Here is a 224,776-nt window from a genome sequence, read left to right as displayed (position 1 = left end):
AGCCGAGCGCTTCCGCATCCCTCAGCCGCCCTGCTGGTAAGGGCACCCGTGCGCCGCCCGCACCGTCGAGCGCGCACCCCCGCCACTTCTGCACGCCCCGCCGCGACTGCCCCGGAGGAGAAAGAGCATGAGCCGCAGCGACGTCCTCGTAGACGCCGACTGGGTCCAGGCGAACCTGGACAACCCGAACATCGCCCTCGTGGAGGTGGACGAGGACACGTCCGCCTACGAGAAGAACCACATCAAGAACGCGATCCGCATCGACTGGACCAAGGACCTCCAGGACCCGGTCCGCCGCGACTTCGTCGACCAGGCCGGCTTCGAGAAGCTGCTGTCGGAGAAGGGCATCGCCAACGACACGCTGGTGATCCTCTACGGCGGCAACAACAACTGGTTCGCGTCGTACGCCTACTGGTACTTCAAGCTGTACGGCCACGAGAACGTCAAGCTGCTCGACGGCGGCCGCAAGAAGTGGGAGCTGGACGCCCGCGAGCTGGTCCCCGGCGACGAGGTCCCCGAGCGCGCCAAGACGGAGTACAAGGCCAAGCCGCAGGACGCCTCGATCCGCGCCTTCCGTGACGACGTCGTCGCCGCGATCGGCAGCCACAACCTGGTCGACGTGCGCTCCCCCGACGAGTTCAGCGGCAAGCTGCTCGCCCCGGCCCACCTGCCGCAGGAGCAGTCGCAGCGCCCCGGCCACGTGCCCAGCGCCAAGAACATCCCGTGGTCCAAGAACGCCAACGACGACGGCACCTTCAAGTCGGACGAGGAGCTCAAGGAGCTCTACGCCGACGAGAACGTCGACCTCGCCAAGGACACGATCGCCTACTGCCGCATCGGTGAGCGCTCGGCCCTGACCTGGTTCGTGCTGCACGAGCTGCTCGGCGTCCAGAACGTCAAGAACTACGACGGCTCCTGGACCGAGTACGGCTCCCTCGTCGGCGTGCCGATCGAGCTCGGCTCCGGCAAGTAAGACATCCCACCCCTCAGGAGAAACAGCATGTGCGGAGCGAAGGCCGGCGGCCCGGACGCCTCGACGATCAAGCCCGGTGAGACCACGATCCAGGGTCAGGTGACCCGCGACGGCGAGCCGGTGACGGGCTACGTCCGTCTGCTGGACTCGACCGGCGAGTTCACGGCCGAGGTCCCGACCTCGGCGACCGGCCAGTTCCGGTTCTACGCGGCCGAGGGCACGTGGACCGTGCGCGCGCTGGTGCCGGGCGGCTCCGCCGACCGCACGGTTGTCGTGGCGGAGAAGGGCGGGCTGGCTGAGGTCGCCATCGCGGTCTGAGCGAGCCGAGGGCTCAGTGACGGCTGAGTGACGAGCTGAAGGGCCGCACCCCCGGGGTTGGACGCCGTGGGGGGTGCGGCCCTTCGGCTTGTTCAGCACTGCGGGATGTTGGGATCCCGGTTGACGGTGTGGGCGTTGTTGTCGACGTAGCCGGCGAAGGTGTAGCCGGTACCGACGTACCGCCAGCCGTAGCCGTCCTCGTAGTCCACGTAGCTCACCTGGTACCAGGTGTCGCCGTAGCTGCCGATGGACTGGCCGACCTTCCAGCAGTTGGCGTAGATCCAGTCACCCGGAGCGAGGTCAGGCCACCCGATCTTGGAGTTCGTGTTCGCGTCCGCGTAGATGCCGACCCAGTGGCTGGTGGTGAGCTGGACGGCGTCGGCGGCCGAGGCGGTCCCCGCCGTCGTGACGATCGCACCGACGCTCAGCGCCGCGGCCGTCACGGCCATCGCCGCCCGGCGTCCGAATCTGATCCTCATGTGGTGCCCCTCCCTGTCCGGCGCCTGTGAGTGGCGCGAACTCAGCCTGGCGCGGGCGCGGTGGCGGGGCCATCCTTTCTGCGCTGACCAAAAGGCTTGCCAACGGGGGGGTTGGGCATGCTGCGCATCGAGTTGTCCGGACAGGACCTCGCGCTGATCCGGTTCGCACCGCAGCCGGCACCGCTGGTCGAACTCAAGCTCTCGCTGATGATGCTGCGGCGCCAGGACTCGGAGCAGACGTTCGGCCGGTGGCGGCGCGAGTTACGGCAGCGGCTGCCCGTCACCACCCGCCCGCTGTGGGACCTGCTCACCCCGTACCGGGGCCCGGCCTTCCTGGACCCGGTCAGCCCCGACCTGCCGAGCGGCCTGGACGCGGTGCGGACCATGCCCACCAGCCAGGTGCGCGCCTGCCTCGAAGAGATGTGGGCACAGCGGGAGGGGCAGGAGCCGGTGCCCCGCTGGCTCCGGGATCTGGCCCAGGGCGACCCCGCCACCCGGGAACAGCTCTGCCAGAGCCTCCAGGACGCCTACCAGGCCGTACTCGGTGCGAGCTGGCCCCGGGTGACGGCACTGCACTCCGCCGAGTACGCCCGCTACGCCCTCAACACGGCCGAGCACGGGGTCGTCGGCGCGCTGACCCGTCTCTGTGCGGGCTCCCGGTTGGTCGACGGCGTCTGGGAGATCGACGCGCCCTACCGGCGGCAGGTGGCGTCCGCCGGCCGTGGCCTGCTGCTGCTGCCCACCTTCCACTGGACCTGTGCGCCGCTGGTCGCCGACAAGGCGCAGGATCCGCTGCTGATGGTCTACCCGGCCGGTCCCGGCATGCCGCTGATGCCCGCCGCCGCGGGCGAGGACGTGCTCGCCCCGGTCCTCGGCAACACCCGGGCGCACACCCTGCGCCTCCTCGGCTATCCGCTGAGCACCAGCGAACTGGCCGGTCACCTCGGCATCAGCCTCGGCGCGGCCTCCACCCACGCGGCCACCCTGCGCGCCGCGGGCCTGATCGACACGGTCCGCGCCGGCCGCGCGGTCAGACACGAACGCACCGCCCTCGGCACCCTGCTGACGGGCGGTGTGGACCTCGACCGGTGCTGACCAGCGACATTCCAGACTGCGCGCACGCCAAAAAGGATCATGTTCGTGCAACTGAAGACCGGTTACGACACCGACCGTGGGCCGTCCTGGATCGGCCGCTCGGGACGGCCCTAGCCCAGCGCCCGCCCCAGTACCCACACCACCGGTGCCGCCGCCGACAGCGGCAGCGCCACGCCCGCGGTGAAGTGGACGAAGCGGGACGGGTAGTCGTAGCTCGCGACCCGGTGGCCGATCAGGGCGCAGGCTCCGGCCGCCGCGCCCAGCAGCGCGCCCTTGCTGCCGAAGCCCGTCATGCCGCCCATCGCGATGCCCGTACCGGCTGCGGCCAGCAGGGCGACGACGACCGAGGCCGGGGTCGGCAGGGGCAGGGCGCGGGCCAGGACGGCCACCGCGACCGCTGCCGCGCCGACCGTCACCGCGTGCCCGCTCGCGCCCAGATACCCCGTGGCCAGGACCGACAGGGACGCCGAGACGACCGTGGCCATCAGGCCGTACATCCGCTCGTCCGGCGAGGCGTGCGAGCGGAGCTGGAGGACCAGGGAGAGAAGGACCCAGACGCCGAGGGGGCCGAGGATCGCGGCGGGGGCGTTGTCGCGGCCCGCGGCCAGGACCGCCACGTCGGCCGTCAGGCCGCCCGCGAAGGCCAGCGCGATGCCCTGCCGGGCCGGCCACATGCCGTTGAGCCGGAACCAGCCCGCCGCCGTCACCGCCTGGAGCAGCACCAGCGGGACGACCAGCGCGTACGAGCCGATCGGCGCCGTCGCGGCCAGCAGCAGACCCAGCACCGCGGTCAGCAGCGCCGGCTGCATCCCGGGCTCGATGACCGGCGAACGGCCCTCCAGGCGCGCCCGCTGGGCATCGGTGATCCGGGCGTTCCCGGCGAGCGTCGCGGGGCCGTACTCCGGCGCGGCTTCGGCCGCCGGCTCCGGTCCCGGTTCCGGCGCCCGTGTCGGCTCCGGCGCGGCTTCGGGTGCCTGCGTGGGCTGCGGGTACGGGTCGGCGGCGTACGGCTGGGCGGCGTACGGCTGGGCGTAGGGCTCCGCGTACTGCTGCTGATACGGCTGCTGCTGGTACTGCTGATGGGGCTGCTGCTGATAGGCCTGCTGCTGCGCCTCGTACGTCTGCGGCGGCGTCTGCACCGGCGCGTGCGTCTGGGTCTCCCAGGTCTGGCCCTGCCACTGCTGGGTCGGCTGGGGGTCATGGGGGTCGTGGCCGGGCTGCCGGCCGTACTGGTCGTAGCCGGGCCACTGCTGTTGCTGTTGTTGCTGCTGGTACGGGTCCTGGCCGTCGTAGGGACCCTGATACGGCTGGTTGCTCATCTCACCCTCCTGCGAACGGCGGGAGCACCTCGACCGTGCCGCCCTCGGCCAGCCGTACCGTCTCATGTGCGCGGGTCCCGACGGGGTCACCGTCGATGAGGAAGGAGCATCGCTGCAGCACGCGCGTGAGCTCACCGGGGTGTCGCGCGCGCACGGCGGCCAGCGCGTCGGCCAGCGTGTCCGCGTCGTACGGCTCCTCGGCGACGCCGGACGCGGCCTTGGCGGCGGCCCAGTAGCGCACCGTGACCTTGGGCATCTCGTTCCTCAATCGACGGCAAGGGAAATACAAAGACGACAGATACAGATGGTGTCAGGCTAGCCCGCCGTGCCGACAGCCCAGTCCGCGATCCGGGTCAGCAGGGCGTCGTCCGCCGCGTGTTCGGCGTGGCCCATGCCGGGCTCGATCCAGAGTTCCGCGTGGTCACCGGCCGCCTCGGCGAGCATCCGGGGGTGGTCGAGGGGGAAATAGCCGTCCCGGTCGCCGTGCACGATGAGGAGGGGGGTCGGGGCGATCCTGGGGACCGATTCCACCGGGGAGAGCGGGACCGGGTCCCAGTCGCGGTGGTGGATGCGGGTGCGCAGGCCGTAACGGCCGACCAGGCGGCCCTCGGGGCGGGTGACCAGCCAGTGCAGCCGGCGCATGGGGGCGGTGCCCCGGTAGTACCAGCGGGCGGGGGCGCTGACCGCGACCACCGCGTCGGCCGTGCCCGGGTGCAGGGCCGCGTGCCGCAGGACGACCGAGCCGCCCATGGAGAAGCCGACGGTCACCACGCGCGCGTGCCCGAGACGGCGGGCCCAGTCGACGGCGGCGGCGAGGTCCAGCACCTCCTTGTCGCCGACCGTGGAGCGGCCGCCGGAGCGTCCGTGGCCCCGGAAGGAGAAGGTGACGACCGCGCCGTAACCACGCAGAACACCCGCCACCCTTCGTACGTGCGGCCGGTCCACGTCCCCGGTGAAGCCGTGGGCGATCACGAACACCGGGGAACGGGAGGCCGAACGGTGGGTGTCCGGCGGGGTTTCGTATACGGCGGGGCCCGGATCGTATACGGAATCGACCGGAATTCCGTCGGCGCTGCACAGAAACGTCCGGATAGGCCCCTGTCTGCCTGTCTCGGGATGCGGACGAACGGTGGAATGCGCCACTTGACCTGCCGAACGGTTCCTCATGTGGGCTATTCTGCTGGGCAGAGGACTCGGGCAGCGTAGCCCCCGGGTCCTTTTGTGCTTTCGGAAGCGTTGTATACGAAACGGGAAACCCCAGGTGACCGTGGCTGTGTACGGGGCCTTCGGGATCGCAGAGCAGTGCCCGTCCGCACGACGTCCTCGCAGGGACCGAGGAGGAACCAGACGTATGAGTTCTCTGCTGCTGCTGACCAATGCCCTCCAGCCGTCGACGGAGGTGCTGCCCGCCCTCGGCCTGCTTCTGCACAACGTGCGGGTGGCCCCCGCCGAGGGGCCCGCCCTGGTCGACACCCCGGGCGCCGACGTCATCCTCGTCGACGGCCGCCGCGACCTTCCGCAGGTGCGCAGCCTGTGCCAGCTGCTGCGGTCCACCGGACCCGGCTGTCCGCTGCTCCTCGTCGTCACCGAGGGCGGTCTCGCCGCCGTCACCGCCGACTGGGGGATCGACGACGTACTCCTCGACACCGCCGGCCCCGCGGAGGTGGAGGCACGGCTGCGACTCGCCATGGGGCGACAGCAGATCGTCAACGACGACTCCCCGATGGAGATCCGCAACGGCGATCTGTCGGTGGACGAGGCGACGTACTCCGCCAAGCTCAAGGGGCGGGTGCTCGACCTCACCTTCAAGGAGTTCGAGCTGCTGAAGTACCTCGCCCAGCACCCGGGCCGCGTCTTCACCCGCGCCCAGCTGCTGCAGGAGGTGTGGGGCTACGACTACTTCGGCGGCACCCGCACGGTCGACGTGCACGTACGACGGCTGCGCGCCAAGCTCGGCCCGGAGCACGAGTCGCTGATCGGCACCGTGCGGAACGTCGGTTATCGATTCGTTACACCCGAGAAGGTGGACCGGGCCGCGGAGAAGGCCGCCGAGGAGGCCAAGGCCAAGGCGGGCCGGGCAAAGGCGGAGGATGCGGACGCATCCACCGTCGTATCCGGCGTCCTGGACGACGCCGAGGTCCACGCGGACGCGTAACTCGCGCCGGGCAGGTGTGACCAGCGCTCGGACGGGGCATTGCTTCCGCACATCGCTTCACCGTCCACGCGCTGATACGCCCTGCCCAGAGCGGGTCCATCCGCGTAGACTCCGCGCGTGGCCAAGGTGACTCGTGATGATGTGGCGCGGCTGGCGGGAACGTCCACCGCCGTGGTCAGCTATGTCATCAACAACGGACCCCGGCCGGTCGCCCCGGCCACGCGCGAGCGTGTCCTCGCTGCGATCAAGGAACTGGGGTACCGGCCCGACCGGGTCGCCCAGGCCATGGCCTCGCGCCGCACCGACCTCATAGGCCTGATCATCCCGGACGCCCGTCAGCCGTTCTTCGGCGAGATGGCGCACGCGGTCGAGCAGGCCGCCTCCGAGCGCGGCAAGATGGTCCTGGTCGGCAACACCGATTACATCGGCGAACGCGAGGTCCACTATCTGCGCGCCTTTCTGGGCATGCGTGTGTCCGGACTGATTCTGGTGAGTCACGCCCTGAACGATCTCGCCGCCGCCGAGATCGACGCCTGGGACGCCCGGGTGGTGCTGCTGCACGAGCGGCCCGAGGCCATCGACGACGTCGCCGTCGTCACCGACGACCTCGGCGGCGCCCAGCTCGCCGTACGCCACCTGCTGGAGCACGGCTACGAGTACGTCGCCTGTATGGGCGGTACGGCGCAGACGCCGGCCGTCGGCGACCCGGTCTCCGACCACGTCGAGGGCTGGAAGCGGGCCATGGCCGAGGCGGGCCTGAGCACCGAGGGCCGGCTGTTCGAGGCGCCGTACAACCGCTACGACGCCTACCGGGTCGCCCTGGAGGTGCTGTCCGGGCCGGACCGGCCGCCCGCGATCTTCTGCTCCACCGACGACCAGGCGATCGGCCTGCTGCGGGCCGCGCGCGAGCTGCGCATCGACGTGCCCGGCGAGCTGGCGGTGGCGGGCTTCGACGACATCAAGGAGGCCGCGCTCGCCGACCCGGCGCTGACCACGGTCGCCTCCGACCGCTCGGCGATGGCCCGGGCGGCGGTCGACCTGGTCCTGGACGACGGGCTGAGGGTGGCGGGCTCCCGGCGGGAGCGGCTGAAGACGTTCCCGTCCCGGCTGGTGGTGCGGAAGTCCTGCGGCTGCGGCTGACCCCGGCGCCCGCCTGTGCCTCCGCCGCCCGCCTGTGCCTCCGGCGCCCGCTTGTGCCTCCGGCGCCCGCTTGTGCCTCCGGCGCCCGTCTTTATATGGGGCAAACGAGGTTCTGCCGGGCTTCTCAGCAAGCACTCAGGAAGCTCTCACGTTCGCGGGGGACTCTGTTTCACATGACCGAGAGCCTGGGCAACGACCCGCAGCAGGACCACTACTCCGCTCCTGTGAACCCCGAGTGGCCGCCCCCGCCGTCGTACCAGCCCCCGACGGGCGCGGCGGCCGGCGTGGCTCCGGAGCCCGCGCCGCGCAGGAAGCGCAACCGTGGGCCGGTCACCCTGCTCGCGGCGGTCGCGATCGTCGCGGCGGCCGTCGGCGGCGGCACGGCGTACGCCTTCCAGGAGCTGACCGGCAAGACCACGGTCGCCTCCAGCGGCACGACCACCACTGTGGTGCCCTCAAGCAAGCGGGGCGATGTCGCCGCGATCGCGGCCGCCGTCAGCCCGAGCGTCGTCGAGATCAACGCGACCCTGAGCAGTGGCTCCTCCACCGGCTCCGGCGTGATCATCACGTCGAACGGCGAGATCGTCACCAACAACCACGTCATCTCCGGCGCGCAGTCGATCAAGGTGCGCACCAGCGACGGCAAGAGCTACACCGCCCAGGTCGTCGGCACCGACAGCTCCAAGGACCTGGCCCTGATCAAGCTCCAGGGCGCCTCGGGTCTGAAGACGGCCTCGCTCGGCAACTCGTCGGGCGTCCAGGTCGGTGACACGGTCGTCGCGATCGGCTCCCCCGAGGGCCTGACCGGCACCGTCACCAGCGGCATCGTCTCCGCCCTCAACCGGGACGTGACCGTCTCCACGGACGAGAACCAGGGCCAGAACCAGAACGGCGACGGCAACTGGCCGTTCCAGTTCGGCGGCCGGCAGTTCAACGGCGACACCGGTTCGTCCACGACGACGTACAAGGCCATCCAGACCGACGCGTCCCTCAACCCCGGCAACTCCGGCGGCGCGCTGATCGACGCGAGCGGCAACATCATCGGCATCAACTCCGCGATGTACTCGTCGAGTCAGCAGTCCTCGTCGTCCTCCGACGCGGGCAGCATCGGCCTCGGCTTCGCGATCCCGATCAACACCGTCAAGTCGGACCTGGCCAAGCTGCGGTCCGGCGCCACCGGCTAACCCCTCTCCAGTAAGGCGCTTCACCCGTCAGCAGGGAGTACGTCATGATCACGCACATCTCGCACCAGATCACGATGACCGGCCACGACCCCGCCGACATCACCATCGCACTCTCGGTCGCCCGCGATCTGCACCTGCCGATCCCGAAGCCCCGCGCCCCCGAGGTCGTCACCCGGCCGGTCCCCCAGCCCCAGCTGATGGGCCTGCGCACCCCCGCCGTCCGCACCCACCGCCGCAAGGTCCCGCTGAACCGCCTGACCGCGGTGCGGGCCTGAGCGTGGCAGGCTGAGAGACAGCCGGGAAAGTCCCGCACACAGCCGGGAAAGTCCCGCACACCCACACACCGCACCCCGAGGAACCGCGAGCGATGAGCCCCGCCGAAGGCGACCGTGACCCCCAGCGCATCCTGATCGTCGACGACGAGCCGGCGGTACGCGAGGCGCTCCAGCGCAGCCTCGCGTTCGACGGGTACGACACGGAGGTGGCCGTCGACGGCGCGGACGCGCTGGAGAAGGCCACCTCCTACAAGCCCGACCTGGTCGTCCTCGACATCCAGATGCCGCGCATGGACGGCCTGACCGCGGCCCGCCGCATCCGGGGCGCCGGCGACACGACACCGATCCTCATGCTCACCGCCCGGGACACGGTCGGCGACCGGGTGACCGGACTGGACGCGGGTGCCGACGACTACCTGGTCAAGCCCTTCGAACTGGACGAGCTCTTCGCCCGCATCCGCGCCCTGCTGCGCCGCAGCTCCTACGCGGCCGCCGCGCTGCCCGACGTCCAGGAGGACGAGGCGCTCACCTTCGCCGACCTGCGCATGGACCTCGCGACCCGTGAGGTCACCCGGGGCGGCCGGCAGGTGGAGCTGACCCGCACCGAGTTCACTCTCCTGGAGATGTTCATGGCGCACCCGCGCCAGGTCCTCACCCGGGAGCAGATCCTGAAGGCGGTGTGGGGCTTCGACTTCGAGCCCTCGTCCAACTCCCTCGACGTCTACGTCATGTACCTGCGCCGCAAGACCGAGGCGGGCGGCGAGCCGCGCCTGGTGCACACGGTCCGGGGCGTCGGCTACGTGCTCCGCCAGGGCGGCGCCGAGTGAGGAAGCTGCTCCGCCGGTACCGCTCCCTTCCCATCCGCGCCCGGCTGGCCATGCTGGTCGCGGCGGCGGTGGCGTTCGCGGTGGCTGCGGTGTCGGTGACGTGCTGGTTCATCGTGCAGGGGAAGCTGTACGACCAGCTGGACGGCGATCTGCAGAAGTCGCTGCGCGGCACCTCGCAGTTCGGCCAGCTGCAGTACACGCTCGACAACTGCAGCAACGCGCCGGCGACCAACCAACTCCTGCAGGACCGGTACTCCCAGGTGGTCACCGAGGACGGCAAGGTCTGTCTCATCGGGGGCGCCTCAGGCGCGATCAAGGTCACCGAGGCCGACAAGTCCGAGATCAAGGACCTGGACACCCGCAAGATCTACTTCCGCAACGGGGTGGACGCGCAGGGCAACGAGCTGCGCGTGCTCACCCGCCCGCTGCTGCCCACCTCGACGTCGAGCGGGGGACCCGGCCCCAACGTCGGCGTCATGGTCGCCATCCCGCTCAGGAACACCGAGAAGACCCTCAACGACCTGGCCCTCATCCTCCTCCTCGTCTCCGGCATAGGAGTACTCGGCGCGGGCGCCGCCGGCCTGGCCGTGGCCCGTGCGGGCCTGCGCCCGGTGGACAAGCTGACCGAGGCCGTGGAGCACGTGGCCCGGACCGAGGACCTGACCATCCGGATCCCGGTGGAGGACGACAGCGAGGACGAGATCGCCCGCCTCTCCCGGTCCTTCAACTCGATGACCGCCTCCCTGGCCAGCTCCCGCGACCTCCAGCAGCAGCTGATCGCCGACGCCGGCCATGAGCTCCGTACGCCCCTGACGTCGTTGCGGACGAACATCGAGCTGCTCACCCGCAGCGAGGAGACCGGCCGCCCGCTCCCGCCGGCGGACCGCAAGGCGCTGCTGGCCTCGGTGAAGGCCCAGATGACCGAACTGGCCTCGTTGATCGGCGACTTGCAGGAACTGTCCCGCTCGGAGGGCCAGCGCGGGGAGCGGCTCCAGGTGGTACCGCTGCTGGACACCGTGGAGGCCGCCCTGCGCCGCGCCCGCCTGCGCGGGCCGGAGCTGACGATCACGGCGGACCTGGAGCCCTGGTACGTCCGCGCCGAGCCTTCCGCCCTGGAGCGGGCGGTGGTCAACATCCTCGACAACGCGGTGAAGTTCAGCCCCGGCGCCGGCACGGTCGAGGTGCGGCTGACCGGCGGGGTGCTGACCGTCCGCGATCACGGCCCCGGCATCCCCGAGGACGAACTCCCGCACGTCTTCGACCGCTTCTGGCGCTCACCGAGTGCGCGTGCGTTGCCGGGTTCGGGCCTGGGTCTGTCCATCGTGGCCCGTACGGTGAAGCAGGCGGGCGGCGAAGTCACCCTGACGCCCGCGGAGGGCGGCGGCACAGTGGCGACCGTACGTCTGCCGGGCGCGCCGACGCCGCCCCCGGAGACCCCGTAGACCGGGTCACTCCGGCTTCGGCAGGGCGCGCGCTGGCGGCTCGATGGCGTCGGTCACTCGCCGGTGCGTCCTCAGGGTCCTGTGACGAATCTTCGACGCCTCTTCGGGGAGGGCCTTGGCCTCGGCGGGACGTCACCCGAACGTGTGCACGCCCGTCCCATCCTTGATCCCTTCCACGAACACGGCCCAGGAGACGGTCGAGAGGACCAGCGGGCGGGACGCCGGGGTCTTGAGCGAGGGCCGTCCTCTCGGACCGGGCGGCGGGGGAACGCGCGGTGCGTTTCGCGCTGACGCGGGCCGCCGAGTCGCTGGAGGAGGTGCTCCGCGTCGCGGTCAGTCGCGGCACGCGTGTGCGTGGCGGCGGCTGACCGTTTCAGCTGTCGCTCGAACGGGTGAGTGAAGGTCATTTTCCCCGGTCATATGCACCGCCACTCCTACCGTGATCGCGTTGCTTGTGCCCAGAGCACACCCAGCCCACACTTGAAGAGGAGGTGCCACCTTGACCACTCTCGCACATGAGAGGCCGCAGGCCATGTCCCAGGCGCAGTCCGAAACACCGAACGCAATCGACCTGGATGAGGTCCTGTGGCAGGCATGGAAGGCCATGGATCTCCCCGAGGGCTACCACGCGGAGATCATCGAGGGAGCCATCGAGGTGTCGCCCACCGGTCGCTATGCCCACAGCCAAATCGTCTTTCTCCTCAAGGAGGCGCTGGGCGACTTCCTGAAGGGCGGTGACTTCGCCGCCCGAAACGACACGAACATCATCCATGAGCGAAGCGCGTGGGTGCCGGACTTGTTTGTCGTCGCCAGAGACCCTGAGCGCTACGTGACCGACGATGGTCTAGGTCTGACGACCGCGAGCGTACGGGTGGTCTTCGAAGTCACCTCGCCCGGCCACCGGAACCTGGAGCGCGACCGCGTCCGCAAATGCCGTGAGTACGCCCGTGCCGGCATCCCCGTCTACGTACTCATCGACGACTACGACGAGCAGGGCACCGTCACCCTCTTCACCGGCCCCCGTCCCGACAAGGCCGACTGGGAGGACATCCACCGCGTCCCCTACGGCACCGAGGTCACCATCCCGGAAGGCCCCGCCAAGGGATTCGTCATCGGTGAGGCCATCACCGGGCCCAAGCGGAGCTGAGCCGGTGGTCACCACCTGAGGATCATCGTGTCCTCCGGTGATGACGCCCCGGTCGCCGTCTCCGGCAGCGGGGCCGCCAGGCGGGCGTACGCGCCGTCGCGGGCGATGAGTTCCGTGTGCGTTCCCGTCTCCACCAGCCGGCCGCGATCGACGACCAGGATGCGGTCGGCGTCGGGGGCGAGGGACAGGTCGTGGGTGATCATGATCGTCGTACGGCCGGACATCAGGCGGCGCAGGGGCTGCACCACCTGGCGGGCCGCCACCGCGTCCAGGCCGGCCGTCGGCTCGTCCAGGACCAGGACCGGGGAGGTGCGCAGCATCGCGCGGGCGATGGCGATGCGCTGGAGCTGGCCGCCGGAGAGGGCGGCGGTGCCGGGGGCGATGTGGGTGTCGTAGCCGTCGGGGAGCGCGGTGATGAAGTCGTGGGCCGCCGCGTTCCGGGCCGCCCGCTCGATCTCGTCCGCGCTCGCGCCGGGGCGGCCGCAGACGATGTTCTCGCGGACCGTGCCGTTCAGGATCAGCGTCCGCTGGGGCAGCAGGGTGATCTGTTCGCGCAGGAAGCGCAGGGGTACGTCGGTGAGGGGCACGCCGTCCAGGGTGATCGCGCCGGCCGAGGGGTCGTAGAAGCGGGTGAGGAGGGCGGCGAGCGTGGACTTGCCGGCGCCGCTCGGGCCGGTGATCACGATCAACTCGCCGGGCTGCGCGGTGAGTTCGATGTTCCGCAGGGAGGCTCGGCGGGCGCCCGGGTAGCGGAAGGAGACCCGGTGGAAGGCGAGCCTGCCGTGGACCGGCCAGGCCGGGACCGGGGTGGTGGGGTCGGTGACGGCCGGTTCCGCGTCGAGGATCTCGCCGATGCGGCGGGCGCCGGCGGTGGCCGCGGTGACCGTGAGGCCGAGCCGGCCGAGGTTGCGGACCGGCGGGTAGAGGTAGCCCAGGAACGCGGCGAACGTGAGGAGTTGGCCGAGGGTCATCCGGCCGGCGGAGATCTCCCACACGCCGAAGCCGATGACCGTGAGCACGCACAGCGTCTCGACGACCTCGACGCACTGCTCGTACATCTCGCTCAGCCGCGCCCCGCGCACGCTCGCGCGCAGCCAGGCGCGGGCCTCGCGGTCGAGCCGCCGCTCCTCGTCGCACTGCCGGTTGTACGCCTGCGTCAGGACGACGTTGCCGAGCGACTCCTCCACCACCGACGTGATCGCGCCGTCCGCGACCCGGCCGTCCCGGGACGCCTCGGCGATACGGCCGGAGAAGCGGCGGGCGGCGAGGAGGAAGAGGGGCGCGAGGACGAAGGTGGCCAGCGCCAGGTCCCAGCGCAGCCAGAAGGCGGCGGTGGCGTAGAAGACGGCCGAGAATCCGGCCGACACGGTTCCTACGACGCCGGAGACCACGAGCTGCTCGATGGACTCGACGTCTCCGGTGAGCCGTTCGACCAGGTCACCCTGCCGGTGCCGCTGGAAGAAGTGCGGGGGCAGGTCCTGGACGTGCCGGAAGACGGCCGCGCGCAGCCGCAGGACGAATCTCTCCGCCGTCCAGGTGGCCAGCGAGTTGCCCAGATAGCCGACGAGTGCGGCGAGCGCGGCCACGCCGAGCCAGGCACCGGCCGGCCCCCAGAAGGCGGCGAGCGAACCGGCCTTCAGGGCATGGTCGGTGAGCTGGCCGAACAGCAGGATCGCGGCGGTCTCGGCGAGCGCGGCCACGACCACGCACGCCACGATCGCCCCGAGCCACTTGCGGTCGCCGCGGGTCAGCGGCCAGAACCGGCGGAAGGCCTCGCGGGACTCCCTCAGCATCGACTGCCCTTCCTTCTCTTTCCACAGCTGTGGACACAGGCCGAGGCGGGGCCACCGGTACGACCACGCAGTAACCGGTGACCCCGCCTCACGACAACCTGGCTCAGTGCTTGTCGCCGATCGGGCGACGCCTCGGCGCGGGCTTCTTCGGCGCCGGCTTCTTGTGCTCCGGGGCGGGCTTGTGGTGCTTCTTGACCGGGGCGAGCTTGTGGAAAGACATGGAATTCCCCTTCCTGGTTCCTATGATTTCCTGTGATTCCTGTGATTTCCAGGGATTACTTGTGGCCGACCGGGCGCTTGGGCTCGGGCTTCTTCGGCGCCGGCCTGCGCTCCTGACCAGGCTTGCCCGGCTTGCAGTGCCGCTTCTTGACGGGGGCGATCTTCCGGAAGCTCATCTGCGTTTCCTTTCGCGTCGTTCGCTTTCGACATGGAAAACATTACGGGATTCGCGAGCCGGAAAAAGCCGATTCCGATGAGACCTCAATGAAATACCCCTGTGCGCAATTCACAGGGATATTGCGGAACCGCGGCGGCATTCACACAGGTTTTATCGGGGGCCGGCGCACCGCTCCGGCGCCGCCCGCCCCGTACCCTCGTACGCATGAGCAGCGACGACACCGTACGGGCCTTCCCCGCCCGATCCATCGAGACCTACTCCGCGCTCAGCCCCGAGCAGGCCGAGGCCGTGGGCGAACTGCTGGGCGAGGCGGCCCGGACCGACGGGCAGCAGCCGGTGTCCGAGCAGGGGCGGCTGCAGTTGCGCGGGGGTGCCCGGGAGGGCGTCTCGCATCTGCTGCTGACCGTCGACGGCGAACTCGTGGGCTACGCCCAGCTGGAGGACACCGACCCGGTGGAGGCGCCGGCCGCCGAGCTGGTCGTCCACCCCGCGCACCGCGGACACGGGCACGGCCGGGCGCTCGGCTCCGCCCTGCTCGGCGCCTCCGGCAAGCGGCTGCGGGTGTGGGCGCACGGCGGACATCCCGCCGCCCGGCATCTCGCCCAGGTCCTCGGCCTGACCCTGTTCCGCGAACTGCGCCAGATGCGGCGGGCGTTGAGCGACCTGGAGCTGCCCGACCCGAAGCTGCCGGAGGGCGTGACCGTGCGCGCCTTCGTGCCCGGCAAGGACGACTCGGCCTGGCTCGCGGTCAACGCGGCCGCCTTCGCCCACCACCCCGAACAGGGTTCGCTGACCCAGCGGGACCTCGACGACCGCAAGGCCGAGCCGTGGTTCGACCCGGCCGGGTTCTTCCTCGCCGAACGGGACGGGGAACTGGTCGGCTTCCACTGGACGAAGGTGCACGCCGAGGAGGGGCTGGGCGAGGTGTACGTCCTCGGGGTGCGCCCCGGCGAGCAGGGCGGCGGCCTCGGCAAGGCCCTCACCACGATCGGCCTGCGCCACCTCGCCGCCCAGGGTCTGCCGACGGCGATGCTCTACGTCGACGCCGACAACCTGGCGGCGGTGTCGGTGTACGAGCGGCTGGGGTTCACCACGTACGAGACGGACCTCATGTACCGCACGGAGACCTGAGCGCCGGCCGTCCCGCCCGCCGGGGCGCCGGCTCGCCCAGCGACCCCGCCCATACGACCGCCGCGCCCGCCAGCACCCACGCCCACCGCTCGTGTCCGCCGGCCCACCTCGGATCGGCGGGCGTCACGAAGAACGCCCAGCGGGCGGGCAGCGACAGCGGCGCGAGTACGGCGACACCGAGCAGGGCGCCGGCGACGCCCCACCCGGGCTCCGGGTCGTCGCTGCGCCGCACGGCGACCGCGGCCCCGGCGAGCGCGAGCACACAGGCGGTACCGGCCTCCAGCGTGACGCCACCGACGGGGGGCCGGACCGCCCCGGGCACGAGCAACAGCACGACCGCCCACCACACGCCCACGACGGGCCCCACGAGCCCGGCCCGCAGCAGGCTGCGCACCGCCCGCCGGGCCGGGACCGGGGCGGTGGTGTGCCGCGCGGGGTCGTCCAGGAGAAAGCCGAACCCCAGGGCAAGCGCAAGCCCGGCGGCCCGCACCATCCAGAGCGCCTCCACCGGCCCGGGACCGGATCCGAGCACCCGGACGAGCACGAGCGGCAACACCCCCACCGCACCGGCGGCCCCGAGCGTCCACCAGGGCAGGGTGCGCCAGACGGGGACGACCAGCGCCACGACGACCCGCGCCCGACGACGATGGTCATCCGGGTGGTGCGGGTGGGAACCCTGACCCGGCCGGAGGCCGGATGCCCGGCTCACTCCCCGCACCGGTCCGCCCCCACGGAACCAGGCACACCCAGCAGCTCAGCCACCCGAGCCGTCGTGACTCCCGGAGTCGTCAGCTCGGCCCAGTGGGCCTTCACCCGGGCGACGACGCCGTAGAACGGCCGGTGCAGGAGCGCGCGCACGACCTTGGTCTGGCCGGCCGTCATGGTCAGGGGCTCGGTGCGGGAGAGGACGATCGCGGAACCGGTGAGGCTGTCGTCGAGGCGGACGTGGCGCAGCGCGCCCTCGGGGTCCGGCTGCCGGCCGAGGGACAACCACATCACCGTGACCATCCGGCCGTCGCACAGCTCACCCGCCGCCTTCTCGTCACCGGCGACCAGCACGCCGGCCACGGCGGTGGAGAACTCCGGCACCCGGTTGCCGCCCCAGGACGTGCCGACGGTCACCTGACCGGGCCGCGTGGACGGAGCGAGCGCCGCGTCGTCGTCGAGGCCGTACCGCGCCTCCACCCGCTGCCGTACGAGCAGTTCCCGGCCCTGCGCCCCGCCGCCCGCGAGGGCCCGCACCTGGTCCGCGATCCGCGCCCAGTCCCCGACGCGGGGCATCCACTCGGGGAAGGCGCAGTACTGCGTCGGCCCGCGCCGGACGCACGTCTGGTCCTTCTCCGGGGTGAGCGAGGCGCGGGCACGGGCCGCCGTCGTCGCCGCCGTGACCCCGCCGGTCTGTACGACCCCGCCCAGCACGGCCAGCGTCAGCGCACCGGCGAACGCGACCTGTACGGTCCGGCTCCGGCCGCCCGCGACCAGCACCGCGAGCAGGACCACCGTCAGGGCCAGCCCGGCGAGGTAGAGCGCGTGCCAGGCGGCGGGGCGGCCCAGCAGACCGGAGGGGACCGGGTGGACACCGGACGTGGTGACCACGGGCATCAGCCACGCCGCCCCGGTCTCCCGCCCGGCGAACGGGAACGCGCCCGCGACGAACAGCAGCAGGAACACCACGACCAGCAGCGGCGCCGCGACGGCCGAGGACGCCAGCCGGGCGAGCAGCACCCCGACCGCCCCGAACAGCAGCACCGTCAACGGCCCGGTCAGCAGCTCGGCCGGCGAACCGCGGCCCACCGCACCGGACTTGACCGCCTCCCAGGTGAACTGGACCGTCACGGCCACGGCGGTGAACAGCCCGAGCGGCACCACGGACAGCGCGTGCGCGACCGTACGGCGCCAGGGGCTCAGCGCCAGCACGGCGAAGTGACGTTCGGTGTCCCGGCGCCGGGAGCGCAGCGCGGCCTGGTTGACGCACAGCAGCACCGCGAGACCGACGAGCAGCGGGCCGCTCTGGGTGGCGCGGTCGGCGTCCTGCAGGACGGGGTAGTCGTCGGAGGGCCGGAGCGTTCGCCACCCGATCCAGGTGACGTAGAGGGAGAGGGCGAGGAGCATCGGGACGCGCAGCAGCAGCCGGCGGGCCTCGAAGCCGGCGAGCGTGAACACGGCCGCCCAGGATCTCCCGGCCCCGGTGCCGGCGGGTGCGGCAGCGGGGGCCGGCTGCTCGGTGTGCGTGAGGGCCGCGGTCACGCCGTCACCTCCGTACGGTCTTCGCGATCGGCGTCCAGGGTGAGCAGATAGCCGTCCTCCAGGGTGGGTTCGAGCAGCTCGGCGCCCTCGGGCGGTTCGCCCACATTGCGGAAGCCGCCGGTGCCGGTGCGCCAGCCGGCCTTGGCTCCGGGGTCGCGTGCGGTACTGCTCCATACCCGGCCGGCGGCCCGCGCGGCCAGCTCGGCGGGGGTGCCGTCGAAGCGGATACGGCCGCCGGACATGACCAGCACGCGGTGACAGAGCATCGCCACGTCCTCGGTCTGGTGGGTGGACAGCAGCACCGTGCGGCCTTCTCCGGCCTGGGCGATCAACTCCCGGAAGCGCATGCGCTGTTCGGGGTCGAGGCCGACGGTCGGCTCGTCCAGCACCACAAAGCCGGGGTCGCCGACGAGGGCTGCGGCGAGCGCGACCCGCTGCCGCATACCGCCGGACAGCTTCTTGATCCGCTTGCCGCGCACCTCGGCCAGACCGACCTCGTCCAGTACCCGCCGTACCTCCCGGTGCCGGGCCGCGCGGTCGGTCAGCTCCTTGAGGATCGCCACGTAGTCCACGAACTCGAAGGGGGTGAAGTCGGGATGGAAACCGGGCGTCTGCGGCAGATAGCCCAGCGCCCGCCGCACCTCCTGGCGGCCGCGCGCGGTGCCCGGGTCGTGGCCGAGCACGGTGAACGCACCGGCGTCGGCGGGCACGGCGGTGGCGAGCACCCGCAACAGGGTCGTCTTCCCGGCGCCGTTGGGCCCGAGCAGCCCGGTCACGCCCCGGCTCAGCCGCACCGACACGTCGTCGAGGGCACGGGTGGCGCCGTAGCGCAGGGCGAGCCCGGAGGCGGAGACGGTGACGGTCATACGGCACTCCTGTGGGTCGGCTTGTGAGTCGGTCGGTGGGACGGAGGGGGTCATACGGCGCCTCCGTGGGACCGGTGGGAGCGGTGGGACCGGTCGAAGCGGTCGCGCACGGCGAAGAGCAGCCCGGCGGCGAGCGCCGCGACCCCCGCCGCCACGCCCTGCCCGGCCGCGGTGAACGGGACGAGCACCCGGTCGCCGCCGCCCTGCTGCGCGCGGGCCAGCAGCAGCAGTACGACCCAGGCCCCGCCGACCACGGAGGGCGCCAGGACCGGTCCGAACCGGGGCGTCAGCGCGAGCCCGGTCGCGGTGAGCGCGAGAGCGGGCAGCAGCCAGCCGAGCGCGCCGAGGCCGTACCCGGGCAGCGCGAACGTGGCGAGACCGGACAGCCCGAGCGCGGCGGCGAGCACGGCGACCGTACGGATCATCAGCAGCCGGAAGCCGTGCACGGGTGCGACGACCGCCATCTCGTACGTCGGGTCGAGCGCGGGCCCGTACGACAGGGCGACGCCGGCGAGCGGCAGCAGCGGGGCCAGGGCCAGGAAGACCGTGTCCGAGTGGGCGCCGTGGGCCGTCAGCACCGACATCACCAGCAGCAGCGTGACCGCCGTCAGCCAGGAGCGGCGCAGTACGGGCGTGGCCGCCAGCAGCCGCGCGGTGTGGTCCGCCACCCCGAGCCGCACCAGCAGCCGTTCGAAGGGGCCCGGCCGCGGCGCGTCCAGCTCGGCATCCAGCCGCTCCCAGGCCGCGTCCAGCGCACCGGCGTCCCAGACCTCCGCGAGCCGCGCCCGGCACTCGGCGCACCCGGTCAGATGGGCATCGGCGGACCACACCAACGGCGGCACCAACTCCCCCCGCGCATAGGCCCGCAACTCGTCCTCACCGACATGCCAGCTCATACCGCCACCTCCCGCCTGCCAGAGCCCCGCAGAACACCCCGCGAACCCCCTCCGCCCAGAAACCGGGCCACGCCACCGGCTCCCCACCCACCAGGCCCCCGGAGGACGGCCCGCAAACCCCGTCCGCCCCGGAACCGGGCCACGCCACCGGCTCCCCACCCACCAGGCCCCCGCAGAACACCCCGCGAACCCCCTCCGCCCAGAAACCCGGCCATGCCCGCACCTCCCGCCCGTCGGCCACGACTCCGGAGGACGGCCCGCGAGCCCGTCCCACCCGGAAACCCGACCGCGCCCGCGCCTCCCGCCCGACTGCCGCCCCGCGGGGCACACCGCAAACCCCCTCCGCTCGAAACCCCGCTCAGGGACCCCCTCAAGACCCCGCTCACGCCAGTGCCTCCCGCAGTTGCTTCCGGGCTCGCAGGGCCCGGGTCTTGACCGTGCCCGGCGGTATGCCGAGCAGGACGGCCGCCTCGCGGGTGGTCAGGCCGTCGATGACCGTCGCCTGGAGCACTGCCCGCAGTTCCGGCGAGAGGCGGACCAGCGCGCCGGCGAGGTCCCCGTGTTCCACGCCCGCGAGGACGCGTTCCTCGGCGGACGCCTCGTCCCGGTGCCGCAGCCGGGCCAGTGCCTGCCGCAGCCGCCCGCGCGCCCCGTCGCCGCGCAGCGCGTCGACCAGCCGGCGCGCGCCGATCCGCCACAGCCACCCGGCGACATCGCCGTCCTCGCGGTAGCGGGCCTTGCCCCGCCAGATCGCGAGGAACGTCTCCTGCACGACGTCGTCGACGACCCCGGCGTCGGCACACCGGCCGCGCAGGCGCGCGGTCAGCCACGGCGCGTACCGCCGGTACAGCTCCTCGAAGGCGCGCCGGTCCCCGTCCGCCGCGATGGCCCGCAGCAGCTCCCCGTCGCTTCTCTTCTCGCTCACGTCTCCTCATCGGACCGGACCCCCCGATCGGTTCACGGAACCCCGCTTGACTTCCGGACCGGGCTTACACCACCCTTTCACTACTCAATTAGTGAAAGGGTGGTGGGGGACGTGGTCGAGTACCGCATCGACCGGCACAGCGGGGTCGCCACCTACGTCCAGATCGTCCAGCAGACCAAACAGGCCCTGCGCATGGGCCTGCTGGAACCGGGCGACCGGCTGCCCACGGCCCGCGAGGTCGTGGAGGCCACCGCGATCAACCCGAACACCGTCCTGAAGGCGTACCGGGAGCTGGAACGCGAGGGACTGGTGGAGGCCCGGCGCGGGCTCGGCACCTTCGTACGGCGCTCGCTCGGCACCGCGACGGCCGACACCCCGCTCCGCGCCGAGCTGGAGGCCTGGGCCGGCAAGGCCCGCGAGGCGGGGCTGGACCGCGACGACGTGGCCGCGCTCTTCACCGCCGTACTCGACCAGCACTTCACCGCAGACGCAGACGCAGACGACACGCACCTCGACACGCACTCGCAGGGAGACCCGTCATGACCGACACGGCGCTGAGGGCCGACGCACTGGGGAAACGGTTCGGCCGGCGGGGCGGCCGGGGCTGGGCGCTGCGGGAGTGCGGCTTCCGGCTGCCCACTGGCCGGGTGTGCGCCGTCGTCGGCCCCAACGGCGCCGGCAAGTCGACGCTGCTCGCGCTCGCCGCCGGACTGCTCCCGCCCACCGAAGGCCGGCTCACCGTGCTCGGCACCACCCCGGCCGAGGCCCGCCCCCGGGTCGGCTTCGTCGCCCAGGACAAGCCGCTCTACCCACAGCTCACGGTCGCCGAGACCCTCCTCATGGGCGCCGACCTCAACCCCGAACGCTGGGACGCGGCCGTCGCCGAAAACGTCGTGAAGGGGGGCGACCTCGACCCGAAGGCCCGGATCCGTTCCCTCTCCGGCGGGCAGCGCACCCGGGTCGCGCTCGCCCTCGCCCTCGGCAAGCGGCCCGAACTGCTGCTCCTGGACGAGCCGATGGCCGACCTCGACCCGCTGGCCCGGCACGAGCTGATGGGCACGCTGATGGCGGACGCGGCCCAGTACGGCACCACGATCGTGATGTCCTCGCACGTGGTCGCCGAGCTGGAGGACTCCTGCGACCATCTGCTGCTGGTCGGCGACGGCCGGATCCGGCTGGCCGGGGACATCGACGACCTGCGCGCCGCCCACCGCCGGGTCACGGGAGCGGCCGACGCCGGTCTCGGCGCGCACACCGTGGTCGAGTCCCGCACCACCGGCCGTCAGCTCACCGCGCTGATCCGCCCGGCCGGCCCGCTCACCGGCGACTGGCGCGCCTCGGTGCCCTCCCTGGAGGAGCTGGTCCTCGCCCACCTGCGCAATCCCCAGGCCCCCGCCCTCACCACCGCCGTAGCCGTCACCGAGGAGCGTGCCGCGTGACCGCCACCACCGCACCGGTCGCCCAGGCACGGGCCGCCGGGAAGCCGCGCCTGATCCGCTGGGTACTGCGCCTGCACCGGCCCGCGCTGTACGGCTGGGCGGGCCTGGCCGTCGTCCTCGCCGTCGTGCTGATCGCGCTGGCCGGACCGCTCGCCGACGCGGCCGCCGAGGGGTGGCGGCAGTACGACGCCTGCGACTTCCGCGGCCCGTGCCACTACGACCAGGACGCGATCCTGCGCTACAAGGACTGGTACAACTACGCCACCACCGCCCTGGACGTGCTGCCCTTCCTGGTGGCCGCCTGGGCCGGTGCCGCGCTCACCGGCCGCGAGCTGGAGACCGGCACCGCCCGGCTGGCCTGGACCCAGAGCACCTCCCCGGCCCGCTGGCTCGCGGTCCGCCTCGCCGTCCCGGCGCTCGTCGTCGCCGCCGGCACGGGCCCGCTGTTCTGGCTGCACCACCTCGCCTGGGCCGCGGGCCAGGGCCGTATCGACACGGTCAAGACCTGGTACGACGTCTTCACCTTCCACGCCAACGGCCCCACCACCACCGCGCTGGCCCTCGCCGGGCTCGCGGCCGGTGCGCTGGCGGGCCTGCTGTTCCGGCGTGCTCTGCCCGCGCTGGTCCTGGGCGTGGTGTTCATCTCGGGCGTCTGGGGCCTCGCCCAGCAGCTGATGCCGCACCTGTGGCCGACGGTCACCTCGACCGCCTCCCTCAAGCAGGGCTACCCCGGCTCGGGCATCACCGTGGAGCAGGGCCTGGTGACCCGGACCGGCGCCCATCTGCCGGACCCCTACTGCTCCTCCGACGCGAGCTGCCACGCGGTCCTCGCGAAAGCCACCGGCTACTACAGCACCTACCACCCCGCCTCCCACTACTGGCCGCTCCAGCTCACCACCAGCGCGCTGATCCTGGCCGTCACCGGGCTGCTCGTCCTCGCCTGCTTCCTGGTGCTGCGCCGGCTGACGGGACCTGTCACGACCGCCCCGACCGGGAAGGCCGCCGTATGAGCACCGCCACTGTTCCCCGACTGCACCCCGGCGTACTGCGGGTGCACCGCCCCGCGCTGCTCGTCTGGACCGCGTTCGTCGTCCTCTGCGTGGGCGCGTTGCTCTGGGTCCACGTCTCGGCGGTGCCGCGGGACCGGGTGTGTGAGCGCGCAGGCTGGTGCACGTACGCCGCCTTCACCGACACCAATAACCTCGTGAACTTCCTCGGCGAGGTCCTCTCCTACGCCCCCTGTGCCGTGGCCGCCTGGGCGGGAGCGGCGCTGATCGGGCGCGAGCTGGAGTCCGGTACGGCGAAGCTGGCCTGGACGCAGTCCGTGTCCCCGGCCCGCTGGCTGACGGCGACGCTGATGACGGCCGCCGTCCCGCTGCTCGCCGGCGCCGCCGCCCTCGCCGTGGCCTTCGGCCGGGTCTGGAGCGCCGGCCAGGACGTCCTCGTCACCGACTGGACCTGGGACCGCGTGTTCATCCCGCGCGGCCCGCTGCTGCCGGCGCTGACGCTGTTCGCGCTGGCCGTGGGGGCGTTCGGCGCGCTGGCCGTGCGCCGTGTGCTGCCCGCGCTGGCCGTGGCGCTCGGGGTGACGCTGGTGGTACGGGTGTATCTGCGGGAGGTGTGGAAACCGCTGCGGAATGCCCTGCCGGGGTTCTGGGAGCTGCATCTGGCGGCGACCGGGATGGTGCTCGTGCTGAGCGCCCTTGCCGTTGCCGGTGCGTATGCGGTCCTGGGGCGGCATGTGCCGTAGCACTTGAGCCGCCCCCCGCTATCCCGCACGTCATGTCTCCGTAACCATTGATTCAGCCGGGCTTGCGACGCTCGGCCAATGAAGCCCGCCGTGCCAGAGCCTTCGCCGCCCCCCGAGGGGACCGCGCCGAACGGGGCCGTGTCGCTCCCGCCCGCACGTTCCGACGCGCCCGTGTCGCCCGTGACGCGGAAGAATGGGTTTATGAGCCAGTCAGACACCCAGGCAGAGGTACAGCACAAGCAGCCCCCCGTGGGCTCCATCGCCGCGCACCGGCCGCGTACGGTCGCCGCGGTCACGTCCGACCTGGCGCCCGACCTCGACGCGGACCTGGACGCGTACGAGGAGACACCGGGCGACGGCACTCCCCTGCCCGCGGGCCGCTTCCTCGACCGGGAGCGCAGCTGGCTGGCCTTCAACGAGCGCGTCCTGGAGCTGGCCGAGGACCCGAACACGCCGCTGCTGGAGCGCGCGAACTTCCTCGCGATCTTCGCCAGCAACCTGGACGAGTTCTTCATGGTCCGGGTGGCCGGTCTGAAGCGCCGTATCGCCACCGGTGTGGCGACCCGGTCCGCCTCCGGGCTCCAGCCGCGCGAGGTGCTGGAGATGATCTGGGCCCGCTCGCGCGAGCTCATGGCCCGGCACGCCGCCTGCTACCACGAGGACGTCGCCCCCGCGCTGGCGGAGGAGGGCATACATCTCGTCCGCTGGAACGAGCTGACCGAGAAGGAACAGGCCAGCCTGTTCACCCTCTTCCGGCACCGGATCTTCCCGGTGCTGACCCCGCTCGCCGTCGACCCCGCGCACCCGTTCCCGTACATCTCGGGTCTCTCACTCAACCTCGCGGTCGTCGTACGCAACCCGGTCAGCGGCCACAAGCACTTCGCGCGCGTGAAGGTGCCGCCGCTGCTGTCCCGCTTCCTGGAGAGCAGCCCCGGCCGGTACGTCCCGGTCGAGGACGTCATCGCCGCACACCTCGAAGAGCTGTTCCCGGGCATGGAGGTGCTGGAGCACCACGCCTTCCGGCTCACCCGCAACGAGGACCTGGAGGTCGAGGAGGACGACGCCGAGAACCTGCTCCAGGCCCTGGAGAAGGAGCTCATGCGGCGCCGCTTCGGGCCGCCGGTGCGCCTGGAGGTCGAGGAGTCCATCGACCGTGAGGTGCTCGACCTGCTGGTGCGCGAGCTGAAGATCTCCGAGGCGGAGGTCTATCCGCTCCCCGGCCCCCTGGATCTCACCGGCCTGTTCCGCATCCACGGCCTGGACCGGCCGGAGCTGAAGTACCCGAAGTACGTCGCGGGCACCCACCGTGACCTCGCCGAGGTCGAGTCCGCGTCGGCGCCGGACATCTTCGCCGCCCTGCGCCAGCGGGACGTGCTCCTGCACCACCCGTACGACTCCTTCTCCACGTCCGTGCAGGCCTTCATCGAGCAGGCCGCCGACGACCCGGACGTCCTCGCGATCAAGCAGACCCTGTACCGGACCTCCGGCGACTCCCCGATCGTCAACGCGCTCATCGACGCCGCCGAGGCCGGCAAGCAGGTCCTCGTCCTGGTCGAGATCAAGGCCCGCTTCGACGAGCACGCCAACATCAAGTGGGCGAAGAAGCTGGAGGAGGCCGGCTGCCACGTCGTCTACGGCCTGGTCGGCCTGAAGACGCACTGCAAGCTGTCCCTGGTGGTCCGCCAGGAGGGCGAGACCCTGCGCCGCTACAGCCACGTCGGCACCGGCAACTACCACCCGAAGACCGCCCGCCTGTACGAGGACCTGGGCCTGCTCACGGCCGACCCGCAGGTCGGCGCGGACCTGTCCGACCTGTTCAACCGGCTGTCCGGCTACTCCCGCCGCGAGACCTACCGGCGCCTGCTGGTCGCCCCCAAGTCGCTGCGGGACGGCCTGGTCGCGCGGATCGACAAGGAGGCCCAGCACCACCGCGCGGGCCGCCAGGCGTTCATCCGCATCAAGGTCAACTCGATGGTCGACGAGGCCGTCATCGACGCCCTCTACCGGGCCTCGCAGGCGGGCGTGCCGGTCGACATCTGGGTGCGCGGCATCTGCGCGATCCGCCCCGGCGTCCCGGGTCTGTCGGAGAACATCCGGGTCCGTTCCATACTCGGCCGGTTCCTCGAACACTCGCGGGTGTTCGCCTTCGGCAACGGCGGTGAGCCCGAGGTGTGGATCGGCAGCGCCGACATGATGCACCGCAACCTCGACCGGCGGATAGAGGCCCTGGTCCGCGTCGTCGACCCGGCCCACCGGGCGGCCCTGAACCGGCTGCTCGACACCGGCATGTCCGACACGACGGCCTCCTGGCACCTCGGCCCCGACGGCGAGTGGACCCGGCACGCGACCGACGGGGACGGACAGCCCCTGCGCAACGTCCAGGAGATGCTCATAGACGCCCGGAGGCGCCGGCGTGGCACAGCAACACCTTGACCCGACGGACCCCACGGCCGACGGCGCGGCGACAGGGGACGCCCTCGCGAGGTATCTCCGCGCCCAGGCCACGGAGTTCCTCCGCGCCCTGCGCCTGCACCGGGAGACCGGAAGCAGTCAGGCGCACGGCGCGGAGGAGTCCGTCGACGCCGCACGGCTGCTGCGCCGCTCGGCCCGCCGCATCAGCGGCAGCCTGCACACCTTCCGTCCCCTCCTCGACGCCGACTGGTCCGAGGAGATGCGGCCCGAACTGGCCTGGCTCTCCGGCACGCTGGGCCTGGAGCACGCCTGCGAGGCCCGCCTGGAACGGCTGCTGCTGGCACTGCACCGGCTGTCGGGGGCGGCGGCGCTCCCGGCCCAGACGGTGGACGTCATGGCCGCGGGCGCTGCTGCGGCACGGGTGGGCGATGGGGGTCCCCCCGCGCGAGCGAAGCCGAGCGTGGGGGAAGCACCTGGCAACGCCAGTGGCCCCGCCAACGCCAGTGGCCCTGCCAACGTGACGCCCACCCCAGAGCGCGGCAACCTCACAGTAGGCGCAGCCAAAGCAGGCGCCCTGCTCGACCGCCAGCTCACCCTCGCCCGGACCCGAGCTCACTCCACGGCGCTCCAAGCCCTCGGCTCCTCCCGCTTCCACGCCGTCGCCGACAAGGTCGCCCTGCTGGCCAGCGACGTCCCCCTCACCCGCACCGCCCCGAGCACCGACCTGCGCCCCCTGGCAGCCGCCGCGGAGGAGCGGCTGACAGCCGCCGTCGGCGCGCTCCCCCTGGTCACCGCGGGCCACCCGTACAACGCGGAGGCCCTGGTCCACGGCCTGTCCCCGGATCCGTCCCCGCACCCCCAGGACGGCCCCTGGCACCAGGTCCGGCTGCTGCTGCGCCTGCACCGGTACGCCCAGGAGGTGCTGAACGGCGGCAACGCCCCGGTCGACGTACGGCTGTTGGCGGCGGGGCAGGCGCTGAACCGGCACCGGGACGCCTCGGAGGCGGCGGCCGCGGCGGCGCAGGCGGCCCGCACCCCGCGCATCGCCCCGGCGACGGCGTACGCGCTCGGGGTGCTCCACGCCGACCAGCGGCACGAGGTGGAGGCGGCCAGGTTCGCGTTCCAGCAGGCCTGGCAGAAGCAGACCGTCAGCGCACCCTGAGTTCTCCCGAGGAGGCGGTGTGAGCGACACGTTGGTGGTGCGGGCGGCCGGCTGTGTGCTGTGGCGGCACTCGCCGGTCGCCGGCGACCTGGAGATCTGCCTGGTCCACCGGCCGAAGTACGACGACTGGTCCCACCCCAAGGGCAAGCTCAAACGGGGTGAGGACCCGCTCGCCGGGGCGCTGCGCGAGGTCGCGGAGGAGACGGGGTACACGGCCGAGCCCGGCGCCGAGCTGCCGACGGTGCGTTATCTGGCCAACGGCCGCCCGAAGCAGGTGCGTTACTGGGCGGCACAGGCGGTTTCCGGCCACTTCACACCGAGCAACGAGGTGGACCGGATCCTGTGGCTCTCCCCCGACGCCGCCCGCGGCCGCCTCACCCAGCCCCGCGACCGTGACCTGGTGGCAGACGCCCTTCACGGACTGGCCGTGTGAGCCTCCGCGTCCGTACGGGCCTGGCTGCGCGCGCGGCGGGCCGGGCCTCTCCAGCCGCAACTGCACCGGGCCACACAGAACCGGCCCTGCTCCGCCGTCGTCGTGAAGTGGTCCTGCCCCTGCCGGAGTCGCTCCGGCCCCTCCTGCTGCGCCACGCTGACAACGGTACCCAGCGTGCGGCCGAACCGATCCCGGAGTGCGCGGCCGGTCTGCCATGCGCCCGCCGTGGCGCGTGACGGCACCCCCTACCCGTCGTTAACCGGAACGACAGGGGGCCCGTGACGGACGTACCGGCTGGGGGTACAGGCGATGGATCGGCGGGAACGGCGGGACCGGCGGCAGCACGGGCACGCGGGCAGAACGGCCGTCGCGGTCGGCATCCTGCTCGGCCTCGGAGCGGCGGGTGCCACGGGCTGTTCGAACAGCCGGGCCGTCGCCGACGACGTCAAGGGGGCGGGCGATCCGGTCGCCGTGCTGCGGCGGGCCGCCGACACCCTGGACGGCGCGGGCAGTTCCAAGGCCACCACGTCCATGGAGATGGCCACCGGCGGCACCCGGGTCACCATCCGCGGCAAGGGCGTCTACGACTACCGGCACCGGCTCGGCCGGCTCACCGTCGTCCTGCCCGAGGACCCCGCCGGCACCGCCGAGCACCAGCCGATCACCGAACTCCTCGCCCCCGGCGCCCTGTTCATGAAGAACCGGGGTGCGGGTGTGCCCGCCGACAAGTGGGTGCGGGTGGACACCGCGACGGTGTCCGACGGCAATCTGGTCACCGGCGGCGCGACCGATCCGTACACGGCGGCCGAGGTGCTGCGCGGGACCCGTACGGCCGTCTACGTCGGCCGGACCGAGGTCGGCGGCACCCCCGTACGGCACTACCGGGGGACGGCGGACCTGGCCGACGCGGCCCGCGGCGCCTCCGCCGCGAACCGGGCGCCTCTGGAGGCGGCGGCGAAAGGGTTCGCCACGGCCGAGGTCCCGTTCGACGCCTATCTCGACGACCAGGGCCGGATCCGCAAGCTCAGACAGCGCTTCAGCTTCGTCAACGGCCGGCAGAAGACCCCGGTCGCGGTCGCCTCGACCACCCTGCTGTACGGCTTCGGCGCCCCGGCCGACGTGCGGCTGCCGCGTCCGCAGGACATCTACGCGGGCCGGATCGCGGAGGACGAGCACTAGGCCGTGGCTCATTCCGGGCCACCCCGTAAGTAGCCCGTCCGTGCCATGCGCGGTGTGTAGAGCGCTGCCTACTCTAGGAAGTCGGTGACGGCAGGGAAGAGGTGAGGCGGGTGGCTCCGGTCGGCGGCACGGCGGTTCAGGACCACGAGGCCCTCGCCGAGATCGAGCTGTGCGGAGAGCTGATCATCGCGGCCTCGGCCGCCGAGGACCGGCTCAGCCTGGAGAGCATCGACGAGGTGCTGCGGGTCGCCGAGGAACGCGAGGGCTAGATCCTGTGGGGGTCTAGGAGCGCAGGAGGCGGCCGATCGCCTTCGTCGCCTCGTCCACCTTGGTGTCGATTTCGTCACCGCCCTTGAGGGCCGCGTCGGCCACACAGTGCCGCAGATGCTCCTCCAGCAGCTGGAGCGCGAAGGACTGCAGGGCCTTGGTGGAGGCGGAGACCTGGGTGAGTATGTCGATGCAGTACGTGTCCTCGTCGACCATCCGCTGCAGCCCGCGGATCTGCCCCTCGATGCGGCGCAGCCGCTTGAGGTGCTCGTCCTTCTGCTGGTGATAGCCGTGCGTGGCGCCGGCCTCGGTCGTCGTCATCACAGGCCTCCATCCAGGGGCGAGCCGGAACATACCCCTACTGGGTATATGGTAACGAATTTTGCTGGGTATGGGGCCCTTGGTACGCCCCCGTGCTGATCACTCTGCCTGATGGGCGACACTGGGATGCGGCCCGATAGCCGTGGCCGGATGATGCGCCTAGCATCAGCCTGACCGAAACCGATGCACCCTGAGGACCCCTTGTGCGCTTTCGTCTGACCCCCAGGGAGACGAGCTTCTACGACATGTTCGCCGCATCCGCGGACAACATCGTCACCGGCTCGAAACTCCTGATGGAACTGCTCGGGGCGGACGCACCTGCCCGGGCCGAGATCGCAGAGCGTATGCGGGCCGCGGAACACGCGGGTGACGACGCCACGCACGCGATCTTCCACCAGCTGAACTCCTCGTTCATCACGCCGTTCGACCGCGAGGACATCTACTCCCTCGCCGGGTCCCTCGACGACATCATGGACTTCATGGAGGAAGCCGTCGACCTGGTGGTCCTCTACAACATCGAGGAACTGCCGAAGGGCGTCGAGCAGCAGATCGAGGTACTGGCGCGGGCGGCGGAGCTCACGGCGGAGGCCATGCCGAACCTCCGCACGATGGACAACCTGACCGAGTACTGGATCGAGGTGAACCGTCTGGAGAACCAGGCGGACCAGATCCACCGCAAGCTGCTGGCCCAGCTCTTCAACGGCAAGTACGACGCGATCGAGGTGCTCAAGCTCAAGCAGATCGTGGACGTCCTGGAAGAGGCGGCGGACGCGTTCGAGCACGTGGCGAACACGGTGGAGACCATCGCCGTCAAGGAGTCCTGAGGCGTCGATGGACACCTTCGCCCTCATCGTGACCATCCTGGTCGCGCTCTTCTTCACGTACACGAACGGCTTCCACGACTCGGCGAACGCGATCGCCACGTCGGTGTCGACCCGCGCGCTGACGCCGCGGGCGGCGCTGGCGATGGCCGCGGTGATGAACCTGGCGGGCGCCTTCCTGGGCTCGGGCGTCGCCAAGACGGTCAGCGAAGGCTTGATCGAGACCCCGTCCGGCTCGACGGGGATGGGCATCCTCTTCGCGGCCCTCCTCGGCGCCATCACCTGGAACCTGATCACCTGGTACTACGGCCTGCCGTCCTCGTCCTCCCACGCCCTGTTCGGCGGCCTGGTGGGCGCGGCCCTGGCGGGCGGCACCGGCGTCCACTGGAACGGCGTGGTGGACAAGGTCATCATCCCGATGTTCCTGTCCCCGGTGGTCGGCCTGATCGTCGGCTACCTGGTCATGCTGGCCATCATGTGGCTGTTCCGCCGCGCCAACCCGCACAAGGCCAAGCGGGGCTTCCGCATGGCGCAGACGGTCTCGGCGGCAGGCATGGCCCTGGGCCACGGCCTCCAGGACGCCCAGAAGACCATGGGTGTGGTCGTCATGGCCCTGGTGATTTCCGGCCACGAGACGTTCGGCGATCCGATCCCGGTGTGGGTGAAGATCGTCTCTGCGGTGATGCTGTCGCTGGGCACGTACGCGGGCGGCTGGCGCATCATGCGCACCCTGGGCCGCAAGATCATCGAGCTGGACCCCCCGCAGGGCTTCGCCGCGGAGGCGACCGGCGCCTCGATCATGTTCGGCACCGCGTTCCTCTTCAAGGCGCCGATCTCCACGACCCACGTCATCACCTCGGCGATCATGGGCGTGGGCGCGACGAAGCGCGTGAACGCCGTGCGCTGGGGCGTGGCCAAGAACATCGTGCTGGGCTGGTTCATCACGATGCCGGCGGCGGCACTGGTCGCTGCGCTGGCGTTCGGGATCGTCAAGCTGGTGGCGCTGTAACCCTGCCCCTGGCCACCCGCCCACTCGACCCGGTCGGCCGAAAAGCCGCCCCAGTCGAGTGGGCGTTCGCCTTTCTACGAAGCCCCCGGTCACGGCACCGGAGCCGAACGCACCCGAACGCAATGGGCCCGCCCCCGGGAGCCAGGGGCGGGCCCTCTTGCGTCCTCGCGGTGGCACCGCCATGCAGCACCGCGAGGGGTCCGGTACCGGCCTAGCCGAAGCGGCCGGAGATGTAGTCCTCCGTCGCCTGGACCGACGGGTTGGAGAAGATCCGCTCGGTGTCGTCGATCTCGATCAGGCGGCCCGGCTGGCCCACGGCCGCCAGGTTGAAGAACGCCGTACGGTCCGAGACGCGCGCGGCCTGCTGCATGTTGTGCGTCACGATGACGATCGTGAAGCGCTCCTTCAGCTCGCCGATCAGGTCCTCGATGGCGAGGGTCGAGATCGGGTCCAGGGCGGAGCACGGTTCGTCCATCAGCAGGACCTTCGGCTCGACCGCGATCGCCCGCGCGATGCACAGACGCTGCTGCTGGCCACCCGACAGGCCCGAGCCGGGCTTGTTCAGGCGGTCCTTGACCTCGTTCCAGAGGTTCGCGCCCTTCAGGGACTTCTCGACGATGTCGCTGAGTTCCGACTTCTTGAAGCTGCCGTTCAGACGCAGACCCGCCGCCACGTTGTCGAAGATCGACATCGTGGGGAAGGGGTTCGGGCGCTGGAAGACCATGCCGACCTCGCGGCGGACGGACACCGGGTCGACGCCCGCGCCGTACAGGTCCTCGTCGTCCAGCAGCACCTTTCCCTCGACGCGGCCACCGGGGGTGACCTCGTGCATGCGGTTCAGCGTGCGCAGGAACGTCGACTTGCCGCAGCCGGAGGGGCCGATGAACGCCGTCACCGAACGCGGCTCGACGGTCATCGAGATGTCCTCGATCGCCTTGTGGGAGCCGTAGTAGGCGGTCAGTCCGCTTACGTCGATTCGCTTGGCCATATCTACTTCACTTCCAGAAATTCAAGCTCGGTCGCTGTATGGCCGCGTCAGCGACCGGTCTTCGGGGCCTTCCAGCGGGCGATGCCGCGGGCCACCAGGTTGAGGATCATCACGAAGGCGATCAGCGTGAGCGAAGCCGCCCAGGCGCGGTCGTAGGCCGCCGGTGAACCCGAGCTGTTCGCGTACTGCTGGTAGATGTACAGCGGCAGAGCCTGCTGCGCGCCCGAGAACGGGTTGTTGTTGATGAAGGAGTTGCCCCACACCAGCAGCAGGATCGGCGCGGTCTCGCCCGCGATACGGGCGATCGCCAGCATGATGCCCGTGGTGATGCCGCCGATCGAGGTCGGCAGGACCACCTTCAGGATGGTGCGCCACTTGGGCACGCCGAGCGCCAGGGACGCCTCGCGCAGCTCGTTCGGTACGAGCTTGAGCATCTCCTCCGTGGAGCGGACGACGACCGGCATCATCAGGATCGCCAGGGCCAGCGAGCCGGCGAAGCCGAAGGGCTCCATGTTGAACATCAGCATGAGGCTGAGGATGAACAGACCCGCGACGACGGACGGGATACCGGTCATCACGTCGACGAAGAAGGTGACCGCGCGGGCGAGGCCGCCACGGCCGTACTCGACCAGGTAGACCGCCGTGAGGACACCGATCGGGGCGCCGATCAGGGTGGCCAGGCCGACCTGCTCCAGGCTGCCGATGATGGCGTGGTAGATGCCGCCGCCCGGGTCGGTGTCGGCGACGATGCCCATCGAGTGGGTGAGGAAGTAGGGGTCGAGGACCTTCACACCGCGCTTGACGGTGGTCCAGATCAGCGAGATCAGCGGAACGAGCGCGATCAGGAAGGCCACCCAGACCAGGGAGGTGGCGATGCGGTCCTTGGCCTGCCGCTTGCCCTCGACCACCGTCGAGATGACGAAGGTGCCGACGACGAACAGGATCGCGGCGATCAGACCCCACTGGACCTTGCTGCTCAGTCCGGCGCCCAGGCCGATGCCCACGGCGACCGCGACGGAGCCGGCGGCGATCGCCCAGGGCGACCACTTCGGCAGACGTGCGCTGCGCAGGCTGTTGGGCAGCTTGTCGGTGACAAGAGCGGTGCTCATGCGTTGGCCCCCGAGTACTCCTTGCGGCGGGCGATGATCGCGCGGGCCGCGCCGTTGACCAGCAGGGTGATGACGAACAGGATGAGACCGGAGGCGATGAGCGCGTCCCGGCCGTCCTGCGTCGCCTCGCCGAACTTGCTGGCGATGTTCTGGGCGAAGGTGCCGCCGCCCGGGTCGAGCAAGCTGGTCTGGATGTCGAAGGTCGGCGAGAGCACGGTGGCGACGGCCATCGTCTCGCCGAGGGCGCGGCCGAGGCCCAGCATGGAGGCCGAGATCACGCCGGAGCGGCCGAAGGGGAGGACCGCCATGCGGATCACTTCCCAGCGCGTGGCACCGAGGGCCAGCGCGGCCTCCTCGTGCATCTGCGGGACCTGGCGGAAGACCTCACGGCTCACGTTGGTGATGATCGGCAGGATCATGATCGCGAGCAGGATGCCGACGGTGAGCAGGGAGCGGGGGGCACCGCCCTGCCAGGAGAAGATCCCGGTCCAGCCGAGGTAGTCGTTCAGCCAGCCGAACAGGCCGTTCAGGTGCGGTACGAGGATCAGGGCGCCCCACAGGCCGTAGACGATGGACGGCACGGCAGCGAGCAGGTCGACCACATAGGCGACGGGACCGCTCAGCTTGCGCGGGGCGTAGTGGGTGAGGAACAGCGCGATCGCGACCGCGACCGGCACGGCCAGGGCCATGGCGATGACCGAGGAGACCACGGTGCCGAAGGCCAGGACGGCGATGCCGAAGGACGGCGGGATGACGTTGGTGTTCCACTCGAAGGTGGTCAGGAAGTTCCCGTGGTCCTTGCTGATCGCGAGGGACGCGCGGTAGCTGAGGAAGACCGCGATCGCGGCCATGATCACCAGCAGCAGGATGCCCGAGCCGCGGGACAGGCCGAGGAAGATGCGGTCACCGGGGCGGGTCGCGCCGCGCGGAGCGCGCCTGTGCCCGGCATCGGCGGGCTGGGGGGTGGGGGGAGGTGCGTCAGTTGTCTTCTTGGTCGATATGTCCATCAGGTTCTCCGGTCTGCGGAGCCGTTCACCGGGTGGGTGACGCGGCTCATGGCGGCGGTGCACCGGACGGTGCGGCCCGGCCCGTACAGGCACCGGACCGCACTCACGGATCAGGTCAGCTCAGGCCGGCGATGGTGGTGCGGACCTTGCTGATGATCTCGTCGGGCATCGGCGCGTAGCTGATGCCGCTGAGGATCTTCTGGCCGTCCTCGGACGCGATGTAGTTGAGGAAGGACTTGACGGTGGGCAGGGTGTCGGGCTTGTTGCCCTTGTCGCAGACGATCTCGTACGTCACCAGGGTGATCGGGTAGGCACCGTCAGCCTTGGTGTTGTAGTTCAGCTTCAGGGACAGGTCCTGGCCGGTGCCGACGACCTTGGCGTCCGCGATGGCCTTGGTGGCGCTGTCGCTGCTCGGGGCGACCGGCGCGGAGGCACCGGTGTTGACGCTGGCCGCCTTGATGCCGTCACCGACGTAGGACAGCTCGAAGTAGCCGATGGCGCCGTTGGTCTGCTTGACCTGCTGGGCCACACCGGAGGACTGGGCGGCGGACTGACCGCCCTGGGCCTGCCAGGTCTTGCCGCCCGAGTACTTCCAGTTCTCCGGGGTGGCGGCCTTCAGGTACTTGGTGAAGTTGTCCGTGGTGCCGGAGTCGTCCGAGCGGTGGAAGGCCTGGATCTTCAGGTCGGGGAGCTTGGCGCCCTTGTTCAGCGCGGCGATCGCCGGGTCGTTCCAGTTGGTGATCTTGCCGTCGAAGATCTTGGCGATGGTCGGGGCGTCCAGGACCAGGTTGTCCACGCCGTTCACGTTGTAACCGACGGCGATCGGGCCGCCGAGCATCGGCAGGTCGATGCCCTGGCCGCCGCTGGAGCAGACCTTCTTGGAGGCGGCGACGGCGTCGGGCTTCAGCGCGGAGTCGGAACCGGCCCACGGGATCTGGCCCTGCGTGAACGCGGTGACACCGGCGCCGGAACCGCCGGCCTTGTAGTTGATCTGCACGCCACAGGCCTGCGAGAAGTTCTTGACCCAGGCCTGGATCGCGTTCTTCTGCGCGGAGGAGCCGTCGGACAGCAGCTGGCCCTTGGCGCCGTCACACTTGATGGCGGAGGCGTTGGTGGACGTCGAGGGACCACCGGACGCCGTGCTCCCAGTGCTGGTGTTGTCGGAGCCGCACGCCGTCAGGGCCAGGGCGCTGGAGACGGCGATCGCACCGAGAGAGACGGCGCGCAGCCGGTTCGTGCGCTGAAGCTTCACTTTCGGGAGTTCCTTCCAGGAGCCGCCGCGGTCGGCGGCGTGCGAAGTCAGTCGACAGATGCGGGAGCGGCACCCTTATGGCCGCACTCCGCACCGGGTACGGCCGAAATTAGGCAGAACAGGTGAAGCCGCCGATGGCCGGAAGTGAACGGGGGGTGAACCCCTGCCGTCGGCGTGGTGAGGTCACGGAATGCTCACGGGGAGAGCACGCGCAGGTTCCGACCGCCGGCGACGGCTGGGTTACGCCCACGCGTCTTCGGCGTTCGTTTCCCCGGGTGCGAACCGTCGCGAACTTTTACGCCCGAGGCGCCGTCTCACCCCAGGAAGGCCCGAGGGGGTCTGGGGGATCCGGGGAAAGGCGACCAAGGACCATGGTCATGGAACGACGTACGTTCATCGCGGGCGGAACGGCCGCGCTCGCCGCGACCGCACTGTCGGGCTGCAGCGGCGGCGCGGGCACATCGGCCACGACGGCGAACACAGGCACATCGTCTCTTATGTCCATAAAGTCGGCCAGTGCCGGCGCCGCCGCCACCTGGACCGACCTCGCCCATGACCTGGACGGCACCCTGGTCCGCCCCGGCGACGCGGCCTGGAGGACGGCGCACCAGCTCTACAACACCCGCTTCGACGGCCTGAAGCCCGCCGCGGTGGCCTACGTCGCCCACGCCGACGACATACGCACCACCCTCGCCTACGCCCAGGCACACCACCTGAAGGTGTCGATACGCAACGGCGGCCACTCCTACGCCGGCTACTCCTCCGGCGACAACCGCCTCATCCTCGACGTCTCCAAGCTGAACCGCATCCGGGTCAGCGGCGGCCAGGCGGTCGTCGGCGCCGGCTCCAAGCTGATCGACGTCTACCGGGCACTGGCGGCCAAGGGCGTGACCATACCCGCCGGCTCCTGCCCGTCCGTCGGCGTCTCCGGCCTGGTCCTCGGCGGCGGCCACGGCGTCGCCTCCCGCGCCTACGGCCTGACCTGCGACAACCTCACCCAGGCGACGCTGATCACGGCGGACGGCACCCAGGTGACGGCGAACGCGAAGGATCACTCCGACCTCTTCTGGGCCCTGCGCGGCGCGGGCAACGGCAACTTCGGCGTCGTCACCGAGCTGCAGTTCAGGACGCATGCGGCGCCGCAGGCGGTGACGGCGTACCTGACCTGGCCCTGGTCGAAGGCGGCGGCGGTGCTGAAGGCCTGGCAGGAGTGGGGCCCGGCCCAGCCCGACGAGATCTGGTCCGCCCTCCACCTGGACTGCTCCCCCGGCCGCACCCCGTCGATCTCGGTCGCCTGCTTCTCGATGGGAACGTACGGCGAACTCCAGAACGCGGTGGACCGCCTCGCCCACCAGGCCGGTGCGAACGCCACCTCGGTCGCCCTGCACCGCAAGGGCTACGAGGAGGCGATGGAGACCTACGCGGGCTGCACCTCCTTCTCCACCGACGCCCAGTGCCACCTGCCCGGCTCCACCCCCGGCCGCTCCCCGCAGGGCAGGCTCGGCCGGGACACGTACGCGGCCCGCTCCGACTTCTTCGACCGCTCGCTGTCGCCGGCGGGCATCCAGACGGTCCTTCGCCAGATCGCCGCGGTACGGGGCGGCGCGGGCAGCATCGCCTTCACGGCCCTCGGCGGCGCGGTGAACCGTGTGTCGCCGACGGCCACGGCCTTCGTCCACCGCCGCTCGCGCATGCTGGCGCAGTACTTCACGTCCTGGGGCGCGGGCGCCTCCGGCGCTACGGCCCAGTCGTGGCTGTCGTCGGCCCACGCGGCGATGCGGCCGTACGCCTCGGGCGCGGCGTACCAGAACTACACGGACCCGACGCTGAGCGACTGGCGCACGGCGTACTACGGGGACGCGGCGACGAGGCTGGGCAAGGTGAAGAAACAGTACGACCCGCAGCGCTTCTTCTCGTACGCGCAGGGGCTGTAGGTCGATCGAACGGGACGTGGCTGCTACGCCGCCAGGTCCCGCTCCTCGTTCTCCACGGCCGTACGGGCGCCGGGCAGCAAGGCGTCCTGCTGCCCGCCCACCGCGGACCGGCGGCGCACGATCCACCCGGCCCGGCGGGACCGCTCCACCGCGCGCATCAGCGGGGTGAGCAGGGCCATCGCCGCCGGGGAGAGCAGCAGGGCGACCGCCGTGCCGAGGGCGAAGCCGCCGATGACGTCCGTCGGGTAGTGCACGCCCATGTAGACCCGGCAGAACCCCTCGAACAACGCGAGCCCGATCCCGGCGATGCCGAAGCGGCGATGGGCGACGAACAAACCCACCCCGAGGGCCATGGTGATGGTGGCGTGGTCGCTGACGAAGGAGAAGTCGGTCTTGCCGGAGACGAGGACGTCGAGCCCCTGGTGATCGACGAAGGGCCGAGGCCGCTGCACGAACCCCCGGATGGGGATGTTGACGAGTACGGCGATCCCAGCGGCCAGCGGGGCCCAGACCAGCGCGGCGACGGAGGACGCGGCGTTCTCGCCGCCGCGCCGCCGCACGGACCACCAGCACCACACCACCAGCAGCACCATCGCGACCAGCAGCCCGTACTCACCGACGAACTCCATGATCCGGTCGAACCAGTGCGGAGCGCCCTTGGCGAGACCGTTGATGTCGTAGAGCAGGCCGACGTCGGGGTTCGATCCGGATTCGGCGAGTACAGCCATGGTGCTGTGGCCCCTTCGTCGTCTACCGGACGCACCTCATGTGCGCCGCTTCCACCCCCGTGGTCGTAGATCCGCTTCCGCTGCACTGCCGTACTGCCCGCATCGACGTCCGCTCGGCTACGTCAAAAGGAACGCACACCCCTCATCAATACGTTCCACTCTCCACTGAATGATCACTCAGACGTTATCGAAGAGAGACTCATCACCGCAGCTCAGGGGGGTGGTTCACGCTCGGTTGACACCGTCTCACACCGCCGTGGGGAGCGCTTTTGCGCCATCTTCGGTGACGCGGGTGGCGCCGAAGTAATCAGGGCTGTCGATGGGATCGAACCGGATCACGGCCCCGGTCCTCGGCGCGTCGATCATGTACCCGCCCCCCACATAGATCCCCACGTGGTGGATGGCCCGTGAGTCACTGAGGTCGGTCGAGAAGAACACGAGGTCACCGGGGAGCAGCTGGTCCCGGGACGGATGCGGCCCGGCGTTGTACTGATCGTTGGCCACCCGCGGCAACGTGATCCCGACAGTCGCGTACGCGGCCTGCGTCAACCCCGAACAGTCGAACCGCCCACCCTGCTCAGCGGTCCCCTCCCCACCCCACAGATAGGGCGTCCCCAGCTTCTTCTGCGCGAAGTCGATGGCACCGGCGGCTTGTTGGGTGGGGTCGATCCGGCCGACGGGAGCGGCGAAGCTCTTGGCCAGGCTGTTGATCCGCTGAACGTAGTCCTGGGTCTCGCTGATACCCGGCACCCCGCCGGCCTTTATCACCCGGTAGGCACCGGCGTTGTAGGCGGCGAGCATGTTGTCGGAGACGTTGCCCGGCACGTTCTTCACGTCCTTCGCCAGCTGGCAGTCGTACGAAGCCGCCGACGGAATCGCGTCGTTGGGGTCCCAGACGTCGCGCTTGCCGTCCCCGTTGGCGTCGATGCCGTAGATGGCCCACGTGCCGGGGATGAACTGCGCGATGCCCTGCGCGTTGGCCGAGCTGACGATTTTCGGATTCCAGCCGCTCTCCTGGTACAGCTGCGCGGCGAGCAGCGCCGGAGTCAGCTGCGGGCACAGGTTGCCCCACTTCTGCACGAGCCCCTGGTAAGCAGCCGGTACGGCCCCCTTGGACAGCCCCCGGCCCGCCGAGGCGACCCCGCCCATGAGGTTCCCGCCGACGACGTAGACCCCCACGACGAGCAGCATGACGAAGCCCATGAAGAGTCCGACGGCCGCCCCACCGATCACCCATACCTTCCGCACGGTTCAACTTTCCCCCATGCGCGAGCGGTTCAAGGCTCTTTTTGCGTGATGTGGCGTCATTTCACAGTGAAGCCCTGGCACATGATGGCGGTGTAGTCGCTGGGCGTGCGGATGTGGAACCACTGCACCGTCCAGTCGCCGGGATCGTTGCCGACCGGGATGGCGGGCAAGGACTTCTTCCCGTCCATCCAGGAACGGAAGTCGTCCGGGTAGGTGAGGTACGTCCAGGCGGACGCGTCACCGCCGTAGAGGTCGATGGGCTTGCTGGTGTAGCCCAGCGTCGCGCTCTGCGAGAGCACTCCGACGACAGGCTTCCCGGTGCTCGGGTCGATGCCGTGCGGCGGTTTCACGCTGACGGTCACGTAGTACGGGCCGTGGATCCCGGGGTGCCCGGAGTAGCTGTTGTGCCAGAACCCGATCCGCACCTTGTGGCCGAAGACCGGGCGCTCCGCCCTGTTGCCGGGGTCGTCGGGGTCGGCCATGGAGGACAAGAAATCTTTGGGCGCCGACTCCGCGTTCGGCAGCTGGCACTCTCCCGTCGACGACTTCCAGTACTGGCGGTCGATGTTGTCCGCCGCGTAGGCGGGCGCGCCGCCCGTGCCGGTGGCCGTCTTGGACGCCGTCGCCTGCGGGCTGGACGCCTTGCCCGACGCGCTCGCGGAAGCCCGGCCCCCAGCGGTGTCCTTGCCGTCACCCTCCTGGGCGAGCACCACCGCGGTGGCCGCTCCGATCCCCACCACGAGTCCCACCGCCACGGCGACCATCCACCGCTTGCTCCGACGGCGGGCGGGCTGGCCCAGCTGGGTGGGCGTGTAGCCGTGACCGCCGTACGCGGGCCCCACCGTGGGCAGGTCGTGCGGCCCTATGGGCGACGCCACCGGCTGCGGAATCGGCGTCGGCGTCGGCGTCGGCGTCGGCGGGGTCTGCGGCGCGGCCTCGCCCAGCGCGGCGAGGCCGGCGTAGAACGGGTCCTCCACGAGTGCGGACCGCACCCCGCACCGGGCGATCACCTCCGCGAGTCCCGGCCGGGCGGCGGGGTCCTTGGCCGCGCACGCCTCGATCAGGGCGGCCAGGTCCGGTTCGACGCCCGCGAGGTCGATGGGCTCGTGGACGGCGCGGTAGCTGACGCCGTTCGGGTCGCCGGAGCCGAAGGGCGGTCGGCCGGTCGCCGCGTAGGCGAGGGTGGCGCCCAGGGCGAACACGTCGGCGGCCGGGCCGACCTGGTTGCGCATCAGCACCTCGGGCGCCGTGAAGCCGGGCGTGCCGGGCGCGAACCCGGCGTCGGTGAGGGCGGCCTGGTCCGCCGTGCGGGCGATGCCGAAGTCGATGAGCTGGGGTCCCTGAGCTGCGAGAATGACGTTCTGCGGCTTCAGATCCCGATGCGTCACCCCGTACTCGTGGACGGCCGCGAGGCCCTCGGCAAGGGCGGCGAAGAGGCTGCGGCAGGTCTCGACGGGCAGCGGCCCCCGTTCGGCGACCGCCTGGGCGAGGGTCGGGCCGGTGACGTACTCCGTGGCCAGCCAGTACGGTGCGCTGTCCAACGAGGCGTCGATCAGGTTGGCCGTATAGGCACTCCGCACCGCCCGCGCCGTCTCCACCTCACGCCGGAATCGGGCCAGCGCCTCGGGATGCTCGGTGATCTCGTCCCGGATCACCTTGATGGCGACCAGCCGGCCGCCGGGCGAGCGCCCGAGATACACCTGCCCCATCCCACCCGCCCCGAGCCGGGCGAGCAGGGTGTGGGTGCCTATGTGCGACGGGTCCTGAGGCTTGAGTGCGTCCACGGACACACCCTGCCATGAAGATCAGTTTTCGGTCAGCGGTTGGCCGTACGGGGGTCAGCGACCGCTCGTCGCATCCTTGTACAGCTCCGCCGCCTCGCTCCCCAGCACCACGCTGTACGACACGTCGTCCGTGTCGCCGCCCTCCTCATGCCCGCCGATCACACCGACGACCTGGCCGTCGCCGTTGATCCAGGGACTGCCGCTGGTGCCGGTGCTGAAGGCCGGGCAGTCGATGCGCTGCTGGGTGCGGCTGTGCACCGTCGGTTTGTTGATGCAGCGGATCGGCACCTCACGGGAGGATGGGTAGCCGACGACGGTCACGGCGGTGGCACCGGTCTCCGTGCCCGCCGTGAAACGGTTGCCCCCGACCACGGCCTCCAGCTTCCGCCCGTTCAGGTCCTGGACGACGGCGAAGGCCACGTCGCTGTCCTCGTCCTGATCCTTGGCCCACCCGTCGGACAGGTACCGCTTGCCCACCTTCCACACCCCGTACGGCGCCTTCCCGTCCCGGTAGCCCGGCACGAAGAGCAGACCGCCGTCTTCGGCACCGGCCACGCAGTGCGCCGCCGTGACGATGAGATCGCGCCCGGGACTGTGCACGACCGAGGCGGTGCAGTAGTGACCGCCCTTGAGATCGTTGGCCCGGTCCGCGCCGAAGAGCGCGCCGATCCGCTCCGTGTGCCGGTCCGCCTGGGCCTCGGCGGTCACCCCGAGGGGGCCCGACGGCTCATCGGCGACCGCCACGGACGCCGAGGTCAGCGCAAGCATCACCACCACCCCGAGCAATGCGGGGCGTGTGTGGACCCAGATGCGTGTGGTGCGCTTCATCAGCCACCACTCTGCCCCGCGAATGTGAGAAAGGTGCTCCGACTTCACTGAGAATTTCCTGTGAAACCTCCGCTTGGCCGTTGGGGATCGCCGTATACGGGGAAGTCGCCGGTCGCGACGTCCCCTCGTAGCGGCTCGGGCAGCGGCAGCGACTCCCCGAACTTACCCGTCAGTACATCCCGGTAGGCGCCGTTGTCGGGCCGGGTGTGCAGGGCCCAGGTGGCCTTGCGCGGGTCGATGACGAGCAGCGCGGGAACGCGGGCCACGGCGTACCAGTCGGCCTTGTCGCGAATGTCCCGGGACTTCTCGGAGGAGGAGATGACTTCGACGGCGAGCGCGGCATCCTCGGGGGCGGCCAGCCAGTCGTCGTCCTCCTCCCACTCCAGGGGCAGAACGACCAGATCCGGCGTCACATAGTCGTCCGGGTCGTCGGGGAGGGCGATGGACGACACCTCGTACACGTCCAGCCCATCGGGGAGGGACGCGCCTTCCAGCTGCCGCCGCAACCGCTTCACCACGCCCGCGTGCTTGCCACGCGGAGTCGGGGACATCACGAGCTTCCCTCCCACGATCTGCACCCGCAGACCCGTCGCTTCCTCGATCTTCTCCGCGATCTGGCGCAGGTTCCCCGGCCGGGGAGGCGGGCCGTTCCAAGTGCCGGACGACACGGACATGGCTCGCTGCCTCCGTCCTTCCGCCTCGGTGGCATCACCGGCCGAATGAGCGGGTTCGGTGGGAGGTCCGACGTCCCGCTCGGCTTCGTACCTACGGTACTGGTCGGCCCCCCGTAAAGCGCCCGCCTCACGCACACGCACCGCCGCCATGAACCTCTCCTTCACGCTTTGATCAGACACGACTACGGTACGTCACCGCTCTGACAGTCCGCCCACAGCAGCTTCCCGCCCCAGGACGCCCCGAGATGGCGCAGCACGGACACGCCCCAGGAGTCGGCGCAGGTCCGCACGAGGTGCAGGCCGCGCCCGTTTTCGGCGTCACCCTCCGGTACTGGCAGGGGTACGGCGCCGGCGTCGGTGTCAGGGGCGAAGCCGGGCGGGACGCGGGGGTCGGTGTCCCAGACGGCCACCGTCACCTTCCCCGATTCCCTGCCGAGGAGCCGGAGGGCGTAGGGGCCGGCGGTCTGCAGATGCGCGTTGGCGAGCAGTTCGGCGGCTACGAGTTCAGCGGTGGGGGTGAGCGGGGAGAGGTCGTGCGCGGCGAGGACGGTACGGAGGGTTGCGCGAGCGATCCCCGGTGCGCGTGGATCGTGCGGGAGGTGGAGGGTGTAGGCCCAGGGCTTGGATACGGTGGGCATCGAAGTCTCCGTTCGGGATGGGGGGTTGAGGTGCGGTTGTTTCGAATGCCCAGTGACCACGCCGCTCCGTCGAGCGGGGCACTTCTGGGCGGGGGCCCAGTTGTAAGGTAGCGACACGGAGTGAAGGTCTTCACCGAAAACCGGATATCTCCTTCACCTACCACCCGTGTGAGTGACAGCAAGGAGGCGGCAATCCGTGAGGAACCCAACGGGTCGCCAGTTGCGCTTTGGCGCGGAGCTGCGGAAACTGCGCGAGCGAGCGGGCTTGAGTTCCACCGAGGCCGGTCAACTCCTGGGCATCAAGCAGGCGCAGGTCAGCAACATGGAGGCCGGTCGCGTCGGTGTGAGCCCCGACCGGATGCACACCATCGCCTGCCACTACGACTGCTCCGACAAGCCCCTCGTCGAAGCACTCGCGGCCATGACTTCCGAACGCAAACGCGGCTGGTGGGAGCAGTACCGCGAAGTGCTTCCGAACGCGCTCCTCGACCTGGCCGAACTGGAGCACCACGCTCAGTCGTTGCGCGCCAGCACCACGGCCCGTATCCCCGGGCTGCTCCAGACACGCGAGTACGCACTCGAAATCTTCCGCCAGGCGGTCACCGAACTCTCGCCGCCCGACATCGAGCACCGCCTCTCGTTCCGCATCAAGCGGCAGGCGATCCTCTACGACGAGGACGACCCCACCCCGTACGAGGCGATCGTCCACGAGGCGGCCCTCCGTATGCAGGTCGGCGGCCCGACGGTTACCCGGCACCAGCTGCAGCACCTGCTCGACATGAGCGACCGTGACCACATCACACTGCGGGCCATCACCTTCGAGGCCGGCGCCTACCCGGGATCCGGGCAGTCGATCTTTTACGCATACGGCGCAGTGCCGCAGCTGGACACCGTCCACCTGGACCAAGCACACGGTCTCGCGTTCCTCGACGCCGAGGCCCAGTTGCACAAGTACCGGACCCTCTTCGAGCGGATCGATGCCGTAGCCCTCGCCCCGGAGAAGACCCGAGACCTTGTCCACAACCTGATGCGAGAGCTGTGAAGGAAGACTTATGAACCCACAGAACTGGCAGAAGTCGTCCTACTGCTCCGAGGGCGACTCCTGCATACACGTCGCCGCCACCCCCCACACCATCCACCTCACCGAATCCTCCGACCCCACCGGCGCGATCCTCACCACCACCCCCGCCGCCTTCGGCGCCCTCCTCACCACCCTCAAGAAGGAACCGGCGCCCACCACCCAGACCGACAACGACGACACCCCCCTCCGCCTCCGCTCCGCGGACACCGTCGTCACAACCACCCGCCACAAGTGGAACGCCTTCGTACTCGGCGTACAGGCAGGCGAGTTCGACCACTTCGTGGCCACGCCCTGAGGCGCAATCAAAGGAAACCGTCAGGCACGCCAGATCCTGTCACCACCACGGCTCCACGGTGGTTTTTGTAACTCATGGGTGCGTGCGCAAGTGGTGCCTGATGATTCCTTGGATGTCGGTGAGCCACCGGCGCAGAGAGATGCCGTCAGGCGGGGGTTCCCTGAGACCGAGTACTGATGCCGCTTCGCCGAGCTCGTCCTCTGACGGGTTCAGGGTCAGGAATTCCGTGGCTTCGGATGCGGCTTGTTCCAAGTCCTCGTTCAGTTCGCCAGTCAGGTAGTCGTCCATCGCTTCCGCATGCGAGTGGTACTCGATCTCCAGACTGTCCTGATAGAAGTACGCTCCGAGGAAATGCGCGAGTGCCGGGAACCTCTCCCTCCATTCCCATGAGGTCTGCGGACGGATGGTGGGATCGGGCGCCGGAGGGGCGGTGAGGTATCGACTCAGGTGGTGGCGAACGACCCTGAGACAGTCCTCGACGCTCGCTCCTCGGGGAGGTTCGATGTGCGGCAGGAGGTCGACATCGCCGGCGATCTCGTCGCTGAAGAGGCCGACTTCAAGCAGGTCGTCGATCTCGCGCACCGCGGCTGCCGCTCGGTCAGGGGTGCGTGCCGCCGTCCGCAGGTACGAGTTCAGAGCACGACCTGGGGCCTCCAGGGTGTCGTCGAAGACCTCACCGGTCGATTCGTAGGCGCTGAGGAGTCGGCTCAGTTCATGGAAGCGATCGTCTGAGAGCGCGGTCATGTGTCCCTGGCTGGTTCTAGGAAGGGTAGGAAGTCAGGACTCGGTAGCCCAGAGGAGCAGTCGGGTCACGCTTGAGGACCACCGTCGCGCCCTTGACCCATTCTGACGGAAGGCCATTGCGGAAGTTGTACCGGCTCATGCTCAAGCCGGTGTTTTCGCCCAGGTCTTCTACCACGAAGGCTTCCTTGGGTGACTTCTTCGGACCGTTCAGCCAAGCGTCGACCTGCTTTTGGCGCCGCAAAAGCACGGCGTCGGTGAACTTCTGGGCCGACTCCTCGTCGATATATCGGGAGGCCGTTTTGAGCCTCGGGTTGGCGCGAAGTCGGGCTCGTAGATCTTGGGTGGTCACCTCGACATGCTTCGCCAGCGTATGGGGCGACGACTTGGCCGTGCCCTTGCCTTCGTCGCCCGCGAGGTCGGACCAGTACTTCGGATTGACCGCCCCCTTGCGTTTGCTGCGCGGCCAGGCGTTTGGTTCGCCATCGCCCTTGATCAGCAGGCCGAGGTCGTCGAGGGTGGGAGCTACCGCACCCCCAGGTAGCGCCAGCGCGGGACCGACGGAAGGCAGCCGGACACCTCCGAGCAGTTCCGTGATGCCACCTGCTCTGTTGATGGCCTGGACCGTTGCACCGGCCCCTCCCAGGAGCCCGCCGGTGATGGCACCGTCCACGCCCGCGCTGCGGGCCTCGTCGATGTTGAGCCCGCCCTTCTGCTCGCCGAGCGCGATGGACAGGGGCTGGGTAACGGCGAGGTTCACGGCTACGGATTCGACGCCGGCGAACGCCGCGGTCGCCAAGGTCGTAGTAGCGATGGCCGCGATCTCCTCCGACACCGCCACGCCGAGGCTGGCGGCGGTGTCCGCGATCCCGGCCGCCACAGCAACAGCGGCATCCTCGGAAAGGCTGAAGGTGACGACGGAGAGGACCCCGCCGACCACGAGCGTGGCACCGGCGATCTCCAGCTCGTGCTCCAGCTTCTTCTTCACCCCGTGGATGAAGTCCGCATACGCATCCAGCGACTTGGCCATGTCGCGGGCAGCGTCGGCGAGGTCCTTCAGCCAACCGCGTTTGTCGTAGTAGTAGCGGCGCCAGAACGGGTCGTCGAAGGCGGAGATGGCCTCGCCCTTGTTGTGCTCGATGATGGTGCGGGCCGCCTTGTTGGCACCGGCCGTGACATCGTCGACGTCGTCGGCGAAGTCCCGCCACGTCTTCGCGGCATGCCGAAGCCCGCCCTCGTCCGCAGCCGGCCACCACATGCCGGTCATCTCCTGGACGATCTTGCGAGCCTTGTCCGCGACGCTCACTGGTGCGCGCCCTTACCGCCATGGTCGACATGGATCCGGCTGAACATGCTCCGGACCAGCTCTTCGTTGTCGATGTGGCCATCCGCCATGTCGACCATGGCCTCGCGAATGCTGGCCAAGCCGTCGACAAGGATCTTGGTGGCGTGCTCGATCTGCGTCACGTGCGGGCCGTACATCTTGTGGAACTTCTGGCCCTGCTCGTCGTCACCCCACGGTGCCCCGGCCGCCTCCAAGCCGTGCTTCAGCTTGGTCAGGGCGTGAGCGAGAGCAACGCTTTCATGCTCGAAGTGGGGCGCTGTCGCCTTGAGGTCCGCGATCTTGATATCGAGTATCTTGCCGCTGTCGCCCATGACTTGACGTCTTCCCCCTCTACTGATCGCCTGGATGTTCGACCTTAGTCACGGTCTGCGCTTCACGATTGCAAGCCGCATCAAGACCGAGTAAAGATCTGACGGGTGGTCGTGAGTCACCTCACTTTCGCGTGAGCAGGGCGACCTCACCTGCGCAGCTGAACCGGCGCCACCTGAGGCGGCAGCACCGGCTCGCCGAGTTCGTTCATCTGTGTACCTGAGGGATATCGGGCGCATTCGGCATACGCGGCGACCTGGAGGCGGTCGCCGGGGTACGCCTCCACGGACACGGTGTCCTCGCCGTTCACGGGCTTCAAGCTCAGCCGGAGCCAAGAGCGGGAGTTCTCATAACCGGCGACCTTCCAGCCCTGCCGCGTCAGTTCCGCACGCGCCCGTTGCATCGCGGAAACCGCCTCCGCGCGGGAGACCCCCTTCAGCGCCCACCCGCTGCTCACATCGACCACGCCCGGAGGGCTCCCGGGAGAGTCACTCAACTCCTCGTCGAGGTGACGCAGCCCCCGGTAGGAGCAGCCGTAACCATCGGCCTCCGGGCTGCCGCCGGGCTCCAGTTCTGCGTCAGGCAGATCCAGAGCGTCGTACACAGCCTGTGTGTAACCGTCCAATCGCGTCGCCGTGGCCACCGGATCCGCGACGGGGTACGGCTCCCCGTCCCACAGCCGCGTGCAGCCGGCAACCGCGGCCACGGCCAGCAGGACGGCCGACACGGCGGCGATCTTCCGGTGCGGGCTGGTGCGGCGACATTCCTGTGTCATGCACAGAATCGTGCGGCGGGGATCGCACAACGGCATGAGTCGTCGTACTCATCCCTACTGGGTTTGCGGACTGACCTGCCTGCATTGGTATGACTCGGGTAGGATCCCGGTATGACCACGAAGATGACCGTCTCACTCTCGGATGAATCCGCTGGTTACGTTCGCACTCACGCCCCTGAGGGCAACGTCTCCGCGTTCATAGACCGTCTCATCCGGCGGCAGATCACGCTGGACGCGGCCAAGCAGTTGGTCGCAGCCGGTTACCGTCCTGAGCTGGACGGCGAGGGTGACGTGTGGTGAACAAGGGCGACATCTGGCAGATCAAGAGTGCCCAAGGTGAACGCACCGTGTGCGTCGTCAGCCTCGACAGCCTGGACGAGACGTTCGGCGCCTGCCTCGCCATCGTGCTGCACCCGCCCGGCGCTTATCCCGACACCATCATGTCCGTGCACCTGAACGCCCCTGTCGAAGCAGTCGCCGTGGCGCTCAATCTCACCCAGCTCAAGACAACCCGCTTCGACGACGGCACCTACCTGGGAAACATCGGCCCGGACGCGGTCGCCCGGGTCGACCAGGCCCTTCGCGCGGTGCTCGACCTCTGAACGGCATTGCGCGACGCGCTGAACGTCGATGTGCTGCTGGGTGCGGCTGTGCACGGTCGGTTTGTTGATGCACCGGATCGGCACCTCACGGGAGGATGGGTAGCCGACGACGGTCACGGCGGTGGCACCGGTCTCCGTACCCGCCGTGAAACGGTTGCCCCCGACCACGGCCTCCAGCTTCCGCCCGTTCAGATCCTGGACGACGGCGAAGGCGAGGTCGCTGTCCTCGTCCTGGTCCTTGGCCCACCCGTCGGGCAGGTACCGCTTGCCCACCTTCCACACCCCGTACGGCGCCTTCCCGTCCCGGTAGCCCGGCACGAAGAGCAGACCGCCGTCTTCGGCGCGGGCCACGCAGTGCGCCGCCGTGACGGCGAGATCGCGCCCGGGACTGCGCACGACCGAGGCGGTGCAGGTCAGCAACATGGAGACGGGGCGCCTCGCCGTGAGCGCGGAACGGGTACGCAGCATGGCCGCCCAATACGACTGCTCGGACAAGGCCCTGGTCGAGGCGATCGCCGGGATGACCGGTGAACGCAGGCGCGGCTGGTGGGAGGAGTACCGCGACATCCTGCCGTCGAGACTGCTGGACCTTGCCGAACTCGAACACCACGGCACCGCACTGCGCACGGCCCACACGTCAGGCATCCCCGGCCTGCTCCAGACCCTGGACCACGCCCGCGAGGTGTTTCACCAGGTGGTGCCCGAGTTGTCACCGCCCGAACTGGAGCACCGCGCCTCGTTCCGCATCAAGCGCCAGGCCGTTCTGTTCCGTCGCGGCCCGGTCCCGTACAAGGCGATCATCCACGAAGCCGCCCTGCATATGCGGTTCGGCGGACGTCAGGTGGCAAAGCAGCAGCTCAAGCATCTCCTCAAGATGAGCGAACACCCGAACATCTCGCTCCATGTCATCCCGTTCGACGCCGGTGGATACCCCGGAGCGGGCCAGCCCATCTACTACGTCCACGGACCCGTGCCCCAGCTCGACACCGTCCAGCTCGACCAGTCGCACGGCATCGCCCTGCTGGACGCCGAGGCCCAGCTCGACAAGTACCGCAAGGTGCTTGACCGCCTGATGAGCCTCAGCCTCATCGAGTTGGAGTCACGAGCCCTCATTCACAGCATCATCCAGTCCCTCTGAGAGGTAAGCATGATCTGGCAGAAGTCGTCGTACTGCGGCGAAGGCGAGTCCTGCATACACATAGCCGCCACCCCGGGCACCATCCACCTCACCGAATCCTCCGACCCCACCGGCGCGATCCTCACCACCACCCCCGCCACCTTCGCCGCCCTCCTCACCACCCTCAAGAAGGAACCGGCGCCCACCACCCAGACCGACAACGACGACACCCCCCTCCGCCTCCGCTCCGCGGACACCGTCGTCACAACCACCCGCCACAAGTGGAACGCCTTCGTACTCGGCGTACAGGCAGGCGAGTTCGACCACTTCGCGCGGCCTCTGTCGAAGCCTTCACCGACCTTGTGAGCTACGCACAGTTGACGAACGGCGAGTACCTGCGGGTGGGTTAGATTCGTGGACGCCTTCGCACGTCCCACTGCCTGAGGAACTGCCCGTGTCCCACATACAGCCCCACGGCGGCATGAACGCCTCGTACACCCCGGAGCAGATACGACGCAACCGCCTGATCTTGCTCGGTGTGCTCCTTGTCATCGCGGGCCTGGTGGCGTTCGTGACCTTGGGCCCGCACGACACGAAGGACCAGTCCGCGACGCTCAAGGCTGGTGACTGCTTCCAGAACATCGGGACGGACAAGGCAGCGAAGGCCAAGAAGCTCGACTGCACTGACCCGCACGCCGACTACAAGGTTCTGAAGATGGACAAGAACGGAGTCGTCGATACTTTCTCGTGCTCCGACGTCCCAGGCACGACCGGATCGCTCACCCAGATGGGCCCAGGAGGGTCGTTCGTCGTCTGCTTCAAGGGGAACGACGAGAAGGGCAAGAAATAGCCGGGCGCAGCCGGCCCTCTCTCCAGACGCCGATGCGTCCTTCAGAACTGCGATGGTGAACAAGGGCGATGTCCAAGCAGATCAAAGACGAGGTCGCCCGGGTCGACCAGGCCCTTCGCGCGGTGCTCGATCTCTGACCGACCCTCAGTGACGCGACCAGGCTGGTCGGACCGGGCCCGTCACCCCACCGGCTTCAGCCCCCACGCCACCCCGGTCAGCTCCTCCGACAGCGTCCACAGCCGCCGGGCCGCCTCCGGGTCGCTGGCCGCAGCGCTACGGCTGACCAGGGTCGGCGCGCCGCGCCACTCACCCAGGCCGTCCGGGCCGACGTAGGCCGCGCCGGGCAGGTCCTGGCTCGCGGCGAACAGCGTGGGCAGGGCGCCGGCCCTGTCGCTCTGGGCGAGCAGCTTGTCGGTGACCGCCATGACGCCCCTCATCAGGGCGTTGCCGTGGTGGCTCGTCAGGTTGGTGGCCGCGTAGCCGGGATGGGCGGCCAGGGCCCGGACCGGGGAGCCGGCCTCGGTGAGGCGGCGCTGGAGTTCCAGGGTGAACAGGAGGTTCGCCAGCTTGGACTGACCGTAGGCGCGGACCGGGGTGTAGCGGCCGCGCAGGTTCACGTCCTCGAAGCTGATCACTCCGTCGCCGAAGCGGTGGGCGCCGGAGGCGACCGTCACCACCCGGTCCGTCACATACGGCAGGAGCAGGTTGGTCAGCGCGAAGTGCCCGAGGTGATTCGTGCCGAACTGCATCTCGAAGCCCTGCTTCGTCCGCTGCTCCGGCAGCATCATCACGCCCGCGTTGTTGATCAGCAGGTCCAGCGGGCGGTCCCAGCCGTCCGCGAACTCCCGCACCGAGTCCAGGTCCGCCAGGTCCAGCCGGCGCACCTCCGTGCTGCCGCCCACCCGTGCCGCCGCAGCCCCGCCGCGTGCCAGATCCCGTACGGCGAACACCACATGCGCCCCGGCCCGCGCCAGCGCCTCGGCGGTGACGAGGCCGAGGCCGCTGTTGGCGCCGGTGATCACGGCCGTACGGCCGGTGCAGTCGGGGAGGTCGGTCACGTTCCACTTCTTCGTATCAGCCATGCCCCGAATGTAGGCATCGCCAACAAAGATGTCAATGACAACATCGCGATACGATGGTCCGCATGCCGCGCCAGCCCACCAGCCGCCCCTATCACCACGGAGACCTGCGCACCGCCCTGCTCAAGAGCGCCGAGCGCACCCTGCGCGAGAAGGGGGTCGGCGCACTCTCGCTGCGCGAGCTGGCCCGTGACGCCGGCGTGAGCCACGCCGCCCCGGGGCGGCACTTCAAGGACAAGCAGGCCCTGCTCGACGCCCTCGCCCTCGACGGGTACGAGCGCCTCAACCGGGCCCTGGACACCGCCGTCGAAAGCCCCGGCCTCGACTTCGAGGGACGCCTGACCGCCCTCGCCCGCGCCTACCTCGGTTTCGCCATGGCGAACCCCGAGCTGCTGGAGCTGATGTTCACCCGCAAGCACGACCCCGACAGCTCCGACCTGCTCGCTTCGGCCGTCGAACACTCCCTCGGCTCCATCACGCGGATGATCGCGAAGGCCCAGGAGCAAGGGCAGATCGTCGCGGGCGACCCCGAGCGGATCACCATGGCCGCCGCCGCGAGCCTGCACGGCCTCGCCACCCTCATCGCCCACGGCGCACTCCCCGCCGAGGAGTCGATCAACGGCCTGGACGAACACGTCCACCTACTGCTGAACGGCCTCCGGCCGCGGTAACACGCGTCAGCCCCACATCAGTTACGCGCGTAGGCCCGCTCTGTGCCCGCTCTGTGCCCCAGGTCAAGCCACCCCCAGCACACGGCCAGCACACGGCCATTGATCAGCAATCCCTCGACCGCCTTCAGTAACGCGGTAGTCAGGATTCCGCAAGCCCCTTGTTGTCGCGTACTCAACAAGCGAAGGTCGGTCCCGGGCCGCCGCCCCCACCGGTCACCCACCGGTGGACCCCCACACCCGCAGGCCTCTGTCACCCACTTTCAGGAGGCTGTACCTTGCGTACGTCCACCCCCAACTCCCCCCACATATCCGGCAGATGGCGCCGGTTCGGCACGGCAGCCGTGGCCACCGCCGCGCTCGCCCTCGCCGGCCTCGGCACCGCGGCCCAGGCCGACGCGGACACCGCCACCGCCCCCCACAAGGTGAGCGCGAAGACCATCGCCGCCCAGGTCGCCAAGGCCCACGTGCGCTACGAGAAGGCCTGCGCCGCGACCCCGAAGAAGGGCTTCGCGGCCTGCAACGCGCTGCGCGTGACCGGCGGTACCACCGCCTTCATGGAGAAGCAGGCGGCCCTGAAGGGCATCGCGCCCAAGACCGTGCAGCCGAACGCCGCGTCCGCCTCCCCCACCGGATACGGCCCCTCGGACATCCAGTCGGCCTACGGCCTCACCTCCGCCGCCGCCTCCAACGGTTCCGGCGAGACCGTCGCCATCGTGGACGCCTACGACGACCCGAACGCCGCGGCCGACCTCGCGACGTACCGCTCGTACTACGGCCTGCCGTCCTGCACCACGTCCAACGGCTGCTTCAAGAAGGTCAGCCAGACCGGCTCCACCACCTCGCTGCCCACCGCCGACAGCGGCTGGGCCGGTGAGGAGTCCCTCGACCTCGACATGGTCAGCGCGACCTGCCCGAACTGCAACATCCTCCTCGTCGAGGCCAAGTCGGCGTCCGACGCCAACCTGGGCACCGCCGTGAACGAGGCCGTCAAGCTGGGCGCCAAGTTCGTCTCCAACAGCTACGGCGGCTCGGAGTCCTCCTCCGACACCTCGTACGACGCCTCGTACTACAACCACCCGGGTGTCGCCATCACCGCGAGCGCGGGCGACAGCGCCTACGGCGCCGAGTACCCGGCCGCCTCCCAGTACGTGACCGCCGTCGGCGGCACCTCCCTGTCGGCGGACTCCAGCAGCCGCGGCTGGACCGAGTCCGTCTGGAGCACCTCCAGCACCGAGGGCACCGGCTCCGGCTGCTCCGCCTACGACCCCAAGCCCAGCTGGCAGACCGACAGCGGCTGCTCGACGCGCATGATCGGCGACGTGTCCGCCGTGGCCGACCCCGCCACCGGCGTCTCGGTCTACGACACCTACCAGGCGAGTGGCTGGAACACCTACGGCGGCACCAGCGCCTCCTCGCCGATCATCGCCTCGGTCTACGCCCTCGCCGGCACCCCGGGCAGCAGCGACTACCCGGCGCAGTACCCGTACAACGCGGCCGGCACCTCCGCCCTCAACGACGTGACGAGCGGCAGCAACGGCACCTGCGACACGGACTACTTCTGCAACGCCGAGACGGGCTACGACGGCCCGACCGGCTGGGGCACCCCGCAGGGCACGAGCGCCTTCAGCGCGAGCTGAGCACCACCTGATCCACCCCTGGTTCCACCACTTGATCCACCACTTGATCCACCCCGTCGGGTCACGGGGAGCCGCCAGTTGGAGGGGGACGTGGGGTCCCCTCGGCGGCACGGAAAGGAGGACGGGCCACGGCAGCCGGCCGTGGCCCGTTTTCCCTGTCCAACTCCCTTGAGACACCTGTGTGTTGAACCAAGCGAACGGAATCCTTCGGTAAGGCGGACGCCAGGATTCCAGGGATCCCTTGTTGTCGCGTACTCAACAAGCCACAGTGATCGTCGTATCGCCGCACGCACCCGCACAGCCCTGTTCCCACCCCCACCGGACATCAGGAGCTGCTCACATGCGTACGACTCCCCCACGGTGGCGCCGCCTCGGCACCGCCTTCACGGCGACCGCGGCACTCGCCCTCGCCGGCCTCGGCACCGCGGCCCACGCGAACGCGGCGGCACCCTCGCCGACGGCGACCTGGACCGCGACCCCCTGTGCCACCCCCAAGCACCAGGGCGAACTCGCCTGCGACTCCTTCCGGGTGACCGGCGGCCTCACCGCCTTCCAGAAGCAGCGGGCCGCGAGAGACGGCATCACCCCGAAGGCCGCCGACGCCTCCACCCCCTCCGGCTACGGCCCCTCCGACCTCCAGTCGGCCTACGGCCTCACCTCCGCCGCCGCCTCCAAGGGCTCCGGCGAGACCATCGCGATCGTGGACGCCTACGACGACCCGAACGCCGCGGCCGACCTGGCGAAGTACCGCTCGTACTACGGCCTGCCCTCCTGCACCACCTCCAACGGCTGCTTCAAGAAGGTCAGCCAGACCGGCTCCACCACCTCCCTGCCCTCCGCCGACAGCGGCTGGGCCGAGGAAGAGTCCCTCGACCTCGACATGGCCTCCGCCGTCTGCCCGAACTGCAACATCCTCCTCGTCGAGGCCACGTCCGCGACGATGGCCAACCTCGGCAAGGCGGTCAACGAGGCGGTCACCCTGGGCGCGAAGTACGTCTCCAACAGCTACGGCGGCTCGGAATCGTCCTCGGACACCTCCTACGACTCCTCCTACTTCAACCACCCGGGCGTCGCGATCACCGTCTCCGCAGGTGACAGCGCCTACGGCGCCGAATACCCGGCCGCCTCGAAGTACGTGACGGCGGTCGGCGGCACGGCCCTGTCGACCTCGTCCAACTCCCGCGGCTGGACGGAGTCGGTCTGGAAGACGAGCAGCACGGAGGGAACCGGCTCCGGCTGCTCCTCGTACGACGCCAAGCCGACCTGGCAGACCGACACCGGCTGCACCAAGCGCACGATCTCCGACGTGGCCGCCGTCGCCGACCCGGCAACCGGCGTCTCCGTCTACGACTCCTACGGAGTGACGGCCGGCTGGTACACCTTCGGCGGCACCAGCGCCAGCTCGCCCATCATCGCCTCGGTCTACGCCCTCGCCGGCACCCCGTCCAGCAGCAGCTACCCGGCCAAGTTCCCGTACACCGCGGCCGGCACCTCCGCACTGAACGACGTCACCAGCGGCAACAACGGCAGCTGCTCCCCCAGCTACCTGTGCACCGCCGGATCCGGCTACGACGGCCCGACCGGCTGGGGCACCCCGGAGGGCACGGCGGCCTTCACCGGCTGACAACCGACTGACCGAGCGTCAACCTTGCAGGTGATGGGCCCCGGCGGCACCCGCCGCCGGGGCCCGTGTCCATTTTCCGCCCGTCCCTCATGAGAACATCATCCCGACGCCTCACCCGACCGGCCGTCAGAAAGCGCGCCAGGTCGTAAAGGAGGACAACGACGGAACCACACGACAGGTTCCGGTCGTATCTCATTGCCCGGCGTGACCTGCCGTGATACACAGAGTGACCGTACGAGGTATTCGTACGAAACCCGCCAGTCAATGACGTCAAGTCGACATACGACCGCGAAGTTGTCGGCGACAATGAGACCTGCCTCCGCACACCGCGGAGGCCACGCGGAACTACCCACCAGGGGCGGTGACTTACATGCTCTTTGCGGCCGACAAGGGAGACATCAACACCATCATCGGCGGGATCGCCCCGAACTGGGGCCCCTTCGGCAGCCTGGGCAACGAGGCGAAGGTGATGATCGAGGTGGTGATGGCGGTGGCCATCCTCCTGTGCCTCGGCATCGCCGTCTGGGGTGCGGCCAAACAGCGCATCGGCGCCACGGCCCTCCGCGACACCTTCAGCGCGGAACAGGGCAAGGGCCTCATCATCGCCGGCCTCACCGGAGTCTTCATCATCGGCTCCCTCGGCACCCTGTTCACGATCGTGTACGGCATGGCGGTCTAGCCCGCTTCTTCTGTCCCCCTGCTGAGGTTGCGTTTCCCTGATGTCGAGTCACCACACCGCGCCCGCGCGGGAACCAGCACGGCTACCGTCGTATGTCTACGAGGGTGAGGGGGCGCACACGGCATGAATCCCGGCGACGAGAGGCCCTACCCCGACTACGCCGACACCACGGCCACGGGCCACACCCGCACCCGCCTCCCCGAGAACGACCCCTACGGCGGCGCCCCCCGCCGCCCCACCCGCTCCTCCTCCCGCAGCCTGGTGACGGTGGTGGGCGTGGTGGTCCTGCTGATCGCAGCGATCGCGTTCGCCAATCGGGGTGACCATTCGTCCGCCGACAGCGCCTCCGGAAAGGGTGACAAGCCGCCGGCGGCCTCCCCGACGGCGGCCAGCGGAACCGAGCCGGTGCAGACCAAGTCCAGCGGCGTACCGACGGGATTCGCGCACACCGAGCAGGGCGCGCAGTCGGCGGCCTCGAACTACGCGGTGGCGCTGGGCTCCACGGGCATGTTCAACAAGGACAGCCGCCACAGACTGCTGCAACTGCTCTACACCGCGCAGGCGGCGGACCGGCTCCAGGGCGCGATGGACCAGGCGTACTCGGTCGACTTCCTCGCCAAGATGGGCCTCGACGCGAACGGCAACCCGCCCAAGGGCAGCACATTCGTCTCCCGGGTGGTCCCGGTCGGCACGACCGTGCGGAACTACACGGACGGCGGCGCCGAGGTGACGGTCTGGTACGTCGGCCTCATCGGCATGGCCGGCAGCTCCTCCACCGACCCCGTCACCTCGTCCTGGAAGACCTGGACGTTCGACCTGCAGTGGGCCGGCGGCGACTGGAAGATCGCCTCCGACAGCCAGAAGGACGGCCCCGCGCCGGTACCCGGTGACGACAAGGCCGCCACCTCCGACGAGATCAGCAAGGCCATCGAACAGTACGGAGGGTTCACGTATGCCCGGTAGCCCGCAACGTGTGCTGAAGCTCGCCGGAATCGTGGCGGCCGTACAGACCACGGCCGTACTGCTGGCCACGCGCGCCGTCGCCGCGCCCACGCCCACACCCGCTGCCTCGGGCGGCCCGTCACCCACACCGTCGCCGAAGTACAACTGCGGCATCATCTCCGGCGAGGCCAGGAAGTACTGCGAACGCGGCAACACCACCAGCGGATCCGGCACCCCCACCGTCCCGGACACCTCCACCCAGGACCCCCTCTCCTCCCTCGCCAAAGGCTGCGCCGAAGCCGCCTCCTGGACCATCGACAAGCTCAGCAAAGCCGTGAAGGAGACCGCCAACGTCGACTTCACCAACGAGAAGTTCCTTCAGCAGTACGCCATCGTCTTCGCCGCCTCCACGATCCTCACGCTCCTGCTGTGGCTCCTGGCCGTGGCCAAACGAGCCGTCCGCGGCGTCCCGCTGACCACCGCCATCTCCGAGGCCATCGGCTTCCTCTGGCTCACCGTCCTCGCCTCCGCCTTCACCCCCCTGATCCTCTACACCGTCGTATCAGCCACCGACGGCGTCACCGACGTCCTGGCGAAAGCCACCGGCGACCAGGCCGACACCTTCTTCGGCACCTTCTCCGGCGCCCTCGCCAAGGGCAACAACATCGGCGGCGGCCCCATCATGCTGATCGTCGTCTCCCTGGTCAGCATCCTCGCCGCCGGCGTCCTCTGGCTGGAGCTGGTCATCCGCGCCGCCCTCCTCTACGTCGGCGCCCTCCTCGGCACCGTCGTCTACGCCGGCCTCGTCGACAAGAACCTGTGGGGGCACGTACGGCGCTGGGCGGGCATCATGATCGCGGTCATCCTCGTCAAACCGGTCATCGTGATCGTCCTCGGCCTCGCCGGCGCGCTGTCGAGCGGCAACGGTCCCGACTCCTTCTCCGCCGTCGTCTCCGGCCTCGCCATCATCCTGCTCGCCATCTTCGCCAGCGCGATGATCTACCGCTTCGTCCCCGGCTTCGGCGACGAGATCGCGAACGGCCGCAACAACCGCATCATGCAGGGCGCCGAGAGCAAGGCCGCCGCCGTCATCAGCTCCCCCGCCACCCTCGTCGCCCAGGGCATCAAGACCCACAGCTCCCGCGCCGACAACAACGGAAGCGGCGGCGGCACCAGCAGCAGCACCCCCCGCCCGGCCAACCCCGCCTCCGGCGGAGTCGCCGCCCACAGCAGCCGCCCCTCCGGCGGCGGCGGAGCAGTCCCCTCCGCCACGCCCGCGCCCCGCGCGCCCAGCCCGGCCAACACCCCGCACGCCAGCAACGCCCGCAACAACCGCTCAGGAGGTGAAGGGCGTTGACGACCGAGTCCCACCTGTCCCATCCGGTCACGCCCCGCCGTACGTATCTCATCGGCCGCGCCCGGCCCAACGCGATCGTCGGCCGGAACCGCGAGTCCGGCGAGATCGCGCTGATCGTCGCGGGCGCGTTCCTCGGCATGATGTGCGGCCTCCTCGTCCCGGTCCTCCCCCTGCGGATCGTGCTGCTCACGGGCTTCCCGCTGCTCGCGCTCGCCGCGGTCTACGTGCCGTACAAGCGCCGCACCTTCTACAAGTGGTTCGAGATCAACCGCAGCTACAAGCGCACCGTCAAGGGCGGCAACGCCCTCTACCGCTCCACCGCCATGGAGGCCGGCACCCGCATCGACGGCCGCGAGGTCGAGATCGGGCCGCCGCCCGGCATCGGCCGCATCAGCTGGCTCGCCGCCCCCTTCGGGCCCGACGAGATCGCCGTACTGCTGCACGCCGACCGCAAGACCGTCACCGCCGCCATCGAGATCGAGGGCCCCGGCGTCGGCCTGCGCGACTCCGAGGACCAGGAAGCCTTGGTCGACCGCTTCGGCACCCTCCTCAAGCACGTGGCCAACGGCGACGGCTTCGTCACCCGCCTCCAGATGCTCGCCCGCACGCTCCCCGCCGACCCCGACGCGCACGCCAAGGACGTCGCTCTGCGCGGCGACGACCGCGCCCCGGACTGGCTGGCCCGCTCCTACGACCAGCTCCAGTCCATGGTCTCCACCAGCAGCGAGCAGCACCGCGCCTACCTCGTCGCCTGCATGCACTACACCCGCGAACTGGCCGCCGAGGCCCAGGCCATGGCCCGCGCCGCCCGCCCGCAGTCCGGCCGCAAACTGGACCGCGACGCCGGCCTCGCCGTCGTCATGGCCCGCGAGCTGACCGACATCTGCTCGCGCCTGCAGGAGGCCGACATCCGCGTCCGCCAGCCGCTCGGCCAGGGCCGGCTCGCCTCGCTGATCCACTCCATGTACGACCCCGACCACCCCATCGACCACATCCAGGCGATGACCCAGCGCAACGCCTGGCCGGCCGAGCTCGACGCCATGGAGCCCACCTACCTCCAGGCCAAGACCCGCGAGTCCAGCACCCGCGCCCCCTGGTGCCACGCCACCGCCTGGGTGAAGGAGTGGCCGATGACCCCGGTGGGCGTCAACTTCCTGGCCCCCCTCCTCGTCCACACCCCGGACGTCATCCGCACGGTCGCCGTCACGATGGACCTCGAACCCACCGAGATCGCCATCGAACGCATGCTGACCGAGAAGACCAACGACGAGGCCGAGGCATCCCGCGCCGCCAAGATGAACCGGACCGTCGACCCTCGGGACGTCGCCGCCCACAACCGCCTCGACCAGCGCGGCGAAGACCTCGCCAGCGGCGCCGCCGGCGTCAACCTCGTCGGCTACATCACCGTCTCCGCCCGCACCCCCGAGGCCCTCGCCCGCGACAAGCGCACGATAAGGGCCTCCGCCGGCAAGTCGTACCTCAAGCTGGAGTGGTGCGACCGAGAGCACCACCGCGCCTTCGTGAACACACTTCCCTTCGCCACCGGCATCCGAAGGTAGGGGCTGATTCACCGATGCGGGATCCGCTGTCCGTCCTCACCGACGCCTTCACGTCCTTCCTCTTCGGAAAGGTCGAGACGACCCGTCTCCCGGTCCGCACCTCCACGGGCCAGGCCCAGGCCGTCTACCTGCCCACGGCCGCCCCCGGCCTCGGCGACTCGGGCGTCATCATCGGCCGCGAGGTGTACTCCGGCAAGGGCTACATCTACGACCCCTTCCAGCTCTACGGCCAGCAGCTCCCGGCCCCCCACTGGCTCGTCCTCGGCGAGTCCGGCAACGGCAAGTCGGCCCTGGAGAAGACCTACGTCCTACGACAGCTGCGCTTCAAGGACCGCCAGGTCGTCGTCCTCGACGCCCAGGGCGAGGACGGCGTCGGCGAATGGAACCTCATCGCGGAGGAGCTGGGGATAACACCCATCCGGCTCGACCCGACGGCCGCCCTGAACCACGGCATCCGCCTCAACCCCCTCGACCCGTCGATCACGACGACAGGCCAGCTCGCACTGCTCCGCACGATCATCGAAGTCGCGATGGGCCACGGCCTGGACGAACGCTCAGGCTTCGCCCTGAAGGTCGCCCACTCCTACGTCAACGAGACGATCCTGGACCGCCAGCCGGTCCTCACCGACATCGTGGAACAGCTACGGCACCCCGAGCCGGAGTCGGCGGAGGCGATGAACGTCGCCATAGACGACGTACGGGCGTGGGGCCTGGACGTGGCCCTGGTGCTGGACCGCCTGGTCGACGGTGACCTGCGCGGCATGTTCGACGGCCCCACGACGGTCGGCATCGACCTCGACGCCCCCCTCATCGTCTTCGACCTGTCCCACATCGACCGCAACTCCATCGCCATGCCCATCCTCATGGCGATCGTCGGCGTATGGCTGGAGCACACCTGGATCCGCCCCGACCGGAAGAAGCGCATCTTCCTGGTCGAGGAGGCCTGGCACATCATCAACAGCCCCTTCGTTGCCCAGCTGTTCCAGCGCCTGCTGAAGTTCGGCCGACGGCTCGGCCTGTCCTTCGTCGCGGTCGTCCACCACCTGTCCGACGTGGTCGACGGCGCGGCCGCGAAGGAGGCGGCCGCGATCCTGAAAATGGCCTCCACCAGGACGATCTACGCCCAGAAGGCCGACGAGGCGAGGGCCACGGGCCGGGTCCTCGGTCTCCCCCGCTGGGCGGTGGAGATCATCCCCACCCTCACCCCCGGCATCGCCGTATGGGACGTCAACGGCAACGTCCAGGTGGTCAAACACCTGGTCACCGAGACGGAACGCCCTCTGGTCTTCACCGACCGCGCGATGACCGAGTCCTCCAGCGACCTCGTCGCCGACGAGGCGCTGCGCGCCGCCGAACGGGAGGCCGAACAGCGGGCGGCGGCCTTCGTGGAACAGCACCTGGGCGACTCCGAGTCGACGGTGGCGTAGCGGAGCAGAGCAGAGGAAAGGGCACAGGCGTGAGACCGGACGACCGCCGCACGGACCGGCGGGAGGGCCAGGGCGGCATCCCCGACGGCCTCCTGATCGGCATACTCGCGTTCCTCCTCGGCATCACCCTGCTGGTGTGGACGGCCACGGGCCTGGCAGCCCTCTTCGCCAAGGGCACCTGGCCCACCGCCGTCACCTTCACCCGCACCCCGCTGGCCATGCGTCACCTCATCGCCCGGCCCCACGACATCACCGGCGCCTGGCCCGACACCCCCGCGAACCAGCTCTCCGGCTGGGGCCTGTTCTGGGGACTGTTCCTCGGCCAGCTGATGATCCTGTTCGTGCTCACCGTGTTCGTGATGGGCGCGGTGGCGCGCTGGCGGGCGGGGCGGGCGCGGGGCAAGGCGGCCGTGGCAGAGCAGCGGCCGCCGAGCCACGTGGTACCGGAGTCACGCGGGGAGCCCCAGCCGCAGTGGTCGCCTCCGGAGCGAGAGCCGGAGCGGAAGCGGGACCCGGAGCGGGAGCCGGAGCCGGAGCGGGAGCGGCAGCCGGAGCCGACGGAGACCTTTCAGGAGGCGGTCCCGGCAGCCCCGTTGTCCGGCCTCGCGGCCGACGGTGAACGCATGGGCAGGTGGGACAAGCTCCACATCGCCCCCAGGGAAACCCGCCAGACAACCGCGACCCACGCCGTACGCGAAGCGGAAGGCCCCGCCCTCGTCGTCACCTCGAACCCCACCCTCTGGGCAGAGACGAAAGACGCGAGAGCCAAGCTCGGCCCCACCCTCCTCTACGACCCCACCCACCTCTGCGACACCCCGGCCCGCCTCCACTGGTCCCCCACGGCCGGCTGCGAAGACAAACAAACGGCGCTGCACAGGGCGACGGCCCTCCTCGCCCCGGTCCAGCCCACAGCCAAGATCGACCAGGCGGTGGCGGACACGGCGATAACACTCCTGCGCAGCTACCTGCACGCCGCCGCCCTGGAGACCAGGACCATCCGCCACGTCCACCGCTGGGCCCAGGGCACCCAGATCCAGGACGCCGTACGCACCCTCCGCACCCACCCCAAGGCCGCCCCCGGCGCCGCGGGCGAACTGGAGGCCGCCCTCACCGCACACCCCGAACGCCGGGACATCGCCCAGGAGTTGACCAGCCGGGCCCTCGCCGCCCTCTCCACGGTCAACATCCGCGAGGCCTGCACTCCCAACCGAACTGATGCGCTCGCCTTGGATTCCTTCGTCCACGAAGGGGGCACGCTTTATGTGGTCGGCGAATCCATCGAGGACCCCAGGAGCGCCCCCGGCGCGATGCCCCTCCTGACGGCCCTCGTCTCAAGCGTGGTCGAGCGTGGCCGGCGCATGGCCGAACGGTCATCCTCCGGTCGGCTCGACCCACCATTCACCCTGGTCCTCGACGACATCGCCGCCGTCGCCCCGCTCCCCCAGCTCCCGGACCTGCTCGCCACCGGACACGACCAGGGCCTGCCCACCCTCGCCCTGCTCCGCTCCCGCGAACAGGCCCGCTCCCGCTGGCCGCACCGAGAACTACCGGTTTGAGAACTGCCGGCCTGAGAACTACCGGCCTGAGAACTACCGGTCCAGGGGCCGCCGCTCCAGCACGAACTCCACCTCGTTCTCGGCCTCGTTCTCGGCCTCGTTCTGGGCGAGCGACACGATCACCCCGCTCGGCACGAACCCCACCTTCCGGTACGCCCCCTGAGCCCGGCCGTTGTCCTCGTGCACAAGCAGCCGCACCCGCTCGGCACCCCGCTGCCACGCCCACTCCACACCGGCGTCGAACAGGGCCTTGATCAGCCCGTTCCCGCGATGCTCGGGCCGGACGTACACCCCGACCACATGCCCTTGCCGGCGCTCGACGGCATGCCCCGCCCAGTCCTTCGTCCCGGCCTCCTCGATGAGCACGGTCACCGTGCCGACCCACTCCCTGTCAGCCGCCTCCGCGATGAACTGCCGGGCCCCGCTGTTCTCCTCGGCCGACCGCGCGGCCCGCTCCTGGTAGAACGCGTCGGGCCTGCCGACAGCGTCCTCGTAGGTCTCCAGAAACGCGATGCCCGCGACCGGATCCCGCAACGCGTCGAGCCGCAGCTGCTTCACTCGGGGCCAGTCGTCCGGTCGTATGGCACGGATGACGTAGTCATGGCTGGTGGTCATGCCGTCACCGTAGTGCGCCCCCTTTGTCAGTGGCATCTCATATTGTGGTCGCCATGACAACACTCCCTCAACGACCGCACACCGCACTGCTGGTCATCGACGTACAGAACGGCGTGGTGGTGCCGAACTCACCGAACCGCGAGAAGGTCATCGCCAACATCGGCAGTCTCATCGACAGGGCCCGCGCGGCGGACGTACCCGTGATCTGGGTGCAGCACCAGGACGAGGGCCTGGTGCCGGGCACCCCCGCGTGGGAGTACGTCCCTGAGCTGAAGCGCGTTGATGCGGAACCCCTGGTCGCCAAGAGCTACCCGGACTCCTTCGAGGACACCGACCTGGAGTCCGTCCTGGCCGAGCGGAGCGTGGGCCGCCTCATCGTCACGGGCGCCCAGACCGACTGCTGCATCCGCTCGACCCTGCACGGCGCCCTCGTACGGGGCTACGACGCGACGCTGGTCGCCGACGCCCACACGACGGAGGACCTCACCGAGTACGGCGCGCCGGCCCCCGAGCAGGTCATCGCCCACACGAACCTCTACTGGAGCAACCAGCACGCACCCGGCCGCCAGGGCGGAACGGTCGAGACCGCCGAAGTGACCTTCTGAAAAAGATCCTGAAAAGGATCCTGAAACGCAGAAAGGCCCACGCCATCCGGCGTGGGCCTTTCCCAAGAATTGTTCGGCGGCGTCCTACTCTCCCACAGGGTCCCCCCTGCAGTACCATCGGCGCTGTGAGGCTTAGCTTCCGGGTTCGGAATGTAACCGGGCGTTTCCCTCACGCTATGACCACCGAAACACTATGAAACTGACAACCGAACCATGTGTGGCACATGGGGCTGTTCGTGGTTTCAGAACCAACACAGTGGACGCGAGCAACTGAGGACAAGCCCTCGGCCTATTAGTACCGGTCACCTCCACCAGTTACCTGGCTTCCAGATCCGGCCTATCAACCCAGTCGTCTACTGGGAGCCTTACCCCATCAAGTGGGTGGGAGTCCTCATCTCGAAGCAGGCTTCCCGCTTAGATGCTTTCAGCGGTTATCCCTCCCGAACGTAGCCAACCAGCCATGCCCTTGGCAGAACAACTGGCACACCAGAGGTTCGTCCGTCCCGGTCCTCTCGTACTAGGGACAGCCCTTCTCAAGACTCCTACGCGCACAGCGGATAGGGACCGAACTGTCTCACGACGTTCTAAACCCAGCTCGCGTACCGCTTTAATGGGCGAACAGCCCAACCCTTGGGACCGACTCCAGCCCCAGGATGCGACGAGCCGACATCGAGGTGCCAAACCATCCCGTCGATATGGACTCTTGGGGAAGATCAGCCTGTTATCCCCGGGGTACCTTTTATCCGTTGAGCGACGGCGCTTCCACAAGCCACCGCCGGATCACTAGTCCCGACTTTCGTCCCTGCTCGACCCGTCGGTCTCACAGTCAAGCTCCCTTGTGCACTTACACTCAACACCTGATTGCCAACCAGGCTGAGGGAACCTTTGGGCGCCTCCGTTACCCTTTAGGAGGCAACCGCCCCAGTTAAACTACCCATCAGACACTGTCCCTGATCCGGATCACGGACCCAGGTTAGACATCCAGCACGACCAGACTGGTATTTCAACGACGACTCCACAAACACTGGCGTGCCTGCTTCAAAGTCTCCCAGCTATCCTACACAAGCCGAACCGAACACCAATATCAAACTGTAGTAAAGGTCCCGGGGTCTTTCCGTCCTGCTGCGCGAAACGAGCATCTTTACTCGTAGTGCAATTTCACCGGGCCTATGGTTGAGACAGTCGAGAAGTCGTTACGCCATTCGTGCAGGTCGGAACTTACCCGACAAGGAATTTCGCTACCTTAGGATGGTTATAGTTACCACCGCCGTTTACTGGCGCTTAAGTTCTCAGCTTCGCCCACCCGAAAGTGAGCTAACCGGTCCCCTTAACGTTCCAGCACCGGGCAGGCGTCAGTCCGTATACATCGCCTTACGGCTTCGCACGGACCTGTGTTTTTAGTAAACAGTCGCTTCTCGCTGGTCTCTGCGGCCACCCCCAGCTCACCGAGTAAATCGGATCACCAGGCGTGGCCCCCCTTCTCCCGAAGTTACGGGGGCATTTTGCCGAGTTCCTTAACCATAGTTCACCCGAACGCCTCGGTATTCTCTACCTGACCACCTGAGTCGGTTTAGGGTACGGGCCGCCATGAAACTCGCTAGAGGCTTTTCTCGACAGCATAGGATCATCCACTTCACCACAATCGGCTCGGCATCAGGTCTCAGCCGTATGCAAGGCGGATTTGCCTACCTTGCGGCCTACACCCTTACCCCGGGACAACCACCGCCCGGGATGGACTACCTTCCTGCGTCACCCCATCACTCACCTACTACCAGCTCGGGTCACCGGCTCCACCACTCCCACCCACAGCAAAGCTGGGGGCAGGCGGCTTCACGGGCTTAGCATCACTGGATTCGATGTTTGACGCTTCACAGCGGGTACCGGAATATCAACCGGTTATCCATCGACTACGCCTGTCGGCCTCGCCTTAGGTCCCGACTTACCCTGGGCAGATCAGCTTGACCCAGGAACCCTTAGTCAATCGGCGCACACGTTTCTCACGTGTGAATCGCTACTCATGCCTGCATTCTCACTCGTCAACCGTCCACAACTACCTTCCGGTGCTGCTTCACCCGGCAGACGACGCTCCCCTACCCATCACAGCACCCGTTGGGGCTATATGCTGCAATGACACGACTTCGGCGGTACGCTTGAGCCCCGCTACATTGTCGGCGCGGAATCACTAGACCAGTGAGCTATTACGCACTCTTTCAAGGGTGGCTGCTTCTAAGCCAACCTCCTGGTTGTCTGTGCGACTCCACATCCTTTCCCACTTAGCGTACGCTTAGGGGCCTTAGTCGATGCTCTGGGCTGTTTCCCTCTCGACCATGGAGCTTATCCCCCACAGTCTCACTGCCGCGCTCTCACTTACCGGCATTCGGAGTTTGGCTAAGGTCAGTAACCCGGTAGGGCCCATCGCCTATCCAGTGCTCTACCTCCGGCAAGAAACACACGACGCTGCACCTAAATGCATTTCGGGGAGAACCAGCTATCACGGAGTTTGATTGGCCTTTCACCCCTAACCACAGGTCATCCCCCAGGTTTTCAACCCTGGTGGGTTCGGTCCTCCACGAAGTCTTACCTCCGCTTCAACCTGCCCATGGCTAGATCACTCCGCTTCGGGTCTTGAGCGTGCTACTAAAATCGCCCTGTTCGGACTCGCTTTCGCTACGGCTTCCCCACCCGGGTTAACCTCGCAACACACCGCAAACTCGCAGGCTCATTCTTCAAAAGGCACGCAGTCACGAGAATGTGCAAGCACATTCCGACGCTCCCACGGCTTGTAGGCACACGGTTTCAGGTACTATTTCACTCCCCTCCCGGGGTACTTTTCACCATTCCCTCACGGTACTATCCGCTATCGGTCACCAGGGAATATTTAGGCTTAGCGGGTGGTCCCGCCAGATTCACACGGGATTTCTCGGGCCCCGTGCTACTTGGGTGTCTCTCAAACGAGCCGCTGACGTTTCGACTACGGGGGTCTTACCCTCTACGCCGGACCTTTCGCATGTCCTTCGCCTACATCAACGGTTTCTGACTCGTCCCACGGCCGGCAGACCGTGGAAGAGAGATCCCACAACCCCGCATGCGCAACCCCTGCCGGGTCTCACACGCATACGGTTTGGCCTCATCCGGTTTCGCTCGCCACTACTCCCGGAATCACGGTTGTTTTCTCTTCCTGAGGGTACTGAGATGTTTCACTTCCCCTCGTTCCCTCCACTTGCCCTATGTGTTCAGGCAAGGGTGACAGCCCATGACGACTGCCGGGTTTCCCCATTCGGAAACCCCCGGATCAAAGCCTGGTTGACGACTCCCCGGGGACTATCGCGGCCTCCCACGTCCTTCATCGGTTCCTGGTGCCAAGGCATCCACCGTGCGCCCTTAAAAACTTGGCCACAGATGCTCGCGTCCACTGTGCAGTTCTCAAACAACGACCAGCCACCCATCACCCCACTAGCAAGCCAGTGAGTTTACTGGGGCCGGCGACTGAGGAAAGTTCGTTCCCTCAGACACCCAACAGCGTGCCCGGCCGGACCCCGTCCGGAGATCATGCGTTCCACGCTCTTGCGAGCAGTACTAGCAGCCTCCGACCCGTGACATCCGGCCGAATAATCAACGTTCCACCCATGAGCAACCAGCACCGGACGTTCGCCGATGTACTGGCCTCTGACCGAGCGAACCCGGTAAGAAGTGCTCCTTAGAAAGGAGGTGATCCAGCCGCACCTTCCGGTACGGCTACCTTGTTACGACTTCGTCCCAATCGCTAGTCCCACCTTCGACAGCTCCCTCCCACAAGGGGTTGGGCCACCGGCTTCGGGTGTTACCAACTTTCGTGACGTGACGGGCGGTGTGTACAAGGCCCGGGAACGTATTCACCGCAGCAATGCTGATCTGCGATTACTAGCGACTCCGACTTCATGGGGTCGAGTTGCAGACCCCAATCCGAACTGAGACCGGCTTTTTGAGATTCGCTCCACCTCACGGTATCGCAGCTCTTTGTACCGGCCATTGTAGCACGTGTGCAGCCCAAGACATAAGGGGCATGATGACTTGACGTCGTCCCCACCTTCCTCCGAGTTGACCCCGGCGGTCTCCTGTGAGTCCCCATCACCCCGAAGGGCATGCTGGCAACACAGAACAAGGGTTGCGCTCGTTGCGGGACTTAACCCAACATCTCACGACACGAGCTGACGACAGCCATGCACCACCTGTACACCGACCACAAGGGGGGCACTATCTCTAATGCTTTCCGGTGTATGTCAAGCCTTGGTAAGGTTCTTCGCGTTGCGTCGAATTAAGCCACATGCTCCGCCGCTTGTGCGGGCCCCCGTCAATTCCTTTGAGTTTTAGCCTTGCGGCCGTACTCCCCAGGCGGGGAACTTAATGCGTTAGCTGCGGCACCGACGACGTGGAATGTCGCCAACACCTAGTTCCCACCGTTTACGGCGTGGACTACCAGGGTATCTAATCCTGTTCGCTCCCCACGCTTTCGCTCCTCAGCGTCAGTAATGGCCCAGAGATCCGCCTTCGCCACCGGTGTTCCTCCTGATATCTGCGCATTTCACCGCTACACCAGGAATTCCGATCTCCCCTACCACACTCTAGCTAGCCCGTATCGACTGCAGACCCGAGGTTAAGCCTCGGGCTTTCACAATCGACGTGACAAGCCGCCTACGAGCTCTTTACGCCCAATAATTCCGGACAACGCTTGCGCCCTACGTATTACCGCGGCTGCTGGCACGTAGTTAGCCGGCGCTTCTTCTGCAGGTACCGTCACTTGCGCTTCTTCCCTGCTGAAAGAGGTTTACAACCCGAAGGCCGTCATCCCTCACGCGGCGTCGCTGCATCAGGCTTTCGCCCATTGTGCAATATTCCCCACTGCTGCCTCCCGTAGGAGTCTGGGCCGTGTCTCAGTCCCAGTGTGGCCGGTCGCCCTCTCAGGCCGGCTACCCGTCGTCGCCTTGGTGAGCCATTACCTCACCAACAAGCTGATAGGCCGCGGGCTCATCCTTCACCGCCGGAGCTTTCCAGGATCGGAGATGCCTCCGAACCTCGTATCCGGTATTAGACCCCGTTTCCAGGGCTTGTCCCAGAGTGAAGGGCAGATTGCCCACGTGTTACTCACCCGTTCGCCACTAATCCACCCCGAAGGGCTTCATCGTTCGACTTGCATGTGTTAAGCACGCCGCCAGCGTTCGTCCTGAGCCAGGATCAAACTCTCCGTGAATGTTTTCCCGTGATCGGGATGAACACCACGAGAGCGGTGCAAGAGGAGGAATGATCCTCTCGCACACAGCGTCCTCGCTGTGTTATTTCAAAGGAACCTCGCCCCAGCAGATGCTGGAGACGGGGTATCAACATATCTGGCGTTGATTTTTGGCACGCTGTTGAGTTCTCAAGGAACGGTCGCTTCCTTTGTACTCACCCTCTCGGGCTTTCCTCCGGGCTTCCCTTCGGTGTTTCCGACTCTATCAGATCTTTTCTCGATCCGATTTCCTCGGTGCTTTCCAGGTTCTCGCTCTCGCGTTTCCCTTTCCGGCGGTTCTGACTCTATCAGATCCTTTCGGTGTCTGACTCCCAGTCAGGGGGTTTGTCTTCCCGGTCCGTTGGGCCGTTCCGACGTCCCAAACCTTAGCGGATCTCTTCGACGATTCCCAATCGGGCCGCCGAGTCCCTATTCGAATTGAATTCGGGCACGCCGAAATCAACCCGTCCGGGAGATCGTGCTGGTGGTTTGGGGTGCCACTCGCGTGGCGAGAGTGTTGCCGCAGAAGCGTTACGGCTCCGTGGCAACTCGAAGAACTTTACGGATCGGGCAGGGCGGTGTCAACAGCCGCTGTCAAGATCTTTAATCCAGGTCGGTGAGGCGGCCGCCGGCGTCCGGCTGGGCGTACTCCACCCTGCGCAGGAGGCGGGTGAGGACCTCTCCCAGTACCGCGCGCTCCGCGGGGGTGAGGTCCTGGAGCAGGTCCTCCTCGAAGACCGTGGCGAGGCGCATCGCCTCCAGCCACTTCTCGCGGCCCTCGGGGGTCAGCTCGACGATCACCCGGACGCGGTTGGACTCGTCCCGCTCCCGGGTGACGAGCCCCTCGGCGACCATGCGGTCGATCCGGTGGGTCATCGCGGCCGGTGTGAGGCCGAGGCGCTTGGCGAGGTCGCTGGGGCCCATGCGGTACGGGACGCCGGAGAGGACCAGGGCCTTGAGGACCTCCCACTCGGCGTTGCTGATGCCGAGGGCGGAGGTCTGGCGGCCGTAGGCGACGTTCATGCGGCGGTTGAGCCGGGACAGGGCCGAGACGATCTTCTCGACCTGGGGGTCGAGGTCCTGGAACTCGCGCTGGTAGGCGGCGATCTGTTCTTCGAGGGTCGGCTCCGTGACGCCGGGGGTGTCGGCCATGGCCGCAGTATCGCACGCACTCCCTTTGCTTTGAAGTCCTTGACTGTGTACTCTTTAGCTTCGAACTTTAGCTTTGAAGTCTTCAGATCTAACTCCTTCAGATCTCAGTAGTGAGAGAGGTGAACGTGACCAGGGCGATGGGCGCAGCGATGCGCCGGATCCACGTGGGCAACGCACTCAGCGCGTTCGGGCTCGGTTTCACCGTCCCCTACCTGTACGTCTATGTGGCGCAGGTGCGGGGGCTGGGTGCCGTGACGGCGGGGCTCGTCCTCGCCGTCTTCGCCGTGGCCGCGCTGATCGTGCTGCCGTTCGCCGGCCGGGCGATCGTGCGGCGCGGCCCGCTGCCGGTCCTGCTCGCCGCCCTGGTCACCGCCGCGCTCGGCGCCCTGAGCCTGGGGCTCGCGGGCAACGCCACCGCCGTACTGCTGTCGGCCGCGGCGCTCGGGGCCGGGCAGGCCGTGATGCAGCCGGCGCTGGCCACGATGATCGTGGACTGCTCGACGGCGGACACGCGCTCGCGTGCGTTCGCGACGCAGTTCTTCCTGCAGAACCTGGGGCTCGGTGTCGGCGGACTCATCGGCGGCCATCTCGTCGACACCACGCAGGTGTCCTCGTTCACGCTGCTGTTCGCGATCGAGGCGGCGATGTTCCTGCTGCTGGTCGTGGTGATGGCGACGGTGCGGATGCCGCACGCGCCGCGGCTGGCGGACCTGCCCGCGGAGTCGGCGAAAGGCAGCTGGAAGCAGCTGCTCGGCAACCGGGCCATGGTGCAGCTGTGCGTGCTGGGCTTCGTGCTGTTCTTCGCCTGCTACGGCCAGTTCGAGTCCGGGCTGAGCGCGTACGGCGTCGAGGCGGCCGGGATATCGACCTCCGCGCTCGGTACGGCACTGGCCGCGAACACGCTGATGATCGTGGTCGCCCAGTTCGCCGTGCTGAAGTTCGTCGAGCGGCGCCGGCGGTCGCGGGTGATCGCCGGGGTGGGTCTCATCTGGGCGGTGGCGTGGGTCGCCGCCGGGTACGCGGGGCTCGGGCACGGCAGCCAGGAGATGGCGACGGCCGCGTTCGTCTCGACGTACGCGCTGTTCGGGCTCGGTGAGGCGATGCTGTCCCCGACCGTCGCGCCGCTGGTCGCCGATCTGGCGCCGGAGGGCATGGCCGGGCAGTACAACTCGGCGTTCGCCCTGGTCAAGCAGCTTGCGCTGGCCGTCGGTCCGGCGGTGGGCGGTCCCATGGGCGCCTCGCTGCCCGCGCCGTACATCGTGACGTTCCTGCTGTTCTCGCTGGGCATCACGGTGCTGGCGCTGCGGCTCGGCCGGCGGCTCACGGCGGTGCAGGACCGGCCGTGGCTGCGCACCAGCCGCGTGGTTGCCCGGGGTGAGGCACCCGCGCAGTCCCTGGCCGCGTAGTCGTCAGGCACCCGGCACGACTTCCCGCGGCCAGGACGCTAGCCCTTCTGCAGGACGAACTCGCACCACACCGCCTTCCCCCCGCCCGGTGTCCGCCGTGAACCCCAGTTGGACGCGATGGTCGCCACGATGGCGATGCCCCGGCCGGACTCGTCGGCCGGCTCCGCGCGGCGGCGGCGGGGGAGGTGGTCGTCGCCGTCGGTGACCTCGATGATCAGACGGCGGTCGGTGCGGCGCAGGCGCAGGCGCATCGGTGGGGTGCCGTGCTGGAGGCTGTTGGCGACCAGTTCGCTGGCGGCGAGGACGCCGAGGTCCTGGAGTTCGGCGGGGAAGCGCCAGCTCGTCAGGACGCCGGAGGCGAACGCACGCGCGCGTGGGGCCGCCTCCACGCCGCCGAGGAGTTCCAGGGCCGCGTTGCGGAAGAGGTCGCCGTCGGGGCCCGTACGGGCGGGATGCTGGAGGACCAGGACGGCGACGTCGTCGTCGTGGTCGGCGGTGACGCCTGCCGAGCGGACCAGGCGGTCGCAGATCACCTGGGGGGTGCCTGTGGCACCCGCGAGGGCGCGTTCGAGGGACGCGATGCCCTCGTCCAGGTCCTCGTCGCGGCGCTCGACCAGGCCGTCCGTGTAGAGGACCGCCGTGGAGCCGGGGCCCAGGGCGATCGAGCCCGACGCGTGCATCCAGCCGCCGGTGCCGAGTGGCGGGCCGGTGGGTTCGTCGGCGCGGGAGACCGTGCCGTTCTCGTCGCGGACCAGGATCGGGAGGTGGCCGGCGGAGGCGTAGACCAGCCGGCCCTCGTTGGGGTCGTGGACGGCGTAGACGCAGGTGGCGATCTGGTTGGCGTCGATCTCTATGGCCAGGCCGTCGAGCAGTTGCAGGACCTCGTGCGGGGGGAGGTCCAGGCGGGCGTACGCGCGCACGGCCGTCCTCAGCTGGCCCATGACCGCCGCCGCGCGCACGCCCCGGCCCATGACGTCGCCGATGACCAGGGCGGTGCGGCCGCCGCCGAGGGTGATGACGTCGTACCAGTCGCCGCCGACCGCCGCTTCCGTGCCGCCGGGCTGGTAGGTGGCGGCGATGCGCAGGTCGTCGGGCTGTTCCAGCTCCTGGGGGAGGAGGGAGCGCTGGAGGGTGACGGCCGTTTCGCGCTGGCGGCGCTCGCTCGCCCGCAGGCGCTCGGCGGCTTCCGCGTGGTCGGTGACGTCCGTCGCGAAGACCAGCACGCCGCCGTCGCGGTCGCCGTCCTCGGCGACGGGGGTGCAGGTGAAGGTGTACGACCGGCCGTCGACGGCCTTGCGGGACTTCAGGGTGCGGGGCTTGCCGCTGCGCAGCACCTGGTCGAGGAGCGGGAGCAGGCCCAGTTCGGCGAGTTCGGGCAGGGCCTCGCGGGCGGGTGCGCCCATCGGCCGTACGCCGAAGGCCGCCGTGTAGGCGTCGTTGACGTAGGCGATGCGGTGGTCGGGGCCGTGGACCAGGGCGACCAGGGCCGGGACGCGGTCGAGGACGTCGCGCGCGGGCAGTTCGTCGACGGCGGGCACCGGGGGTGTGCCGTCGGCGGGCGGCTCGGCGCGGGCCGCGGGCACGGAGCCTTCTCCCCGCCGGTCCGGGGAGACCGGGGTCTCGGTCCGCGCGGCGGCGCGGCGCTGCGTTCCGGGGAGCCGGGCGCTCCAGCGCGTGAAGTTCACTGTGGGGAAGGCCTCGTGGGTGCTGTGGCGGGCGGGTGGCCCGTCCGCGGACGTGGGGCAGTCTGGCAGGGTCTTGGCGGGGACACAGGGTCTTGCTGGGGCGGGCCGCGGCGACATCCGTCAGACGCCGGAGCGGGCCGTGGAGTTCCTGGGTCCGGTCAGGACGACCCCTTCGGGTCGTCCGAGGGGCTGTGAGGAGGCTTTCCACCGGCCGCGAGTTCGAACTCCGCTCGGGGATGTTCGAGTGAACCGAGGGAGACGATCTCCCGTTTGAAGAGCCCGGCGAGGGTCCATTCCGCCAGCACGCGGGCCTTTCGGTTGACGGTGGGCACCCTGCTGAGGTGGTAGACGCGGTGCATGAACCAGGCAGGGTAGCCCTTCAGCTTGCGCCCGTAGACCTGGGCGACGCCCTTGTGGAAGCCGAGGGAGGCGACCGAGCCGGCGTACTGGTGGGCGTACGTCTCCAGGGGTTCGCCGCGCAGCGCGTGGGCGATGTTGTCGCCGAGGGTGCGGGCCTGGCGGAGGGCGTGCTGGGCGTTGGGGGCGGTCAGGGTGCCCGGTTCGGCGGCGGTGACGTCGGGGATGGCGGCCGCGTCGCCGGCCCCCCAGGCGTGTTCCGTGCCGTCGACGGTGAGCTGGGCGGTGCATTTCAGCCGGCCGCGGTCGGTCAGCGGCAGGTCGGTGGCGGCGAGCAGGGGGTGCGGTTTGACGCCGGCGGTCCACACGACCGTACGGGTCGGGAAGCGCTGGCCGTCGCTGAGGACGGCGACGCGGTCGGCGCAGGAGTCCAGGCGGGTCTCCAGCAGCACCTGGATGTTGCGGCGGCGCAGCTGGGTGACGGTGTAGCGGCCCATCTCCGCGCCGACCTCGGGCAGGATGCGGTCGGAGGCCTCCACGAGGATCCATTTCATGTCCTCGGGGCGGACGTTGTGGTAGTAGCGCGCGGCGTAGCGGGCCATGTCCTCCAGTTCGGCGAGCGCCTCGACGCCCGCGTAGCCGCCGCCGACGAAGACGAAGGTCAGGGCGGCGTCGCGGATCGCGGGGTCGCGGGTGGAGGAGGCGATGTCCATCTGCTCGATGACGTGGTTGCGCAGCGCGATGGCCTCTTCGACGGTCTTGAATCCGATGCCGTGCTCGGCGAGGCCGGGGACGGGCAGCGTGCGGGAGATCGAGCCGGGGGCCAGCACGAGCTCGTCGTAACCGAGGAGTTCGGCCGGTTTTCCCTCCTCGGCGGTGGCGAGGGTGGTGACGGCGGCGGTGCGCACCGCGTGGTCGATCGAGGTCACCTCGCCGATGACGACATGGCACCGGTCCAGGACGCGGCGCAGCGGTACGACGACATGGCGAGGGGAGATCGAACCGGCGGCCGCCTCGGGCAGGAACGGCTGGTACGTCATGTAGGAGTCGGGCGTGACGACGGTGATCTCGACCTCACCCCGCCTGAGCTCGGCCTTCAGCTTCCGCTGGAGACGCAGGGCCGTGTACATCCCGACGTAGCCGCCGCCGACAACCAGAATGCGCGCACGTTCCTTCACCATCCCATGACGCACCCGGCGCTGTTGTTTGTCCACAGCCCCGGCAATTTGTGTGACCGGCGAGCGGGTGTGCGCAGGGCCGGGCGCGGTCCTCGGAGCGGACGAAAGGGGGCAGGTCAGCGGGTGCGGGTCACAGTGTGCGAAGGTGGGGAATCAGGGTGTATGTGCCCCGTACTCCGATCGAGGGGCGCTCCGTGCGGAACCTGCCCCTTCTGAATTGACTCTCGCTCAACTATGTTCGTGTGTCGACGGGGTGTAGGGAATGTGGTCGATCGGGGCTCGCGACGGGCGGACCCGGTCGAGATCGAAGTCAGTTCCGCGCACTCCGGATTCAGTGGCGGGGAGTCTCCGGGGGGAGACGTCATTTACCGGGGGAAACACATGCATGTTCAGGACACGCATCATTGGTCATCCGCAGCCGCCGTCGGACCCGGCGGCGGGGCGGTGAGCGCGGCGGTCGGCAACGGACGCGCGGACGGGGCGCGTACGACACCGCTGCGCGTGGACGCACAGCGCAATCTGGAGCACGTGCTGCGTGCCGCGCGTGAGGTCTTCGGCGAGCTGGGGTACGGCGCGCCGATGGAGGACGTGGCGCGGCGCGCGCGGGTCGGTGTCGGCACGGTGTACCGGCGCTTTCCCAGCAAGGACGTACTGGTCCGGCGGATAGCCGAGGAGGAGACCGCGCGGCTGACCGAGCAGGCGCGCACCGCGCTCGGTCAGGAGGACGAGCCGTGGTCGGCGCTGTCCCGGTTCCTGCGGACGTCGGTGGCGTCGGGGGCGGGGCGGCTGCTGCCGCCGCAGGTGCTCGTCGGCACCGCCGGTCTGGCCGAGGGGGGTGCGTCCGGGGCTGCCGCCGAAGAGCCTCGGGTGCCGCAGCAGCGGGTGCAGCCGGGCAACGGTGAACTGCGGCTGGTGCCCGGGGAGTCCGCCGGGGCCGGCGACGACAGCGGGGTCGGGGAACTGCTCGATGTGGTCGGGCAGCTCGTCGAGCGGGCCCGCGCCGCGGGTGAGCTGCGGGCGGATGTGTCCGTGGGGGACGTGCTGCTCGTGATCGCCACGGCGGCGCCGTCCCTGCCGGATGCTGCGCAGCAGGCGGCGGCGTCGGCGCGGTTGCTGGACATCCTGCTGGAGGGGTTGCGGTCGCGTCCCGCGTAATGCGCCGTTCTGCCTCCCGCACTGCCCGTGACGGTTCATGGGCGGTGCGGGCAGGCGCCTTGCATGCGGCTCGGGACGCACTCGTTCGAGTGATGTCCCGGCCGCCTGTGATGACCGCAGCCCTCGGATGAGTGGGATGCGGTGAGCGGGGGTCCTTGCACAAAGGGCATGTGGCACTCTGAGCCGGTGACGGATTGGGCTGGGTCGGACGGGTCACGCGGTGACGACGCGGGTGCGGAGGCCACCGGGGTGACCCCGCCCCAGGTGCCGAGCCAGGGCGGGCGCGCGGCCTCCTCCGGCAGGCGGGCCGAGGAGAGCGTGCCGGCGCAGCGCGAGGGCAGTGTGCTGCCGCCCCGGAAGATGCCGCCCGGCGACGCCGAGCTGATCGAGCGGATGCGCGGGGGCGACGACTCCGCCTACGAGGAGCTGTACCGGCGGCACGCCGATGCCGTACGGCGGTACGCGCGCACCTGTTGCCGGGACGGGCACACCGCCGACGACCTCACCGCCGAGGTCTTCGCCCGGATGCTGCAGGCCGTGCGGGGCGGGGCCGGGCCCGAGCACGCCGTACGGGCCTATCTGCTCACTTCTGTACGACGCGTCGCCGCGAACTGGATCAAGTCCGCGCGGCGCGAGCAGCTCGTCGACGACTTCGCCGTCTTCACCCAGCAGGCCTCACGGTCGTCCGAGGTGTCCGACGACGCCGCGTCCATCGGCTCCTTCGGAGCGGGCCTGGACCTGGGCGCCGACGTGCGCGCCATGCACGAGGCCGAGCAGTCCATGGCGATGCAGGCCTTCCGTTCGCTGCCCGAGCGCTGGCAGGCCGTGCTGTGGCACACCGAGGTGGAGGACGAGTCCCCGAGCGACGTGGCCGTGCTGTTCGGGCTGGACGCCAACGGCACCCGGGTGCTCGCCAGCCGCGCGCGCGAGGGGCTCAAGCAGGCCTACCTCCAGGCCCATGTCAGCGCCTCCCTCGCCGGTGACGAGGAGTGCGCCCGGTACGCCGACCAGCTCGGCAGCTACGCCCGCCGCAAGCTGCGCATCCGTGCCGAGCGGGGCCTGCGCAAGCATCTGGAGGAGTGCGCCAAGTGCCGGCTGGCCGCCGCGCAGATCGAAGAGGTCGCCAGCGGTATCCCCGGTGTCGTGCCGGTCGCGGTCATCGGCTGGTTCGGGGCCGCCGGGTACGCCAAGGCGCTCGGCATCATCGCCGGCAGCGCGGGGGCCGGGGCCGTCGGTGCGGCGGCCGCGGCCACGGCCACGGGGTCGTCCGGGGCGAGCGGCGCGGGGGGTGCCGCGGCGGCGGAGGGGTTCGCGGCGCCGGTGAAGGCAGGGATCGCGGCCGGTGTCGTCGCGGTGGCCGCCGCCGCGGTGGCGTTCGCCCTGATCAACGACAGCCATCCGCCGACCAGGGAGATCGCCAAGCCGGCCCCGTCCGCACCGGCCGTACAGCCTCCGGCACCGCGGCCGACCCCGTCGAAGCGCCAGTCGACCCCGCCGCCGGTGGTGCCCGCCGTCGAGCCGGCCCCGGTCCCGACCCCGACGCCCACCCCCACTCCGAAACCCACCCCCACGCCGGCCCCCAAGCCCACGCCGACGCCGACCCCTTCGCCGCAGCCGACCCCTTCGCCGAAGCCGACGCCGACCCCCACCCCGACGCCCACTCCGCCGCCGGCGCTCACCGTCTACCAGGTGAGCGAGCTGAACTACGACGTCGACGGCGACGGCACCAAGCCCGAGATCCAGCTCGGCGCGAGCAGCTGGGTGTGGCAGCGCTACGGCATGTCGATCGACGGCAAGGAGTACGCGCACGGGGTGACCGTGCACGGCGAGTCCTCCGTCACGATCGCCCTGAACCGTCAGTGCGTCGCCTTCGACGCGCAGGCCGGGGTGGACGACATGACGCTCGGCCTCGGCAAGGTGTCGTTCTCCGTCTACGCCGACGGGGTACGGCTGTGGCGGTCGAGGATGGTCAAGGGACACGACCGGGCCGTCCCCGTCCATGTCGACCTGACCGGGCGCAAGACCGTACGGCTCGTGGTGGAGCCGCACAGCAACGCCTTCGACGAGGCCGCTCTCGCGGACTGGGCGGAGTCCCGGTTCACCTGCCGGTAGCCGTCTCCCGGGCCTCCAGCTCGCGCAGTACCTCGGCCACGCCGAGGGACGCGCCTCGCGCGCGCTCGGCCGCGTAACGGCCGTCCGGCAGGGCCGCGCGGGCGTCCGCGTGCACGCGGGCGGCCTGGTCGCGCTCCGGTTGGGAGCGGGGGTTGCCGTCGCGCCAGCAGTCCGCGGCGGCGTACAGCCGGATCGCGCACGCCAGGTCACCGCTCCGGGCCAGAAGCCAGGCCGCGGTGTCCACCAGCCCCGCCGTGATCGACTCGGCGCACCGCTGGGCCACGGCCTCGCGCAGCGCCTCGGCGAGGATCGGCAGCCCGCGCGCGGGACCCGACTCGTCGGCGACGACGAGCGCCTCGACCATCCGCAGAACCGCCCCGAACTGCGGGGGCGGGGTCCCGCCGCGCGCCACCGCGCGGGTCTCCTCGTACAGCTCGCGGGCGCGGGCCGTCCGCCCCTCCTGCACGGCGATCTGGGCGCGCATCAGCAGCACGAAGGCGGCCGCCTCGTGCACCGCGTACCGCTCGGCGGCCACCCCCACCTCGTCCAGGGCGGCCAGCGCGGAGACCGGATCGCCGGAGCGGTAGGCGATCTCGGCGAGCCGCGCCATCAGGAACGGCGACTCGGCATAGGCGCCGACCTCGTAGGCGAGGCGCAGCGCCTCCTCGTACTCGCCGCCGGCGTCCTCGAAGCGGCCGCGTGCCATGGCCGCCTCGCCGGCCGCGCTGCACACCTGCGCCCGCATCCAGCGGTCCCCGACGCGCCGGCTGAGCGTGCGCAGCTCGGCCAGGTCCTCGTCCACGCCCCGCAGGTTGCCCGGGGAGTCGACGACCACGTGCGTGCGGTACATCAGGGCGACCCCGACCTCCCAGTCGCCGCCGTATCTGCGGCAGTTGGCGACGGCTGCGGCCATGTCGGGGCCGATGTCCGACGAGCCGTCCAGATACCAGGCGGTCAGCGGCCAGACGATGCCCGGGAGCCGGGCCGCCTGGGGGCCGCCGTGCTCGTATGCGGCCCGCACGCGCGCGATGTACTGCGGGGCCCGGGAGTCGGCGGAGAGGTGATCGGCGCTCGACTCGGAGGTCAGGAACAGGTCGAGCATCCGCAGGTCCATCCGCAGCTCCCGCAGCGGATGCCCGGCCTCGCCGACCGGGGAGGCGAGGAAGGCCCCGATCGGATCGGCCTCCTCGACCAGTGCCGCCAGACCGCCGCCGGTGCGCAGGCTGTCCGGCATGCCGGACGCGGGCAGGCTGTCCAGGGCCACGCCCAGGCGCAGGACCAGGCGGACCCAGGCGACCGCCTCCTGGCGGTGGTTGCGCAGCCACCAGAACCAGCCGATGGCGAGGACGATCGCGCCCGCCTCCGCCTCGTCGCCGGCGCGCACCGCGCGGTCCAGTGCCGCCCGGATGTTGTCCAGTTCGGACTCCAGCCGGGAGATCCACGGCAGTTGGGCCGCGGACCGCAGCAGCGGCTCGGCCTCCTCGACCAGCGCCCGCACCCACGCGCGGTGCCGGCGCTCCGCCGCGGCGCGCAGTCCGGGAACCTCGGCCGCGCGCTCGCCGGCGTACTCGTGGATGGTCTCCAGCATGCGGTAGCGCATGCCCCCGGTGGGGTCCGGGGCGGAGACCACGAGGGACTTGTCGACCAGGGCGCCGATCAGGTCGGCCGCCGGGCCGGTGCACACGGCCTCGGCCGCTGCGAGGTCCCAGCCGCCGGCGAACACGGACACCTCGCACAGCACGGTGCGCTCGCGCTCGTCCAGCAGGTCCCAGGACCAGTCGACGACCGCGCGCAGGGTCTGCTGGCGGGGCAGGACCGTGCGGCTTCCGGAGGTGAGCAGGCGGAAGCGGTCGTCGAGCCGGTCGGCGATCTGCCGTGGGGTCAGCAGCCTGAGCCGGGCCGCGGCCAGCTCGATGGCGAGCGGCAGCCCGTCCAGGCGGCGGCAGATCTCCGCCACGGCCTCGGTGTCGGCGAGCGCCGCGCCGGCGTCGGGACGGACGGCCTTCGCGCGCTCGGCGAAGAGGCGGTGCGCCTGCTCCGGGACGAGGGGCTCGACCGGGCGTACCGACTCACCGGGGACGCCCAGAGGTTCACGGCTGGTCGCGAGGATCGTGAGCCCGGGGCAGCGGGTGAGGAGGGTCTCGGCGAGGTCGGCTGCCGCGCCGATGACATGCTCGCAGTTGTCAAGGATCAGGAGTTGGCTGCGCGGGGCGCAGTACTCGATCAGCAGGGCGACAGGGTCGGCCTGCGGGGTCGCCAGTTCGTTGGTCAGCAGCACGGTCTCGCGCAGACCGAGGGCGCTGACCACCGCGCCGGGCACCGCCTCGGGGTGGTCGAGCGGGGCCAGCTCGACCAGCCATGCCTGCGGCAGCCCTGCGGCGGCTTCCTCGGCGAGGCGGGTCTTTCCCGAACCGCCCGGTCCGGTGAGCGTGACCAGGCGGGCCCTGTGCATGTCGGAACGAATGGCTTCGAGCTCCGGTTCCCGCCCGACGAAACTCGTCAGCCGGGGCCGGAGGTTGCCGGTGCGCTCGGGGGGTTGGGCGGGGGCGGGGGTGAGCCTCGGCGGGCGCGGTTCCCGCTGTGTGAGCAACGACGCGTGCAGGTCCTGGAGTTCCGGTCCCGGGTCGGTGCCGAGGGTGTCGGCGAGGGCGCGGCGGGCTGACTCGTAGGCGGCGAGGGCGTCGGCGGGGCGGCCGCTGTCGCGCAGGGCGCGGATGAGGAGGGCGTGCAGGGGCTCGTCCAGCGGCTGGGCCGTGGTGAGTTCCCTCAGCTCCGGTACGAGGTCCTGGGCGCAGCCGAGGTCGAGCGCGGCGGCGGCCCGCGCGCGCGTCGCCTCCAGGCGCAGGGCCTCCGGGCGGGTGGCCGCGGTGCGGTCGGGGAGGTCGGCGAGGGCGGGGCCGTGCCAGAGGGCGAGGGCTTCGGTGAGAGTGCGGTGGGCGGTGGCCGGGTCGCCGGCGGCGAGGGCCTTGGTGCCGGTGTGGGCGAGGCGCTCGAAGACGTACAGGTCGATGTCGTCCTCGGTCGCTTCGAGCCGGTAGCCGCCCGGGGTGGAGGCGATGGTGTGGCGGCCGAGGGTACGGCGGAGACGGCCGACGAGGGCCTGGAGGGCGGCGGGGGCGTCCTGGGGCGGGTCGTCCGCCCAGATCTCGTCGATCAGGGTCTCGGGGGTGGTGGTGCGGGCGGGGCGGAGGGCGAGGGCGGTGAGGAGCGTGCGGAGGCGCCGGCCGCCGAGGGGTACGGGGGTGCCCTGGTCGTCTTCTGCTTGGGTTACGCCCAGGATTCTGTACCGCATCTGGTTATTGTCGCGGGGGGCTCAGGGCGGGGCGACGGGGTTTGGCTCAGCTGTGGCCATCGGCACCCGGTACGCGTGATCAGGCGCCCGAGGCCAAAGCTCCCCTTCTCGGCTGGATGCCGGAAGGCACCGCACGCGCGCGTGCCGGGGTTCCCGTCCAGCACGTTCCGCGGCGGGCGAGCAGGCGGTGGAGCCAGAGTTCCAGGGAGATCAGGTCGGCCAGGCCGTCCAGGGGGAGGGGTTCGCCTGCCGCTGCCGCGCGGAGGGCCTTGCGGACCACACGGGCCTCCACCAGGCCCGCGTCGGCGAGCAGCGGGGTGGTGAAGAGGTCCAGCAGGGGGTCGGCCGCTCCGCGCAGGCCCGCGCGTGTGGCCGCGGCCGAGGAGGCGTGGGACGGGGCGCCCCAGCCGGCGGGGAGGCCGGTGACACCGGCGCCCTCCAGGACCGTACGGAGGATGGCCGCGCGGGCGCCTGGCTGGACGCGCAGGGCCTCGGGGAGGGCGCGGCAGGCTCGGACGACCTGGTTGTCGAGGAAGGGCGCGTGCAGGCGCTGGGAGCGGATCTCGGCGGCCTGTTCCAGGACGCGCAGGTCGGCGGCGCTGCGGGCGAGCGCGGCACGCGCGCGGTGTTCGCCGGGGCGCTGGGCGCCGGTGCCGGAGCGGTCCGCCTCCGCCTGGAGCAGAACCGATACTTCGGCCAGTGCCTCCCCCGTCAGCCAGCGGGCGGCCGGCCCGGGTCTGGCCCAGGTCAGCGCGGCCAGGGACGCGCCGACCGCCCCCTTGGGCTCGTCGAAACGGCGCCGCATCAGCCGCTCGGCCAGCTCCTCCAGGCCGGTCCGGTAGGGCGTGCGGGCGAGGCGCCGGGCCGCGCCGTACACGCGCGCGGGGACCATCACCGAGCCGTCAGCCTTGGCGAGGGCGGCGACCGGACGGACCAGATGGCGGCGTTTGCGGTCCATGAGGAGGTCGGCGAGGCGGGCGGGGTGGGCGTCGAGGACCTGGCGGGCGCCGTGCCCGGTGAAGTGGTCGGCGCTGCCGGAGGCGAGGCGGGCGCGGTGCCGGGCGGCCGTGACCAGGGAGGGGCCCGGTTCGTCGGTGAGGGGGCCGTCGAGGTCGGCGTACGGCAGGGTCTCCTCGGCGCCGGTGACGACCACGTGGTGCAGGCGGGGGTTGGCGGCCAGGGCTCCCGCGCGTTCGAGTTCGGCCTCGCGGCCGCCCACGGCCAGGTCGTTGAAGGTGACGGCGAGGAGCCGTTCGCCCGCGCCCGTGCGGTGGCCGAGCAGCGTGCCGGGGCGGCCGGGCAGTCCGGCGGCCAGCAGGGCGAGGGTGCCGGAGGCGGGCCCGCCGGAGAGGTCGGCGCCGATGCCCGGCGCGGGCATCCCGCGCCGGGCCCGCCGCTCGGCCGGGCCCATGCCGGGCACCGGCCCGGGGTCGAGGTCGGGTACGTGCCGGGGTGCCGACAGGCGCGCGCGTACCGCTTCCACGAGGGCGTCCCGTACGGCGTCCACGGCGTGGTCGGGGTCGGCGGCGGGCGCGGCCACCGCGAGGGAGGCGACGGGCTCGTACCCGGCGATCTCGCGCGCTCCGGCGCGCAGCACGAGCGCGTGCCCCGGCGGAACCCGGCGTACGCCCTCGTACGGGGTGGTGTCGCGCAGCGCGGCGGGTACGTCGGGGGCGGCGAGCAGGGCGGCGAGGTGGCCGAAGTCGAGGTTGGCCTCGATGAGGTCGGCGAGGGGCAGCGCGGCGGTGGCGTAGGCGGTGCCGCCGGCCCAGGGGGTGTGGAAGACCGGGCGGGCGCCCGCGAGGTCGCCGCAGACGGTGATGCGCCGGCCGACCTGGACGACGGCCGTGTAGCTGCCGGGCCAGGCGGTCAGATGGCGCAGTGCGCCCCCGCGCGCGGTGAACAGCGCACGCCGCAGTTCCTCGTCGGAGGCGCCGCAGATACCGAGGACGGCGATGCGGTTGTCCGCGTCGGCCTTGACCACGCGCACCTCGTCCGGGCGCCAGTCGCCGACGGCCCACAGCGGGTCGGGGTCGCCCCACAGGAGCTGGGAGCCGACGGGGTGCAGGGTCTCGCCGTCGTCACCGGTGGCGCCCGCGGAGCCGATCCCGGCGACGCGCGGGGCGGTGCTGCTCCAACCCACCAACCACCGCATCGACGCCTCCACAGGCTGTGGACAACCAGTGCACCGCAGGAACCGGTCCCCATGCTGCCATGAAGGACGCGCTGTGGAGGGGCGGCGGCACCGGCTTCGATCGAGGGAAACGCGCGTGGAGTTCGAGCGGGGTCCGCGGAAGGGGCGAGAACCGGGGGTGATGAGTTCTGGTCGAATGCGCCCCCTGTACGCTCCCCCAAAACGCCCTTCGCGCCCTCAAGTTGCATGGTCGGAACGGATGTACGCCGCCACGGGCTGGGTCGATTTTCAGCCAAATACACAGAGCGAAGGCGGAATTGAGCACGCTCCGTACAGGCCTGCGGAGCGCGCGGCGGCGCGGACACGCGCACAGTCCGGGAGGCGGGCATCGCCTCCCGGACCGGTCCGCCACCCGCGGGGATGAAGGTGGCGGTGTCCCCCAGCCCACTGGATCCAGTACAGCGGGCCGACCCACGCAAGAGCCATGGAACCGCTCCCCCGATGGCCGGAGAAGAGCGCACGGACGGGCGCACGGCCACACGCACGGGGGCACGCGGCGACGGGCCGTGCACGGTGCGTACAGGACCGTACTTCCGTACGGACCACAATCCCGCCATCCGGAACAATGCCCCTTAACGCTTGGGATGCGGCGAACTACGCTGGGTTTACGAATGCCGCGTGGTTATGCCAGCGCGGCAGCCGTCTGTGTCGAGGGGTGGCGCATGTCCAGGGAGCAACGCGGGCCGAACGAAAAGCTCGGCGCCGTTCTCGCCCTCGCGGGAATCAGCAACGCAGGACTCGCACGGCGCGTCAACGACCTTGGCGCCCAACGCGGGTTGACTCTTCGCTACGACAAGACGTCGGTGGCGCGCTGGGTGTCGAAAGGCATGGTGCCGCAGGGTGCCGCGCCGCACCTCATCGCCGCCGCGATCGGCCAGAAGCTCGGCCGCCCGGTGCCGCTCCACGAGATCGGCCTGGCGGACGCGGATCCCGCGCCCGAAGTGGGCCTCGCCTTCCCCAGAGACGTCGGACAGGCGGTGAAGTCGGCGACGGAGCTGTACCGTCTCGACCTCGCCGGACGCCGGGCCGGCTCCGGCGGCATCTGGCAGTCGCTCGCCGGATCGTTCGCGGTGAGCGCATACGCAACGCCTGCCTCACGGTGGCTGATAACCCCCGCCGACAGCTCGGTCGCGCGCGAGGCCGGCTCCGCCGAAGGCTCCGGGGCACCGATCAAAGTCGGCCACAGCGATGTGCAGAAGCTGCGGGAGGCCGCCGAGGACGCCCGGCGCTGGGACTCCAAGTACGGGGGCGGGGACTGGCGTTCGTCGATGGTCCCGGAGTGCCTGCGGGTGGAGGCGGCACCGCTGCTGCTCGGCTGCTACTCCGACGAAGTGGGCCGCGCCCTGTTCGGGGCGTCCGCCGAACTGACCCGGCTCGCCGGGTGGATGGCCTTCGACACGGGCCAGCAGGAGGCGGCGCAGCGGTACTACATCCAGGCGCTGCGGCTCGCGCGCGCGGCGGCGGACGTCCCGCTGGGGGGCTACGTGCTCGCGTCCATGTCGCTGCAGGCGACGTACCGGGGATTCGGGGACGAGGGCGTCGACCTGGCGCAGGCCGCCCTGGAGCGCAACCGGGGGCTGGCCACCGCGCGGACGATGAGTTTCTTCCGGCTGGTCGAGGCACGGGCCCACGCGCGCGCGGGAGACGCACAGGCGGCGGGCGCGGCGCTGAAGGCGGCCGAGGGATGGCTGGAGCGGTCCCGGGAGGGGGACAACGATCCGACGTGGCTTGGTTTTTATGGGTATGACCGGTTCGCGGCAGATGCGGCCGAGTGCTATCGGGATCTGAAGGCGCCCCGGCAGGTACGGAGGTTCACGGAACAGGCCCTGTCGAAGCCGACGGAGGAGTTCGTGCGGTCGCACGGGCTGCGGCTGGTCGTCTCCGCCGTCGCCGAGCTGGAGTCCGGGAATCTCGACGCGGCCTGCGAGCAGGGGGTGCGGGCCGTGGAGGTGGCCGGGCGGATCTCCTCGGCCCGGACCACCGAGTACGTGAAGGATCTGCTGCACCGGCTGGAGCCGTACGGGGACGAGCCCCGGGTGGTGGAGCTGCGGGAGCGGGCCCGGCCGCTGCTGATGGCCCCCGCCTGAGCCGCGAACACCGGACGCCCGGCGCGTTTGAAGGCGTTGTCAGTGGCGCAGTGCACTATCGAGGTGGGAGGTGGTGCAGGTGCCGGTCGGTGCGTACGACTGTGATGTGCTCGTGGTCGGCGGGGGGATCGTCGGGCTGTCGACGGCGTATGCGATCACGCGCGCCGCGCCGGGGACGCGCGTGACCGTGCTGGAGAAGGAGCCGGGCCCGGCCCGGCACCAGACGGGGCGCAACAGCGGGGTGATCCACAGCGGGATCTACTACCGTCCGGGCTCGCTCAAGGCGCGGTACGCGGTGCGGGGCGCGGCCGAGATGGTGAAGTTCTGCGCCGAGTACGGCATCGCGCACGCCGTCACCGGCAAGCTGATCGTCGCCACCGAGCGCGAGGAGCTGCCCCGGCTGCACGCGCTCGTGCAGCGCGGCCGGGAGAACGGGATTCCCGTCCGGGAGCTGGGCGCCGCGCAGATCGGTGAGTACGAGCCGGAGGTGCGCGGGCTCGCCGCCATACACGTCGGTACGACGGGTGTGTGCGACTTCGTGGGGGTCGCCCGGCAGCTGGCGCGGGCCTCGGGGGCCGAGATCCGGTACGGGGCGCGGGTCGTCCGGGTCGACCGGCGCCCCGAGCTCGGGGTCGCCGTGCTGACCTCGGGCGGGGAGATCGTGCGGGCGCGCGTGCTGGTGAACTGCGCCGGGCTGTACTGCGACGAGGTGGCCCGGCTGACCGGGGACGAGCCCGGGGTGCGGATCGTGCCGTTCCGCGGGGAGTACTACGAGCTGGCGCGGCCGGAGCTGGTGCGGGGGCTGGTGTATCCGGTGCCGGATCCCGCCTTCCCGTTCCTCGGTGTGCATCTCACGCGCGGGATCGACGGAGGCGTGCACATCGGGCCGAACGCGGTGCCGGCGATGGCCCGGGAGGGGTACGGCTGGAGGGTCGTACGGCCCCGGGAGCTGGCCGGGACCCTGACGTGGCCGGGGTCGTGGGCGATCGCCCGGCAGCACTGGAGATACGGCGCGGGTGAGCTGCACCGCTCGCTGTCGAAGGGGGCGTTCCTGGAGGCGGTGCGCAGGCTGCTGCCCGGGGTGGAGTCGGACGACCTGGTACGGGCCCCTGCCGGGGTGCGGGCGCAGGCGGTACTGCGGGACGGGACGCTGGTGGACGACTTCCTCATCCGGGAGGGAGAGCGGGCCGTGCACGTACTGAACGCACCCTCGCCCGCGGCGACGGCTTCGCTGCCGATCGGGCGGGAAGTCGGGCGCCGGGTTCTTGATCTGCTCGGCCGGCTGTAGCGCTCGGTCTGTCCGGTGGTGGTGGGCCGTAAAATTGGTCGCACTGTGGCTGACTCCCTCAATACCCCCGATGTCCCCGCCCCGGCGGCGCCCCACGCACCCGGTGTGTCCATCCGGCACACCCGGGCCAAGGGGGAGCCGCGGTTTCCGGACGGGCCCAAGGCCGATCCCGCCGGGTCGCACTTCGAGCGGCGGATCCGGAGTTTTCAGCCCCGGCGCAGCCGGGTGACGGCGGGGCAGGCCGATGCGCTGCAGCGGCTGTGGCCCGTGTGGGGGCTCGACATCGACGGGCAGCGGGTCATCGACCTGCGTGAGCTGTTCGGGAACGACCGCCCCGTCGTGCTGGAGATCGGCTTCGGCATGGGGGAGGCCACCGCGCAGATGGCCGCCGGGGACCCGGACACCAATGTCCTCGCCGTCGACGTGCACACCCCGGGGCAGGGGAATCTGCTGGGCCTCGCCGACCGCGACGGACTGACGAACGTCCGGGTCGGCAACGGGGACGCGATCATCCTGCTCAGGGAGATGCTCGCACCCGACTCGCTGGACGGACTGCGGGTGTACTTCCCGGACCCCTGGCCCAAGAAGCGGCACCACAAGCGGCGGCTCATCCAGCCCGAGTTCCTGACGCTCGCCGCGATCCGGCTGAAGCCCGGCGCGCTGCTGCACTGCGCGACCGACTGGGAGCCGTACGCCGAGCAGATGCTCGACGTGCTCAGCGTGCATCCCGACTTCGAGAACACCCAGGCGGACGGCGGCTACGCACCGCGCCCCGAGTTCCGGCCGCTGACCCGTTTCGAGGGGCAGGGACTGGACAAGGGACATGTGGTGAACGACCTGCTGTTCCGGCGCGTATCGCATCCGTGATCACGCGTCGTCCAGCCGTGATCATGCGTAGTTCGGCACTGATCACGAATAGTTCAACCGTGATCGGCCGGCCGTCCGGCATTTCTTGATCAAGCCGGGCAGCCGGTCCGGTAATCCGCTCCAGCCCCTCGTCCCGCCACCGTTAGGGTCGATGCCGTGGCCACCAGTCCGATCAGTACTCCGTATCCGGCGTATCCCCCGCGTCCCGACGGCGCGGTGCTCCGCCATCCGCACTGGTGGCAGCGCGGCTGGGTGCGGTACGGGGCGCTGATCACGCTGCTGGCCCTGTCCGGGCTGGTGATCCTCGCGCTGGTGCGCCGGCAGACCGGTACCGAGGGGTTCCTGGTCGGGCTCGGGCTGGCCGTGCTGCCCGTGCCGTGGCTCATCGCCGCGTTCCGCTGGCTGGACCGGGTGGCGCCGGGCCCCTGGCGGAACCTGGTCTTCGCGTTCGCCTGGGGTGCCTGCGCGGCGGCACTGATAGCCATCGTCGCCAACAGCTTCGCGACCAGGTGGATAGCCACCGCGACCGCCGACCCGGCCAGTGCCGACACCCTCGGCGCCACCGTGATAGCGCCGATCGTCGAGGAGTCCGCCAAGGCCGCCGCCGTACTGCTCGTCTTCCTCTTCCGCAGACGTGACTTCACCGGGATCGTCGACGGGGTGGTGATCGCGGGCATCACCGCCACCGGGTTCGCGTTCACCGAGAACATCCTCTACCTCGGTACGGCCTTCGGGGCGGACCAGCTCTCCGGCGACAGCGGCATCGCCTCCGTCACCGCCGCCACCTTCTTCGTGCGCATCGTGATGTCGCCGTTCGCGCACCCCCTGTTCACCACCATGACCGGCCTCGGCTTCGGGCTCTCCGCGTTCGCGGCGCAGCGGCGGCGCGCACGCCGCGTGCTGCTGCCGGTCTGCGGGCTGCTGCTCGCGATGAGCATGCACGCCTTGTGGAACGGCTCCTCCACGTTCGGCGAGTTCGGGTTCTTCGCCGTCTACGGCTGCTTCATGGTGCCCGTGTTCGGGCTGCTGACCTGGCTGGCCGTCTGGACGCGGCAGCGGGAGCTGCGGACCGTGCGCGAGGAGCTGCCCGTGTATGTGTTGGCCGGGTGGCTGGGGCCGGCCGAGCCGTTCGCGCTGGGGTCGATGCGGGCGCGGCGGGCGGCGCGGGACTTCGCCCGGCACCACGGCGGGAAGCCGGCGGCGCGCGAGGTGGCGCGGTACGAGGCCACCGCCACGCAGCTCGCCCTGCTGCGGCGCCGGGGGCGCCAGGGGAAGGCCGGGGGCGACTTCGTCGTACGGGAGCGGGACTTGCTGGACGAGCTGTGGCGGCGCAGGGACGTGGCGCGGCCGGCTCTGGAGTACGCGGCGCGTGCGGCTGCTCCGGCTCCGGTGTACTGGGCTCAGCCGCAGTACGGATACGGATACGGGTACGGGTATCCGGCGGTGCCCTTCCCCACGCGCAACGCGCAGAACACGCCCAGCGCGCACGACGCGTACAACCCGTACCGGTCGTAGACCTTCGGGCCGCGGTGGGTCCGGCACCGCCGGACGGGCATCAGGCCGACGCCGCGGTCAGCTGCGCGACCTCCTCCTCCGTCAGCCTCAGGTCCGCCACGCCCAGCAGCGCGGGGAGCTGGTCGACCGTGCGGGCCGAGGCGATCGGGGCCGTGACCGTCGGCTGGGCCGCGAGCCAGGCCAGGGCGACCGTGGCGACGGGGGCCTCGTGGGCGGCGGCGATCTCGTCCAGGGCGGCGAGGACCTTCTGGCCGCGCTCGGACTCGGCGTGCTTCTGGGCCCCTTCGGCGCGGGCGCTGTCGACCTTGGTACCGGGGCGGTACTTGCCGGTCAGGAAGCCCGAGGCGAGGGAGAAGTACGGCACCGCGGAGAGGTTCTCCTTGGCGGCCAGGTCCTGCAGCTCGCCCTCGTAGGTGTCGCGGGAGACGAGGTTGTAGTGCGGCTGGAGGGCGACGTAGCGGGCCAGGCCCTCGCGGTCGGAGAAGTCGAGGGAGGCCTGAAGGCGCTCGGCGCTGATGTTGGAGGCGGCGATGTGCCGGACCTTGCCCGCCTTCACGAGCTCGTCGAGGGCGCCGATGATCTCCTCGACCGGGACCTCGGGCTTGTCGAAGTGGGTGTAGTAGAGGTCGATGTAGTCGGTGCCCAGGCGGCTCAGGGAGGCGTCGGCGGCGGCCTTGATGTTGGCGGCGGACAGGCCCTGGAACTGCGGGTGCTGGCTGACCTTGGTGGCGATGACGACGTCGGAGCGGTTGCCGCGGGCCTTGACCCACTTGCCGATGATCGTCTCGGACTCGCCGCCCTGGTTGCCCTCGACCCAGGCGGAGTAGGAGTCGGCGGTGTCGATGAAGTTGCCGCCCGCCGCCGCGTAGGCGTCGAGGACGGCGAAGGAGGTCTCCTCGTCGGCGGTCCAGCCGAAGACGTTCCCGCCCAGGGAGAGGGGGAAGACCTGGAGGTCGGAGGAACCGAGTGTGCGCAAGGAAGTCATGCTCTGCATCAACACCGGCGGAGGATGATCGCATTCCACCGCCGGCGCCGAGTTCACACGAATGCCATGGTCCGGTTCAGGGGTTGAGGCCCTTGTCGCGCAGCCACGGCGCCGGGTCGATGGCGGTGGCCTGGCCGTTCGGGTGGACCTCCAGGTGCAGGTGCGGGCCGGTGACGTTGCCGGTGGCGCCGACCCGGCCGATGACGTCGCCGGTGGAGACCTTCTGGCCGACCGAGACGTTGATCGAGGACTGGTGGCAGAACCACAGCTCGGTGCCGTCGTCCAGGGTCAGGATGGTGCGGTAGCCGTAGGCGCCGGCCCAGCCGGCCTCGGTGATCGTGCCGCCGTGGACGGCCTTGATCAGGGTGCCGGTGGGGGCGGCGAAGTCGAGGCCGGTGTGGTAGCCGGAGGACCACATCGCGCCGGGCTGACCGAAGGTGCCGGTGATCGTGTACGACACGACGGGCAGCGTGTACTGCTTGGCCAGCTCGGCCAGCCGCGCGGCCTCGGCCACCTGCTTCGCGTCGGCCACCGCCTTGTCCTTGGCGGCGGCGGCCTGGGCGGCAGCGTCCTTCTCCGCCTTGGCGGCCGCGTCGGCGGTCTGCTTCTCGGTGGCGGCGAGCGCGGCGGCGGTGGCCTTGCTGTCGGCCTTGCTCTGCTGCTGCTCGGCCTGGGCCATGATGCGGTTGCGCAGGGCCTCGCCGGCGCCGCCGCTCTTGGTGCTGTCGGCGCTCACGCCGACGCCCGAGAGCCCGGTGCCGGTGGCCTTCGGCGCCGAGGAGGAGCCGCCGCCCTCGAAGAGGTGGGTGACGGAGTCGGGCAGGGAGATGGAGACCGGGGACTTGCCGGTGTGGGCGCTGGCCATGCCGCCCGCGCCGACCGCGGCCATGACGCCGACGCCGAGGACGGTGGAGCTGCGGGCGAAGCCGCCGCGCTGCTTGGCGACGCGGTGCCGGCCCCGGACCCGGTCGACGGAGTCCTCGGTGGGGTTCCACTCCTCCCAGGGGCCCTCGTCGGCGCGGTAGGAGCCGTAGCCGAAGCTCTCGGACTCGTCGGACGCCGGTATGAACGGGGCTTCGGGGGCAGGCCGGTTGGACGCCACGCGGGCGTACTCCTTTCCTTCCGTCGCCTACCGGGTTAGCTGACGGGTTCGGAGCGGGAAGGTCTCCTACGCGCGTATACCGACCGGTGTACGCGTGATTCACCCCAGGGTGGTGGTTCCCCGGCTCCCTTGCGGGATTCGGCGCGTGCGCACGGAGCCGCCTCTTGTGGCGGCTGGGACGACCGCGCTGCGTTATCGAACGTTAATAGACCTGCGAGTCACTTTCCAAGCCGTTCGACTTGATCATTAACGCTTTCCGGACCGGACTTACCCCGTGATTCCACGGCAAACCGGGCGAGTTGACCGCCATTCAGGAGTCTCGGCGTTTTTGATGGTGTCTCAGATGTTATGCGGACGGCGGTCGTCCGGTCACCGTGGGTGAGAGCCCGGGATGCCGTACGGCAAGCAGCGCCATGTCGTCCGTCATCCCGCCGGAGTGCCGGCGCACCTCGTCGGCGAGCGTCCCGAGCAGCGCCGCGGGACCGGGATAGGCCCGCCCGGCGAGCCGCCGTTCGGGGTCGTAGAACCGGCCGAGGGCGTCCCGGGCCTCGGACAGCCCGTCGGTGTACAGCAGCAGGGTCGCCCCGTCCGGGAAGCGCTCCTCCATGACCTCGTCGGGCCATATTCCGAGGTCGCCCATGCCGAGCGGCAGCGCGGGCTCGGGGGCGGCCAGGGTGCGCAGGGTGCCGTCGGCGTACAGCAGCAGCGGGGGCGGATGGCCGCGGCTGAGGACCCGTACCAGCCCGTCGCCGTGCGGGAGTTCGGCGAGGACGGCGGTGGTGAAGCCCTCGAAGGCGTCGACGGCCTCGCGCCGGGTGCCCTCGCGGGCCAGCGCCCGCTCCAACCGCTGCGCCACCGCCTCCAGCGTGTCCTCCCGCTCGGCGGCCTCCCGGAACGCGCCGATCACCACGGCGACGGCGGCGACCGCACCCATGCCCTTGCCGCGCACGTCCCCGACGATCAGCCGGACGCCGTACGGGCTGTCCTGCACCGCGTACAGGTCGCCGCCGATGAACGCGTCCTGCCGGGCCGCCTCGTAGCAGGCGGCGATCTCGAAGCCGCCGATCCGCGCGGCGGGCTCCGGCAGTACGGCCCGCTGGGCGGCCTCGGCGATCTCCCGGGCGGAGGCGAGCCGCCGGTCACCGAGCCGGACGACCCGGTTGATGGCGACGGCCAGCAGAGCGACCGAGGCCACGGTGACGACGTCCGTGACGACACCCGCGGCCGAGTGCTCGCCGCCCCGGGAGCGCACCGCGTACATCGCGACGACGGCCGCGGCACCGGTCAGCACGGTGGTGCGCAGCGAGGACAGGGGCGCGGCGATCAGCGGGGCGGCCGTGAAGAACGGTACGGCGGTGAACTCCCTCGGGGTGAGCAGGCCGTACAGCACCCCGCCGGCGATCAGCAGCGCGGGCAGGGCGCGGGCCAGTGAGCGGGGGGTGAGGCGGCGCGGGCGCGGCGGCGCGGTCTCGTCGCCGAGGCCCGGGTCGGGCACGGGGTCACCGGGCAGCCGTCCCCCCGCCCAGGCATACGTCCGCTCCTCCTCCACCTCTCCAGGGCCCACCGCTCGTCTCCCACGTGTCCGACGTACGGTCCAGACTGGCCGCCCCGGGCCGTCCGGGCGACCTCGGCTGACCCGAGCGGATGACACCGCGCGACGCCTCCGCGATCAACCGGTGTGCGAACAGTCCTGCACATGGGGTACTCTGGAGTCACAACGACGCGGGGTGGAGCAGCTCGGTAGCTCGCTGGGCTCATAACCCAGAGGTCGCAGGTTCAAATCCTGTCCCCGCTACTGAAGGCTCAGGGCCCGGAATCCAGTGGATTCCGGGCCCTGAGTGTTATCCGGCCAAGTGCCGGTTCGGCGCCTTCGCCTGCTCCTCGTACTCCGGCAGTACGACCACTTCGGCGCCCGCCGTCACCAGCACCCCGCTCCCGTCCGCGGCTTCCACGAAAGTGTCCGGCTCACGCCAGGCCGTCACCACCCGCCGCACCCCCGCCCGCAGGATCAGCTCGGCGCACGGCGCGGGCCGGGACGCGCGCCGGGCACAGGGCTCCAGGCTGCTGTACACCGTGGCGCCGGCCAGCCGGGGGTCGGCCGGGGCGATCTTGGCCAGCGCGGCCTCCTCCGCGTGGACCACGGGGTCGTCGCCCTCGCGCGAGTGGCCGCGCGCCAGCTCCGTGCCGTCGGCCGCGACCACCACCGCGCCGACGCTGAACGCCGTCTCGGAGGGCGGGCACAGGGCGGCGAGTTCGCAGGCGGTGCGCAGCCAGTGGCGGTCGGCGGCGGAGGGGACGGGGCCGGTGCCGGGGGCGGTGGGCTCGTAGCGCATGAGGACGACGTCCTCGATACGGCGGGTCTCGACCAGGCGCAGGCGGCCGGCCTGGTAGGCCCCGGGGCCGAACAGCCTCGGCGCCGCCGGGTCGCCGACGAGGAGGGGCGCGAGGACCAGCTGGAGTTCGTCGGCGAGGCCCTGCTGGAGCAGCTGGGTGTGGACGGTGCCGCCGCCCTCGACCATCAGGCGCCGCACTCCGCGCACCACGCGCAGGTGCTCCAGCAGGGCCCGCCAGTCGAGGCCGGGGCCGAGCGGGACGACCTCGGCGGTGTCGCCGAGGAGGCGGGCGGCGCGCTCGGCGCCCGAGTCGGTCGTATAGACGATCTTCTCGCCGCCGGTGTGCCAGAACTGCGCGGCCGGGTCGAGGTCGCCGGAGGCGGTGACCGTCACCTTCAGCGGATACTCCGGCCTGCCCGCCGCGACGCGGGCCGCCCGGCGCTCGGCGGAGTTGACCAGCAGCCGCGGGTTGTCGGCGCGGATCGTGCCGGCGCCGACGAGGATGGCGTCGGACGCGGCCCGCACGGCGTCGACCCGGTCGAAGTCGGCCGGGCTGGACAGCAGCAGGCGCTCGGGGCCGGTGTCGTCCAGGTAGCCGTCGAGGGAGACGGCGGCGGACAGCAGTACATACGGGTACGACATCGGCGGGTCTCCCTGTGAACTGGGCCTCTTGGTTCAAGTTTGAAACAAACCTACACTGGCTGCATGACGACCCGCTGGCTCAGCCCCGAGGAGCAGCGCGCCTGGCGCGCCTACATCGCCGCGACCCACCTCCTGGAGGACGCGATCGACCGGCAGCTCCAGCACGAGGCCGGCATGCCCCACCTGTTCTACTCCGTGCTGGCCAATCTCTCCGAGGCGCCGGAGCGGCGGCTGCGCATGACCGATCTCGCCGAGTCGCTGAAGATCACGCGCAGTCGGCTCACCTATGCGGTGACCCGCCTTGAGCGGGACGGGCTGGTGCGGCGGGAGGACTGCCGCTGGGACAAGCGCAGCAGCATCGCCGTGCTGACGGACGAGGGGATGGCGGTGCTGGAGCAGGCGGCGCCCGGGCATGTGGAGACCGTGCGCGGCATCCTCTTCGACCGGCTCACGCCCGAGCAGGTGGGGCAGCTGGAGGAGATCTTCACCGGGGTCGCGCGGGGGCTGCAGGACGAGAACCCCGAGGCCGGGTCCGGGGCGGGGGATGTGCCGTGGCGGCGCCGGTCGTCGTGCTCGTCGTCCCGGCCGCCCGCACCCTGAGCCGGATCCCACGGAAACCAATTGCTTTAACTTTTAAGCAGGGGTAGGGTCTCCTCGTCTCACTGCTTCAAAACTGAAGCACCAGCCCGCCCCGGAGGGACCCGCATGTCCGACACCCCCGCCGCCACGCCGCGCTCCCGTGTCCGGGTACCGCTGCGCTTCCACGACGGCTACAGCGTCGACACCGAACTCGTCACCTTTCACGGCCTGGCCGACGGCCAGGAACACGTCGCCGTAGTCCTCGGCGATCCGGCCCCGGGCTCCGTCCCGCTGGTACGGCTGCACTCCGAGTGCCTCACCGGTGACGTCTTCGGCTCGGCCCGCTGCGACTGCGGCCCGCAGCTGCGCGAGGCCGTCGAGCGCATCGCCGAGCACGGCGGGGTGCTGCTCTACCTCCGCCAGGAGGGCCGCGGCATCGGCCTCTACAACAAGCTCGACGCGTACGCGCTGCAGGACCAGGGCCTCGACACCTACGAGGCGAACGCCGCGCTCGGCCTGCCGGAGGACGCCCGCGACTACACCGCCGCCGCGCAGATGCTCGCCGCCCTCGGCATCGGGGAGCTGGACCTGCTGTCCAACAACCCCGACAAGGCCGAGCAGTTGCGCACCCTGGGCCTCGCCGTCCGGGACCGGGTGCCGACCGGCGTCTTCACCACGGCCCACAACGTCCGCTACCTGCGCGCGAAGGTCCTCCAGACCCAGCACACGCTGCCGCTGGCGGAGCTGACGGACCTCGTGGAGCGCAACGCGGGCTGACGTCACGGCCGGCGACGGCCCGGAAGGCGCAGGGCCGGGAGGAGCGACAGGGACAGCAGGGCCGCGGCCACCGCGTAGGTGACGCGGAAGCCCGCCGGGTCCTGGCCCGCCGCGCCCAGGACCACCGAGAGCACCGCCGTGCCCACCGACGCCGCCAGCTGGGAGTTGATGCTGAGCGCGGTGCTCGCCGCCGGCATCCGGTCCACGGGCAGCTCCCGGGTCGCGGTCGTCATCGTCGGCATCAGCACCGTGCCGACACCGGCGCCCATCACCATGGCCGAGGCGACGAACCGCCAGGCCGCCACCCCGGGCACGCCCGCCTGCCAGGCCAGCAGCGCCATCCCGAGGGCGGCCAGCGCGACACCGGCCGGGATCAGCCGGCGCGGGGACACCTGGTCGACCCGGCGCGCCGCGAACTGCATCGCCGTACCGACGACGAGTCCCGTCGGAGCGCCCAGCAGCCCGGCGGCCGTCGCGCTCAGCCCCCGCTGCTGCTGCCAGTACAGCGGGCCGAGCAGCATCGAGCCGAAGTAACCGCAGGTGAACAGGGCGAGGGTGGTGACGCCCGCGGCGAAGGTACGGTCGCGCAGGAGCCGTAGGTCCAGCAGCGGTTCGCGCACGGTCAGCGCCCGGCGGACGAAGGCGGCCGTCAGGGCGGCTCCCGCGAGGGTGGGCAGCAGGGCGCCGGGGGCGGTGAAGTCGCCGCGTTCGCCGCCGCGCGCGAGGCCGTAGAGGAGCAGGGCGAGGCCCGGCGAGAGCATCAGCAGGCCGGGGACGTCCAGGCGGGCGGCGGCGCGCGTCCCCGCGTCCGGTGTGTCGCGCGGCAGCAGTCGTACCGCGAGTGCCAGGGCGAGCAGGCCCACCGGCAGGTTCACCAGGAAGATCCAGTGCCAGGACGCGGCGTCGACCAGCCAGCCGCCCAGCACCGGGCCGACCACCGGCCCGACCAGGATGGGCAGCCCGCCCACGGCCATCGCGCGGCCGAGCCGGCGCCGGTCGGCGACCCGCATCACCATCGTCATCCCGACCGGCTGGAGCAGCCCGCCGCCCAGCCCCTGCACCGCGCGGAAGGCGATGAGGCTGCCCGCGTCCCAGGCGCACGCGGCGAGCAGGGAGCCGAGCGTGAACAGGACCAGCGCGGTCATGTACGTGCGCCGGGCGCCGATCCGGGCCATCGCCCAGGCGGCGACCGGGATGACGGCGGCGAGCGCGAGCGTGTACGCGGTGGCGGTCCACTGGATGGTCTCCAGCGGGGCACCGAAGGACTCCGACAGCGAGCGCATCGCGACGTTCACGATCGTCATGTCGAGCACGGCCATCATCGAGCCGATGACGGTCACGGCGAGCGTGCGCCGCAGCACGGTGGCCGGGCCCGGTGGTACGAGGCCCGCCGGTGCCGCGACCCGGGTGGTGCCGCTCATCTCCGCCCCCCTCAGCCCGCGTACGGACGTTCGGCGCGGGCGGCCCGCAACGCCCGTCCCCACCAGGCGAGTTGGCCGAGCATGCCCTTGGCGGCGCCGGTGCAGACGTCGGCGTCGCGCGGGGTGCCGTCCGCGCCGAGGCCGGACCAGGGCCCGTGCAGGCTGACCGAGTCGCGCACGGTCGTCGCGTGCAACTCGGCGAAGACCAGCCGCAGTTGCTCGACCGCGCGCAGCCCGCCGCCGAGACCGCCGTACGACACGAAGCCGACCGGCTTGGCCTGCCACTGGGCGTGGTGCCAGTCGATGAAGTTCTTCAGGGACGCCGGGAAGCTGTGGTTGTACTCCGGCGTGACGACGACGAACGCGTCGGCGGCGGCGAGCCGCGGCGAGACGCCCGCCAGCACGGCGGCGGTCTCGGGGTCCGGCGCGCCGCCCCAGCCGGGCAGTACGAGCGGCAGGTCCACCTCGGCGAGGTCGATGACGTCGAGGTCGAGGCCGGGGTCGTCGGCGGCGGCCCCGAGGAACCAGTCCGCCACGGCCCGGCCCTGCCGGCCCTCCCGGACGCTGCCGACGACGACGGCGACGCGGAGCGGCTTGTCGTGGTGTTCGTTGCTGGTGACAGACACAGGTGTCCCCCAATTCTCCTGGCGGCCGGCCGCTCGGCGCGGCCTTCTGCCCAGCAAGGTACAACGGCCGTTGTAGAAATGACAACGCCCGTTGTAATTCAGCTAGAGTGGCTGGCACCACGGGAGGCAAGGAGGCGGGTGTGAGCGAAACGAACGCGTCCCGGATGGAACGGGCACAGCGCGAGGTCTCACCACGCAAGCTGGAGAAGCAGATCGCCATCGCGGGCGCGGCCTGCACGGTCTTCGGCCGCGAGGGCTACGCACGCGCCTCGGTCGACGCGCTCGCCGCCGAGGCCGGCGTCTCCACGCGCACGCTCTACAACCACTTCCCCGGCGGCAAGGCGCAGCTCTTCCAGACCGTGGTGACCTGGACGTCCAGCGAGGTCCGCGACGCCCAACTGGCCCGGCTGCACGCGGTGCTGGACCCGGAGCGGCCGCCGCACGCCGACGACCTGGAACGCGACCTGGTCGCGCTGGCCCGCGCGTTCGTGGGCCTGATGACCGACTACCCGAACCACTTCGCCCTGGTCCGGCACATCCACGCCGAGGCCGACCACGTACCGCCGGACGTCCTCAAGGCCTGGCACGAGGCCGGCCCGGAGCCGGTCGGCCGGGCGGTCGCCGAGGCGATGGCCCACCTCGCGGACGCCGGCCTGCTCGACCCGCACGGCGATGCGGCCATGACCGCCGCCCACTTCATGGCCCTGACCTCGCACACGATCGTCCAGTCCACCCACTACGGCGTCCTGCCCCTGCCCCCGGCGGAGACGGACCGTCTGGTCAGCGGCGGGGTGGCGGCATTCCTGCGGGCCTATGGACGGGCCTAGACACTGCGAGGTGCGTGGAGCTGGTCCAGGCCCGCGCGCAGGTCGCGGGCGAGCGTGGTGGCGTCGCCCGTCTTCCAGAAGTGCAGGTAGAACAGGCGCGGCTGCTCGTAGAGCAGGTGGTTGTGCAGCTCGATGACCGTCAGGCCGTGCGAGCGCAGGGCCTTGATCACGGGGTTGACCTGGTCGGCGGTCATGGTGAAGTCGCCGTTGACCGCCGCCCGGCCACCGCCGAGCGGCTGGAACATCAGCAGCGTCGAGGTCTCCATCAGGTACGGCAGCGTGATGCCGGCGCGGGTGTCGGTGACCGGCCGGGAGACCGGGACGTGGTACTGGAGCACGCCGTTCTCGTTGTCGCCCTTCGTGCCGATGATCCGGTCGAGCGCGCCGGTGTCGAGCGCGACGGGACGCTCGCCGACCGCTTTCTGGCCGAGCGGGATGTGGGTGGTGGCGAGAGCGGAGTGCACGGTGCGGGCGATGGCCACGGGGTCGCCCAGGGCCCAGTAGTGCATCCACCACAGCGGCGGGGTCTCGTCCTGGAGATGCTTGTGCAGCGCGGTGACCTCCACGCCGCCCCGCTGGAGGCGGTCGGCGACCGCACCCACCTCGCTGCCGGTGAGGGTGACTTCCCCGATCATCAGCGCCCGGCCGCCGCCGGCGGGATGGAAGGACGCCTCGGCGTTCAGTTCCATGGCCGGGTTCTCGGTCACCTGGGCATTGACCACGTGCAGGTCGGTGCGCAGCCACTCGGCGGTGTGCACGTCCTGGGCCTCGGTGGTCAGGGGCCGGCCGATCGCGCGGCCCACGGCGTTCCAGTCGGTGCCGCGCGCCTGGCCGGAGGCCGTACCCAGGGCGAGAGCGAGGATGGTGGCCAGGGCCACGGCACCTGCGGCGACGATCATGGCGGGGCGCCGGGACAGCTCTTGGTGAGCCATGCGTGCCTCCTGGTCGCGTCGACGGGTCACCTGAAGGCTGGTGTCACTCCTTCCCCAGGGCACCACGTACCGGCCCGCTCCGCGCGCCGAGCCCAGAATCCGCGCTCACCGACGATCCGGCTGCCACCGCCCTTTCGTCCGAGCCGGGCGGACCGCCTGCCGAACGAGTCAATGAAGACATCCACGGCAGACGGCCCACTCGTGGGGTACTCTGCCTGACCCCATACCTACGGGTATCCGCCGAACCGGCGCCCAAGCACGTTCCGCAGGCCACGAGAGCTCCCGCACACGCACGAGCCCGAAAACACGACAGCGCCCGAGCCGACCGAAGCCGACCCGGGCGCTGCGTAGCAGGTCAGAGGGGGTGATCCCTCCCCTGCAGCCGTAGGCCCTGTGGGACTCGAACCCACAACCAATGGATTAAAAGTCCTGGCCAAGGCTTGCCGGGTGGTTCCGGGTGCTGCCTCGGCGTCCGGTAACGCCTGGTCAGGGCACATCCGGAATGATCGCCAGTCTGTCCCATGTCGGCTCGTGCCGCACCGTCCGCTCACGCATCGCTCACGCAAAAGGGCCCGCTGACCAGTACGTTCAGTACCGATGTGAGCGCTGCTGCAGCGGCGACCACGGCCACCAGGTGAAGCCCCTCTCGATCGGCTACCGGAACCGTGCCTCGAAGCCAAAGCCCCGTCCGTCGCATCGATGGACGGAGCCTTCGGCCTGCACGTGGCCACAGTCGAGAGCCGACCTGCGCCAGCATCTGCCCTGATTTACGACCGATCAGGGCAGCTACCGCCAGCCGTCAAGGGAGATCTCCGGACCACCCGTGAGATATCGGCGGAGGGCGCTCGCCGTGGTTTCTACGAACGCCTCCGGGATAGCCTCAGCGCTGACCCAGCAGACCTGGGTGTGCTTGCTCGGTTCTCGGTTCTCGGGCTCGCCCGTCCATTCGTGGGCGGCGAAGACGACGGTGAGGAAGCCATTGGGGGCTTCGACACCCCAGGCACCGTGGATGATGTGGGCGACCTTCAGGGAGTGCGGCTTCACGGTTAGGCCGGTTTCCTCGTACAGCTCGCGTACGGCGGTCTCTGTGATGGGCTCGCCGGGTTCGCTTTTGCCGACGGGGAGGTCCCACATGCCCTGTGCGAACTTGGCGTTCTGGCTGCGTTGGAGGAGGACGACGCGGTTGGTGGCCTTGTCGTGGACGATGACTGCGGCAACGAGGAGGGTCATGGATTCGACCGCTCTCACCTCGTCCTCTCGTATGTCGCGTCCACGTACTCCTTCACCGGGCCCGCAAGTTCCTTGTAGAACGGCGTGCGGTCGGCAGCCTGGAGAACCCGGGCGCAGATGGTCAGTTCTGCCACGCGTGCGGCTGGGGTGTCGAGGATGTGGCCGAGGGTCTGGCGGACACGGGCGGCCTTGGCGGGGTGTGGAGGGAGTAGAGGTAGAACTGGGCGGCGTCGAAGCCGACCGGGGCTTGTCCCCAGCCTTCCCAGTCCAGGATGGTGAGGTCGGGACCGGCGAGGTTTGACCAGTGGAAATCGCCATGGGCTGTGGACCACTCGATCTGACCGATATCGCAGCCTGTGTATTCGGGGATGGCCCGGCGGATGTACTCCTCGCGTACGGCGATGCGTTCGGTGGGGACTTCGGCAAGGCAGTCGAGTGCGGTCCGCAGCTTCGTCCACCATGTCTTGGGGAGGGCCGGGTCGTGTTCGAGGACCGGTGAGCGGGAGATGACGGTGGCGTCCGTGTGCTGATACAGCTCGGCTCGGTACGCCCAGCCGGCGGCCTGCCAGTCGTGGACGTCGTGGAGGACAGGGCGGGGGATCGCGGGAGGAAGCAGTTCCTGGGCGGTCTTCGGGCCGTCCCAGAGTTTCCCGTGCGCCTTGTCGGGGTGCTCCGCGACGACGCGGAGCCAGCCGGTGCCTTGCGCGCTGGTCACGGCGCCGGAGAGGGTCCGGCCGGCGTAGCCCCAGATGGGTCCCTCGGCGAGGTCGGTCAAGGCGAGAGCGGTGCACGCAGAGATCCTGGCGTTACGCATGCGCTGGGCGGTGGCGTCGTCAGGCGCCGAGAACATCGATCACCTCGTGCAGGGTCTTGTCCGGGAGCGGAGGTAAAGCAAGGACGCGCTGGGCGGCCTCCCAGTGTTGCGCGTTCCCGGACCCCAGGAGGACGTGATTCACCCCTGGGGTGTACGCGGTGACACGCAGGGCGGCCTCGGCCGGGGTGGTGCCTGGGTCGATGAGTTGGGCGAGTTCGTCCGTGACCATGGTGGGGAGTTCTCCGCCATGCAGGGGGGCGGAAATGAACGTGTCCAGGCCGGCTGCGGTTGCCTCAGCCAGGGGGCCGGTGCCCTCCAGGGCCTGGGCGACCGGTTTGAGCATGACCAGTGAGACGGGGAGCTGGATGGCGGACAGATGATGGCCGCGGCCTCCGCAGTGGGTGGCGATTTTGAGGAGGTCGGCGACGCTGAACGCGCCGTCGAAGCCGGTCCAGGTGGCGACGCCGTAGCCTCCGATCCGTCCGGCGCGGGCCTCGGCTTCGAGGGCGGTGAAGGCGCTGGTGATGGCGTCGTGAGGGCGGCCGGCTTGTTCGGGGTTGTGGACGAAGACGATGTCCGGCACGCGGCCCAGCTCGGCGCGGTTGTGGTGGCTCTGCCAGGCGACGTAGCGGTGTGTGAGGCAGTGGCCGGAAGCGGCTTCGGCCGGTGTGACGACGCCCGCGTCGCTGGCGGCTGCCGCAATGTCGGGGGTGAAGAATCCGACCTTCGTCGACACACGCAGGTCCCGGTTCCCGGCGAGCACCGGCTGAAGCTCGGCCTGGGCACGGCCGTGGTGGTAGTTGGGGGCGGTGTCGATCCAGGATGCCCCGCAGGCGACCGCGGCGACGGCCGCCTGCGGGATGTCCCGGCACCGGTACGTTCCCAGTGCGAGGTCGGGGCTCACGGCTCGCTCACCACCGCGACGTTTGCGTGGACCAGTTCCGTCACGAGCCCGGCGACTTGTCCGACCGTGAGGCCGCTCGTTTCCGCGAGGTGCCCCAGCGGCGCCGAGGCGCCGTCGAGGAGCGGGGACAGCACAGCGCGTACGGGCGGGGCGAACGTCCACTCTTCGCCGCCGGCGAGGAGCACGACCTGGTCCTGATGGTTGTCGGTGAGCTGGGCTCGGGCTGTGGTGAGCCGGACATGCAGGTCGTCGCGCGCCGGTACGGCGTCGAGGAAGGGCAGTGACGGCATGGGGCGGCCCGGTTCGATGCCGTCCCTGGCGGTGAGGAAGTCTGCGATCGCACCGTCGTGGAGGGCGTCCGTGACTTCCTTGCGGAGGAGTTCGAGGTAGGCGGCCTGTTCCTGCGGCGGGGCGAAGACGGGCAGGTGCGCGCGTACGGTTTCCGAGGTCCGCAGCCGGTCCGAGAGCCAGCCCAGCGGATCTGCGCCGGTCGTGGTCTGGAGTCCGCACGTCAGGTGCAGGGATCGGCCCTCGGTGGCCGCCACCGCGTGCCACCAGCCCCGGGGCAGGTAGAGCATGTCGCCGGCGCGCAGGATGATCTCCTCGATGGGCTCGTCTGCCGGAGGCTGTGGGGCTTCGGTGTCACGGTGGAGCGGGTTGGTCCGGGTCGGCCCGTACAGGCGCCACCGCTTGGCTCCTTCGAGTTGGACCACGATGACGTCGTGATCGTCCCAGTGGGTTCCGAAGCCCTCCGTCGCGGTCCAGGAGGCGTACACGTTGATCTGAACGCGGCCCCGGAAGACCGCTTCGAGGGCCTGTGCCAGGCATTCGGCGGGCTGGTGGAGTTCATCCACGGCGTCCAGGACCAGTGAGGCACCGTCGAGGAGCTGGCCGTGCAGCCGCGAGGGCTGGATGCGCTGCCACACCACGTTCCTGCGGGTGGTGACGGCGGTGGCGTAGCGCTGCCACGGGATGAGTTCCCCGTCGCGGTGAAGGCGGAGGCGAGGCGGTTCAAGGCGGCCCCGGCCGATGACGGTGTTGAGGTCGCCCCATGTCAGGACGGAGGAGAAGTCGGCGACGCTGCGCCAGATGCGGTAGGTGCGGCCGAAGGCCCCGGTGGGGAAGTCCCCACCGAGGCGTTCGACCACCTTCGAGAAGGCGGTCACTTCTGTCGGCTCCGCTCAGTCGTTGGTGTCGGAGACGCCGGTCGAGCCGCCGTCGGACGGCTGCTCCGCACGGGAGCGGGCGGCGGCGATGGACTTCCGGGAGACGATCAGCCCGTCCTCGGCGGGCTCCATGACGACGTTCTCGGGCATCGTGCACTCCTGTTTCTCTCGGCTTCCTCCCGCTCAGTCAGAGCGAGAGGTTTTGGGCAGATCCGCTGTGCCGGTTGCAGTCAGCGGTCTGGAGCGGCGCCCGCCCACCTGGGGGGAGACGAGAGGACGCCGTACCGCCCGGGGCTGTCCTTCGGTACACCGGGCGGGGTCTGTGGGTACTACAGGGAGGCCCGCAGGCCCTCCAGGACGAGCGAGAGCAGCGCCGTGTCCGGCCGGGTGGCCTCGACGGCGGCTCGCCCGTCGGCGTGCCACTGCGCGAGTCGTTCGTGCCACGCGGCCTCGGCGCGCATGACTTCGGTACGGATATCTGCCAGCGCCAGATCGGTTTCCGTGCGCAGCCGCACGAGGTCGGCGGGTGTCAGGCGCAGGGTGCGGACGGTGATCCTGCCCTGCGTGCGCCGGGGTACAGCCAGCTCCACGCATCGCTCCGGATCGGCGACGCCCGCCAGCTCGTCTTCTGGCAGCAGTCGCAAGGTCAGCATGGCGGGACTGCCAGCTCCGCCCAGACGGTTTTGCCCCAGCGCTTTCGGTCATAGCCCCAGCGGTGTGACAGCGCGTCGATCAGTACGAGGCCACGCCCGGTTTCATCGCCGCCGGCGGCCGGACCCATTTTCGGCAGGGCGTGGGATTTGTCGGTGACGCCGATCCGTACGAGATCGTTCGTGACGCGTCGGACGGACACCCGAATCAGACGGCACGGGGTGTGGCGGACTGCGTTGCCCACCAGCTCGGAGACGATCAGTGTGCCCGCACCGGCCATCTCGCCTATGCCCCAGGTGTTCAGCGCGGCCGAGACGAGCCGCCGGGCACGGCGGGCCATCTCGGGCTCGCAGGGGAGGGTTTCGGTGTAACCGGCCGGTCCGACTGTGGTGGGTCTGGTCATGACGCTCACGGGGTCGTCTCCTCGGGGCTGGACGTCCCACCCGCAACAGGGGGTGCGAGCGGGACTCTCCTCCACTGCCGCCGAGGGGAGCCTGGCCTGCCCGGCGACGTCAACGACCGTACGGAGAGCCGGAGTTTTGCCTCAACGAAATTGCGGGGAATTGCGCAATGTCATCCGAGGGAGTCGATCGCCGCGTTGATCAGAGCGCGGGCGGCGTTGCCGTGGACAGCCATCTTCGTCAGCTCACCGAACGCCTTGCGATAGTCGGCAAGTTCGCGCGGTTGCACCACGTTGACCTCGGCCGTGAGGGTTTCCACGACGCTGCGTGTGCCGTCATGGAGGTAGAACGCCTCCAGCGGCCACATGGTCCTCTGCACGGTGAAGGGGATGACGCCCAGGGAGACGGAAGGGAGCGGCATCACGGCCAGCAGATGCCTCAGCTGTCCGGCCATCGTCTCGGCGTCGCCCACGCGGTAGCGCAGGACGCACTCCTCCATGAGCACGATGAACCGGTGTCCGCCCTCGTACAGGAACCGGCTCCGGGCGACGCGGGCCGCGACGGCCTCCGAGACGTCGTTGGGGGTTCCCTGGAAGTCGGTGATGGCTTCCATCAGGGCTGTGGCGTACGCGGGGGTCTGGAAGAAGCCGGGTACGACGTTGGAGACGTACGCGCGTGTGACGCCGGTCTGCGCGTAGAGGCCGTAGAAGTGCTCCTGGGTCTTGCGCATGCCCATCCGGTGGCTCCTGCGCCACTCCACGTACATCGAGTCGACGGCGCGGGCCGTGGCGATCAGGTCGTCGGCCTGGTCAGCGGCGCCACAGGCAGCGCACCAGGCGCGGATGTCCACGTCGGTGGGCTGTACCTCGGCTTTTTGGATGCGGGTGGTTTTCGCGGGGTGCCAGCCGCACCGGGCGGAGAGTTCCTTCCCGGTGAGGCCGGCGTCCTTGCGAAGGTGCGTCAGGCGCACGGCGAGCGCTTCACGGGCGGCCTGAGCGCTGGACGAGGGAGAGGCGGGCATGGGCCGGAGCGGGGGTCAGACGGCGTACTTCTCGTGGTCGACGGCACGCTCCCACACGGCCTCGAAAGCGTCGGAGCACAGCTTGACCACGGCGGGGTCCTCGCTGAATTCCTTGGGTGGATCGGCCCAATCGCCGTCCCCGGTGAAGATGTTGAACTGCACCAGGCGGTCGTCGAACAGCCAGAAGTCGGCTCCCGGCAGGGCGATGTCCACGGCCCGACGGCGGGGCAGCCAGCGCACCAGTTCACCCGCCTCGACGTTCAGCGGGGTGGCGGCGTGTTCCCAGCGGATGTAGTCCGTCACGGGCTCGGAGACGATCCTGGCTCGACGCATCACCACGCCACGGCCGACAGCCTCCCGCACCATGCCCAGCCAGCCAGGCCACCACCGCGCCGTCGGATCGAGATCGACGTGGCCGGTGCGCTTGAACTCCTCGAACTCCTGCGCCTCGTCACCGACGCCGTACGCGTCGCGCATCTCCAGGTGCACCGCGCTGCGGCGGGTACCGGCCAGCAGCTCAGCGAAGCTCGGCACGCCGCTCTGCGACATCGCACGCCTCCCTCAGAATCGGCACCATGCGGGCCGGAATGCGGATCACCGTCTCGTGGGCGGGGATCCCCACCGCGTGACCGGCGACCCACTCCGTACCGCTGACCAGTGCCTCCAGCGCTTCCTCGGCCTTGACGCCCTGGAGGACCAGGTCAGCCGTCTCCTCTTCCACCCACACCGTCGGCGACCCCTCGCCCCCGGTGTTGGGGTCGATCCCGATGAACTGTAGGTCCACGATGCCCTCCCAGATCAAGTCGGTTGCGCGTTCTTGCGTGCGACGCTTCCGAAGGGGGCGAGGGTCGTCAAGGGCCCGGGGTCGGTTCGGTGTGACGTTGGCTTGAACGCACCAACTCTCAGTCGCAGAAGCGCGGGTCGCACGGCGAAACCGCACGCCGCCTACCGGCGCTTTCGATGCTGCTGTTCGGCGAGGGTCACCACCACCACCGAGAGCTGGGGGCTCCCATTCTGCTGAGTGGGCGTCGAAGCTGCGATGGTCGAGCGCCGACGGGCGGCTTCGGCACGGCGGTTGGGAGCCGGGTTTCGGCCGGTGTGCTGGATGCGGGTGATCAGGACGCGGGCGGGCTGACGGGCGGAGGTCAGCTCGCGTTGGGCGGCGGCCTGCTTGAGGAGCTGGTGGGGTTGGTGACCACGGGCTTCGGCGTCGGCGAGGACGGTGGCGAGCGCGGGCCAGGCCGGGTCGGCGAGGATTCGTTCGGCGTGGTGGGGGATGGCTGCCCGTACGTCGTTCACAAGAACATGGCGGGCTTCCTCCCTGGGCGGTCGGGCTGCGAGATCGGTGAGCATCGGGGCGACGGCGCGATCTGCGGCTATCTGGAGGTGCTGGACGGCCTGGCGGGCAGCGTCGGCCTGGTGGGCGTGGTTCTTCGCTTCGTGCCAGCGCCGGGCGACGATGGTGGCCCAGACGAGAGCCGCGAGCAGGGCGGCCAGCGCGCTGCCGTCGGGGCCGGTGGCGGTGTGGACGATGTCGCGTGCCGCGCTGCGCAGGGCGTGGGCGGCGCGGTCTTCGGCGCGGATCTGGGAGCGCTGGGCTCGGGCGAACGCCTTGGAGGCGGCCTGGAGTTCGCCGCGCAGGTTGTCGGGGGCCTTCTGGGCGGTGGCTTCGAGCAGCTCGCCGAGGGCTGCGATGTGGGCCTGGGCGTGAGTGTCGTCGGCGAGGCCGGTGTGGAGGGTGTCGAGGGCGTCGGTGGCCTGCTGCCAGGGGGTGCTGGGGTGGTTGCGGCGGGCGGTGGGGTGTTCTTCGGGCCGGCCGGATTCGAGGCGGGCCTTGATCTTGGGCAGGGAGAGGTCGGGGGAGATTTTGCTTCCGGGGTGGTAGATCTGCTCGCCGGCCTCGTTGACGTCGCCGGGGCGGCCGGCGGCGTAGCCGAGGAGGTCTCCTGACGGGCCGCGCCGGGCCTTGACCTCGATGCCGCCAGCTTCAAGGTAGGCGATGAGTTCCTCGGCGTTGGTCACGTGGGGGATGGCGGCGCGGATGCGGTCCTGGAGCCACTCGGGGCTGGTCTGTTCCCAGCCGAGGCGTTCGGCCTTGTGCATCTCGCCCTGGGCAGGCCGGCGGGCGCCGGTGCGGTCACCCTTCTTCAGCTGGCGGAGCCCGTAGTCCTTCTCGATCTCGCGGCAGGTGTCGCCGACGCGCAGGCCGCTGTCGTGGAGTTTGGGGCGGCGGCCGTCCTCGCGGACGGTGGTGGCGAGGATGTGGATGTGGTCGTCGGCGTGGCGTACAGCGATCCAACGGCAGGCCAGGTCGTCGCCGACTTGGGCGATGCCGGCGGCCTCGATGATGCGCTGGGCGATGTCACCCCACTCGGCGTCGGAGAGGTAGCGGTCCTCGGGGGCGGCGCGGACGGGGCAGTGCCAGACGTGGTCGGTGACCTTCTTTCCGAACTCGTTGTTGCGCAGCCGCACGGGTTCGTCGAGGTAGCGGGCCAGTTCGGTGAGGGTGGCACTCTCATCGCGGCCGGGGTCGGGCATGCCGAGCATGGCGAACCCCGCCACGATGTGCGGGTCGAGGTGTTCGTCGTGGCGGCCGGGCCCGTAGAGGTAGGCGAGCAGGCCGCGGGTGCTGGACCCGGCCGGTTTGATGGCGGCAATCACGCGGGCAGTTCCTCTTTTTCCGGCTCGGCCGGCTCGGCGGGCTGGCGCAGGGCTTCGGCGATCAGCTCCAGCAGTTGCTGGAGTTCGGTCAGGTGCTGGCGGAGGTTGGGTGGGGTGTGGTCGCTGTTGAGGGCGCGTGCGATCTGGTTGACGTTGACGCCGATCCGGTCGAGCTGGCGCAGGACCTGGGCGCGAAAGTGGTGGGTGCGGCGGCGGTCCTCGGACAAGGGCAGGTTGGCGGTGAACCGTCCGGTGATGAAGGCCATGACCACGTCGGCGGCGAACCCGGAGTCGCCCTTGTAGCCGTGCTCGGCGGCTACGTCCTGGAGGCGGGCACGCTCCGCATCGAGGAAACGCAAGGGACCGACGCGTGCATCACGCTTTTCGCCGGTGAAGCGGCGGATCGTCGGCTGGACACTCTTCACGGAGGGCTCGCCGGCGGTGGCAGCGTCTTGACGTACGAGGCGGAGGATCTCGCGCTGGACGGCATGGAGTGTGTCCGGGTCGGGGCCGCCCTCGGCCACGGCCTCCTGGTCCTGCGCCCCCTGGCGCTGGGCCGTCTCCGCCACCCCCGGGGCGGAGATCCCCGAAGTCCGGCCTGGAGTCGGACTCGGGGTACTACTGGCTCCGCCGGGGGCACCCCGTCCGAACGCACGCCGCAGACGGTTCATCAGCGTAGGGGACTTCGTCAGCGGTATCGGCTCGTCGGGGGTGTCTTTGGGGTGGTGCGGATCGTGCGTCACGGGCGGTGCTCCGGGATGGGCGGGGAAGGCGGGCAATTCCGCAGGAGGGGGCGGCAGAGGGAGGCAGTCGCCGCCTCGTCCACAGATGTGGATAAGCGGGTGGCGAGTGAGACCGGTGGCCGACTGGCCGGGGTGACCGGAAGGGGTTCCGGTCACCCCGTGAGATTCCGGTCAGCCGCTGTCCGGACCGGTCTCGGCGGCGGCTTCGATTTCGGACCGGAGGGTGGTCATCACGTCGGTCTGCCGCTCGCTGCTGATCGTCAGGCCCTTGGCCTTGACGGCATTCCGGAGCAGTGACCGGGTGAGCGTGCCGTGCTCGGCGAGGGCCATCCGGCCGATCTCCACGAGTTCCTCGAGCGTGGCGCTGGGCGGACGGCCACCGCGCGGCCTGTTCTCGGCAACGGCGGTCGGTGGCACGGTCGGCTGGGCGGGCTCGGCCGGTGGCTCGGCGAGCGTGGCGGGGGCGGTGGCCGGTGGTTCTGGCACCGGAGCCGGTGCGGGTTCCGGATGGCCCGCAGGCTGGTCGACGAGCTGGTGGATCTGCCGCATCAGGACACCGAAGGCCAGCAGGGCTGCGGTCGGGGGGACCGCGGCGACCACGTAGTCGAGCAGCGGAACGGTGCCTGCGCTGCCGGTTCCGTTGACTCCGGCAACGTTGAGCGCGATGGAGCCGACCGATCCGGTGGCCGTCAGGGCGATCGCCCACCTGTCGGTCACCCTGCGCAGGCCCGCGCGGAGCATGAGCAGTTCGCCCGCGACGATGAAGGCGTCCAGGGTCGCCGGCCAGGCCCAGCGTCGGGTGGTGGAGCTGCGCAGCCCGTGCTGACCAGCGACCTCGGCGAGGTGTGCGTACGACAGCCAGAATCCGCTGATGGTGAGGGCGACGATGACGACTCCGGCCGCACCGAGCGTGTACCGCTCGATGTCCTTCTTGGTCATCGACAGCCGTCCTCCGTCGGGGCGGTGCCCCCGACGAGTGGGTGTCGTTGTGAGGGTGGGAAGGGTCAAGCGGGGGCTCCTGGGGTTTGGCGGTGTGATCCGTCTTGCCGTCTTGGCCGTTGCAAGCGCAGGTCAGGGCCGGTACGGCAGGGGCGTGGATGTGCCGTACCGGCGGCCGTTGGGCTCTTCCGCGTGTGCGGCGCGACCTGACGGCGGGCGGCCTGCCGGCGGCGTCTCGTCGTGTCCCCGGCCGGGCGGGACGGCACTGCCACGTTGTGCCGTCCCGCTCGGCGAGGCTGTGACCTGCGGTGATACGGCGAGGACGCGTGGGACGGCGCAAGACGGATCCGGGCTGCGTCCTCCCGGCGGCAGCGGTTCACCATGATCGTGTTGCCGTCTTGTCGCCGGTTGCCGTCTTGCCTGCAGCCTTTTGACCTGCGGGATCACGGCAGGTACGGCAGGGACGCCCACCGGGGGATGCGGGGGTCAGTCTGCGCTGGGGGTGGCAGGCTTGGTGTCCACTGGGTGGGCAGTGGGGCAGTAGCGCCGCCAGGGGTCGAGGAACTTGTTGCGCATGTAGCCCTTGCGCTGGGTTCCATCGGGGAGGCGAACGTTGCCGGGCCTGATATCGAACTCCCGGAGCATCGCTGCCAGGTCCTTGGCGTTCAGCCCATTGCGTCCCCACTCCGCCCAGGGGCTCTCGGCATCCTGCCGGAGCTGGTGGAGTAGTTCGTCCGTGGTAAGGCTGTCGGGCTCGCGCTGGGCTACGAACACCCTGCGGATGTCGGCGAGGATTCGGGCTCCCCCGGGCCGGTCCTCCTCTGCCTCGACCTCTGCGGCGACCATCCGTGCGCACGCTTCTCGGGCGCGACGGGGCCAGGATCCGGCGGCCAGGTCCGCGATGATGACCAACGGCTCCCAGGTGTCGGCGGCCCGGTCCTCCACCGGCATGTCCGGCTCCAGGTCCGCTGCCTCATCCAGCAGCGGCCTTGCCCATGCAGCGATCCGGTCGCGCAGGTCGTGCAGAGCGGGGATGTCGCGTCGGGAGCGGAAGGGCTTGACGCGCTCGCCCTCCGCCCGGCGGCGCATACGGATCACCACAGCCCGATCCATGATCGTGTCGGGCAGGTCACCGATCCCCGCCAGCGCCGCCATGGCGAAGGTGGCGAACCGGTGCGGGGTGTGGTCGTTGCCGACCACCCGCGTGACGTAGCGGTTGCGTTGGTGGCCGGCGTTGAGCACGCCGCGCATCTCCTCGTTCTTCTCTGCCATCTTCGGCGTGCCGAAGATGGTGTCCGCCTCGTCCACCAGGAGCGTGGGCGGCTCCTCGGTGATCGACCGGAAGACCGCAGCCGGTGTGGTGTTGATGGTGAGCATCGGTTCGTGGACCGTCTCGGTCAGCACGTCCAGCAGCCGCGACTTGCCACACCGCTTCGCCGGCCCCACCACCGCCAGCCGCGGCGCGTGCTGCCAGGCCGGCTGCAAGTGCGTCGCCGCCACCCACAGCGTCACCGCGTCCAGCGCCTCCGGCGAGGGCAGGATCACGAACTTCGCTATCTGCGCACGCAGTTCGTCCAGCAGCACCGAGCCGACGGTCGGCTCCGGATCCGGTGCCGGAGTCTCGACCGCATCGACCGGCGCAGTCGGCTCAGGTTCGCCCTGGTCGGGCTTGCCCGGCACCGCGACCGACGGCCATGCGGTGGCAGGGGATACGGGGGTGGAATAGGACGCGGGGTTCTCGGGTTGCACCAGGTGACTCCTCTTCTGCGCCGCCGGGCATGCAGGCCCAGCGGCGCGGATCGTTCGTTGGAGACGGGCGACGGGGATTCGAGAGCCTCCGGCGTTGCCGCGCCGGAGGTTCGCTGCGTTCAGACACTGAACACGCGCTGTGTCCCGAGTCGGGACACTCGCTCGGTCCTCCGAGGGAACACGGACAGTACGTCCACCCCCTGCAACAGTCCAGCGATTCTGTGTCAGCTCAACGCAGAACTGCCTACTACACTTCCGCCCCTTCACGCCGCCAGACCCAGCAGCTCCCACAAGTCCGCGGTCACCACCCGGTAGGCGTTGCCCAGGCGCAGCACCTTGCACGGGTAGGCGCCTCGCTTCGCCAGCTCATAGCCCTTGCTCCGGCCGAGCCCCAGCGCTCGATTGCTCGTGTCCAGGTCAACCGCCACCGGGAGGGCGAGTACCTCCTCCCGACTCATCCCCTTCGAGCCCTTCGAGTCTCCGGCCATCGCGTCATCGCGCATGCAGTGCACCCCTTTCCATGCAGCCCTCGGCGAACGCAGTCATCACGTCCGGCTCCAGGCGTCTACCAACCAGGATGGCCAAGCTAATGTGTCTTTATGACACAACGCGGCTTCGATGATGGAAGTGACGAGGACGACGTCCCCGAGTGGGCGGACCGGATCAAGGCCAACGTCGCCGGCGAAGTCCGGCGCAGAAGGAAGGAGATGGGGTGGAGCGCACAGGACCTGGCGGACCGGTGCGAACAGCTCGGACATCCCATCCCGCGCAACGTGATCGCCAACATGGAGTCCGGCCGCCGGGCCAACCTTCCCCTCGTGGACGTGATGGCCCTGGCCGCCGCCCTGGAGACGTACCCGGTCTGCCTGATCTTCCCGGTCGGCTACGTCGAGCAGACCCAGGAACTGCCGTTCCAGCACCTCGTGCCCACCTGGGACGCCCTGCGCCGCTTCACCGGTGAGGAGGAGGTGCCCGGCTACGACGCGGGCCTGGTCCCGGACTTCGAGCTTCACGCCGGCCTCGTCCGCACCGCTCTGGCCGCGCTCGAAGAGGAAGGACGGGCTCGGTTCGCGGCCAAGACGGCCACCAGCCGCGCCGAGCGGGAAGAGGCCGAGCGCCAGCGGGCCAATTACGCCGACCAGGCCATCTCGGCGAAGTACAGGCTCCGTTACCTCCGTCGCGACCTCCGCCAGGAGGGGGCCACCCCACCTGACCTGCCACCCGCGCTGGGCGATGTCGACCAGCCAGAACCCGATACCGAGGCCACCCCGGAGGAACGCCTTTGAAGGGCTCCACCTACCGCCGCTGCTCCTGCCGCGACCCGAAGACCGGTAAGGAACTCGGCTTCTCCTGCCCGAAGCGCAGGAGCCGCAAGCACGGTTACTACTCCATACGCCAGGAGCTGCCGCCCCGCGAGGACGGCACCCGTCGCTCCTTCAGCCGCGCCGGCTACGAGTCCCTCAAGGACGCCCAGTCGGAACTCGACCACGTCCGCTCCCTGCTGGCCCTCGCGGACAAGGACGACCCCGACAGCCTCCAGCGCCTCGCCGCCATGCTGGCGGAGGTCGCGGCCGAGAAGGCCCCACTGCCGGCCATCGAGGAGACCCAACGCCGTCTGCGTGCGGGCCTGGCCCTCCGTGGCAGCCTCACCGTCGGCGAGTGGCTCGACCAGTGGTTCGCCGCGAAGAAGCGCCGCAAGACCACGCTGAACGGTTACGCCTCCCACATCCGCGTCCACCTGAAGCCGCGCATCGGCCACGTGCGCCTCGACCGGCTCAACGTCGGCCACCTGGTGGAGATGTTCGACGCGATCGCCGACGAGAACGAGGTGATCGCGGCCGAGAACGAGGCCCGCCGCGAGCAGATCGCCCGCTGCAAGCCGAGCAAACCCGGGCGACCCGTAGGGGCCGAGCGAAAGCTGCTCGCGGCCGAGCGGGCCAAGCTGGCGGAGATGAAGCCGTTCCGAAAGATCACCGGCCCGGCCACCCGGCAGGCGATCCGCCGCACCCTGCGCGCGGCGCTGAATTCCGCGATCGCCCAGCAGCTCATCACCTTCAACGCGGCCTCCCACGTCGAGCTGGAGTCCGGCAGGCGCCCCAAGCCCCTCCTCTGGACCGAGGAGCGGGTCCGACGCTGGCGCGAGACGGGCGAGATCCCCGGCGCGGTCATGGTCTGGACCCCGCAGCAGTTCGGCGCCTTCCTGGACGCCGCCGAGGGTGACCGGCTGTACGCGATCTTCCACCTGATGGGCACCCGCGGCCTCCGTCGCGGCGAGGCGGTCGGCCAGGACTGGCACGAGATCGACCTCGGCGCCGGCCTCATCACTCCGGCCAAGGAGATCGTGGTCGACGGCTGGGACCCCTACGAGTCCGAGCCGAAGACAGACGGCAGCGCGAACACGATCGCGCTCGACAGCATGAACATCGCCGTGCTGCGCGACCACAAGGCCCGCCAGGACAAGGAGCGTGCGGACTGGGGCGGCGCCTGGCAGGACACGGGCAAGGTCTTCACGAAGGAGGACGGCTCCTGGCTCCACCCCGAGACGGTGTCGGAGACCTTCCGCCGTATCCTCGCCACGACCGACCTGCCCCCCATCACCCTGCGGGACCTGCGCCACGTGGCCGCGACGCTCACGCACGGAGGCGGCGGCGACATCCACACGGTGAAGGAGACCCTCCGGCACTCCACCATCACGCTGACCTCGGACACGTACACGAGCCTGCTCCCGGAGCTCGACCGCGAAATCGCTGAGAAGGCAGCGAAGCTGATCCCGCGGTCTCGTCCGGCAGCCGCCGAACCGTCCGCCCCGGCAGCGTTCGATCCGCAGGCCACCGGCACATCCGCCCAGGCATCACACGGGGATTGAAGTCCCGGCCCGAAAGGCAGCGACCGGGCGTGGAGCCGTGTCACTCACTCGGCCTGGGATCACCCCACTCCTCTTCCTCCTCCATGTAACGGATGCCCTCATGGGACAGTGAGACGGTGGCGGGCGTCTTGTGCGACGTCCACTCGACGGTGATCAGGCCCTCGTCGGCCAGGTAGGCGCAGGCTGCGGACAGGTCGTCGTCGGGCAGCCGGAGCACCTCGCGCAGTGCCGCCCCGCTGACCTCAGGTCGGTTGCGTTCCATGGCTCCGTAGAGTTGCCGGAGGACGGCCTTGCGGTAGGTCTTGCGTTCACGGAGTGTCGTCATGGCTGGCGCTCTCAGGCTGGTATCCGAGGCTGCTGATGCCGACAGGCAGTCGGCCTTGCGGCCTCGCTCACAGCCTCCGCCGCCCGGGTGCCCCGCCGCGCAGCCCCTCATGCGGCTTCCCCTCGCTGTATGCGGGCGTCCCGGCGATTCCCGGCGACGCCGATGCTCGCGGTGATGGGGAGTAGCGTGGTCAGAAGCGAGGCGGATCCCGTGTTCGCACCGGATCCCGGACAGGTGGTCCTCCATGACCGGCTCCGACACATCCCCTGGTTCCAGGCACCTGCCGAGCGGTGTGCACCATGCCGTGCGGCCGGGGAGTGCACTGCTCCGGCTGGAGACGACGGCATCGCGCGAAGGCGTCCTCGACGGGGCGTGGTGGCCACGGTCGCGCGACATCGGTGCCGAGCTGCCCGCGCTGCTGAGCGCCCTCACCGAGCACCTGGGCCCCCTGACCCGCGTCGGGCTGGATGCCACGGCCTGGGACGGGCTCCCGACCCGGATCGTCGTCGGCGACCACGTGGTACACGTGGACTCCTTCCCGGTGGGTGACGACACGGTCCTGATCACCCGGGGCGACCGGGACCTCTTCTCGCTGCTGGTGGTCCCACCGGACACGCCGCCCGAGGCCGCCCGCGCGGCGATGGCACAGGCCGTCCTGGCCGGCAACGTCAGTGAGGCGGAGCAGATCCTCATCGACACGGGAAGCGGGCAGAGGCCGTCCGGCTGACCCCTGTCGTGGCCGGTGGTGCGGTCAGCCGCGCCACTCCACGAGGAGCAGCGTCGCGTCGTCCGTCGTGTGTCCGCCCCGCGCCCGCTTGAGGGTGTGCGACAGGGAGCGCGCCACCGCCCGGACCCCGCGACCGGTCCTCTCCAGCCGGTTCACCCAGTCGATCAGCTGGTCCTCCCCAAACTGCTCTTCACCAACCGCGTGTTCCTCGATCAGCCCGTCGGTGAAGCAGAGGACGCGGTCTCCGCGCTCCAAGCCCAGCTCGGTGACCTCCGGCGCCGGCCCGCCCATGCCGACCGGGAGGGTCGTGGGGGCAACCAGCCGACGCGCGACGCGGTGATCGCGCACGAGTATCGGTGGCGGGTGTCCCGCATTGACCAGGTGCACCCGCCCCGTGGTCGTGTCCAGCCGCATCATCTGGGCGGTGACGAAATGGTCCGGGCCGAACTGGTGTGCCACGGCTGCGTCCATGGCGGCGTAGATCTCCGACAGGCCGGTACCGAGGCGGCGGGCGTGACGGTAGGCGCCGATGGCCACGGTGGCCATGGTGGCCGCTCCCAGGCCGTGCCCCATCGCGTCGATCATGGCCACGTGGAGGATGTCACCGTTGAGCGCGTAGTCGAAGCTGTCCCCCGCCACGTCGTAGGCGGGCTCCAGGATCCCGGCCACGGCGACCCGCGGCATGACCATGGCCAGAGGCGGCAGCAGGGACCACTGGATCTCGGCGGCGACGCTCATCGGCTCACCGCGGCGGGTGGAGAAGAACAGGTCGGAGTAGCCGTGCTTGGTCACCAGCAGGTCGGCAACCAGGCCGGAGAGCCTGGCCAGCAGCCGCCGGTCGTCGTCATCGACCCGGTCCAGCGTCACGGCCATGACGCCCACCTGGTCGCCGCCGTCCAGCAGCGGCAGGTGGACCCGTACGCCGTCGTCCTCGGGCATCTCGACGGGCTGGGCATCGAGAAAGCACCGGCCCGCGATGGAAGCGTCGATGTCCTGCGGATCCCCGCCCGTGAGGCCCTCACCGCGCAGAGGTACGAGCAGCAACTGGCCGTAGTCCTGGAGCAGCACCTGCGGACGGCGGCCGCCGAGCCGCTCCACCACGTCGGCGACCAGCGGTCCGATGAGGTGGGGCGGGAGCTCGTGCGCCCGGTCGAGAACCGCCCCCAGAAGCGCTTCCCCGAAGCTCTCGGAGCGGTCCGTGCCCGGTTCGGCCGTCATCAGCTCACCCACCGTGATCCACACGGACACCGGCGGCGGGGTCGACCGGCGAAAGGACTACCCGTCCCATCACTCCATCATGGGCCGTGCTGTTCCCCTGCGCCCTCCCGGCCGAAGCCGTCCTCGACATGTGCCAAGGTGCGCTGAGCCGACAGCGGATTCCACGGATCGGCGGCGGCGGTCAGCAGGCGTTCGGCGGTTCCGGCCGGCTCGTCGGGCGGGACGACCAGCAGCTCCCAGCGCCCCAGGGTGCCGCAGTCCAGGGTGATGGCATGCTCCTCGGCGGCGGCGTCGCTCAGGACGACCTCGATCACGTGGTCCGGCGCCGACACGGTCAGTGGCGCGTCAGGCCAGGCCGCAGCGCCCACCGTGACGCGGGTGACCGTGCCACGGCCGGGGTCGAGCGAGCCCACGAGCGCGGGCAGCTCCAGTTCCAGGGCGTCGCAACGCGGCCACCACGCTCCGTCCAGCGGGCCGTGGCTGGCCTCCGGCGTGAGCCTCAGCCGTGCCAGCGGCATCCTGTACGTGTGCGCGTCACTCGGCGGCCGGTCTCCTGCGGGCGGTGTGGGGGAGTCCATCGTGCGATCCCGTCCGGGCGGCCTGGAGCTGCCCTCGTTCGCCACTCGCCGGGAACGGCGCTGTCCTGATCATGCGCCCGACATGCTCTCGGTGTCTTCAAGGCTACGCCCGGCCTGGACGGGCGGCCTGAGGCGCTGGAAGCGACGGCCCGCTTCCCCGGAACAGGGTCAACACGCAAGGAGCACCCCGACCGGGCAGCCCGACCATCTCCCCGTGGTTCCGCCAGCCCCACGAGTCGTAGGCGGCTTGTCCGGCCCGGTCGGCCGGAATCAGCGAGGCCACTCCGAGCTCGGTGCGCTCATCGGCCAGCAGACGCTGTTGCAGACGGCGGCCGATGTCGCGGCGCTGTGGGTGCTGGTGCGCCACGACCTGGGTGAGGAGCAGGAACCGGGCACAGCCGGTGAGCCGTTGGACGCTCTCCTGCAACCCCTGCTCGGACCGGCTGACGGGACTCACCGGAAACCCGAAGACGCACCCCACCAACACCGTCTCCGCACCGCCGCTCGGACGGCCCGGGGTTCGTCTCTCGCCGAGGACGACCCGGCAGGACGGCCGGAGTGCGTGATGCCCTCGGTATCTCCACCGTACGCCGCCGGCCGACTCGACCCGCAGCACCGGACGGGCTCACCCGTAAGGCCCGTAAGGAGCGCACCGCCTGCCGAGGCTCATGGAGACATCCGGGGCAGACGGCCCACTCGTGGGGCACACTGCCGTACCTCACGCCCGCCGGGTATCCGCTGAGGGCGGTCTCACACAAAACCGCCGCAGGTGGCCGCGCTTCCCGCTCACGCATCGCTCACGCAGGAGCCCGGAAACGAAGCAGCGTCCGAGCCAGCTGACGCCGGCTCGGACGCTGCATAGCAGGTCAGGGGCCATATCCCCCGCCTACCAGCCGTAGGCCCTGTGGGACTCGAACCCACAACCAATGGATTAAAAGTCCACTGCTCTGCCAATTGAGCTAAGGGCCCAGGCGATGTTGCCTGTCCGAGCATAGCCGGACGCGGCCGTGTCTCCGATCGGGTATTGCCGGACCGGCCGCGTCACGGGGAAGTGTGTCACTTTTCGACCAGGTTGGGAGCGGCGGCCCGGTCCTCGGTGAGAAACCAGTGGCGGGCCGAGGCGAGCCACCAGGCCGCCGCGAAGCCCAGGACGGCGAGGACGGCGACGGGGGCGTAGTTGAACGTCTTCCAGGTGACCGGGGAGACCTGCGGGAGCATGAAGAGGATCGTGATCGTCAGCACCCACCCCACCGAGACGACTCCGATCGGCCCCGACCAGCGGCCCAGGTGCCACGGCCCGCGGGCGAAGGCGGCACCCTTGCGAACGCGGAGGAAGGTCGGGATGACGTACGCGATGTACAGGCCGATCACCGCGATCGACGTCACCGCCGCGTACGCCGTCGAGTTGATCAGGTAGGGCAGGCCGAGGACGAGGGCGCCGAGCGCGGCCAGCCAGACCGCCGCCACGGGGGTGCGGGTGCGCGGGCTGACCGTGTGCCAGACGCGCGAGAAGGGCAGCGCGCCGTCACGCGAGAAGGCGTAGATCATGCGGCTGTTGGCGGTCACCGAGGCCATCCCGCAGAAGAGCTGGGCCCCGATGACGACCAGGAGCAGCAGCTTGCCCGTCGTCGCGCCCAGCGCGTCCAGGAGGATCTGGGCGGGAGGCGCGCCCGTGGGGGACGCCAGCTCCTTGTCGTACGACTGGATCGCGAACGTGAAGCCCAGCAGGAGGACGAAGCCGGCGATCCAGGACGTCCAGATCGAGCGGACGATGCCCTTCGGGCCGGCCGTCGCCGCGTCGTGGGTCTCCTCCGTCATGTGCGCGGAGGCGTCGTAGCCGGTGAAGGTGTACTGGGCCATCAGCAGGCCCAGCAGGACGACGTACGGGCCGCTGCCCCAGCCCGTCTCGTTGACGAACTTCGTGAACACGAACGACGCCGACTGGTGGTGGTCCGGGACGAGGGCGAGCGCGCCGACGATCACGGCGACGCCGAGCACGTGCCACCACACGCTCACGTCGTTCAGGAAGGCGACGATCCGCACGCCGAAGGTGTTCAGCAGGCCGTGCAGGACGAGGATCGCGGCGAAGAGCAGGACCGTGCGGCCCGGGGTCACGTTGAAGTCGAACTGGAGGTCCAGGTACGCGCCGAGGAAGGAGGCCGCGCCGAAGTCGACGCCCGCGGTCACCGCGACCTGGCCCAGCACGTTGAACCAGCCCGTGAACCACGCCCAGGCCGCCGCCGAGCGCGGCGGTGCGAGGCGGTGGGCCCAGAAGTACAGGCCCGCCGAGGTCGGGTACGCCGAGCAGATCTCGGCCATCGACAGGCCCACGAACAGCGTCATCAAGCCGACCGCGACCCAGCCCCAGGTGATCACCGCGGGGCCACCGGTGGTCATGCCGAAGAGGTACAGCGTCAGACAGCCCGACAGCACCGAGATGATCGTGAAGGAGACGGCGTAGTTCGAGAACGCCGACATCCGGCGGGCGAGGACCTGGGTGTAGCCGAGCTGGGCCAGCCGTTCCTCGTCCGTGAGGCCCTGCGGTCCGCTCACTCTCGCGTCATCTGTCATGCCCCCAGCGATTCCCTCGCCGAGGGCATGACATGCGTCACTCGGTGGCAACGGATGGCCAAAAAGGGCCCGTACGACGTCGTGGTCGTACGGGCCCTTCTCAGGTCACTCGGCGTCAGCCGTTGCGCTTCCAGCGCGGCTTGTCCTCGCGGCGGCCGAACGAGCCGGTGCCGCGGTGGTCGTCACGACGGCCGAAGGGGCGGTCGTGGCCGCCGGAGCGGAAGCCCGGGCGGTCGTCGCGGCGGTCGCGGTTGAACGGACGGTCGCTGCCCCGGTGCCCGTGGCCACCGCGCTCGTCCCGGCGGAAGCCGCCACGGTCGTCACGGCGCTCGAAGGAACGGCCACCGCGGTCGCCCCCACGGTCACGGTCGAAGCCCCGGTCACGGTCACGGTCGAAGCTCCGGTCACGGTCGCGGTCGCGGTCGAAGGAACGACGGTCGTCGCGGCGCTCGAAGCCACGGCCGCCACGGTCGTCACGGCGGTCGCGGTTGAACGGACGGTCGCCGCCCCGGTCGCGGTCGAACGGACGGCGGTCGTCACGGCGGTCGTCGCGGCGCTCGAAGCCACGGCCACCACGGTCGTCACGACGGTCGTCGCGGCGCTCGAAGCCACCCCGGTCCTCGCGGCGCTCGAAGGTACGGCCACCACGGTCACCGCCCCGGTCACGGTCCCGGTCGAAGGGGCGACGGTCCTCACGGCGCTCGAAGCCGCCCCGCTCGCCGCGCTCACCACGGTCGCGGTCGAAGCCCCGCCGCTCCCGGCGCTCGTACGGCGCCGAAGCCGCCGGACGCTCGTCGCGCTCGGCCCGCTCGGCCTGCTGCGCGGCGGCGGCTGCGGCCTTGGCCTCGGCCACCGCCAGCTCCTCCGCGGCCGTCGCCTGGGCCTCGGCCACCGCGGCCTCGGGGTCCTCGCCGCGCTCGCGGGCGACCCGGGCGACCAGCCGGTCGGACTCCTCGCGCAGCTCGGCCGCGCGGCGCTGGGCACGCTCCAGCTGCTTGGTGAGCTGGGCGACCTCGCGCTCGGCCTGCTGGGCGGCGTTGTTCGCGGACTCGGCCTGGACCTCGGTCATGGAGCGGGCGCCGGTGATCTCGGCGACCTCCGGGTCGAAGGCGCCGGCCCCCTGGATGATGTGGCGCGCGGCGTCGACGCCGGCGTCCTCCATCAGGCGGAAGATCTGGCGCCGCTGGTGCGGCAGGGACAGCGAGACGACCGTACCGGTGCGCCCGGCGCGGGCCGTACGGCCGGCGCGGTGCAGGTAGTCCTTGTGGTCGCCGGCCGGGTCCACGTTCAGGACCAGGTCGATGCCGTCGACGTGGATGCCTCGGGCGGCGACGTCGGTGGCGACCAGGACGTTGACGTAGCCGTCCTTGAAGTCGGCCAGGGTGCGGGTACGGGCGCCCTGGGTCATGCCGCCGTGCAGCGCGTCGGCCTTCACGCCGGCCTCGCGCAGCTGCTCGGCGACGCGGTCGGCGCCCAGCTGGGTGCGGACGAAGATGATCGTGCGGCCCTTGCGGGAGGCGATCGCGGCGGTGACCGGCGCCTTGTCCTTGGGCTTCACGATGAGGATGTGGTGCGACATGGTCGTCACCGCGCCCTGGGCCGCGTCCACCTCGTGCGAGACGGGGCTGTTCAGGTAGCGGTCGACGAGGGTCTGGATCTCGTTCTCCATCGTGGCGGAGAAGAGCATGCGCTGGCCGCCCGCCGGGACCTGGTCGAGCAGCTCGGTGACCTCGGGCAGGAAGCCCAGGTCGGACATCTGGTCGGCCTCGTCCAGGACGGCGATCTGCACGTCCTCCAGGGAGCAGGCGCCACGGTTGATGATGTCGCGCAGCCGGCCGGGCGTGGCGACGAGGATGTCGACGCCGCGCTCCAGGGCGTAGATCTGGTTGCCCATGGAGGTGCCGCCGCAGACGACCTTCATCTTCAGGCCGAGGACGTCGCCGTACGGCTGGAGGGCGTCGGCGACCTGCATGGCCAGCTCGCGGGTCGGGGTGAGGATGACCGCGCGGGGCTTGTGCTTCTGGGTGCGGCCGCCGGCCAGCGTGGCCAGGGTCGGCAGACCGAAGGAGAGGGTCTTGCCGGAGCCGGTGCGGCCGCGGCCGAGGATGTCCTTGCCGGTCAGGGCGTCCGGGATGGTCGCGGCCTGGATCGGGAAGGGGGTCGTCACGCCGTTCTGTGCGAGCTTGCGCACGATGCCCTCGGGCAGGCCGAGGTCGGCGAAGGTGATCTGGGGGGACTGGGGGGTGGTGTCAGCGGCCTCTGCGGCCTCGGTGACCTCGGTCGTCGCGTCGACGATTTCCTGGTCGAGCTCGGCGAGCTCGTTCTCGGACACGACGAACTGGTCAGTACTGGACACGGACATGCGAATGCGAAACCTTCCGGAGTCTCTTCGGCACGCGCCCGTCAACTCCGTGATTCGCTCACGACCGCCTCAATGCGGTCCGCCACGGCAAAGGAGAGTACGCGCCACACGGCGCGCTCTGTGGTGGCGCCGGGCAAATGGGATCAAACGATCTGCCACCATACGCACCCAACACCCCTGAAGGCAAACCGAGCCTCATCGCCGCAGGTCGGCGCCGGTTCGGCTCGGCCGCTCACGCCGGTGCACCCGCCTCAGGGGCCGGCTCGCGCTGGACCAGCTGGGGTCCCGTGCCCTCGTGCGCCGAGGAGGACGGCTCGGGCGTCGGGGACTCCGAGGGGGGCGGGGGCGGCGGGGTGGAGGCCGGGGGTGCGGGCGGCTCGGAGGTGGCCGGCGGGGTGGACGGGGCCGCGGTCGGCGGCGGGCCCCCGGGGTCGGGGGTCTGCTGCGGCTTACCGGGCTTGCCGGGCCGGACGGGGGGCGCGGACGCGCTGCCCGCGGCGGACGGGGCCGCCGACGCACTGGGCGACTCGCCGGGCTTCGCCTTGCCGCCGTTGCCGTGCTTGCCGTCGCCCGCGGAGCCGCCGTGCTGCCGGCCGCCGACGCTGTCCACCGGGCCGCCGTCCGGCGCCTCGCCGCCGTGCCGGTCCGCCGAGTGGGAGGGCCGGGCCCGGCCGGCGTCGTCACCCACGTTCACACAGCCGGCCGCCGTGGCGACGGCCAGCACGGTGACGGCGAGCCGGACGGGTACGTACAAGGGGCGCACGGCGGCCACCTCCGAGGGCAAGGAAGAGAGTCAACCTCCCCAACTCCCCCCGCCCGCAAGAGGACACGCGCCCCGCCCGCATCGGCGCCCCGCCCGCATCGGCGCCCAGCCGTCGCGCATCCGCGCCCAGCCGTCGCGCATCCGCGCCCGGCGGCGCACGCGCTCGCCGCTCAGCCGTAGCCGAGCGTGTGCAGCCGGGCGTCGTCGATGCCGAAGTGATGAGTAAGCCATCCCCCTTGGACCCTGTGGAACTACGGGGACATCTGCGGGTACTGCACTGATCAGCGTGCGGTGTGGTGCACTGCGGAGGGTCCGACAGCTCCGACTGTCCCGTCTGCTGTCGGACCGGGCAGGTTCCCTGACCCCGCTTGCTCAAGGGGCATCCATGAGAAGTGGAGCCCCCGCCAGCCCCGGCTCGCTGAGGGTGGCGAATCAAAACTCAGCGAGCCGGCTGCTCTGTGCACACGCCCCCGTGGCACGCGGGCGGGGCATTTGCGTACCCGGATTCAGTCGGCCGTCCCCGACAATGGCCATGTGCTGGAGATGACCCGCGAAGCGTTCGAAGAACTCGTCAGCCAGGCCCTGGACCAGATCCCGCCGGACCTGACCCGGGTCATGGACAACGTGGCTGTCTTCGTGGAGGACGAGCCGACCGCCGACGACCCGGAGCTGCTCGGCCTCTACGAGGGGACACCGCTCACGGAGCGTGGCGAGTGGTACGCGGGAGTGCTGCCGGACCGGATCACGATCTACATGGGCCCCACGTTGCGCTTCTGCGAGACACCGGAGGACGTGGTCCACGAGGTGGCCGTGACCGTCATCCATGAGGTGGCTCACCACTTCGGCATCGAGGACGCACGGCTCCACGAACTGGGCTGGGGCTGACGCCCCGCCGCCCGGAACACCCTCCCCGCCGGGCATGCCCGCGTCGCCTCGCACGGCGGTGATAACAAGCCCTGCGGCCATCACCCGATCGACTGAAGCGTCCTCGAAAAGATGTACAACGGGGTACCGTGCACCACCGTCACCTCGGTCTCCACGACCACGTCCTCGCGGGTCTCGCACATCCTGAGCGTCGGACCCCGGTAGACGGTGATCCGGTCCGGCAGCACGCCCGCGTGCCACTCGCGCCGGTCGGTCAGCGGGGTGCCCTCGTACAGGCCGAGCAGCTCGGGGTCGTAGGTGGGGGCTCGTCCTCCACGAACACCGCCACGTTGTCCATGAGCCGCGTCAGCTCCGGCGGGATCCGGTCGAGCGCCTCGGCGACCAGCTCCTCGAACTCCTGACGCGTCATCTCCGGCACAGGGTCATTGTCCGGTACGACGGCTTCGTACGAGCGGCTCGTACGACTGCGGTGCGGCGCCGCATATCCGCGTCCGTACGTGGGCATACGGGACCAATGGTCCGCGTCCCCGTCGCCGCCCGCCGCACGGTCGCAGCCCTGCGCACGCTGACGAACCGCGTACGCCTGCGCCCCATCCGTACCCTCCGCACCCCGGCACGCCCCACCGGCGGAAGGCCCCGCACCCTCCGCACCCCGGAAGCCGGCGCCCGCCGAAGGCCCCGCGCGCTCCCCGCCCCGGAAGCCGGCGCCCGCCCCTGGCTGAGCGCTCTCGGGCTCACGGCCGTCGTCCTCGTCGGCGCCTGGCTGGGCCTGCTGATCGTCGGGAACGTACGGACCCCGGTCGGCCCGATGAACACGACGATGGCGCTGCGCCCCTCCCTCACCGGCGGCACGAAGATCAACATCTCGCCGCTGGGCGCGCTCACCCTGGACAGCCATGAGGCCCCGGTCCGCCTGGACGTCGACGTCGACCAGCTCGACCCGGTGCGCTCCCAGGCCCTGGTCGACCACCCCGAGCGGCTCTCCGGCCTGCAGAACGAGGTGGCCCGGGACGTCGAGCACGGCACGCTGGACCTGGCGGTGCGCTCCTGCGTCGCGGTCGTCGTGGGCGCCACCACCCTCGGCCTCGCCGTCTACCGCCGCCCGCGCCGGGCCCTCGCGGCCGGCGGACTGGCCCTGGCGCTGCTCGCCGCCTCGGGCGCGTCGGCGTACGCCACCTGGAACCCGAAGTCGGTGCTGGAGCCGAAGTACTCGGGGCTGCTGTCGTCGGCGCCGTCCGTGGTCGGCAACGCGCGCAGCATCGTCACCGAGTTCGACGTCTACCAGAAGGAGCTGGCCCGTCTGGTGACGAATGTGACGAAGCTCTACGACGTCACCTCCACGCTCCCGGCCTACCAGCCGGACCCCTCCACCATCCGGGTCCTGCACGTGTCGGACATCCATCTCAACCCGGCGAGCTGGAAGATCATCGCCTCGCTGGTGGAGCAGTACAAGGTGAACGTGATCGTCGACTCCGGCGACACCATGGACCACGGGATAGCGGCCGAGAACGGCTTCCTGGACCCGGTCAGGGGCCTGGGCGTGCCGTACGTGTGGGTGCGCGGCAACCACGATTCGCGGATCACCCAGCGCTATCTGGAGCGGATGAAGAACGTACACGTCCTGGACGACGGCCGGGCGCAGACGGTCGCGGGCCTGCGGTTCGCGGGCATCGGGGATCCGCAGTTCACCCCCGACCGTTCGGCGGTGCCGGGCGGCGACGCGGCCGAGCAGCTGGCCGGCGACCGGCTGGCCAGTGCCCTGCGCGATCAGAAGGCCCGGCACACCCCGGTGGACGTCGCCGTCGCCCACGAACCGGCCGCGGCGCGCGAGACGGACGGCGAGGTGCCGCTGGTGCTCTGCGGCCATCTGCACCACGAGGGGGACGAGATCCTGCCCTACGGCACCCGGCTCCGCATGGAGGGCTCCACGGGCGGAAGCGGGCTGCGCGCGGTGGAGGGCAAGTACCCCGCCCCGATCGAGGCCTCGATCCTCTACTTCGACCGGGACAGCCGCCGCCTCCAGGCCTGGGACGCGATCAGGCTGGGCGGGCTGGGCGAGACGACGGCCGAGGTCAGCCGCCATCTGGCCACCCCGGTCAAGCCCGGCGCCGCCCCCACCCCGCCCACTTCTCCCTCGGCTTCCGCCCCCTCGCCGTAAACCGTTTTGGCGATACCCCTCGCCATCCCATATGCTTCTCACGTCCCCGACGCGCTGAGAAGCGCCCAGGCGGGCCGATAGCCCTCATCGTCTAGCGGCCTAGGACGCCGCCCTTTCAAGGCGGTAGCACGGGTTCGAATCCCGTTGGGGGCACGCAAAACCGTGTGCGACACTGTTGCACGCACAAGCTTGGTCCTGTGGAGCAGTTTGGAGTGCTCGCCACCCTGTCAAGGTGGAGGCCGCGGGTTCAAATCCCGTCAGGACCGCTGGTGTTTCACGTGAAACACCGTGGCTGGGTAGCTCAGTTGGTACGAGCGATCGCCTGAAAAGCGATAGGTCGCCGGTTCGACCCCGGCCCCAGCCACAACCAGAAGGCCCCGTTCGATGAACGGGGCCTTCGTCGTAGCGGGGGAGGGCAGGCATGGCGGACGACTTCCAGGGTTTCCAGGGTTTCGACATCGCTCGGCGCGGTTACGACCGTGCCCAGGTGGACGCCTATCTGACCCGGCTGACCGCAGGTACGGCACCCGAGACACCGCCGGTCTTCGACATCGTCCGGCGCGGGTACGACCGCGCTCAGGTGGACGCACGGGTCGCACAGCTGCTGCACAGGGGGACGGGGAGATGAACCAGGACCAGGCCGCCGCCGTGACAGCGGACACCCAGCTGGAGAAGACCCGGGCGCGGTACGGGCTGCTCGCGGTCATCGCCAGCAATCTCGCGATCGTCATCGTCGCGATCATCGGCGTGTGGCGGCTCGACGGGGACAAGTCCGTGATCGTCGGCATCCTCACCGCCGCGTTCACCGCCGTGAGCAGCATGACCACCGCCTACCTGGGCATCAAGGCCGTCTCCAACACCGCCAAGTCGCTCGCCCTGGGACCCGCCGCAGGCCGTGCCGCCGGTTCCGCGGCCCCCTCGGGTGGGACGGGGCCCGCCTCCGGCGCGTGACGTTTCCCGGTCAGCGCGCGCTCCTGCACCGGGGGCCGGGCACGCCGGTCCCGGTTTCCAGGGAGGGAACTCACGTGCGTTTCAGACACGGGGTGTTGACCGTCACGCTGGCGATCGCGACCGCACTGCCGCTGGCCGGCACCGCCGTGGCGGACGGAAGCCACGGCCCGGGCCTGCTCACCGCCACCGACTACAGCACGGGCACCCCGAACATGGTCGCCCTCAATCCCGTCGCCGGAACCGTCACCACCGTCTACGCCCAGGGCGCCACGGACGGCGTCGTGTCCCCCGACGGCTCCCAGGTGGCGTACATCCACCCCGAAAGCACCTGCATCCCCCAGCCGGAGGGGGGCTGCGCCTACGCCCAGGACCTGATGGTCGCCGGAGCCGACGGCAGCAATCCGCACGTCCTGGTCGCGGGCATCCAGCCCGAGACGAACAACGCGCCATACGTCGCCCACCCCCACTGGTCGCCCGACGGACAGCGGATCGTCTTCGACAGCCCGCGCGGCCTGGAGTGGGTGAACACCGACGGCACCGGCGAGCAGACGCTCGCCGTCGGCATGCGCGGCACCTTCTCGCCCGACGGCCGCTCCCTCGCCTTCCTGCAGACCACCGAGTACCAGGCCGCGGACGGCTCCTGGCAGTACGGCACCGACGTCTACGTCATGGACACCACCACCCTGGAAGCACGCGAGCTCACCACGAGCCACGACGTGTGGGCATCGCCCGCCGACTGGTCCCCGGACGGCACCCGGCTCGCCTACACGACCCAGTACGGCGTGCACTCCGTCGACGTGGCCACCGGTGCGGTCACCGACCTGAACAGCGGCTGGACGACCCCGCTGTCCTCCGACCAGAACGCCGTCTACTCCCCCGACGGCACGAAGATCGCCTTCGAGGGCCACGACGACTTCACCGGCGACAACGCCACCTACGTGATGAACGCCACCGACGGCAGCGGCCTGCAGCGGCTCACCGACCGCCCGGTGCTGCTCACCGACTGGCGCACGGAGTAGCGGCCGGCACCCACGGCCGGACGGGGGGCGGGGTGGTGAGCCGCGCGCGCAAAAGCGTTCGCCACTCATTTCCCCGAGGTGAGATCCTGGACCGCGTATGTCTACGCATCCCGCCCCCGCCCTCGGCACCCTCGCCCCCCGTCTGACCGAGCTGTCGCTGCGTGACGCGCACCGGCTCGGTCGGCGGCTTGAGGGCGCGCGCAAGATCCGTAAGCCGGAGGCCCGCGCCGCCGTCCTCGCCGAGATCGAGGCCGAGGTCGGCAAGGCCGAGGCCCGCATGGCCGAACGGCGCGTCCGCGTGCCCGCCGTGTCGTACCCCGAGCAGCTGCCCGTCAGCCAGAAGAAGGCCGAGATCGCCGAGGCCATCCGCGATCACCAGGTCGTCATCGTCGCGGGTGAGACCGGGTCCGGCAAGACCACGCAGATCCCGAAGATCTGTATGGAGCTGGGCCGGGGCGTGCGCGGCATGATCGGGCACACGCAGCCCCGCCGTATCGCCGCCCGGACCGTCGCCGAGCGGGTGGCGGAGGAGCTGCGGACGCCGCTCGGCGAGGCCGTCGGCTGGAAGGTCCGCTTCACCGACCAGGTGAACCCGGACGCCACGTTCATCAAGCTGATGACGGACGGCATCCTGCTCGCCGAGATCCAGACCGACCGCGAGCTGCGCGCCTACGACACGATCATCATCGACGAGGCCCACGAGCGGTCCCTCAACATCGACTTCCTGCTCGGCTATCTGGCCCAGCTGCTGCCGAAGCGGCCGGACCTGAAGGTCGTCATCACCTCCGCGACCATCGACCCCGAGCGCTTCTCCCGGCACTTCGGGGACGCGCCGATCATCGAGGTCAGCGGCCGGACGTATCCGGTGGAGGTGCGCTACCGGCCCCTCCTCGAAGAGGACGCCGAGGACGCCGACCGGGACCAGATCACCGCGATCTGCGACGCGGTCGAGGAACTCCAGGCCGAGGGCCAGGGCGACATCCTCGTCTTCCTCTCCGGTGAGCGGGAGATCCGGGACACCGCCGACGCACTGGAGAAGAAGAGGTACAGGTTCACCGAGATCCTGCCCCTCTACGCCCGGCTGTCGCACGCCGAGCAGCACCGGGTCTTCCAGCCGCACACCGGACGCAGGATCGTTCTGGCGACGAACGTCGCCGAGACGTCCCTCACGGTCCCCGGCATCAAGTACGTCATCGACCCCGGCTTCGCCCGGATCAGCCGCTACAGCCACCGCACCAAGGTCCAGCGGCTGCCCATCGAGCCGGTCTCGCAGGCCAGCGCCAACCAGCGCAAGGGCCGCTGCGGCCGTACGTCCGACGGCATCTGCATCCGCCTCTACAGCGAGGACGACTTCCTCGCCCGCCCGGAGTTCACGGACGCGGAGATCCTCCGTACGAACCTGGCCTCCGTCATCCTCCAGATGACCGCGGCCGGCCTCGGCGAGATCGAGAAGTTCCCCTTCATCGACCCGCCGGACCACCGCAACATCCGCGACGGCGTGCAGCTGCTGCAGGAGCTGGGCGCGCTGGACCCGGCGCAGAAGGACCCGCGCAAGCGGCTCACCGACACCGGCCGCAAGCTGGCCCAGCTGCCGGTCGACCCGCGGCTGGCCCGCATGGTCCTGGAGGCCGACAAGAACGGCTGTGTCCGCGAGGTCATGGTCATCGCCGCCGCGCTGTCCATCCAGGACCCGCGCGAACGCCCGGCCGACAAGCAGACCCAGGCCGACCAGCAGCACGCCCGCTTCAAGGACGAGACCAGCGACTTCCTCGCCTACCTCAACCTGTGGCGGTACGTCCGCGAGCAGCAGAGGGAGCGGGGTTCGTCGTCCTTCCGGCGGATGTGCAAGCAGGAGTACCTGAACTTCCTGCGCATCCGCGAATGGCAGGACATCTACCTCCAGCTGCGCACGGTCGCCAAGCAGATGGGCATCCACCTCGCCGAGGAGGACGCCCCCAGCGACCGCATCCACATCTCCCTCCTCTCCGGCCTCCTCTCCCACATCGGGATGAAGGACGTGAAGGACGGCAACAAGAACGAGTACCTGGGCGCCCGCAACGCCAAGTTCGCGATCTTCCCGGGCTCGGCGCTGTTCAAGAAGCAGCCGAAGTTCGTGATGTCGGCCGAGCTGGTGGAGACCTCGCGGCTGTGGGCGCGGGTCAACGCCAAGATCGAGCCGGAGTGGGTCGAGCCGCTCGCCGAGCACCTCCTGAAGCGGACGTACAGCGAACCGCACTGGGAGAAGGACCAGGCGGCCGTGATGGCGTACGAGAAGGTCACGCTGTACGGCGTCCCGATCGTCGCCCAGCGGAAGGTGAACTACGGCCGGATCGACCCCGGGACGAGCCGCGAGCTGTTCATCCGCAACGCGCTGGTCGAGGGCGACTGGCGCACGCACCACAAGTTCTTCGCCGACAACCGCAGGCTCCTCAGCGAGGTCGAGGAGCTGGAGCACCGGGCGCGGCGCCGGGACATCGTGGTCGACGACGACACGCTCTTCGACTTCTACGACCAGCGCGTCCCCGACCATGTGGTGTCGGGCGCCCACTTCGACTCCTGGTGGAAGCGGAAGCGGCACGAGCAGCCCGACTTCCTGGACTTCGAGCGGGAGATGCTCATCCGGGAGTCGGCGGAGGCGGTCACCAAGGCCGACTATCCGGACTCCTGGCGGCAGGGTCAGCTGAAGTTCCGGGTGACGTACCAGTTCGAGCCGGGCGCGGACGCGGACGGCGTGACGGTCCACATCCCGCTCCAGGTGCTCAACCAGGTCACGGACGAGGGCTTCGACTGGCAGATCCCGGGCCTGCGCGAGGAGGTGGTCACGGAGCTGATCCGCTCCCTCCCCAAGCCCGTCCGCCGTCACTACGTCCCCGCGCCGAACTACGCGAAGGCGTTCCTGGAGAAGGCGGTGCCCCTGCAGGAGCCGCTGCCGGTGACGATGGCGCGCGAGCTGAAGCGGATGGTCGGTGTCCCCTTCGAGGCGGAGGACTTCGACTGGTCGAAGGTCCCCGACCACCTCAAGATCACCTTCCGGATCGTGGACGAACGGCGGCGGAAGCTGGCCGAGGACAAGGATCTGGAGGCGCTGAAGCTCAGGCTGAAGCCGAAGGCCAGGCAGGCCCTGTCCCAGGCGGCCGCGGCGACCGCGTCCCGCGAGGGCGGGGAGTCGCTGGAGCGCAAGGGGCTGACCGACTGGACGATCGGCGCGCTGACGCGCGTCTTCGAGACGCGGCGGGCCGGCCAGCCGGTGAAGGCGTACCCGGCGCTGGTGGACGACGGCGACACGGTCTCGGTCCGGCTCTTCGACACGGAGGCCGAGCAGGCGGAAGCCATGTGGCAGGGCACCCGGCGGCTGATCCTGCGCAACATCCCGGTGAACCCGGCGAAGTTCGCGTCCGAGAAGCTGACCAATGCCCAGAAGCTGGCGCTCTCGGCGAATCCGCACGGCTCCGTCCAGGCGTTGTTCGACGACTGCGCGATGGCGGCGGCCGACAAGCTGATCGCGGACTTCGGCGGGCCGGTGTGGGACGAGGAGTCGTACCGGAAGCTGTACGACAAGGTCCGCGCCGAGATCGTGGACACGACGGTCCGTACGGTCGCCCAGGTGCAGCAGGTGCTGGCCGCCTGGCAGGCCTGTGAACGCCGTCTGAAGGCCACCCGCAGCCCCGCGCTGCTGGCGAACCTGACGGACGTCCGGGGGCAGTTGGACGCCCTCGTGAAGCCCGGCTTCGTGACGTGGGCCGGCATACGCCGCCTGCCCGACCTGATGCGCTACCTGGTGGCGGCGGACCGCAGGCTCCAGCAGATGCCGACGAACGTCCAGCGGGACACCACACGCATGGAGAAGGTCCACGAGATGCGGGACGAGTACGCCTGGCTCCTGGAACAGCTCCCGAAGGGCCGTCCGGTCCCCCAGGCGGTCCTGGACATCCGCTGGATGATCGAGGAGCTGAGGGTCAGCTACTTCGCCCACGCCCTCGGCACGGCCTACCCCGTCTCCGACAAGCGGATCGTGAAGGCGATCGACGCCGCTGTGCCGTAATCACGCGTGCACAGGGGGTGAGTTCGACCAGGCGGCCCCACCTCCTGTACAGTCTCATCTCGCAGCGCAACGCACCAAGCCAAGCGCCGCGAAACCTGGTCCTGTGGAGCAGTTTGGAGTGCTCGCCACCCTGTCAAGGTGGAGGCCGCGGGTTCAAATCCCGTCAGGACCGCATCGAAAGTGAGGCCCGCACCCCGCAAGGGGAGCGGGCCTCATCGCGTGCACCACACCACCGCCCCCACCACCCCCTCAAGACGGAGGCCGCGCCCGCGGCGCAGCCGCAATCAGACACGGCAAATCCCGTCAGGACCGCACCGAGACTGAGGCCCGCACCCCGCAAGGGAAGCGGGCCTCATCGCATGCACCACACCACCGCCCCCACCACCCCCTCAAGACGGAGGCCGCGCCCGCGGCGGAGCCGGATGCTGGGCACTTCGGCATTCCGTTTCGCCCAGCCCCCGTGAAGGCCCTCCCGATGTGGCCACTGGAGCGCCCCCTTTGCCGTCGGCGGCCCCGAAAGAGCCCTCCCCCCTTCCAGGCCTCCTCTCGGCCCCCTCCAGGCCCCCCTGGGGTCCCTCGGCCCCACCGCCCTGCCCCAGACCCCCCGGTTCCCTTGACGGCGTCACATTCGGTCGGTAGGCAGAAGGCAGGGCCTGCTTTCGCCGGGTCTCTGGAGGTGGGGTATGGGGGCAACGGTCAGGCATGAGACGCGGGCGCTGTTGAGGGCGCATCTGGCGGCCGCCTCGTCCTACCGGCACCTCACTCGCCACTGCGCCGTCTGCCATCACCTGCTGCGGCTGGCGATGGACGCCGGCCCACGGACGCCGGACACGGATGACGACGGCGCCGGAGACGAAACTCCTCGGCCGGCGTGACCGACGGCGGCCCCAACTCCGCACCGCACGTGGGACGCTGGAACCTGACGCTCCACTAGCGCACACAGGCTGTCGGCAACAACCGCCCAGGCGTGTGACGGGAGTCACCGCATGAGTTTTTGAAAGGGCGGTACTTACCACCGTCATACAAGTGGTCAATTTAATATGTGCAATTGCACCGCACCCCGAGGTCACGCACAGTCGTTCCGACAGCCCTCCCCAGACTCCGACAAGGCCGCTCACAGGCCGCCCCGCACCCGGCCGGCGCACAAAAAGATCGCGCTGGACCCGGCGGAGTCCAGCGCGATCTACGACGCACCCTGTGTCGCTGCCGACAACTTCTGAACAACGGTCTGTTCGGCTTGGGCGTGGGGCCTGTTGGGGCAGGTCCCGCGTCGCTTGGAGCTAGTGTTTCGGGCACCTCGACTGATGGGGGGACCAGCCGGTTTGCCCGGTTATGCGGTTGTTCAGGCCTCGCTGCGCTGCTGCGGGATGCCCGCGAGCAGAGCGCGAACCTCGGCCTCGCGGTAGCGGCGGTGCCCGCCGAGCGTGCGGATGGACGTGAGCTTGCCGGCCTTCGCCCACCGCGTGACCGTCTTGGGGTCGACACGGAACATGGTGGCGACCTCAGCCGGGGTCAGCAGCGGCTCGGCATCAGGGGTGCGAGCGGTCATGAGCGGCCTCCTCGGGAGAACCGAACCTTCTCGGTTCTTTCCTCTAAATTCTGCACCTTGACCCGCGTTGCCCGAAATGGCGGACGCGAGTCGAGTCGGTTATAGGACGAACGGCTTGTCCTCGGCACTACAACTACACCATCTGTCCAGCCGCGTCGGCCAAACCGATGGAATTGCCCTCCCAGGTGTTCATCAGCGACGGAAGCCGATGGACCATGCCATAGCGGACAGTCACGCCACTGTGACGATCAGTCACAGGACGATCAGGAGTCACCAGACCCCCCAAAGCGTGCAATGCTGAGATTCCGCCCACAATGGAGCACAGTTGGGCGAACGGAGCCCTCCCCGGACTCCTTGTCCTATTTTGGCATGAGGAGGGGCAAGAGGCGCAAGGGCCCTGTACGTGCGGTCCATCACGCTTCCGTCACGCTTGAGACATACGCCCGGATCGGGGCCAACGTCCCATCAGTAGGTGAAGTGCGGTTGACCGTACGCTGTCCGACGCCGTATCAGCTGTGACGTACGTCACTCGGCCCACAGGGTCAGTTGGCCGAGCGCCGGTCCCGTACCGACCGCCAGCGCTCCACCAGGCGCCCGTACGCCTCCCCTGCCGCCGTCCCGTCGCCGCGGCGCAGCGCCTCGATGCCGGCGGCCACGTCCGCCGCCGAGTGATCGCCCTCCAGCTCGCCGGCCGGCAGCACGTGCACCAGGCCGCCGTAGTCCAGCTCCACCAGCGAGCGCGGATGGAACTCCTCCAGCCAGCGGCCGACGTCCACCAGACCGTCGATCAGCGGGCCCTCCTCGACGGTGTCCTTCAGCGTGCGCAGCGCCCGCGCCACCCGGCGCCGGGCCTGCACCATCGGCGTGCGGTAGCGCAGCAGCGGGGGCACCTCGGCGGTCCCCTTCTCGTAGCGCCGCTCCTCGTCGGAGACCAGCACGAACCAGTTCAGCGGCACCTGCCAGGTCGCCGTGCGGATCCACGGGCGGGCGTCGGGATTGCGGGCGAGCCAGCGCTCGTAGTCCTGAGCCGCCTGGCGGCGCACCACCGGCGGCAGCACCGCGTCCAGCACCGGCGCGGGCAGCTCGTCCGCCAGCTCCTCCAGCGCCTGCCAGCCGCGCAGCCGGGTCCGCCAGGGGCACACGCAGACCACACCGTCGACCTCCGCCACGAAGGCGTCGCCGCTCTCGTGCACCGGTACGGCGACCGGCGGGGTGGGCAGCAAGTCGGCGAGGGAGCGGCGCAGTTCGTCCTGGTAGGAGGGGCGGTCGGGGCGGCGGGCGTAGCGGGCCCAGTGGCTGCGCTCCGGCTCCGCGAAGGCACCCAGCGGCTCGTACACGCGCAGGTACGCGGCATAGGGGACGACCACGGAGGACACCTTCGGCACGCCTGCTCCCTCCCCACCGGGCCCGGCTCGAAAACCGCTGCAAAACCACTGCAAATCGTCCCACGGACATACGTGCGCGAGCGGCCCGCGAGAGTGATCCTGAACACTGCACGGACGGTGGTTCTGCCGAGGCTCTACGCTCAGGGCACGGCACCCCGCCACCCGTACGGGGTTCCGCCCCACTCGCCGCTACTTGCACAGGAGTCACCACAGTGACCGACGTAACCGGCGCGTCAGCCGAGGTCCTGCACACCCTGTTCCACTCGGACCAGGGCGGCCATGAGCAGGTCGTGCTCTGCCAGGACCGCGCCAGCGGCCTCAAGGCCGTGATCGCCATCCACTCCACCGCCCTGGGCCCCGCCCTCGGCGGCACGCGCTTCTACCCGTACGCCACCGAGGCCGCGGCCGTCGCCGACGCCCTCAACCTCGCGCGCGGGATGTCGTACAAGAACGCCATGGCCGGGCTGGACCACGGCGGAGGCAAGGCCGTCATCATCGGCGACCCGGAGCGCGACAAGACCGAGGAGCTGCTCCTCGCCTACGGCCGTATGGTCGCCTCGCTCGGCGGGCGCTACGTCACCGCCTGCGACGTCGGCACGTACGTCGCCGACATGGACGTCGTGGCCCGCGAGTGCCGCTGGACCACCGGCCGCTCCCCCGAGAACGGCGGCGCCGGCGACTCCTCCGTGCTCACCGCGTTCGGCGTCTACCAGGGCATGCGCGCCTCCGCCCAGCATCTGTGGGGCGACCCCTCGCTGCGCGGCCGCAAGGTCGGCATCGCCGGCGTCGGCAAGGTCGGCCACCACCTGGTCAAGCACCTGCGGGACGAGGGCGCCGAGGTCGTGATCACGGACGTGCGCACGGACGTCGTCCAGCGGATCCTCGATCAGTACCCGGCGGGCGTGACGGCCGTCGCCGACACCGAGGCGCTGATCCGCGTCGAGGGGCTCGACATCTATGCGCCCTGCGCGCTCGGTGGCGCCCTGAACGACGCCTCCGTCCCGGTGCTGACCGCGAAGGTGGTGTGCGGCGCGGCCAACAACCAGCTCGCGCACCCGGGTGTGGAGAAGGACCTCGCCGACCGCGGGATCCTCTACGCGCCGGACTACGTGGTGAACGCCGGCGGGGTCATCCAGGTCGCCGACGAGCTGCACGGCTTCGACTTCGACCGGTGCAGGGCGAAGGCGGCGAAGATCTTCGACACCACGCTCGCAATCTTCGCACGTGCGAAGGAGGACGGGATTCCGCCGGCCGCCGCGGCCGACCGGATCGCCGAGCAGCGGATGGCCGAGGCCCGCGCGAGCCGTACGGCACAGTGAGCCGATCGCACACATGAGCGGTACCCGTCGGCGGGAACTTGGAGAGAACTCTCACTTCCACCGGCGGGTCGTTCCCCGATAAGTGGTTAAAATCGCCACTGACCAGCGAGGACAGGGCGCCTCGAAGGTCCTGTGCACACGCGCGTGGTGCGGGCGACGTACCGTATGGGCGCGGGCTCAGGTACCGTGGAAGCCCTACGGACCGGCCTCTCTGCGGAGGGTCCGTTCCGGATCATGAACGCGTGTCAGACTCTGGGGCCGTCGAGCCCCGTCACCGAGGGGGTCGAGCCATGGGGCGCGGCCGGGCCAAGGCCAAGCAGACAAAGGTCGCCCGCCAGCTGAAGTACAACAGCGGTGGGACTGACCTGTCACGTCTGGCCAGTGAACTGGGCGCATCGACTTCGAGCCAGCCGCCGAACGGCGAGCCGTTTGAGGACGATGAGAACGACGAGGACGATCTTTACTCTCGGTACGCCGACCTCTACGAGGACGACGACGAGGACGAGGACGAGGGTCCCTCACAGCACCGTCGCGGCGCTTGACCTAGTACTCAGCACCTGCCCGGTCGGTGGCACTGCCACCGACCGGGTTCTGTGCTACCCGCAGGTTCAGCGCGCGGCGCCTTCAGCTTGAATACGTCCCGACCAGCTCGGCGCCGGTCGTCTTCTCGCCCCGCTCGGTGATCTCGCCCGCCACCCAGGCGTCGACCCCACGGTCGGCCAGGGTCGCGAGGGCCACCTCGGTGGACTCCGCGGGGACGATCGCCATCATGCCGACGCCCATGTTGAGGGTCTTCTCCAGCTCCAGGCGCTCGACGTTCCCGGTCTTCCCGACCAGGTCGAAGATCGCGCCCGGGGTCCAGGTGGAGCGGTCGACCGTGGCGTGCAGCTCGTCCGGGATGACACGGGCCAGGTTGGCCGCGAGGCCGCCGCCCGTGATGTGCGAGTAGGCGTGCACGTCGGTGGTGCGGGTCAGTGCCAGGCAGTCCAGCGAGTAGATCTTGGTGGGCTCCAGCAGCTCCTCGCCGAGGGTACGGCCGAGCTCGGCCACCTCCGTCTCCAGGGCCAGGCCGGCGCGGTCCAGCAGGACGTGGCGGACCAGGGAGTACCCGTTGGAGTGGAGCCCGGAGGACGCCATGGCGATCACCGCGTCACCCTTACGGATGCGATCCGCGCCGAGCAGCCGGTCGGCCTCCACGACGCCCGTACCGGCGCCGGCGACGTCGAAGTCGTCCTCGCCCAGCAGACCCGGGTGCTCGGCCGTCTCGCCGCCCACCAGGGCGCACCCGGCGAGCACACAGCCCTCCGCGATGCCCTTCACGATGGCCGCGACACGCTCGGGGTGGACCTTGCCGACGCAGATGTAGTCCGTCATGAACAGCGGCTCGGCACCGCACACCACGATGTCGTCCATGACCATGGCGACGAGGTCGTGGCCGATGGTGTCGTAGACGCCCAGCCGGCGGGCGATGTCGACCTTCGTGCCGACGCCGTCCGTGGCGGAGGCGAGCAGCGGGCGCTCGTAGCGCTTGAGGGCGGAGGCGTCGAAGAGGCCGGCGAAGCCGCCGAGGCCGCCGAGGACCTCGGGGCGCTGGGTCTTCTTCACCCACTCCTTCATCAGCTCGACCGCGCGGTCGCCCGCCTCGATGTCGACGCCCGCCGCTGCGTAGCTGGCACCAGTTGTCTCAGACATGACTGTGAGAGCTTTCGTGTCGTACTGCAGGGTGTTACGGGCGACGGATCGCGTCGGCCGCGGCCGTGGCGGCGGGACCGGCCGCCAGCTCGGTCTCCAGGAGCTGCTTGCCGAGCAGCTCGGGGTCCGGCAGCGCCATCGGGTACTCGCCGTCGAAGCAGGCGCGGCACAGGTTCGGCTTGGCGATGGTGGTCGCCTCGATCATGCCGTCGATGGAGATGTACGCGAGCGAGTCGGCGCCCAGGCTGGTGCCGATCTCCTCGATGGTCATGCCGTTGGCGATCAGCTCCGCGCGCGTGGCGAAGTCGATGCCGAAGAAGCAGGGCCACTTCACGGGGGGAGAGGAAATCCGGATGTGGACTTCCGCCGCGCCGGCCTCGCGGAGCATGCGGACCAGGGCGCGCTGGGTGTTGCCGCGCACGATCGAGTCGTCGACGACGACCAGGCGCTTGCCCTTGATGACTTCCTTCAGCGGGTTCAGCTTCAGGCGGATGCCCAGCTGCCGGATGGTCTGCGAGGGCTGGATGAAGGTGCGGCCGACGTAGGCGTTCTTCACGAGACCCGCGCCGAAGGGGATGCCGGAGGCCTCCGCGTAGCCGATGGCGGCCGGGGTGCCGGATTCCGGGGTCGCTATGACCAGATCGGCCTCGACCGGGGCTTCCTTGGCGAGCCGGCGGCCCATCTCCACGCGGGAGAGGTAGACGTTCCGGCCGGCGATGTCGGTGTCCGGGCGGGCCAGGTACACGTACTCGAAGACACAGCCCTTGGGCTTCGCTTCCGCGAATCGGGAGGCGCGCAGACCGTTCTCGTCGATGGCGACGAACTCGCCCGGCTCGATCTCCCGCACGAAGCTCGCGCCGGTGATGTCCAGGGCGGCGGTCTCGGAGGCGACCACCCAGCCGCGCTCCAGGCGGCCGAGGACCAGCGGGCGGATGCCCTGCGGGTCGCGGGCGGCGTAGAGGGTGTGCTCGTCCATGAAGACGAGGGAGAACGCGCCCCGCACCTTCGGGAGCACCGCGTGCGCGGCCTCCTCGATGGTCAGCGGCTTGCCGTCCTCGTCGACCTGGGCGGCGAGCAGCGCCGTCAGCAGGTCGGTGTCGTTGGTGGCCGCGACCCGGGTGGAGCGGCTGTTGTTGTCGTTCGGGAGGTCGGCGACCATCTCGGCGAGCTGCGCCGTGTTGACCAGGTTGCCGTTGTGGCCGAGCGCGATCGAGCCGTGCGCGGTGGCGCGGAACGTCGGCTGGGCGTTCTCCCACACGGAGGCGCCGGTGGTCGAGTAGCGGGCGTGTCCGACCGCGATATGACCCTGGAGCGAACCGAGCGAGGTCTCGTCGAAGACCTGGGAGACCAGGCCCATGTCCTTGAAGACGAGGATCTGGGAGCCGTTGCTGACCGCGATTCCCGCGGATTCCTGACCCCGGTGCTGGAGGGCGTAGAGCCCGAAGTACGTGAGCTTTGCGACCTCTTCACCCGGAGCCCAGACGCCGAAGACGCCGCAAGCGTCCTGGGGGCCCTTCTCGCCGGGAAGCAGATCGTGATTGAGTCGACCGTCACCACGTGGCACGCCACCGAGTGTAGGCGAGGTCGACCACTGGTCCGAATTGGGGATACGCGCCCGTAACGGATCAGGGTGTGCGGATCACCTTGTCGCTTTCTCCATTTACGCAGGTCAGCGACGTGAGACGGGCTTCAGGGCGGTCGATCGGAGACCGCCAGGAGGCGATCGCGGGCGTCTTTGCCGTATGCACGAGTGAGGTGTCGCACATCATCCGGAGGCGTTACGGCTGAGGTGGACGATGTCACCGTTGCCGTCGGTGAGCGTCAGCTTCCCGTCATCGGTCTTCGCGACGAGCGTGCCGGTGGTCAGCGCACTGGCCAGGGCGCGCTCGAAGTCCATGCGGTCGGGGGCGCAGGCCATCCGGGTCGTGCGCAGGTCGCCGAGGGTGATCCGGTCGCCGTGCACGGTCGCGCGGGCGCTGAACTGGTTGCAGCCGAGGTTGCCCGCCGCCTTGCCCTCCGCCCCGCCGGACGTGTCGATGCGCAGCCGGGCGGTGGCGGGTGCGTGCCGGGTCGTACCGCCGACGGTCAGGCCGTCGACTCGCCAGTCGACGCCGGTCACGGGCTGCGTCACGGGCTGCGGGGAGCTCACCGGACCACTGTCCGCCTTCCCGGTGCCGCAGGCCACCGTGAGGACGACGAGGGCGGCGGCGGCCGACGGGATCATGCGTTGCTTGTACCGGTTCATGGGGATTCGACGGCCCGCCGGTACGACCGGTTCCGCCGCCCCCGGGTCACGACATCAGCGGCAGCAGAGCGCCGAGGTCCGCCCGCTCCCCGCTCGCGCTCACCTCGGCCTCCTCGACAGCTTCCTTCCAGCTCACGCGCCCCGTGGCGAGCCGGATCCAGGTCAGCGGATCGGTCTCCACGACGTTCGGCGGGGTGCCGCGGGTGTGCCGGGGCCCCTCGACGCACTGCACCACGGCGTACGGCGGCACCCGCACCTCGGTGGAGCCGCCGGGCGCCTTCACGGCGAGGGCGTCGGCGAGCAGCCGGGTCGCGGCGGCCAGGGCCTGACGGTCGTACGGGATGTCCAGGCCGGGGACGGCGGCCGCGAGGTCGTCGGTGTGGACGACGAGTTCGACGGTCCGGGTGATCAGGTAGTCGTCCAGGGACATCGCGCCGGCGCTCGTCTGCAGGATCCGGGTACCGGAGTGCTCCGCGAGCAGGGCGCCCAGGGACTGCTCGATGTCCGCGAGGTAGGTGTCGAGGTCGGCGTGTTCGGCGGCGATGTTCCGGGTGAACTCGTCGATGGCGGCGGCATTGGCCGAGGTGGCGAAGGGCCAGTCGAGCGGGGCGGAGTCCGCCTTCGGCGGCTCGGGCAGGGCGAGCGCCCGGTGGATCGCGGTGAGGGCCATGCCGATGTGCGCGACCAGGTCCCGTACGGTCCACTCGCCGAGCCGGGTGGGCAGGGCGAGCTGCTCCGCGGTGAGGCCGCGGACGGCTTCCCGGACGTTGCCGAACTGGGCGAGGACCGCGGCTCGGGTCTTGACGGGGTCGTAGGTCCGGGCGCGCTTCTTGGCGGGAGGCATGGCGGTGAGCCTATGCCTTGACGGCGTAGTCCTTCAGGCCGTTTTCCACCAAGTCGAAGGCGCGCCGCGCGCGTTCGGCGGCGTCGGCGGCGACCTGCTCGGGGGTCTCACCGGCGTCGAGGCGGCGGTGGTGCTCCTCCACGAGCGCGGTGCGGGTGACGTTGAGCGTGGCGGCGGCGATCAGAGCCAGGGTCGGGTCGCCGGTCTCCTCGGCGAGCACGTCGGCCAGCTCCCGTGCGCCGCGCTCGGAGGCGACGTACGCGCGGTCCCTCAGGACCGGGGTGGCCATGACCACCTCGCGGATCCGGCGGGCGAACGGCTCGGGATTCAGCCCGACCGAGGGGTCGCGCGCCTCGACCAGCTCCAGGAACTGCCGGCGTACGGCGGCCACCGCCGACTCGCCCGGGGCGCGGTCGCGCACGGCACGGGCGGGGTCGGAGAAGTGCTTCTCCATGGGCTTGAAGACCAGGTCCTCCTTGGTGCCGAAGTAATTGAAGACGGTCATCTTCGACACCTCGGCCGCGTCGGCGATCTCCTGCACGGACACCGCGTCGAAGCCCTTCTCCGCGAACAGCCCGATCGCGGTCCGGTAGATCCGCAGCGCCGTCTGCTGCTTCTTGCGCTCCCGCAGCCCCATCGCCTCACCCGCCATGAGGGCACCGTACCAAGGCGATGTTTTGGCCAGGATCAAATTTCATCTCAGATAAAAGATTGACTGAGTCCACGCTTGAGGGGCATGGTGGCCCCATGCCCGACACCCAGCTGACCGACACCCGGCGCAAGATCGCCCTGGCCGTCTGTCTGATCACGATCGTCCTGGCCGTCCTGGACACCCAGATCGTGTCCGCCGTGACCGTCCCGATCGTCAGGGACCTCGACCCCGAGCACGGCGTGGCCGCGATCCCCTGGCTGGTGAGCGCCTTCTCGCTGGCCTCCGCCGCGATGCTCCCGCTCTACGGCAGGCTGTGCGACGTCCTCGGTGCGGGGCCCGTCTTCCTCGGCTCCCTCGGCGCCTTCCTCACCGGTTCGGCGCTGTGCGGCGCGGCCCCCTCGATGGACTGGCTGATCGCCTCCCGGGCCGTACAGGGCCTCGGCGCGGGCGGGTTGATGAGCGTGACGATGGTCGTCATCGCCCAGCTCATGGGGCCCGGCGAGCAGCGGAACAAGGGCGCCGGCACCGGCGGGATCGTCGCGGGCGGCGGCATCGCCGTGGGCCCCTGGCTCGGCGGCTTCCTCGCCGACCACGCGAGCTGGCGCTGGGCGTTCTACGTCAACCTGCCGCTCGGCATCGCCGCGCTCGCCACCGCCGTGGTCGTCCTGAGGCTCCCCCGCCCCGCCGCCGGCAGCCGCGCGATCGACTTCGCCGGCGCCGCGCTCGCCGCCGTGTTCTCCACCTCGCTGCTGCTGGTCACCGAGTGGGGCGGCAAGCAGTACGCCTGGGCGTCCCCGCAGGTCGTCGGCGCGGCCCTCATCGCGGCCGGCGCACTCGGGCTCTTCCTGCGCCGCCAGTTCACCGCCGCCGCGCCCATCCTGCCGCCCGCACTGTTCCGCATCCCCGAGCTGCGCCTGGGCTTCGCGCTCCAGGGTCTGCTGGGCGCGGCCATGACCGGCGCGATCTACTACGTGCTGGTCTACCTCCAGCTCGCCCGCGGCATCACCAGCTCCTCCGCCGGTCTGTATCTGATCCCGATGGCGGCGGGCATCATGGCGGTCGGCGCGGCCACCGGACGGCTCACCGAACGCGGCTGGTCCGAGCGGACGTTCGTGCTCAGCGGGTCCGTGCTGAGCACGGCCGCCTTCCTGCTGCTGGCCGGCACCGGCACCCACACCTCCCTGTGGCAGGTGCGGGCGGCCCTGCTCCTGATCGGCCTGGGCTTCGGCCAGCTCCTGGGCCAGCTGATCCAGCTGGTGCAGCGCGCGTCCCCGCCGCACCAGCTCGGCGTGGCCACGACCTCGATCCGCTTCTTCCAGACCCTCGGCATGGCGCTGGGCGCCGCCTTCTTCGGCACGCTCCTGGCCCGCCTCTACGACGGCCCCGGCGACGTCGGCTCCCTCGCCGCCCTGCGCGGAGCGGACCGCGTGGCGGGCGTGACGGCGTACGTCTCCGCGATGGACACGGTGTTCCTGTGCGGGGCCGGGTTCATGGCACTGTCCGCGCTGCTCGCGCTCCGGCTGCCCCGGCTCCGGCCGCGGACGGAGTCCGTCGAGGAACCCGTGGCCGCATGACAGCCGTATGAGCGCGAAAGGCCCCGCCCGGAAACACCGGACGGGGCCCTCAGCGGGTGTGCCTACGCCAGCAGCGCCGGGATGGTCTCCTCGTGAGCCTTCCGCAGCTCTTCCGGCGTGAGCGTGAACTCGCCCTGGATCTCCACCCCTTCGCCGTCCACGACACCGACGCGGCTGACCGGGAGGCCCCGGGCGGCGCACATGTCGTTGAAGCGGACCTCCTCCGAGCGCGGCACGGCGACGATCGCGCGGCCGGCCGACTCGGAGAACAGGAAGGTGAAGGCGTCCAGGCCGTCGGGTACGACCAGACGCGCGCCCTTGCCGCCGAGCAGCACCGACTCGACCACGGCCTGGATCAGACCGCCGTCGGACAGGTCGTGCGCGGAGTCGATCATGCCGTCGCGGGAGGCGGAGATCAGGATCTCGCCCAGCAGGCGCTCGCGCTCCAGGTCGACCTTCGGGGGCAGACCGCCGAGGTGGTCGTGGATCACCTGGGACCACGCCGAGCCGCCGAACTCCTCACGCGTGTCGCCGAGGAGGTAGATCAGCTGGCCCTCCTCCTGGAAGGCGACCGGCGTGCGGCGCGCGACATCGTCGATCACGCCCAGCACCGCGACCACCGGGGTCGGGTGGATGGCCGCCTCGCCCGTCTGGTTGTAGAGCGAGACGTTGCCGCCGGTCACGGGCGTGCCGAGCTGCTGGCAGGCGTCCGCCAGACCGCGCACGGCCTCCGCGAACTGCCACATCACCGCCGGGTCCTCGGGCGAGCCGAAGTTCAGGCAGTCGGAGACGGCCAGCGGCTTCGCGCCCGTCGTCGCCACGTTCCGGTACGCCTCCGCCAGCGCCAGCTGCGCGCCCGCGTACGGGTCGAGCTTGGCGTAGCGCCCGTTGCCGTCCGTCGCGATGGCGACACCGAGACCGCTCGCCTCGTCGATGCGGATCATGCCCGAGTCCTCGGGCTGGGCCAGCACCGTGTTGCCCTGCACGAAGTGGTCGTACTGCTGCGTGATCCACTTCTTGGAGGCCTGGTTGGGAGACGCGACCAGCTGCAGGACCTGGGCCCGGAGCTCCTCCGAGGTCTGCGGGCGCGGGAGCTTGTTCGCGTCGTCGGCCTGGAGGGCGTCCTGCCAGTCCGGGCGGGCGTAGGGGCGCTCGTAGGTCGGGCCCTCGTGGGCGACCGTGCGCGGGTCGACGTCCACGATCTTCTCGCCGTGCCAGAAGATCTCCAGGCGGTCCCCGTCGGTCACCTCACCGATGACGGTGGCGATGACGTCCCACTTCTCGCAGATCTCCAGGAACCGGTCGACCTTCTCCGGCTCGACCACCGCGCACATGCGCTCCTGCGACTCGCTCATGAGGATCTCCTCGGGGGAGAGCGTCGAGTCGCGCAGGGGTACGTCGTCCAGGGTCACGGTCATGCCGCCGGAGCCGTTGGACGCCAGCTCGGACGTGGCGCAGGACAGGCCCGCCGCACCCAGGTCCTGGATGCCGACGACGAGCTTCTCCTGGAAGGCCTCCAGGGTGCACTCGATGAGGAGCTTCTCCTGGAAGGGGTCGCCGACCTGGACGGCCGGGCGCTTGGAGGGCTTGGCGTCGTCGAAGGTCTCGGAGGCCAGGATCGAGGCACCGCCGATGCCGTCGCCGCCGGTCCGGGCGCCGTAGAGGATGACCTTGTTGCCCGCGCCGGAGGCCTTGGCGAGGTGGATGTCCTCGTGCCGCATGACGCCGATGGCGCCCGCGTTGACCAGCGGGTTGCCCTGGTAGCAGGCGTCGAAGACGACCTCGCCGCCGATGTTGGGCAGGCCCAGGCAGTTGCCGTAGCCGCCGATGCCCGCGACGACGCCCGGGAGCACCCGCTTGGTGTCCGGGTGGTCCGCCGCACCGAAGCGCAGGGGGTCGACCACAGCCACCGGCCTGGCACCCATCGCGATGATGTCGCGGACGATGCCGCCGACACCCGTGGCCGCGCCCTGGTAGGGCTCGACGTAGGAGGGGTGGTTGTGCGACTCGACCTTGAAGGTGACCGCGTAGCCCTGGCCGACGTCCACCACGCCCGCGTTCTCGCCGATGCCGACGAGCAGCGCGTCGCTCTGCGGGGCCTTCTCGCCGAACTGGCGCAGGTGGACCTTGGAGGACTTGTACGAGCAGTGCTCGGACCACATGACCGAGTACATGGCGAGCTCGGCGCCGGTCGGGCGGCGGCCGAGGATCTCCACCACCCGCTCGTACTCGTCCTTCTTCAGGCCGAGTTCGGCCCAGGGCAGCTCGACGTCGGGGGTCGCGGCCGCGTGCTCGACCGTGTCCAGAGGCGTCCGGCTCATGCGTTGACCAGCTTCTTGAGGATCGAGGTGAAGAAGGGGAGGCCGTCGGTGCGGCCGGTGCCGATCAGCGGCTCGACGGCGTGCTCCGGGTGCGGCATGAGGCCTACGACGTTCCCGGCCTCGTTGGTGATGCCGGCGATGTCCCGCAGCGAGCCGTTGGGGTTGAAGTCGAGGTATCGGAAGACGACCCGGCCCTCCGCCTCCAGCTTGTCGAGGGTGTACTCGTCGGCGACGTACCGGCCGTCCATGTTCTTCAGCGGGATGTGGATCTCCTGGCCCTGGCGGTAGTCGCCGGTCCAGGAGGTCTCCGCGTTCTCCACCCGCAGCTTCTGGTCGCGGCAGATGAAGTGGAGGTGGTCGTTGCCGAGCATCGCGCCCGGGAGGAGGTGGGCCTCGGTGAGGACCTGGAAGCCGTTGCAGATGCCGAGGACCGGCAGGCCGGCCTTCGCCTGCTCGATCACGGACTCCATCACCGGCGAGAACCGGGAGATGGCACCGGCCCGCAGATAGTCGCCGTAGGAGAAACCGCCGGGCAGCACCACGGCGTCGACCTGCTTGAGGTCCTTGTCCTTGTGCCACAGGGCGACCGGCTCGGCGCCCGCGAGGCGGATCGCGCGCTGCGTGTCCCGGTCGTCCAGGCTCCCGGGGAAAGTGACGACGCCAATACGAGCGGTCACTTCGCCGCCTCCGCGACTTCCGCGGCCTCTTCCACCTTGACGGTGAAGTCCTCGATCACGGTGTTGGCGAGGAAGGATTCCGCAAGATCGTGGATGCGGGCGAGCGCGGCCTCGTCGACCGGCCCGTCAACTTCCAGTTCGAAACGCTTTCCCTGGCGGACGTCCGAGATCCCGTCGAAACCCAGGCGCGGCAGCGCACGCTGGACCGCCTGGCCCTGGGGGTCGAGGATCTCCGGCTTGAGCATGACGTCGACTACGACGCGTGCCACTGGCACTCCCGGTGTGTGGTGCTGAGCAGGTTCCTTCAGACTACCCGCACAAAATTTCTACGCGAGTAGAGTTGGAGGAAACTACGTGAGGCGCATCACGATCGGGTGTCGAAGCCGCGTCGTCGCGAAAAGTTCTGGGAAAGTTCCACAGTCCGCCCGGTCCGCCTATTGCACTGGGACACGCAGACGGATTTAGTCGGGCTTCACTTTGCATTGCCGGGCACTGTACAAATGAATTGGCAATAGCCGATACTCGGCATGTCGGCGGCGTTGAGCTGTATCGACGTGCCGCACGAAGGGACCGATATTCGTGGCGCAAAAGGTCGTGGTCACTCTCTTTGACGACATCGACGGCTCGGAAGCGGCGGAAACGATCGCCTTCGGACTCGACGGCAAGTCGTACGAGATCGACCTCAACGCATCCAACGCCAAGAAACTGCGTAAGGCGCTCGCGCCCTATGTCGAGGCCGGCCGCAAGCGGTCGCGGTCCGGGAAGGCGTACAAGCAGACGGAGGTCGCCCCCGACCCGGCGGCCGTCCGCGCCTGGGCCCAGGCCAACAAGATGGACGTACCGGCCCGCGGACGCATCCCCAAGAAGGTCTACGAGGCCTTCAGCGCCGCGCAGTGAGCCCGCGAAGGGGCAGCCCTCAGGGTCCGTCAGCGGGCCCTGAGGGCCGTGCACTTGGCCCCGGGCGGGCCGCCCGCGGGGACTTCGGGGCACCGACTTGCGCAACCCCCCTGCTGATCAGCTAATGTCTGGAGCACGCCGAGGGGCAAGGCCGAAAAGCCGAAACCCCGAGGACCGTGCGGGTGTAGTTCAGTAGCAGAACATCCCCCTTCCAGGGGGAAGGCGCAGTGTGCGATTCCTGTCACCCGCTCTGGCACCGGTCACAACCACCCTTGTGGATCAGGTAGGCTGGTGCTCGCACCGATCGGTGGGAGCCGGTCGGGAGCAGTGCGGACGTAGCTCAGTTGGTAGAGCGCAACCTTGCCAAGGTTGAGGTCGCGAGTTCGAGCCTCGTCGTCCGCTCCACGGGAAAACCCCGGTCATCGCGACCGGGGTTTTTTCATATCCATACATCTCTGGCATGTGTATCTGATCCAGACGCCGGCGATGTGAAGGTCGCCACATCTTTGCGCGTCGGACTTCCCTGCTGCCAGGTGCTGATCGTCACCGGCCACGGCCGCCCCGGTCATCCGAAGCAGGCACGCGCGGCCGGTGTGCGCGGGGTCGTCCGGAAGACTGTCGGCGCCCAGCGGCTCGCCGAGATCATCCGTACCGTGCATACCGGAAAACCGCTGCGCAGACCCGGAATTGACCGCTGACGCGATCTCCGCCGGGGCCTCCCCGCCGACCGCGCGGGAGGCCGAGAGGCTGGAGCCGACGGCCGACGGAGACGCCGGTCGCGGAGATCCCCGAGCGGGCCGCGCCAGCCCCGGGGACCATCCGGAACACCTCTCCACGGCCGTCACGAAGCCCGGCGCCGAGAACCTTCATGCGGCGGTGCGTCTCGCACGCGAGCGAGGTTGGGTATAGTTGCTCTCGCGCCACGGCGCAGTGCGGACGTAGCTCAGTTGGTAGAGCGCAACCTTGCCAAGGTTGAGGTCGCGAGTTCGAGCCTCGTCGTCCGCTCCAGCAAGGCCCCCGGTTCCCCGGGGGCCTTTTGCGTTACGCCCAGCTCAGCCCGGTCAGGCGCTCGTACGCCTCCACGTACTTCTGCCGGGTCTGCTGGACGACCTCCTCCGGCAGCGGCGGCGGGGGCTGCTCGCTCTTCCGGTCCCAGCCGGAGGCCGCCGAGGTCAGCCAGTCCCGCACGAACTGCTTGTCGTACGACGGCTGCGCACGGCCCGGCTCCCACTGGTCGGCCGGCCAGAAGCGGGAGGAGTCCGGGGTGAGGACCTCGTCGGCGAGGACGAGGGTGTCGCCGTCGAAACCGAACTCGAACTTGGTGTCGGCCAGGATGATGCCCCGGTCGCGGGCGATGTCCCGGGCGCGGGAGTACACCGCGAGGGTGGCCTGGCGCAGCTGGGCTGCGGTGTCGGCGCCGACCTGGCGGGCGACCTCCTCGTAGGAGACGTTCTCGTCGTGCTCGCCGACCTCGGCCTTGGTGGCCGGGGTGAAGATCGGGGCGGGCAGCTCCGAGCCGTCGACGAGCCCCTCGGGGAGGGCGAGGCCGCAGACCGTACGGGACTCGCTGTACTCCAGCAGGCCCGAGCCGGTGAGGTAGCCGCGGGCCACGCACTCGACCGGGATCATCCGCAGGGACTTGCAGATCAGGGTGCGGCCCGCCCAGTCCTCCGGGGCGCCCTCGGGCACGTCGGTGCTGATGACGTGGTTCGGGGCGAGATCACGGAGCTGGTCGAACCACCACAGGGAGAGCTGGGTGAGGACGCGGCCCTTGTCGGGGATCTCCGTGGGCAGCACCCAGTCGTAGGCGGACATGCGGTCGCTGGCGACCATCACGAGGTCGCCCGCCTCGTTCTGGTACAGCTCGCGCACCTTTCCGGTGTGCAGGTGCACCAGGCCCGGAACCTGAATCGGCTCGGGCTTTTCTACGAATCCGGACACGGTTCCTCCCCGTGGTTCTGTCCAAGTGCCTCGATTCTCCCTTATGGGGGCGATCGGTTTCGGCCAGGGGGTCGTGTCGTTCCTCGGTGATCAGTCCTTCCCCGGTGATCGGTCCGTTCCCCGGTGATCGGTCCGTTCCTCGGTGACCAGTCCGTTCCTCGCAGGGTCCGTTCCTGGGGATCAGTCGCGTTTGCAGATGCGGTCCAGGAGATTCGCCGTGGTGCGCTGGATGCGGGGGTCCACATGCTCGGGGCGGTCCAGGGCCGGGGACCAGGCGAAGGTGCCGGAGGCGAAGACCCAGGCGCCGGACGGGGCGCGGTACAGGGAGGTCTCCTGGTGGCGCAGGGCACCGGCGGTGTCGATGTAGGGGGAGTGGGCGAGCAGGATGCGCTCGTCGTGCTCGGGCAGCGGGGTGCGCGGGAAGTAGCGGTCGGCCTCGCCGGCGACCAGGCCGTCGATCGCGTCGCCCTCGTGCGCGCCGGTCGCCTCCCACAGCCAGTGGCCGGCGTTGCGGACGATCAGCGGGGCGGGCTCGGGCACCCGGCCCGCGTACTGGATGCCGACGAGCTGCTGCTCGGGCCGGTCGACCTCCCGCCACAGCACCGGCCTTCCGGGGCCCTTGCGCTTGCGGCAGGTCAGCAGCCGGTCCGGGTCGCCGGCCGGGGACGGGCCCAACTCGACCTGCCAGTACATGGTGTTGGCGGACAGGAAGACCAGTGAGGTGCCCCGGTCGCGGGCGTCCTCGACGGCCCGGCGCATCGGCACCGACCAGTACTCGTCGTGGCCGGGGAAGACCAGGCCCCGGTAGCGGGTGGGGTCGACGCGGCCCGCGTGCAGATCGCGGGCGTCGGCGTAGGCGAGGTCGTAGCCGTAGCGCTCGGCCCAGCGGATGAAGTCGTAGGCGTGGCCGACGTGGAGCGGGAGGCCCGCGCCCGCGTACGGCCGGTCGAAGGAGACCGTGGTCGCCGCGTCGGCCTCGCCGAGCAGTCGGCCCCGCTCGTCCCAGGCGTGGTAGAGACTGGCGCCGGTGCGGCCGTCCTCCGGGTAGAGGTTGTACGCCTGCCAGGTGATGTCCGGCAGCAGCAGGAGCAGGTCGGCGGGGTGGTCGTCGCGGACCGTGAAGGGCACGTGGGAGCGGTAGCCGTCGACGGTGGTGAGGACGGCCACGTAGGCGCCGATGTGCCAGTGGGCGGGCACCTGCAGCCGCCAGGAGAGCCACCAGTGGTGGCAGGAGACCGTGCGGTCGGCGGTCAGCGGCGCGGGCTGGACGATGCCGGACAGCCGGGGGCTGGTGGTGATCTTCTTCGCGCCGTCGCCGCCGTAGTGGCCGATCCGGTAGATGTCGACGCTGAACTCCTGCGGCGGGTCGACCGTGACGCGGAAGTCGATCGCCTCGCCGGGGGCGACCGCGCCGGTGGAGGTGAAGCCCTTGATCTGGCGGTGCACGTCGTCGGCCGAGCGGGGGCCGGGCACCCGGGGGGCGGGGCCGGGAGTGGAGCCTGGGGCGGGGCGCACGCCGGTGGGCTGCTGCGGGCTCGGGTCGACGTACCAGGGCACGACGTGGCCGGTGTCGTCGAAGTAGGTCTCACTGCCGCGCAGCCAGGGCACCGGGCCCTGGCCGAAGGGGTCCGTGACGGCGTGCGCGAGTGCTCCGGATTCCCAGCGGCGGATGTGCTCCGAGGCCATGATCGCTCCCCTCCCTCAGGTCCCCCGTGTCGTCCCTGTCTCGGTGGTGCTCGCCGTGCTCGGTGGTACTCGATGTGCTCGGTGGTGCTCGTCGTGCTCGGTGGTACTCGATGTGCTCGGTGGTACACGCTGTATCGATGACATCTGCTGTGCTCGGTGGTATCTGCTGTGCTCACCGTGCTCGGCCGTGCTGTCGTATGTCGCACGCCTTTGCCAGATGCGTGGTCGCACCCAGCACATCACATAACGCACGCGCTCGGTCACTAGTCGTTGCGAATTGACCTGAAGTGGAAGTCAGGGCTTCCGTTCATATGACATTCGTCAGACGAGTCGTACGGGCTTCTCGGGGCGTATCCCGGTAGTGGCCAGCCAGTCGCGCAGCGGGCCCGGGTCCCCCTCCTCGATCAGGCTGAGCACTCTGGGCGCCAGGTCGCAGGCCCGCTCGCCGTCCAGCAGCAGGGACGGACCGTCCAGCCAGTCCAGGGCGGGGACCGCGCCGGCGGTGTCGACGGCGGCGCAGCACACCATCGCCGTGACGTGGTCGGCGAGCAGATCGCGGCCGGTGCGCGGGGGCTGCAGCGGGAAGAGGGGCAGACAGCCGTCGTCCCACAGGGCGCTCTCGGGGCCCCGGCCCGCGCTGGTCGCGCCTCTCGGGGCGCCGGCCTCCTCGCGGGCCAGCTCGGCGCTCAGGCCGGCGGCGAGGGCGGCGCTGCGCTCGGTGCCGGGGTCCGTGTCCTCGTCGTCCTCGTACATGCCCTCAAGGGGCGCCTCCTCGGCCGCGCTGGGGGACTGGTGCGGCATGACGGCGGACGGCTCGGCGAGGTGGTCCAGGACGCGGGCCAGGGTGGGGCCGCCGGGGTCGGGGGCCATGGGGTCGACGGCGGGGCGCACGCCCAGGGAGTCCAGGACGCGGTGCAGCCGGGCCGCCTCGGCGCGCCAGGTGCGGTCCACGACCTCTTCCGGATACGCCCGCCAGTCCACCGGCGCCCAGTCGGGGCCGGGCTCGGCGGGGCCGCCGTGGAAGAGACGGGCGGCGAGCAGCGAGGTGGCCTCGTCCACCGCGCCGGGCTCCTCCAGCAGATCGCAGGCCGGACGCTCGCCGAGCCGGGAGGCGAAGCCCTCGGCCAGCCGGTCGCGCCGGGACAGCTCGGTGAGCGCCGCGACCACGCCCGCGTCCAGCCGGGACGGCCAGCGGCCCATGCGCCAGGCCGGCAGCGCGACCCGGGTCAGCAGCCGGTCCCAGCCGGCGTAGGCGAGGCCGACCTGCTCCTGGGCCACGATCCTCAGGCCGTAGTCGACCGCCTGGGCCCGCTCGGCCGCGGCCGCCGCGACCCCGCGCTCCATCTGCGTCGCGTGCTCCCGGCAGCCGCGCAGCAGCAGCCCGGCCACCCAGCCGAGCGCCGCACACGCCATCCTGGCCAGCGGGCCGCGGCCGGGCGCCGAGGCGACCGCGAGCGCCGCGTCCAGCCCGCGCACGAACCGCCGCGCGGCCGCTATGTCGGGGTGCGCCGAAGGGCCCGTACCGGCGACGACCGGGGCGAGGACGGCGCGCAGTTCGCCCACGCGCATCCACCACAGGAACGGGGAGCCGATCACGAGGACCGGCGCGACCGGCGTACGACGGTGGGCCGGGGAGCCGTGGGGTCCCGCTATCTCGTCGGGCGCCGAGCGGGCCGGGGGGCCGTGGGCCGCGTGCGTACGGTCCTCCAGCCAGCTGTCGCAGTCCGGGGTGAGCGCCACGGCCGAGGGGGCCGGGACGTCCAGCCGGTCGGCGAGGTCGCGCACCATCCGGTACAGGTCCGGGGCGGACTCCTCCGGGACCGGCACCGTGGGCGTCGTGGCGGGACGGGCGCGGGCCACGACCAGGGCGACGGCGGCGGCGGCCGGCAGCACCAGCAGGGCGAGCGCGCTCACCGCGATCCGGGCGGCGTCCCAGCCAGGACCGACGAGATGGCCCGTGGAGCCGCCGACCAGCAGGATCACCGCGACGCCCGCGGGCAGCAGGGCCGCGGCCAGCGCCCGGCCCCGGACCCGCAGGACGGCCAGCGCCCGGGAGCGCGCGGCCTGCGCGCCCGCCTCCACACCGATTCCGCTCACGTGCCGACCTCACCCCCTCGCTGCCGTTGCCGTGCTTGCCTGGTGGTGCTCACTCCCCCACTGTGGCACCCGCCACTGACATCGCAATGTCGGTGGGCCAAGTGCCGGAACGTCCGGAAGGCTTGCGCGGCACCCTAGTTGGGGCCCCGGTCCGCGTCATCCATATGGGCGATTGCTCACTCGATGGAATGGCTTTGGTCAGAGGTGGGTGACAGACAGCAAGGATCAGGCCCCGGATCGTTGGATCCGGGGCCTGCATCAGGAGCGGGCAGGTCAGGCGGTCGCCTGCGCGTCCCGCGCCGCCTTCGCGGCGATGTCGGTGCGGTGCTGGGAGCCGTCCAGCCGGATCCGGCCCACCGCCCGGTACGCCCGCTCGCGCGCCTCGGTCAGGTCCGTGCCGGTGGCCGTGACGGACAGCACTCGCCCGCCCGCGCTGACGACGGCGTCACCGTCCTGCCTGGTCCCGGCATGCAGCACGTACGCGTGCGGGGCGTCCTCGGCGGCCACCTCGTCCAGACCGGTGATCGGGTCGCCGGTGCGGGGGGTGCCGGGGTAGTTGTGCGAGGCGACGACGACCGTGACGGCCGCGTCCTCGCTCCAGCGCAGGGGCGGCAGATCGGCGAGGGTGCCGGTGGCGGCGGCGTGCAGGATCCCGGCCAGCGGGGTCCGCAGACGGGCCAGCACGACCTGGGTCTCGGGGTCGCCGAAACGGGCGTTGAACTCGATGACCCGGACCCCGCGGCCGGTGATCGCCAGACCGGCGTAGAGCAGGCCGGAGAACGGCGTGCCGCGGCGGCGCAGCTCGTCCACGGTCGGCTGCAGCACCGTCTCCAGCACCTCGTCGACCAGCTTCGGGTCGGCCCACGGCAGCGGCGAGTACGCGCCCATGCCGCCGGTGTTCGGACCCTCGTCGCCGTCCAGGGCGCGCTTGAAGTCCTGGGCGGGCTGGAGCGGCAGGACCGTCTCGCCGTCGGTGATGGCGAAGAGGGACACCTCGGGGCCGTCGAGGAACTCCTCGATGACCACCCGCTCGCAGCCGGCGGCGTGCGCCTTGGCCGTGTCGAGGTCCTCGGTGACGACGACGCCCTTGCCGGCGGCGAGGCCGTCGTCCTTGACGACATAGGGCGCGCCGAAGGCGTCGAGGGCCTCGGCGATCTCCTCGGCGGTCGTGCAGACGTAGGAGCGGGCGGTCGGTACCCCGGCCGCCGCCATGACGTCCTTGGCGAAGGCCTTGGACCCCTCCAGCTGCGCGGCCTCCTTGGACGGGCCGAAGACGGGGATGCCCGCCTCGCGGACGGCGTCGGCGACCCCGGCGACCAGCGGGGCCTCCGGGCCGACGACGACCAGCTCGGCGCCGAGGCCCGTGGCCAGCTCGGCCACCGCCTTGCCGTCGAGCGCGTCGACCGGGTGCAGCTCGGCGACCTCGGCGATGCCGGCGTTGCCGGGGGCGCAGTGGAGCGCCGTGACGGCGGGGTCGAGGGACAGGGAGCGGCACAGGGCGTGTTCGCGGGCGCCGCTGCCGATGACGAGGACCTTCACGGGGTCAGCCTAATGGCAAGGTTGCCGAAGGTCGGGGGCCGGGTTTGTTGGGCTTTCCTCCAAAGGTCTTCCTCCGAGGCCCTTCCTCCGAAGGCCTTCCTCCGAAGAGGAGGGCGTTTGCCGCCGGCCGGGACGATGAGGCCGATGAGGCCGACGGGGCCCTCGTCACTCGTTCGAGAACTCCTCCACCACCGTCGCGCCCAGCTCCCGCACGATCAGCTCGTGCCCGGAGAGGGCCGACTCGTCCAGGTCGGGGTCGTCGTCCTCGGGGATGTCGTCCTCGGGGGCGACGGGCGGCGGCTCGGGGGCGGAGACGGGCCGGGGGGCCGGGGCGGGTGCCGCCGTGGCGGACGCGGGGCCGGGCTGCGCGGACACCGGTGCCTGCGGGGCCGCCTGGGGAGCCGCGGGACGGGGTGCGGCCGGGGCGCCGTAGCCACCGCCCGCGCCTCCGGCGGGAGCGCCGCCGTAGCCACCGCCGTAGCCCTGGGCGCCGCCCGTCGCCGGGGGCGCGGAGCCGCCGGACGGGTCGATGACCGCCTCGATCTTCCACTGCACGTTGAACTGCTCGGCCAGCGCCGCCCGCAGCACGTCCTCGCTGCCGCTGCCCGCGAAGTTGTCACGGGCGCCGGCGTTGACGAAGCCGAGCTGGAGCGTCGTGCCGTCGAAGCCGGTCACCTGGGCGTTCTGGCTGAGCAGGATCCAGGTGAAGCGGCGGCGGTTCTTGACCGCCTCCAGGATGTTCGGCCAGAGCGCGCGGGGGTCGAGGCCGCCGGCCGGGGCGGGGGGCGCGGTGGCGACCGGAGCGAGGGCGGCTGGGGCCGTCGGGGCGGAGGCGGACGCGGGGGCGGGGGCCGTGGGGGCCGGACCCGGCTGGTGCTGTGGCTGAGCGGGGCCGCGGCCCGGGGCGTTGCCCTGCTGTCCGCCCGCCGGGGCGGCCGTGGGCCATGCCCCGGCAGGGCGCCGGCCGCTGCCGGCGGGAGCGGCGGTGGGCCAGGCGCCGGGGGCGGCCGTGGGCTGGGCCTGGGCGGCGGCGGGCTGCGGGACGGGGGCAGGGGCGGGGGCAGAGGCAGGGGTGGCCGCGGGAGCGGGCTCGGGAGCCGGGGCGGGCTGCGGGGCGGCCGGAGCGGCAGCGCCACCGTGGACGGGCGCGACCGGGGCAGCGCCGTACGACGCACCGGACGCGGCCGGAGCGGGGGTACCGGCGGCCGGAGCGGGGGCGCCGGCCGGAGCGCCCGTCGCGCGGACGGCAGCCCGAGCCGCGGCGGGACCGCCACCGGGCGGAACCGGCGCACCGCCGCCCTGGCCGTGGGCCTCGGGCCCGGGGACGTACCCCATGGCGGGCGCGCCACCGCCGCCGGAGAAGTTGACGCCACGCTCCAGGCGGTCGAGGCGGGCCATCACGGAGCGCTCGTCGCCGTAGGCGGCGGGGAGCAGCACGCGCGCGCAGATGAGTTCCAGCTGGAGGCGGGGCGAGGTGGCGCCGCGCATCTCCGTCAGGCCCTCGTTGACCAGGTCGGCGGCGCGGCTCAGCTCGGCGGCGCCGAACGTGGACGCCTGGGCCTGCATGCGCTCCAGGACGTCGGCGGGAGCGTCGAAGAGCCCCTTGTCCACCGCGTCGGGGACAGCGGCGAGGATCACGAGATCCCGCAGCCGCTCCAGCAGATCGGCGACGAAGCGGCGCGGGTCGTTGCCGCCCTCGATGACGCGGTCCACCACCTCGAAGGCGGCGGCGCCGTCACCGGTGGCGAAGGCCTCGACGACGGAGTCGAGGAGCGAGCCGTCGGTGTACCCGAGGAGGGAGGTGGCCATGGCATACGTCACACCGTCCGCACCCGCACCGGCGAGGAGCTGGTCCATGACGGACATGGAGTCACGCACGGAACCGGCACCGGCGCGCACGACGAGCGGCAGCACACCCTCCTCGACGGGGATGTCCTCCCGCCCGCACACCTCGGCGAGGTAGTCCCGCAGGGTCCCCGGCGGGACGAGCCGGAAGGGGTAGTGGTGCGTCCGCGACCGGATCGTCCCGATGACCTTCTCGGGCTCGGTGGTGGCGAAGATGAACTTGAGGTGCTCCGGCGGCTCCTCGACGACCTTCAGCAGCGCGTTGAAGCCGGCCGACGTGACCATGTGGGCCTCGTCGATGATGTAGATCTTGTAGCGGCTGCTCGCGGGGCCGAAGAAGGCCTTCTCCCGCAGCTCACGGGCGTCGTCCACACCACCGTGGGAAGCGGCGTCGATCTCGATGACGTCGATGGATCCCGGACCGTTGCGGGCGAGGTCCCGGCAGGACTGGCACTCGCCGCAGGGGGTCGGCGTGGGACCTTGCTCACAGTTCAGACAGCGGGCGAGGATGCGCGCGCTGGTCGTCTTGCCGCAGCCGCGCGGACCGCTGAACAGGTACGCGTGATTGACCCGGTTGTTCCGCAGCGCCTGCTGCAGCGGGTCGGTGACATGCTCCTGCCCGATGACCTCGGCAAAGGTCTCCGGGCGATAGCGGCGGTACAGCGCGAGAGACGACACGCATACGAGGTTATAGGCGCCCACTGACAACCCGGGAAAAAGAAGGGCCCCCCACGCACCCGCCAGAGCCGACCTACCCTTGCTGCCTTCCGGCCCTGGGGGAGTTCAGTCAGATAGCGCCGCGTGAGGGGCTGCGCCCACAGTACCCGATCCCGGCCCCCGCCCAGTACCCGATCACGCACCACGCCCCCTCCCGATCCGGGCCTGCGGGAACGGGTTCGCGAGCACTCCCCTCGGTCATGTAATGTTTCCGGCGGAGGATTCGCCTAGAGGCCTAGGGCGCACGCTTGGAAAGCGTGTTGGGGGCAACCCCTCACGAGTTCGAATCTCGTATCCTCCGCCTCAGCCCGCCAGGGCGAACGATGGCCCCGACCGGAATCCGGTCGGGGCCATCGTTGTGCGTGGTCGCCGTTCTGGTTGTGGTCTGGTTGTGGTCACCGGACCTTGAAACCGTCCGACGACTACGCGCCCTCTACGGCGTCAGCCAGGAGCGTGACCAGCTCGTCGACGATCGGGGGACGCGCGCCGGGTCTGCTGACGGCGAGGATCTCCCGGTGGAGCGGTGCGGCTCCGGGTGGCAGGACCACCCGCTCGACTCCGGCATCGTGCACCGCGCCGAGGAGCGTGGCCGGGATCAGGCCCACCGCGAGACCGGCCCGGATCATGGCGAGCATGCTGTGCAGGTCCTCCGTCTCCAGTGTCACCTGCGGCGCGATCCCGAGCTCTCCGGCCCAGCGGAGCAGCAGACGCCGGTCGGGGTTGTGCGCGTAGCCCGAGACCCACTCCCGTTCCAGGCATTCGGCCAGCTCCACCGGGCGTGGGCGCCCCGGCTCGGCACCCGTCACCAGGACCAGCGGTTCGCGACCCAGGACGGTGATGGTCAGCGCCTCGGACGGGACCGGCGGGTCCTCGGGCAGGTAGCGGTAGGCGACGAGCAGGTCGATGTCCCCCGACCTCACCCTCGGCACGCCCTCGTCCGTCTCCACGACGACGAGCCGGATCCGGGGGCCCGGGCGGCGAGCCCTGAGCGTGGACAGGACCTGAGGGAGCAGGTAGGTCATCGCGCTGGGGTAGATCCCGACGCGCAACTCGGCGATCTCGCGGTGGGCGATGCCGTGGGCGGTGTCCTGGAACCGCGCGGTCGCGTCGAAGAGCGTCTCGGTCGCCTGGGCGAGGGAACGGCCGGCTGCGGTGAGGATCAGCCGGCTGCCGGGGCGGCGGACGATCAGTTCGACGCCCATGTCGCGTTCCAGCGCGGCGATGTGCTGGGACACAGCCGAGGGCACGTATCCGAGTTCTGCCGCGGCCTCGGCCATCGAGCCGTGGCGCACGACGGCCAGGAAGGTGGCCAGGAGCTTCAGATCCGGCTGAGACTTCACGGTTCATGAACTTTCTCTTCGGGATCCATCGCTTTACGTGTTCCGGGGTGGGCGCCAGAGTAAAGGCACCGCGACGCCAGGCACTCCGCCCGACAGAAAGCCGAGACCATGGCCATCGACCTCACCGCCCTGCGGGCCCACTTCCCCTCCCTCGCCACCGGCCTCGCCTTCTTCGACGGCCCGGGCGGAACACAGACTCCCCGCCCCGTCGCCGACGCCATCGCCGCGACACTCACCGGACCCCTGTCCAACCGGGGAACCGTCAGCCCGTCCGAGCTCAACGCCGAGCGCGCCGTCGCGGACTTCCGCGCCGCCTATGCCGACCTGCTGAACGTGCCCGCGAACGGCATCGTCCACGGGCGCAGCGCCACGCAGCTGACGTACGACTTCTCCCGCCACCTGGCCAAGGGCTGGAACGCGGGCGACGAGATCGTCCTCAGCCGCCTCGACCACGACGCCAACGTCCGCCCCTGGGTCCAGGCTGCCGAGCGGGCCGGCGTGACGGTCCGCTGGATCGAGATCGACCCGGAGACGACAGAGCTGGACCTCGACTCGTACGAGCGGGCCCTCTCGTCCCGGACCCGGCTGGTCGCGGTCACGGCGGCCTCCAACGTGCTGGGTACCAAGCCACCCGTACGCCGGATCGCCGACCGGGCCCACGAGGCGGGCGCGCTGGTGTACGTGGACGGGGTCCACTACGCCGCGCACCACCTCGTGGACGTGCCCGCCCTCGGGGCGGACCTCTTCGTCTGCTCGCCGTACAAGTTCCTCGGACCGCACTGCGGGGTGCTCGCGGCAGCGCCCGAGTTCCTCGAAACCCTGCGCCCGGACAAGCTCCTGCCGTCCCCCGACTCCGTCCCCGAACGCTTCGAGTTCGGCACACTGCCGTACGAGGTGCTGGCGGGCGCCACCGCCGCCGTCGACTTCCTCGCCGAGCTGGACCCGGGCACGGGGGCCTCGCGCAGGGAGCGCCTGAACCGCTCCCTGGGCTCCATGCACGAGCACGAACTGACGCTGCGCGCACGGCTGCAGGAGGGTCTGGAGTCTCTGGGCGGCGCCATCAACCTGCGCTCGAAGGCCCCGGACCGCACCCCGACGCTCCTGATGTCCATCGAAGGCCGCGACGCACGCGAGGCCCAGGCACATCTGGCCGCGCGCGACGTGGTGGCACCCGCCGGGTCGTTCTACGCCTACGAACCGTTCACCGCGCTCAAGCTCGAAGAGCCCGCCCTGCGCGCTGGCCTGGCCCCCTACAACACCACCGACGACGTGGACCGCTTCCTCGACGGGCTCGCCGCCTTCCTCTGACCTCGCCGGATCCGACGCAACGCCTGGCGACCTCAGTCCGGCAGTCCCCGGAACGATCCGTGCAGGCCGGCCTCGGCGAAGTAGACGGTGGCAGCGGTGGGATCGCGGCGGGTGCAGCCCGGTTCCAGGCGTCCGGTGCACCAGTCGCCGCCGACGAGCCGAGGCCGGCTTCGCGGACCGGGCCCATCTCACCCGGTGGTTCACCCGCACCTACGGCATCACCCCCGCCGTCTACCGCACGGGATCGGCGTCGGCACGCAGGACCTGCCGGGATCCCTTGCGCGATCCACAGCCTGTGCACACACTCCGGCGACCACGTCAGCGACAGCATCCCCATCCGCGCCGCGGACCGTCGCTGACGCCAAGCTGCACGGTCACACGTAGGCCGGCGCCCCCTCTCCCGCAGCAACTCTTCTTCATCTCAGGCCCGTTCGCGATCCGACGGCGGCGGAAACGTCAAGTTTCTGTAGCGTATGAGTCTGGTGAAAATCAGTGAGACGGAAGTAGCATCGGCCGCCTCTGTTCGATGCCACCCCCCTCCAGCATCTTCACCACAGGAGACTTGAGTGTCCTCTGCCCACAGAGGCAAGAAGCACGGTCGCCGGGGCCGGATAGCCGTACGCTCCGCCGCCACGCTGTTCCTCGGCGGTGCCGGCGCGTTGGTCATGGCGCCCGCCCACGCGACGCCGCTGCCGACAGACATCGGCGTCCAGGGCCACGGCGGCATCAGCGCGTCGCAGCTCACCGCCCGCGTGCACGGCGCGCTCACCGCGCCGGCCGCCAACACCCCTGCAACACTGCGGCCCGCCGCGCGCGCGGGCGCACCGTCCGGCACCGCCACCGGTCAGGACCCGCAGCCGTCGGCTTCCGGCACCGTCGCCCCGCACATCATCGGCGGTACGACCACCAGCATCTCCACGGCCCCGTGGATGGTGCAGCTGTGGTACTACGACGACAAGGGCACCTCCGACACCAGTGACGATGTCGGCTTCTTCTGCGGCGGCACCGTCGTGTCGCCCACGAAGATCCTCACCGCCGCACACTGCGTCTCGGGCTACGACTGGCACAACAACGGCGCGATCATCTACGGCACCAGCCAGTTGCCGACCACCGACCCGTCGACCAACACCACCGACTTCCACGGCGGCACGGTGACGGGCGTCTGGCGTCAGTGGAACGATTCTTCGTTCAAGATCACCTCGGCCGGCACCGCCGTCAACGACGTCGCCGTGCTGACCCTGCCCAACCCGATCAGCGCCAAGCCCCTGCCCATCACCACCTCCGACGACACCACGTCGTACAAGGCGGGCACCCAGGCGCAGATCTACGGCTGGGGGCGCACCAGCTCCACCAACCAGGACATCTCGCAGACCCTGCAGAAGGCCACCGTGCCGGTGAACGCCGACTCGACCTGCTCGGCCTACTACGGCAGCGACTTCGTCGCGGGCGCCATGACCTGCGTCGGAGCGCCGGCCAGCGGCTCCGACAGCGGAACCGTCGCCAGCTGCAACGGCGACTCCGGCGGCCCGCTGGTCGTGGGCGGACGTGTCGTCGGTGTCGTGTCGTGGGGCGTGCAGGACTGTGTGGCCCAGGGCTCGTACAGCGTCTTCACGAAGCTGAGCAGGTACGTCGGGGCGACCGAACCGCGCATCGACGACACCGACTTGAGCGGTGACGGCCGCGCGGACATGTTCGCGATCGCCTCCAACGGCCAGGGCTACGAGTACGACTCGCGCGGCACCTCCTTCGGGACCCGGATCCCGCTCGGCGACTGGAGCGGGGTCAACCTGGTGCGCCAGGCCGACCTCGACCGCGACGGCTACGCCGACCTGCTGGTGCGCACCACCGACGGCACCCTGTACTGGCAGCACCTCAACCTGTCCACCGGCAACGCCGACGTCACCAGGATCGGCTCCGGCTGGAACGCCATGAAGGTCATGCTCGCGCCCGGCGACGTCACCGGTGACGGCCACCAGGACCTGCTGACCGTCGACTCCAGCGGCAACTTCTGGCTCTACCCGGGCACCGGCCACGGCACCTTCGGCTCGCGCGTCAAGCTCGGCTACGGCTGGAACACGTACGGCGCCAACATCTTCGGCAAGGGCGACTTCACCGGCGACGGCAAGCTCGACCTGCTCGCCCAGGACTCCTCCGGGAACCTGTGGCTGTACAAGGGCACCGGCGACCCGTCGCACCCGCTGGCGTCCCGCGTGAAGATCGGCTGGGGCTTCCACTACACCGCGTACGTGATGAACGGGGACATGACCGGCAACGGTCACTCCGACCTGATCGCCCGCGACAGCAGCGGCAACCTGTGGCTGTACCAGGGCACGGGCGACGTCTCCCACCCGCTGGCCTCCCGCGTCAAGATCGGATACGGCTACAACGGCTACCGGCTGAGCTGACCGGTACTCCGGCGGGACACCGATCCCACCCGGACAACGGGCCCGCGTGCGTCCTGACCAGGGCGTACGCGGGCCCGTTCGCACAGCGCCGGTTACCGATGTCGTGGCCGTGGCCGCACAACTCGCCCTGCACCGGGCCGTCCTGGCCGGCCAGTCCCGCCGCTCCTCCTGGGACGCGTGGCCGGGCATCGGCCGTCCCGTCCTCGCCGTATGGAGCGAGCGGGGCATGATCTCCGCCGAGGAGATCGACGGCATGGTCCGGCCCGTGACCTACCGCGCCACCCGCACCGGCGCCGACACCGTCACCTGGTCCACGTCCGAGATCCGTACCGTCGCCTTCATCGTCCAGGTCCCCGGGATCGGGAGGGTGAAGGAGTCGGTGGCCCAGTAGCCGCCCCGGTCGGTGACCCTGGTGTCCAGGGGGCCTATGCGCTGAGCGGCGAGGGTGAGGGTGATGCGGAGTTCGGGGACCGTGGACAGGCCGCCGTCGGGGCCGTAGACCACGGCCTGGACGGAGGACCGGCCCACCCGGCCCGGGTCCAGGGTGACCTGGAGCGTGCCGTGGCCGCCCGGGGTGCCGGTGTCGAAGGGGATCGTCGTCACCGAGGCCGTCGGAATGCCGGCCACCGGTCCGCCCGGTTCCGCCGTCTCGGTGGCCGTGCGGCCGGGCACCGTGCTCGTCAGGAGCGTCGTCACGGCCAGGACCACCATCGCCACGGCCGCCTCCGCCAGCACCGAGCGGCGCAGGAGGGAAAGGGGGAGGGGCGCGGGTGCGGGCGGCTTCGGGGGTTCCTCCGGGAGCGGGGGGCCCGTCGCCGGTTCCGGGATGCGGGCCGGGGCCGGGGTCGTCGTGTGCGTCTGTGCCCGGGACCGGGTCGCGCGGGCGATCCAGCTGCGGGAGCAGGCCGCCGCCAGCAGGAGCGCGGCCACCGTGGCCAGTTTGACCAGCAGGGTACGGCCGTACGTCGTGTCCGTCAGGGCCTGCCAGGAGCCCAGGCCCCGCCAGGACTGGTAGACGCCGGTCACCGCCAGGACCGTCACCGAGGTGAGGGCCAGGCGGGAGAAGCGGGCCGGGACCGACAGGGGCAGGGAGGGGTTGCGGGACAGGGTCCGCAGGAGCGCGGCCAGGCCGCCCAGCCAGGCGCCCATGGCGAGCAGATGGAGGGTGGCGGAGGTGATCGCCAGCGGAACCTGGCTGCCCGCCGAGGCGTGTTCGGCGGCCGACCAGGTCAGGGACAGGGGGACGGACACCGTCGCGGCCACGGCGAGCGTCGCGCGGCGTGGGAGTCTTCTGCGGCGAGCCCGCAGGAGGGCGACCGTGGCCGCGGCCAGCAGCAGCAACGCCAGACGGGCCAGCAGGAGTTCGCCGGGGCGGGTCGTCGCCGTACGGGCGAGGGAGGTCAGGGAGAGGGCGCGGGCCGGTGCCGTGCCCTCCTCGTACGGGGCGCGCAGGGCGAACAGGGCCAGCGTCGACGCGATCAGGGTCCAGGCCGCCGTCACGGCCGGGGTGCGCAGCGGGGCCGCCTGCGGAGGGCGGCAGTACGCGACGAACGCGGCCGTGCCCAGCAGCAGGGCCAGGGAGAGGTAGGCGAGGTAGCGCGCGATGTTGTACAGGGCCGCCGTTGCCGGGTTCTCCGTGTCGCCGGCGGCGCCGGTCGCCGTGGTCGCGGTCCGTTCACCGACGGAGAACGTCAGCGCGCCGGACACCGGGTGGCTGTCCGCCGACACCACCCGCCAGGCGACCGTGTAGGTGCCGGTGGCGAGCCGGGCGGGCAGGGAGACGCGGGCGGTGTCCGAGCGGCCGGGGGTGTGGCCGGCCGCGCCCGTGTGCACGCGGTGGTTGGTGGGGTCGTAGACGCGGAAGGAGTCGGTGAGCAGGCTGACCGACTCGGTGAAGGTCAGGGTCACCTGCCGGGGGGCCGTGCGCAGGATGGTTCCGTCGGTGGGGTCGGTCGTGCGCAGGGCCGCGTGGGCCGACGCCGGGGAGGCGGTGCCGAGCAGGAGGAGGAAGAGGCCCGCGCAGAGCAGGGTCAGGCGTCGTGCCCATCGGTGGTGGTCGTACGGCAGCACCTCGTCCCCTCCCTGTGCCTTCGTCAGGCCTCTGTACAGGTACGCAGAGATCCGCCGACTTGCTCACCACGTCGGGCGGGCCGAGATGCCGCCGTCCACGACCAGGTCGTGCCCGGTGATCCAGCTCGCGAGCGGCGAGGCCAGGAACACGCAGGCGTCGGCCACGTCCTCGGGGCGGCCCAGGCGGCCGGTGGGGGCGGCGGCGAGCCAGCGGCGTACGCCGTCCGGCCAGGCCTCCGCCAGCCCCTCGCGGGCGATCAGACCGGGCGAGACCGTGTTGACGCGGATGCCGTCGGGGCCGTACTCCAGAGCCGCCGCGCGCGCGTGCATCACCACCGCCGCCTTGGCCGCGCTGTAGTGGGCGTGGCCGGGAGCCGGCCGGGCGGCCTCGATGGAGGCGATGTGAGTGATCGTGCCGCCGCCGTGTGCCCGCATGTGATCGGCCGCGGCCTGGGTGCAGGCGAAGACGCTGGTGAGGTCGGTGTCGACGACCTCACGCCACTCGGCCGCCGCCATCCCGGGCAGGGGCTGGACCGGCTGTACGGCCGCGTTGTTGACGAGGGCGGTGAGGCGGCCGCCGGACCAGTCGGCCGTCTCGTGGACCAGGCGGTGACAGGCGTCCTCGTCCGTCAGGTCCGCCCGCAGGACGACGGCCGCGCAGCCCGACTCCCGGATCCGGGCCGCCACTTCACCGGCCGCGTCCACCGCCGTACGGCAGTGCAGGGCCACCGCCGCACCCTGCTCCGCGAAGCGCAGGGCGATGGCGCGGCCGATGCCGCCGCCCGCGCCGGTCACCAGGGCGGTCTGTCCGTCGAGAAGGTTCGCGTTCATGGGCGGGACAGTTCCGTGATGCGGACGGCTTCGGACGGGTAACGCGCCGTCAGGGTGGCCGGGTCGCCGTGTTCGTAGTCCGCTTCGGTGAATCCGGGGGCCATCGTGGTGCCGAAGAGCGTCCACGCGCCGCCCGGAGCGACCCGCGCGCCCATCCAGGTGCGGGCGGGCACGGTCAGCTGGACGTGCTGGCCGGACAGCGGTGCGGGGCCGAGGACGGCGGTGCGGGTGGTGCCGTCGGGGGCGAGGAGCAGCAGGTGGAGCGGGTCTCCGAGGTAGAAGTGCCAGATCTCGTCGGTGGGCAGGCGGTGCAGGGCGCAGTAGTCGTCGGCGGTGAGCAGGGCGACGATGGCGGTCCCCGCGGGACGTCCGTCCGGGCGCGCGGGCCCCGTCCAGGTCCGCCGGTACAGGCCGCCTTCGCGGGGGATGGGTACGAGGGCGTAGTGGGCGATCAGCTTTTCCGGTGTCGGGTCTTCCGGTGTCGGCGGCACGGAGAGAAGGCTAGTCGCCGGGGAAGGCCACGGACCGGTCCAGGAAGGCGAGTTGGGCGTGCTTCTCCGGCAGGTACACATCGGGGAGGTCCACCTCGGGCAGGACGACCGCAGGGCCGCGGACGAAGCCCTCGCGCTCGAAGCGGGCGATCGCCCTGGTGTTGCGGACGTCCGGGTCGACCACGAGCCGGCGCCGGTCGAGGATGCGCAGCGCGTACGTCGCCATCGCGGTCAGCAGCGCCGAGGACCAGCCGGGGCGCGGGCCGGCCGGGCCGGCGGGGGCGAGCAGGACGTGGACGCCGAGGTCGCCCGGGAGCACGTCGTAGCACTCGCCGACCCGGTCGGCGGCCGGCTCGTACGTCTGGAACAGGGCGGCCGGGGTGCCGTCCAGGGTGACGAGGTGGGCGTGGTGGGTGTCGAGGCCGGCCATGTGGGCGTAGATGTCGGCGACCTGGTCCCGGGTGAGGCCGGTCATGCCCCAGAAGGCGGCGCGTTCCTCGCTGACCCAGTTATGGATCACGCCCGCGTCGGACGCCGGGTCGAGGGGGCGGATGCGGACGGTGCCGAAGGGGTCGGTGTGCTGTTCGAAGAGGTCGGTCATGGGGTTTCCTCGGTACGTTCCAGCGGGGTCAGCAGGGTCCAGTCGGTGACGACCGGGGCCAGATCTCCCCTGAGCCACAAGGGGAGTTGGTCGCGGTGGTGGGGTGAGCCGGGGGCGCCGTCCGCGCCGAAGGGGACCACCCAGCGGCTGTTCTCGCGGTCGGCCAGGTCCCAGACGTAGCGGGCGGCGGGGCCGCGGGCCGCGCGGTCGGTCAGGCCGGGGACGGCGGAGGTGCACAGCACGCAGTCGTGGTCGCCGGCCAGGCCGGGTTCGTCGTACGGCTCTCCCGGCAGCGCGCGCCAGGGGGCCAGGCGGTGGGTGTCGGACCAGGTGCCGGACGGGGGCGCGGCGGCCACCTCCTCCAGGGCCGCGCGGACGGCGGCGGGGCGGTCGATGCCGTACAACTTCTCGGCCCGCAGCAGGTGTTCGAGGGCGTAGCCGATGCGCGGGACGAGGGCCAGCCAGGGGAGCAGCACCTCCGGGTAGGCGGGGGGCTCGGCGAGCGGGGCGAACACCGGATGCGCCGCGAGGTGGCGTACGACCGCGCCGCGCACCGCGGAGTAGGCCGCCGCGTCGGCGCTGCCGGCGTCCATACGGCGGTCCCACACGAGGAGGCGGTCGCGCAGGCGGGCGGCGTCGGGGGTGAGGTCGTCGAGGGCGGCGAGGTGGTCCAGCAGGGGGCCGGCGGAGCCGAGGTGGGTGTCGGTGTGGATCGCGGGCAGGGCGTCGGCGGTCCAGGTGCGGCGGGTGTCGAGGAGGGCGCGGATGCGGTCGGCGCGGTGGGGTGGGGCGAACTCGATGCCGAGGGGGGCGGCGAGGGTGCGCTGGTTGGCCATGACCGCGATGCCGTCGGGCGGTTCGGGGTCGGCGTACAGCGTCCGGTGCGTGCCGTGCCACTCGTGGCCGGGTTCCCAGGCGGGGACCGGGTGGCGGAGGTTGGCCTCGGCGCGCAGGGGGACGCGGCCGGCTGTGCGGTGCAGGGTGCCTCCGGCGGTGTCGGCCGCTTGGACCACGTTGACGGGTTCGGCCCAGTGGTCCAGGGCGCGGTCGATGTCCTGGACCGTGCGGGCCCTGAGGAGGGGGAGGAGGGCACTGAAGCCGAGGTCCGCGGTGACCCGGGGTGGATAGCGCAGGGCCAGCGCCTCGGCTCCGCCTTCGGCGAGGATTCCGTTCCCACCCGCACCAACGGTGACGGTTTCGCCGTCGGGTGCGGGTGGCAGCCCCGGTCGGGCGCCTTCGCCGTCGGCGGCTCGCGGGTCGTACGGCGCTTCGGCGGACTTCGTTTCGTAGAGCGGCTCGGTGGCTTGCGGAGCGTGCGGCGATACGGCGGACTTCGCGTCGGACGGTGGTTCGGCGGCCTCCGCGGCGTACGGCGGCTCGGCGGAGTTCGTGTCGTACGGCGGCCCGGCGGCCTCCGGGGCGTACGGCGGCCCGGCGGCTTGCGGGACGTATGGCGGCTCGGCCAACCCCGCGTCGGACGGCGGCTCGGCGGCCTGTGAGACGTAGAGCAGCTCAGCGACCTCCGCCTCATGCAGTGGCTCGTCGGTCTCGCCTCCCCCGAGTGGCTCGGCCGTCACCCCTCCGCCCAGCGGCTCGGTGCTTTCCGCGTCGTACGGCGATTCCGCGGCCTGCGCCCCGTACGGCCCTCCCGGAGTGAGCCCCGCCTCCAGGCCCTCCGGGCCGCCGGCTATCACGGGGCCCCGGGCCGTTTCGATCACCTCGATCTCCAGGGAGGGTTCGCCCGCGATGTGCACGGTCTCCGTGTGGCGGGTGGCGCGGTGCCAGTGGCCGTCCGGGCCCAGGGCCTCGATGCCGGCGCCGGTGCGGCGCAGGCGTTCTCGGTAGAGGTCCTGGTAGTCGGCCATGGCGTTGGTGATGGCCCAGGCGACGGAGCCCGTGTGGCCGAAGTGGGCGATGCCGGGGACGCCGGGGACGGCCAGGCCGATGACGTCGAACTCGGGGCAGGAGAGGCGGATCTGCTGGTAGACGCCGGGGTCCTCGATGAAGCGGTGCGGGTCGCCCGCGATCAGGGCGTGACCGGTCGCCGTACGGGCGCCGGAGAGCAGCCAGCCGTTGCTGCCGGCCGTGCCGGGCCCGTCGGTGGCGAACAGGCCGACCGCGTCGGGCCCGAGGTGCCGTATCGCCTGCTCGCGCCAGAGTTTGGCGGGGAAACCGGCGAAGAGGAGGTGTGCCGCGAGCCAGACGCCCAGCGGAGTCCAGGGCTCCCAGCGGCCGGGGGTGAGGCCGGCGCGGGCGAACTCGGGGGTGCGGCGGGCGCCCTCCGGCAGGCCCGCGTTGACGCCGTCGACGTAACGGCGGACCCAGTCGGCCGTCTCGGGGTCCCGGCGGTCCAGCGCGGCGAAGCAGCGGCGGGCCGTGTCGTCCAGGCGGGCCCGGCGGGCCAGGACGTCCCAGGACACGGCGGCGGCACCGAGGAAGGACGCCGAGCTGCCCTGGGCCCGGTGGCGTTCCACCTCCAGTTGCCAGGCGCGGTCCAGCGCGGTCACCCGACCCTGGGCGTACGCGAGTTCAGCGGCGCTGGAGGCGCGCAGGTGGGGGATGCCCCAGGCGTCACGGTAGGTCTCGGTGGTCACCCGGAATCCCCTTCACTTTAGGTTAGCCTTGCCTAAGTTTCAGCTCTGTGGAGGGATCGTACGCGAGAGGTGGAGGAGACCTCGCGACAAGGTGTCCCGTTGCACCCCGGCTGCGTCCCGCGCGCGGGCGGGCGATCATCGACGCATGGACGTCACCCTGCATCTCGCCCAGGACCCGGAGGCCGACGCGCTGCTCGGGCGCTCCCCGCTCGCCGCGCTGGTGGGCATGCTGCTCGACCAGCAGGTGCCGATGGAGTGGGCCTTCAAGGGCCCCCGCACCATCGCCGACCGGCTCGGCGCCGGGGCCGGCGGAGACCTCGACCCGCACGAGATCGCGGCGATGGACCCGGAGGCCTTCGCCGCGCTGCTCGCCGAGAAGCCGGCCGTGCACCGCTACCCGGGCTCGATGGCCAAGCGGATCCAGCAGCTGTGCCAGTACCTCGTCGAGCACCACGACGGGGACGCCGAGGCGGTCTGGCGGGGTGTCCCGACCGGTGCCGAACTGCTGAAACGGCTGGAGGACCTGCCCGGGTTCGGCAAGCAGAAGGCCCAGATCTTCCTCGCGCTGCTCGGCAAACAGCTCGGCGTCACGCCCCAGGGCTGGCGGGAGGCCGCGGGCGCGTACGGCGAGGCGCGGTCCTTCCGCTCGGTCGCCGACATCACCGGGCCCGAGTCGCTGGACAAGGTGCGGGCGCACAAGCAGGAAATGAAGGCCGCGGCCAAGTCGGCCAAGTCGGCCAAGATCTCCGGGAAATGAAGACCTTCGGGGAACAGGGCACGCGGAACGCCTCGGACCCGGGTGCGGGGTGCCGTCACCCGACCGGCCCTCCCCCGATGGCAGGACCCGGCCGCCCGCTCACAGCATGAAGCATGACCGAGGTACCGAGCAGCGGCCCCAACCCGGGCCCTCAGTACGACGACCGGAGCGTCCACGCGGCCCAGGCCCGGGGCGGCCGGCGCGAGCACGAGCCGGAGCCGCCGTTCGAGGGCCCCCTGCACGCCCTGTCCCGGGCCGCCTGGCAGGTGGTCCTGGGCACCGGGATCGCCTCGCTGATCCTGGGGATCCTGGTCCTGGTCTGGCCGGGCGCCTCCCTGCTCGCGGCGGGCGTCCTCTTCGGCCTCTACCTCCTCATCAGCGGCATCTTCCAGCTGGCCTCCGCCTTCGGCACGCACATGACGACCTCGCTGCGCGTGCTGGCCTTCATCAGCGGCGCCCTGTCGATCCTGCTGGGCCTGTTCTGCTTCCGCGGGCCCTTCCAGTCGATCCTGTTGCTCGCCCTGTGGATCGGCATCGGCTGGCTGATCCGCGGCATCACCCAGACCCTGGCCGCCGCCTCCGACCCCCGGATGCCCGCCCGCGGCTGGCAGATCTGCCTCGGGATCCTCACCTTCATCGCCGGCATCGTGCTGATCGACTCGCCGTTCAGGTCGGTCGCCGTGCTGACCCTCGTCGGCGGCATCTGGCTGCTCGTGGTGGGCATCGTGGAGATCGTCACCGCCTTCAGCATCCGCGGCCGGGCCAAGCAGATCCCGAAGACCGTCTGACCCGCCCCGACCGCCGTCCCCACCCTGGACCGCCGCCATGGCCGTGGACCGCCGCCCCGGCCCTGGACCGCCGCCCCAACCGCCGTCCCCACCCTTGGCCGCCGCCCCAACCGCCGCCTGCGTCAACACCATGCACGCCACCTACGCCGAGCGGGCGGAACTCCGGCCCCCTGTGCTGCACCTGCCGTCCGCCCCGGGGAGACACCCGTCATGAGCAGGACCCCGCGCCGCCCCCGCAGCCATGACCGGCCTCGGAGCCGCGCCTGGCTTCGGAGCCGCACCTGGCTGCGGGTGCTCGTCCTGCTCCTCGCCCTGTGGGTGCCGGCCGCCCAGGCGCAGGCCCTGGCGGCCCCCGCGTCCGGCGTGGCGGCCGGGACCTTCGAACACGACGGCACCGATGGCGCCGACGTCCCCGACGCGCTCGTACGGCCCCCCGCCCGCGCGGTCCACAAGGCCGACGTACCCGAGCGCCCCGCGCCCCTCCCCGGCCCGGCACCCGCCCGGCCCGGCATCCGCGCGTGCCCGGCGGCGCCGTACGCCGCTCCCCTGCTCCGCACGGTGGTCCTGCGCTGCTGACTGACCCGCGTCCCCACGCAAGGTCAGCCGGCTCGACGCAAGCAAGGAGCACCGTCATGCCCCAGGATCCGTACGCCGTCCTGCGCGCCCTGCTGCGCGCGGAGGCCAGGCGCGCCACGGCCCCCAAGCCGGACGAGCGCCACCCGGAACCGCAGCGGCGGCCCGACGAACGGGACCGCTGAACGCCCCCGGCGGAGGCGAACCCACCAGGCCGCCCGGACCACCGCTCGCCAGGCCTGCCGCCGGGCCCGCCGCCTCCGCCGGGCCGCGCCGAACAGGGAATGGGTGATGCGGCGCGCCCCGTACTACCCCATTTGCGTGGTTTGCGAGATCTTTTCCGGCCGCGCACTACGCCGCCATGGCTGCGCCCGGAAGGTCTTGACCGGTAGGCTTTCCGTGTGATCTTCAAGCGCATCGGAAACGGCCGGCCGTACCCCGACCACGGCCGGGAAAGCACCCGGCAGTGGGCGGACGTCGCGCCGCGCCCGGTCCGCCTCGATCAGCTCGTGACCACCAAGCAGCAGCTCGATCTGGAGACCCTGCTGGCGGAGGACTCGACGTTCTACGGCGACCTCTTCGCGCACGTCGTGAAGTGGCAGGGCGATCTCTACCTGGAGGACGGCCTGCACCGCGCGGTCCGCGCCGCCCTCCAGCAGCGCCAGGTGCTGCACGCGCGCGTGCTCGAACTCGACTGACCCGGCACGGCACGGCCGTTGACCCTTTCGGGTTCCACTGAGCGGCATCGACTGATCATCTAATAGGCATCGCCGCTCAGGCGCACTACGCTGCGCCCATGAGCATGCTGACACCCCGGGGCATGGGCGGCCAGTACCGGATCACGGGGGACAAATACCCTCGGATGCGCCCGCCGCGCCGCCGCGGCAGGCTCGTCGCCGCCGTGGTGGCGTCCGTCTGCGCGCTCGGCCTGATCGGCTGGGGGACGCTGCAGCTCATCGACGTCTTCACCGGCGGCGGCAAGAAGACCTCGGCGGCCGGTTCGAAGACCGACTGCCGTGCCAAGGCGGGCACCGCGGCCACGGCGACCCCGGCCGCCCAGGTGAAGACTCTGCCCAAGCCGGGCCAGATCACGGTGAACGTCTACAACGCCACCGCGCGCACCGGCCTCGCCAAGGCCACCGCCGACGAACTGAAGAAGCGCGGCTTCCGGATCGGCGACGTGGGCAACGCGCCCGGGGAGTTCGACAAGAAGGTCAAGGGGACCGGGATACTGCTCGGCCCCGCCGACGCCCAGAACACCTCGGTGGCGGTGCTCGGCACCCAGCTGGCGGACGCCGAACGCCGCACCGACGCGGGCCGCAAGGGCGCCGACCTCGACCTCATCCTGGGCGACGCCTTCAAGGGCCTGACGAAGCCGGCGGACGCCCAGCAGGCACTGACGGCCCTGACGGACCCACAGCCGACGGCTTCTCCGAAGAAGGGGTGCTGACAGGCGCCTCGTAAGGGCTGACCAGCGGCCCCGTACAGCCGGTCCGGGGTGCTGACAGGCGCCGCCCCCTAAGGGCTACTCAGCGGCCCCGTACAGCCGATCCCCGGCGTCTCCCAGCCCCGGCACGATGTACCCGTGCTCGTTGAGGTGGTCGTCGACGGCCGCCGTGACGACCGTCACCGGCGTACCCGCGAGCTCACGCTCCATGACCTCGACGCCCTCCGGCGCGGCCAGCAGGACCACGGCCGTCACATCGTCCGCACCGCGCTTGATCAGCTCCTGGATCGCCGCGACCAGTGTGCCGCCCGTGGCCAGCATCGGGTCCAGGACGTACACCTGGCGGCCCGAGAGGTCCTCCGGCATGCGCGAGGCGTACGTGGAGGCCTGGAGGGTCTCCTCGTTGCGGATCATGCCCAGGAAGCCCACCTCGGCGGTCGGCAGCAGCCGGACCATGCCGTCCAGCATGCCGAGACCGGCGCGCAGGATCGGCACGACCAGCGGGCGCGGGCGGGCCAGCTTGACGCCGGTGGTCTGCGCGACCGGCGTCCGGATGTCGACGGCCTCGGTGCGCACGTCCCGCGTGGCCTCGTAGGCGAGCAGGGTGACCAGCTCGTCGGCGAGGCGGCGGAAGGTCGCGGAGTCGGTGCGCTGGTCGCGCAGCGTGGTGAGCTTGTGGGCGACCAGGGGGTGGTCGACGACGTGGAGACGCATGCCCATAACGGTACCTGCGCCCCGCACCCCCCGGTGCTGGCGTCAAACCGCCCGTCCGGGGGAAAGTGGGAGGGACGGAACTGGGCTGGGGTGGTGTGACGTGCCTGACCTTCCTGAACATCCCGAAGACGCGCCCGACGGCACCGCGGACCCGGACGAGCCCGCGATACGCGGCTCCGGCAGGGCGGCGTCTCGCGGTTCCGGCAGGGCGGCGTCTCGCGGATCCGGCACGGCGGCATCCCGCGGCACCGGCACGGAGGCATCCCGCGCAACCGGCACAGCGGCGACACGCGACACCGACACAGCGGTGACACCCGGCACCGGCATGGCAGCGTCCCGCGACTCCCGTGCGCCCGAGACGGACGCCGAGCGTCGGCGGCGGCGCGCCCAGTTCCTGCGTGATCTCGCCGAGGCGCGCGAGCTGCGCGCCCGGGTCCAGCCGCGGCGCGCCAAGGCGGCGCGACTGCGCCATGCGATGCGTATGCGGACGTTCCGCTGGTAGGCCGTCCGTGGTCCGCCAGTACTCCGCTGGTAGTCCACCAGTACTCCGCTGGTGGTCCGACCTGTGGGAAGGAAGCCCCCCCTGGAGCCAGGCACGGTAAGAAAATTCTCGGTGCGGAAGATCCATGTCCGCGGCGGTGTTTGCGCGGTGGGCGTGCGTGCGAGCTTGGAAAAGCCGCGTACGATCCGCAGGGCGGCTGCAAGACACAGGGAGCCGAAGACGTCCCCTGAACGCCTTGTTTCTGCCACGATTCCGAGTGGGCGGGGCTCGGAGCCCAGGTTCTTCCCGCCCACATACCTCCGCCGGGGGGACCCCCAACCGGCACACCTATGACCAGTGGGAGAGTCACGGTGTACTTCGCCGCACTGCTCGCGCGCACCGAAGACGGGTGGGAAGCGAGCGACACAGAGCTCGACAATGTGGAGAGCCTGTCGGATCTGGCCGACCTGGCCCGGGAGAACGCTGTCGACGATGACACGGTGCTCGTTCTCATCGAGCAGGAGGAAGCGTGGTTCGGCATCGTCCGTATCGACGGTGAAGACGACCCGCGCATCTACGTCTCGGACGCGGCCGCGGCCCAGCGCAGCGCGTACGGCGAGCTGCTGCTGACCGACGAGCTGCTCGGCCGGGAGCCCGGCTCGGACGACGGCCCCGACCTGGACGCCCTGGACCTCGACGGCACGGAGGACGGCGAGTCCGACGACGAGGAGGACGGCGGCGGCGCCGACGACGCGGTCTCGCACGGCCCCGTGGGCGACAGCGAACTCCTCGCCGACCTGGGCATCAGCGGCAAGGAGCTGCGCGCCCTGGACGGGGACGCGCTGAGCGAGATCGCCGAGGTCCTGGGCTGCACGGACGTCCTGGAGGGCGTCCGCTGACCGCCTCGCGGGACACGCGGGCCACCGTGCACCCGGCAGATCCGGTACGCGACCGCTGGCGGGCCGCGATGCGGCTCGCCCTGGACGAGGCCGAGCAGGCCGTCCGGGGCGGGGACGTCCCCGTCGGCGCCGTCGTGCTGTCCCCGGACGGTACGACGGTGCTCGGCGCCGGGCACAACGAGCGCGAGGCCACCGGCGATCCCACGGCCCACGCCGAGGTGCTCGCGATCCGGCGGGCCGCGGCACGGCTCGGGGAGTGGCGGCTGACCGGCTGCACGCTCGTCGTCACCCTGGAGCCGTGCACGATGTGCGCGGGCGCCCTCGTCCAGTCCCGCGTCGACCGGGTCGTCTACGGCGCCCGGGACGACAAGGCGGGCGCGGCGGGCTCCCTGTGGGACGTGATCCGCGACCGCCGGCTCAACCACCGGCCCGAGGTCGTCGAGGGCGTCCTGGCGGCGGAGTGCGCCCTGCTCCTCACGGAGTTCTTCCGCGACCGCTGACGGGCCGCTGACCGACCGCTGACCGACCGCCGGCGGGGCCGCTCACAGAGCTGCCGAATCCGATTTCAGACCATGCCCCACTGTGCTGTAAGGTCTCCCTCGGTAGCGTGTCCGAGCGGCCGAAGGAGCTCGCCTCGAAAGCGAGTGTGGCGCAAGTCACCGAGGGTTCAAATCCCTCCGCTACCGCTCGAAGAAGGGCCCCGTCGCACGACGGGGCCCTTCTCGTCGTACGAGCAAAGGGCCTCGGGAGGCAGGCCGTTGGTCCCTGAAAGGGGCGTGAAGGTTACACTCGCGGCCGTCAGCAGGGGCCCACTGGGCACACAGCACAGGGGAGGATTCGGTGGCGGTGAACGCCAAGAAGATCGCTGTGTACGCGCTCGTGGTCTTCGTGCTCTACGTGATCATCACGGACCCGGCCAAGGCGGCCAGCTACGTCCAGATAGGCTTCGAAGGCATATCGAGCGCCGCGAAGGCCATAGGCGACTTCATGACCTGGGTCGCCAACGGAGGAAAGAACTGAGGTACGCCCCATGATCCGCCATCTGGTCCTCTTCAAGCTCAACGAGGGCGTCGAGCGGGACGATCCGCGCGTCGTGGCCGGCGTGGCGGCCTTCGAGGCGCTGGGCGGGCAGATCGAGGAGCTGCGCTTCTGGGAGTGCGGCTGGAACATCAGCGACCGGCCGATCGCCTACGACTTCGCGATCAACTCTGCGGTCGAGGACCCCGACGCCCTCAAGCGCTACCTGGAGCACCCGGCGCACCAGGCGGGCGTCGCGCTGTGGCGCGAGTTCGCCACGTGGGTGATCGCCGACTACGAGTTCTGAGCCCCTCTTCGTCCGAGCCCTCCGCCGGAACGGCGGAGGGCTTTCGTGCGTTGCCCGGCCGTCACGCCCCCAACTTGTGGAAGTTTGAACACAACACGGCGTTATGCGGTGCTTGCACACAGTGCACATGTCTTGTGATGCTATGACCGCTTTTGACGGATGACTGACCGCGGATGATTGAGCGACGAAGAGGTGGCGTTGACCGTGTCGGCCAGTACCGCGCTGCCCCAGGAGCTGCCTCAGGAGGAGGTGGCCGCCGACCCCGCTCCCGCCACCCCCGCTCCCGTGGCCCCCGAGAAGCGGCGCAGCGCCGACACCCGCGCCCTCACCCAGGTGCTCTTCGCCGAGCTGAAGGAGCTCACCCCGGGCACCCCGGAGCACAACCGGGTGCGCGGGGCGCTGATCGAGGCGAACCTCCCGCTCGTGCGCTACGCGGCCGCCCGGTTCCGCTCCCGCAACGAGCCGATGGAGGACGTCGTCCAGGTCGGCACCATCGGCCTGATCAACGCCATCGACCGGTTCGACCCCGACCGGGGCGTGCAGTTCCCGACCTTCGCGATGCCGACCGTCGTCGGCGAGATCAAGCGCTACTTCCGGGACAACGTCCGCACGGTCCACGTACCGCGCCGGCTGCACGAGCTGTGGGTGCAGGTCAACAGCGCGACCGAGGACCTGACCACGGCCTTCGGGCGCCAGCCGTCCACCGCCGAGATCGCCGAGCGGCTGCGGATCAGCGAGGACGAGGTGCTGAGCTGCATCGAGGCGGGACGGTCGTACCACGCCACCTCCCTGGAGGCCGCGCAGGAGGGCGACGGACTGCCCGGCCTGCTGGACCGCATCGGCTACGAGGATCCGGCCCTCGACGGCGTGGAACACCGCGACCTGGTCCGGCACCTGCTCGTCCAACTCCCCGAGCGCGAACAGCGCATCCTGCTTCTGCGCTACTACAGCAATCTCACCCAGTCACAGATCAGCGCGGAACTCGGCGTCTCCCAGATGCACGTCTCGCGTCTCCTCGCCCGCAGCTTCCAGCGGCTGCGCTCCGCGAACCGCATCGACGCTTAGGCCCCCTCTCGGGAAGCGACGCATAAGCCCGCTTTCGGGAAGCACGGCCACCCCCCGCATGGAGCACGGCGGGCGCACGGAAGCACGCCTCAAGCGGTTCTGCATCGCATACCCGAGCGAGCGGTAACCGTCCCGAGCGAATCCCTCACCTGCGCGGATGCCGACAGTTGGGCTCCGACAACGCGTCAGACCCCTTCCCTCCAGGGCCGATTCGGATCTTTCATGTCGACATGTCACTACAGCGTGTTGCCGACATGTGACATTCTGCGGGAGACGCGTTTGCCGGGCCTCCGGCTCCGGTATTCAGGTGAAGGCTGCGTCGCACGACACGTCGGCGCCGCCGCGACCGTCCCGCGACCCAAAGGGGGTGGCATGTCCGCAGACCAGGGCAGCTCGAAGGTGCTGACGCCCGCGCCGAGCGCGGCAGCGCCCAAGGAGCTCGACGCTCTCGACGTCCTCGACGGAATCGAGGCCGTCACGGCCCTCGACGCCGTGCCGTCCCCGTCCGCCCAGGCGCCGGCCCTGCCGGCCTCGGGGGACATCGACACCCGCACCCTGTCCCGTTCACTGTTCCTGCGTCTCGCCGCCCTCGGCGAGGACAGCCCCGAGCGGGCCTACGTCCGGGACACCCTGATCGAGCTGAACCTGCCGCTGGTCCGCTACGCGGCCGCGCGCTTCCGCTCGCGCAACGAGCCGATGGAGGACATCGTCCAGGTCGGCACCATCGGCCTGATCAAGGCGATCGACCGCTTCGACTGCGAACGGGGTGTGGAGTTCCCGACGTTCGCGATGCCGACGGTGGTCGGGGAGATCAAGCGCTTCTTCCGGGACACCTCGTGGTCGGTCCGTGTGCCGCGCCGCCTCCAGGAGCTGCGCCTGGCCCTCACCAAGGCCAGCGACGAGCTCTCCCAGAAGCTGGACCGCTCCCCGACGGTGACGGAGCTGGCCGCCGTGCTCGGCGTCTCCGAGGAGGACGTGGTCGACGGCCTCGCGGTCGGCAACGCCTACACCGCCTCCTCCCTCGACTCCCCGGCCCCCGAGGACGACGGCGGCGAGGGCTCCCTGGCCGACCGCCTCGGCTACGAGGACACGGCCCTGGAGGGCGTGGAGTACCGCGAGTCCCTCAAGCCCCTCCTGGCCAAACTCCCGCCCCGCGAACGCCGGATCATCATGCTCCGCTTCTTCGCCAACATGACCCAGTCCCAGATCGGTGAGGAGGTCGGCATCTCCCAGATGCACGTCTCCCGGCTGCTGACCCGGACGCTGGCGCAGTTGCGGGAAGGCCTGATCTCGGACTGAGCGACGAACGACACCCGGAGGGTTCCTATCTGACGAAGCGTCAGTCACCATGACCGGATGCTTCGTACGACGACATGGACACGTGGCCGCCGAGGCGCCGTTACGGCAGCGTCGGCGGTCGTCGTCGTCCTGGGCGGGGTGGTGGCCGCATGCGGGGGCCAGGGCCCGGGCCGCGGTTACGTCGCGGCCGGCGCGGCGGGCGGTCCGCAGAGCAGCGGTGCGGCCGCGGCCGGCCCGACCGGCTCGGTGTCCTTCGTGCCGCTCGACGGCGCGAAGGGCGGCAACTCTCCGGCGCCCACACCCAGTTCGGCCCGGCCGAGCAGCAGCGACTCACCCCTGCCGGGCAGCCCGGAGCAGACCCCACCGCTCCTGGGCACACCCAGCCCCTCCGGCAGCGCGGACGGTCGTACGACACCCGCGCCATCCGGACCCGGTTCACCCGCCCCGACTCCCGGCAGCGGCACGCCGGACCCAACTTCCGGCAGCGGCACACCCGTCGGGCCCGCCGACCTCAGCTGGGGCAAGCCGGAGACGGCCGCCACGGACCAGCGCTGGTGCCAGAAGGTCACCGTCGGTTTCCACAACTCGGGTGGTACGGCGGTGCGTTCGGGGTCGGTGACGTTCGGGACGCACATCATCGGCCTGCTCGGCATCGACTGGGGCACGGTCGACTCGACCGCGGACCTGCCGGGGCCGATCGGGCCGGGCGCACAGGTGAAACCCACCTGGACGGTGTGCGTCGACGCCTGGCGTGTGCCGCTCGGCATGCACATCGAGACGCGGGACGTGTCCGTCCGGTGGAAGTGATCCTGAAACAGGTCCTGGAAGCAGTTCCCAGAAGCAGGTCCTACTTCAGCGCCAGCCAGGCCACGCCCGCCACCACGGCGATCGCCACGATGACGCCGATGATCAGGCCGATGCGGGGACCGGAGGAGGAGGCGGCCGCCGCCTGCGCCTGGCGCCCCTGGGGGGCCTCGTCGACGAACGCGCGGAACATCTGGGTGCTGCCGGCGGGGTCGTAGTTGCCCTGGGGGCCCTGGGTGTTAGCCATGGCCCGAGACACTAGCGAATCCAGGTGACCGACCCAAGTGCGGGGCCACCAGGACAGACAGGGGCACCTCACCCGCAGCCACCTGCACATTTACGATCGCAATACATGCCTTTGCCAAGTTTTTGCGCCGCCGACCCCCCTGATCTATTTGCCTGCAGCAACCAATCACCGCTATGGTTGCCCCAAGCAACGAATACGGGAGGTGTGATGGCCGAGCGGACGCAGTTCGAAGAGCTGGCGCGTCAGCTCAGTGCCGTCGGAGCCGTGAAACGGGACCTGGGGCGGATCCTGCCGCCCGACTGCCCGGCCGGCTCGGCCGCCGTGCTGACCCTGCTGGGGCGCCACGGCGACATGCGCATGAGCAAGCTCGCGGAGCTGCTCGCCGTGGACATGTCGGTCACCAGCCGGCATGTCGCGCACGTCGCCGCGCGCGGCTGGATCGAGCGGCTGCCGGATCCGGCGGACAAGCGCTCGCGGATCCTGCGGCTGACGCCCTCGGGGCTCGCGCAGCTCGACGAGCTGTCCCGGCGGACCACGCATCTGCTCGCCGAGCGGCTCGCCGACTGGACCGACGACGAGGTCGGCCAGCTCATCCGGCTGATGACCCGCCTGCGCGACTCGTTCGGCGGCTGCCGGTCCGCCCCGGTCCGGCTCCCCGCCCCCGTGGCCACGGAGACCACGCCCGCATTCGAAGAGACCACCCGTACACCCGCAAGCACGTAAGAGAAGGAAGCCCATGGCAACCACCACACCAGCCGGTGTGCGGGCTCACGCCAAGCACGGGGGAGGCTCCGCCGCGGAGCACGCCCCCATGACACACCGGCAGATCATGGAGGCGCTGTCCGGCCTGCTGCTGGGCCTGTTCGCCGCCATCCTCTCCTCGACGATCGTCACCAACGCACTGCCGACGATCATCAAGGACCTCGGCGGCGGCCAGTCCGCGTACACCTGGGTCGTCACGGCGGCACTGCTCTCCATGACCGCCTCCGTGCCGCTGTGGGGCAAGCTCGCCGACCTGGTCAGCAAGAAGGCCCTCGTCCAGATATCCCTGGTCATCTACGTCATCGGCTCGGTCGTCGCCGGTCTCGCGCAGAACCCGGCGATGCTGATCAGCGCGCGTGTCATCCAGGGCCTCGGCGCCGGCGGTCTGTCCGCCCTGGTGCAGGTCATCATGGCCGCGATGATCTCCCCGCGCGAGCGCGGCCGGTACTCCGGCTACACCGGCGCCACCTTCGCCGTCGCCACCGTCGGCGGCCCGCTGCTCGGCGGTGTCATCACCGACACCTCCTGGCTCGGCTGGCGCTACTGCCTCTTCGTCGGTATCCCCTTCGCGCTGATCGCGCTGGTCGTGCTGCAGAAGACGCTGCACCTGCCGGTCGCCAAGCGGAAGGTCAAGGTCGACTGGACCGGCGCCTTCTTCATCACCGCCGCCGCCTCGCTGCTGCTGATCTGGGTCACCTTCGCCAACGACAAGTACGACTGGCTGTCCTGGCAGACGTACACGATGGTGGGCGGCACGATCGTGCTCGCGCTGCTGTTCGTGCTCACCGAGACCAAGGCCGCCGAGCCGATCATCCCGCTGCGCCTGTTCCGCAACCGCACCATCACGCTGGCCTCGCTGGCCTCGCTGTTCGTCGGTGTCGGCATGTACTCGGGCACCGTGTTCTTCTCGCAGTACTTCCAGCTGGCCCGCGACAAGTCGCCGACGATGTCCGGCGTCATGACCATCCCGATGATCGGCGGCCTGTTCGTCGCGTCCATGGTCTCCGGCCGCTTCATCACCAGCACCGGCCGCTGGAAGGGCTGGCTGGTCGGCGGCGCTGTCTCCCTCACGGCGGGCCTCGCCCTGCTCGGCCTGATGCGCTACGACACCCCGTACTGGGAGCTGTCGATCTACATGGCGCTGCTCGGCATCGGCGTCGGCACGATGATGCAGAACCTGGTGCTGTCCACGCAGAACCAGGTCGCCCCGCAGGACCTGGGCTCCGCCTCCTCCGTGGTGAGCTTCTTCCGCTCCCTCGGCGGTGCGGTCGGCGTCGGCGTGCTCGGCTCGGTCATGTCGGAGCGGATCACCCACCACGCCAAGGACACCATCACCGAGCTGAGCCCGAAGGCGCAGCAGGCCGCGGCCCACGCCGTCGGCAGCGGCAACCTGCCCGACATGAACGCGCTGCCGGCCCCGGTGCGCAACTGGCTGGAGGGCGCCTACGGCCACGGCATCGCGGACGTCTTCCTCTACGCGGCCCCGTTCGCGCTGATCGCGTTCATCACGGTGCTGTTCATCAAGGAGGTCCCGCTGCGCACGTCCGGCGCGCTGGCCCAGGCCGCGCAGGAGAAGACCGGGGCGGCGCCCGCGGCGGCCGCCGCCGTAGAGACCGTCAGGGAGAACGCTGTGCAGGAACCCGCGCCCGAGAAGGTGCCCAGCTGGGCCCAGCCCGTCGTGGCGGACACCTCCGCCGAGACGACCGCCACCGCCACCGCCACCCAGGTGATGACGGCGGTCGCGACGATCACCGAGCCCGGCTCGGGCGCCGGCGGCGGCACCCCGGTGCACGGCTTCGTCCGCGGCGCCGAGAGCGCCCCGGTCGCGCAGGCCGCGGTCACCCTGATCTCGCTGTCCGGCCGCCAGCTGGGCCGCGCGGTCGCCCAGGCCGACGGCTCCTACTCCGTCGACGCCCCCGGCACGGGCAGTTACGTCCTCATCGCCTCCGCCGACGGCTACCAGCCGCAGGCCTCCACCGTCGTGGTGGGCGAGGAGCCGCTGTCGTACGACATCCTGCTCAGCGGCACCAGCGGGCTGACCGGTGTGGTCCGGGCCGCGGGCAGCGCGCTGCCGGTCAAGGACGCCATGGTGATCGTCACCGACGTCCGCGGTGATCTGCTGGCCACCGCCGCCACCGGCGAGCAGGGCGAGTTCGCCCTCACCGACCTGGTGCCCGGCACGGTCACCCTGGCCGTCAACGCGACCGGGTTCCGGCCGCGCGCGCTGCCGGTCGAGATCGGCGCCACCGGGGTCACCCGGATCGAGATCGACCTGGACGCCGGCGCCCGGCTCCAGGGCGTCGTCCGGGCCCCGCACGGCCCGCTGGCCGACGCCCGTGTGACCCTCGTCGACCAGGCGGGCAACGTGGTCGGCACCGCCACCACCGGTACGGACGGCGCGTACGCCTTCACCGACCTGGACAGCGGCGAGTACACCGTCATCGCGACCGGCTACCCGCCGGTGGCCACCGCGCTGACCCTCGCCGGCACCGGAGTCGACGGCCACGCGATCGAACTCGCCCACCCCGGCGAGTAGTTCACTCCCGGCCCGTGGCACGCATACCGTCGTGTGTGCGCCACGGGCCGGTTCCGTAGGGCCAATTTGTAAGTATTTGTAGTTCCTTGCAGGGAGAAAAACGGGATGGGACTGACCGCGAAGATCCGCACGCGTGACGGGTGGGCCGTGTCGCACGCGGTCGTCACGGTGACCGACATGACCGGTACGCAGGTGCTGCGCGCCGAGACGGATGCCGAGGGAGCCGTACGGGACACCACCGAGCTCGTGCCGGGGGCGTACACGGTGATCGTGACCGCCGTCGGGTACGCGCCCGTGGCCTCCTCCGCGATCGTCACCGCGAGCGGCCGGGCCGAGGTCGGCACGGTGACACTGGCCCGGCAGGGCGGCACCGAACTGCCGCCGCCCGGCCCCTGGACGATCGACCCGGTGCACTCCTCCGTCGCCGCGGTCGCCCAGCACCTGGGCATCTCCAGCGTGCACGGCCGGTTCACGGAGTTCGGCGGCACGGTCGAGATCGCGCCGGACGACGTCACCAAGTCCCGCGTGGAGGCGGTGATCAAGGCCGCGTCCATCGACACGGGCAACGGCATGCGCGACACGCACCTGAAGTCCGGGGACTTCCTGGACGTGGAGCGGCACCCGGAGATCACCTACCGCTCCACGGGCCTGACGCAGGCCGGCTCGGACCGCTGGACGGTCCACGGCGAGCTGTCGATGCACGGTGTCGTACGGCCGGTCGACCTGGACCTGGCCTACCTCGGCACCGGCGCCGACCCGTGGGGCGGCACGCGGGCCGCGTTCCGCGCGACGGCCGAGCTGCACCGCGAGGACTTCGCGATGAACTACAACCAGGTCCTCCAGGCGGGCATCGCGGCGATCGGTACGACGCTGAAGGTCGAGCTGGACATCCAGGCGGTCCAGGGCGACTCCCTGCCCCAGGCATAGACGCGGACGTAGGCACAGCAGGGTCAGCCACGGGGGCGGGAATTGCCCCTAGGCTGCCTTGCCATGGCACCGAACATCGCGACCAACACCCGTGTATCGCTCGCCGAACTGCTGGACTTCGTACGGCCCCGGCACCGCGCCCTGCTGATCACCCGCCGCACCGACGGCGGGCCGCAGGCCTCCCCGCTGACCTGCGGGGTCGACGACTCGGGCCGGATCGTCGTCTCCACCTACCCCGAACGCGCCAAGACCCGCAACGCCAAGCGCGACAGCCGGGTCAGCCTGCTCGTCCTGAGCGACGACTGGAACGGCCCCTGGGTCCAGATCGACGGCACGGCCGAGGTCATCGACGCCCCCGACTCCGTGGAACCCCTGGTCGAGTACTACCGCAACATCGCCGGCGAACACCCCGACTGGGACGAGTATCGCGAGGCGATGATCAAGCAGGGCAAGTCGATCATCCGGGTCACGCCGGAGCGGTGGGGGCCGGTGGCCACCGGGGGGTTTCCGGCGCGGCTGGTGGCCGGGGAGTAGCGGAGGTCAGCCTCGGTCGACCATCGCCTCGATGCCGGCGATCAGCAGGTCCAGGGCGAAGTCGAAGTCCCGGTCCATCATCTCGGCGACCGTGTCTCCGCCGCGGGCGTCCATGATGTCCCTGGACTCCTGGAGATAGCCCGCGGCCTCGGCGTCCTGCTGCGCCGAGGCCATGGCCTGCCCGTAGTAGTCCTCCGGGGTCAGCCCGGAGTCCGCGATCCGGGACATGAACTGGGCTTCGAGGGTGCCGAAGCCGTACACGAACTGGAACACCGCCGAGATGGCCCCCATCAGGCGGGGCGCCGGCAGCCCGGTGCGGCGGATGACGCGCTGCACAGTGCGGGAGAAGGCGAGGGAGTTCGGGCCGATGTTGAGGTAGCGCCCGGCCAGCGGGGACAGCCAGGGATGGCGCACCAGCAGCCCCCGGTACTCCGCCGCCAGCGCCCGCAACTGCTCCCGCCAGTCCGCCCGCTCGTCGTCCGCGTCGGGCAGCCGCATCTCGCCGTTGGCGGCGTCCAGGGCGAGTTCGAGCAGATCGTCCTTGGTGTCGACGTACCAGTACAGGGACATCGCGGTGACGTTCAGCTCCCCGGCCAGCCGCCGCATCGAGAACTTGGCCAGCCCGTCGGCGTCCAGGAGGCGTACGGACGCGTCGGTGATCCGCTTCCGGTCGAGCCCGGAGGGCTGCCCGCCGCGCCCACTGCGGGGAGCCTTCTGCTCCAGCCACACACTGGCCCGCGCCGACCGCGCATTCTGCTCCGCCATCGGCGCCTCCTTTGTACAGATCCGGCCAAGTGGTCCAACCTTAAGGGCGCGAGGGAGCTCTCAGGCGATCACCCGCTCCGCCCGCCGCAGCAGCCCCGCCGCCACAAACCCCCCGACCAGCACGGCGACCGCCCCCACCAGCTGACCGGCGCCCAGGCCGGCGGACAACGACTCCCCCGACGCGACGGAAGAGCTGAGGACCGCACCCAGCACGGCCACCCCGAGACCGTTGCCCAACTCGGCGAGCGTGCCGTTGATCCCGGCCCCCACCCCCGCCTTCTCCGGAGGAATCGCGCTCAGGACGGCGTGGGCCATCGCCGGATTCGCCACCGCACACCCCGCCCCGATGAGCAGCAGCCCGAGCAGTGTCCCGGCATATCCGCCGGAGGCGAGCTCGGCGATGGCCACCAGCCCCGCCGCCATCAGCACCATCCCCGACGCGATGGACACCGGCGTACCCATCCGCGTGGACCACTTCGCCGACAGCCCGGTGAAGTTGAGCGCGACGACGGTCAGCGCCAGCGGAGCGGTCCGCAGGCCGGCCTCCAGCGGCCCGTACCCGAGCACGAACTGAAGGTGCTGCGTCAGCAGGAACAACGCCCCGCCCATCCCGAAGGTCAGGAGCACCGCCCCCGTGACCGCCCCGGTGAACCGCCGGTCCCGGAAGAAGTGCGGATCGAGCATCGGCTCCGCGACCCTGCTCTCCCACCGGGCGAAGGCACCGAGCACCACCACCGCGCCGGCCCCCGTGCCCAGCACCCGCGCCGAGGTCCAGCCGTGCCGGGGCCCGGAGATGATCGCGAAGACGAGCGCGGCCATGCCGATGGTCGACAGCACCGCGCCGAGCAGGTCCGGACGGTCGCCCTGCGGGCTCCTGGACTCCGGTACGAGGGCCGGCACCGCGACCAGGCCCAGGGCCGCGACGGGGATGTTGACCAGGAAGATCGCGCCCCACCAGAAGTGGTTGAGCACGAACCCGCCGATCAGCGGCCCGCCCGCGAAGCCGAGTGCGTTGACCGCGCTCCAGACGCCGATCGCCTTCGGCTGCTCCTCGGGCGTGAAGATCTGCATCGCCACGGCCAGCGTGGTGGTCAGCAGCAGCGCGCCGCCGATGCCCATCCCCGCCCGCGCGGCGATCAACTGACCGATGGAGTGGGCGAGTCCGGCGAGGAGCGAGCCGATGCCGAACAGGGCGAGCCCGGCCACCAGCATCTTCTTGCGGCCGTAGCGGTCGGCGGCACTGCCCGCGGTGAGCAGCAGACCGGACTGCACCAGGGAGTAGGCGTTGATCATCCACTGGATGTCCGAGGTGGCCGCGTGCAGTTCGCGGGTGAGGGAGGGGATGGCCACGTTCAGGACGGTGTTGTCGAGCAGCACGGTGAACTGGGCCAGGCAGATGACGCCGAGGATCAGCCAGCGCTGGGGATGGCCTTGGGAGGTGGACATGCTGTACACCGTATAGCGGTCGCTATACGGTGTACAACGCGATGTCGGGCTGTCGGCCGCCCTCCTGTCGGCCGCCCTCCCGTCAGCTGCTCTTCTGTCAGCTGCTCTTCTGCGTGAGGTCGTAGAAGGTGGCCGAACCGACCGTCACCTTCTTGAAGGTGCTCTGGACCCACGAGCTGATCTGCGAGGAGGTGCCGTTGCTGCTGCCTCCCATGCCACCGCCCATGCCGCCGCCGGCGATGAAGTAGTGGATCTTTCCTTCTGCCACGTACTTCTTGAACTGGGCCAGCGTCGGGGACGGGTCGGTGCCGTTGAAGCCGCCGATCGCCATCACCGGGTCACCGGTGGCGAGCTGGTAGCTGGCGGCGTTCTGGGAGCCGATGGACGCGGCGACCCAGGTGTACTTCGAGGCGTCCTTCTCCAGCAGGGTCTTGGCGGCGGAGGAGACGTTCGCGCCGTTCAGCAGGCCGCCCGCGCCACCCATGCCGCCGCCCATGCCGCCCTCGCCCATCCGGCCGGCGCCGGGGAAGCCGTTGCCGTTCTGACCCTGGCCCTGCGTGCTGCCGTTGCCCTGCGTGCTGCCGTTGCCCTGTTGCTGGTTCTGGCCCGGCATGCCCCCGCCCGGGAAGCCGTTGCCGTTCTGCTGACCCTGGCCCTGCTGGCTCTGCCGGCCCGGCATGCCACCGCCGCCGAAGCCGCCCTGCATACCGCCGTTGCCACCACCGGGACCCCGGCCGCCGCCGAAGCCCATCATGCTCGCGCCCGCCGGACCGGCCGTCGGGATGGAACCGGTGTGCGCGGAGTCGACCGTGCTGAGGGTGTACGCCGTAGGACCGGCGAGCACGGCCACCAGGCCCACCGCCGCCGCCCCGAGGGCCGGCTGCCGGGAGATCCGGCCGGCGAAGACCAGGCCCAGCGCGGCCGCCAGACCGCCGATCAGGACCAGCCACTTCAGCCAGGGGAGGTAGCTGGAGGTGCGGTTGAGCAGGACGTAACCCCAGGCCGCCGCGGCGACCACGGCGGCCGCGAGCGTGATCGACGCCCACAGCTCCCGCCGCTTCTCCCACAGCAGCCCGGCGCCCATGCCGGTCACGGCCGCGAGGTAGGGGGCGAGGGCCACGGTGTAGTACTGGTGGAAGATGCCCGCCATGTAGCTGAAGACCACCATGGTGATCAGTAGCGAGCCGCCCCACACCAGGAACGAGGCCCGGGTGACGGACGTCCGCTTGAGCTTGCGGGTGGCCACGAGACCGGCCACCAGCAGGATCAGCGCGGCCGGCAGCAGCCAGGAGATCTGGCTGCCGATCTCGGAGTTGAACATCCGGTCCCAGCCGGTGGCGCCCCAGCGGCCGGAGCCGCCCGCGCCGCCCCCGCCGCCGACACTGCCGGTCTCGTCGCCGTTGATCCGGCCGAGGCCGTTGTAGCCGAAGGTCAGCTCCAGGAAGCTGTTGTTCTGCGAACCGCCGATGTAGGGGCGGGAGGAGGCCGGCCACAGCTCGACGATCGCGACCCACCAGCCGCCGGCCACGACGAGGGCGAGGGTGGCGGCGGCCAGCTGGCCCAGCCGCTTCCTCAGCTTCACGGGGCCGCAGACGGCATAGACGATCGCCAGCGGCGGCAGGATCAGGAAGGCCTGGAGCGTCTTGGCGAGGAAGGCGAAGCCGATCGCCACCCCCGCCCACACCAGCCACCTGGTCCGGCCGTCCTCCACCGCCCGTACGACGAAGTAGCAGGCCAGCGCCATCAGCAGGGCCAGCATCGCGTCCGGGTTGTTGAACCGGAACATCAGCGCCGCGACCGGGGTGAGCGCGAGGACCGCACCCGCGATCAGACCGGACACCGGGCTGAACCGGCGCCGTACGGCCGCGTAGACGACCGCCACGGTGCCGACGCCCATGAGGACCTCGGGCGTCAGGATCGCCCACGAGTTCAGGCCGAAGATCCGGACCGACAGCTCCATCGGCCACAGGAAGGCCGACGGCTTGTCCACGGTGATCGCGTTGCCCGCGTCCAGCGAACCGAAGAAGAACGCCTTCCAGGACGTGCTGCCCGCCTGCACGGCCGCCGAGTAGAAGGAGTTGGCGTACCCGGAGGCGCTGAGGTTGTACAGGTAGAGGACGAAGGTGGCGGCCAGCAGGCCGAAGAGGGCCGGGCGCGCCCAGCGCGGGTCCTCGGGCCGCCCGCGCCACAGTCTGCGCAGGTACGGCTGCTTGGACGCACCGGCTTCGGGGGCTTCGGGGGCCTGCGGGGGAGCCGTGGGAGGCGGCCCCCACACGGCCGTACCGCTACCGCTGCTGCTCTGCTGGTCGATGGTCATCGGGGATCCCCCAGGTCGGTGTCGTACGGGCGCACCGGCTGCAACCGCATGGTGGCGTCCGTCCGGTGCGGCTCGTACGGGTCGTACGGGTCGTACGACGGGTTCGGCACCGGGCGCTGGGGCAGCGGGGCGTACGGGGCGGTCGTGCCGTACGGCGGGGTCGTACCCGTGCCGTACGTCGAGGTCGGACCCGTACCGGCATCCGCACCGCTGCCGGTGCCGGTGCCGGAGTCGTCGCGGTCCGGGAAGACCCAGGCGCGGAAGAGCAGGAAGCGCAGCACGGTCGCGGCGAGGTTGGCCGCGATGAGCACCGCCAGTTCGGTGGAGTGCGCCGGGCTGGAGCTGGCCGCGTTCAGGGCGGCCAGGGAGCCGCTGGTCAGGGCCAGACCGATGCCGAAGACGACCAGGCCCTGCGCCTGATGCCGGACAGCGCCGCCCCGGCCGCGCACTCCGAAGGTGAGCCGGCGGTTGGCGGCCGTGTTGGCGATCGCGGAGACCAGCAGGGCGAGCGCGTTGGCGACCTGGGAGCCGGAGAACTGCCGGAAGAGGCTGTAGAGAACCAGGTAGAAGAGGGTGGACAGCCCGCCGACCACACAGAAGCCGACGAGCTGACGGGCCAGGCCCTTGGGCACGTCCTGGATGTCGCGGTCGCGCGGGTCGTCACCGAAGGGCCGGGTGAGGCGGTCCAGCGGCAGCGAACCGGTGGCCAGGGCCTTGCCGACCCGCCAGACGCCCTTGAGGTCGTCGGTCGCGGTCTTCACGATGTGCACGGTGGAGTCGGGGTCGTCGACCCAGTCGACCGGCACCTCGTGGATCCTGAGTCCCGCCCGCTCGGCGAGCACCAGCATCTCGGTGTCGAAGAACCACCCGGTGTCCTCCACCAGCGGCAGCAGCACCTGCGCCACATCACGCCGGATGGCCTTGAAGCCGCACTGCGCGTCGGAGAAGCGGGCCTGGAGCGAGCCGCGCAGGATCAGGTTGTAGGCCCGGCTGATGAACTCCCGCTTGGGACCGCGCACGACCCGCGAGGAGCGGGCGAGCCGGGAGCCGATGGCGAGGTCCGAGTGGCCGGAGATGAGCGGCGCCACCAGCGGCAGCAGGGCGTTGAGGTCGGTGGACAGATCGACGTCCATGTAGGCGAGGATCGGCGCCTCGGAGGCGGACCAGACGGTCCTGAGGGCCCGCCCCCGGCCCTTCTGCTCCAGGCGGAAGTTGGTGACCTCGGGGATCTCCTGCTCCAGCCGCGCGGCCACCTGCGGGGTGGTGTCCGTGGACGCGTTGTCCGCGATGGTGATGCGGAACGCGTACGGGAAGGTGCGGGTGAGGTGCTCGTGCAGTCTGCGGACGCACGGCTGGAGGTCCTTCTCCTCGTTGTAGACGGGGATCACTACGTCCAGGACAGGCGTACCGGCGTCTCCGGCCGGGAGGTGCTCCCGCGCCGGCAGAGTGCCGGGAGAAGAGTCGGTTCGCATGGGACCGACTCAACTCAAGCCCCCTGTTGCACCCATGTGGTGGCACTGTGCTGTGCCTGTGAGTGCGATTGCCAGTCCGTTTCGGGGGCCGGCTGGGGAGCGGCGGGGGCGAGCGCGGGCAGATGCACGGTGAACACCGTCCGCCCCGGCACGCTGTCGACGGTCACGGCACCGCCGTGCGCGGTCGCGACGGCCTGCACGATGGCGAGCCCGAGCCCGGTGGACCCGGTGGAGCGTGAGCGCGCCGAGTCGCCGCGCGCGAACCGCTCGAAGACGTGCGGCAGCAACTCGGGGGGAATTCCCTGCCCGTTGTCCTCGACGTCGACGCACATCCACGGCCCGCGCCGCTGCACGCGCGCGGTGACGGTCGTCCCCGGTGGCGTGTGCTTGCGGGCGTTGCCGAGCAGATTGACGAGCACCTGCTGGACCCGGGCCGCGTCGGCGGAGACGAGGGCAGGCTCGTCGGGCAGATCGAGGCGCCAGTTGTGGTCCATGCCGGCCGCGCGGGAGTCGCTGACGGTGTCCACGACCAGCGGGATGAGATCGGTCTGCTCGAACTGCAACGGCCGCCCGGCATCGAGCCGGGCGAGCAGGAGCAGATCCTCGACGAGGAGGGTCATCCGCCCCGCCTCGGACTCGATCCGGCCGAGGGCGTGCCGGGTGTCGGGGCCCACCTGTTCGCGTCCGCGTCTCGTGAGTTCCGCGTACCCGCGAATGGACGCGAGGGGTGTACGCAGCTCATGGCTGGCGTCGGCGACGAACTGCCGTACCCGCATCTCGCTCTGCTGGCGGGCGTGCAGCGCGCCGTGCACATGATCGAGCATGCGATTGAGCGCGGCACCGACCTGCCCGACCTCCGTGAGCGGGTCGCACTCGGACTCCGGGACCCGCTCGCTGAGGTTCACCTCGCCGGTGTGCAGCGGGAGTTCGGAGACCCGGGTGGCGGTATTGGCGACCTTGCGCAGGGGGCGGGTGGCGACGCCGACCAGCACGTACCCGGCGATACCGGCGGCCACGAGACCGGCCACGGTGACGCTGATCTCGATGAGGATCAGGGCGTTGATGTTGTCGTCGACGTCCTTGGTCGGCAGGGCGATGTAGAGAGCGTCACTGCCGTCATGACTGGTCACGTACTTGACGAGATAGTCTCCGAGTCCGGGGATCTCGACGGTGTGCGAATTGCCGTCCTTGGCCACCGAGTTCAGGACACTCTTCTGCACCGTGTTCAGGCTGTCGGCCTTCATCTGCTTGAAGAAGCCGGTGGTGTAGTTCTGCTGCTCGGAGACGGCCGCGCTCACGATCGAGCCGTTCTGCACGTACGCGGCGATGGTCTTCGCCTGCGTCGGCCCCTTGGTGAGCAGGTTGACGACCTTCTCGCTCGGCGTGGCGTCGTCCGCCGGTGAGGAGCCCGGGCCGCCCGGACCGCCCAGGTTCGCGTCGGCACCCGGAAGCTGCGGATGACCGACCGCGCGCTGGCCGATGTCCTTCACCTTGCCATCCAGCTGCTGGTACAGATGCTGGCGCAGCGCGAGCGTGGTGACCGTGCCGATCACCGCGCAGACCACGGCGATCAGCACCACCGACGCGACGACGAGCCGGGTCCGCAGGGTGCGCGGCTGTCCTGTTCGTCGCTTCTGCCGCTTCTGCTGCCGCTGCGGACTCGTTCGCCGCCGCCCGCTCATGAGACAGCGGGCTTGATCAGATAACCGGCCCCGCGCCGCGTGTGGATCATCGGCTCGCGGCCCGCGTCGATCTTCCGCCGCAGATAGGAGATGTACAGCTCGACGACATTGGCCTGCCCGCCGAAGTCGTACGACCACACGCGGTCCAGGATCTGCGCCTTGCTGAGCACGCGCCGCGGATTGCGCATGAGGAAGCGCAGCAGCTCGAACTCGGTGGCGGTGAGGTGAATGTTCTCCCCGGCCCGCGACACCTCGTGGCTGTCCTCGTCGAGGGTGAGATCCCCGACGACGAGCACGGAGTCGGACCGCCGGTCGGCGGCCCCGGAGCGCCGGATGAGCCCCCGCAGCCGGGCCACGACCTCCTCCAGGCTGAACGGCTTGGTGACGTAGTCGTCCCCGCCCGCGGTGAGCCCGGCGATACGGTCCTCGACGGCGTCCTTCGCGGTCAGGAACAGCACAGGCACGTCGGGCAGTTCCCGCCGCAGCCGGCCGAGCACGGTGAGCCCGTCCATGTCGGGCAGCATCATGTCCAGGACGACGGCGTCGGGCCGGAACTCCCGAGCGGTCTGTATCGCGCCCTGCCCGTCCCCCGCACTCCTGATCTGCCAGCCCTCGTAACGAAGGGCCATGCTCAGCAGTTCGGTGATCGACAGCTCGTCGTCCACCACAAGCACTCGGACGGGGCTCCCGTCCGGCCTCAGCAGTTCGGTGCGCCCCTGGGGCGAGGTCGTGGTCATGGTGGACACCATGTCGGGGTCCTCTGAGAAGAAGCTTTCCGCAATCTGTGATTTCCCTGAGAAACTCACAGGCGGCTCTCAGGCGGCGCCTGGGAAGGACCTACTCCCGTGCGGAAGCCGTAAAACAACCTTCGGCGACAGACCTGTTGGACGTCGAGGCCCTTGCCGAAGGGGATCTGTCCGGGATCCGTTTCTTTACGGTCGTGTCAGAACAACCCTTCCTGCTCGCTCCGGAACTCCCGTACGGGAAAGGTGAGCCGGCCGCCAGGGACGTCGGACGGCACCAGCTCCCACCCGGCCATCAACCGGGTGTCGAGCACGACGACCCCGCGCCCCTCCACCGCGAGATGAAGATCGGGCCCGGCGGCGGCAACCAGCTCCCCGCTCACCGCACCTCCGGGAGCCAGCTCGACGACCTCGCCGAACGCGACGGGCGCCCGGTCGAGCCCGAACACGGTGACGTGATCGACGACCCGGCACTCGGCCAGCTGAAGAGACTCCGGCCAGGCGGGCAGCCCCAGGGCCCTGGCATGCAACTCCCGCACCTCCACGGCCCGTTCCTCTTCTCCCGTCGGCAGCGCCGACCGCACCGCCCGCTTCTCGGCGTACGGAATCCGGTCCGGCACCTTCAGCGCGGCCCGCAACAGCTCCTCCGTGCGCCGGGCGGCCATCAGCGGACCGGTACCGAGCCAGCTGAAACAGACGGCACCCTGCTCCAGCAACCGCGCACTGCCTCGCTCGACGGCGGTGATCCCGACCTTGACCATGCCGGGCCCGAACCACGCCAGATACACCCGGTACGGCCGCGGATCGTCGGCGATCGTGTCGGCGGCCACGGAATGCGCCCGGTCCAGCCGCGCACACTCCTCGCACCGGGCACCCGTGCTTCTTCTTGATACGTCGGCCCGTACCGGACATCCATTCCCCCGCGCCCCCACACACCGGCGCACACCCCCCTCATGCACGGCGAACGCGACCCGCTTCCCCCAGGGCAGCGCACTCCTCCGCCCGCCGTCCCACACCAGCACGGGACCGTCCGACGACCAGCGCAGTCCGGTGCATTTCCATTCGTGTGCCATCACTCTTGAGGGTAGGACGTGGGTCTGACACTGGGCTGAGAGCGATTGGCGGGGTAACGTGCACGAAGGCCCGAAGCCGCAACTTGGTTTTGCGACTTCGGGCCTGTTTGCATCGTGCGCGCTACGGCAGCACGTACACCGGCATTCCTCCCTCCGCGAGCCCCCTCTGCCGCATGCAGCCCCGCTTGATCAGCATGCGCACGCAGTCATGGACCCGGTCGAGGGTGAGCCCGGTACGGTCCGCGACGTCCTCCAGCCGGCAGTGCACCGGGCCGCGCAGCAGCGCCGGGGCGAGATAGGCGGCGACGGCGTGCACGTCGTCGGTGACGACCAGGTTCTTGGCCCGCCAGGTGGCGAGGAGCTGCTGGGGGGTCATCGTCGGCGGGGTCGGCCCCGGGGTGGAAGGGCGCAGCCGGTCAGCGATGAGGTCGAGGGTGTCGGCGATACGGCCGAGGACGTCGTTGGTACGGCCGAGTTGTTCATTGGTACGGCCCAGTTGTTCATTGGTATGGCGCATCTGCTCAAGCCGCTCGACCTGCGCGACCGCCAGCGCCTCGTCCGCCTGGATGTTCCGCTCCTCCAGCCGGATGATCACGTCGGCGACCTCCTGGGGCATGAGGTAGGCGGTGCGGCCGTCGGGGGCGGGTTGCACGGGGGCGGGGTCGAGGGAGTAGGAACCGTCGCGCTGGATGGTCTCGATGACCTCGCTGACCCAGGCCTTGAAGGGGGCGCATTCGGGCTTGGTGCAGCCGTTGACGAGGGCGATCAGCCCACCGAGATTCACCATCCGCATAGACTTTTTGAGCCCGTGACCTGCAATTTTGCGCAAAGCGTCTGCTGTATAGACGCTTCGTGCAAGATCGCCGAGGGACTGCTTGCAATCTGGTGCAACATGCCACAACAAGGCTTGCCGCGTGTTTGCGTACCCCAGTTGGGCCGCTACATCCGCCGCCGGGAACCAGTGCTCCCCCTCCGGCGTGGTCAGCCTCCGCACCCGTGCCCCGGTGGCCGCGAAGACAAAGTCGTTGACGTCGATCGCGTCTTGCTTCTTCCCCGCCGACTGCTCCGGCGGAGTCTCGTTCTGCTCGTACATCGAGCATCACCTCCACTCCGGAAGCTAGAGGCGACGCCGACCAACTGCCGTGCGCAGAACGTACGTTCACTCGATAGTGGACAGAGGTATCGATTCAGCAGGAACCACCCCAGAAGCCCTCCGCCCCCGCCCCGCCAACCGACAGCTCACGCACCCCGGATGCCCCTCCCGTGCCCGTACATCCCGCACCCACATCCCCCACTCCCCCCGAGGCCGCACCCCCGGCGGCTTCCCCCAGCCGGACAGATGCAGAAACCAGGTCACGAGAACACTGACGGCAACCACACCCGACCCGCCCCCGACCACCGGCAGCGAGGCCGTGCACACCCCAAGCCCCATCACCGCTCCACCCACGGTCGCGATGCCGAAGCCGGTCCAGCCGGCGATCGTGTGACCCTCGTCGTACAGACTCATAGCCGCCTCCAGAGACGAGCCACAAACTCTCTCACGAACTAAGAAGTTACATCCCGAATATCTCACGAGCTAAGGGATTCCGAAAGATGCACGGCACGCCGCGACCGCCCGCCACCCCGGCCCAGGCGCTGTCGGCGATGGACCACCTCATCGCCGCCCACCTGATCGGACAGCAGGAGCTGGCCCGCCGGCTGGGCCTGAACGTCACCGACCTGACCTGCTTCGCCTTCGTCCTGGAGGCCGGCGCCGACCTGCTGACCGCCGGCGACCTGGCCGCCCGGGCGCACGTCACCACCGGGGCCGTGACCGGCATCCTCAACCGCCTCGAACGCGCCGGTTACGTCACCCGCCGCCCCGACCCCGCCGACCGCCGCCGGGTCCGCGTGGCCGCCGTACCAGAGGCCGTCACGCGCGTCGAGGCGGTGTACGCGGGCCACTACAAACGGCTGACAGACCTGTTCTCCGACTACTCCCCCGAGGAACTGGCGGTCGTCACCGACTGGTTCACCAGGGCCACGGACCTGGCGCACGAGTACTTGGAGAAGCTGAACCGGAACGACCCGGAAGAGGAGTGCTGACCTCTGCCCGGTGCGCCGAAAGGCTGACGGCGGATCTACCGAAGGCATCCCAGGGGACGTGACCCAGGGCGCGCTCGGGGTGAGCTCGGGGTCGGATCAGGGTTGGTCCCGATGCCCGGGCGGTCGGTGGCCGAGCAGGATCGACGTGTGGACACAGACCGACCGGCACAACGAATCTCACGGAGTCTCATATGAAGCCGCTGGCTCGCCGCGCCGTCACCCTCGGCCTCGTAGGTTCTGCTCTCATCGGCATCGGCCTCGGCGCCGGTCCGGGCGCGCAGGCCCTCGCCGCGAGTGATGCTCGCCCCGGCGCCACACGCGCCTTCCCGTCACTGGACCCGCCCGCGCTCCAGGCCGCCATCGAGACCCGGCCGGCCGACAACACCTCCGGCGCGATCGCCCGGGTCGGCGAACCGGGCCAGTTGTGGCAGGGGTCGACGGTCGACAGCCAGACCGGGCGGAAGATCCCGGCGAACGCGCACTTCCACATCGGCAGCATCTCGAAAGTCTTCGAGACCACCGTCGTGCTGCAACTCGCCGCCGAGCGCCGCATCGACCTCGACCGGACCGTCCAGGAGTACATGCCCGGTCTGCTCCCGGACACCTTCCAGCCGATCACCGTCCGCGAGCTCATCAACTACACCAGCGGGCTTCCGGACGTGGACGAGGGCAAACCCGCACCGAGCACCGACGCGACGATCGCCAACCGCTACGAGTACCGCACCTTCGACGACATCATCAGCACCACCCTGCGCCCCGCCGACCGCCCCTGGCCCGGCCCGCACTTCGCGCCCGGAACGGAGCAGGAGTACAACTCCCTCGGTTTCCGGATCGCGGGCAGACTCATCGAACAGATCACCGGCCACTCGTTCAAGCAGGAGGTCACGGAACGCATCCTGAAGCCGCTGCGACTACGGCAGACCTCGGTGCCCGAGGACGATCCCGTGATGCCCCGGCCCTACCTCCACGGATACATGACCGACAGCCACGGCAGGGCGGTCGACGTCAGCGAGCAGGGCGGTGACCCGTCCAACATGATCTCCACCCCGGCCGACCTGGACCGCTTCATCACCGCTCTGTTCCAGGGCCGCCTGCTGCCCGCCGCGCAGCTCGACGAGATGTTCACCCTGCCGAAGGACAAGGACGGCAAGCTCGTCCCGTTCATCGGCACCAGCTGCCACAAGGTGGCCTGCTTCGGCGCCGCCCTGATGTCCACCCCGCTGCCCGACGGGGGCGTGCTCTGGGGCAAGACCGGCCACGACTTCGGCTACGCCAACGGCATGTTCGCGACCCGCGACCTGTCCCTGCGCGGCATCTACTCGGTCTCCAACCTGAGCCTCGACTTCGGCACCCCGACCCCACTGGCCAACCGCCTGCTGACCGCAGCCGTGGCACCCACCGCCGGGCAGCCCTGACATGCCAGAGGCCCCGGATCTCACCGGGGCCTCTGATCTATGTGCACTCGGCAGGATTCGAACCTGCAACCTTCTGATCCGCAGGATCGGGCAGGCGGTTGGGCGGGGGCTCCGCGTTCCCCCCGGGTAACCACTGATGATCGTGATCGACGGTCCCTGTGTGCCGTCGTTGCCGTCAGCGCTGAACGGCGGCACCGACTAGCGCCGACTCACAGAGTGCACAGGACTTCAGGCCCAGCCCGGCTGAGAGTTACAACTTTCTCTACTGGTTCAACGCGGCTCGCTCCGCTCACCGCGCGCGGCCCGGCCCCGGCCGGGCCTGCAGGTCCACAGGCTGTCCGACGCGCCGGAAGCTTACGGGGCCGTGATCACTCACCCCAAAGCAGCTCCCGACCAAAGCCGTTCCGCCGACCTTGGCGGCAATGCGCAGGTGGCGTCATACGCGCTTAACTCCTGAGTGCCACTCGTCGCAAGCCGGGTCGGGCAAAACGTGTCATATCGCAATAAGTGTCCCGTCAGTGCATAAGCTGACGCGCGGTCACACTGAATGACAGCGGCTTGCTTTCGGCGCCATCGGAGCGGCTGAGGCAAGCCGTCCTTATGCGTGAGGCGGAGGTGCCGGTGGTCAGGCGCGAGAGAAAACAGAGTGAGGCACATCGCGGTCCGGGGCCCGAGAAGAGCGGGCTTCGGCCATGGTCATGGGCGTGGGTGCGGGGCTGTACGGCGGGGGTGGCCGTGCTGGCGGTCGCCCTGGCCCCGGCCGTGGCTGCCGCTTCAACGGGGATGCGGGCGGCGGCTCCGGTGACGCAGACGTTCACCTTCACCGGCGCGCCGCAGACCGTCATGGTCCCTGCGGGGGCGACGGTGACGATCACTGCGGACGGCGCCGGCGGCGGCGACAACACCGGCACCGCTTGTTCCACCGGGACCGGTGGTACGGGGGCGCGGGTCGTCACCACGCTGCCGCCCACCGCCGTCGCAACCACCTACACCGTCAACGTCGGCGGCACTGGCGGCCATGGCTGCAACCCCCGCACCGTCGGTGGGGGCGCCGGGGGGTTCAACGGTGGCAACAACGGCGGGAACGGCGCCTTCGGTTCAGGGGGCGGTCCTGGCGGGGGCGGGGCGTCCAGCGTCAGTGACGGCAGCGCGCTGCTGGTCGTCGCGGGCGGCGGTGGCGCCGCGGGCGGCACCGGGACCGCCTTGTTCGGCGGTCCCACCGTTGTCGGCGGCAACGGGGGCAACGGTGGGACGAACGACGCCACCGACGGCACAATGGGGACTGGTGCCAATCCAGGCCTAGGTGGCGGAGGCGGTAGTACCACGACCAGCACCGTCGGAGCCGGCGGAGGATTCGGTGCAGGCTGCTTCTCCAGTCCCGGCGGCAATGGGGGCTCCTTCTCGGGTACCGCGGTCGGCGTCGGGGGCGGCGGGGGTGGCGCCGGCTGTGGTGACTCCGGGGGCGGCGGAGGCGGCGGAGGCGGCTACTTCGCCGGGGGCGGGGGCGGGGGCGCTGGGACGGCCTCCGGTGGCGGCGCCGGTGGCGGGGGCAGCAGCTTCGCCACCCCATCGGGCACCGGGACGGCCTATTCGCTCTCGCCGATCGGGACCGCGAACCACAACGGTCAGGTGACCTTCTCCTACACCACGCCGCCCATCTTGACCATCGCCAAGACCCACACCGGGAACTTCTCCCCAGGCCGGCCGGGCACCTACACCATCACCGTCGGCAACAGCGGAACCACCGCAACCGACGGCAGCACAGTCACCGTCCACGACAGCCTCCCGTCACAACTCGCCGCCGCCGGCATCACCGGCTCCGGCTGGCGCTGCACGCTGTCCACCCTCACCTGCACCCGCAGCGACGTCCTCGCCGCCGGGAGCAGCTACCCGCCCATCACCCTGAGGGTCCGCGTCCCCCGCAACACCCCCGCACAGACCGTCACGAACACCGCCACCGTCAGCGGAGGCGGCGACGGCACCGCTACCGCCAACGACCTCACTGTCATCGACCCGGGTCCGTGCCACCACGAGCCGGGCCACCACGAGACCCAAGGCAAGAAGAAGTAACCACACTCAGGAAGCCCCCTACCTGCGGTACCACTGCAAGGAGGGGGCTTTTCAGCGGGCCGGGCCCGGCTCTGGGAGGTCAGCCGAGATAAGGCCGATCACGGTGCTCCAGGAAGTGACGGATCCGGAGCCGCTGCGTGTGGTGCATCGGCAGTTGATCGATTTCCTCCAGCTGGACGAACCGCAGTTCCGTGGACTCTTCCGAGATCGCGAGTCGGCCGCCGACCACCCGGGCGGTGAAGCAGACGTTGAACTGTCTGCGCACCTCACCGTCCGAGTAGGCGATGATGTGGCGCGGGTCGGTGTACGTGCCCACGAGCCCGGTGATCTCTACGTCCAGACCCGTTTCCTCCTTCACCTCTCGGACGGCCGTTCCCGGAAGTGAGTCGGTCATCTCCATGCCGCCGCCGGGGAGCGCCCAAAGATCGTTGTCCCGTCGGCGCTGAAGGAGCACGCGGCCTTCGTCGTCGGTAATTACGGCGGACGCGGCGACCACCAAGCTGGTCGGCTCCGGTGCCGCCGGGTCGTCGTAGTACTCGGTCCGTGCCATGGTCACCCTGCTTCGCTTACCGGTGTCGCGGTCTCCCACACCGCGTCGAAGCTGCTGGCGTAGGTGTCGACCGTGCCGCCCGCTCCGCTGCGCCGAAGATGCCAGACGGGCGCACAGTAGGCGTTCACGCCCCAGACACGGGCATTGACCAGTGCCTGGTCGTCCGCACGATAGATCGAGTTGTAGAGCGTGGTGACATGGGTCCATACCTCGATGCCAGGTACCCCGGCAAGAGGGCGATAGTGCATGAGGGCGAGTCGGCCACGGGACTCGATCCCGTGGCCGAACCTCTCTTCGCTGCCGCGCTGTTGGACATTCGCGCTGTCCGGGTCGCCGACCGCGATACGGACCGCACACCCGTCGGCAGCTCGCTCTTGCAACAGCTCGTTGAGCCGCGGGTACGCCTCATGCAGGAAGACGGCGGCGTGGACCAGCACGTCGACGTGCTCGCGAGTCTGGATCAGCAGGTCCACGAACGTGGAGACGGGGAGTTCGCCCGCTGGTCGTAGAGCGCCACCAGTTCCGGGCTGACAGCACGGGCCGGGCGAGCTTGCCTGAGCGATGGCCATAGAGCATGCACGTCTTCTCCTAGTGTTTCCACAGCCGGCATTGCCGTGGCACGACGCGGCGTACGTCCCGAATTCACCTATCGCTCGACGGACTTGGGATCGACTTCGCCCTGTCCGCGAGGGCGGCGCCACGGATCTTGTCGGGATCCGACCATCGGCCGTACAGGACTGTTCGGCGTCGTGCGCTTGGTCGTGCCGGTGCTGGCCGCCATGTGGACTGGAGCAGAGGCCGGTTGAGTGACGCGGTCGTGCTTGGTGGGTGTCGGCCTGGTCCTGGTGCTCGGAGCGGTCGGGTTGCTTCCTGGTCTAGCCGTCCGCCTTGGCCGTGCTGCGCGCTGAGACGGTGGGGGCCGCCGGAGCGGTGGCGGAGACATGGAGCGGCGGCGGCCCTTGGCCGCCGGCGCGCGCGACGCAGGCTGGCCGCCTTGATCCAGTAAAGAAACTCTGAAAAGCGGCGGCGAGCTGCTGATCGTCGCGCCGAAGACGCAGCGCACGGCCCGCCCGTGGCCCTGCCGGCCGAGTGGGTGACCGCGCTCCGTGCGCAGCGCGCCCAGCAGGTAGCCGACCGGAAGGCCGCCGGTACCAATGGGAGGGGAACCGGTCAGGGCCTCGTCTTCACCACGAAGAACGGGACCCCCATAGAGCCGCGCAATCCGAACCGGTCCTCCGAGGCCCTGTGTGGCCGCGCCGCAGTCCGTAAGGTCCGCTTCCACCACCTGCGCCACACCTGCGCGTCCCTGCTCCATGAACGGGGCGCCGACGCCCGCATGATCATGGAAGTCCCGGGCCACAGCTCGATCCGCGTGACCATGGACATCTACACCTTCGTACGGCTCGATTCCCAGCGCTCCGCCTTCGACCGCGTCGGGGATCCCCTGCGAGCTGACGGCAACGGGCCGGATGGTGACAACGGCATGAGCGGTGTCCTCGTGGCCGTCTAGTGGCTGCCCTTGCAGTCCGCGGCTGACGGTATGTCACGGCATAACCGATCCTGGTGGGACTGCGCCGCAGCCCCACCGAAGACGATGACGCAGATCAGAGCGGCCATGATGGCCTGGATGACAACCGTTACGGCGGCCCCGGCCCGCGCCGCGATCGCGGCCGCCACGATGGCGAGGACCCCAACCCCGCCAGCGGCGGCCAGGTAGTTCCACAACGAGTCCGTCGTGACGGTCTTGCCCGGGTCGAGGTTGAACCCGGACAGGAACCAGAGTCCAAAGATCACCGCCAAGGCGATCAGCTCCAGGAACACCAGACCGCACCCGGCTCCGATGTCGGCGCCCCGGTGGGCATGACGGTGCTGTCCCGGACCGGTGGTCGCGTCGAAGGCCGGCGGGGCGACGGGTAAGTTCATACGCGCCACCTTGCTCATGCGGGCGAGGCGGGCGCATGAGTAGGAGTACTCAGCTCCGCCCGGGTGAGTCCCATGATCCACCTGACCCCCTGATCGGCCCCGCGCCCGCCCCCTGAGGCGGTTGCCGTCAAACACTGCCGTCAAAGCAAAAGCCAGAGGCCCCGTGGATCACTCCACAGGGCCTCTGATCTATGTGCACTCGGCAGGATTCGAACCTGCAACCTTCTGATCCGTAGTCAGATGCTCTATCCGTTAAGCTACGAGTGCTTGTTCTTTTGTTCTTGTCTCCGCTTCGGTTCCTTTCGGCCCCGTCCCGGCGACAGGAAGAACATTACATGACTGCCGCCGTCATGTGAAATCCGATTCCCGCACCCCGCCTGACCTGCGGAAACGCTCGCAGGGGCCGGAGGGGCCACACGGGGCGGAAACACCGAAGCCCCGGTCCTGGGGACCGGGGCTTCGGGATCGGTGCGGAGGCGGAGGGATTTGAACCCTCGATGGGCTTTAAGGCCCAAACCGCATTAGCAGTGCGGCGCCATAGACCGGACTAGGCGACGCCTCCAGCACAACCGCTCACGCGAGCGCGCGAGTGGTGCGTGCAGATGATGACACAGCCGAGTGCCCTGTCACCAATCGGCCTCTACGGTACTAGGCACCAGGGCCGCAGGGCAAAGGGCTTCCGCTCGGCGAGGCGCCCAGCGGGGCCGGGTAGGTCCCGGCGGGTACGGGTGGGTCCCGGCGGGTACGGGTGGGTCCCGGCGGGTACGGGCGGGTCCCGGCGGGTACGGGCCGATACGGGCGGGGCGCAACGTCCGGCGGGTGGGGGCGTTGGTCAGGGCATGGTCTTTCTCTCTCGGCCGGGGCCGGTGGGCGCCGCCGCCTCCGTCCTGGTCTCCCTCGCCGCCGTACCCGCCGTCGCGGCGCCCGCCATGCCCCCGCCCGCACGGCCCGAGGACCGGGCCGGTGATCACCTCACCGTCGTCGTGGAGCACGCCGGGCCCGGGAAGGACGGGACGTACGAGCTGTTCTGTCATCCGGCCGGCGGCAGTCATCCGGATCCGGCCGGGGCCTGCCGGGCGGTGGACGGGCAGACGCAGTGGGGGCGGGATCTCTTCGCTCCGGTGGCGCCCGGGTCCGACTGCACGATGATCTACGGCGGGCCGGCCACCGCCCATGTCACCGGTACCTGGGCCGGGCGGCCCGTCGACGCCGGCTACGACCGCAGCAACGGGTGCGAGATCGGGCGGTGGGACCGGATGGTGCCGTTGCTGCCGAGCTTGGCTGAATCGCCTCGCCCGTAAAGGTCCCGCGAAAGTCTTGCGGAGCCGAAGCCGGAGCCGAAGCGAGACCGAGCCGGAGCCGAAGCGGGACCGAGCCGGGGCCGGGGCCCTTGGGCAGTGGTCGGTCACGAGTTCGGTGTCACTTCCTCGTGGGACCTCCCTCTCATCCGGCGCCGCAAGCGCAACGCGTGCCTTTAGACTCCCTCGCGTGACACGTCGCGGGCCGGTTGGCAAGATGGCCCGAGCGGTCGGCAAGGTGCGGTAACAGGGAGGAAGGCGTCTCGTGAGCAGCAGGCCATCCCGAGGCGCTGCTCGCCTCGCAGCCATACTCGACGCGCTGCCGGACGCGTTGGTCCTGGTCAACGCCAACGGAACCGTCGTCAACGCCAACACCATCGCGCTTGAGGCATTCGAGGCGCCCGGTACGGCTCTGGTGGGGCGTGGGCTGCTCGATCTGCTGCCCGAGTTCGACTCGCGGCTGATCCCCGGGTCCATGCGGCGGCCCGATCACATGGACCCCCGCGGGCGGACCAAGCCCCAGCGGATGATCGCGCGGCGGACCGACGGGTCCTCGTTCCCCGTCGAGGTCACCAGCACCAACCTGGAGAACGGGCAGCAGGCGTACGACGGTTACGGCTACACCGGCGACGAGCTGCTGATGATCGTCGTACGGGACCTGTCCGGGACCGTGGACACCGAGGCCGAGCTCGCCCGCTCGCAGCGGCAGACCGAGATGATCCTGCGGGCCGCGGCCGAGGGCGTCGTCGGCACCGACACCGACGGGCGGATCGTGCTCGTCAACCCGGCCGCCGCCCAGATACTGGGATACCGGGCCGGTGAGCTCGGCGGCAAGGAGCTGCACACCCTCGTGCTGCACTCGCGCGCCGACGGCTCGCCCTTCCCGTACGAGGAGTCGCCGCTCGCCGACACCCTGCGCTCCGGGCGCAAGCACCGGGTGCGCGGGCAGGTGCTGTGGTCCAAGGGGGAGCAAAAAGTCTCCGTCGACCTCACCACCGCTCCGGTGCGCGACGGGGACCAGCTCGTCGGCGCCGTGATGACCTTCACCGACCGGAGGCCCTACGAGGCCCTGGCCGAGGAGAAGGAAGCACAGGAGAAGGCGCATGCCGAAGAGGTGGAGCGGCTCTCCGAGGAGCACGCCTCCGATCTGACCGCGCTGCGCCAGCAGCACGTCACCGAGGTCGAGGACCTGCGGGAGAAGCACGGCGCCGAGGTCGAGGAGCTGCGGGAGAAGCACGCCGAGGCGGTGGCGGCCGGCGAGGAGCGGTACGCCGCGCTCGCCGAGCGCGAGAAGGACCGGTACGAGGCCCTCTCCGCGCGGCACGAACAGCTGCTCACCCTGCTCGGGTCCTCCCTGCGCGGACCGCTGGACGAGCTGCGGCGCGAGCTGTCCGCGCTGGCGGCGGACGACGCCGGTCAGCTGTGGCCCGAGGCCAATCAGGTGCTCCACCATCTTTCCGCCGGGTACGCGCGGATCACGTCCCTGATCGACAACGTCCTCGGCTATCAGCGGCTGGACGCCGGCGCCGAGGACATCACCCGTACGAAGGTGATGCTGGACGCCGTCGTCGCCGCCGGTGTGGACGGCGCCGTCGAGCTGATCGGCCCCGGGCGGGTGCAGTTCGCCGTGCACGCGCCGCCCATCGAGGCCGAGGTCGACCCGCAGCGGCTCGCCACCGCGCTGGCCCACCTCGTCGCGGACGTTGCCGGTGTCGACGCCACCGGCAACTCGCCCGTCTCCGCGGGCGGCTACCTGGACAACACGGTCGTGGTCGCCGCCGCGCAGCGCGGTGAGGTCGTACGGATCGAGGTGCGCGGGCCGTACGCCGGGGGAGACCCGGTGCACGAGCCGATCGTGCGCGGGATCGTGCGGGCTCATGGCGGGGTCCTGCAGACGCATGAGGTGCCGGGCATGAGCGGCAGCGCGTATGTGCTGGAGGTACCGCTCGGGGGTGGTGCGGGAGCGGTCACCGCGCCCGCACCGGCTGCGCAGGCCCCGGCCGTACAGGCCCCGGCCCTGCAGGAATCCGTCGACGGTGAGGATGCGGTCGGCGGGCGGCGGCGGGCTCGGCGGGCCTCCACGGACGCCTTCCTGGAAAGTGACGTGCCCGGCGCGGGTGAGACCGGTGAGACGGAGGCGCCCGTGCCGACCGGCCGGCGCCGCCGGCGTGCCGCCGCGCCCGCCGAGGAGACCGCCGTGGTCCCGGCCGAGGGCGAGCAGCCCGCGTCCGGCACCGGGCGGCGCCGTGGGCGGCCCGCCGACGTCGGCGCCGGTGCCGGCGAGGGCGTGAGCGAGGGCGCCGTGGTGACCGCGGCCGAGCATGCCGCGGGGACGGCCGCTGCCGGCACGGGGCTCGGCGCCGCGGTGCCGCCGCAGGGCGTGCCCGTCCGGCCCGACGCCGGTGCGGGCCAGCCCGCCCTGCCGCCCGCCCTGCCCGTGGGCGGCGGCGAGGCCGCTGCGGGCGCGGAGGATGGTGATCAGCCGACCGGGCGGCGCCGGCGTGCGCTGGCCGCCGCGGCGGAGCGTGCCGCGGCGCAGGAGGCGGCCGCCCCGCGTACGGTCTTCGCGCTGCCGCCGGCCGAGGCCGACCGCTCGCCCGGGTCCGCGGACTCGGCGAGCCAGGCACCGCCGCAGGCCTCCGGGCCGGTGCCGGTGCCCGCGCAGCTTGCGCCGCCCGTGGAGGGCGCATCCGGTGGCGTACCCGGTGCTGTACCTGGTGGTGCACCTGGTGACGAGGGTCGGCACGACGCCGTACCGCTCGGCCAGGACGCGGACCACACCCCGCCGCAGCCGCATCCCACCAGTGCACCGACCGGTCGGCGCCGCCGTGCCGTGGCCCCGCCGGCGCAGGCGGCTGTGGCCGCGCAGCCGGTGCCGGTTCAGCCGCAGCCCGCCGCGGGGCAGGTGACGCCCGCTCAGGCGGCACCGGCCGCTCCCGGGCAGCCCGTACCGAACCCGGCGGGGGCGCCGACGCCCGGTCAGGGCACGCCGGTTGCCGGGATCCCGGCGCAGAGTACGGCCGGGCAGGGCATCCCCGTCCAGGCCGGTCCCCCGGCGGCGCCGACGACCCCGGCGGCCCAGCCCTCGCCCGGTGCGCAACCCGGCGCCCAGCCCGCCGCCCCAGCGCAGGGCACCGCGCACCGGCCGGCCCCGGGCCAGCCGGTCGTGCCAGGACAGCCAGTCGTCCCTGGTCAGCCGGTCGTCCCTGGTCAGCCGGTCGCTCCCGGTCAGACGCTGCCCGCCCAGGCCCAGCCGCTCCCGGCGGCGCCCACCGCGACCCCCGTCGGCGCGACCCCGCCCGGCGGCACCCCGGCCGCGCAGCCGCTGCCCGCCGAGGCCGGTACCGGACAGCTGGCGGCACCCGCCCAGGCCGCACCGGCGTCCCAAACCGTACCGGCGTCCCAGGCCGTCCAGGCGCCCCCGGCCGCGCAGAGCGCCGCCCAGGCCGCGCCCGTGAGCGGCGCAGGTGCGCCCGTGGCCACCGTTCCGCAGCAGTGGCCCGGTGCCGACGACACCTCCGGTGCGGGCACCCCCGTACCCGTACCTCCCGTAGCCCCCGCCGCCCCCGTACTCCCCGCGGCGCGGGCCCCTCAGGGGCTGCCCGCCGAGGGGGTCGCGGTCGACCCGAACTCCACGCAGGGGCGGGCGATCAGCGTCCGTACGCTCGGGCAGGGCGTGCCGTTCGCGCGCCAGGCCGCGCAGGCGCAGCAGTCGACGGCGACACCGCCGCCGCACGCGCCCGGCGGTTCCGGCCGCCGGCGCAAGCTGGGCACGCCCCCCGACCCGGCCACCCGCCCGGAGCCGCAGCCGTCGCCGTCGCCGTCTACGGAGCAGGCGGCCCGGCCGCACCCGGCGGCCGAGGCGGCGCCCGCGCAGCCGGCCGTGGCGCAGTCGCCCCTCCCCCAGTCGCCCGTGCCGCAGGCGCCTGTGCCGCAGCCGTCGCTCGGCGGACAGCCCCGGCTCGCCCCGGCCACGCCGGGCACCGAGGGTGCCGGGCGGTCGTACGCCATAGGCGCCCCGGACGCCGACGCCGCCGAGGGGCCCGAGCCGCTGGACGGTCCCGGCGGGGCCGTGGAGGTCGCGGACCCGCCGCGTCCGCAGCCGATGGACGACGAGCTGCCCCCGGAGCCGCTGGACAACCCGCGTCGGCTGCTGGTGTGGCCCGCGCCGGACGTGACGACCCAGCAGGCGCTGAGCGACCGTGGCTACCGGCCGGTGATCGTGCACTCCCGTGAGGAGGTCGACGCGCAGATCGCGGCCTTCCCCGCCGCCCTGTTCGTGGACCCGCTGACCGGGCCCATCACGCGGACCGCACTGCAGTCGCTGCGTCAGGCCGCCGTGGCCGCCGAGGTGCCGGTGCTGGTCACGGCCGGGCTCGGGCAGGCGACGCGCGAGGCGGCGTACGGCGCCGATCCGGCCGTCCTGCTGAAGGCGCTGGCGCCGCGCGACAGCGAGCAGCACCCGCCGCGGGTCCTGCTGATCGAGGAGCACGCGGAGATCGCGCTGGCGCTGACGGCGACGCTGGAGCGGCGCGGGATGCAGGTGGCGCGGGCCGCGAGCGACAACGACGCGGTGACGCTGGCGGGGCAGTTCCGGCCGAACCTCGTGGTGATGGACCTGATGCAGCACCGGCGGCAGGCCGGGAACACCGGGATCATCGACTGGCTGCGCGCGAACGGCCTGCTCAACCGCACCCCGCTGGTCGTCTACACCGCCGCCGTCGACCAGGCCGACCTGCCCCGGCTGGCCTCGGGCGAGACGGTGCTGTTCCTCGCGGAGCGGTCCACGAGCGGCGAGGTGCAGAGCCGGATCGTGGATCTGCTGGCGCGCATCGGCACCAACTGACCGCCCGCAGGGGTCCTACCGCGCGACGATCCTGCGGGCCGCCTCCTTGATGGAGGCCCGCAGGCGGTCGCGGTCGGTGTCCTGGGCGCCCGTGACGATGCGGCGCATCTGCGGGACCACGGCCATCCAGTTGACCACGGCGGTGATCAGGAGCAGCAGGTCGCCGGCCGGGATCGCGTCGGTGATCACGCCCCGGGCCTGGCCGTCGGTGAGGGCGGCGACCTTGCGGGCGTAGTGGTCCTGGCGGACCGGCTCGTCGGGCAGCTCGGCGGTGCCGTATTCGAGGCCCTCCCAGAACAGCAGGCGGAGGAACTCGGGGTGGGTGGCGTGGTAGTCGAGCAGGCGGTCGACCCAGCCGTCGACGTCGTCCGGGTCGACCGGGACGGACGCCGCCAGGTCGGTCATGGACCGGCTGAGGACGTGGGTGAACAGCTCCGCCTTGTTGCCGTAGTAGGCGTAGATCAGCTGCTTGTTGGCCTTGGCCTCGGCGGCGATGCGGTCGATCCGGGCGCCCGCGATGCCGTGCCGGGCGAACTCGGTGACCGCCGCGTCGAAGATGCGGGCCTTGGTGGCCTCGGGATCCCTCACTGCTGCCATGGGGACAGGGTAGGGCCGAGCTGGCACTGGGTAACCAACTGTTTGGTTGACGGGAATGGGAGGGGGGTGCAGGCTGTTGAGGGCAGTCAACCAACCAGTTGGTTGACTGTGTGGCCCATTGGCTGCCCCACACCCCCAGGCTTCGAGGAGTGCCACCGCTCATGCCGTCAGTGACCAGCACCCGCCCGGCCCAGCAGGTCCGGGTACACCGGGCACTACACCGGGCAGTACGCCGGGCGGATGACCGCCAGAGCCCGGCGCCCGTCCGCTCCGGCGGGCTGTTCCTGCTGCTCATCGCCGTCTGCACTGCCGTCACGGCCGCCAACATCTATCTCGCGGCCCCGCTGCTCCCCCTGATCGCCCACGACTTCGGCACGGTCCCCTCGGCCGTGACCTGGATCGCCTCGGTAGCCCAGTTCGGCTACGCGGCCGGGCTGCTCTTCTTCGCCCCGCTCGGCGACCGCGTCAACCGGCGCCCGCTCGTCGCCGCGCTGTCCGTGGCCACCGCGGTGGCGCTGATCGGCGCGGCCGTGTCGCCGGGCACGGCCGCCCTCGCCGCCGCCGTGTTCGCGGCCGCCGCCGCGACCGTCGTACCGCAGCTGCTGGTCCCGCTGGTCGCCGAGCGCGCCCCCGCCGAGCGGCGCGCCCGGCATGTCGCGGCCGTCATCGCCGGGCTGTTCACCGGGATCGTGGCCGCCCGCGTGGTCGGCGGGCTGGCCGGGCAGGCGTTCGGCTGGCGCTGGGTGTTCGCCGGGTCCGCCGTACTGACCCTCGCGCTCGGCCTCGCCACCGCCCTCGTCCTGCCCGCGGAGCGGCGTGCCCGGGAGGGCGGGCTGTTCGCCGGGATCGCCGAGATACCGGGGCTGCTGCGCCGCTCGCCCGAGCTGTGGCGGGCGTGCCTGCGCCAGGCGGGGATGTTCGGTGCGTGGAGCGCGCTGTGGACATCGCTCACGCTGCTGCTGACCGGCCCGTCCTACGGCCTGTCGACCGCGACCGCCGGGCTCTTCGGCCTCTTCGGTCTGACCTCCACCGCGGTGGCCCCGGTGGCGGGCGGTCTGGTGGACCGTTTCGGTGCCGCGCGGGTCGTGGGCGGTGCGTATCTGCTGGCCGCCGTGTCCGTGCCGCTGTTCTGGCTCGGCGGGCATGTCCTCGTGGCGCTGTTCGCCGCTGCGGTCACGATCCATGCCGCACTAGTCGCCTCGCACGTGGCCAACCAGACCCTGGCCCTGACCACGACCGCCAGCCCGGCCGCCGCCAACACCGCCTACGTCGTCTCCGGCTTCGCCGGCGGCGCCCTCGCCTCGGCCGCCGCAGGCCCCGCCTTCGGCCACTGGGGCTGGCCCGGGGTGTGCGCGGTGGCGGGGGTGTGGCTGGTGCTGGGGTGGGGCGCGACGATGCGGCGACGGTAGGACGGGGACGCCGAGCCGGGGGCGGCGGTGGCAGTGGCGGTGGCGGTGGCGGTGGCGGTGGCGGTGGCGGTGGCGCGGGATGACGCCGGGCAAGGCAGCCGCCCCCCGCCCGGCATACGACGGCACCGCCGGACAGGGGTGACTCGGCCCGCCCGGCATACGACAGCACCGCCGCGGTCAGATGCCAGGGACCCCGGGCAGGTGTGGCTGGGTCTGCCCGGCGTACGGCACCGGCGCCGCGGTCAGATGTGGGTGATGTCCAGCTCGCCGGACGCGTACTGCCTGCGCAGCACCTTCTTGTCGAACTTGCCCACACTCGTCTTCGGCACCGCCGCCACGATCGTCCAGCGCTCGGGGAGCTGCCACCTGGCGATGTGGGCCTCCTCGGCGAGGAAGGTGCGCAGGGTCGTGAAGTCGGCGGTCGCGCCCTCCTTGAGGACGACGGTGGCCAGCGGGCGCTCGCCCCACTTGTCGTCGGGCACGGCGACCACCGCGGCCTCGGCGACCTCCGGGTGGGACATCAGCGCGTTCTCCAGCTCCACCGAGGAGATCCACTCGCCGCCGGACTTGATGACGTCCTTGGCGCGGTCGGTGAGGGTGAGGTAGCCCTCGGGGGAGATGGTGCCGACGTCACCGGTCTTCAGCCAGCCGTCGGCGCTGAACTTGTCGGCGGGGCGCAGCGGTTCGGCGTCCGGGCCGTTGTAGTAGGCGCCCGCGATCCAGGGGCCCCGCACCTCCAGCTCGCCCGCCGACTCGCCGTCCCAGGGCAGGCGTTCGCCACCGGGGCCGGTGAGCCGGGCCTCGACGCCGGCCGGGAAGCGGCCCTGGGTGAGGCGGTAGGCGAACTCCTCCTCGGTGCCGACCGCGTGGGCCGGCGGGCGGGAGACCGTGCCGAGCGGAGAGGTCTCCGTCATGCCCCAGGCGTGGCAGACGCGCATGCCGAGCTTGTCGAAGGCCGTCATGAGGGAGGGCGGGCAGGCGGAGCCGCCGATGGTGACCTGGGTGAGGGAGGAGACGTCGCGGGGCTTGGCGGTCAGCTCGGCGAGCAGGCCCTGCCAGATGGTGGGCACGGCGGCGGCGTGCGTCGGCCGCTCCCGCTCGATCATCTCGGCGAGCGGCGCGGGCTGGAGGAAACGGTCCGGCATCAGCAGGTTCACGCCGGTCATGAAGGTGGCGTGGGGCAGGCCCCAGGCGTTGACATGGAACTGGGGCACCACGACCAGCGAGGTGTCCTGGTCGGTCAGGCCCATCGACTGGCTCATGTTGACCTGCATGGAGTGCAGGTAGATCGAACGGTGGCTGTACACCACGCCCTTGGGGTCGCCCGTGGTGCCGGAGGTGTAGCACATGGCGGCGGCCTGGCGCTCGTCCAGCTCCGGCCAGTCGTACGTCGTCGGCCGGCCGGCGATCAGCTCCTCGTACTCGTGCACGCGCGCCGTGGCACCGGCGAGCGGGGAGCGGTCACCCGGGCCGGAGACGACGATGTGCTCGACGGTCGGCAGCTGGGGCAGCAGCGGCGCGAGCAGCGGGATCAGCGAGCCGTTGACGATGACGACCTTGTCGGCGGCGTGGTTGACGATCCACACCAGCTGCTCGGCGGGCAGCCGCAGATTGAGCGTGTGCAGCACCGCACCCATGGACGGGACCGCGAAGTAGGCCTCCACATGCTCGGCGTTGTTCCACATCAAAGTGGCGACCCTGTCGTCGCCCCGGACGCCGAGTTCGTCCCGCAGGGCGTTCGCCAGCTGTACGGCACGCACCCCCGCCTCGGCGAAACTGCGCCGCTGCGGTTCCGCCTCTCCCGTCCAGGTGGTGATCTGGGACCGCCCGTGCACCAGGACCCCGTGCACGAGGATGCGGGTCACGGTCAGCGGTACGTCCTGCATGGTGCTCAGCACGGCGGTCCTCCCGGGGCGGCGTTGCCCAGTGCGGCAGAAAGGGTTGGGCAGATTCTGCTCACATACCGCGCGGTATGTCACTAGGGGGTACGTCACCGAGCCGCCGGGAACTCGACCGGGAGGGTCCGATCGCCAGGGCCTTTCTTTCGGATCAGGCCGATTTCAGGCGACGGCGCCTCCCTGCCGACTCGGCAAGATCCGAAAGAGAGGTCCTAGCGGACCAGGCCCAGCTCGGGGTCGTCGCGGAGCTTGCCGAGGGCGCGCGACACCGCCGACTTCACCGTGCCCACCGACACACCGAGCACCTCGGCGGTCTGGGCCTCGCTGAGGTCCTCGTAGTACCGCAGGACGACCATCGCCCGCTGCCGCGCCGGCAGCTTCATGATCGCCCGCCACACGGCGTCGTGCAGCGCCTGCCGCTCGGCCGGGTCGTCGTCGCCGGGCACCGGCTCCGGCTCGGGCAGCTCGTCGCAGGAGAACTCGTCCACCTTGCGCTTGCGCCACTGCGAGGTCCGGGTGTTCAGCAGCGCCCGGCGCACATAGCCGTCCAGCGCACGCTGGTCCTCGATCCGGTCCCAGGCCACATAGGTCTTGGCCAGCGCGGTCTGCAGCAGGTCCTCGGCGTCGCTCGGGTTCGCGGTCAGTGAGCGCGCGGTACGCAGCAGGACCGGCTGGCGGGCCCTGACGTACGACGCGAACGACGGGTAGGCGGGGGCCGTGCCGCTCGGCCGCACACGGGCGTGGGGAAGGGTCTGTCCCGCTGGTGCGGCGGCGGCCGAGGCGCTGGTGCAGACGGGTGTGGTCATGGCTCCACGCTAGGAGCGGGACCCGCCCGGGGGATCGCCCGCAGGTCCCGAAGCGACGTCCCCCTCAGGTTGTAGGGGTGGGGCAGGCTCCACCTCCTCCAGGTGGAGTACACATACACCTCGACTGAGGGTCGACCCTGAGTGGAGGGCGCGGGGGCGGGGCCTCAGCCGTCCGCCGTCAGGAGCAGTCCCGATGTCGGCACCCCGGTGCCGGCCGTCACCAGGGTCCGGGACGCCCCCGCTATCTGGTTCACCGCCGTGCCCCGCAGCTGGCGTACCGCCTCCGCCATCCCGTTCATCCCGTGCAGATACGCCTCCCCCAGCTGACCCCCGTGCGTGTTGAGCGGCAGCCGCTCCTCGGCGACCAAACCGGCCGCCTCCCCCTTCCCGCAGAACCCGAACTCCTCCAGCTGCATCAGCACGAACGGCGTGAAGTGGTCGTACAGGATCGCCACGTCGATGTCGGCCGGGCCGAGACCGCCGGTCCGCCACAGCCGGCGCGCCACCACGCCCATCTCGGGCAGACCGGTCAGGTCGTCCCGGTAGAAGCTGGTCATCTGCTCCTGCGCCCGCCCGGCACCCTGCGCGGCCGCCGCGATCACGGCCGGGGGATGCCGCAGATCCCGGGCCCGCTCCACCGAGGTGACGACGACCGCCTGCCCGCCGTCGGTCTCCTGGCAGCAGTCCAGCAGCCGCAGCGGTTCCACGATCCAGCGGGACGCGGCATGCTCGGCGAGGGTGATCGGGCGGCCGTGGAAGTACGCCGCCGGGTTGGTCGCCGCGTGTTTGCGGTCCACCACGGCCACATGCCCGAACACCTCCGGCGTCAGCCCGTACGCGTGCAGATACCGCTGGGCCGCCATCGCCACCCAGGAGGCCGGGGTGAGCAGCCCGAACGGCAGCACCCAGCCGAGCGCGGCACCCTCCGCCGACGGCTCCCGGTGCTGGACGCCCGCGCCGAATCTGCGGCCCGACCGCTCGTTGAAGGCGCGGTAGCAGACCACCACCTCCGCCACGCCCGTCGCCACCGCGAGCGCCGCCTGCAGGACCGTGGCGCAGGCCGCGCCGCCGCCGTAGTGGACCCGGGAGAAGAAGGACAGCTCGCCCATCCCGCAGGCCTGGGCCACGGTGATCTCCGGGCTCGTGTCCATCGTGAACGTCACCATCCCGTCCACGTCGGCCGGCGCCAGCCCCGCGTCGTCCAGCGCGGCCCGCACCGCCTCCACGGCCAGCCGCAGCTCACTGCGCCCGGAGTCCTTGGAGAACTCGGTGGCCCCGATCCCGGCGATCGCCGCGCGGCCGCCCAGGGTGTCCCGGGTCCGCGGGCTCATGACGCGCCCCCACGGGGGACGGTGACCGTCGCCGTCCCGGTCACATGCCGGCCGATGCCGTTGGCGCCGACGACCCGCACGGTCACGGTCATCGTGTCGCCGTCGGGCTCTTCGACGACCTCCTCGATCCGGCCCGTCAACACCATCGTGTCCCCCGGGTGGTTAGGAACCCCCAGCCGGATGGCGACCTTGCGGAGCACCGCAGTCGGCCCGAAGTGATCCGTGAGATATCTGCCGACCAGTCCGTTCGTCGTCAGGATGTTCATGAAGACGTCCGGCGAGCCCTTCCGCCGGGCCAGCTCCGCGTCGTGGTGCACGTCCTGGTAGTCGCGGGACGCGATGGCCCCGGCCACGATCAGCGTGCGGGTGACCGGGATCTCCAGCGGCGGCACCGCGGCCCCCACCCGCACCCGCGCCTCCGCCTCACTCCCCATGACGTCCATGTCCGCTCCCGCCCTCGCCCTCGCCCTCGACGACCCGGAACACCGGCAGGACCAGCGCGCCCTCGTCGTCCTCGTACCTGCGGAACTCCACCCGGACCGGCAGCCCGATGCGCACCTTGTCGTACGGCACCCCGACCACGTTGCTCACCATCCGCACGCCCTCGGCCAGTTCGACGAGCCCGACGGCATAGGGCCCCGCCGCGCCCGCCGTCCGGTCGGACCCGGGCTCGGACCCGGACGCGGACGCGGACTCGGACCCGGACTCGGGCTCGGTGAAGGCCGGGAAGGGCGGATGGTGCATGACCACGTACGAATAGACCGTGCCCGCGCCGCTCGCCTCGACCGTGTCCCACTCCAGACAGCCGCACGCGTTGCAGCCCGGCAGCCAGGGGTGCCGCAGGGTGCCGCAGTCCGTGCACCGCTGGATCAGCAGCCGGTGCCCGGCCACGCCGTCCCAGAACCCGGCGTTGTCCCGGTTGACCACCGGACGGGGCCGCCGGGGGCGCGCAGCGGGCGGTGTGCGGCGCGCGGGGGCGTACTTGAGAATGCGGAAGCGGTGCGTACCCACCAGCTCGCCCGCCGCCCGGACGTCCGTGCGGGTCGTCACGAAGTAGCCTGTGCCCAGCTTCGTCGTCTTCCGGTCCGACACGGCCTCGATCACCGTGTCGAAGGCGACCTCGTCACCGGGCCGCAGCGGGCGCAGATACTCCTGCTCGCAGTCGGTCGCGACCACCGAGGTGCAACCCGCCTCGTCGAGCAGGGTGAGCAGCTCGTCGTACGCGCCCGTGCGCCCCGTGTGTCCCGACAGGCCGCCCATGGTCCACGCCTGGAGCATGGTGGGCGGGGCGATGGCGTCCGGGCCCTCGTACGCCGGGTTGGTGTCGCCCATCGCCTCGCACCAGTGGCGGATCATGGGCAGGTTCACCGGGTCCTTGCCCACACCGGCGACGGCGGCCGGCTGCCCCTCGTACACCTTGAGCCGCATGCCCAGTTCATCGGCTTCCGGATCCTTCACGGTTTCTGACTGTCCGTCAGATATGGATCGGTGTCAAGGTCGGCAACTCGACGCCCTCGGACCGGTGCCATATGGCCGGCCGACCGGAAAACGCCGACGCGGCGGCACCGAAGTGCCACCGCGCGACGTGTTACGACCCCGAAGCACACCCCACGAGGGCCCTCACCGGGAGGGGCCTCGCCCCGGGCTCACCACAGCTCGGTGAAGTGGATGGCCAGGTTCCCGTTGCCCTGCTGGACGGCGGTGCCCCAGGAGTCGTTGACCTGGGAGGTGTTGCTCTGGTTCGTGGCGCCGCTGCCGACGGCGTTCTGCTGCGTGGTGGACGAGTTCCCGTAGTTGTTGCCACCGACACCGCTGCCGACGACGCTGGCCACGCCGGCGTTCGATCCGTGGCCCGCGATCGCACCGTTGTCCGCGGCGGCGACCCCGCCGAACAAGGCGGCTGCGAGCGGGAGAGCGGCGACGGCGGCGACAACGCGGGCGGTACGGATGCTTGCCATCTTGTTCCTCCAGAAGCCGGCCCGAGGGCCGGAAGTACGTGAACTACGGCTTGTATCAAGGCAGTTGGCCGACCGCCTCGACTTCGTGTACGACGTCGCGCATCAAGAGTTGCCCACCGAATCCCCGGCGAACCAGCCCGGAAGCCCCGATTCGCACGCAAGCGTGATGACAAGTCGATAAACCCTTATCGCCACCTTTTGCCATCTCTCACCTCAGGAGGCACGAGAAGGGACTTTCACCTCTCAAGCGACGCAAGAGGTGAATCGTTCCGCCGGACATCCACCCCTGCTCCACCACCCCCGGCGCACCGAAAGCGCCCCCTTCCTTTTTTCGAACGTGCGTACGAACATGGATCCATGGCCACCACCGACCGGCAGGCCACGACGCTGGCCCTCGCACACGCGCTGTCAGCCGCCGAACGCGGCCTGGCCGTCATCCCCCTGTCCCGGACGAAGCTCCCGGCCCTGCGCTCCCCCCACCGCGACGACCCCGACCCGGCCGGACCGCGCTGCCACGGCGCCTGCGGCCGCTTCGGCCACGGCGTGTACGACGCCTCGACCGACCCCGTCCGCATCCGCGAGCTCTTCGCCGCGGCGCCCTGGGCCACCGGCTACGGCATCGCCTGCGGGCTGCCCCCGTACCACCTGATCGGCGTCGACCTGGACACCAAGTGCGGCACGGACTCCTCGGCCGCCCTGCGCGAACTGGCCCTGCGCCATCTGTTCACCATCCCGGAGACGGTCGTCGTCCGGACCCCGAGCGGCGGCCGTCATCTCTGGCTCACCGGCCCGCCGGACGTCGTCGTACCGAACTCGGCCGGCCGCCTCGCCCCCGGCATCGACATCCGGGGCGCCGGCGGCTACCTCGTGGGCCCCGGCTCCCGCACCGACCACGGCGTCTACACGGCGGCCCCCGGCACCGCCCACCTCGCCCCGGCCCCCTGCCCGCCGGCCCTCCTGCGCCTCCTGCTGCCCCCGCCCCGCACCCTGCACCCGGCCCCGGCCGGGTGCAGGGTGCACCCGGCCCCGGCCGCCCCCGGCGACCACGGCCGCGGCCTGGTCCAGTTCGTCCTCTCCGCCCACGAGGGCCAGCGCAACACCCGCCTGTTCTGGGCGGCCTGCCGCGCCTACGAGAACGGCCTCGGCCCCACCCTGGCCGATCCCCTGACCGAGGCGGCCCGCACCACCGGCCTGACCGAACACGAGGCCCGCGCGACGATCGCCTCGGCGGCCCGCATGACGGGCCTCCGGCCGTGGCAACGCAGCAGGGGCGCCCCCTGAACGGGAGACGCCCCTTGGCCAACTGCTGCGGTGGGTGTGGGATTTGAACCCACGGTGACTCGCGCCACGACGGTTTTCAAGACCGTTCCCTTAGGCCGCTCGGGCAACCCACCTCGTCCCCGTCCACCAGGGACGGAGCGGGTACAGCGTACCGGGATCGGACGTTCGGCGGGTGGTGTGGGCCGGGTCCGGGGATCGGGATGCGTCGCGGGCCCGAGGTGGGGCTGCGGGGACGCAGGCGCCCCTCTGTCGGGAAAGGCGCCGTTGCGCGCGTGTGCTGTGCGTCGGAGGTGTCAGCTGTCGCCCACGCGGGAGCCCAGGGTCAGGTCCGTGGTGTGTTCCTGGCCGCCCCGCTTGTAGGTGATCGTCACCTTGTCGCCGGGCTTGTGGGTCCAGATCTCGCCGATCAGGGTCGGGCCGCTGTCGATCACCATGTCGTCGAGCTTGGTGATCACGTCGCCGGGCTTGAGGCCCGCCTTGTCGGCCGGACCGCCCGACTCGACGGAGGCGGAGCCGGCCGCGCCCTGGTCGGTGATCTTCGCGCCGTCGCCGGACTCCTCCAGCGAGACGGAGGCACCGATCTTGGCGTACACCGGCTTGCCGGTCCGGATCAGCTGCTGGGCGACGTACTTGGCCTGGTCGATCGGGATGGCGAAGCCGAGGCCGATCGAGCCGGACTGCCCGGAGCCGCCGAAACCGCCGCCGCTGTTGGTCGACTGGATCGCGGAGTTGATACCGATGACCGCGCCGGAGGCGTCCAGCAGCGGGCCGCCGGAGTTGCCCGGGTTGATCGGCGCGTCGGTCTGCAGGGCGCTCATGTACGACGCCTTGCTGGTGGAGCTGCCGTCGCTGGAGGCCACCGGGCGGTTCTTGGCGCTGATGATGCCGGTCGTCACCGTGTTGGACAGGCCGAAGGGGGCGCCGATGGCGATCGTCTCGTCGCCGACGGCCACCTTGTCGGAGTCGCCGAGCGGCAGGGGCTTGAGGTCCGACGGCGGGTTCTTGAGCTTGACGACGGCCACGTCGTAGCCCTGGGCGTGGCCGATGACCTCGGCGTCGTACTTGCGGCCGTTGGGGAACGTCGCGGTCAGCTTGCCGCCGTTCAGGGCGTCGGCCACCACGTGGTTGTTGGTGATGATGTGGCCCTGGGTGTCGAAGACGAAGCCGGTGCCCGTGCCGCCGTCGCCGTTGGTGCCCTGGGCCTCGATGGTGACCGTGCTGGGCAGCGACTTGGCGGCCACGCTGGCGATCGTGCCGGGCGCGCGCTTGACCTGGGTGGCGCCGCTGTCGGAGGAGGAGACGGTGGTGGAGCCGCTGTCGTCGTGGTTCTTGGCCAGGGTGTAGCCGATGCCGCCGCCGATGCCGCCCGCGACCAGTGCGGCCACCAGCACCGCGGCGACCAGACCGCCGCGCCCGCGGGGCTTGGGGGCGGGCTGCTGGTACGACGCTCCCCAGACGGGGCCACCGGGGCCGCCGGGGCCACTCGGGCCGGCCGGGCCGCCGTAACCGCCCGCGCCGCTCTCGCCGTACGGCGACCCGTCGCCGTAGGGCGCGCCCGCGCCGTGGGGCGGGCCGGTCGGCTGCGGGGGCGGCCAGGAGCCGTCGAGGACCGGGCCGGAGGGATGGGCCGGGCCCGCTTCGGCCGCCGGGGCGGCGGGTGCGGCTTCGGGTACCGGCGGGAGGGGTGTGGTCGGCGCGTTCCCGTCGGGGGCGGGGCCCTGCGGGGAAGCGTCGGGAGAGGCCACCGGCACGGGAGGTGCGGACGGGGCCGGGGGTACCTCGTTGCCCTCGTTCTCGGTGCTCACAGCTCTTCTCCTCGATCCACGGCTGTTGTTGTCGGTCGCACTCATTCACGCTCGGCAGCTCTGCGTGGTGCTGTGGTCAGTCTTTCTTCGCTGTTCCGCTTGTATGGAGTCAGCTTTTCCCACAAGCCGTCAGAGCACCATAAGCGGTCGCTGTGGGTCCATGGCCATTCTTTACAAGGGGTTTTTTCGGCAAAAGTTACATAACCGGGCATTGAGTATGCGCATGGCGCCCCGTGCGCCTCCGGACGGTGGCACCATGACGCGGTGACCCACGCACCACTGCGCTCCATCCACGTCGTCGCTCACCGAGGTGCCTCCGAAGACGCACCCGAGCACACGCTGGCCGCCTACCGGAAGGCGATCGAGGACGGCGCCGACGCCCTTGAGTGCGACGTACGGCTCACCGCCGACGGCCATCTGGTCTGCGTCCACGACCGCCGGGTGAACCGCACCTCCAACGGCCGCGGCGCCGTCTCGGCCCTGGAACTGTCCGATCTCGCCGCCCTCGACTTCGGCTCCTGGAAGACGCGCGAGGCCTGGCGCGGGCGGGCCTCCGACAACGAGGAGCCCGACTGGGAGCACCGCCCGGAGGACCGCGAGGAGACCTCCGTGCTCACCCTGGAGCGGCTGCTGGAGCTGGTCTCGGACGCCGGGCGGCGGGTGGAGCTGGCCATCGAGACCAAGCATCCGACACGCTGGGCCGGCCAGGTCGAGGAGCGGCTGCTGACGCTGCTGAAGCGGTTCGGGCTGGACGCGCCGGCCTCGGCCGCCGAGTCCCCGGTACGGATCATGAGTTTCTCGGCGCGGTCGCTGCATCGCGTGCGTGCCGCCGCGCCGACGCTGCCGACGGTCTATCTGGTGCAGTTCCTCACCCCGCGGCTGCGCGACGGACGGCTGCCCGCGGGCGTGCGGATCGCGGGCCCCTCGATCCGCATCGTGCGCAACCAGCCCGGGTACGTGGAGCGGCTGAAACGGAACGGCCATCAGGTGCACGTCTGGACGGTGAACGAGCCCGAGGACGTCGAACTCTGTGTGGAACTGGGCATCGACGCGATCATCACCAACCGCCCGCGCGCGGTGCTGGAACAGCTGAGCCGCATGTGACCTCAAGAGGCCGGTAAAGAGCCGGTCCGATCCCTTGACCGGGCTGTGCGTCTGCTGAATCCTCCGATCCCGAACCGCAAGGACGGAATTCAGCCACACGACGACCGAACAAGGAAGCCTTCGTCACAGGGAGTGCTCCGGCGCGTTCGCTCCGTAGAGGGATGTTGCGAATGCGTCACCGGAAGAGGATTGGCCGGTTTCCGGTACAGGTCCAGGGGGCATCCACACCGTGGCGTGGGGCAAAGGAGGTCTCGGGGGTGGCGTTGGTGGTGGCACAGGAGGTGCCCACGTCGTCGAGCATGGCCGTACCCCATGGCCCTGCGGGCGTGGGGAAGGCGAGGCACCGGATGCGCGCGCAACTGCGCAGCGGTGGCGTGCCGGAAACGGTCATCGACGATGCCGTACTGATCCTTTCCGAACTGTTGAGCAACGCCTGCAAACACGGGCGGCCCCTGGGTGATGCGCTGGCCGGGGACGGTGACGTACGCGCCGCGTGGCGGGTCGATCCGCGTGGGCGGCTCGTCGTGGAGGTGACGGACGGCGGCGGTCCGACCCGCCCGGCTCCGGCCACCCCGTCGGTGACCGCGCACGGCGGCCGCGGGCTGAACATCATCACGGCCCTCGCCGACGACTGGGGCGTCCGGGACGACGCCCGGGGCGAGGTGACGGTCTGGGTGGTGGTCCACGAGGACGTCCACGATCCCGATGCCGGGGGTCGCCGCGACGCTTTCGCTACGCGCGTCACGCCCCCCGCGCTCGCCGACGTGGACATGGCCGACATGGCCGGCCTGGATTTCGCGAACGCCTTCGAGGACCTGGACTGAACGTCGGGACGCCCCTGGTCGTCCACAGGTTCACACGGCTGGCGTCGAGCGCGCGTGCGTTGTCCACAGGTTCCCGTCGGTGATGGCCAAAACGGCTAGGCTCGCGCCCGTACGAGAAGCGCCGTAACCGGGAGACACCCACGATGGCCAAGAAGCGACCCCAGACGAAGGCCAAGCCACCGATCACGGACGGAGAGATCCCGGTTGTCGGCGCTCGCGAGCCCTGCCCGTGCGGCAGCGGCCGGCGCTACAAGGCGTGTCACGGCCGGGCCGCCGCGCACGCGGTGACCGAGCTGGTGCACCGCCCGTTCGAGGGACTGACGGGCGAGGGCGACTGGGTGGCGCTGCGCGAGCTGGTGCCGGCCGCGACGGTGGAGCTGACCCTCAAGGACGGCCTGCCCGAGGGCGTTCCGTCGGTCACGCTCGCCACGGTGCTGCCGATGGCCTGGCCGGCGCTGCGCCGCGACGACGGCTCGGTCCTGATCGGCCTGCAGAACGACACGGCGTCCGGTGACATCAGCCGCGATCTCGCCGACACCCTCCAGCGCGCGCTGGAGGCCGAGCCCGGCACGCCGGTCCAGGGCCGCCGCGCCCCGGCCGGCGGGCCCCGGCTGCAGGACCTGCTCGACCCCAAGGCACCGTTCGAGCCGGTGGTGCACAGCGGCTTCGAGTTCTGGGTGCCGGACGCGGAGAACGCCACCCCGGAGGTGACCGCCTCCCTGGAGCGGGCCAACGCCGCCGCCATCCCGACGGCGCGGCTGGCCGGTGTGGACGCGGCGTACTGGTGCCAGACCCCGGAGAAGAACCACCTGCGCTGGGTGATGCCGCACCCGGAGGAGCAGCTTCTGGACGCTCTCGCGCGGCTGCACGCGGCGGGCCGTTCCAGCCTGGCCGAGGGGACCCGGCTCGTGGGCTCCTTCCGAGCTCACGGGCTTACGGTGCCGGTCTGGGACCTGCCGAGCGGCATGTCGGCCGAGGACGTGGAGAAGCCTGCCGCCGAGTTCGCCGAGCGGCTCGCGACCGCCCTCGCCGCGACCGAACCGCTCACGGCGGACGAGCGCCGGGCCCGCGGCGGGCTGACCAACCGGCAGGTCACGCTCAGCTGACGCGCTCCGCGCGCGCGTCACGCCTGACCGGTCGGTCAGCCGTGACGCGGACCCCCACAGCAGGTGACTCCTGTCACAACTCCCCGTTGTCACAGGAAAATCGGTGGCCGAATGCCCGAGCCGGAATTTGCGAACCGCCGATCTCTTGTTACGGTTCCTGTATCCCGGTTGCTGGTGCATCCCCCGTCGCCAGCAACCGGGTCTTTCCATGTCCGCATGCGCCCGGCCGTTCCGGAAGCGATGGTCAACTGCCTTGCGGATCCACGGAGTTGCCCGAGGCGTCCGTCGGATCACTGCCCGAGCGCAGCAGCAGGGCGCCGTCGGACCCGTGCTTCGCGAACTCGCTGACGGCCGTGTAGGCGTCCGGTCCGCCCCGGCTGGGCTCACGTGGTGTCTCGCAGGTGGCGGGCTCGTCGTCGGTGCCCGTGACACAGCCCAGCTGCGTGGTGCGGCCACCCGGACCCATCAGGCTCAGCACGGCGTCCAGCGGCTCGCCGGAGGTGTTGCGGTAGTAGGTGCGCGCCCAGGTGTCCGCGCCCTGGGTCAGCACACAGGTCTGCGCCTCGATGCCGTCGGGAGAGGTGAGCGCGGGGCCGCAGCGGGCGGCGGCGGCCAGGCCGAGCCCGAGCACCCGGGGAGAGGCACCGGGCGACGGCATCTTTGCGTCACCGTCCCTTGAGAGCCGTACGGCGCCCTCGTGCCCGAAGGCCCGTCCCGGGTTGTGCCCGAAGGCCCGTCCCGGGGCCCGTACGGCGGCCCGCGGCTTTTCGGCCACCGTGTGCCGGGCCGCCTCGCCCCCCTGCCGGGCGGACGCCACGGCCAGCGGCAGCACGGCCGCGGCCGTCACGACGCCCATGAGGGCGAGCAGCCGGGGCGAACGGTGTCCGGGACGCCGTCGTCGCCCGGGGAGCCGACGGCCATGTCCACCGGAGATTGGCAGCATGAGCGGAAGATAACGAGCGGGCGGGCCCGCCCGCCCCGCCCGCGCCGGACACCCCTACAACTCGGGCGCGCTCACACCCGTACGAGTGAGGGCGTCGACCACGGCGTCCACCACGGCCTCCACATCGGGCACCCAGGGCGCGGCCGAGCCCGGCAGCGGGGCCCGCTCCCAGCGGACGGCGCCCTGGCCGGTCTCGGACGGGGGCAGGGCGAGATAGCCGCCCTCGCCGTGGAACCGCAGGGAGCCTGGGACGAAGTCCTTGGCGTAGAGCAGTTCGCCCAACTGCTCCATGGAGTACGGCTGCACCAGCAGCGCCCAGCGGTGCGGCGCGGCGATCACCGGGCCGAGGCGCATGCCGCGCCGGTCGAGCAGGGCCAGGGCGCGGGAGGCGGCGAGCGCCGGCAGGCTGACGGCGCAGGGCGCCTTGCCGCCGGTGGCGAGGACGATGGGCGCGCTCGGCCGGTTGGTCCACCACCAGCGCACCATGCGCGCGTCGGTGGTGGCCGCGAGGAGGCCGGGGTCGAAGGGGTGCGCTCCGGGCACCGTGCACTCGGGGTCGGGGCAGGCGCAGCGGGCCCGCCCCTGCGGGTCCGGGGCCACGCCCGGGAGTACGGGCCACTGCCACTCGGTCGCGAAGGTCAGGGCCGCGCCGATCAGCTCAGACCTCTCGTCGTTCCGCCTGGGCTTCCCGCCGTTCCGCCTGGACAGGAGCCCGCGTCGCCTTCCGAGGATCTCGCGCATGAGCGCTCGTTCCTTTCCGTTGCACCGCTGGCAACACCGTGGGTCCACATCACACCATGTGTCGATCACTTCACTGTGCGTACCTTTTGGCGCATCACACCCCCGCGCACGGCAGGGGGATCCCCAAGGGGTCGAGCATGGGCCGCGTCCGCGTCCGTAGCGCGTCGGTCAGAAGCACGGGTGCGGTGCGGGGGTGGCGAAGTATGGCGTTTTGCCGTCGCGCGTATTTCTCTCCGCCTCCGCCAGGGAGGATGGGGCTCGGCCGTCGGTGGCTATGACGCCCGGGTCCGTCGCCAGGTTCCGGGTGGCCCCCAACCACCCCTGGCCTTCACCGAGTACGTACCCATCACGACCGCTGTGACGCTCCGTGGAGCAAGGCCAGTCGACCGCAATGAACCGATACCTGAGGCAGTTTTCAGCCAACTTGGCAGTAAGGCAAGGGGTTCGGGAAAAACCTCGTCCGGCCCATGGACACCAGGAATCCCAGCAGGACAATGCTGGACATCCCCTCACGAGTGCGTGTACATGTGGAGACACTGCTAGCGGCGCAGA

The 224,776-nt window shown here is 70.8% G+C and carries 199 protein-coding genes, 14 tRNA genes, 3 rRNA genes, 1 other RNA gene, 4 pseudogenes and 1 riboswitch; of the genes and pseudogenes, 106 read left to right on the top strand and 115 right to left on the bottom strand.

The window, feature by feature from the left end; all coding sequences use genetic code 11:
• The first annotated feature begins 127 nt into the window (after positions 1–127).
• Both O1G22_RS22650 and O1G22_RS22645 read left to right on the top strand, forming a co-directional pair.
• Positions 128–973: a sulfurtransferase gene (locus tag O1G22_RS22650; RefSeq protein WP_270082995.1), complete on the top strand. Its 846-nt coding sequence runs from the start codon at positions 128–130 to the stop codon at positions 971–973.
• Positions 974–1,000: 27 nt separating this feature from the next.
• Positions 1,001–1,291, top strand: coding sequence for a DUF1416 domain-containing protein (locus O1G22_RS22645; RefSeq protein WP_225098061.1), 291 nt, complete (start codon positions 1,001–1,003; stop codon positions 1,289–1,291).
• A gap of 92 nt (positions 1,292–1,383) precedes the next feature.
• Here O1G22_RS22645 and O1G22_RS22640 read toward each other — a convergent pair whose 3' ends face one another.
• The gene (locus O1G22_RS22640; RefSeq protein WP_270082994.1) at positions 1,384–1,770 is read right to left on the bottom strand and encodes a hypothetical protein; all 387 of its coding nucleotides are present in this window, start codon (positions 1,768–1,770) and stop codon (positions 1,384–1,386) included.
• Between the two features lie 117 nt (positions 1,771–1,887).
• On the opposite strand from O1G22_RS22640, the gene O1G22_RS22635 reads away from it, so the two are divergent.
• Positions 1,888–2,865, top strand: a complete 978-nt coding sequence (locus tag O1G22_RS22635) for a winged helix-turn-helix domain-containing protein (protein WP_270082993.1) — start codon at positions 1,888–1,890, stop codon at positions 2,863–2,865.
• A gap of 110 nt (positions 2,866–2,975) precedes the next feature.
• On the opposite strand, the gene O1G22_RS22630 is transcribed toward O1G22_RS22635, so the two are convergent.
• The 3 genes from O1G22_RS22630 to O1G22_RS22620 are packed head-to-tail and all read right to left on the bottom strand — an operon-like array spanning position 2,976 to position 5,351.
• Positions 2,976–4,184, bottom strand: coding sequence for a hypothetical protein (locus O1G22_RS22630; protein ID WP_270082992.1), 1,209 nt, complete (start codon positions 4,182–4,184; stop codon positions 2,976–2,978).
• A gap of 1 nt (position 4,185) precedes the next feature.
• Entirely contained in the window at positions 4,186–4,440 is a 255-nt protein-coding gene (locus O1G22_RS22625; protein ID WP_225098063.1) for a MoaD/ThiS family protein, read from the bottom strand.
• A gap of 59 nt (positions 4,441–4,499) precedes the next feature.
• On the bottom strand, positions 4,500–5,351 hold the full coding sequence (locus O1G22_RS22620; protein WP_270082991.1) for an alpha/beta hydrolase family protein: 852 nt from the start codon (positions 5,349–5,351) through the stop codon (positions 4,500–4,502).
• 184 nt (positions 5,352–5,535) lie between these two features.
• Here O1G22_RS22620 and O1G22_RS22615 point away from each other — a divergent pair, with 184 nt between their 5' ends.
• The 7 genes from O1G22_RS22615 (at position 5,536) to O1G22_RS22585 (ending at position 12,354) form a co-directional block, all read left to right on the top strand.
• Positions 5,536–6,339, top strand: coding sequence for a winged helix-turn-helix transcriptional regulator (locus O1G22_RS22615; RefSeq protein ID WP_270082990.1), 804 nt, complete (start codon positions 5,536–5,538; stop codon positions 6,337–6,339).
• Positions 6,340–6,456: 117 nt separating this feature from the next.
• Positions 6,457–7,479, top strand: a complete 1,023-nt coding sequence (locus O1G22_RS22610) for a LacI family DNA-binding transcriptional regulator (RefSeq protein ID WP_270082989.1) — start codon at positions 6,457–6,459, stop codon at positions 7,477–7,479.
• Positions 7,480–7,652: 173 nt separating this feature from the next.
• A complete protein-coding gene (locus tag O1G22_RS22605; RefSeq protein ID WP_270082988.1) occupies positions 7,653–8,663 on the top strand; it encodes a S1C family serine protease in 1,011 nt (336 codons plus the stop codon).
• Between the two features lie 44 nt (positions 8,664–8,707).
• Positions 8,708–8,938, top strand: coding sequence for a hypothetical protein (locus O1G22_RS22600; protein WP_270082987.1), 231 nt, complete (start codon positions 8,708–8,710; stop codon positions 8,936–8,938).
• 92 nt (positions 8,939–9,030) lie between these two features.
• The gene (locus O1G22_RS22595; RefSeq protein ID WP_270082986.1) at positions 9,031–9,765 is read left to right on the top strand and encodes a response regulator transcription factor; all 735 of its coding nucleotides are present in this window, start codon (positions 9,031–9,033) and stop codon (positions 9,763–9,765) included.
• Positions 9,762–11,207 (top strand): HAMP domain-containing sensor histidine kinase, encoded by a 1,446-nt coding sequence (locus O1G22_RS22590; protein ID WP_270082985.1) that lies wholly within the window; start codon positions 9,762–9,764, stop codon positions 11,205–11,207. The genes O1G22_RS22595 and O1G22_RS22590 overlap by 4 nt, the downstream gene beginning before the upstream one ends.
• A gap of 499 nt (positions 11,208–11,706) precedes the next feature.
• Entirely contained in the window at positions 11,707–12,354 is a 648-nt protein-coding gene (locus O1G22_RS22585; RefSeq protein WP_270082984.1) for a Uma2 family endonuclease, read from the top strand.
• A gap of 8 nt (positions 12,355–12,362) precedes the next feature.
• Here the strand turns inward: O1G22_RS22585 and O1G22_RS22580 are convergent, their stop codons facing one another.
• Positions 12,363–14,147: an ABC transporter ATP-binding protein gene (locus O1G22_RS22580; RefSeq protein ID WP_270082983.1), complete on the bottom strand. Its 1,785-nt coding sequence runs from the start codon at positions 14,145–14,147 to the stop codon at positions 12,363–12,365.
• Between the two features lie 601 nt (positions 14,148–14,748).
• On the opposite strand from O1G22_RS22580, the gene mshD reads away from it, so the two are divergent.
• Positions 14,749–15,675, top strand: a complete 927-nt coding sequence (gene mshD, locus O1G22_RS22575; protein ID WP_270082982.1) for a mycothiol synthase — start codon at positions 14,749–14,751, stop codon at positions 15,673–15,675.
• On the opposite strand, the gene O1G22_RS22570 is transcribed toward mshD, so the two are convergent.
• The 5 genes from O1G22_RS22570 to O1G22_RS22550 all read right to left on the bottom strand — a co-directional run bounded on the left by O1G22_RS22570 (position 15,653) and on the right by O1G22_RS22550 (position 20,609).
• The gene (locus O1G22_RS22570; RefSeq protein WP_270082981.1) at positions 15,653–16,300 is read right to left on the bottom strand and encodes an ABC transporter; all 648 of its coding nucleotides are present in this window, start codon (positions 16,298–16,300) and stop codon (positions 15,653–15,655) included. The two genes, mshD and O1G22_RS22570, sit on opposite strands and share 23 nt — an antisense overlap.
• Positions 16,301–16,380: 80 nt before the next feature.
• Positions 16,381–17,922 (bottom strand): ABC transporter permease, encoded by a 1,542-nt coding sequence (locus O1G22_RS22565; RefSeq protein WP_270082980.1) that lies wholly within the window; start codon positions 17,920–17,922, stop codon positions 16,381–16,383.
• On the bottom strand, positions 17,919–18,788 hold the full coding sequence (locus O1G22_RS22560; RefSeq protein WP_270082979.1) for an ABC transporter ATP-binding protein: 870 nt from the start codon (positions 18,786–18,788) through the stop codon (positions 17,919–17,921). Before O1G22_RS22560 ends, O1G22_RS22565 begins: the two co-directional genes overlap by 4 nt.
• A gap of 50 nt (positions 18,789–18,838) precedes the next feature.
• Positions 18,839–19,684, bottom strand: a complete 846-nt coding sequence (locus tag O1G22_RS22555) for a cupin domain-containing protein (RefSeq protein WP_270082978.1) — start codon at positions 19,682–19,684, stop codon at positions 18,839–18,841.
• Between the two features lie 382 nt (positions 19,685–20,066).
• On the bottom strand, positions 20,067–20,609 hold the full coding sequence (locus O1G22_RS22550; protein WP_225098082.1) for an RNA polymerase sigma factor: 543 nt from the start codon (positions 20,607–20,609) through the stop codon (positions 20,067–20,069).
• 111 nt (positions 20,610–20,720) lie between these two features.
• Here O1G22_RS22550 and O1G22_RS22545 point away from each other — a divergent pair, with 111 nt between their 5' ends.
• From O1G22_RS22545 to O1G22_RS22505, 9 genes are all read left to right on the top strand, one after another.
• Complete coding sequence (locus tag O1G22_RS22545; RefSeq protein ID WP_270082977.1) at positions 20,721–21,152, top strand: GntR family transcriptional regulator; 432 nt, start codon at positions 20,721–20,723, stop codon at positions 21,150–21,152.
• Complete coding sequence (locus tag O1G22_RS22540) at positions 21,149–22,048, top strand: ABC transporter ATP-binding protein (protein WP_270082976.1); 900 nt, start codon at positions 21,149–21,151, stop codon at positions 22,046–22,048. Before O1G22_RS22545 ends, O1G22_RS22540 begins: the two co-directional genes overlap by 4 nt.
• A complete protein-coding gene (locus tag O1G22_RS22535; protein WP_270082975.1) occupies positions 22,045–23,058 on the top strand; it encodes an ABC transporter permease in 1,014 nt (337 codons plus the stop codon). The genes O1G22_RS22540 and O1G22_RS22535 overlap by 4 nt, the downstream gene beginning before the upstream one ends.
• Positions 23,055–23,798: a hypothetical protein gene (locus O1G22_RS22530; RefSeq protein ID WP_270082974.1), complete on the top strand. Its 744-nt coding sequence runs from the start codon at positions 23,055–23,057 to the stop codon at positions 23,796–23,798. The genes O1G22_RS22535 and O1G22_RS22530 overlap by 4 nt, the downstream gene beginning before the upstream one ends.
• Before the next feature lie 78 nt (positions 23,799–23,876).
• The gene (locus O1G22_RS22525; RefSeq protein WP_270082973.1) at positions 23,877–26,231 is read left to right on the top strand and encodes an RNA degradosome polyphosphate kinase; all 2,355 of its coding nucleotides are present in this window, start codon (positions 23,877–23,879) and stop codon (positions 26,229–26,231) included.
• Positions 26,212–27,372, top strand: coding sequence for a CHAD domain-containing protein (locus O1G22_RS22520; RefSeq protein WP_270082972.1), 1,161 nt, complete (start codon positions 26,212–26,214; stop codon positions 27,370–27,372). Before O1G22_RS22525 ends, O1G22_RS22520 begins: the two co-directional genes overlap by 20 nt.
• Positions 27,373–27,391: 19 nt before the next feature.
• A complete protein-coding gene (locus O1G22_RS22515) occupies positions 27,392–27,805 on the top strand; it encodes an NUDIX hydrolase (RefSeq protein WP_270082971.1) in 414 nt (137 codons plus the stop codon).
• Between the two features lie 309 nt (positions 27,806–28,114).
• A complete protein-coding gene (locus tag O1G22_RS22510; protein ID WP_270082970.1) occupies positions 28,115–28,984 on the top strand; it encodes an SCO4651 family lipoprotein in 870 nt (289 codons plus the stop codon).
• Between the two features lie 110 nt (positions 28,985–29,094).
• Positions 29,095–29,253 carry a hypothetical protein gene (locus O1G22_RS22505; protein WP_225098140.1) on the top strand — a complete coding sequence of 53 codons (159 nt, stop codon included), beginning with the start codon at positions 29,095–29,097 and terminating at the stop codon, positions 29,251–29,253.
• Between the two features lie 13 nt (positions 29,254–29,266).
• Here O1G22_RS22505 and O1G22_RS22500 read toward each other — a convergent pair whose 3' ends face one another.
• Positions 29,267–29,572, bottom strand: a complete 306-nt coding sequence (locus tag O1G22_RS22500) for a metal-sensitive transcriptional regulator (RefSeq protein ID WP_225098091.1) — start codon at positions 29,570–29,572, stop codon at positions 29,267–29,269.
• A 203-nt stretch (positions 29,573–29,775) separates the two neighbouring features.
• On the opposite strand from O1G22_RS22500, the gene O1G22_RS22495 reads away from it, so the two are divergent.
• Positions 29,776–30,396: a DUF47 domain-containing protein gene (locus O1G22_RS22495; protein ID WP_270082969.1), complete on the top strand. Its 621-nt coding sequence runs from the start codon at positions 29,776–29,778 to the stop codon at positions 30,394–30,396.
• Positions 30,397–30,403: 7 nt separating this feature from the next.
• Positions 30,404–31,402 (top strand): inorganic phosphate transporter, encoded by a 999-nt coding sequence (locus O1G22_RS22490; protein ID WP_270082968.1) that lies wholly within the window; start codon positions 30,404–30,406, stop codon positions 31,400–31,402.
• A gap of 211 nt (positions 31,403–31,613) precedes the next feature.
• On the opposite strand, the gene pstB is transcribed toward O1G22_RS22490, so the two are convergent.
• The 4 genes from pstB to pstS form a co-directional block, all read right to left on the bottom strand.
• Positions 31,614–32,390 (bottom strand): phosphate ABC transporter ATP-binding protein PstB, encoded by a 777-nt coding sequence (gene pstB / locus O1G22_RS22485; RefSeq protein WP_270082967.1) that lies wholly within the window; start codon positions 32,388–32,390, stop codon positions 31,614–31,616.
• Between the two features lie 47 nt (positions 32,391–32,437).
• Complete coding sequence (gene pstA / locus O1G22_RS22480; protein ID WP_270082966.1) at positions 32,438–33,499, bottom strand: phosphate ABC transporter permease PstA; 1,062 nt, start codon at positions 33,497–33,499, stop codon at positions 32,438–32,440.
• A complete protein-coding gene (gene pstC, locus O1G22_RS22475) occupies positions 33,496–34,506 on the bottom strand; it encodes a phosphate ABC transporter permease subunit PstC (protein WP_270082965.1) in 1,011 nt (336 codons plus the stop codon). Before pstC ends, pstA begins: the two co-directional genes overlap by 4 nt.
• Before the next feature lie 115 nt (positions 34,507–34,621).
• Positions 34,622–35,758 carry a phosphate ABC transporter substrate-binding protein PstS gene (pstS, locus tag O1G22_RS22470; protein WP_270082964.1) on the bottom strand — a complete coding sequence of 379 codons (1,137 nt, stop codon included), beginning with the start codon at positions 35,756–35,758 and terminating at the stop codon, positions 34,622–34,624.
• Between the two features lie 377 nt (positions 35,759–36,135).
• Here pstS and O1G22_RS22465 point away from each other — a divergent pair, with 377 nt between their 5' ends.
• Positions 36,136–37,692, top strand: coding sequence for an FAD-binding oxidoreductase (locus O1G22_RS22465; RefSeq protein ID WP_270082963.1), 1,557 nt, complete (start codon positions 36,136–36,138; stop codon positions 37,690–37,692).
• Positions 37,693–37,715: 23 nt separating this feature from the next.
• On the opposite strand, the gene O1G22_RS22460 is transcribed toward O1G22_RS22465, so the two are convergent.
• The 6 genes from O1G22_RS22460 to O1G22_RS22435 form a co-directional block, all read right to left on the bottom strand.
• The gene (locus O1G22_RS22460; protein WP_270082962.1) at positions 37,716–38,420 is read right to left on the bottom strand and encodes a phosphatase PAP2 family protein; all 705 of its coding nucleotides are present in this window, start codon (positions 38,418–38,420) and stop codon (positions 37,716–37,718) included.
• 246 nt (positions 38,421–38,666) lie between these two features.
• Positions 38,667–39,611 carry a bifunctional lytic transglycosylase/C40 family peptidase gene (locus O1G22_RS22455; protein ID WP_270082961.1) on the bottom strand — a complete coding sequence of 315 codons (945 nt, stop codon included), beginning with the start codon at positions 39,609–39,611 and terminating at the stop codon, positions 38,667–38,669.
• A gap of 113 nt (positions 39,612–39,724) precedes the next feature.
• Positions 39,725–41,452, bottom strand: coding sequence for a serine/threonine-protein kinase (locus tag O1G22_RS22450; RefSeq protein ID WP_270082960.1), 1,728 nt, complete (start codon positions 41,450–41,452; stop codon positions 39,725–39,727).
• A 54-nt stretch (positions 41,453–41,506) separates the two neighbouring features.
• Entirely contained in the window at positions 41,507–42,280 is a 774-nt protein-coding gene (locus tag O1G22_RS22445; RefSeq protein ID WP_270082959.1) for a trypsin-like serine peptidase, read from the bottom strand.
• A gap of 44 nt (positions 42,281–42,324) precedes the next feature.
• Entirely contained in the window at positions 42,325–42,954 is a 630-nt protein-coding gene (locus O1G22_RS22440; RefSeq protein WP_270082958.1) for a Uma2 family endonuclease, read from the bottom strand.
• Between the two features lie 182 nt (positions 42,955–43,136).
• Entirely contained in the window at positions 43,137–43,592 is a 456-nt protein-coding gene (locus O1G22_RS22435) for an ATP-binding protein (RefSeq protein ID WP_270082957.1), read from the bottom strand.
• Between the two features lie 196 nt (positions 43,593–43,788).
• On the opposite strand from O1G22_RS22435, the gene O1G22_RS22430 reads away from it, so the two are divergent.
• Entirely contained in the window at positions 43,789–44,634 is an 846-nt protein-coding gene (locus O1G22_RS22430) for a helix-turn-helix domain-containing protein (RefSeq protein ID WP_270082956.1), read from the top strand.
• Between the two features lie 10 nt (positions 44,635–44,644).
• Positions 44,645–44,968 (top strand): DUF397 domain-containing protein, encoded by a 324-nt coding sequence (locus O1G22_RS22425; RefSeq protein WP_270082955.1) that lies wholly within the window; start codon positions 44,645–44,647, stop codon positions 44,966–44,968.
• A 72-nt stretch (positions 44,969–45,040) separates the two neighbouring features.
• Here the strand turns inward: O1G22_RS22425 and O1G22_RS22420 are convergent, their stop codons facing one another.
• The 4 genes from O1G22_RS22420 to O1G22_RS22405 all read right to left on the bottom strand — a co-directional run bounded on the left by O1G22_RS22420 (position 45,041) and on the right by O1G22_RS22405 (position 48,138).
• Complete coding sequence (locus tag O1G22_RS22420) at positions 45,041–45,712, bottom strand: contact-dependent growth inhibition system immunity protein (protein ID WP_270082954.1); 672 nt, start codon at positions 45,710–45,712, stop codon at positions 45,041–45,043.
• A gap of 16 nt (positions 45,713–45,728) precedes the next feature.
• Entirely contained in the window at positions 45,729–47,015 is a 1,287-nt protein-coding gene (locus O1G22_RS22415; RefSeq protein ID WP_270082953.1) for an RNase A-like domain-containing protein, read from the bottom strand.
• Positions 47,012–47,365, bottom strand: a complete 354-nt coding sequence (locus tag O1G22_RS22410; protein ID WP_270082952.1) for a hypothetical protein — start codon at positions 47,363–47,365, stop codon at positions 47,012–47,014. The genes O1G22_RS22415 and O1G22_RS22410 overlap by 4 nt, the downstream gene beginning before the upstream one ends.
• 146 nt (positions 47,366–47,511) lie before the next feature.
• The gene (locus tag O1G22_RS22405; protein WP_270082951.1) at positions 47,512–48,138 is read right to left on the bottom strand and encodes a hypothetical protein; all 627 of its coding nucleotides are present in this window, start codon (positions 48,136–48,138) and stop codon (positions 47,512–47,514) included.
• Positions 48,139–48,249: 111 nt separating this feature from the next.
• Here O1G22_RS22405 and O1G22_RS22400 point away from each other — a divergent pair, with 111 nt between their 5' ends.
• On the top strand, positions 48,250–48,438 hold the full coding sequence (locus O1G22_RS22400) for a toxin-antitoxin system HicB family antitoxin (RefSeq protein ID WP_270082950.1): 189 nt from the start codon (positions 48,250–48,252) through the stop codon (positions 48,436–48,438).
• The gene (locus O1G22_RS22395) at positions 48,435–48,740 is read left to right on the top strand and encodes a hypothetical protein (RefSeq protein ID WP_270082949.1); all 306 of its coding nucleotides are present in this window, start codon (positions 48,435–48,437) and stop codon (positions 48,738–48,740) included. The genes O1G22_RS22400 and O1G22_RS22395 overlap by 4 nt, the downstream gene beginning before the upstream one ends.
• Before the next feature lie 24 nt (positions 48,741–48,764).
• On the opposite strand, the pseudogene O1G22_RS22390 reads toward O1G22_RS22395, so the two are convergent.
• Positions 48,765–49,151 (bottom strand): annotated as a pseudogene (locus O1G22_RS22390) (trypsin-like serine peptidase); the annotation flags it as partial.
• On the opposite strand from O1G22_RS22390, the gene O1G22_RS22385 reads away from it, so the two are divergent.
• From O1G22_RS22385 to O1G22_RS22375, 3 genes are all read left to right on the top strand, one after another.
• A complete protein-coding gene (locus O1G22_RS22385; protein WP_428986388.1) occupies positions 49,105–49,878 on the top strand; it encodes a DUF5753 domain-containing protein in 774 nt (257 codons plus the stop codon). The pseudogene O1G22_RS22390 and the gene O1G22_RS22385 overlap by 47 nt on opposite strands.
• A gap of 9 nt (positions 49,879–49,887) precedes the next feature.
• Positions 49,888–50,223 (top strand): DUF397 domain-containing protein, encoded by a 336-nt coding sequence (locus O1G22_RS22380; protein ID WP_270082948.1) that lies wholly within the window; start codon positions 49,888–49,890, stop codon positions 50,221–50,223.
• An 88-nt stretch (positions 50,224–50,311) separates the two neighbouring features.
• Entirely contained in the window at positions 50,312–50,707 is a 396-nt protein-coding gene (locus tag O1G22_RS22375) for an LppU/SCO3897 family protein (RefSeq protein WP_270082947.1), read from the top strand.
• A gap of 179 nt (positions 50,708–50,886) precedes the next feature.
• Here the strand turns inward: O1G22_RS22375 and O1G22_RS22370 are convergent, their stop codons facing one another.
• Positions 50,887–51,789, bottom strand: coding sequence for an oxidoreductase (locus O1G22_RS22370; protein ID WP_270082946.1), 903 nt, complete (start codon positions 51,787–51,789; stop codon positions 50,887–50,889).
• Between the two features lie 62 nt (positions 51,790–51,851).
• Here O1G22_RS22370 and O1G22_RS22365 point away from each other — a divergent pair, with 62 nt between their 5' ends.
• From O1G22_RS22365 to O1G22_RS22325, 9 genes are all read left to right on the top strand, one after another.
• On the top strand, positions 51,852–52,457 hold the full coding sequence (locus O1G22_RS22365; protein WP_270082945.1) for a TetR/AcrR family transcriptional regulator: 606 nt from the start codon (positions 51,852–51,854) through the stop codon (positions 52,455–52,457).
• Positions 52,458–52,732: 275 nt separating this feature from the next.
• On the top strand, positions 52,733–54,094 hold the full coding sequence (locus O1G22_RS22360) for a S53 family peptidase (RefSeq protein WP_270082944.1): 1,362 nt from the start codon (positions 52,733–52,735) through the stop codon (positions 54,092–54,094).
• 340 nt (positions 54,095–54,434) lie between these two features.
• Positions 54,435–55,718 (top strand): S53 family peptidase, encoded by a 1,284-nt coding sequence (locus tag O1G22_RS22355; protein ID WP_270082943.1) that lies wholly within the window; start codon positions 54,435–54,437, stop codon positions 55,716–55,718.
• 370 nt (positions 55,719–56,088) lie between these two features.
• Positions 56,089–56,397, top strand: coding sequence for a hypothetical protein (locus O1G22_RS22350; protein WP_009189392.1), 309 nt, complete (start codon positions 56,089–56,091; stop codon positions 56,395–56,397).
• Positions 56,398–56,520: 123 nt separating this feature from the next.
• Positions 56,521–57,360: a DUF8175 domain-containg protein gene (locus O1G22_RS22345; protein ID WP_270082942.1), complete on the top strand. Its 840-nt coding sequence runs from the start codon at positions 56,521–56,523 to the stop codon at positions 57,358–57,360.
• On the top strand, positions 57,350–58,696 hold the full coding sequence (locus O1G22_RS22340) for a hypothetical protein (protein WP_270082941.1): 1,347 nt from the start codon (positions 57,350–57,352) through the stop codon (positions 58,694–58,696). The genes O1G22_RS22345 and O1G22_RS22340 overlap by 11 nt, the downstream gene beginning before the upstream one ends.
• Positions 58,693–60,255 carry an SCO6880 family protein gene (locus O1G22_RS22335; RefSeq protein ID WP_270082940.1) on the top strand — a complete coding sequence of 521 codons (1,563 nt, stop codon included), beginning with the start codon at positions 58,693–58,695 and terminating at the stop codon, positions 60,253–60,255. Before O1G22_RS22340 ends, O1G22_RS22335 begins: the two co-directional genes overlap by 4 nt.
• 14 nt (positions 60,256–60,269) lie before the next feature.
• Positions 60,270–61,682, top strand: coding sequence for an ATP-binding protein (locus O1G22_RS22330; protein ID WP_270082939.1), 1,413 nt, complete (start codon positions 60,270–60,272; stop codon positions 61,680–61,682).
• A 29-nt stretch (positions 61,683–61,711) separates the two neighbouring features.
• A complete protein-coding gene (locus O1G22_RS22325; protein WP_270082938.1) occupies positions 61,712–63,238 on the top strand; it encodes a type VI secretion protein in 1,527 nt (508 codons plus the stop codon).
• A gap of 33 nt (positions 63,239–63,271) precedes the next feature.
• Here O1G22_RS22325 and O1G22_RS22320 read toward each other — a convergent pair whose 3' ends face one another.
• On the bottom strand, positions 63,272–63,853 hold the full coding sequence (locus O1G22_RS22320; RefSeq protein ID WP_270082937.1) for a GNAT family N-acetyltransferase: 582 nt from the start codon (positions 63,851–63,853) through the stop codon (positions 63,272–63,274).
• Between the two features lie 53 nt (positions 63,854–63,906).
• Between O1G22_RS22320 and O1G22_RS22315 the strand changes: the two genes are divergently transcribed.
• Positions 63,907–64,458 (top strand): cysteine hydrolase family protein, encoded by a 552-nt coding sequence (locus O1G22_RS22315; protein WP_270082936.1) that lies wholly within the window; start codon positions 63,907–63,909, stop codon positions 64,456–64,458.
• Between the two features lie 71 nt (positions 64,459–64,529).
• Here O1G22_RS22315 and rrf read toward each other — a convergent pair.
• The 4 genes from rrf to O1G22_RS22295 all read right to left on the bottom strand — a co-directional run bounded on the left by rrf (position 64,530) and on the right by O1G22_RS22295 (position 70,855).
• Positions 64,530–64,646, bottom strand: a 5S ribosomal RNA gene (gene rrf, locus O1G22_RS22310).
• A gap of 84 nt (positions 64,647–64,730) precedes the next feature.
• Positions 64,731–67,853, bottom strand: a 23S ribosomal RNA gene (locus O1G22_RS22305).
• Between the two features lie 306 nt (positions 67,854–68,159).
• Positions 68,160–69,685, bottom strand: a 16S ribosomal RNA gene (locus O1G22_RS22300).
• The 16S, 23S and 5S rRNA genes sit together here, the layout of an rRNA operon.
• 621 nt (positions 69,686–70,306) lie before the next feature.
• Entirely contained in the window at positions 70,307–70,855 is a 549-nt protein-coding gene (locus O1G22_RS22295) for a MarR family winged helix-turn-helix transcriptional regulator (protein ID WP_270082935.1), read from the bottom strand.
• Positions 70,856–71,004: 149 nt separating this feature from the next.
• Here O1G22_RS22295 and O1G22_RS22290 point away from each other — a divergent pair, with 149 nt between their 5' ends.
• On the top strand, positions 71,005–72,261 hold the full coding sequence (locus tag O1G22_RS22290; RefSeq protein WP_270086493.1) for an MFS transporter: 1,257 nt from the start codon (positions 71,005–71,007) through the stop codon (positions 72,259–72,261).
• Between the two features lie 38 nt (positions 72,262–72,299).
• Here the strand turns inward: O1G22_RS22290 and O1G22_RS22285 are convergent, their stop codons facing one another.
• Entirely contained in the window at positions 72,300–73,946 is a 1,647-nt protein-coding gene (locus O1G22_RS22285; RefSeq protein ID WP_270082934.1) for an ATP-binding SpoIIE family protein phosphatase, read from the bottom strand.
• 158 nt (positions 73,947–74,104) lie between these two features.
• On the bottom strand, positions 74,105–75,484 hold the full coding sequence (locus O1G22_RS22280) for an NAD(P)/FAD-dependent oxidoreductase (protein ID WP_270082933.1): 1,380 nt from the start codon (positions 75,482–75,484) through the stop codon (positions 74,105–74,107).
• 378 nt (positions 75,485–75,862) lie between these two features.
• On the opposite strand from O1G22_RS22280, the gene O1G22_RS22275 reads away from it, so the two are divergent.
• A complete protein-coding gene (locus O1G22_RS22275) occupies positions 75,863–76,636 on the top strand; it encodes a TetR/AcrR family transcriptional regulator (RefSeq protein ID WP_270082932.1) in 774 nt (257 codons plus the stop codon).
• 168 nt (positions 76,637–76,804) lie between these two features.
• Positions 76,805–78,748: a sigma-70 family RNA polymerase sigma factor gene (locus O1G22_RS22270; protein WP_428986387.1), complete on the top strand. Its 1,944-nt coding sequence runs from the start codon at positions 76,805–76,807 to the stop codon at positions 78,746–78,748.
• Here O1G22_RS22270 and O1G22_RS22265 read toward each other — a convergent pair.
• Both O1G22_RS22265 and O1G22_RS22260 read right to left on the bottom strand, forming a co-directional pair.
• Positions 78,735–82,040, bottom strand: a complete 3,306-nt coding sequence (locus O1G22_RS22265) for an AfsR/SARP family transcriptional regulator (protein ID WP_270082931.1) — start codon at positions 82,038–82,040, stop codon at positions 78,735–78,737. The genes O1G22_RS22270 and O1G22_RS22265 overlap by 14 nt on opposite strands.
• Positions 82,041–82,119: 79 nt before the next feature.
• Positions 82,120–84,195 carry an asparagine synthase-related protein gene (locus O1G22_RS22260; RefSeq protein ID WP_270082930.1) on the bottom strand — a complete coding sequence of 692 codons (2,076 nt, stop codon included), beginning with the start codon at positions 84,193–84,195 and terminating at the stop codon, positions 82,120–82,122.
• Between the two features lie 701 nt (positions 84,196–84,896).
• Here O1G22_RS22260 and O1G22_RS22255 point away from each other — a divergent pair.
• From O1G22_RS22255 to O1G22_RS22240, 4 genes are all read left to right on the top strand, one after another.
• Complete coding sequence (locus tag O1G22_RS22255; protein WP_270082929.1) at positions 84,897–86,321, top strand: NsdA family TPR-like regulatory protein; 1,425 nt, start codon at positions 84,897–84,899, stop codon at positions 86,319–86,321.
• Positions 86,322–86,391: 70 nt separating this feature from the next.
• Complete coding sequence (lhgO, locus tag O1G22_RS22250; RefSeq protein ID WP_270082928.1) at positions 86,392–87,609, top strand: L-2-hydroxyglutarate oxidase; 1,218 nt, start codon at positions 86,392–86,394, stop codon at positions 87,607–87,609.
• Positions 87,610–87,654: 45 nt separating this feature from the next.
• Positions 87,655–88,476 carry a tRNA (guanosine(46)-N7)-methyltransferase TrmB gene (gene trmB / locus O1G22_RS22245; RefSeq protein WP_270082927.1) on the top strand — a complete coding sequence of 274 codons (822 nt, stop codon included), beginning with the start codon at positions 87,655–87,657 and terminating at the stop codon, positions 88,474–88,476.
• 156 nt (positions 88,477–88,632) lie between these two features.
• Positions 88,633–89,991, top strand: coding sequence for a PrsW family intramembrane metalloprotease (locus O1G22_RS22240; RefSeq protein ID WP_270082926.1), 1,359 nt, complete (start codon positions 88,633–88,635; stop codon positions 89,989–89,991).
• 40 nt (positions 89,992–90,031) lie between these two features.
• Here O1G22_RS22240 and O1G22_RS22235 read toward each other — a convergent pair whose 3' ends face one another.
• The 3 genes from O1G22_RS22235 to O1G22_RS22225 form a co-directional block, all read right to left on the bottom strand.
• Entirely contained in the window at positions 90,032–90,976 is a 945-nt protein-coding gene (locus O1G22_RS22235) for an aldo/keto reductase (RefSeq protein ID WP_270082925.1), read from the bottom strand.
• A gap of 76 nt (positions 90,977–91,052) precedes the next feature.
• Positions 91,053–92,078: a M23 family metallopeptidase gene (locus O1G22_RS22230; protein ID WP_270082924.1), complete on the bottom strand. Its 1,026-nt coding sequence runs from the start codon at positions 92,076–92,078 to the stop codon at positions 91,053–91,055.
• 9 nt (positions 92,079–92,087) lie between these two features.
• A riboswitch (cyclic di-AMP (ydaO/yuaA leader) is annotated at positions 92,088–92,232 on the bottom strand.
• A gap of 192 nt (positions 92,233–92,424) precedes the next feature.
• Positions 92,425–93,642, bottom strand: coding sequence for a PP2C family protein-serine/threonine phosphatase (locus O1G22_RS22225; RefSeq protein ID WP_270082923.1), 1,218 nt, complete (start codon positions 93,640–93,642; stop codon positions 92,425–92,427).
• 157 nt (positions 93,643–93,799) lie between these two features.
• Here O1G22_RS22225 and O1G22_RS22220 point away from each other — a divergent pair.
• Positions 93,800–93,873 (top strand) — tRNA-Met (locus O1G22_RS22220).
• A 46-nt stretch (positions 93,874–93,919) separates the two neighbouring features.
• Here O1G22_RS22220 and O1G22_RS22215 read toward each other — a convergent pair.
• Complete coding sequence (locus tag O1G22_RS22215; protein ID WP_270082922.1) at positions 93,920–95,053, bottom strand: dihydrofolate reductase family protein; 1,134 nt, start codon at positions 95,051–95,053, stop codon at positions 93,920–93,922.
• 63 nt (positions 95,054–95,116) lie between these two features.
• Here O1G22_RS22215 and O1G22_RS22210 point away from each other — a divergent pair, with 63 nt between their 5' ends.
• Together O1G22_RS22210 and O1G22_RS22205 are read left to right on the top strand one after the other, a co-directional pair.
• Entirely contained in the window at positions 95,117–95,653 is a 537-nt protein-coding gene (locus tag O1G22_RS22210; RefSeq protein WP_270082921.1) for a MarR family winged helix-turn-helix transcriptional regulator, read from the top strand.
• Positions 95,654–95,758: 105 nt separating this feature from the next.
• Positions 95,759–96,409, top strand: coding sequence for a GTP cyclohydrolase II (locus O1G22_RS22205; RefSeq protein WP_270082920.1), 651 nt, complete (start codon positions 95,759–95,761; stop codon positions 96,407–96,409).
• 2 nt (positions 96,410–96,411) lie between these two features.
• Here the strand turns inward: O1G22_RS22205 and O1G22_RS22200 are convergent, their stop codons facing one another.
• Together O1G22_RS22200 and O1G22_RS22195 are read right to left on the bottom strand one after the other, a co-directional pair.
• Positions 96,412–97,830, bottom strand: a complete 1,419-nt coding sequence (locus O1G22_RS22200) for a DHA2 family efflux MFS transporter permease subunit (protein WP_270082919.1) — start codon at positions 97,828–97,830, stop codon at positions 96,412–96,414.
• A gap of 11 nt (positions 97,831–97,841) precedes the next feature.
• Positions 97,842–98,456 (bottom strand): NADPH-dependent FMN reductase, encoded by a 615-nt coding sequence (locus O1G22_RS22195; RefSeq protein WP_270082918.1) that lies wholly within the window; start codon positions 98,454–98,456, stop codon positions 97,842–97,844.
• A 140-nt stretch (positions 98,457–98,596) separates the two neighbouring features.
• Between O1G22_RS22195 and O1G22_RS22190 the strand changes: the two genes are divergently transcribed.
• A complete protein-coding gene (locus tag O1G22_RS22190; RefSeq protein WP_270082917.1) occupies positions 98,597–99,283 on the top strand; it encodes a TetR/AcrR family transcriptional regulator in 687 nt (228 codons plus the stop codon).
• Here the strand turns inward: O1G22_RS22190 and O1G22_RS22185 are convergent.
• The 16 genes from O1G22_RS22185 to O1G22_RS22110 all read right to left on the bottom strand — a co-directional run bounded on the left by O1G22_RS22185 (position 99,280) and on the right by O1G22_RS22110 (position 112,997).
• Complete coding sequence (locus O1G22_RS22185; RefSeq protein ID WP_270082916.1) at positions 99,280–100,215, bottom strand: DUF1259 domain-containing protein; 936 nt, start codon at positions 100,213–100,215, stop codon at positions 99,280–99,282. The two genes, O1G22_RS22190 and O1G22_RS22185, sit on opposite strands and share 4 nt — an antisense overlap.
• A gap of 786 nt (positions 100,216–101,001) precedes the next feature.
• Positions 101,002–101,445 (bottom strand): NUDIX domain-containing protein, encoded by a 444-nt coding sequence (locus O1G22_RS22180; protein WP_158922444.1) that lies wholly within the window; start codon positions 101,443–101,445, stop codon positions 101,002–101,004.
• Positions 101,446–101,566: 121 nt separating this feature from the next.
• The gene (locus tag O1G22_RS22175; protein WP_270082915.1) at positions 101,567–102,295 is read right to left on the bottom strand and encodes a hypothetical protein; all 729 of its coding nucleotides are present in this window, start codon (positions 102,293–102,295) and stop codon (positions 101,567–101,569) included.
• Positions 102,279–103,163: an aldo/keto reductase gene (locus tag O1G22_RS22170; protein ID WP_225099810.1), complete on the bottom strand. Its 885-nt coding sequence runs from the start codon at positions 103,161–103,163 to the stop codon at positions 102,279–102,281. The genes O1G22_RS22175 and O1G22_RS22170 overlap by 17 nt, the downstream gene beginning before the upstream one ends.
• Positions 103,160–104,329 (bottom strand): cupin domain-containing protein, encoded by a 1,170-nt coding sequence (locus O1G22_RS22165; protein ID WP_270082914.1) that lies wholly within the window; start codon positions 104,327–104,329, stop codon positions 103,160–103,162. The genes O1G22_RS22170 and O1G22_RS22165 overlap by 4 nt, the downstream gene beginning before the upstream one ends.
• 15 nt (positions 104,330–104,344) lie before the next feature.
• Positions 104,345–104,479 carry a hypothetical protein gene (locus tag O1G22_RS22160; RefSeq protein ID WP_263636687.1) on the bottom strand — a complete coding sequence of 45 codons (135 nt, stop codon included), beginning with the start codon at positions 104,477–104,479 and terminating at the stop codon, positions 104,345–104,347.
• A gap of 179 nt (positions 104,480–104,658) precedes the next feature.
• Positions 104,659–104,982 carry a hypothetical protein gene (locus O1G22_RS22155; protein WP_225099812.1) on the bottom strand — a complete coding sequence of 108 codons (324 nt, stop codon included), beginning with the start codon at positions 104,980–104,982 and terminating at the stop codon, positions 104,659–104,661.
• Positions 104,976–105,383, bottom strand: a complete 408-nt coding sequence (locus O1G22_RS22150; protein ID WP_270086491.1) for an ATP-binding protein — start codon at positions 105,381–105,383, stop codon at positions 104,976–104,978. Before O1G22_RS22150 ends, O1G22_RS22155 begins: the two co-directional genes overlap by 7 nt.
• A gap of 170 nt (positions 105,384–105,553) precedes the next feature.
• The gene (locus O1G22_RS22145) at positions 105,554–106,402 is read right to left on the bottom strand and encodes a helix-turn-helix domain-containing protein (RefSeq protein WP_225099813.1); all 849 of its coding nucleotides are present in this window, start codon (positions 106,400–106,402) and stop codon (positions 105,554–105,556) included.
• A 15-nt stretch (positions 106,403–106,417) separates the two neighbouring features.
• Entirely contained in the window at positions 106,418–106,951 is a 534-nt protein-coding gene (locus O1G22_RS22140) for a DUF6879 family protein (RefSeq protein ID WP_225099814.1), read from the bottom strand.
• Positions 106,920–107,186, bottom strand: a complete 267-nt coding sequence (locus O1G22_RS22135) for a hypothetical protein (RefSeq protein WP_225099815.1) — start codon at positions 107,184–107,186, stop codon at positions 106,920–106,922. Before O1G22_RS22135 ends, O1G22_RS22140 begins: the two co-directional genes overlap by 32 nt.
• A 161-nt stretch (positions 107,187–107,347) precedes the next feature.
• Complete coding sequence (locus tag O1G22_RS22130) at positions 107,348–109,063, bottom strand: relaxase/mobilization nuclease domain-containing protein (RefSeq protein WP_270082913.1); 1,716 nt, start codon at positions 109,061–109,063, stop codon at positions 107,348–107,350.
• Complete coding sequence (gene mobC, locus O1G22_RS22125; RefSeq protein ID WP_270082912.1) at positions 109,060–109,632, bottom strand: plasmid mobilization relaxosome protein MobC; 573 nt, start codon at positions 109,630–109,632, stop codon at positions 109,060–109,062. Before mobC ends, O1G22_RS22130 begins: the two co-directional genes overlap by 4 nt.
• 345 nt (positions 109,633–109,977) lie before the next feature.
• Positions 109,978–110,745, bottom strand: coding sequence for a DUF2637 domain-containing protein (locus O1G22_RS22120; RefSeq protein ID WP_270082911.1), 768 nt, complete (start codon positions 110,743–110,745; stop codon positions 109,978–109,980).
• Between the two features lie 486 nt (positions 110,746–111,231).
• A complete protein-coding gene (locus tag O1G22_RS22115) occupies positions 111,232–112,494 on the bottom strand; it encodes a DUF3631 domain-containing protein (protein WP_270082910.1) in 1,263 nt (420 codons plus the stop codon).
• A 263-nt stretch (positions 112,495–112,757) separates the two neighbouring features.
• Positions 112,758–112,997 (bottom strand): hypothetical protein, encoded by a 240-nt coding sequence (locus O1G22_RS22110; RefSeq protein WP_225099819.1) that lies wholly within the window; start codon positions 112,995–112,997, stop codon positions 112,758–112,760.
• A 96-nt stretch (positions 112,998–113,093) separates the two neighbouring features.
• Here O1G22_RS22110 and O1G22_RS22105 point away from each other — a divergent pair, with 96 nt between their 5' ends.
• Together O1G22_RS22105 and O1G22_RS22100 are read left to right on the top strand one after the other, a co-directional pair.
• The gene (locus O1G22_RS22105) at positions 113,094–113,780 is read left to right on the top strand and encodes a helix-turn-helix domain-containing protein (protein ID WP_270082909.1); all 687 of its coding nucleotides are present in this window, start codon (positions 113,094–113,096) and stop codon (positions 113,778–113,780) included.
• Positions 113,777–115,360, top strand: a complete 1,584-nt coding sequence (locus O1G22_RS22100; RefSeq protein WP_270082908.1) for a site-specific integrase — start codon at positions 113,777–113,779, stop codon at positions 115,358–115,360. Before O1G22_RS22105 ends, O1G22_RS22100 begins: the two co-directional genes overlap by 4 nt.
• A gap of 40 nt (positions 115,361–115,400) precedes the next feature.
• On the opposite strand, the gene O1G22_RS22095 is transcribed toward O1G22_RS22100, so the two are convergent.
• Positions 115,401–115,685, bottom strand: a complete 285-nt coding sequence (locus O1G22_RS22095) for a hypothetical protein (protein ID WP_225099822.1) — start codon at positions 115,683–115,685, stop codon at positions 115,401–115,403.
• Positions 115,686–115,929: 244 nt separating this feature from the next.
• Here O1G22_RS22095 and O1G22_RS22090 point away from each other — a divergent pair, with 244 nt between their 5' ends.
• On the top strand, positions 115,930–116,412 hold the full coding sequence (locus O1G22_RS22090) for a DUF5994 family protein (RefSeq protein ID WP_225099823.1): 483 nt from the start codon (positions 115,930–115,932) through the stop codon (positions 116,410–116,412).
• A gap of 24 nt (positions 116,413–116,436) precedes the next feature.
• Here the strand turns inward: O1G22_RS22090 and O1G22_RS22085 are convergent, their stop codons facing one another.
• From O1G22_RS22085 to O1G22_RS22060, 6 genes are all read right to left on the bottom strand, one after another.
• Positions 116,437–117,630 carry a PP2C family protein-serine/threonine phosphatase gene (locus O1G22_RS22085; RefSeq protein ID WP_270086490.1) on the bottom strand — a complete coding sequence of 398 codons (1,194 nt, stop codon included), beginning with the start codon at positions 117,628–117,630 and terminating at the stop codon, positions 116,437–116,439.
• A 77-nt stretch (positions 117,631–117,707) separates the two neighbouring features.
• Entirely contained in the window at positions 117,708–118,148 is a 441-nt protein-coding gene (locus O1G22_RS22080; protein ID WP_270082907.1) for a DUF5994 family protein, read from the bottom strand.
• A 956-nt stretch (positions 118,149–119,104) separates the two neighbouring features.
• Positions 119,105–119,177, bottom strand: a tRNA-Lys gene (locus O1G22_RS22075).
• Between the two features lie 87 nt (positions 119,178–119,264).
• On the bottom strand, positions 119,265–120,779 hold the full coding sequence (locus O1G22_RS22070; protein WP_270082906.1) for an amino acid permease: 1,515 nt from the start codon (positions 120,777–120,779) through the stop codon (positions 119,265–119,267).
• A gap of 115 nt (positions 120,780–120,894) precedes the next feature.
• Positions 120,895–123,141, bottom strand: a complete 2,247-nt coding sequence (locus tag O1G22_RS22065; RefSeq protein ID WP_270082905.1) for a DEAD/DEAH box helicase — start codon at positions 123,139–123,141, stop codon at positions 120,895–120,897.
• Positions 123,142–123,373: 232 nt separating this feature from the next.
• Positions 123,374–123,904, bottom strand: coding sequence for a hypothetical protein (locus O1G22_RS22060; RefSeq protein ID WP_270082904.1), 531 nt, complete (start codon positions 123,902–123,904; stop codon positions 123,374–123,376).
• Positions 123,905–124,438: 534 nt separating this feature from the next.
• Here O1G22_RS22060 and O1G22_RS22055 point away from each other — a divergent pair.
• Entirely contained in the window at positions 124,439–124,789 is a 351-nt protein-coding gene (locus O1G22_RS22055) for a metallopeptidase family protein (protein ID WP_270082903.1), read from the top strand.
• Positions 124,790–124,869: 80 nt separating this feature from the next.
• Here O1G22_RS22055 and O1G22_RS22050 read toward each other — a convergent pair.
• Positions 124,870–125,207, bottom strand: a pseudogene (locus O1G22_RS22050) (metallopeptidase family protein).
• Positions 125,208–125,303: 96 nt separating this feature from the next.
• Between O1G22_RS22050 and O1G22_RS22045 the strand changes: the two are divergent.
• The 10 genes from O1G22_RS22045 (at position 125,304) to O1G22_RS22000 (ending at position 133,834) form a co-directional block, all read left to right on the top strand.
• Positions 125,304–126,947: a metallophosphoesterase family protein gene (locus tag O1G22_RS22045; protein ID WP_270082902.1), complete on the top strand. Its 1,644-nt coding sequence runs from the start codon at positions 125,304–125,306 to the stop codon at positions 126,945–126,947.
• Between the two features lie 80 nt (positions 126,948–127,027).
• Positions 127,028–127,100, top strand: a tRNA-Glu gene (locus O1G22_RS22040).
• 38 nt (positions 127,101–127,138) lie between these two features.
• Positions 127,139–127,213, top strand: a tRNA-Asp gene (locus O1G22_RS22035).
• Positions 127,214–127,237: 24 nt separating this feature from the next.
• Positions 127,238–127,311, top strand: a tRNA-Phe gene (locus O1G22_RS22030).
• 57 nt (positions 127,312–127,368) lie between these two features.
• Complete coding sequence (locus tag O1G22_RS22025; protein ID WP_270082901.1) at positions 127,369–127,575, top strand: DivIVA domain-containing protein; 207 nt, start codon at positions 127,369–127,371, stop codon at positions 127,573–127,575.
• Positions 127,572–127,898 carry a hypothetical protein gene (locus O1G22_RS22020; protein ID WP_270082900.1) on the top strand — a complete coding sequence of 109 codons (327 nt, stop codon included), beginning with the start codon at positions 127,572–127,574 and terminating at the stop codon, positions 127,896–127,898. The genes O1G22_RS22025 and O1G22_RS22020 overlap by 4 nt, the downstream gene beginning before the upstream one ends.
• Before the next feature lie 74 nt (positions 127,899–127,972).
• The gene (locus O1G22_RS22015; RefSeq protein WP_270082899.1) at positions 127,973–128,917 is read left to right on the top strand and encodes a TolB family protein; all 945 of its coding nucleotides are present in this window, start codon (positions 127,973–127,975) and stop codon (positions 128,915–128,917) included.
• Between the two features lie 97 nt (positions 128,918–129,014).
• Entirely contained in the window at positions 129,015–132,959 is a 3,945-nt protein-coding gene (hrpA, locus tag O1G22_RS22010; RefSeq protein WP_270082898.1) for an ATP-dependent RNA helicase HrpA, read from the top strand.
• Positions 132,960–133,056: 97 nt separating this feature from the next.
• Positions 133,057–133,131: transfer RNA gene (locus O1G22_RS22005), tRNA-Asp, on the top strand.
• A 511-nt stretch (positions 133,132–133,642) separates the two neighbouring features.
• Entirely contained in the window at positions 133,643–133,834 is a 192-nt protein-coding gene (locus O1G22_RS22000) for a DUF6274 family protein (protein WP_270082897.1), read from the top strand.
• A gap of 467 nt (positions 133,835–134,301) precedes the next feature.
• Here O1G22_RS22000 and bldC read toward each other — a convergent pair whose 3' ends face one another.
• Positions 134,302–134,508, bottom strand: coding sequence for a developmental transcriptional regulator BldC (bldC, locus tag O1G22_RS21995; RefSeq protein WP_003949541.1), 207 nt, complete (start codon positions 134,506–134,508; stop codon positions 134,302–134,304).
• 542 nt (positions 134,509–135,050) lie between these two features.
• Entirely contained in the window at positions 135,051–135,893 is an 843-nt protein-coding gene (locus O1G22_RS21990) for a DUF8083 family protein (RefSeq protein WP_270082896.1), read from the bottom strand.
• 212 nt (positions 135,894–136,105) lie between these two features.
• Between O1G22_RS21990 and O1G22_RS21985 the strand changes: the two genes are divergently transcribed.
• Positions 136,106–137,212, top strand: coding sequence for a Leu/Phe/Val dehydrogenase (locus O1G22_RS21985; protein WP_270082895.1), 1,107 nt, complete (start codon positions 136,106–136,108; stop codon positions 137,210–137,212).
• A 290-nt stretch (positions 137,213–137,502) separates the two neighbouring features.
• Complete coding sequence (locus tag O1G22_RS21980) at positions 137,503–137,754, top strand: DUF3073 domain-containing protein (RefSeq protein WP_153540080.1); 252 nt, start codon at positions 137,503–137,505, stop codon at positions 137,752–137,754.
• Between the two features lie 82 nt (positions 137,755–137,836).
• Here the strand turns inward: O1G22_RS21980 and purM are convergent, their stop codons facing one another.
• The 5 genes from purM to O1G22_RS21955 all read right to left on the bottom strand — a co-directional run bounded on the left by purM (position 137,837) and on the right by O1G22_RS21955 (position 142,645).
• Positions 137,837–138,904 (bottom strand): phosphoribosylformylglycinamidine cyclo-ligase, encoded by a 1,068-nt coding sequence (purM, locus tag O1G22_RS21975; RefSeq protein WP_225099837.1) that lies wholly within the window; start codon positions 138,902–138,904, stop codon positions 137,837–137,839.
• Between the two features lie 34 nt (positions 138,905–138,938).
• Complete coding sequence (gene purF, locus O1G22_RS21970) at positions 138,939–140,468, bottom strand: amidophosphoribosyltransferase (RefSeq protein ID WP_270082894.1); 1,530 nt, start codon at positions 140,466–140,468, stop codon at positions 138,939–138,941.
• 201 nt (positions 140,469–140,669) lie between these two features.
• Positions 140,670–141,128: an META domain-containing protein gene (locus O1G22_RS21965; RefSeq protein WP_270082893.1), complete on the bottom strand. Its 459-nt coding sequence runs from the start codon at positions 141,126–141,128 to the stop codon at positions 140,670–140,672.
• Between the two features lie 67 nt (positions 141,129–141,195).
• Entirely contained in the window at positions 141,196–141,993 is a 798-nt protein-coding gene (locus tag O1G22_RS21960; protein WP_270082892.1) for a maleylpyruvate isomerase family mycothiol-dependent enzyme, read from the bottom strand.
• Positions 141,994–142,003: 10 nt separating this feature from the next.
• On the bottom strand, positions 142,004–142,645 hold the full coding sequence (locus O1G22_RS21955) for a TetR/AcrR family transcriptional regulator (protein ID WP_270082891.1): 642 nt from the start codon (positions 142,643–142,645) through the stop codon (positions 142,004–142,006).
• A gap of 95 nt (positions 142,646–142,740) precedes the next feature.
• On the opposite strand from O1G22_RS21955, the gene O1G22_RS21950 reads away from it, so the two are divergent.
• On the top strand, positions 142,741–144,219 hold the full coding sequence (locus O1G22_RS21950; protein ID WP_428986386.1) for an MFS transporter: 1,479 nt from the start codon (positions 142,741–142,743) through the stop codon (positions 144,217–144,219).
• 62 nt (positions 144,220–144,281) lie between these two features.
• Here O1G22_RS21950 and purL read toward each other — a convergent pair whose 3' ends face one another.
• The 3 genes from purL to purS are packed head-to-tail and all read right to left on the bottom strand — an operon-like array spanning position 144,282 to position 147,486.
• Positions 144,282–146,540: a phosphoribosylformylglycinamidine synthase subunit PurL gene (gene purL / locus O1G22_RS21945; RefSeq protein WP_270082889.1), complete on the bottom strand. Its 2,259-nt coding sequence runs from the start codon at positions 146,538–146,540 to the stop codon at positions 144,282–144,284.
• Positions 146,537–147,217 (bottom strand): phosphoribosylformylglycinamidine synthase subunit PurQ, encoded by a 681-nt coding sequence (purQ, locus tag O1G22_RS21940; RefSeq protein ID WP_270082888.1) that lies wholly within the window; start codon positions 147,215–147,217, stop codon positions 146,537–146,539. Before purQ ends, purL begins: the two co-directional genes overlap by 4 nt.
• A complete protein-coding gene (gene purS, locus O1G22_RS21935) occupies positions 147,214–147,486 on the bottom strand; it encodes a phosphoribosylformylglycinamidine synthase subunit PurS (protein WP_020940955.1) in 273 nt (90 codons plus the stop codon). The genes purQ and purS overlap by 4 nt, the downstream gene beginning before the upstream one ends.
• Positions 147,487–147,796: 310 nt before the next feature.
• Between purS and O1G22_RS21930 the strand changes: the two genes are divergently transcribed.
• The 5 genes and pseudogenes from O1G22_RS21930 (at position 147,797) to O1G22_RS21910 (ending at position 149,122) form a co-directional block, all read left to right on the top strand.
• On the top strand, positions 147,797–148,114 hold the full coding sequence (locus tag O1G22_RS21930; protein WP_067056255.1) for a histone-like nucleoid-structuring protein Lsr2: 318 nt from the start codon (positions 147,797–147,799) through the stop codon (positions 148,112–148,114).
• Between the two features lie 178 nt (positions 148,115–148,292).
• Positions 148,293–148,364, top strand: a tRNA-Gly gene (locus O1G22_RS21925).
• A 79-nt stretch (positions 148,365–148,443) separates the two neighbouring features.
• Positions 148,444–148,519: transfer RNA gene (locus O1G22_RS21920), tRNA-Gly, on the top strand.
• A gap of 74 nt (positions 148,520–148,593) precedes the next feature.
• Positions 148,594–149,023: pseudogene (locus O1G22_RS21915) on the top strand (DNA-binding response regulator); the annotation flags it as partial.
• A gap of 23 nt (positions 149,024–149,046) precedes the next feature.
• Positions 149,047–149,122 (top strand) — tRNA-Gly (locus O1G22_RS21910).
• A gap of 33 nt (positions 149,123–149,155) precedes the next feature.
• Here the strand turns inward: O1G22_RS21910 and O1G22_RS21905 are convergent.
• The 6 genes from O1G22_RS21905 to ffs all read right to left on the bottom strand — a co-directional run bounded on the left by O1G22_RS21905 (position 149,156) and on the right by ffs (position 158,036).
• The gene (locus O1G22_RS21905; protein WP_270082887.1) at positions 149,156–150,055 is read right to left on the bottom strand and encodes a phosphoribosylaminoimidazolesuccinocarboxamide synthase; all 900 of its coding nucleotides are present in this window, start codon (positions 150,053–150,055) and stop codon (positions 149,156–149,158) included.
• Between the two features lie 180 nt (positions 150,056–150,235).
• On the bottom strand, positions 150,236–151,741 hold the full coding sequence (locus O1G22_RS21900; protein ID WP_270082886.1) for a N,N-dimethylformamidase beta subunit family domain-containing protein: 1,506 nt from the start codon (positions 151,739–151,741) through the stop codon (positions 150,236–150,238).
• A 321-nt stretch (positions 151,742–152,062) separates the two neighbouring features.
• Positions 152,063–153,838: a M48 family metalloprotease gene (locus tag O1G22_RS21895; RefSeq protein WP_270082885.1), complete on the bottom strand. Its 1,776-nt coding sequence runs from the start codon at positions 153,836–153,838 to the stop codon at positions 152,063–152,065.
• Positions 153,839–154,111: 273 nt separating this feature from the next.
• Entirely contained in the window at positions 154,112–155,377 is a 1,266-nt protein-coding gene (purD, locus tag O1G22_RS21890; RefSeq protein ID WP_270082884.1) for a phosphoribosylamine--glycine ligase, read from the bottom strand.
• 165 nt (positions 155,378–155,542) lie between these two features.
• Positions 155,543–157,900 (bottom strand): DNA polymerase III subunit gamma and tau, encoded by a 2,358-nt coding sequence (locus O1G22_RS21885; RefSeq protein ID WP_270082883.1) that lies wholly within the window; start codon positions 157,898–157,900, stop codon positions 155,543–155,545.
• A gap of 39 nt (positions 157,901–157,939) precedes the next feature.
• An RNA gene (gene ffs, locus O1G22_RS21880) (signal recognition particle sRNA small type) lies at positions 157,940–158,036 on the bottom strand.
• A 119-nt stretch (positions 158,037–158,155) separates the two neighbouring features.
• Between ffs and O1G22_RS21875 the strand changes: the two genes are divergently transcribed.
• Positions 158,156–158,240 (top strand) — tRNA-Ser (locus O1G22_RS21875).
• Positions 158,241–158,361: 121 nt separating this feature from the next.
• Here the strand turns inward: O1G22_RS21875 and O1G22_RS21870 are convergent.
• Positions 158,362–159,279, bottom strand: coding sequence for a LysR family transcriptional regulator (locus tag O1G22_RS21870; protein WP_270082882.1), 918 nt, complete (start codon positions 159,277–159,279; stop codon positions 158,362–158,364).
• A gap of 108 nt (positions 159,280–159,387) precedes the next feature.
• On the opposite strand from O1G22_RS21870, the gene O1G22_RS21865 reads away from it, so the two are divergent.
• Together O1G22_RS21865 and O1G22_RS21860 are read left to right on the top strand one after the other, a co-directional pair.
• Complete coding sequence (locus O1G22_RS21865) at positions 159,388–160,587, top strand: cysteine desulfurase-like protein (protein WP_270082881.1); 1,200 nt, start codon at positions 159,388–159,390, stop codon at positions 160,585–160,587.
• A 566-nt stretch (positions 160,588–161,153) separates the two neighbouring features.
• Entirely contained in the window at positions 161,154–162,992 is a 1,839-nt protein-coding gene (locus tag O1G22_RS21860) for a trypsin-like serine protease (RefSeq protein ID WP_270082880.1), read from the top strand.
• Positions 162,993–163,262: 270 nt separating this feature from the next.
• Here O1G22_RS21860 and O1G22_RS21855 read toward each other — a convergent pair whose 3' ends face one another.
• The 5 genes from O1G22_RS21855 to O1G22_RS21835 form a co-directional block, all read right to left on the bottom strand.
• Positions 163,263–165,062 carry a copper resistance CopC/CopD family protein gene (locus O1G22_RS21855; protein ID WP_270082879.1) on the bottom strand — a complete coding sequence of 600 codons (1,800 nt, stop codon included), beginning with the start codon at positions 165,060–165,062 and terminating at the stop codon, positions 163,263–163,265.
• Between the two features lie 63 nt (positions 165,063–165,125).
• Positions 165,126–165,893, bottom strand: a complete 768-nt coding sequence (locus O1G22_RS21850) for an SDR family NAD(P)-dependent oxidoreductase (protein ID WP_270082878.1) — start codon at positions 165,891–165,893, stop codon at positions 165,126–165,128.
• A complete protein-coding gene (locus O1G22_RS21845; protein WP_270082877.1) occupies positions 165,890–166,384 on the bottom strand; it encodes a cupin domain-containing protein in 495 nt (164 codons plus the stop codon). Before O1G22_RS21845 ends, O1G22_RS21850 begins: the two co-directional genes overlap by 4 nt.
• Before the next feature lie 10 nt (positions 166,385–166,394).
• Positions 166,395–166,985, bottom strand: a complete 591-nt coding sequence (locus O1G22_RS21840) for a GNAT family N-acetyltransferase (RefSeq protein ID WP_270082876.1) — start codon at positions 166,983–166,985, stop codon at positions 166,395–166,397.
• The gene (locus O1G22_RS21835) at positions 166,982–169,579 is read right to left on the bottom strand and encodes a penicillin acylase family protein (RefSeq protein ID WP_270082875.1); all 2,598 of its coding nucleotides are present in this window, start codon (positions 169,577–169,579) and stop codon (positions 166,982–166,984) included. The genes O1G22_RS21840 and O1G22_RS21835 overlap by 4 nt, the downstream gene beginning before the upstream one ends.
• A gap of 145 nt (positions 169,580–169,724) precedes the next feature.
• Between O1G22_RS21835 and O1G22_RS21830 the strand changes: the two genes are divergently transcribed.
• The 6 genes from O1G22_RS21830 (at position 169,725) to O1G22_RS21805 (ending at position 173,147) form a co-directional block, all read left to right on the top strand.
• Positions 169,725–170,336, top strand: a complete 612-nt coding sequence (locus O1G22_RS21830; protein WP_270082874.1) for an HhH-GPD-type base excision DNA repair protein — start codon at positions 169,725–169,727, stop codon at positions 170,334–170,336.
• A 113-nt stretch (positions 170,337–170,449) separates the two neighbouring features.
• Positions 170,450–171,124, top strand: coding sequence for an HdeD family acid-resistance protein (locus tag O1G22_RS21825; RefSeq protein WP_270082873.1), 675 nt, complete (start codon positions 170,450–170,452; stop codon positions 171,122–171,124).
• Between the two features lie 210 nt (positions 171,125–171,334).
• Complete coding sequence (locus tag O1G22_RS21820; protein WP_270082872.1) at positions 171,335–171,700, top strand: hypothetical protein; 366 nt, start codon at positions 171,335–171,337, stop codon at positions 171,698–171,700.
• Between the two features lie 56 nt (positions 171,701–171,756).
• Complete coding sequence (locus O1G22_RS21815) at positions 171,757–171,882, top strand: hypothetical protein (RefSeq protein WP_270082871.1); 126 nt, start codon at positions 171,757–171,759, stop codon at positions 171,880–171,882.
• Between the two features lie 216 nt (positions 171,883–172,098).
• Positions 172,099–172,395, top strand: a complete 297-nt coding sequence (locus tag O1G22_RS21810; protein ID WP_004943146.1) for a type II toxin-antitoxin system VapB family antitoxin — start codon at positions 172,099–172,101, stop codon at positions 172,393–172,395.
• A gap of 98 nt (positions 172,396–172,493) precedes the next feature.
• Positions 172,494–173,147 (top strand): LytR C-terminal domain-containing protein, encoded by a 654-nt coding sequence (locus O1G22_RS21805; protein ID WP_270082870.1) that lies wholly within the window; start codon positions 172,494–172,496, stop codon positions 173,145–173,147.
• Between the two features lie 75 nt (positions 173,148–173,222).
• Here O1G22_RS21805 and upp read toward each other — a convergent pair whose 3' ends face one another.
• Entirely contained in the window at positions 173,223–173,858 is a 636-nt protein-coding gene (upp, locus tag O1G22_RS21800) for a uracil phosphoribosyltransferase (RefSeq protein ID WP_031164597.1), read from the bottom strand.
• 325 nt (positions 173,859–174,183) lie between these two features.
• On the opposite strand from upp, the gene O1G22_RS21795 reads away from it, so the two are divergent.
• The 9 genes from O1G22_RS21795 (at position 174,184) to O1G22_RS21755 (ending at position 179,733) form a co-directional block, all read left to right on the top strand.
• The gene (locus O1G22_RS21795) at positions 174,184–174,360 is read left to right on the top strand and encodes a hypothetical protein (RefSeq protein WP_225099865.1); all 177 of its coding nucleotides are present in this window, start codon (positions 174,184–174,186) and stop codon (positions 174,358–174,360) included.
• A gap of 350 nt (positions 174,361–174,710) precedes the next feature.
• Complete coding sequence (locus tag O1G22_RS21790) at positions 174,711–175,238, top strand: tRNA adenosine deaminase-associated protein (RefSeq protein WP_270086489.1); 528 nt, start codon at positions 174,711–174,713, stop codon at positions 175,236–175,238.
• Positions 175,239–175,306: 68 nt separating this feature from the next.
• Positions 175,307–175,738, top strand: a complete 432-nt coding sequence (gene tadA, locus O1G22_RS21785) for a tRNA adenosine(34) deaminase TadA (RefSeq protein ID WP_270086488.1) — start codon at positions 175,307–175,309, stop codon at positions 175,736–175,738.
• A 101-nt stretch (positions 175,739–175,839) separates the two neighbouring features.
• Positions 175,840–175,924, top strand: a tRNA-Ser gene (locus tag O1G22_RS21780).
• Positions 175,925–176,078: 154 nt separating this feature from the next.
• Entirely contained in the window at positions 176,079–176,258 is a 180-nt protein-coding gene (locus O1G22_RS21775; RefSeq protein ID WP_225099867.1) for a hypothetical protein, read from the top strand.
• Between the two features lie 10 nt (positions 176,259–176,268).
• Positions 176,269–176,562: a Dabb family protein gene (locus O1G22_RS21770; protein ID WP_270082869.1), complete on the top strand. Its 294-nt coding sequence runs from the start codon at positions 176,269–176,271 to the stop codon at positions 176,560–176,562.
• Positions 176,563–176,760: 198 nt separating this feature from the next.
• Positions 176,761–177,627, top strand: a complete 867-nt coding sequence (locus O1G22_RS21765; RefSeq protein ID WP_270086487.1) for an RNA polymerase sigma factor SigF — start codon at positions 176,761–176,763, stop codon at positions 177,625–177,627.
• A gap of 372 nt (positions 177,628–177,999) precedes the next feature.
• A complete protein-coding gene (locus O1G22_RS21760; RefSeq protein ID WP_225099869.1) occupies positions 178,000–178,926 on the top strand; it encodes an RNA polymerase sigma factor SigF in 927 nt (308 codons plus the stop codon).
• Positions 178,927–178,983: 57 nt separating this feature from the next.
• Entirely contained in the window at positions 178,984–179,733 is a 750-nt protein-coding gene (locus tag O1G22_RS21755; protein ID WP_270082868.1) for a hypothetical protein, read from the top strand.
• 40 nt (positions 179,734–179,773) lie between these two features.
• Here the strand turns inward: O1G22_RS21755 and O1G22_RS21750 are convergent, their stop codons facing one another.
• The gene (locus O1G22_RS21750; RefSeq protein WP_225099871.1) at positions 179,774–179,977 is read right to left on the bottom strand and encodes a hypothetical protein; all 204 of its coding nucleotides are present in this window, start codon (positions 179,975–179,977) and stop codon (positions 179,774–179,776) included.
• Positions 179,978–180,184: 207 nt separating this feature from the next.
• Here O1G22_RS21750 and O1G22_RS21745 point away from each other — a divergent pair, with 207 nt between their 5' ends.
• The 4 genes from O1G22_RS21745 (at position 180,185) to O1G22_RS21730 (ending at position 184,736) form a co-directional block, all read left to right on the top strand.
• Entirely contained in the window at positions 180,185–180,700 is a 516-nt protein-coding gene (locus tag O1G22_RS21745) for a MarR family winged helix-turn-helix transcriptional regulator (RefSeq protein WP_270082867.1), read from the top strand.
• A gap of 88 nt (positions 180,701–180,788) precedes the next feature.
• Complete coding sequence (locus O1G22_RS21740) at positions 180,789–183,275, top strand: MFS transporter (protein ID WP_487416691.1); 2,487 nt, start codon at positions 180,789–180,791, stop codon at positions 183,273–183,275.
• Between the two features lie 105 nt (positions 183,276–183,380).
• Positions 183,381–184,202, top strand: coding sequence for a YceI family protein (locus tag O1G22_RS21735; protein WP_270082865.1), 822 nt, complete (start codon positions 183,381–183,383; stop codon positions 184,200–184,202).
• Between the two features lie 63 nt (positions 184,203–184,265).
• Positions 184,266–184,736: a PPOX class F420-dependent oxidoreductase gene (locus tag O1G22_RS21730; RefSeq protein WP_225099875.1), complete on the top strand. Its 471-nt coding sequence runs from the start codon at positions 184,266–184,268 to the stop codon at positions 184,734–184,736.
• Positions 184,737–184,742: 6 nt separating this feature from the next.
• Here the strand turns inward: O1G22_RS21730 and O1G22_RS21725 are convergent, their stop codons facing one another.
• The 9 genes from O1G22_RS21725 to O1G22_RS21685 form a co-directional block, all read right to left on the bottom strand.
• Positions 184,743–185,501, bottom strand: a complete 759-nt coding sequence (locus O1G22_RS21725) for a TetR/AcrR family transcriptional regulator (protein WP_270082864.1) — start codon at positions 185,499–185,501, stop codon at positions 184,743–184,745.
• A 60-nt stretch (positions 185,502–185,561) separates the two neighbouring features.
• Positions 185,562–186,947: an MFS transporter gene (locus tag O1G22_RS21720; protein ID WP_270082863.1), complete on the bottom strand. Its 1,386-nt coding sequence runs from the start codon at positions 186,945–186,947 to the stop codon at positions 185,562–185,564.
• Positions 186,948–187,044: 97 nt separating this feature from the next.
• Positions 187,045–189,264, bottom strand: a complete 2,220-nt coding sequence (locus tag O1G22_RS21715) for an ArnT family glycosyltransferase (protein ID WP_270082862.1) — start codon at positions 189,262–189,264, stop codon at positions 187,045–187,047.
• Positions 189,261–190,736, bottom strand: coding sequence for a bifunctional glycosyltransferase family 2/GtrA family protein (locus O1G22_RS21710; RefSeq protein ID WP_270082861.1), 1,476 nt, complete (start codon positions 190,734–190,736; stop codon positions 189,261–189,263). Before O1G22_RS21710 ends, O1G22_RS21715 begins: the two co-directional genes overlap by 4 nt.
• A 14-nt stretch (positions 190,737–190,750) precedes the next feature.
• Positions 190,751–192,418 carry a sensor histidine kinase gene (locus O1G22_RS21705; RefSeq protein ID WP_270082860.1) on the bottom strand — a complete coding sequence of 556 codons (1,668 nt, stop codon included), beginning with the start codon at positions 192,416–192,418 and terminating at the stop codon, positions 190,751–190,753.
• Positions 192,415–193,155, bottom strand: a complete 741-nt coding sequence (locus O1G22_RS21700; RefSeq protein ID WP_270082859.1) for a response regulator transcription factor — start codon at positions 193,153–193,155, stop codon at positions 192,415–192,417. The genes O1G22_RS21705 and O1G22_RS21700 overlap by 4 nt, the downstream gene beginning before the upstream one ends.
• 206 nt (positions 193,156–193,361) lie before the next feature.
• Positions 193,362–194,234: a DUF2797 domain-containing protein gene (locus O1G22_RS21695; RefSeq protein WP_270082858.1), complete on the bottom strand. Its 873-nt coding sequence runs from the start codon at positions 194,232–194,234 to the stop codon at positions 193,362–193,364.
• Positions 194,235–194,355: 121 nt separating this feature from the next.
• Positions 194,356–195,327 carry a BRO family protein gene (locus O1G22_RS21690; RefSeq protein WP_270082857.1) on the bottom strand — a complete coding sequence of 324 codons (972 nt, stop codon included), beginning with the start codon at positions 195,325–195,327 and terminating at the stop codon, positions 194,356–194,358.
• Positions 195,328–195,393: 66 nt separating this feature from the next.
• A complete protein-coding gene (locus O1G22_RS21685) occupies positions 195,394–195,741 on the bottom strand; it encodes an HGxxPAAW family protein (protein WP_270082856.1) in 348 nt (115 codons plus the stop codon).
• Positions 195,742–195,827: 86 nt separating this feature from the next.
• Here O1G22_RS21685 and O1G22_RS21680 point away from each other — a divergent pair, with 86 nt between their 5' ends.
• The 3 genes from O1G22_RS21680 (at position 195,828) to O1G22_RS21670 (ending at position 199,804) form a co-directional block, all read left to right on the top strand.
• Positions 195,828–196,319 (top strand): MarR family winged helix-turn-helix transcriptional regulator, encoded by a 492-nt coding sequence (locus tag O1G22_RS21680; RefSeq protein ID WP_270082855.1) that lies wholly within the window; start codon positions 195,828–195,830, stop codon positions 196,317–196,319.
• A gap of 191 nt (positions 196,320–196,510) precedes the next feature.
• Positions 196,511–197,734, top strand: coding sequence for a serine hydrolase domain-containing protein (locus O1G22_RS21675; protein ID WP_270082854.1), 1,224 nt, complete (start codon positions 196,511–196,513; stop codon positions 197,732–197,734).
• Between the two features lie 801 nt (positions 197,735–198,535).
• Positions 198,536–199,804: a hypothetical protein gene (locus O1G22_RS21670; protein ID WP_270082853.1), complete on the top strand. Its 1,269-nt coding sequence runs from the start codon at positions 198,536–198,538 to the stop codon at positions 199,802–199,804.
• 79 nt (positions 199,805–199,883) lie between these two features.
• Here O1G22_RS21670 and O1G22_RS21665 read toward each other — a convergent pair whose 3' ends face one another.
• Positions 199,884–200,354 carry an NUDIX domain-containing protein gene (locus tag O1G22_RS21665; RefSeq protein ID WP_270082852.1) on the bottom strand — a complete coding sequence of 157 codons (471 nt, stop codon included), beginning with the start codon at positions 200,352–200,354 and terminating at the stop codon, positions 199,884–199,886.
• A gap of 2 nt (positions 200,355–200,356) precedes the next feature.
• A pseudogene (locus tag O1G22_RS21660) lies at positions 200,357–201,078 on the bottom strand (XRE family transcriptional regulator).
• A 348-nt stretch (positions 201,079–201,426) separates the two neighbouring features.
• Between O1G22_RS21660 and O1G22_RS21655 the strand changes: the two are divergent.
• Positions 201,427–201,864 (top strand): tyrosine-type recombinase/integrase, encoded by a 438-nt coding sequence (locus O1G22_RS21655; protein ID WP_270082851.1) that lies wholly within the window; start codon positions 201,427–201,429, stop codon positions 201,862–201,864.
• Here O1G22_RS21655 and O1G22_RS21650 read toward each other — a convergent pair.
• The 3 genes from O1G22_RS21650 to O1G22_RS21640 all read right to left on the bottom strand — a co-directional run bounded on the left by O1G22_RS21650 (position 201,861) and on the right by O1G22_RS21640 (position 202,839).
• Positions 201,861–202,277, bottom strand: a complete 417-nt coding sequence (locus O1G22_RS21650) for a DUF6234 family protein (RefSeq protein WP_270082850.1) — start codon at positions 202,275–202,277, stop codon at positions 201,861–201,863. The two genes, O1G22_RS21655 and O1G22_RS21650, sit on opposite strands and share 4 nt — an antisense overlap.
• 194 nt (positions 202,278–202,471) lie before the next feature.
• Positions 202,472–202,544 (bottom strand) — tRNA-Arg (locus tag O1G22_RS21645).
• Positions 202,545–202,748: 204 nt separating this feature from the next.
• Positions 202,749–202,839: transfer RNA gene (locus tag O1G22_RS21640), tRNA-Ser, on the bottom strand.
• Positions 202,840–203,116: 277 nt separating this feature from the next.
• Between O1G22_RS21640 and O1G22_RS21635 the strand changes: the two genes are divergently transcribed.
• On the top strand, positions 203,117–203,578 hold the full coding sequence (locus O1G22_RS21635) for an SSI family serine proteinase inhibitor (protein WP_270082849.1): 462 nt from the start codon (positions 203,117–203,119) through the stop codon (positions 203,576–203,578).
• Positions 203,579–203,840: 262 nt separating this feature from the next.
• A complete protein-coding gene (locus tag O1G22_RS21630; RefSeq protein ID WP_270082848.1) occupies positions 203,841–208,421 on the top strand; it encodes a PAS domain-containing protein in 4,581 nt (1,526 codons plus the stop codon).
• Positions 208,422–208,436: 15 nt separating this feature from the next.
• Here the strand turns inward: O1G22_RS21630 and O1G22_RS21625 are convergent, their stop codons facing one another.
• Positions 208,437–209,018 carry a TetR/AcrR family transcriptional regulator gene (locus O1G22_RS21625; RefSeq protein ID WP_270082847.1) on the bottom strand — a complete coding sequence of 194 codons (582 nt, stop codon included), beginning with the start codon at positions 209,016–209,018 and terminating at the stop codon, positions 208,437–208,439.
• A gap of 161 nt (positions 209,019–209,179) precedes the next feature.
• On the opposite strand from O1G22_RS21625, the gene O1G22_RS21620 reads away from it, so the two are divergent.
• Positions 209,180–210,427, top strand: a complete 1,248-nt coding sequence (locus O1G22_RS21620; protein ID WP_270082846.1) for an MFS transporter — start codon at positions 209,180–209,182, stop codon at positions 210,425–210,427.
• Positions 210,428–210,669: 242 nt separating this feature from the next.
• Here O1G22_RS21620 and O1G22_RS21615 read toward each other — a convergent pair whose 3' ends face one another.
• From O1G22_RS21615 to O1G22_RS21590, 6 genes are all read right to left on the bottom strand, one after another.
• Positions 210,670–212,325 (bottom strand): long-chain fatty acid--CoA ligase, encoded by a 1,656-nt coding sequence (locus O1G22_RS21615; protein ID WP_270082845.1) that lies wholly within the window; start codon positions 212,323–212,325, stop codon positions 210,670–210,672.
• A gap of 212 nt (positions 212,326–212,537) precedes the next feature.
• Positions 212,538–213,131: a SigE family RNA polymerase sigma factor gene (locus O1G22_RS21610; RefSeq protein WP_270082844.1), complete on the bottom strand. Its 594-nt coding sequence runs from the start codon at positions 213,129–213,131 to the stop codon at positions 212,538–212,540.
• A gap of 164 nt (positions 213,132–213,295) precedes the next feature.
• On the bottom strand, positions 213,296–214,462 hold the full coding sequence (locus O1G22_RS21605) for a lipid-transfer protein (RefSeq protein ID WP_270082843.1): 1,167 nt from the start codon (positions 214,460–214,462) through the stop codon (positions 213,296–213,298).
• Positions 214,459–214,905 (bottom strand): hotdog family protein, encoded by a 447-nt coding sequence (locus O1G22_RS21600; RefSeq protein ID WP_270082842.1) that lies wholly within the window; start codon positions 214,903–214,905, stop codon positions 214,459–214,461. Before O1G22_RS21600 ends, O1G22_RS21605 begins: the two co-directional genes overlap by 4 nt.
• Positions 214,886–215,890: a bifunctional MaoC family dehydratase N-terminal/OB-fold nucleic acid binding domain-containing protein gene (locus tag O1G22_RS21595; protein ID WP_270086486.1), complete on the bottom strand. Its 1,005-nt coding sequence runs from the start codon at positions 215,888–215,890 to the stop codon at positions 214,886–214,888. The genes O1G22_RS21600 and O1G22_RS21595 overlap by 20 nt, the downstream gene beginning before the upstream one ends.
• A 218-nt stretch (positions 215,891–216,108) precedes the next feature.
• Complete coding sequence (locus O1G22_RS21590) at positions 216,109–216,420, bottom strand: hypothetical protein (protein WP_270082841.1); 312 nt, start codon at positions 216,418–216,420, stop codon at positions 216,109–216,111.
• A 357-nt stretch (positions 216,421–216,777) separates the two neighbouring features.
• Between O1G22_RS21590 and O1G22_RS21585 the strand changes: the two genes are divergently transcribed.
• The gene (locus tag O1G22_RS21585) at positions 216,778–217,701 is read left to right on the top strand and encodes a bifunctional DNA primase/polymerase (protein ID WP_270082840.1); all 924 of its coding nucleotides are present in this window, start codon (positions 216,778–216,780) and stop codon (positions 217,699–217,701) included.
• Positions 217,702–217,729: 28 nt separating this feature from the next.
• Here the strand turns inward: O1G22_RS21585 and O1G22_RS21580 are convergent.
• Both O1G22_RS21580 and O1G22_RS21575 read right to left on the bottom strand, forming a co-directional pair.
• Positions 217,730–217,814: transfer RNA gene (locus O1G22_RS21580), tRNA-Ser, on the bottom strand.
• Positions 217,815–217,994: 180 nt separating this feature from the next.
• Entirely contained in the window at positions 217,995–219,506 is a 1,512-nt protein-coding gene (locus tag O1G22_RS21575) for a S1C family serine protease (RefSeq protein ID WP_270082839.1), read from the bottom strand.
• Positions 219,507–219,770: 264 nt separating this feature from the next.
• On the opposite strand from O1G22_RS21575, the gene O1G22_RS21570 reads away from it, so the two are divergent.
• From O1G22_RS21570 to O1G22_RS21560, 3 genes are all read left to right on the top strand, one after another.
• Positions 219,771–220,610 carry a glycerophosphodiester phosphodiesterase gene (locus tag O1G22_RS21570; protein ID WP_270082838.1) on the top strand — a complete coding sequence of 280 codons (840 nt, stop codon included), beginning with the start codon at positions 219,771–219,773 and terminating at the stop codon, positions 220,608–220,610.
• 170 nt (positions 220,611–220,780) lie between these two features.
• Positions 220,781–221,434: an ATP-binding protein gene (locus O1G22_RS21565; RefSeq protein ID WP_270082837.1), complete on the top strand. Its 654-nt coding sequence runs from the start codon at positions 220,781–220,783 to the stop codon at positions 221,432–221,434.
• A 143-nt stretch (positions 221,435–221,577) separates the two neighbouring features.
• Positions 221,578–222,540, top strand: a complete 963-nt coding sequence (locus tag O1G22_RS21560) for a DUF5926 family protein (protein WP_270082836.1) — start codon at positions 221,578–221,580, stop codon at positions 222,538–222,540.
• A 244-nt stretch (positions 222,541–222,784) separates the two neighbouring features.
• Here O1G22_RS21560 and O1G22_RS21555 read toward each other — a convergent pair whose 3' ends face one another.
• Positions 222,785–223,483, bottom strand: coding sequence for a hypothetical protein (locus tag O1G22_RS21555; protein ID WP_270082835.1), 699 nt, complete (start codon positions 223,481–223,483; stop codon positions 222,785–222,787).
• A 54-nt stretch (positions 223,484–223,537) separates the two neighbouring features.
• A complete protein-coding gene (locus tag O1G22_RS21550; RefSeq protein ID WP_270082834.1) occupies positions 223,538–224,224 on the bottom strand; it encodes a bifunctional DNA primase/polymerase in 687 nt (228 codons plus the stop codon).
• Positions 224,225–224,776: the final 552 nt, after the last annotated feature.

The organism is Streptomyces camelliae, from assembly GCF_027625935.1.
GTDB classification, from domain to species: Bacteria; Actinomycetota; Actinomycetes; order Streptomycetales; family Streptomycetaceae; genus Streptomyces; species Streptomyces camelliae.
Note: the sequence above shows the minus strand (reverse complement) of the source record. Positions and strands in the feature narration are given on the sequence as shown.

Excerpts from the sequence above, each read along its gene's own strand:
- O1G22_RS22650 (WP_270082995.1), top strand. The coding sequence starts at position 128 with ATGAGCCGCAGCGACGTCCTCGTAGACGCCGACTGGGTCCAGGCGAAC.
- O1G22_RS22645 (WP_225098061.1), top strand. The coding sequence starts at position 1,001 with ATGTGCGGAGCGAAGGCCGGCGGCCCGGACGCCTCGACGATCAAGCCC.
- O1G22_RS22640 (WP_270082994.1), bottom strand. The coding sequence starts at position 1,770 with ATGAGGATCAGATTCGGACGCCGGGCGGCGATGGCCGTGACGGCCGCG.
- O1G22_RS22635 (WP_270082993.1), top strand. The coding sequence starts at position 1,888 with ATGCTGCGCATCGAGTTGTCCGGACAGGACCTCGCGCTGATCCGGTTC.
- O1G22_RS22630 (WP_270082992.1), bottom strand. The coding sequence starts at position 4,184 with ATGAGCAACCAGCCGTATCAGGGTCCCTACGACGGCCAGGACCCGTAC.
- O1G22_RS22625 (WP_225098063.1), bottom strand. The coding sequence starts at position 4,440 with ATGCCCAAGGTCACGGTGCGCTACTGGGCCGCCGCCAAGGCCGCGTCC.
- O1G22_RS22620 (WP_270082991.1), bottom strand. The coding sequence starts at position 5,351 with ATGAGGAACCGTTCGGCAGGTCAAGTGGCGCATTCCACCGTTCGTCCG.
- O1G22_RS22615 (WP_270082990.1), top strand. The coding sequence starts at position 5,536 with ATGAGTTCTCTGCTGCTGCTGACCAATGCCCTCCAGCCGTCGACGGAG.
- O1G22_RS22605 (WP_270082988.1), top strand. The coding sequence starts at position 7,653 with ATGACCGAGAGCCTGGGCAACGACCCGCAGCAGGACCACTACTCCGCT.
- O1G22_RS22600 (WP_270082987.1), top strand. The coding sequence starts at position 8,708 with ATGATCACGCACATCTCGCACCAGATCACGATGACCGGCCACGACCCC.
- O1G22_RS22595 (WP_270082986.1), top strand. The coding sequence starts at position 9,031 with ATGAGCCCCGCCGAAGGCGACCGTGACCCCCAGCGCATCCTGATCGTC.
- O1G22_RS22580 (WP_270082983.1), bottom strand. The coding sequence starts at position 14,147 with ATGCTGAGGGAGTCCCGCGAGGCCTTCCGCCGGTTCTGGCCGCTGACC.
- mshD (WP_270082982.1), top strand. The coding sequence starts at position 14,749 with ATGAGCAGCGACGACACCGTACGGGCCTTCCCCGCCCGATCCATCGAG.
- O1G22_RS22560 (WP_270082979.1), bottom strand. The coding sequence starts at position 18,788 with ATGACCGTCACCGTCTCCGCCTCCGGGCTCGCCCTGCGCTACGGCGCC.
- O1G22_RS22555 (WP_270082978.1), bottom strand. The coding sequence starts at position 19,684 with ATGAGCTGGCATGTCGGTGAGGACGAGTTGCGGGCCTATGCGCGGGGG.
- O1G22_RS22540 (WP_270082976.1), top strand. The coding sequence starts at position 21,149 with ATGACCGACACGGCGCTGAGGGCCGACGCACTGGGGAAACGGTTCGGC.
- O1G22_RS22530 (WP_270082974.1), top strand. The coding sequence starts at position 23,055 with ATGAGCACCGCCACTGTTCCCCGACTGCACCCCGGCGTACTGCGGGTG.
- O1G22_RS22525 (WP_270082973.1), top strand. The coding sequence starts at position 23,877 with ATGAAGCCCGCCGTGCCAGAGCCTTCGCCGCCCCCCGAGGGGACCGCG.
- O1G22_RS22510 (WP_270082970.1), top strand. The coding sequence starts at position 28,115 with ATGGATCGGCGGGAACGGCGGGACCGGCGGCAGCACGGGCACGCGGGC.
- O1G22_RS22500 (WP_225098091.1), bottom strand. The coding sequence starts at position 29,572 with ATGACGACGACCGAGGCCGGCGCCACGCACGGCTATCACCAGCAGAAG.
- O1G22_RS22490 (WP_270082968.1), top strand. The coding sequence starts at position 30,404 with ATGGACACCTTCGCCCTCATCGTGACCATCCTGGTCGCGCTCTTCTTC.
- pstB (WP_270082967.1), bottom strand. The coding sequence starts at position 32,390 with ATGGCCAAGCGAATCGACGTAAGCGGACTGACCGCCTACTACGGCTCC.
- pstA (WP_270082966.1), bottom strand. The coding sequence starts at position 33,499 with ATGAGCACCGCTCTTGTCACCGACAAGCTGCCCAACAGCCTGCGCAGC.
- pstC (WP_270082965.1), bottom strand. The coding sequence starts at position 34,506 with ATGGACATATCGACCAAGAAGACAACTGACGCACCTCCCCCCACCCCC.
- O1G22_RS22465 (WP_270082963.1), top strand. The coding sequence starts at position 36,136 with ATGGAACGACGTACGTTCATCGCGGGCGGAACGGCCGCGCTCGCCGCG.
- O1G22_RS22460 (WP_270082962.1), bottom strand. The coding sequence starts at position 38,420 with ATGGCTGTACTCGCCGAATCCGGATCGAACCCCGACGTCGGCCTGCTC.
- O1G22_RS22455 (WP_270082961.1), bottom strand. The coding sequence starts at position 39,611 with ATGCTGCTCGTCGTGGGGGTCTACGTCGTCGGCGGGAACCTCATGGGC.
- O1G22_RS22445 (WP_270082959.1), bottom strand. The coding sequence starts at position 42,280 with ATGAAGCGCACCACACGCATCTGGGTCCACACACGCCCCGCATTGCTC.
- O1G22_RS22440 (WP_270082958.1), bottom strand. The coding sequence starts at position 42,954 with ATGTCCGTGTCGTCCGGCACTTGGAACGGCCCGCCTCCCCGGCCGGGG.
- O1G22_RS22435 (WP_270082957.1), bottom strand. The coding sequence starts at position 43,592 with ATGCCCACCGTATCCAAGCCCTGGGCCTACACCCTCCACCTCCCGCAC.
- O1G22_RS22425 (WP_270082955.1), top strand. The coding sequence starts at position 44,645 with ATGAACCCACAGAACTGGCAGAAGTCGTCCTACTGCTCCGAGGGCGAC.
- O1G22_RS22420 (WP_270082954.1), bottom strand. The coding sequence starts at position 45,712 with ATGACCGCGCTCTCAGACGATCGCTTCCATGAACTGAGCCGACTCCTC.
- O1G22_RS22410 (WP_270082952.1), bottom strand. The coding sequence starts at position 47,365 with ATGGGCGACAGCGGCAAGATACTCGATATCAAGATCGCGGACCTCAAG.
- O1G22_RS22405 (WP_270082951.1), bottom strand. The coding sequence starts at position 48,138 with ATGACACAGGAATGTCGCCGCACCAGCCCGCACCGGAAGATCGCCGCC.
- O1G22_RS22400 (WP_270082950.1), top strand. The coding sequence starts at position 48,250 with ATGACCACGAAGATGACCGTCTCACTCTCGGATGAATCCGCTGGTTAC.
- O1G22_RS22380 (WP_270082948.1), top strand. The coding sequence starts at position 49,888 with ATGATCTGGCAGAAGTCGTCGTACTGCGGCGAAGGCGAGTCCTGCATA.
- O1G22_RS22370 (WP_270082946.1), bottom strand. The coding sequence starts at position 51,789 with ATGGCTGATACGAAGAAGTGGAACGTGACCGACCTCCCCGACTGCACC.
- O1G22_RS22365 (WP_270082945.1), top strand. The coding sequence starts at position 51,852 with ATGCCGCGCCAGCCCACCAGCCGCCCCTATCACCACGGAGACCTGCGC.
- O1G22_RS22355 (WP_270082943.1), top strand. The coding sequence starts at position 54,435 with ATGCGTACGACTCCCCCACGGTGGCGCCGCCTCGGCACCGCCTTCACG.
- O1G22_RS22350 (WP_009189392.1), top strand. The coding sequence starts at position 56,089 with ATGCTCTTTGCGGCCGACAAGGGAGACATCAACACCATCATCGGCGGG.
- O1G22_RS22345 (WP_270082942.1), top strand. The coding sequence starts at position 56,521 with ATGAATCCCGGCGACGAGAGGCCCTACCCCGACTACGCCGACACCACG.
- O1G22_RS22340 (WP_270082941.1), top strand. The coding sequence starts at position 57,350 with ATGCCCGGTAGCCCGCAACGTGTGCTGAAGCTCGCCGGAATCGTGGCG.
- O1G22_RS22330 (WP_270082939.1), top strand. The coding sequence starts at position 60,270 with ATGCGGGATCCGCTGTCCGTCCTCACCGACGCCTTCACGTCCTTCCTC.
- O1G22_RS22320 (WP_270082937.1), bottom strand. The coding sequence starts at position 63,853 with ATGACCACCAGCCATGACTACGTCATCCGTGCCATACGACCGGACGAC.
- O1G22_RS22315 (WP_270082936.1), top strand. The coding sequence starts at position 63,907 with ATGACAACACTCCCTCAACGACCGCACACCGCACTGCTGGTCATCGAC.
- O1G22_RS22295 (WP_270082935.1), bottom strand. The coding sequence starts at position 70,855 with ATGGCCGACACCCCCGGCGTCACGGAGCCGACCCTCGAAGAACAGATC.
- O1G22_RS22290 (WP_270086493.1), top strand. The coding sequence starts at position 71,005 with ATGCGCCGGATCCACGTGGGCAACGCACTCAGCGCGTTCGGGCTCGGT.
- O1G22_RS22280 (WP_270082933.1), bottom strand. The coding sequence starts at position 75,484 with ATGGTGAAGGAACGTGCGCGCATTCTGGTTGTCGGCGGCGGCTACGTC.
- O1G22_RS22275 (WP_270082932.1), top strand. The coding sequence starts at position 75,863 with ATGCATGTTCAGGACACGCATCATTGGTCATCCGCAGCCGCCGTCGGA.
- O1G22_RS22270 (WP_428986387.1), top strand. The coding sequence starts at position 76,805 with ATGTGGCACTCTGAGCCGGTGACGGATTGGGCTGGGTCGGACGGGTCA.
- O1G22_RS22265 (WP_270082931.1), bottom strand. The coding sequence starts at position 82,040 with ATGCGGTACAGAATCCTGGGCGTAACCCAAGCAGAAGACGACCAGGGC.
- O1G22_RS22260 (WP_270082930.1), bottom strand. The coding sequence starts at position 84,195 with ATGCGGTGGTTGGTGGGTTGGAGCAGCACCGCCCCGCGCGTCGCCGGG.
- O1G22_RS22255 (WP_270082929.1), top strand. The coding sequence starts at position 84,897 with ATGTCCAGGGAGCAACGCGGGCCGAACGAAAAGCTCGGCGCCGTTCTC.
- O1G22_RS22235 (WP_270082925.1), bottom strand. The coding sequence starts at position 90,976 with ATGACTTCCTTGCGCACACTCGGTTCCTCCGACCTCCAGGTCTTCCCC.
- O1G22_RS22215 (WP_270082922.1), bottom strand. The coding sequence starts at position 95,053 with ATGTCGTACCCGTATGTACTGCTGTCCGCCGCCGTCTCCCTCGACGGC.
- O1G22_RS22210 (WP_270082921.1), top strand. The coding sequence starts at position 95,117 with ATGACGACCCGCTGGCTCAGCCCCGAGGAGCAGCGCGCCTGGCGCGCC.
- O1G22_RS22205 (WP_270082920.1), top strand. The coding sequence starts at position 95,759 with ATGTCCGACACCCCCGCCGCCACGCCGCGCTCCCGTGTCCGGGTACCG.
- O1G22_RS22200 (WP_270082919.1), bottom strand. The coding sequence starts at position 97,830 with ATGAGCGGCACCACCCGGGTCGCGGCACCGGCGGGCCTCGTACCACCG.
- O1G22_RS22185 (WP_270082916.1), bottom strand. The coding sequence starts at position 100,215 with ATGGCTCACCAAGAGCTGTCCCGGCGCCCCGCCATGATCGTCGCCGCA.
- O1G22_RS22180 (WP_158922444.1), bottom strand. The coding sequence starts at position 101,445 with ATGACCCTCCTCGTTGCCGCAGTCATCGTCCACGACAAGGCCACCAAC.
- O1G22_RS22175 (WP_270082915.1), bottom strand. The coding sequence starts at position 102,295 with ATGTTCTCGGCGCCTGACGACGCCACCGCCCAGCGCATGCGTAACGCC.
- O1G22_RS22160 (WP_263636687.1), bottom strand. The coding sequence starts at position 104,479 with ATGCCCGAGAACGTCGTCATGGAGCCCGCCGAGGACGGGCTGATCGTC.
- O1G22_RS22155 (WP_225099812.1), bottom strand. The coding sequence starts at position 104,982 with ATGCTGACCTTGCGACTGCTGCCAGAAGACGAGCTGGCGGGCGTCGCC.
- O1G22_RS22150 (WP_270086491.1), bottom strand. The coding sequence starts at position 105,383 with ATGACCAGACCCACCACAGTCGGACCGGCCGGTTACACCGAAACCCTC.
- O1G22_RS22145 (WP_225099813.1), bottom strand. The coding sequence starts at position 106,402 with ATGCCCGCCTCTCCCTCGTCCAGCGCTCAGGCCGCCCGTGAAGCGCTC.
- O1G22_RS22140 (WP_225099814.1), bottom strand. The coding sequence starts at position 106,951 with ATGTCGCAGAGCGGCGTGCCGAGCTTCGCTGAGCTGCTGGCCGGTACC.
- O1G22_RS22120 (WP_270082911.1), bottom strand. The coding sequence starts at position 110,745 with ATGACCAAGAAGGACATCGAGCGGTACACGCTCGGTGCGGCCGGAGTC.
- O1G22_RS22110 (WP_225099819.1), bottom strand. The coding sequence starts at position 112,997 with ATGCGCGATGACGCGATGGCCGGAGACTCGAAGGGCTCGAAGGGGATG.
- O1G22_RS22105 (WP_270082909.1), top strand. The coding sequence starts at position 113,094 with ATGACACAACGCGGCTTCGATGATGGAAGTGACGAGGACGACGTCCCC.
- O1G22_RS22095 (WP_225099822.1), bottom strand. The coding sequence starts at position 115,685 with ATGACGACACTCCGTGAACGCAAGACCTACCGCAAGGCCGTCCTCCGG.
- O1G22_RS22090 (WP_225099823.1), top strand. The coding sequence starts at position 115,930 with ATGACCGGCTCCGACACATCCCCTGGTTCCAGGCACCTGCCGAGCGGT.
- O1G22_RS22085 (WP_270086490.1), bottom strand. The coding sequence starts at position 117,630 with ATGACGGCCGAACCGGGCACGGACCGCTCCGAGAGCTTCGGGGAAGCG.
- O1G22_RS22080 (WP_270082907.1), bottom strand. The coding sequence starts at position 118,148 with ATGCCGCTGGCACGGCTGAGGCTCACGCCGGAGGCCAGCCACGGCCCG.
- O1G22_RS22070 (WP_270082906.1), bottom strand. The coding sequence starts at position 120,779 with ATGACAGATGACGCGAGAGTGAGCGGACCGCAGGGCCTCACGGACGAG.
- O1G22_RS22065 (WP_270082905.1), bottom strand. The coding sequence starts at position 123,141 with ATGTCCGTGTCCAGTACTGACCAGTTCGTCGTGTCCGAGAACGAGCTC.
- O1G22_RS22045 (WP_270082902.1), top strand. The coding sequence starts at position 125,304 with ATGGTCCGCGTCCCCGTCGCCGCCCGCCGCACGGTCGCAGCCCTGCGC.
- O1G22_RS22025 (WP_270082901.1), top strand. The coding sequence starts at position 127,369 with ATGGCGGACGACTTCCAGGGTTTCCAGGGTTTCGACATCGCTCGGCGC.
- O1G22_RS22020 (WP_270082900.1), top strand. The coding sequence starts at position 127,572 with ATGAACCAGGACCAGGCCGCCGCCGTGACAGCGGACACCCAGCTGGAG.
- hrpA (WP_270082898.1), top strand. The coding sequence starts at position 129,015 with ATGTCTACGCATCCCGCCCCCGCCCTCGGCACCCTCGCCCCCCGTCTG.
- O1G22_RS22000 (WP_270082897.1), top strand. The coding sequence starts at position 133,643 with ATGGGGGCAACGGTCAGGCATGAGACGCGGGCGCTGTTGAGGGCGCAT.
- bldC (WP_003949541.1), bottom strand. The coding sequence starts at position 134,508 with ATGACCGCTCGCACCCCTGATGCCGAGCCGCTGCTGACCCCGGCTGAG.
- O1G22_RS21980 (WP_153540080.1), top strand. The coding sequence starts at position 137,503 with ATGGGGCGCGGCCGGGCCAAGGCCAAGCAGACAAAGGTCGCCCGCCAG.
- purM (WP_225099837.1), bottom strand. The coding sequence starts at position 138,904 with ATGTCTGAGACAACTGGTGCCAGCTACGCAGCGGCGGGCGTCGACATC.
- O1G22_RS21965 (WP_270082893.1), bottom strand. The coding sequence starts at position 141,128 with ATGATCCCGTCGGCCGCCGCCGCCCTCGTCGTCCTCACGGTGGCCTGC.
- O1G22_RS21960 (WP_270082892.1), bottom strand. The coding sequence starts at position 141,993 with ATGCCTCCCGCCAAGAAGCGCGCCCGGACCTACGACCCCGTCAAGACC.
- O1G22_RS21955 (WP_270082891.1), bottom strand. The coding sequence starts at position 142,645 with ATGGCGGGTGAGGCGATGGGGCTGCGGGAGCGCAAGAAGCAGCAGACG.
- O1G22_RS21950 (WP_428986386.1), top strand. The coding sequence starts at position 142,741 with ATGCCCGACACCCAGCTGACCGACACCCGGCGCAAGATCGCCCTGGCC.
- purL (WP_270082889.1), bottom strand. The coding sequence starts at position 146,540 with ATGAGCCGGACGCCTCTGGACACGGTCGAGCACGCGGCCGCGACCCCC.
- O1G22_RS21900 (WP_270082886.1), bottom strand. The coding sequence starts at position 151,741 with ATGGCCTCGGAGCACATCCGCCGCTGGGAATCCGGAGCACTCGCGCAC.
- O1G22_RS21865 (WP_270082881.1), top strand. The coding sequence starts at position 159,388 with ATGGCCATCGACCTCACCGCCCTGCGGGCCCACTTCCCCTCCCTCGCC.
- O1G22_RS21850 (WP_270082878.1), bottom strand. The coding sequence starts at position 165,893 with ATGAACGCGAACCTTCTCGACGGACAGACCGCCCTGGTGACCGGCGCG.
- O1G22_RS21840 (WP_270082876.1), bottom strand. The coding sequence starts at position 166,985 with ATGACCGACCTCTTCGAACAGCACACCGACCCCTTCGGCACCGTCCGC.
- O1G22_RS21830 (WP_270082874.1), top strand. The coding sequence starts at position 169,725 with ATGGACGTCACCCTGCATCTCGCCCAGGACCCGGAGGCCGACGCGCTG.
- O1G22_RS21825 (WP_270082873.1), top strand. The coding sequence starts at position 170,450 with ATGACCGAGGTACCGAGCAGCGGCCCCAACCCGGGCCCTCAGTACGAC.
- O1G22_RS21820 (WP_270082872.1), top strand. The coding sequence starts at position 171,335 with ATGAGCAGGACCCCGCGCCGCCCCCGCAGCCATGACCGGCCTCGGAGC.
- O1G22_RS21815 (WP_270082871.1), top strand. The coding sequence starts at position 171,757 with ATGCCCCAGGATCCGTACGCCGTCCTGCGCGCCCTGCTGCGCGCGGAG.
- O1G22_RS21805 (WP_270082870.1), top strand. The coding sequence starts at position 172,494 with ATGAGCATGCTGACACCCCGGGGCATGGGCGGCCAGTACCGGATCACG.
- upp (WP_031164597.1), bottom strand. The coding sequence starts at position 173,858 with ATGCGTCTCCACGTCGTCGACCACCCCCTGGTCGCCCACAAGCTCACC.
- O1G22_RS21795 (WP_225099865.1), top strand. The coding sequence starts at position 174,184 with ATGGCAGCGTCCCGCGACTCCCGTGCGCCCGAGACGGACGCCGAGCGT.
- tadA (WP_270086488.1), top strand. The coding sequence starts at position 175,307 with ATGCGGCTCGCCCTGGACGAGGCCGAGCAGGCCGTCCGGGGCGGGGAC.
- O1G22_RS21770 (WP_270082869.1), top strand. The coding sequence starts at position 176,269 with ATGATCCGCCATCTGGTCCTCTTCAAGCTCAACGAGGGCGTCGAGCGG.
- O1G22_RS21760 (WP_225099869.1), top strand. The coding sequence starts at position 178,000 with ATGTCCGCAGACCAGGGCAGCTCGAAGGTGCTGACGCCCGCGCCGAGC.
- O1G22_RS21755 (WP_270082868.1), top strand. The coding sequence starts at position 178,984 with ATGCTTCGTACGACGACATGGACACGTGGCCGCCGAGGCGCCGTTACG.
- O1G22_RS21750 (WP_225099871.1), bottom strand. The coding sequence starts at position 179,977 with ATGGCTAACACCCAGGGCCCCCAGGGCAACTACGACCCCGCCGGCAGC.
- O1G22_RS21745 (WP_270082867.1), top strand. The coding sequence starts at position 180,185 with ATGGCCGAGCGGACGCAGTTCGAAGAGCTGGCGCGTCAGCTCAGTGCC.
- O1G22_RS21740 (WP_487416691.1), top strand. The coding sequence starts at position 180,789 with ATGACACACCGGCAGATCATGGAGGCGCTGTCCGGCCTGCTGCTGGGC.
- O1G22_RS21735 (WP_270082865.1), top strand. The coding sequence starts at position 183,381 with ATGGGACTGACCGCGAAGATCCGCACGCGTGACGGGTGGGCCGTGTCG.
- O1G22_RS21730 (WP_225099875.1), top strand. The coding sequence starts at position 184,266 with ATGGCACCGAACATCGCGACCAACACCCGTGTATCGCTCGCCGAACTG.
- O1G22_RS21725 (WP_270082864.1), bottom strand. The coding sequence starts at position 185,501 with ATGGCGGAGCAGAATGCGCGGTCGGCGCGGGCCAGTGTGTGGCTGGAG.
- O1G22_RS21720 (WP_270082863.1), bottom strand. The coding sequence starts at position 186,947 with ATGTCCACCTCCCAAGGCCATCCCCAGCGCTGGCTGATCCTCGGCGTC.
- O1G22_RS21715 (WP_270082862.1), bottom strand. The coding sequence starts at position 189,264 with ATGACCATCGACCAGCAGAGCAGCAGCGGTAGCGGTACGGCCGTGTGG.
- O1G22_RS21710 (WP_270082861.1), bottom strand. The coding sequence starts at position 190,736 with ATGCGAACCGACTCTTCTCCCGGCACTCTGCCGGCGCGGGAGCACCTC.
- O1G22_RS21705 (WP_270082860.1), bottom strand. The coding sequence starts at position 192,418 with ATGAGCGGGCGGCGGCGAACGAGTCCGCAGCGGCAGCAGAAGCGGCAG.
- O1G22_RS21700 (WP_270082859.1), bottom strand. The coding sequence starts at position 193,155 with ATGACCACGACCTCGCCCCAGGGGCGCACCGAACTGCTGAGGCCGGAC.
- O1G22_RS21695 (WP_270082858.1), bottom strand. The coding sequence starts at position 194,234 with ATGGCACACGAATGGAAATGCACCGGACTGCGCTGGTCGTCGGACGGT.
- O1G22_RS21690 (WP_270082857.1), bottom strand. The coding sequence starts at position 195,327 with ATGTACGAGCAGAACGAGACTCCGCCGGAGCAGTCGGCGGGGAAGAAG.
- O1G22_RS21685 (WP_270082856.1), bottom strand. The coding sequence starts at position 195,741 with ATGAGTCTGTACGACGAGGGTCACACGATCGCCGGCTGGACCGGCTTC.
- O1G22_RS21680 (WP_270082855.1), top strand. The coding sequence starts at position 195,828 with ATGCACGGCACGCCGCGACCGCCCGCCACCCCGGCCCAGGCGCTGTCG.
- O1G22_RS21675 (WP_270082854.1), top strand. The coding sequence starts at position 196,511 with ATGAAGCCGCTGGCTCGCCGCGCCGTCACCCTCGGCCTCGTAGGTTCT.
- O1G22_RS21665 (WP_270082852.1), bottom strand. The coding sequence starts at position 200,354 with ATGGCACGGACCGAGTACTACGACGACCCGGCGGCACCGGAGCCGACC.
- O1G22_RS21650 (WP_270082850.1), bottom strand. The coding sequence starts at position 202,277 with ATGAACTTACCCGTCGCCCCGCCGGCCTTCGACGCGACCACCGGTCCG.
- O1G22_RS21635 (WP_270082849.1), top strand. The coding sequence starts at position 203,117 with ATGGTCTTTCTCTCTCGGCCGGGGCCGGTGGGCGCCGCCGCCTCCGTC.
- O1G22_RS21625 (WP_270082847.1), bottom strand. The coding sequence starts at position 209,018 with ATGGCAGCAGTGAGGGATCCCGAGGCCACCAAGGCCCGCATCTTCGAC.
- O1G22_RS21620 (WP_270082846.1), top strand. The coding sequence starts at position 209,180 with ATGCCGTCAGTGACCAGCACCCGCCCGGCCCAGCAGGTCCGGGTACAC.
- O1G22_RS21610 (WP_270082844.1), bottom strand. The coding sequence starts at position 213,131 with ATGACCACACCCGTCTGCACCAGCGCCTCGGCCGCCGCCGCACCAGCG.
- O1G22_RS21605 (WP_270082843.1), bottom strand. The coding sequence starts at position 214,462 with ATGAGCCCGCGGACCCGGGACACCCTGGGCGGCCGCGCGGCGATCGCC.
- O1G22_RS21600 (WP_270082842.1), bottom strand. The coding sequence starts at position 214,905 with ATGGACGTCATGGGGAGTGAGGCGGAGGCGCGGGTGCGGGTGGGGGCC.
- O1G22_RS21595 (WP_270086486.1), bottom strand. The coding sequence starts at position 215,890 with ATGCGGCTCAAGGTGTACGAGGGGCAGCCGGCCGCCGTCGCCGGTGTG.
- O1G22_RS21590 (WP_270082841.1), bottom strand. The coding sequence starts at position 216,420 with ATGGCAAGCATCCGTACCGCCCGCGTTGTCGCCGCCGTCGCCGCTCTC.
- O1G22_RS21585 (WP_270082840.1), top strand. The coding sequence starts at position 216,778 with ATGGCCACCACCGACCGGCAGGCCACGACGCTGGCCCTCGCACACGCG.
- O1G22_RS21565 (WP_270082837.1), top strand. The coding sequence starts at position 220,781 with ATGCGTCACCGGAAGAGGATTGGCCGGTTTCCGGTACAGGTCCAGGGG.
- O1G22_RS21560 (WP_270082836.1), top strand. The coding sequence starts at position 221,578 with ATGGCCAAGAAGCGACCCCAGACGAAGGCCAAGCCACCGATCACGGAC.
- O1G22_RS21555 (WP_270082835.1), bottom strand. The coding sequence starts at position 223,483 with ATGCTGCCAATCTCCGGTGGACATGGCCGTCGGCTCCCCGGGCGACGA.
- O1G22_RS21550 (WP_270082834.1), bottom strand. The coding sequence starts at position 224,224 with ATGCGCGAGATCCTCGGAAGGCGACGCGGGCTCCTGTCCAGGCGGAAC.